General features: G+C 60.6%; 182 protein-coding genes and 4 tRNA genes (1 of these 186 only partly in view). 89 read left to right on the top strand and 97 right to left on the bottom strand.

Translation table 11 applies throughout. The features are described from left to right. Positions 1–79: 79 nt before the first annotated feature. The 6 genes from msrQ to AC1RMX_RS22415 form a co-directional block, all read right to left on the bottom strand. The gene (gene msrQ, locus AC1RMX_RS22440) at positions 80–703 is read right to left on the bottom strand and encodes a protein-methionine-sulfoxide reductase heme-binding subunit MsrQ (protein WP_096820925.1); all 624 of its coding nucleotides are present in this window, start codon (positions 701–703) and stop codon (positions 80–82) included. Next, on the bottom strand, positions 703–1,716 hold the full coding sequence (gene msrP, locus AC1RMX_RS22435) for a protein-methionine-sulfoxide reductase catalytic subunit MsrP (RefSeq protein WP_493073043.1): 1,014 nt from the start codon (positions 1,714–1,716) through the stop codon (positions 703–705). Before msrP ends, msrQ begins: the two co-directional genes overlap by 1 nt. A 63-nt stretch (positions 1,717–1,779) precedes the next feature. Beyond that, a complete protein-coding gene (gene pssA / locus AC1RMX_RS22430; RefSeq protein ID WP_096820923.1) occupies positions 1,780–2,637 on the bottom strand; it encodes a CDP-diacylglycerol--serine O-phosphatidyltransferase in 858 nt (285 codons plus the stop codon). Between the two features lie 147 nt (positions 2,638–2,784). Then, a complete protein-coding gene (gene ilvC / locus AC1RMX_RS22425) occupies positions 2,785–3,801 on the bottom strand; it encodes a ketol-acid reductoisomerase (RefSeq protein WP_003228216.1) in 1,017 nt (338 codons plus the stop codon). Between the two features lie 48 nt (positions 3,802–3,849). Further along, positions 3,850–4,341, bottom strand: coding sequence for an acetolactate synthase small subunit (ilvN, locus tag AC1RMX_RS22420; RefSeq protein WP_003205610.1), 492 nt, complete (start codon positions 4,339–4,341; stop codon positions 3,850–3,852). Between the two features lie 2 nt (positions 4,342–4,343). Continuing rightward, positions 4,344–6,068 (bottom strand): acetolactate synthase 3 large subunit, encoded by a 1,725-nt coding sequence (locus AC1RMX_RS22415; protein WP_096820933.1) that lies wholly within the window; start codon positions 6,066–6,068, stop codon positions 4,344–4,346. A gap of 400 nt (positions 6,069–6,468) precedes the next feature. Here AC1RMX_RS22415 and AC1RMX_RS22410 point away from each other — a divergent pair, with 400 nt between their 5' ends. Then, positions 6,469–6,885 (top strand): DUF4124 domain-containing protein, encoded by a 417-nt coding sequence (locus AC1RMX_RS22410; RefSeq protein WP_493073042.1) that lies wholly within the window; start codon positions 6,469–6,471, stop codon positions 6,883–6,885. An 18-nt stretch (positions 6,886–6,903) separates the two neighbouring features. Here AC1RMX_RS22410 and AC1RMX_RS22405 read toward each other — a convergent pair whose 3' ends face one another. The 3 genes from AC1RMX_RS22405 to mrcB are packed head-to-tail and all read right to left on the bottom strand — an operon-like array spanning position 6,904 to position 10,326. Beyond that, positions 6,904–7,239, bottom strand: a complete 336-nt coding sequence (locus AC1RMX_RS22405) for a YqcC family protein (RefSeq protein ID WP_249483681.1) — start codon at positions 7,237–7,239, stop codon at positions 6,904–6,906. Then, positions 7,239–7,985, bottom strand: coding sequence for a tetratricopeptide repeat protein (locus AC1RMX_RS22400; protein ID WP_096820920.1), 747 nt, complete (start codon positions 7,983–7,985; stop codon positions 7,239–7,241). Before AC1RMX_RS22400 ends, AC1RMX_RS22405 begins: the two co-directional genes overlap by 1 nt. A gap of 16 nt (positions 7,986–8,001) precedes the next feature. Then, complete coding sequence (mrcB, locus tag AC1RMX_RS22395; RefSeq protein WP_102621072.1) at positions 8,002–10,326, bottom strand: penicillin-binding protein 1B; 2,325 nt, start codon at positions 10,324–10,326, stop codon at positions 8,002–8,004. 117 nt (positions 10,327–10,443) lie between these two features. Between mrcB and AC1RMX_RS22390 the strand changes: the two genes are divergently transcribed. From AC1RMX_RS22390 to AC1RMX_RS22375, 4 genes are all read left to right on the top strand, one after another. Further along, positions 10,444–12,000, top strand: a complete 1,557-nt coding sequence (locus tag AC1RMX_RS22390) for a bifunctional aminoglycoside phosphotransferase/ATP-binding protein (RefSeq protein WP_493073040.1) — start codon at positions 10,444–10,446, stop codon at positions 11,998–12,000. Positions 12,001–12,091: 91 nt separating this feature from the next. Further along, positions 12,092–12,436, top strand: coding sequence for a pentapeptide repeat-containing protein (locus AC1RMX_RS22385; protein WP_096820917.1), 345 nt, complete (start codon positions 12,092–12,094; stop codon positions 12,434–12,436). Positions 12,437–12,656: 220 nt separating this feature from the next. Continuing rightward, complete coding sequence (locus AC1RMX_RS22380) at positions 12,657–12,929, top strand: TfoX/Sxy family protein (protein WP_003228231.1); 273 nt, start codon at positions 12,657–12,659, stop codon at positions 12,927–12,929. A gap of 15 nt (positions 12,930–12,944) precedes the next feature. After that, positions 12,945–13,736: a Crp/Fnr family transcriptional regulator gene (locus tag AC1RMX_RS22375; protein ID WP_493073039.1), complete on the top strand. Its 792-nt coding sequence runs from the start codon at positions 12,945–12,947 to the stop codon at positions 13,734–13,736. A 227-nt stretch (positions 13,737–13,963) separates the two neighbouring features. On the opposite strand, the gene AC1RMX_RS22370 is transcribed toward AC1RMX_RS22375, so the two are convergent. Genes AC1RMX_RS22370 through AC1RMX_RS22355 form a run of 4 tightly spaced genes read right to left on the bottom strand, consistent with a single transcriptional unit; the run spans position 13,964 to position 17,507 of the window. After that, positions 13,964–14,812: a ChaN family lipoprotein gene (locus AC1RMX_RS22370; protein ID WP_493066724.1), complete on the bottom strand. Its 849-nt coding sequence runs from the start codon at positions 14,810–14,812 to the stop codon at positions 13,964–13,966. A gap of 21 nt (positions 14,813–14,833) precedes the next feature. Further along, positions 14,834–15,601, bottom strand: coding sequence for a heme ABC transporter ATP-binding protein (locus tag AC1RMX_RS22365; protein ID WP_493073038.1), 768 nt, complete (start codon positions 15,599–15,601; stop codon positions 14,834–14,836). Further along, positions 15,601–16,584: a FecCD family ABC transporter permease gene (locus tag AC1RMX_RS22360; protein WP_170931651.1), complete on the bottom strand. Its 984-nt coding sequence runs from the start codon at positions 16,582–16,584 to the stop codon at positions 15,601–15,603. The genes AC1RMX_RS22365 and AC1RMX_RS22360 overlap by 1 nt, the downstream gene beginning before the upstream one ends. Before the next feature lie 50 nt (positions 16,585–16,634). Continuing rightward, complete coding sequence (locus tag AC1RMX_RS22355) at positions 16,635–17,507, bottom strand: heme/hemin ABC transporter substrate-binding protein (protein WP_102621078.1); 873 nt, start codon at positions 17,505–17,507, stop codon at positions 16,635–16,637. A gap of 162 nt (positions 17,508–17,669) precedes the next feature. Between AC1RMX_RS22355 and AC1RMX_RS22350 the strand changes: the two genes are divergently transcribed. After that, entirely contained in the window at positions 17,670–17,987 is a 318-nt protein-coding gene (locus AC1RMX_RS22350) for a Rieske (2Fe-2S) protein (protein WP_102621079.1), read from the top strand. Here AC1RMX_RS22350 and sfsA read toward each other — a convergent pair. Together sfsA and AC1RMX_RS22340 are read right to left on the bottom strand one after the other, a co-directional pair. Beyond that, complete coding sequence (gene sfsA / locus AC1RMX_RS22345) at positions 17,984–18,697, bottom strand: DNA/RNA nuclease SfsA (protein WP_096820911.1); 714 nt, start codon at positions 18,695–18,697, stop codon at positions 17,984–17,986. The two genes, AC1RMX_RS22350 and sfsA, sit on opposite strands and share 4 nt — an antisense overlap. Further along, positions 18,697–19,869 carry a pyridoxal phosphate-dependent aminotransferase gene (locus AC1RMX_RS22340; RefSeq protein WP_493073037.1) on the bottom strand — a complete coding sequence of 391 codons (1,173 nt, stop codon included), beginning with the start codon at positions 19,867–19,869 and terminating at the stop codon, positions 18,697–18,699. The genes sfsA and AC1RMX_RS22340 overlap by 1 nt, the downstream gene beginning before the upstream one ends. Before the next feature lie 333 nt (positions 19,870–20,202). Here AC1RMX_RS22340 and dksA point away from each other — a divergent pair, with 333 nt between their 5' ends. From dksA to AC1RMX_RS22265, 15 genes are all read left to right on the top strand, one after another. After that, the gene (dksA, locus tag AC1RMX_RS22335) at positions 20,203–20,646 is read left to right on the top strand and encodes an RNA polymerase-binding protein DksA (RefSeq protein WP_085712147.1); all 444 of its coding nucleotides are present in this window, start codon (positions 20,203–20,205) and stop codon (positions 20,644–20,646) included. An 83-nt stretch (positions 20,647–20,729) separates the two neighbouring features. Next, positions 20,730–21,626, top strand: a complete 897-nt coding sequence (gene gluQRS / locus AC1RMX_RS22330) for a tRNA glutamyl-Q(34) synthetase GluQRS (RefSeq protein WP_493073035.1) — start codon at positions 20,730–20,732, stop codon at positions 21,624–21,626. Positions 21,627–21,703: 77 nt separating this feature from the next. Further along, entirely contained in the window at positions 21,704–21,880 is a 177-nt protein-coding gene (locus AC1RMX_RS22325) for a hypothetical protein (RefSeq protein WP_003176118.1), read from the top strand. Next, a complete protein-coding gene (locus AC1RMX_RS22320) occupies positions 21,864–24,818 on the top strand; it encodes a sensor histidine kinase (RefSeq protein WP_167748781.1) in 2,955 nt (984 codons plus the stop codon). Before AC1RMX_RS22325 ends, AC1RMX_RS22320 begins: the two co-directional genes overlap by 17 nt. Positions 24,819–24,840: 22 nt before the next feature. Continuing rightward, on the top strand, positions 24,841–26,277 hold the full coding sequence (locus AC1RMX_RS22315; RefSeq protein WP_096820907.1) for a sigma-54-dependent transcriptional regulator: 1,437 nt from the start codon (positions 24,841–24,843) through the stop codon (positions 26,275–26,277). 735 nt (positions 26,278–27,012) lie between these two features. Continuing rightward, positions 27,013–28,413 (top strand): polynucleotide adenylyltransferase PcnB, encoded by a 1,401-nt coding sequence (locus AC1RMX_RS22310; protein WP_493073033.1) that lies wholly within the window; start codon positions 27,013–27,015, stop codon positions 28,411–28,413. Between the two features lie 3 nt (positions 28,414–28,416). Beyond that, complete coding sequence (gene folK / locus AC1RMX_RS22305; RefSeq protein WP_096820904.1) at positions 28,417–28,902, top strand: 2-amino-4-hydroxy-6-hydroxymethyldihydropteridine diphosphokinase; 486 nt, start codon at positions 28,417–28,419, stop codon at positions 28,900–28,902. Between the two features lie 320 nt (positions 28,903–29,222). Beyond that, on the top strand, positions 29,223–30,023 hold the full coding sequence (panB, locus tag AC1RMX_RS22300) for a 3-methyl-2-oxobutanoate hydroxymethyltransferase (RefSeq protein ID WP_096820903.1): 801 nt from the start codon (positions 29,223–29,225) through the stop codon (positions 30,021–30,023). Further along, positions 30,020–30,880 carry a pantoate--beta-alanine ligase gene (gene panC / locus AC1RMX_RS22295; protein ID WP_457380223.1) on the top strand — a complete coding sequence of 287 codons (861 nt, stop codon included), beginning with the start codon at positions 30,020–30,022 and terminating at the stop codon, positions 30,878–30,880. The genes panB and panC overlap by 4 nt, the downstream gene beginning before the upstream one ends. Positions 30,881–31,238: 358 nt before the next feature. Next, on the top strand, positions 31,239–32,903 hold the full coding sequence (gene pgi, locus AC1RMX_RS22290) for a glucose-6-phosphate isomerase (RefSeq protein WP_192559014.1): 1,665 nt from the start codon (positions 31,239–31,241) through the stop codon (positions 32,901–32,903). Between the two features lie 114 nt (positions 32,904–33,017). After that, complete coding sequence (gene acs / locus AC1RMX_RS22285; protein ID WP_493073032.1) at positions 33,018–34,955, top strand: acetate--CoA ligase; 1,938 nt, start codon at positions 33,018–33,020, stop codon at positions 34,953–34,955. A gap of 50 nt (positions 34,956–35,005) precedes the next feature. After that, positions 35,006–35,875, top strand: a complete 870-nt coding sequence (locus tag AC1RMX_RS22280; RefSeq protein ID WP_493073031.1) for an oxygenase MpaB family protein — start codon at positions 35,006–35,008, stop codon at positions 35,873–35,875. 54 nt (positions 35,876–35,929) lie between these two features. Beyond that, positions 35,930–36,946, top strand: coding sequence for a class I SAM-dependent rRNA methyltransferase (locus tag AC1RMX_RS22275; protein WP_493073030.1), 1,017 nt, complete (start codon positions 35,930–35,932; stop codon positions 36,944–36,946). A 122-nt stretch (positions 36,947–37,068) separates the two neighbouring features. After that, complete coding sequence (locus AC1RMX_RS22270; protein ID WP_102621086.1) at positions 37,069–40,020, top strand: DUF748 domain-containing protein; 2,952 nt, start codon at positions 37,069–37,071, stop codon at positions 40,018–40,020. Continuing rightward, on the top strand, positions 40,020–40,316 hold the full coding sequence (locus AC1RMX_RS22265; RefSeq protein WP_493073028.1) for a DUF2845 domain-containing protein: 297 nt from the start codon (positions 40,020–40,022) through the stop codon (positions 40,314–40,316). Before AC1RMX_RS22270 ends, AC1RMX_RS22265 begins: the two co-directional genes overlap by 1 nt. Positions 40,317–40,483: 167 nt before the next feature. Here the strand turns inward: AC1RMX_RS22265 and AC1RMX_RS22260 are convergent, their stop codons facing one another. Together AC1RMX_RS22260 and AC1RMX_RS22255 are read right to left on the bottom strand one after the other, a co-directional pair. After that, complete coding sequence (locus AC1RMX_RS22260) at positions 40,484–40,840, bottom strand: BON domain-containing protein (protein WP_096820895.1); 357 nt, start codon at positions 40,838–40,840, stop codon at positions 40,484–40,486. A 298-nt stretch (positions 40,841–41,138) separates the two neighbouring features. Further along, a complete protein-coding gene (locus tag AC1RMX_RS22255) occupies positions 41,139–41,579 on the bottom strand; it encodes a pilin (protein WP_096820894.1) in 441 nt (146 codons plus the stop codon). A gap of 226 nt (positions 41,580–41,805) precedes the next feature. On the opposite strand from AC1RMX_RS22255, the gene pilB reads away from it, so the two are divergent. Genes pilB through yacG form a run of 5 tightly spaced genes read left to right on the top strand, consistent with a single transcriptional unit; the run spans position 41,806 to position 46,417 of the window. After that, a complete protein-coding gene (gene pilB, locus AC1RMX_RS22250; protein WP_096820893.1) occupies positions 41,806–43,506 on the top strand; it encodes a type IV-A pilus assembly ATPase PilB in 1,701 nt (566 codons plus the stop codon). Between the two features lie 2 nt (positions 43,507–43,508). Continuing rightward, entirely contained in the window at positions 43,509–44,726 is a 1,218-nt protein-coding gene (locus AC1RMX_RS22245) for a type II secretion system F family protein (RefSeq protein WP_493073027.1), read from the top strand. Between the two features lies 1 nt (position 44,727). Next, positions 44,728–45,600, top strand: a complete 873-nt coding sequence (locus AC1RMX_RS22240) for a prepilin peptidase (RefSeq protein ID WP_273539013.1) — start codon at positions 44,728–44,730, stop codon at positions 45,598–45,600. Then, on the top strand, positions 45,597–46,220 hold the full coding sequence (gene coaE / locus AC1RMX_RS22235; RefSeq protein ID WP_096820890.1) for a dephospho-CoA kinase: 624 nt from the start codon (positions 45,597–45,599) through the stop codon (positions 46,218–46,220). Before AC1RMX_RS22240 ends, coaE begins: the two co-directional genes overlap by 4 nt. Continuing rightward, positions 46,217–46,417 (top strand): DNA gyrase inhibitor YacG, encoded by a 201-nt coding sequence (gene yacG, locus AC1RMX_RS22230; RefSeq protein WP_096820889.1) that lies wholly within the window; start codon positions 46,217–46,219, stop codon positions 46,415–46,417. Before coaE ends, yacG begins: the two co-directional genes overlap by 4 nt. Before the next feature lie 8 nt (positions 46,418–46,425). Here the strand turns inward: yacG and AC1RMX_RS22225 are convergent, their stop codons facing one another. Together AC1RMX_RS22225 and AC1RMX_RS22220 are read right to left on the bottom strand one after the other, a co-directional pair. Continuing rightward, positions 46,426–46,641, bottom strand: a complete 216-nt coding sequence (locus tag AC1RMX_RS22225; protein ID WP_096820888.1) for a hypothetical protein — start codon at positions 46,639–46,641, stop codon at positions 46,426–46,428. 65 nt (positions 46,642–46,706) lie between these two features. Then, a complete protein-coding gene (locus AC1RMX_RS22220) occupies positions 46,707–47,396 on the bottom strand; it encodes an energy-coupling factor ABC transporter permease (protein ID WP_096820887.1) in 690 nt (229 codons plus the stop codon). Positions 47,397–47,529: 133 nt separating this feature from the next. Here AC1RMX_RS22220 and AC1RMX_RS22215 point away from each other — a divergent pair, with 133 nt between their 5' ends. From AC1RMX_RS22215 to AC1RMX_RS22200, 4 genes are all read left to right on the top strand, one after another. Beyond that, the gene (locus AC1RMX_RS22215; protein ID WP_003228301.1) at positions 47,530–48,156 is read left to right on the top strand and encodes a DUF1780 domain-containing protein; all 627 of its coding nucleotides are present in this window, start codon (positions 47,530–47,532) and stop codon (positions 48,154–48,156) included. Positions 48,157–48,300: 144 nt separating this feature from the next. Beyond that, positions 48,301–48,474 carry a DUF3094 domain-containing protein gene (locus AC1RMX_RS22210; RefSeq protein ID WP_096820886.1) on the top strand — a complete coding sequence of 58 codons (174 nt, stop codon included), beginning with the start codon at positions 48,301–48,303 and terminating at the stop codon, positions 48,472–48,474. Positions 48,475–48,537: 63 nt separating this feature from the next. Continuing rightward, positions 48,538–49,836: an NAD(P)/FAD-dependent oxidoreductase gene (locus AC1RMX_RS22205; protein WP_493073026.1), complete on the top strand. Its 1,299-nt coding sequence runs from the start codon at positions 48,538–48,540 to the stop codon at positions 49,834–49,836. Positions 49,837–50,049: 213 nt separating this feature from the next. Beyond that, complete coding sequence (locus AC1RMX_RS22200; protein WP_096820884.1) at positions 50,050–50,457, top strand: HvfA family oxazolone/thioamide-modified RiPP metallophore; 408 nt, start codon at positions 50,050–50,052, stop codon at positions 50,455–50,457. A 74-nt stretch (positions 50,458–50,531) separates the two neighbouring features. Here the strand turns inward: AC1RMX_RS22200 and AC1RMX_RS22195 are convergent, their stop codons facing one another. The 8 genes from AC1RMX_RS22195 to rluD form a co-directional block, all read right to left on the bottom strand. Then, complete coding sequence (locus AC1RMX_RS22195) at positions 50,532–52,157, bottom strand: methyl-accepting chemotaxis protein (protein ID WP_493073025.1); 1,626 nt, start codon at positions 52,155–52,157, stop codon at positions 50,532–50,534. 159 nt (positions 52,158–52,316) lie between these two features. Continuing rightward, positions 52,317–52,393 (bottom strand) — tRNA-Pro (locus tag AC1RMX_RS22190). 97 nt (positions 52,394–52,490) lie between these two features. Then, positions 52,491–52,566: transfer RNA gene (locus AC1RMX_RS22185), tRNA-Lys, on the bottom strand. Between the two features lie 5 nt (positions 52,567–52,571). After that, a tRNA-Pro gene (locus tag AC1RMX_RS22180) sits at positions 52,572–52,648 on the bottom strand. 9 nt (positions 52,649–52,657) lie between these two features. Then, positions 52,658–52,733, bottom strand: a tRNA-Asn gene (locus AC1RMX_RS22175). A 298-nt stretch (positions 52,734–53,031) separates the two neighbouring features. Then, on the bottom strand, positions 53,032–55,596 hold the full coding sequence (gene clpB, locus AC1RMX_RS22170) for an ATP-dependent chaperone ClpB (protein ID WP_096820882.1): 2,565 nt from the start codon (positions 55,594–55,596) through the stop codon (positions 53,032–53,034). A 130-nt stretch (positions 55,597–55,726) separates the two neighbouring features. Beyond that, positions 55,727–56,449 carry a peptidoglycan editing factor PgeF gene (gene pgeF, locus AC1RMX_RS22165; RefSeq protein ID WP_273540312.1) on the bottom strand — a complete coding sequence of 241 codons (723 nt, stop codon included), beginning with the start codon at positions 56,447–56,449 and terminating at the stop codon, positions 55,727–55,729. After that, complete coding sequence (rluD, locus tag AC1RMX_RS22160) at positions 56,446–57,408, bottom strand: 23S rRNA pseudouridine(1911/1915/1917) synthase RluD (RefSeq protein WP_096820880.1); 963 nt, start codon at positions 57,406–57,408, stop codon at positions 56,446–56,448. Before rluD ends, pgeF begins: the two co-directional genes overlap by 4 nt. A gap of 152 nt (positions 57,409–57,560) precedes the next feature. Here rluD and AC1RMX_RS22155 point away from each other — a divergent pair, with 152 nt between their 5' ends. The 4 genes from AC1RMX_RS22155 (at position 57,561) to AC1RMX_RS22140 (ending at position 61,859) form a co-directional block, all read left to right on the top strand. Then, positions 57,561–58,577 (top strand): outer membrane protein assembly factor BamD, encoded by a 1,017-nt coding sequence (locus tag AC1RMX_RS22155; protein WP_096820879.1) that lies wholly within the window; start codon positions 57,561–57,563, stop codon positions 58,575–58,577. 126 nt (positions 58,578–58,703) lie between these two features. After that, positions 58,704–58,937, top strand: a complete 234-nt coding sequence (locus AC1RMX_RS22150) for a PP0621 family protein (protein WP_096820878.1) — start codon at positions 58,704–58,706, stop codon at positions 58,935–58,937. Beyond that, positions 58,927–60,516, top strand: coding sequence for a sensor histidine kinase (locus AC1RMX_RS22145; RefSeq protein WP_493073023.1), 1,590 nt, complete (start codon positions 58,927–58,929; stop codon positions 60,514–60,516). Before AC1RMX_RS22150 ends, AC1RMX_RS22145 begins: the two co-directional genes overlap by 11 nt. Then, positions 60,513–61,859 (top strand): sigma-54-dependent transcriptional regulator, encoded by a 1,347-nt coding sequence (locus tag AC1RMX_RS22140; protein ID WP_273539497.1) that lies wholly within the window; start codon positions 60,513–60,515, stop codon positions 61,857–61,859. Before AC1RMX_RS22145 ends, AC1RMX_RS22140 begins: the two co-directional genes overlap by 4 nt. Positions 61,860–61,905: 46 nt before the next feature. Here AC1RMX_RS22140 and thiO read toward each other — a convergent pair whose 3' ends face one another. Genes thiO through AC1RMX_RS22105 form a run of 7 tightly spaced genes read right to left on the bottom strand, consistent with a single transcriptional unit; the run spans position 61,906 to position 68,678 of the window. Then, positions 61,906–63,006 carry a glycine oxidase ThiO gene (gene thiO, locus AC1RMX_RS22135; RefSeq protein ID WP_493073022.1) on the bottom strand — a complete coding sequence of 367 codons (1,101 nt, stop codon included), beginning with the start codon at positions 63,004–63,006 and terminating at the stop codon, positions 61,906–61,908. 57 nt (positions 63,007–63,063) lie between these two features. Next, the gene (locus AC1RMX_RS22130) at positions 63,064–63,465 is read right to left on the bottom strand and encodes a type IV pilin protein (protein ID WP_493073021.1); all 402 of its coding nucleotides are present in this window, start codon (positions 63,463–63,465) and stop codon (positions 63,064–63,066) included. Between the two features lie 14 nt (positions 63,466–63,479). Next, positions 63,480–66,572 carry a pilus assembly protein gene (locus AC1RMX_RS22125; RefSeq protein WP_493073019.1) on the bottom strand — a complete coding sequence of 1,031 codons (3,093 nt, stop codon included), beginning with the start codon at positions 66,570–66,572 and terminating at the stop codon, positions 63,480–63,482. After that, a complete protein-coding gene (locus AC1RMX_RS22120; RefSeq protein ID WP_096820872.1) occupies positions 66,559–67,038 on the bottom strand; it encodes a pilus assembly PilX family protein in 480 nt (159 codons plus the stop codon). The genes AC1RMX_RS22125 and AC1RMX_RS22120 overlap by 14 nt, the downstream gene beginning before the upstream one ends. Before the next feature lie 10 nt (positions 67,039–67,048). Beyond that, positions 67,049–67,762, bottom strand: coding sequence for a PilW family protein (locus tag AC1RMX_RS22115; protein ID WP_493073018.1), 714 nt, complete (start codon positions 67,760–67,762; stop codon positions 67,049–67,051). Further along, positions 67,759–68,208 (bottom strand): type IV pilus modification protein PilV, encoded by a 450-nt coding sequence (gene pilV / locus AC1RMX_RS22110; RefSeq protein ID WP_493073017.1) that lies wholly within the window; start codon positions 68,206–68,208, stop codon positions 67,759–67,761. The genes AC1RMX_RS22115 and pilV overlap by 4 nt, the downstream gene beginning before the upstream one ends. Next, a complete protein-coding gene (locus AC1RMX_RS22105) occupies positions 68,205–68,678 on the bottom strand; it encodes a GspH/FimT family pseudopilin (RefSeq protein ID WP_096820869.1) in 474 nt (157 codons plus the stop codon). The genes pilV and AC1RMX_RS22105 overlap by 4 nt, the downstream gene beginning before the upstream one ends. A gap of 130 nt (positions 68,679–68,808) precedes the next feature. On the opposite strand from AC1RMX_RS22105, the gene AC1RMX_RS22100 reads away from it, so the two are divergent. Then, on the top strand, positions 68,809–69,363 hold the full coding sequence (locus AC1RMX_RS22100; RefSeq protein WP_493073015.1) for a GspH/FimT family pseudopilin: 555 nt from the start codon (positions 68,809–68,811) through the stop codon (positions 69,361–69,363). Here AC1RMX_RS22100 and ispH read toward each other — a convergent pair. The 6 genes from ispH to murJ all read right to left on the bottom strand — a co-directional run bounded on the left by ispH (position 69,335) and on the right by murJ (position 76,753). Then, entirely contained in the window at positions 69,335–70,279 is a 945-nt protein-coding gene (gene ispH / locus AC1RMX_RS22095; RefSeq protein WP_096820867.1) for a 4-hydroxy-3-methylbut-2-enyl diphosphate reductase, read from the bottom strand. The genes AC1RMX_RS22100 and ispH overlap by 29 nt on opposite strands. Before the next feature lie 72 nt (positions 70,280–70,351). After that, positions 70,352–70,789: an FKBP-type peptidyl-prolyl cis-trans isomerase gene (gene fkpB / locus AC1RMX_RS22090; RefSeq protein ID WP_173861359.1), complete on the bottom strand. Its 438-nt coding sequence runs from the start codon at positions 70,787–70,789 to the stop codon at positions 70,352–70,354. A 7-nt stretch (positions 70,790–70,796) separates the two neighbouring features. Beyond that, complete coding sequence (lspA, locus tag AC1RMX_RS22085; RefSeq protein WP_096820866.1) at positions 70,797–71,309, bottom strand: signal peptidase II; 513 nt, start codon at positions 71,307–71,309, stop codon at positions 70,797–70,799. Then, complete coding sequence (ileS, locus tag AC1RMX_RS22080) at positions 71,302–74,133, bottom strand: isoleucine--tRNA ligase (RefSeq protein ID WP_493073014.1); 2,832 nt, start codon at positions 74,131–74,133, stop codon at positions 71,302–71,304. The genes lspA and ileS overlap by 8 nt, the downstream gene beginning before the upstream one ends. A gap of 13 nt (positions 74,134–74,146) precedes the next feature. Further along, entirely contained in the window at positions 74,147–75,085 is a 939-nt protein-coding gene (gene ribF / locus AC1RMX_RS22075) for a bifunctional riboflavin kinase/FAD synthetase (RefSeq protein WP_493073013.1), read from the bottom strand. 129 nt (positions 75,086–75,214) lie between these two features. Further along, positions 75,215–76,753, bottom strand: coding sequence for a murein biosynthesis integral membrane protein MurJ (gene murJ / locus AC1RMX_RS22070; protein WP_102621101.1), 1,539 nt, complete (start codon positions 76,751–76,753; stop codon positions 75,215–75,217). Positions 76,754–77,141: 388 nt separating this feature from the next. On the opposite strand from murJ, the gene rpsT reads away from it, so the two are divergent. Further along, positions 77,142–77,414: a 30S ribosomal protein S20 gene (gene rpsT / locus AC1RMX_RS22065; protein ID WP_003228351.1), complete on the top strand. Its 273-nt coding sequence runs from the start codon at positions 77,142–77,144 to the stop codon at positions 77,412–77,414. A 116-nt stretch (positions 77,415–77,530) separates the two neighbouring features. On the opposite strand, the gene AC1RMX_RS22060 is transcribed toward rpsT, so the two are convergent. The 5 genes from AC1RMX_RS22060 to rplU all read right to left on the bottom strand — a co-directional run bounded on the left by AC1RMX_RS22060 (position 77,531) and on the right by rplU (position 81,286). After that, entirely contained in the window at positions 77,531–77,995 is a 465-nt protein-coding gene (locus AC1RMX_RS22060; RefSeq protein ID WP_102621102.1) for a CreA family protein, read from the bottom strand. Between the two features lie 11 nt (positions 77,996–78,006). Next, positions 78,007–79,125: a glutamate 5-kinase gene (proB, locus tag AC1RMX_RS22055; protein ID WP_085689726.1), complete on the bottom strand. Its 1,119-nt coding sequence runs from the start codon at positions 79,123–79,125 to the stop codon at positions 78,007–78,009. 137 nt (positions 79,126–79,262) lie between these two features. Further along, positions 79,263–80,486 carry an Obg family GTPase CgtA gene (cgtA, locus tag AC1RMX_RS22050; RefSeq protein ID WP_096820862.1) on the bottom strand — a complete coding sequence of 408 codons (1,224 nt, stop codon included), beginning with the start codon at positions 80,484–80,486 and terminating at the stop codon, positions 79,263–79,265. 193 nt (positions 80,487–80,679) lie between these two features. Beyond that, entirely contained in the window at positions 80,680–80,937 is a 258-nt protein-coding gene (rpmA, locus tag AC1RMX_RS22045) for a 50S ribosomal protein L27 (RefSeq protein WP_016773121.1), read from the bottom strand. 34 nt (positions 80,938–80,971) lie between these two features. Further along, positions 80,972–81,286: a 50S ribosomal protein L21 gene (gene rplU, locus AC1RMX_RS22040; protein ID WP_007950961.1), complete on the bottom strand. Its 315-nt coding sequence runs from the start codon at positions 81,284–81,286 to the stop codon at positions 80,972–80,974. 239 nt (positions 81,287–81,525) lie between these two features. Between rplU and AC1RMX_RS22035 the strand changes: the two genes are divergently transcribed. The 3 genes from AC1RMX_RS22035 to AC1RMX_RS22025 all read left to right on the top strand — a co-directional run bounded on the left by AC1RMX_RS22035 (position 81,526) and on the right by AC1RMX_RS22025 (position 83,426). Further along, positions 81,526–82,494: a polyprenyl synthetase family protein gene (locus AC1RMX_RS22035; protein WP_102621104.1), complete on the top strand. Its 969-nt coding sequence runs from the start codon at positions 81,526–81,528 to the stop codon at positions 82,492–82,494. A gap of 125 nt (positions 82,495–82,619) precedes the next feature. Next, positions 82,620–82,961, top strand: a complete 342-nt coding sequence (locus AC1RMX_RS22030) for a zinc ribbon domain-containing protein YjdM (protein ID WP_007950963.1) — start codon at positions 82,620–82,622, stop codon at positions 82,959–82,961. Positions 82,962–83,168: 207 nt separating this feature from the next. Further along, a complete protein-coding gene (locus AC1RMX_RS22025) occupies positions 83,169–83,426 on the top strand; it encodes a PA4570 family protein (protein WP_039771721.1) in 258 nt (85 codons plus the stop codon). Positions 83,427–83,475: 49 nt separating this feature from the next. On the opposite strand, the gene bamJ is transcribed toward AC1RMX_RS22025, so the two are convergent. The 3 genes from bamJ to AC1RMX_RS22010 all read right to left on the bottom strand — a co-directional run bounded on the left by bamJ (position 83,476) and on the right by AC1RMX_RS22010 (position 85,149). Beyond that, the gene (gene bamJ / locus AC1RMX_RS22020) at positions 83,476–84,093 is read right to left on the bottom strand and encodes a BamJ family beta-barrel-assembly machinery protein (protein WP_096820860.1); all 618 of its coding nucleotides are present in this window, start codon (positions 84,091–84,093) and stop codon (positions 83,476–83,478) included. Positions 84,094–84,219: 126 nt separating this feature from the next. Further along, positions 84,220–84,525: a DUF6482 family protein gene (locus tag AC1RMX_RS22015; protein ID WP_096820859.1), complete on the bottom strand. Its 306-nt coding sequence runs from the start codon at positions 84,523–84,525 to the stop codon at positions 84,220–84,222. A 135-nt stretch (positions 84,526–84,660) separates the two neighbouring features. Continuing rightward, positions 84,661–85,149: a TIGR00645 family protein gene (locus tag AC1RMX_RS22010; RefSeq protein ID WP_096820858.1), complete on the bottom strand. Its 489-nt coding sequence runs from the start codon at positions 85,147–85,149 to the stop codon at positions 84,661–84,663. Between the two features lie 162 nt (positions 85,150–85,311). On the opposite strand from AC1RMX_RS22010, the gene AC1RMX_RS22005 reads away from it, so the two are divergent. After that, positions 85,312–87,141: a hypothetical protein gene (locus AC1RMX_RS22005; RefSeq protein WP_493073011.1), complete on the top strand. Its 1,830-nt coding sequence runs from the start codon at positions 85,312–85,314 to the stop codon at positions 87,139–87,141. A 10-nt stretch (positions 87,142–87,151) separates the two neighbouring features. Here AC1RMX_RS22005 and AC1RMX_RS22000 read toward each other — a convergent pair whose 3' ends face one another. Then, on the bottom strand, positions 87,152–87,481 hold the full coding sequence (locus tag AC1RMX_RS22000) for a PA4575 family protein (protein ID WP_085732860.1): 330 nt from the start codon (positions 87,479–87,481) through the stop codon (positions 87,152–87,154). Between the two features lie 243 nt (positions 87,482–87,724). After that, complete coding sequence (locus AC1RMX_RS21995) at positions 87,725–90,163, bottom strand: Lon protease family protein (protein WP_493073010.1); 2,439 nt, start codon at positions 90,161–90,163, stop codon at positions 87,725–87,727. Positions 90,164–90,484: 321 nt separating this feature from the next. Here AC1RMX_RS21995 and AC1RMX_RS21990 point away from each other — a divergent pair, with 321 nt between their 5' ends. The 4 genes from AC1RMX_RS21990 to AC1RMX_RS21975 all read left to right on the top strand — a co-directional run bounded on the left by AC1RMX_RS21990 (position 90,485) and on the right by AC1RMX_RS21975 (position 93,928). Then, complete coding sequence (locus AC1RMX_RS21990; protein ID WP_025108775.1) at positions 90,485–90,973, top strand: DUF3015 domain-containing protein; 489 nt, start codon at positions 90,485–90,487, stop codon at positions 90,971–90,973. A 95-nt stretch (positions 90,974–91,068) separates the two neighbouring features. Further along, positions 91,069–92,922, top strand: a complete 1,854-nt coding sequence (locus AC1RMX_RS21985) for an Lnb N-terminal periplasmic domain-containing protein (RefSeq protein WP_493073009.1) — start codon at positions 91,069–91,071, stop codon at positions 92,920–92,922. An 84-nt stretch (positions 92,923–93,006) separates the two neighbouring features. After that, positions 93,007–93,363, top strand: coding sequence for a hypothetical protein (locus tag AC1RMX_RS21980; protein WP_249483751.1), 357 nt, complete (start codon positions 93,007–93,009; stop codon positions 93,361–93,363). A gap of 70 nt (positions 93,364–93,433) precedes the next feature. Continuing rightward, positions 93,434–93,928, top strand: coding sequence for a GreA/GreB family elongation factor (locus tag AC1RMX_RS21975; RefSeq protein ID WP_096820853.1), 495 nt, complete (start codon positions 93,434–93,436; stop codon positions 93,926–93,928). On the opposite strand, the gene gdhA is transcribed toward AC1RMX_RS21975, so the two are convergent. Then, entirely contained in the window at positions 93,925–95,262 is a 1,338-nt protein-coding gene (gene gdhA / locus AC1RMX_RS21970; protein ID WP_096820852.1) for an NADP-specific glutamate dehydrogenase, read from the bottom strand. The two genes, AC1RMX_RS21975 and gdhA, sit on opposite strands and share 4 nt — an antisense overlap. A 193-nt stretch (positions 95,263–95,455) precedes the next feature. Then, complete coding sequence (gene ettA / locus AC1RMX_RS21965; RefSeq protein ID WP_096820851.1) at positions 95,456–97,120, bottom strand: energy-dependent translational throttle protein EttA; 1,665 nt, start codon at positions 97,118–97,120, stop codon at positions 95,456–95,458. 286 nt (positions 97,121–97,406) lie between these two features. Here ettA and AC1RMX_RS21960 point away from each other — a divergent pair, with 286 nt between their 5' ends. The 5 genes from AC1RMX_RS21960 to AC1RMX_RS21940 all read left to right on the top strand — a co-directional run bounded on the left by AC1RMX_RS21960 (position 97,407) and on the right by AC1RMX_RS21940 (position 105,815). Further along, the gene (locus tag AC1RMX_RS21960) at positions 97,407–101,255 is read left to right on the top strand and encodes a bifunctional diguanylate cyclase/phosphodiesterase (RefSeq protein ID WP_493073007.1); all 3,849 of its coding nucleotides are present in this window, start codon (positions 97,407–97,409) and stop codon (positions 101,253–101,255) included. A 240-nt stretch (positions 101,256–101,495) separates the two neighbouring features. Then, positions 101,496–102,749 carry a serine hydroxymethyltransferase gene (gene glyA, locus AC1RMX_RS21955; protein ID WP_096820849.1) on the top strand — a complete coding sequence of 418 codons (1,254 nt, stop codon included), beginning with the start codon at positions 101,496–101,498 and terminating at the stop codon, positions 102,747–102,749. A gap of 278 nt (positions 102,750–103,027) precedes the next feature. Then, on the top strand, positions 103,028–104,341 hold the full coding sequence (locus AC1RMX_RS21950; protein WP_096820848.1) for a C4-dicarboxylate transporter DctA: 1,314 nt from the start codon (positions 103,028–103,030) through the stop codon (positions 104,339–104,341). Between the two features lie 49 nt (positions 104,342–104,390). Continuing rightward, positions 104,391–105,095, top strand: coding sequence for a FadR/GntR family transcriptional regulator (locus AC1RMX_RS21945; protein ID WP_096820847.1), 705 nt, complete (start codon positions 104,391–104,393; stop codon positions 105,093–105,095). Positions 105,096–105,119: 24 nt separating this feature from the next. Further along, positions 105,120–105,815 carry a GntR family transcriptional regulator gene (locus tag AC1RMX_RS21940; RefSeq protein ID WP_493073006.1) on the top strand — a complete coding sequence of 232 codons (696 nt, stop codon included), beginning with the start codon at positions 105,120–105,122 and terminating at the stop codon, positions 105,813–105,815. Positions 105,816–105,828: 13 nt separating this feature from the next. Here AC1RMX_RS21940 and yjiA read toward each other — a convergent pair whose 3' ends face one another. From yjiA to AC1RMX_RS21925, 3 genes are all read right to left on the bottom strand, one after another. Continuing rightward, positions 105,829–106,800: a GTPase gene (gene yjiA / locus AC1RMX_RS21935; protein ID WP_493073005.1), complete on the bottom strand. Its 972-nt coding sequence runs from the start codon at positions 106,798–106,800 to the stop codon at positions 105,829–105,831. 89 nt (positions 106,801–106,889) lie between these two features. Further along, the gene (locus AC1RMX_RS21930; protein ID WP_003228401.1) at positions 106,890–107,087 is read right to left on the bottom strand and encodes a YbdD/YjiX family protein; all 198 of its coding nucleotides are present in this window, start codon (positions 107,085–107,087) and stop codon (positions 106,890–106,892) included. Between the two features lie 15 nt (positions 107,088–107,102). Beyond that, complete coding sequence (locus AC1RMX_RS21925) at positions 107,103–109,169, bottom strand: carbon starvation CstA family protein (RefSeq protein WP_096820844.1); 2,067 nt, start codon at positions 109,167–109,169, stop codon at positions 107,103–107,105. A 159-nt stretch (positions 109,170–109,328) separates the two neighbouring features. Here AC1RMX_RS21925 and AC1RMX_RS21920 point away from each other — a divergent pair, with 159 nt between their 5' ends. Further along, entirely contained in the window at positions 109,329–109,697 is a 369-nt protein-coding gene (locus AC1RMX_RS21920) for a PilZ domain-containing protein (protein ID WP_085712214.1), read from the top strand. Here the strand turns inward: AC1RMX_RS21920 and radA are convergent, their stop codons facing one another. Genes radA through katB form a run of 3 tightly spaced genes read right to left on the bottom strand, consistent with a single transcriptional unit; the run spans position 109,698 to position 113,249 of the window. Then, entirely contained in the window at positions 109,698–111,065 is a 1,368-nt protein-coding gene (radA, locus tag AC1RMX_RS21915; protein ID WP_039771749.1) for a DNA repair protein RadA, read from the bottom strand. It abuts the gene before it with no gap. Positions 111,066–111,110: 45 nt separating this feature from the next. Further along, positions 111,111–111,656 (bottom strand): ankyrin repeat domain-containing protein, encoded by a 546-nt coding sequence (locus tag AC1RMX_RS21910; RefSeq protein WP_493073003.1) that lies wholly within the window; start codon positions 111,654–111,656, stop codon positions 111,111–111,113. Positions 111,657–111,707: 51 nt separating this feature from the next. Further along, complete coding sequence (gene katB, locus AC1RMX_RS21905; RefSeq protein WP_493073002.1) at positions 111,708–113,249, bottom strand: catalase KatB; 1,542 nt, start codon at positions 113,247–113,249, stop codon at positions 111,708–111,710. 284 nt (positions 113,250–113,533) lie between these two features. Here katB and mscL point away from each other — a divergent pair, with 284 nt between their 5' ends. Continuing rightward, positions 113,534–113,947 carry a large-conductance mechanosensitive channel protein MscL gene (mscL, locus tag AC1RMX_RS21900; protein WP_102621112.1) on the top strand — a complete coding sequence of 138 codons (414 nt, stop codon included), beginning with the start codon at positions 113,534–113,536 and terminating at the stop codon, positions 113,945–113,947. 33 nt (positions 113,948–113,980) lie between these two features. Here mscL and AC1RMX_RS21895 read toward each other — a convergent pair whose 3' ends face one another. Next, positions 113,981–114,757: a ferredoxin--NADP reductase gene (locus tag AC1RMX_RS21895; protein WP_493073000.1), complete on the bottom strand. Its 777-nt coding sequence runs from the start codon at positions 114,755–114,757 to the stop codon at positions 113,981–113,983. Between the two features lie 346 nt (positions 114,758–115,103). Here AC1RMX_RS21895 and AC1RMX_RS21890 point away from each other — a divergent pair, with 346 nt between their 5' ends. Continuing rightward, positions 115,104–115,817: an autoinducer binding domain-containing protein gene (locus AC1RMX_RS21890; RefSeq protein WP_493072999.1), complete on the top strand. Its 714-nt coding sequence runs from the start codon at positions 115,104–115,106 to the stop codon at positions 115,815–115,817. A 166-nt stretch (positions 115,818–115,983) separates the two neighbouring features. Continuing rightward, positions 115,984–117,108 (top strand): methyltransferase, encoded by a 1,125-nt coding sequence (locus AC1RMX_RS21885; RefSeq protein ID WP_493072998.1) that lies wholly within the window; start codon positions 115,984–115,986, stop codon positions 117,106–117,108. A 69-nt stretch (positions 117,109–117,177) separates the two neighbouring features. Here the strand turns inward: AC1RMX_RS21885 and AC1RMX_RS21880 are convergent, their stop codons facing one another. From AC1RMX_RS21880 to AC1RMX_RS21870, 3 genes are read right to left on the bottom strand one after another with little or no spacing between them, the layout of a single operon-like run. Next, positions 117,178–117,345 (bottom strand): DUF2474 domain-containing protein, encoded by a 168-nt coding sequence (locus AC1RMX_RS21880; RefSeq protein ID WP_007950992.1) that lies wholly within the window; start codon positions 117,343–117,345, stop codon positions 117,178–117,180. A 57-nt stretch (positions 117,346–117,402) separates the two neighbouring features. Continuing rightward, positions 117,403–118,410 carry a cytochrome d ubiquinol oxidase subunit II gene (gene cydB / locus AC1RMX_RS21875; protein WP_085697554.1) on the bottom strand — a complete coding sequence of 336 codons (1,008 nt, stop codon included), beginning with the start codon at positions 118,408–118,410 and terminating at the stop codon, positions 117,403–117,405. Between the two features lie 3 nt (positions 118,411–118,413). Continuing rightward, positions 118,414–119,850 (bottom strand): cytochrome ubiquinol oxidase subunit I, encoded by a 1,437-nt coding sequence (locus AC1RMX_RS21870; RefSeq protein ID WP_493072997.1) that lies wholly within the window; start codon positions 119,848–119,850, stop codon positions 118,414–118,416. Positions 119,851–120,250: 400 nt separating this feature from the next. On the opposite strand from AC1RMX_RS21870, the gene AC1RMX_RS21865 reads away from it, so the two are divergent. Then, the gene (locus tag AC1RMX_RS21865; protein WP_102621116.1) at positions 120,251–121,489 is read left to right on the top strand and encodes an MFS transporter; all 1,239 of its coding nucleotides are present in this window, start codon (positions 120,251–120,253) and stop codon (positions 121,487–121,489) included. Between the two features lie 5 nt (positions 121,490–121,494). Here AC1RMX_RS21865 and AC1RMX_RS21860 read toward each other — a convergent pair whose 3' ends face one another. Then, entirely contained in the window at positions 121,495–122,046 is a 552-nt protein-coding gene (locus tag AC1RMX_RS21860) for a DJ-1 family glyoxalase III (protein ID WP_493072995.1), read from the bottom strand. A 67-nt stretch (positions 122,047–122,113) separates the two neighbouring features. Next, on the bottom strand, positions 122,114–122,563 hold the full coding sequence (locus AC1RMX_RS21855; RefSeq protein ID WP_273541294.1) for a DUF4879 domain-containing protein: 450 nt from the start codon (positions 122,561–122,563) through the stop codon (positions 122,114–122,116). Positions 122,564–122,783: 220 nt separating this feature from the next. Between AC1RMX_RS21855 and AC1RMX_RS21850 the strand changes: the two genes are divergently transcribed. Both AC1RMX_RS21850 and trmA read left to right on the top strand, forming a co-directional pair. Continuing rightward, positions 122,784–124,079 (top strand): NCS2 family permease, encoded by a 1,296-nt coding sequence (locus AC1RMX_RS21850; RefSeq protein ID WP_096820834.1) that lies wholly within the window; start codon positions 122,784–122,786, stop codon positions 124,077–124,079. After that, positions 124,076–125,155, top strand: coding sequence for a tRNA (uridine(54)-C5)-methyltransferase TrmA (gene trmA / locus AC1RMX_RS21845; RefSeq protein ID WP_493072994.1), 1,080 nt, complete (start codon positions 124,076–124,078; stop codon positions 125,153–125,155). Before AC1RMX_RS21850 ends, trmA begins: the two co-directional genes overlap by 4 nt. A gap of 55 nt (positions 125,156–125,210) precedes the next feature. On the opposite strand, the gene AC1RMX_RS21840 is transcribed toward trmA, so the two are convergent. Further along, positions 125,211–125,657, bottom strand: coding sequence for a hypothetical protein (locus tag AC1RMX_RS21840; protein ID WP_493072993.1), 447 nt, complete (start codon positions 125,655–125,657; stop codon positions 125,211–125,213). Then, complete coding sequence (locus tag AC1RMX_RS21835; protein WP_273541113.1) at positions 125,654–126,082, bottom strand: DUF4160 domain-containing protein; 429 nt, start codon at positions 126,080–126,082, stop codon at positions 125,654–125,656. Before AC1RMX_RS21835 ends, AC1RMX_RS21840 begins: the two co-directional genes overlap by 4 nt. Before the next feature lie 204 nt (positions 126,083–126,286). Here AC1RMX_RS21835 and AC1RMX_RS21830 point away from each other — a divergent pair, with 204 nt between their 5' ends. The 3 genes from AC1RMX_RS21830 (at position 126,287) to AC1RMX_RS21820 (ending at position 128,640) form a co-directional block, all read left to right on the top strand. Next, positions 126,287–127,198, top strand: a complete 912-nt coding sequence (locus AC1RMX_RS21830) for a LysR family transcriptional regulator (RefSeq protein ID WP_493072991.1) — start codon at positions 126,287–126,289, stop codon at positions 127,196–127,198. A gap of 141 nt (positions 127,199–127,339) precedes the next feature. Beyond that, positions 127,340–127,780 (top strand): type II 3-dehydroquinate dehydratase, encoded by a 441-nt coding sequence (gene aroQ / locus AC1RMX_RS21825; protein WP_011336043.1) that lies wholly within the window; start codon positions 127,340–127,342, stop codon positions 127,778–127,780. 5 nt (positions 127,781–127,785) lie between these two features. Then, on the top strand, positions 127,786–128,640 hold the full coding sequence (locus AC1RMX_RS21820) for a shikimate dehydrogenase (protein WP_096820829.1): 855 nt from the start codon (positions 127,786–127,788) through the stop codon (positions 128,638–128,640). A gap of 33 nt (positions 128,641–128,673) precedes the next feature. Here AC1RMX_RS21820 and AC1RMX_RS21815 read toward each other — a convergent pair whose 3' ends face one another. Beyond that, positions 128,674–129,351, bottom strand: coding sequence for a TetR/AcrR family transcriptional regulator (locus AC1RMX_RS21815; protein ID WP_096820828.1), 678 nt, complete (start codon positions 129,349–129,351; stop codon positions 128,674–128,676). 102 nt (positions 129,352–129,453) lie between these two features. Beyond that, the gene (gene quiC, locus AC1RMX_RS21810; protein WP_096820827.1) at positions 129,454–131,355 is read right to left on the bottom strand and encodes a 3-dehydroshikimate dehydratase QuiC; all 1,902 of its coding nucleotides are present in this window, start codon (positions 131,353–131,355) and stop codon (positions 129,454–129,456) included. Positions 131,356–131,628: 273 nt separating this feature from the next. On the opposite strand from quiC, the gene AC1RMX_RS21805 reads away from it, so the two are divergent. Continuing rightward, a complete protein-coding gene (locus AC1RMX_RS21805; RefSeq protein WP_096820826.1) occupies positions 131,629–132,966 on the top strand; it encodes an MFS transporter in 1,338 nt (445 codons plus the stop codon). Positions 132,967–133,008: 42 nt separating this feature from the next. Here the strand turns inward: AC1RMX_RS21805 and AC1RMX_RS21800 are convergent, their stop codons facing one another. After that, the gene (locus tag AC1RMX_RS21800; RefSeq protein ID WP_096820825.1) at positions 133,009–133,887 is read right to left on the bottom strand and encodes a DMT family transporter; all 879 of its coding nucleotides are present in this window, start codon (positions 133,885–133,887) and stop codon (positions 133,009–133,011) included. Positions 133,888–134,032: 145 nt separating this feature from the next. Then, the gene (locus AC1RMX_RS21795; RefSeq protein WP_096820824.1) at positions 134,033–134,809 is read right to left on the bottom strand and encodes an IclR family transcriptional regulator; all 777 of its coding nucleotides are present in this window, start codon (positions 134,807–134,809) and stop codon (positions 134,033–134,035) included. A 177-nt stretch (positions 134,810–134,986) separates the two neighbouring features. Between AC1RMX_RS21795 and AC1RMX_RS21790 the strand changes: the two genes are divergently transcribed. The 3 genes from AC1RMX_RS21790 (at position 134,987) to AC1RMX_RS21780 (ending at position 137,866) form a co-directional block, all read left to right on the top strand. Further along, on the top strand, positions 134,987–135,820 hold the full coding sequence (locus AC1RMX_RS21790) for an aldo/keto reductase (RefSeq protein ID WP_493072989.1): 834 nt from the start codon (positions 134,987–134,989) through the stop codon (positions 135,818–135,820). A gap of 201 nt (positions 135,821–136,021) precedes the next feature. After that, complete coding sequence (ypfJ, locus tag AC1RMX_RS21785) at positions 136,022–136,912, top strand: KPN_02809 family neutral zinc metallopeptidase (protein WP_096820823.1); 891 nt, start codon at positions 136,022–136,024, stop codon at positions 136,910–136,912. Beyond that, a complete protein-coding gene (locus AC1RMX_RS21780; protein WP_493072988.1) occupies positions 136,913–137,866 on the top strand; it encodes an alpha/beta hydrolase in 954 nt (317 codons plus the stop codon). Positions 137,867–137,895: 29 nt separating this feature from the next. On the opposite strand, the gene AC1RMX_RS21775 is transcribed toward AC1RMX_RS21780, so the two are convergent. The 3 genes from AC1RMX_RS21775 to AC1RMX_RS21765 all read right to left on the bottom strand — a co-directional run bounded on the left by AC1RMX_RS21775 (position 137,896) and on the right by AC1RMX_RS21765 (position 140,030). Further along, on the bottom strand, positions 137,896–138,489 hold the full coding sequence (locus AC1RMX_RS21775; RefSeq protein WP_493072987.1) for an HAD family hydrolase: 594 nt from the start codon (positions 138,487–138,489) through the stop codon (positions 137,896–137,898). Continuing rightward, positions 138,486–139,355, bottom strand: a complete 870-nt coding sequence (gene tesB / locus AC1RMX_RS21770; protein ID WP_085712241.1) for an acyl-CoA thioesterase II — start codon at positions 139,353–139,355, stop codon at positions 138,486–138,488. Before tesB ends, AC1RMX_RS21775 begins: the two co-directional genes overlap by 4 nt. A 105-nt stretch (positions 139,356–139,460) precedes the next feature. After that, entirely contained in the window at positions 139,461–140,030 is a 570-nt protein-coding gene (locus tag AC1RMX_RS21765) for a GNAT family N-acetyltransferase (RefSeq protein ID WP_493072985.1), read from the bottom strand. Positions 140,031–140,113: 83 nt separating this feature from the next. On the opposite strand from AC1RMX_RS21765, the gene AC1RMX_RS21760 reads away from it, so the two are divergent. Together AC1RMX_RS21760 and AC1RMX_RS21755 are read left to right on the top strand one after the other, a co-directional pair. After that, positions 140,114–141,034: a histone deacetylase family protein gene (locus AC1RMX_RS21760; protein WP_096820819.1), complete on the top strand. Its 921-nt coding sequence runs from the start codon at positions 140,114–140,116 to the stop codon at positions 141,032–141,034. A 175-nt stretch (positions 141,035–141,209) separates the two neighbouring features. After that, a complete protein-coding gene (locus tag AC1RMX_RS21755) occupies positions 141,210–142,451 on the top strand; it encodes a TIGR03862 family flavoprotein (protein WP_493072984.1) in 1,242 nt (413 codons plus the stop codon). A gap of 38 nt (positions 142,452–142,489) precedes the next feature. Here AC1RMX_RS21755 and rhlE1 read toward each other — a convergent pair whose 3' ends face one another. Together rhlE1 and yedA are read right to left on the bottom strand one after the other, a co-directional pair. After that, entirely contained in the window at positions 142,490–143,827 is a 1,338-nt protein-coding gene (gene rhlE1 / locus AC1RMX_RS21750) for an RNA helicase RhlE1 (RefSeq protein WP_493072983.1), read from the bottom strand. Between the two features lie 53 nt (positions 143,828–143,880). Further along, on the bottom strand, positions 143,881–144,831 hold the full coding sequence (gene yedA, locus AC1RMX_RS21745; protein WP_096820816.1) for a drug/metabolite exporter YedA: 951 nt from the start codon (positions 144,829–144,831) through the stop codon (positions 143,881–143,883). Positions 144,832–144,994: 163 nt separating this feature from the next. On the opposite strand from yedA, the gene AC1RMX_RS21740 reads away from it, so the two are divergent. Continuing rightward, the gene (locus AC1RMX_RS21740; protein ID WP_039771800.1) at positions 144,995–145,447 is read left to right on the top strand and encodes an Lrp/AsnC family transcriptional regulator; all 453 of its coding nucleotides are present in this window, start codon (positions 144,995–144,997) and stop codon (positions 145,445–145,447) included. On the opposite strand, the gene AC1RMX_RS21735 is transcribed toward AC1RMX_RS21740, so the two are convergent. From AC1RMX_RS21735 to AC1RMX_RS21725, 3 genes are all read right to left on the bottom strand, one after another. Next, positions 145,448–146,053, bottom strand: a complete 606-nt coding sequence (locus AC1RMX_RS21735) for a 3'-5' exonuclease (protein WP_096820815.1) — start codon at positions 146,051–146,053, stop codon at positions 145,448–145,450. Positions 146,054–146,070: 17 nt separating this feature from the next. Next, on the bottom strand, positions 146,071–146,550 hold the full coding sequence (locus tag AC1RMX_RS21730; RefSeq protein WP_096820814.1) for an NYN domain-containing protein: 480 nt from the start codon (positions 146,548–146,550) through the stop codon (positions 146,071–146,073). Positions 146,551–146,687: 137 nt separating this feature from the next. Further along, positions 146,688–147,446: a DUF2076 domain-containing protein gene (locus AC1RMX_RS21725; RefSeq protein ID WP_493072981.1), complete on the bottom strand. Its 759-nt coding sequence runs from the start codon at positions 147,444–147,446 to the stop codon at positions 146,688–146,690. Between the two features lie 178 nt (positions 147,447–147,624). On the opposite strand from AC1RMX_RS21725, the gene AC1RMX_RS21720 reads away from it, so the two are divergent. After that, positions 147,625–148,299, top strand: coding sequence for a YciC family protein (locus AC1RMX_RS21720; RefSeq protein WP_096820812.1), 675 nt, complete (start codon positions 147,625–147,627; stop codon positions 148,297–148,299). Between the two features lie 74 nt (positions 148,300–148,373). Then, on the top strand, positions 148,374–149,450 hold the full coding sequence (locus AC1RMX_RS21715) for an endonuclease/exonuclease/phosphatase family protein (protein ID WP_493072980.1): 1,077 nt from the start codon (positions 148,374–148,376) through the stop codon (positions 149,448–149,450). A gap of 2 nt (positions 149,451–149,452) precedes the next feature. Here the strand turns inward: AC1RMX_RS21715 and AC1RMX_RS21710 are convergent, their stop codons facing one another. From AC1RMX_RS21710 to AC1RMX_RS21690, 5 genes are all read right to left on the bottom strand, one after another. Next, the gene (locus AC1RMX_RS21710; protein WP_085612572.1) at positions 149,453–150,289 is read right to left on the bottom strand and encodes an ABC transporter ATP-binding protein; all 837 of its coding nucleotides are present in this window, start codon (positions 150,287–150,289) and stop codon (positions 149,453–149,455) included. Next, positions 150,277–151,080, bottom strand: a complete 804-nt coding sequence (locus AC1RMX_RS21705; RefSeq protein WP_085732919.1) for an ABC transporter permease — start codon at positions 151,078–151,080, stop codon at positions 150,277–150,279. Before AC1RMX_RS21705 ends, AC1RMX_RS21710 begins: the two co-directional genes overlap by 13 nt. Positions 151,081–151,090: 10 nt before the next feature. Next, complete coding sequence (locus AC1RMX_RS21700) at positions 151,091–152,068, bottom strand: ABC transporter substrate-binding protein (protein ID WP_096820810.1); 978 nt, start codon at positions 152,066–152,068, stop codon at positions 151,091–151,093. A gap of 298 nt (positions 152,069–152,366) precedes the next feature. Then, positions 152,367–153,737 (bottom strand): aspartate aminotransferase family protein, encoded by a 1,371-nt coding sequence (locus AC1RMX_RS21695; RefSeq protein WP_085703122.1) that lies wholly within the window; start codon positions 153,735–153,737, stop codon positions 152,367–152,369. A gap of 32 nt (positions 153,738–153,769) precedes the next feature. Then, the gene (locus AC1RMX_RS21690; RefSeq protein ID WP_493072978.1) at positions 153,770–155,263 is read right to left on the bottom strand and encodes an aldehyde dehydrogenase; all 1,494 of its coding nucleotides are present in this window, start codon (positions 155,261–155,263) and stop codon (positions 153,770–153,772) included. Positions 155,264–155,501: 238 nt separating this feature from the next. Between AC1RMX_RS21690 and AC1RMX_RS21685 the strand changes: the two genes are divergently transcribed. The 3 genes from AC1RMX_RS21685 to AC1RMX_RS21675 all read left to right on the top strand — a co-directional run bounded on the left by AC1RMX_RS21685 (position 155,502) and on the right by AC1RMX_RS21675 (position 159,354). Beyond that, on the top strand, positions 155,502–156,416 hold the full coding sequence (locus tag AC1RMX_RS21685) for a LysR family transcriptional regulator (protein WP_493072977.1): 915 nt from the start codon (positions 155,502–155,504) through the stop codon (positions 156,414–156,416). Positions 156,417–157,054: 638 nt separating this feature from the next. Then, complete coding sequence (locus AC1RMX_RS21680) at positions 157,055–158,008, top strand: reverse transcriptase domain-containing protein (protein WP_493072976.1); 954 nt, start codon at positions 157,055–157,057, stop codon at positions 158,006–158,008. Next, positions 158,005–159,354, top strand: coding sequence for an AAA family ATPase (locus AC1RMX_RS21675; RefSeq protein WP_493072975.1), 1,350 nt, complete (start codon positions 158,005–158,007; stop codon positions 159,352–159,354). The genes AC1RMX_RS21680 and AC1RMX_RS21675 overlap by 4 nt, the downstream gene beginning before the upstream one ends. Positions 159,355–159,583: 229 nt before the next feature. Here the strand turns inward: AC1RMX_RS21675 and hrpB are convergent, their stop codons facing one another. Further along, positions 159,584–162,100, bottom strand: a complete 2,517-nt coding sequence (gene hrpB / locus AC1RMX_RS21670) for an ATP-dependent helicase HrpB (RefSeq protein ID WP_493072973.1) — start codon at positions 162,098–162,100, stop codon at positions 159,584–159,586. Between the two features lie 361 nt (positions 162,101–162,461). Here hrpB and AC1RMX_RS21665 point away from each other — a divergent pair, with 361 nt between their 5' ends. Continuing rightward, positions 162,462–162,881 carry a polyribonucleotide nucleotidyltransferase gene (locus AC1RMX_RS21665; protein ID WP_096820807.1) on the top strand — a complete coding sequence of 140 codons (420 nt, stop codon included), beginning with the start codon at positions 162,462–162,464 and terminating at the stop codon, positions 162,879–162,881. A gap of 15 nt (positions 162,882–162,896) precedes the next feature. Continuing rightward, a complete protein-coding gene (locus AC1RMX_RS21660) occupies positions 162,897–163,793 on the top strand; it encodes a cation diffusion facilitator family transporter (RefSeq protein WP_096820806.1) in 897 nt (298 codons plus the stop codon). Here the strand turns inward: AC1RMX_RS21660 and AC1RMX_RS21655 are convergent. Further along, a complete protein-coding gene (locus AC1RMX_RS21655; protein WP_493072970.1) occupies positions 163,787–164,806 on the bottom strand; it encodes a DUF6515 family protein in 1,020 nt (339 codons plus the stop codon). The genes AC1RMX_RS21660 and AC1RMX_RS21655 overlap by 7 nt on opposite strands. Before the next feature lie 455 nt (positions 164,807–165,261). Here AC1RMX_RS21655 and AC1RMX_RS21650 point away from each other — a divergent pair, with 455 nt between their 5' ends. Together AC1RMX_RS21650 and AC1RMX_RS21645 are read left to right on the top strand one after the other, a co-directional pair. Then, a complete protein-coding gene (locus AC1RMX_RS21650; RefSeq protein ID WP_007909658.1) occupies positions 165,262–165,741 on the top strand; it encodes an Lrp/AsnC family transcriptional regulator in 480 nt (159 codons plus the stop codon). Between the two features lie 106 nt (positions 165,742–165,847). Continuing rightward, positions 165,848–166,057, top strand: a complete 210-nt coding sequence (locus AC1RMX_RS21645; RefSeq protein WP_003228500.1) for a DUF2788 domain-containing protein — start codon at positions 165,848–165,850, stop codon at positions 166,055–166,057. On the opposite strand, the gene AC1RMX_RS21640 is transcribed toward AC1RMX_RS21645, so the two are convergent. The 4 genes from AC1RMX_RS21640 to AC1RMX_RS21625 form a co-directional block, all read right to left on the bottom strand. Then, positions 166,052–166,687: a pseudouridine synthase gene (locus AC1RMX_RS21640; protein ID WP_244142413.1), complete on the bottom strand. Its 636-nt coding sequence runs from the start codon at positions 166,685–166,687 to the stop codon at positions 166,052–166,054. The two genes, AC1RMX_RS21645 and AC1RMX_RS21640, sit on opposite strands and share 6 nt — an antisense overlap. Positions 166,688–166,759: 72 nt before the next feature. Beyond that, a complete protein-coding gene (gene amn / locus AC1RMX_RS21635) occupies positions 166,760–168,259 on the bottom strand; it encodes an AMP nucleosidase (protein WP_192559068.1) in 1,500 nt (499 codons plus the stop codon). A 59-nt stretch (positions 168,260–168,318) separates the two neighbouring features. Continuing rightward, positions 168,319–169,968, bottom strand: coding sequence for an acyl-CoA dehydrogenase family protein (locus tag AC1RMX_RS21630; protein ID WP_096820803.1), 1,650 nt, complete (start codon positions 169,966–169,968; stop codon positions 168,319–168,321). A gap of 95 nt (positions 169,969–170,063) precedes the next feature. Continuing rightward, positions 170,064–172,412: a hybrid sensor histidine kinase/response regulator gene (locus AC1RMX_RS21625; RefSeq protein WP_493072967.1), complete on the bottom strand. Its 2,349-nt coding sequence runs from the start codon at positions 172,410–172,412 to the stop codon at positions 170,064–170,066. A 304-nt stretch (positions 172,413–172,716) separates the two neighbouring features. Here AC1RMX_RS21625 and AC1RMX_RS21620 point away from each other — a divergent pair, with 304 nt between their 5' ends. The 4 genes from AC1RMX_RS21620 (at position 172,717) to AC1RMX_RS21605 (ending at position 176,237) form a co-directional block, all read left to right on the top strand. Then, positions 172,717–173,514, top strand: a complete 798-nt coding sequence (locus AC1RMX_RS21620) for a hydroxymethylpyrimidine/phosphomethylpyrimidine kinase (RefSeq protein WP_039771996.1) — start codon at positions 172,717–172,719, stop codon at positions 173,512–173,514. 18 nt (positions 173,515–173,532) lie between these two features. Next, positions 173,533–174,156 carry a thiamine phosphate synthase gene (thiE, locus tag AC1RMX_RS21615; RefSeq protein WP_096820800.1) on the top strand — a complete coding sequence of 208 codons (624 nt, stop codon included), beginning with the start codon at positions 173,533–173,535 and terminating at the stop codon, positions 174,154–174,156. A 17-nt stretch (positions 174,157–174,173) separates the two neighbouring features. After that, on the top strand, positions 174,174–175,457 hold the full coding sequence (hemL, locus tag AC1RMX_RS21610) for a glutamate-1-semialdehyde 2,1-aminomutase (protein WP_064599654.1): 1,284 nt from the start codon (positions 174,174–174,176) through the stop codon (positions 175,455–175,457). A gap of 225 nt (positions 175,458–175,682) precedes the next feature. Then, positions 175,683–176,237 carry a tetratricopeptide repeat protein gene (locus AC1RMX_RS21605; protein ID WP_096820799.1) on the top strand — a complete coding sequence of 185 codons (555 nt, stop codon included), beginning with the start codon at positions 175,683–175,685 and terminating at the stop codon, positions 176,235–176,237. Positions 176,238–176,255: 18 nt separating this feature from the next. Here AC1RMX_RS21605 and AC1RMX_RS21600 read toward each other — a convergent pair whose 3' ends face one another. Further along, complete coding sequence (locus AC1RMX_RS21600; RefSeq protein WP_077045543.1) at positions 176,256–176,585, bottom strand: DUF1820 family protein; 330 nt, start codon at positions 176,583–176,585, stop codon at positions 176,256–176,258. Positions 176,586–176,719: 134 nt separating this feature from the next. On the opposite strand from AC1RMX_RS21600, the gene miaB reads away from it, so the two are divergent. The 5 genes from miaB to lnt all read left to right on the top strand — a co-directional run bounded on the left by miaB (position 176,720) and on the right by lnt (position 182,046). After that, positions 176,720–178,048 carry a tRNA (N6-isopentenyl adenosine(37)-C2)-methylthiotransferase MiaB gene (miaB, locus tag AC1RMX_RS21595; protein WP_015096961.1) on the top strand — a complete coding sequence of 443 codons (1,329 nt, stop codon included), beginning with the start codon at positions 176,720–176,722 and terminating at the stop codon, positions 178,046–178,048. Positions 178,049–178,171: 123 nt separating this feature from the next. Next, the gene (locus AC1RMX_RS21590) at positions 178,172–179,176 is read left to right on the top strand and encodes a PhoH family protein (protein ID WP_192559071.1); all 1,005 of its coding nucleotides are present in this window, start codon (positions 178,172–178,174) and stop codon (positions 179,174–179,176) included. Further along, positions 179,169–179,663, top strand: a complete 495-nt coding sequence (ybeY, locus tag AC1RMX_RS21585; protein WP_273536415.1) for an rRNA maturation RNase YbeY — start codon at positions 179,169–179,171, stop codon at positions 179,661–179,663. The genes AC1RMX_RS21590 and ybeY overlap by 8 nt, the downstream gene beginning before the upstream one ends. Positions 179,664–179,668: 5 nt before the next feature. Then, positions 179,669–180,508: a CorC family transporter gene (locus AC1RMX_RS21580; RefSeq protein ID WP_007909641.1), complete on the top strand. Its 840-nt coding sequence runs from the start codon at positions 179,669–179,671 to the stop codon at positions 180,506–180,508. A 14-nt stretch (positions 180,509–180,522) separates the two neighbouring features. Beyond that, a complete protein-coding gene (gene lnt, locus AC1RMX_RS21575) occupies positions 180,523–182,046 on the top strand; it encodes an apolipoprotein N-acyltransferase (RefSeq protein ID WP_493072964.1) in 1,524 nt (507 codons plus the stop codon). Positions 182,047–182,081: 35 nt separating this feature from the next. Here the strand turns inward: lnt and AC1RMX_RS21570 are convergent, their stop codons facing one another. Both AC1RMX_RS21570 and AC1RMX_RS21565 read right to left on the bottom strand, forming a co-directional pair. After that, a complete protein-coding gene (locus AC1RMX_RS21570) occupies positions 182,082–182,861 on the bottom strand; it encodes a YdcF family protein (protein WP_493072963.1) in 780 nt (259 codons plus the stop codon). A 104-nt stretch (positions 182,862–182,965) separates the two neighbouring features. Further along, positions 182,966–183,289 carry a hypothetical protein gene (locus AC1RMX_RS21565; RefSeq protein WP_096820794.1) on the bottom strand — a complete coding sequence of 108 codons (324 nt, stop codon included), beginning with the start codon at positions 183,287–183,289 and terminating at the stop codon, positions 182,966–182,968. 254 nt (positions 183,290–183,543) lie between these two features. Between AC1RMX_RS21565 and leuS the strand changes: the two genes are divergently transcribed. The 5 genes from leuS to AC1RMX_RS21540 all read left to right on the top strand — a co-directional run bounded on the left by leuS (position 183,544) and on the right by AC1RMX_RS21540 (position 189,608). Then, positions 183,544–186,150, top strand: coding sequence for a leucine--tRNA ligase (gene leuS, locus AC1RMX_RS21560; RefSeq protein ID WP_096820793.1), 2,607 nt, complete (start codon positions 183,544–183,546; stop codon positions 186,148–186,150). An 87-nt stretch (positions 186,151–186,237) separates the two neighbouring features. Continuing rightward, entirely contained in the window at positions 186,238–186,843 is a 606-nt protein-coding gene (locus tag AC1RMX_RS21555; RefSeq protein WP_096820792.1) for an LPS-assembly lipoprotein LptE, read from the top strand. A gap of 39 nt (positions 186,844–186,882) precedes the next feature. Further along, on the top strand, positions 186,883–187,920 hold the full coding sequence (gene holA, locus AC1RMX_RS21550) for a DNA polymerase III subunit delta (protein WP_096820791.1): 1,038 nt from the start codon (positions 186,883–186,885) through the stop codon (positions 187,918–187,920). A 139-nt stretch (positions 187,921–188,059) separates the two neighbouring features. Further along, a complete protein-coding gene (gene arfA / locus AC1RMX_RS21545) occupies positions 188,060–188,224 on the top strand; it encodes an alternative ribosome rescue factor ArfA (RefSeq protein WP_007958672.1) in 165 nt (54 codons plus the stop codon). 61 nt (positions 188,225–188,285) lie between these two features. Then, complete coding sequence (locus tag AC1RMX_RS21540; protein ID WP_096820790.1) at positions 188,286–189,608, top strand: lytic murein transglycosylase; 1,323 nt, start codon at positions 188,286–188,288, stop codon at positions 189,606–189,608. Positions 189,609–189,656: 48 nt separating this feature from the next. On the opposite strand, the gene AC1RMX_RS21535 is transcribed toward AC1RMX_RS21540, so the two are convergent. The 5 genes from AC1RMX_RS21535 to AC1RMX_RS21515 all read right to left on the bottom strand — a co-directional run. Then, on the bottom strand, positions 189,657–190,604 hold the full coding sequence (locus tag AC1RMX_RS21535; RefSeq protein WP_096820789.1) for a S66 peptidase family protein: 948 nt from the start codon (positions 190,602–190,604) through the stop codon (positions 189,657–189,659). A 174-nt stretch (positions 190,605–190,778) separates the two neighbouring features. Next, the gene (gene lipA, locus AC1RMX_RS21530) at positions 190,779–191,777 is read right to left on the bottom strand and encodes a lipoyl synthase (protein ID WP_162130488.1); all 999 of its coding nucleotides are present in this window, start codon (positions 191,775–191,777) and stop codon (positions 190,779–190,781) included. 25 nt (positions 191,778–191,802) lie between these two features. After that, positions 191,803–192,450: a lipoyl(octanoyl) transferase LipB gene (gene lipB, locus AC1RMX_RS21525; protein ID WP_096820788.1), complete on the bottom strand. Its 648-nt coding sequence runs from the start codon at positions 192,448–192,450 to the stop codon at positions 191,803–191,805. Beyond that, positions 192,450–192,725 carry a DUF493 domain-containing protein gene (locus AC1RMX_RS21520; RefSeq protein ID WP_007958664.1) on the bottom strand — a complete coding sequence of 92 codons (276 nt, stop codon included), beginning with the start codon at positions 192,723–192,725 and terminating at the stop codon, positions 192,450–192,452. Before AC1RMX_RS21520 ends, lipB begins: the two co-directional genes overlap by 1 nt. An 84-nt stretch (positions 192,726–192,809) precedes the next feature. Next, positions 192,810–192,932: the 3' portion of a D-alanyl-D-alanine carboxypeptidase family protein gene (locus AC1RMX_RS21515; protein WP_096820787.1), read on the bottom strand. 1,035 nt of this gene lie beyond the right edge of the window; 123 of the gene's 1,158 nt are visible here — the last part of the coding sequence; the start codon falls outside the window, past its right edge — the gene reads right to left on this strand; it ends in the stop codon at positions 192,810–192,812.

The following is a 192,932-nucleotide window of genomic DNA, read 5'->3' as shown; positions in this document are numbered from 1 at the left end:
TTGAGTTTCAAGGAGTTTTCCGTTTCGACTGCGCCGGAAGTGGGGCGAATTATAGGCCTCCAGAATCTGCCGTCAACTCTTAATTACGCTTTTCTTGCAAAACCTGCCTTTTACCCGGCAAACGCGGGATTCGGCGGGCTACCAGCGGAAGCCGCAGCACAAGCAGCAGCCCACCTATAGAGGCATAGACCGCCCACTCCTTGAGATCGGCGCGCACAATCCACAGCATATGCAGCAATCCAAGCCCGAGAATCACATACGCCAGCCGGTGCAACTTCTTCCAGCGCGCGCCCAAACGGCGCTGGCTATAACGGTTGGACGTCACCGCCAATGCCAGCAACCCCAGGAATCCAAGCGTACCGACAATTATGTACGGGCGTTTGCGCAACTCCACTCCCAACTGCGACCAGTCGAAACCCAGGATGAACGCCATATAGCTGCATAAATGCAAAACCACATACGCAAAACACCAGAGCCCCAACTGCCGGCGCACAGCGATCCACCCTGCCCACCCCGTAAGCTTCTGCAGCGGCGTCATGCTCAAAGTGATCAACAGCAATACCAATGTCCCGAGCCCAAGTCGATCAACCAGGACTTTTCCGGGGTCTGGCCCGAGCAGATCCTCAAAGGCCTGATAGAACCACCACAACGGCCAGATAGCCGCCGCAATAAAAACGCCCACACGCCAGAACGGATATCGCATCAGTAATTCTTCCGTAGATCGAGCCCTGTATATAAAGAAGCGACTTCGTCCGAGTAGCCGTTGAACATCTGCGTATCACGCACATTCGGCTTGAACAGACTATTAGGAAGACGTCGTTCCCGAGCCTGAGTCCAGCGAGGGTGATCAACCGTCGGGTTCACATTGGCATAAAACCCATACTCGTCCGCTGCAATGCTTTGCCAGGTCGTCTTTGGCTGCTCACTGACCAGACTGATCCGCACGATGGATTTGACACTCTTGAAGCCATACTTCCATGGCACCACCAGACGCAACGGCGCGCCGTTCTGATTCGGCAATTCACGGCCGTACATGCCCACTGCCAGGATCGCCAATGGATTCATCGCCTCATCCAGACGCAAGCCTTCTACATAAGGCCAGTCGATCAGGGCAAATCCCGACCGCTGTCCGGGCATGCTCTTCGGATCCTGCAAGGTTTCAAAACGAATGTATTTGGCGTTGGACGTCGGCTCCACCTGCTTGAGCAGCGCCGAAACAGGGAAACCGATCCAGGGGATGACCATCGACCACGCCTCGACACAACGCAGGCGATAGATGCGCTCCTCCAACTGATAAGGCTTCATGAAGTCTTCCAGTGCATAGCGCCCCGGTTTCCCCACCTCCCCGTCCACCACCACACTCCAGGGTTCGGTCTTCAGCGATCCGGCATTCGCCGCCGGATCCCCCTTGTCGGTACCGAACTCATAGAAGTTGTTGTAGTGGGTCGCGTCCTTATAAGGCGTGATCGCCTCATCCTTGACGTTCACGGCGCCCCATTTAATAGAAGGCTGCTTCTCGGTAAACCAGGCGGGCGCATTGCCAGACTCGACATCGGCATAACGGGCGGCCTCTTCGGCACTGGCCCAACGCGGCAAGCTGCTCACGGCCAAGCCTGCCGCAGTTGCTCCGAGCAATTGCCGGCGAGAGAGATAAATGGATTCAGGCGTGACGTCCGACTCGTGGCAGTCGGACGCTTTGGGGATTTTGATCAGCATGACAACTCCGCAGTTTTGGAGGACAGATGCACCCATAGACTGCGGAGTATGAGGGAAATTACATCACTCGACGTTTTTGTGGCGACGAAGATGCAACAGGTACTGCACAGGGCCCGAGGCCGCATAGGCAAGGAACACCAACAGCAGAATACGCGGAGGATCACTGAACACCACGGCGAACACCAGCACCACCGCCAGGATCGCCACGAATGGTACGCGCCCTTTCAGGTCCAGCTCCTTGAAGCTGTTGTACTTGATGTTGCTGACCATCAGCATGCCGGCAGCCGCCACCATCAGTGCAACCAGGAACGACATCTTCGAACCCTGGATCCCGTAATCGCTGAACGCCCAGACAATCCCCGCGACCACACCGGCAGCTGCCGGACTGGCCAGACCGATGAAGTAGCGCTTGTCTGCGGTGCCCACCTGAGTATTGAAGCGCGCCAGACGCAACGCTGCGCCAGCCACATAGATGAAGGCGACCATCCAGCCGACCTTGCCCATGTCACCCAAGGCCCAACCGAATGCCAGCAATGCCGGCGCGACGCCAAAGGCAACCATGTCCGACAGCGAGTCGTACTCGGCACCGAATGCACTTTGGGTATTGGTCATGCGTGCCACACGGCCGTCGAGACCATCGAGCACCATGGCGACAAAAATCGCGATAGCCGCGAAGGCGAAGTACTTGCTCGCACTCGCCGAATCCCCGGCGCTCAACGCAGCCTGGGCACTCATCGAATTGATGATGGAATAGAACCCTGCAAACAGGTTCGCAGTGGTGAACAGATTCGGCAAAAGATAGATACCACGATGCCGGACTTTACGACCTTCTGCGTCATGCCCTTCTTCGACATGCTCATCGATGGGCAGCAGGCTTTCGGCGTCTGAAGCCTGGTTCGGCTCTTCGGGACGTTCGCTCATGGACATTACCTTGCAACGGATTGGACATTTTCGACAGGTGTCTGGGACGACGGTTCGGCCACAAACGATGCAGCTTTATACCAGAACCGCCCGCCCATACGAAAAAACGCGGCCGAGGCCGCGTTTTTTCATACAAGGGTCGACGACTTAGTTTTTGGCTTTGTCGACGATCTTGTTGGCACCGATCCACGGCATCATGGAGCGCAGTTGCTCGCCGATGATTTCGATACCGTGAGCGGCGTTGTTACGACGCTTGGCGGTCATCGAAGGGTAGCCGGTTGCGCCTTCGCTGATGAACATTTTGGCGTATTCGCCGTCCTGAATACGTTTCAGGGCGTTGCGCATGGCCTGACGGGACTCGGCGTTGATCACTTCCGGGCCAGTCACGTACTCGCCGTACTCAGCGTTGTTGGAGATCGAGTAGTTCATGTTGGCGATACCGCCTTCGTACATGAGGTCAACGATCAGTTTCAGTTCGTGCAGGCACTCGAAGTAGGCCATTTCCGGCGCGTAGCCAGCTTCAACCAGGGTTTCGAAACCGGCTTTTACCAGTTCAACGGTACCGCCGCACAGAACGGCTTGTTCGCCGAACAGGTCGGTTTCGGTCTCGTCCTTGAAGGTGGTTTCGATGATGCCGGTACGACCGCCACCAACACCGGCGGCGTAGGACAGAGCAACGTTCTTGGCGTTGCCCGAGGCGTCCTGGTAGATCGCGATCAGGTCAGGGATACCGCCGCCTTTCACGAACTCGGAACGTACGGTGTGGCCCGGGGCTTTCGGCGCGATCATGATCACGTCGAGGTCGGCACGCGGAACAACCTGGTTGTAGTGGATCGCGAAGCCGTGGGAGAAGGCCAGGGTGGCGCCTTTCTTGATGTTCGGCTCGATTTCGTTCTTGTACAGGGAAGACTGGAACTCGTCCGGGGTCAGGATCATGACCAGGTCGGCAGCAGCAACGGCGGAAGCAACGTCAGTCACTTTCAGGCCGTGGGCTTCAGCCTTGGCAACGGTAGCCGAACCTTTACGCAGACCGACGGTAACGTCGACACCGGAGTCTTTCAGGTTGCACGCTTGAGCGTGGCCCTGAGAGCCGTAACCGATGATGGCAACTTTCTTGCCCTGGATGATCGACAGGTCGCAGTCTTTATCGTAGAAAACTTTCATGAATTTCCCCTTTATATCCAGGCCGTTCAGGCCATTCGCTAATTTGGTTTAGATGCTGAGTACTTTGTCGCCGCGGGCAATACCGGTGACGCCACTACGGACGGTTTCCAGAATCGATGCGGTGCCGATGGACTGAATGAAGCTGTCGAGCTTGTCGCTGGTACCGGTCAGTTGAACGGTATACACGCTGGCGCTGACGTCGACGATCTGTCCACGGTAAATATCGGTGGTGCGTTTGATCTCGGCGCGCTGGGCGCCAGTGGCCTTGACCTTGACCAGCATCAGTTCGCGCTCGATGTGAGCACTTTCCGACAGGTCCACCAGCTTGACCACTTCGATCAGCTTGTTCAGGTTTTTGGTGATCTGCTCGATGATTTCATCGTGGCCGACAGTGGTCAGCGTCAGACGCGACAGGGTCGGGTCTTCGGTTGGCGCCACGGTCAGGCTTTCAATGTTGTAGTTGCGCTGCGAGAACAGGCCGACTACGCGAGACAAAGCACCGGGTTCGTTTTCCAGAAGCAAGGAAATAATGTGCCGCATGATTAGGTACGCTCCGTCTTGCTCAGCCACATATCGCGCATGGAGCCGTCTTTGATCTGCATCGGATAGACGTGCTCGCTGGTGTCGACCGAAATGTCGAGCACCACCAGGCGATCCTTCAGGGCGAACGCTTCTTCCATCTTCGACTTCAAATCTTTCGATTCGGTGATGCGCACGCCGACGTGACCATAGGCCTCGGCCAGCTTGACGAAATCAGGCAGCGATTCCATGTAGGAGTGCGAGTGACGGCTGCCGTAACTCATGTCTTGCCACTGACGAACCATGCCCAGTACACCGTTGTTCAAGATCACGATCTTGACCGGCAAACCGTATTGCAGGCAGGTCGACAGCTCCTGGATGTTCATCTGGATGCTGCCTTCACCGGTGACGCACGCAACGTCAGACTCAGGGAAGCTCAAGGCGATACCCATCGCGGCCGGCAGACCGAAGCCCATCGTGCCCAGACCACCGGAGTTGATCCAGCGGTTCGGCTTGTTGAACTTGTAGTACTGCGCAGCAAACATCTGGTGCTGGCCCACATCGGAGGTCACAAAGGCATCGCCCTTGGTCACTTCGCACAGGGTTTCGATCACGGTCTGCGGCTTGATCTTGCTGCCGTCGCCCTTGTCGTAAGGGAACAGGCCGCGATCACCGCGCCACTCGTCGACTTGCTTCCACCAGCTGGCGACCGCTTCCTTGTTCGGGGTTTCGCCGATTTCCTTGAGGATCGCGACCATTTCGGTCAGGACGCTCTCCACCGGGCCAACGATTGGCACGTCAGCCTTGATGGTCTTGGAAATCGAAGCCGGGTCGATGTCGATGTGAATGATCTTGGCGTTCGGGCAGAACTTCGGCGCGCCGTTGATCACGCGATCGTCGAAACGCGCACCGACCGCCAGGATCACATCGGCATGGTGCATCGCCAGGTTGGCGGTGTAACTGCCGTGCATGCCGAGCATGCCGATGAACTGACGGTCAGTGCCAGGGTAGCCACCCAGGCCCATCAAGGTATTGGTGACCGGCAGGTTGAGCATTTGCGCCAGTTCGGTCAGCGGCGCGGAGCCGTTGCCGAGAATCACGCCACCGCCGGAGTACAGCACGGGACGCTTGGCCGCCAGGAGCATTTCTGCCGCCTTGCGGATTTGCCCGGAGTGACCGCGAACGGCCGGGCTGTAGGAACGCAGTTTGGCTTTCTTCGGGAAGATGTATTCGAACTTCTCGGCCGGGTTGGTCATGTCTTTCGGGATATCGACCACGACCGGGCCCGGACGACCGGATTGCGCCAGGTAGAAGGCTTTCTTCATGACTTCCGGGATTTCGGACGCGTGCTTGATCATGAAGCTGTGCTTCACGATCGGCCGGGAGATACCGATCATGTCGGTTTCCTGGAACGCGTCGGTGCCGACCATGGTGCTTGGCACCTGACCGGAAATGATCACCATCGGAATCGAGTCCATGTAGGCCGTGGCAATACCGGTGATGGCGTTTGTGGCGCCTGGACCGGAAGTCACCAGTACCACGCCGGCTTTACCGGTGGCACGGGCGTAGCCGTCAGCCATATGGGTAGCCGCTTGTTCGTGACGAACCAGGATGTGGGTCACTTCCGGTTCTTTGAACAGGGCATCGTAAACATGAAGAAGAGCACCACCCGGGTACCCGTAAATATATTTGACGCCTTCGTCACGCAAGAAGCGGACGAGCATCTCACCGCCAGATAAAAGCTCCACGTTGTTCACCTCTAAAACGCCAGAATACCGTCCACAAAAAAGCGAACGGGTCTTAATAGGTTTACTTCTCGGCAGAGCATGAGCGACGGTGGTCGCCGACTACGTCAGCACTGACTGAGCAAGTATTGGGATCGTCCCAAGTGTTGCGGGCCTTTCCCACCCAGCGCGAGGTAACGCGTTGCGGGTGTAACAGGTCGACGCGGATATGCGCCTCATGATCTGCCGAGAGGGTCTGCTTCTGGCAGTCCCTGTACAGCGGACTTTGGATTCTTCTGTTTCGCCCTCTCCAAGTCAAGCCGTCAATGTGCTTAATTGTGGGTAAGCACATGAGAACGCAAGAAAAAACCTGAAAAGCGCTACTCTGTTAGCGTCAATTGCGCAATTTTGCCAAGGAATCAGCATGCGAACGCTCCTCGTCATCCTGCTGATCGGCCTCAGCACCTGGTGCATGGCCGGTCAGATCTACAAATGGGTCGATGCTCAAGGTGTCACGCATTTCGATGCGCAGCCGCCACAAGGTCAAACGGCGACCACAGTGCAAACGCCGCCCTCGCCTGCTCCGCGCCCCACCGCGATGCCCGGCAGCGGCGCGTTGGGCGATCAGAAAGCCATCGATGACAAGGTCAGGAAACAGGTCGCCGAGCAACAGACTCAGCTCAAGACCTTCTGCGAACAGACACGCACGAACCTGGCGCAGTTGCAGAACAATCCGCGCTTGAGGGAAGAGACCGAGGGGGAATTGCGTCGGCTGAGCGATACGCAACGTCAGGAGCGTATCGCAGAGACGCAGAAGCAGATTGCCGAGAACTGCCAGTGATCACTGGCAGTCGGCCGTTCAGCGCGAAGCAGTGATCAGCAGGTCGAACTCTTTGAGCAATACCTGCAACTGCCGATCCTTGCCCTGCAGATTGCGCTGGGCGAAGACCATTTCGGCCATTTCCTGAATGCCCGAGGCGTTGGGCAATGGCAGGTCCTGTTCGAGGATCATCTTCATCCGCGGCAGGAAGATCCATTGCAGCCACTGCTCGAAATCGAGCGTGTCGACCGAGAACGGCTCGACACTGCTCAAGGCTTCAGCCGAAGGCTGGACGTCATCCCACCAGCCCTGGGCGCGCAGTTCGCGCTCGATCAACAGCAGTTGATCGGCAACTTTCGAGAAACGCGCGTCCATCACAGCGAAACCTTGGCCTTCTGACGGGCCAGTGCGGCGCCGGCGGAATCACCCTGTTTTTCGCGAGCCTGGGCAATCAGTTCCCACAGGCTGGCCTGCAAGTCCGGACGACCGTTGGCCATGGTCAGCGCGCGGCGGGCGGTTTGCTCGGCTTGCGGGGCATCGCCCTGAGCCATGCGCACCTGCGCCAGACGGTAAAGCACTTGTGGCTCACGCGGGGCAACACGCTGAGCGCGCTCAAGGCTGGAGGACGCACCGTTCAGATCACCACCGGCCTGCTGTTGCTGCGCGGTGGTCAACAAGGCGAGCACCGGGCCGTCCAGTTGCTCGTCGGCGGACAGACCGCCACCGCTGCTGGCCGAAGGAATACCGCTAGGCGTCGAAGGCATGCTGTAACTGCCGGAGCTTATCGGTGCCGATTCGACCGGCGAAGGGTTGTATGGCCCCGCAGTGATACCACCGGACGCCGGGCCCGGCACGATCGGCGAGCTGCTGATCGGCGTCGACGTCGCAGCGCCACCCGGCACCATCACCACCACACCGGTATCGCCCTGCGGGATAGCCTGAGTCTGGCCCTGCACAGGACGTTTCACCGTCGTCTGCCGGAAGCCACCATTGGCCGAAATGCGTTCACTGTTGGACACAGCCGTGCCCGAATCGACAACCGGGATCGAACCACGCTGTACGGTGGAGCAGCCGCTGAGCAAAGCCACGGCGGTCACCGCTGGAATCAACCACTTGTTCACTTGAAACCCTCTTCGCTTAATTCATCCAGCCCTTGACCCAATCCATCACCGACTCGCTCGACGCCGGGCTTTCGCCCGCGCAGGAGGCGCCGGGTGGCGGTTCGCTGCCGCGAATATACGGCATCTGCACGGCGCCCGGACAGTTGGCATCAGAGCCCTGGCCGGTACGCGAATCGACCCACGCCTGAACCACGTTGTCCGGCTGCGGCATGTCCAGCGGCAGCGGATCGGCCTTGCGCATGAAACTGGTCCAGACCTGCAACGCACCGGTAGCACCGGTGAACGGCGTCTTGCCGTTATCGTCGCGACCGAGCCAGACCACCGCCAGCAGATCCTGACTGAAGCCGGCGAACCAGCTGTCGCGCGAATCGTTACTGGTACCGGTCTTGCCGGCCAGTGTCAGTGTCTTGGGCAACACGTTGTAGACCGAGCTGCCGGTACCTTCACGCATGACGCGCTGCATGGCGTTCTGGATCAGGTAGATCGAGGCCGGATCGAAACGCTGCTCGATCTGGAACGGATAACGCTTGAGCGGCTCGCCCTCGGCGGTCAGCACGCTGCGAATCCCGCGCATCGGCGTATTGAAACCACCGTTGGCGAGGGTCTGGTACATGGTCGCGACTTCGATCGGCGTCATGCCACCGGCACCCAGCAGCATCGACGGGAAGGCCGGGAACTCGCGAGTTACGCCCAGACGCCCGATGGTCTTGAGGACATTCGGAACACCCACCGCCAGCCCGAGACGCGAGGTCGACAGGTTGTAGGAGTGCGCCAGCCCTTGATAGAGGAACACCGTACCGTGGGAGCGACGATCATAGTTCTGCGGTTTCCAGACCTGGCCATCCGCGCCCTTGATGGAAAGCGGATCGTCCGACAGCCAACTGGTCAGCGTGTACTGGCTCGGTTTCTCCAGTGCCGTCAGATAAACCGCAGGTTTGACCAGCGAGCCGATTGGTCGCACCGCATCCAGTGCCCGGTTGAACCCGGCGTAACTGGCCTGACGGCTGCCGATCATCGCCTGGACCTCGCCGGTTTCCGGGTTGGTCACGACCATCGCCGCTTCCACGTCATCGGAACCCTTGCGGCCGGAAAGACGCTTGAAGGTGTCGTTGACCGAAGCTTCGGCTTTCATCTGCAGGATCGGGTCGAAACTGGTGAAGATCCGCAGACCTTCCTCGGTCAAGTCTTCGTCGCGGTAGTCTTCACGCAACTGGCGTTTGACCAGATCGATGAAGCCCGGGAACGAGCTGTCGGCCAGCTTGCCGCGCGAGGTCACGCCCAGCGGCATTTTCTTCGCGGCTTCGACCTGCTCGGCAGTGGCGACGCCCTGTTGCTCAAGCACGTCGAGCACCAGGTTGCGTCGCTCCAGCGCCCGCTCCGGGTTGCGACGCGGGTTGTAATAGGAAGGGCCCTTGACCATGCCGACCAACAGCGCGACCTGATGCAGTTTCAGCTCGGACAATGGCTGGCCGAAGAAGAACTGACTGGCCAGGCCGAAACCGTGTACCGCACGCTGACCGTCCTGACCGACGAAGACTTCATTGAGGTAGGCCTCAAGAATTTCCTTCTTGTCGTAATGCACCTCGAGCAACAGCGCCATCATCGCTTCGGTGAGCTTGCGGGTCAGGCTGCGTTCGTTGGTGAGGTAGAAGTTCTTGACCAGTTGCTGGGTCAGCGTACTGCCGCCCTGAGTCATCTTGCCGCCAGAGGTGTTGACCCAGATCGCCCGGGCAATCGACTTCGGCGACACACCCCAGTGACTGTAGTAATCGCGGTCTTCCACCGCGACCAGGGTTTCCAGCAGATACGGCGGCACCTGATCGAGCTTGATCAGAATCCGGTCTTCAAGGTTTTTCGGGTAGATCCCGCCGATCATCAGCGGCTCCAGGCGCACCACCGACAACTTCGAACCGTTCGTCGCCGAAAGCTCGGCCACGTAATCACCGGAGAAACGCACGCGCACCGGCTGCGGTTTCTCGAGGCCTTCATAGAACTGGAAGCCACGGGTGTTCAGATCGACGGTATTGCCGTTGACGGCTGCAGCGCCGGGGCCATTGCTCACGGCCTCGCGGCGATAGCCCAGGGCGTCGAGTTCGGTGAGGAAATCGTCCTTGCTCAGTTTCTGTCCGACGAACAGCTCGAGCGGACGCGCGTATACCTTGGCCGGGATGGTCCAGCGCTTGCCGGAGAATTTCTCCTGCACCACGGCATCGAGGTAAACGGCGAAGCCAGCCAGCACCACAAGGCCGACCAGACTGAGTTTAAGGGCCCAGCCCAACCATGGGCGCAGGCCCCGGGAAGGTGGTTTTTTAGGGGTGCGGGGGGATCGAGTACGAGTCATGGCGGCGGATTATACGCACTTTATTCATACTCAACAGGAGCGCTCCGAGGTTTGCGTCGGGCTGGCGAGCGGCCATAATGGCGACCTCGAATTTCCCCAGTCTCTGAAGGATCGCCTGTGAGCCAGTCCCTGATCGCCGCCCTGCAAAACCCGGCCCTGTTTGCGCACCCTGTCGAAGGGTTTCAGGTCATCGAAACCCATATCTCGTGGGTCCTGCTCACTGGTCCTTACGCTTATAAAGTGAAGAAGCCGGTGAACTTCGGCTTTCTCGACTTCACCAGCCTCGAATCCCGCGAGCATTTCTGCGGCGAAGAGCTGCGCCTCAACCAGCGCCTGACCGACGATTTGTATCTGGAAGTGATTCCAGTCACCGGCACTGTCGAAGCCCCGCAACTGGGTGGCGAAGGCCCGGCCATCGAATACGTGCTGAAAATGCGCCAGTTCCCGCAGACCGGCCTGCTGAGCACCCTGCAAGCCAATGGCGAGCTGACCACCACACACATCGACGAAATGGCCGAGCAGATTGCTCGTTTCCACCTCAGCGCGCCGAAAGTCCCGGCCGAGCACGATGCCGGCACGCCTGAAAGCGTGATGGCGCCGGTTCGCCAGAACTTCGAACAAATCCTGCCGTTCCTCAGTGACAAGGCCGATCTGCTGCAACTGGATGCCCTGCAAGCCTGGGCCGAAAGCAGCTTCGAACGCTTGAAGCCACTGTTCGCCCAGCGCAAGGCAAAAGGTTTCACCCGCGAATGCCATGGTGACATTCACCTGGGCAACGCCACGCTGATCGACGGCAAAGTGGTGATCTTCGACTGCATCGAATTCAACGAACCGTTCCGTTTCACCGACGTTTGGGCCGACACCGGTTTCCTGGCGATGGACCTGGAAGACCGCGGCCTGAAATCCCTGGCCCGTCGTTTCATCAGCCAATACCTGGAGCTGACCGGCGACTATCAGGGCCTGGAAGTACTGAACTTCTACAAGGCTTACCGCGCATTGGTTCGCGCGAAAGTTGCGCTGTTCAGCATGCCGGCCGACGCAACCCCGGTGCAGCGCGCCACCACCCTGCGGCAGTACCGCAACTACGCCAACCTGGCGGAAAGCTACAGCACCATTCCTTCGCGCTTCATGGCGATCACCCACGGCGTATCCGCTGTAGGCAAAAGCCACGTAGCCATGCGTCTGGTCGAGGCGCTGGGCGCAATTCGCCTGCGTTCCGATGTTGAACGCAAGCGTCTGTTCGGCGAGCAAACCGTTGCCAATGATGTTCAGGCCGGGATTTACAGCGCCGACGCCAGCATAGCGACTTATGCTCGCCTGCATGAAATCGCCGAAGTGATCCTGCACGCCGGTTTCCCGGTAGTGATCGATGCCACTTACCTCAAGCGCGAACAACGTGACAGCGCAGCCAAGGTCGCCGAGGCCACTGGCGCGCCGTTCCTGATCCTCGACTGCAACGCGCCACAAGCGGTGATCGAGAGCTGGCTGGCCCTGCGTCAGGCAGACAAAAAGGATCCGTCCGACGCCACGCTGGCTGTGATCGAAGCGCAACAAGCCAATCGTGAAGCGTTGACCCCGGACGAAATCCTGCGCAGCAAGCGCGTGCAGACCAATGAGTCCGGCACCCTGGACACTGTCGTGGCGCAAATCCGCCAGCGCCTGCCAGGTCTGTAAGAAACTATTTCGGCCGTGAAGCCCTCGCTCGCTTCACGGCCGTCAAATAGTGGCACTATACTGGCGTCATAAAACCAACAGGTGATCTGACATGAGCCAGCCGAAACTTCTCGATACCCCGCTTTATGCCTTGCTGCACAAAGACGACATAACCGGTTTCAACAAAGAACGTCCGAAAGACGGTCCGATCGATATGGTCGGCGGTGATTTTCGCGGCCTCGACCTGCGTGAACTGAACGCCGATGGCGTGGATTTCCGGGACGCCTACTTCCGTTCCGCTGATCTGCGTGGCATCGACTTTCGCAATGCGGCGCTGGAAGGTGCGAGCCTGGCCCACGCGCAGATTTCCGGCGCTTACTTCCCGCCGGAACTGAGTGCAGACGAAATCCTGATGTCGATGAACTTCGGTACACGCCTGCGCTATCGCACTCGCTAAGCCACCGAGAGGCTGACCCGTCCAGCGCCCCCGCTTTGCGCTGGACTGCGTGCTATTCGCGCTTTTCCCACGCCCTCCCCGTCCTGATTCATCAGCGAAAACCTGACCTTTCTTAGAAGCGTTTGCGTCGAATCCGACCAAACAACCACGCTTTTCCTACTGATGGCTACACTCCTGAGAAGCTCGCCCACGCACCATTCGGCCGTCGCAAGGAGGCTTGATGAATGATGAACTGCAACACCTGAAGAATCTTGGCAAGACGTCGGCGCAATGGCTGCATGCCGTGGGCATCCACAGCGCCTCGGATCTGCGTCGCCTGGGCGCCGTGGATGCCTATCGGGCCGTGCGCACGCGCGGGTTCCGGGCGTCGAAGGTGTTGTTGTATGCAATCGAAGGCGCCTTGATGGATGTGCACTGGAATGACATCCCCGCTGAACGCAAGGACGCACTGAACAAACAGCTCGAAGCCATTTCCTCTCGCCACAAGAACTGACGGGCACCCACCTTCATGTATCTGCTCGGGGAACAATCGGCGCCGGCCGAAGCAATGATCAACCGTTTGCAGAGTCTGCCCGGTCAATTTCTGCGGGACCTTGAACCGTGCGGGCCCGTGCTGGAACTGGAGGCCACGGATGATCTGAAGGCGCAGTTGCCGGGTGATCAGCTGTTTTTACTGACAGAGGGCATCATCAACGGCCAGTTCGGTGGCCGGGCGCTTTTCTATTGGCAGGAAGGTGATCTGATCGGTCTGCAGCAAAGCCCGGACTGGACGGATTGCATCCTGCGTTCGGAAGGCCCGCTGAGCCTCCTGCCCTATCGTCGACGCGATTTGTTTCAGCATGTGCATTCGGAACCCGTACGTTCGGAGCAGTTTCTGCACTATCTGCTCGGGCAAATGGCGCTCCTGGCCCATGCGGTTGCCGAGCTGAAGCCACGGGAGTTTCGCAGCACCAATGGCTTCAAACGGGTCGAGGCCGGAGAAGTGTTGATCCGCGAGGGCGACCCCGCCGATCACGTGTTCGTGATCATCGAGGGACACGCGCAGGCATTCGTCGACGGGCACAAGGTTGGGGAAGTGCCCAAGGACGAGATTTTCGGCGCCATGGCGATATTTACCGGCGAACCGCGCAACGCTACCGTCGTTACCTGCGAGCCGAGCACGGTGATGCTGATTCCAGGCGATCAGTTTTTGAGCATGACCCGCAGCAATCCGAAAATCGCCCACAGCCTGATCGAAAGCATGGCCCGGCGCATCGACCAGCTCAACAAGCAGCTCACGGCACTTGACCGTCCAGTCTGAAGCCCAGTGTTTGCAGGACTTTTCAGCCATTCCCCAAACAAAAACGAAGAAATGGAAAAACACACGTTGACTTGTTAATGAGAATCGCTATGATTATCACAACTGGTCGCGAGATCAGTCGATATTCTGAAAAGCCCTTGGTTCGGACTCTCAGATTATCTCCTCATCAGGCTAATCACGGTTATTTGACCCGGTTTTTACCGGGTCTTTTTTTGCCTGCGAGAAAGTCATTGGCCGAACTGTTTACGCATCTCGGCGCAGTAATCCGGTTTCGGTGTGGCCGGCGTGAACCAGACATAATCGGCCATGGCCGCCGTGACCTCGCTGCCCTGCTCCGCCAGCATCAGCACCGTCGGCGCTTCGGGCGCGCCCAGATCCAGCACATGCAGCGGCACACCAACATCCTTGCGCGCATGGAACGCACCAGCGAACAACAACGCTGGCGCAGGCGCCGCCATCAACCGTGAGGCCATCCGCCGATCCCGTTGCTGCTGCACCGCCAGCATCGCCGGCATTTGCGATTGGGGCAGCAAACCGCAGTGAGAATCGTTGATCTGCCCGGCCAGCTCGTTTTTCACCGACTCGGCGTTGCTGCGATCCCCCTTCAATACCGGAGGGTCGCGATAGAACGCACGAATTTCAATGTTATCGAGATTGGCCGCCAACAGTGGATACGGTTGCGTGAAAGCAAACCGCACAATCGGCCCGTAGAGTTTCCAGTCCCAACCGTCCTGCCACGCCAGCTCGACCGGAAGATCAACAGGAGGCTTTGCGGAATGGTGTACGTCATCAACCCGCGATTGTTGATCGGGTGTCAGCATTTCAAGCAGGAGACTGCCCTGGGGACGCGCTTCGCCCAGCGTCTGCAACAGCCACAATTGCACAGCATGATGATCGGCGTTGTCATGTTGCTCACCGACGATCACCCGTGCCGGCTTGCCCAGACGCGTCAGCAACTCGTGCGGGGTAATCAGTGTTCCGCTGCGCAGGTCGCGAATCTCGCCAGTGACCGGTGGCGGAGCGACATGTTGGCAACCGCCAAGCAACAACACCGCAAACAGCAAAATCCCACGCATGCTTTCACCTCGATGACGAAATCAGCGGGCGATGATCAGCGGATGCCCGCGCTCCGGGTGTGACTGCACCAAAACCTCCAGACCGAACACGGCCTTGAGCGACTCCGGACGCAACACCTGCTGCGGCGTGTCCAGCGCCACCGGGCGCCCGCCTTCAAGCAGCAGGATGCGATCACAATAGCGCGCCGCCAGGTTCAGATCATGCAGGATCACCATCACTGCAGCGCCACGATCGGCAAACTCACGCACGGCTTGAAGGGTGGTGTGTTGATGCAGTGGATCGAGCATCGAAGTCGGCTCATCCAGCAACAAGGTCTGCCCGGCCTGCCCCGGCCACAACTGCGCCAGCACGCGGGCCAGATGCACCCGCTGGCGCTCGCCACCGGACAACGCCAGATAACTGCGTCCGCTCAGATGACCGGCATCCGCTGCCAGCAACGCGGCGGCAACAATCTCGTCGTCGCGCACTCTGCCGGTCTGATACGGCAAACGCCCCATCCCGACCACTTCTTCGACGCGAAAGGCAAAATCCAGCGTCGACACCTGGGGCAATACCGCCAGCCGCTGAGCGCGCTGAATGCCACTCCAATGGCTCAAGGCTTCGCCGTCGAGAGAAACGCTGCCTTCACTGGCCGTCAGTTCCCCGCACAATGCTCCGAGCAAAGTGCTTTTGCCGGCGCCATTGGGGCCGAGTACACCGAGCACTTCACCAGGCTCCAGTTGCAGATTGACGTCAGCCAGTACCGTCTTGCGGCCACGGCGGATATGCAGATTCTGCGCACGCAACATCAGGCACGTCCTCGCAGCAGCAGATAAAGGAAGAACGGCGCGCCGATGAATGCGGTGACAATGCCAATCGGCAACTCTGCCGGCGCCAGCGCCAGCCGCGCCACCAGATCCGCCAGTAACAACAGACTGGCACCGGCCAGCACCGAAGCCGGCAACAACACGCGATGATCCGGCCCGGCGAGCAAACGCACCAGATGCGGTACTACCAGCCCGACGAAGCCGATCATCCCTGCCGCCGCCACTGCAGCGCCGACACCCAGCGCCGTGCAGAACACCAGTTCACGCTTGAGTCGCTCGACATCGATCCCCAGATGTCCGGCTTCCGACTCCCCGAGCAGCAACGCATTCAGCGCCTTCGCCCGGCGAGGAAGCCAAAGTGCGACACCGGCGCTGATGATCAGCAACGGCCACAACCGCGCATAACTCGCGCCGTTGAGACTGCCAAGGTTCCAGAAAGTCAGGGTTCGCAGGGTCGCGTCGTCCGCCAGATAGGTAAAAAGCCCCACAGCAGAACTGGCGAGCGCAGTCAGGGCGATGCCTGCCAGCAACATGGTCGCGACATTGGTCTGCCCGTTGCGACGGCCGAGCCGGTAGACCAGCGCCGTCACACCAAGACCACCGAGAAATGCACACACAGACAGCAGATACGGCCCGAACCACTCCGGCAAACCGCCGAAAAACGAACCGCCGACAATCGCCACCGCCGCGCCTAAAGCAGCGCCACTGGAGACGCCAACCAACCCGGGATCGGCCAGCGGATTGCGAAACAAGCCCTGCATCGCCACACCGGACAACGCCAGCACGCCGCCGACGGCCAACCCGAGCAAAGTCCTCGGCAGGCGAATCTGCCCAAGAATCAGCTCAGCCTGTTCCAGCCCGTCCGGTGCCAACGGCACGCCGATCATGCGCAAAGCCGCCCGTAAGGTATCAAACAGCGGCAGGCTGACCGGCCCCAAGGCCAGCGACAGCCAGATCGCCAACAGACACAGCAGGATCAGGCCGATGAACAAGCCACGGGGTTTGACCAGCGTGGTCATTGGCCGCTCTGGGTCGGGTAGAAACCGTCTGACAGGGTTTTCAGCGCTCCCGGCAAACGCGGCCCGAGCCCGCCGACCAGCAGCGTCGGGTCCAGCTCCAGCACGCGTCCGGACTTGGCCGCACGGCTGGAATTGAGGATCGGGTTCTCCTTGAACAGCGCCGCTTTCGCCGCTTCGCCGGTCAGTGCGCGGTCAGCAAACACCAACACTTCGGGGTCGAGCCCGGCCAGGGACTCCACGGAAAACGGTTTGTAACCGGTGTGGGTGGCCAGGTTGTGCCCGCCCGCCTGTTGCAGCAGCCAATCGGCGGCGGTGTCCTTGCCGGCAATCAATGGTTTGCCGCCGGCATGCCCGAGCAGCAACAACACACCGGGAGCCTTGTGTTTTGACTGCACCGCAACCACTCGCGCCTTCTGTGCGTCGAGTTGCTGTTGATAACTTTGCAGCAGTTGCGTCGCCTGAGTCTCGGCGCCCAGCAACTGGCCCAGATGGGTGACGTTTTTTTCCAGCGTCGGCAGATCCGGCTGAGCGGAGAACAATTCCACCTGCACCTTGGCACCGCGAACCTGCGTGATCACCGGAGGCGGGCCCATTTCCTCGGTGCCGATCAGGATGTCCGGACGCAGGCTGAGGATGCCTTCCGCCGACAGACTGCGCTGGTAACCAATGCTCGGCAGCGACTTGAGGGATTCGGGATGCTGGCTGGTGGTGTCGACGCCCACCAGTTTCGCCTCGCCGCCCAAGGCACTCACCCACTCCGACAAGGCACCGCCGGCACTGACCCAACGTTGCGGCAATTGGGCCGCTGCAGCCTGGTGGCTGACAAAAAGTCCGACACACAGCACGGCAACGCGGGTACTCAGGCGCATAGACAGCTTCCTTGAAGGATTTTCCCGGGCATCGGGACGGCAGGCCAAGTATCCTCGGCAGCGGTCACCGCGCAGCGGGCGAAGGCGGCCATTTGATAATTGTTTGCATTTAAACGTCAAGCTCGGACATATCCGGACATGAGCTGACACTTGAGGATAGCCATGAAGTTTCTGTGCACGGGCGCCGATCTGGCCGAGGCCGCCAGCCGCGGTTTCGAGATCGACGGTAAAAAACTGTTCGCCGTACGCCGGGCCGGGCAGGCGTACGTCTACCTCAACCGTTGCCCGCACCGGGGCGTCGGGCTCGAATGGCAACCCGACCAGTTTCTCGACCCGAGCAACAGCCTGATCCAGTGCGCCACTCATGGCGCACTGTTTCTGATCGAGGACGGTGAATGCGTGGCGGGCCCCTGCGCCGGGCAATCGCTGACGGTCATCGATTGCCGTGAGGACGCACAAGGGCTGTGGGTCGACGTTTAACCGTCGAGCAATACGTCCAGCCGACGATCGATCAACATTTCCTCATGATTTAACCGCACACCATAAGCCAGCACCTCGACCCCGGACGCCACCGCCTCACGCAAGGCATCGGCGTAGGCCGAATCGATTTCCACGGCTGGGCGCACCGCCTCGATGCCGGTCAGGTTCACGCAGTACAACTGCACCGCCCGAATCCCGTCGCGCGCCAGATGCGCGAGCTCACGCAAATGCTTGGCGCCGCGCTCTGTCACCGCATCGGGAAAGGCCGCCACCGCCGTACCGTCGAACCCCAGCGTGACACTTTTCACTTCCACGTACGCCGGCCCGGTCGGGTATTCGAGGCGAAAGTCGATACGGCTTTTTTCCTGTCCGTAGGCCACTTCACGCTTCAGCGCGGTAAAACCGTTCAACTCGCTGATGACACCGGCCTGCAACGCTTCTTCGACCAGCGTGTTGGCGCGCCCGGTGTTCACACAGAACAACCGGCCCTGCGGGGTTTCGCCAATTTCCCAGGTGCCGGGCAGCTTGCGCTTGGGGTCATTGGAGCGGCTGAACCAGACCTGACCTCCCTCGACCTGACAATTGAGCATCGAACCGGTGTTCGGGCAGTGAATCGTCAGCAATTCGCCGCCAACGGTTTCGATGTCGGCGAGAAAGCGCTTGTAACGGCGGATCAACCGGCCTTCTTCAAGAGGAGGATGAAAGCGCATCAGCCTTGCCAGCTCTTCAAGCCACGGGCGATGCGCTCCACCGCTTCCTGTAGGCGAGGAAGGTTTTGCGTGTAGGCAAAGCGCACGTGATGACTGGCCTGATAGCGACCGAAATCCAGGCCCGGGGTGAACGCCACGTGCTCGGTTTCAAGGAAGTGACGGCAGAACGCGAAGGCATCACCGCCGAACTGGCTGATATCGGCATACAAGTAGAACGCGCCTTCCGGCTCCACGGCGATATTGAAGCCCAGCTCCCGCAGTGCGGGCAGCAGGAAATCGCGACGACGGCCGAATTCGGCGCGGCGCTCCTCGAGGATCGCAATGGTATCCGGCTCGAAACAGGCCAGCGCCGCATACTGGGCCATGCTCGGCGCACTGATGTAGAGGTTCTGCGCGAGTTTTTCCAGCTCACTGACCGCCGCATCCGGCGCCACCAGCCAGCCGAGGCGCCATCCGGTCATGCCGAAATATTTGGAGAAACTGTTGAGGACAAACGCACTGTCGTCGACTTCCAGCACGCTGGCGGCATCGGTGCCGTAAGTCAGGCCGTGGTAGATCTCGTCCACCACCAGATGCCCGTGCCGCGCCTTGATGGCTGTGGATAACCCCGAAAGCTCATCGCGGGTCAGAATCGTGCCGGTCGGGTTGGCCGGCGAGGCGACCAGTGCGCCGACACTGTCGTGATCCCAGTGGCGCTCCACCAGATCAGGCGTCAGTTGATAGCGTACATCCGGCCCGACAGGAACAAGCTGCGCCGCGCCTTCAACCAGGCGCAGAAAGTGCCGGTTGCACGGATAACCGGGATCGGCCAGCAACCAGTGCTTGCCCGGATCCACCAGCAACGCGCTGGCCAGCAGCAGCGCCCCGGAGCCACCCGGCGTGATCAGAATCCGTCGCGGATCGATATTCAGGCCATAGCGGGTCTGGTAGAAACCGGAAATCGCCTCACGCAACTCAGGAATGCCACGGGCGGCGGTGTAACGGGTTTTCCCCGCCGTCAACGCGGCCTGGCCGGCGCGGATGATCGGTTCGGCGGTCGTGAAGTCCGGTTCGCCGATTTCCAGGTGGATCACGTCGTGGCCGTCAGCCTGCAATTCATTGGCCCGCGCCAGCAATGCCATCACATGGAACGGTTCGATCGCACGACTGCGCGCACTGTAGGGCTGAGCCATTGGCCTTCCTTCAACGAGGGAAAAGAAACGATTCTACCCATCTGCCGGAACGAGCGAGAACCCGTAGCGGTCACAGCCTCAAGAACACTGGACTGTAACGACACAAGCGTACGCTCCAGGATTGACTAAAATGATTGATTGTCAGGTCTCCAGCACCACCAGACATGGCTTGGCAAACATTTGCAAGCACCACCGGCCGCGGGCTCGACATCCGGGAGTAGCGCGGGCCGAATTGATCTGGTAAGTTCGCCCGCTTGCAGCCGCAGGGCCGGCAGGTGTCGGTGATGGAGCAATCCTGCGCAATGGATTACAAGAGTAGAGGCGGTCCATTTCATGCCCACCCAAGCAAAGCAACAGCAGCAACAGGCGATCAGCGGTTTCGAACCTTACGTTCCGGCCGAAGGCGAAGAGTACATGGGCAAGCCCATGCGCGCGCACTTCACCAAGATCCTGACCAAGTGGAAACTGGACTTGATGCAGGAAGTCGACCGCACTGTTGATCACATGAAAGACGAAGCAGCCAACTTCCCTGATCCGGCCGACCGTGCCAGCCAGGAAGAAGAATTCGCCCTTGAGCTGCGTGCCCGCGACCGCGAGCGCAAGTTGATCAAGAAGATCGACAAGACGCTGCAACTGATCGAAGACGAAGAGTACGGCTGGTGTGATTCCTGCGGCATCGAGATCGGCGTCAAGCGCCTCGAAGCCCGCCCGACCGCCGACATGTGCGTCGACTGCAAGAACCTTGCGGAAATCAAGGAAAAGCAGGTCGGCAAGTAATCCCGACCTGAACGAGAAACGGAGCGTGCGAACGCTCCGTTTTTGTTTCTGCTGTTTTTTGACTCTCTAGTAGCATCGCTCTCATGACTGCCAACAACTCCCCCGCCTACATCGGCCGCTTTGCCCCGACGCCCAGTGGGCACCTGCACTTCGGTTCGCTGGTGGCTGCGCTTGCTTCTTATCTGGATGCCCGTTCGGTGAACGGCCGCTGGCTGGTGCGCATGGAAGATCTCGATCCGCCCCGAGAAGAGCCCGGAGCACAGGCGGCGATTCTCAAAGCGCTGGAAAGCTACGGTTTCGAATGGGACGGCGAAATGGTCCGCCAGAGCGACCGGCATGAAGCCTACGCCCAAGTGCTCGACAGCCTGTTCAATCACGGTCTGGCGTACGCCTGCACCTGCTCGCGCAAACAACTGGAGCCCTATCACGGCATTTATCCGGGACTGTGCCGCAATGCCGGCCATGGCCAGGAAGACGCCGCGATCCGCCTGCGCGTGCCCGAGCTGGAATATCACTTCATCGACCGGGTGCAGGGCGAATACCGTCAGCACCTGGGCCGTGACGTGGGTGATTTCGTGATCCGCCGCCGCGACGGCCTGTACGCCTATCAACTGGCGGTGGTGCTGGACGACGCCTGGCAGGGCATCACCGACATCGTGCGCGGCGCCGATCTGCTCGACTCGACGCCGCGCCAACTCTACCTGCAAGAACTGCTGGGCCTGCGCCAGCCGCGTTATCTGCACCTGCCGCTGATTACCCAGCCCGACGGCAACAAGCTCGGCAAGTCCTACCGCTCGCCACCGCTGGAAGCCGATCAGGCCACGCCACTGCTGCTGCGCGCCTTGCGCGCGCTGGGGCAAAATCCCGGCGCCGAACTGGCCCACGCCTCGCCGCAAGAACTGTTGAATTGGGGCAGCGCCCACTGGGATGCCTCGAAAATCCCGCGCACACTGACCCTGCCTGAAGCGCAACTGCTGTGACGACACTTGCAGTGGCGCGCCCATCCGTTACCATCGCCGCACGTTTTCGGGCACGCGCATAAAAAAGAGAGGCCGGGATGTACATCTATCGCTTGGTCCTGCTTCTGGTCGTGGGGATCTACCTGTTTTCTCCCGCCATCATGGATTGGTGGATCGACGCCACGGGCGCCTGGTATCGCCCTTATCTGCTCTGGCTGATCCTGATCGTCGTGACCTTCATCCTTCAGAGCCAAAAAGATGCCGATGAGCTTTAGCCTGACCCAGATGCTGCTGATCAGCGCCGCCTACCTGGCCGCGCTGTTCGGAGTGGCCTGGATCAGTGAACGGGGCATGATCCCGCGGGCGATCATTCGCCATCCGCTGACCTACACCCTGTCGCTGGGGGTCTACGCCAGTGCGTGGGCGTTCTACGGTACGGTCGGTCTGGCTTATCAGTACGGCTACGGCTTTCTGTCCAGTTATCTCGGGGTGTCCGGCGCGTTTCTGCTGGCGCCGGTGCTGCTGTATCCGATCCTGAAGATCACCCGCACCTATCAACTGTCGTCGCTGGCGGACTTGTTCGCCTTCCGTTTCCGCAGCACCTGGGCTGGTGCGCTGACCACGATTTTCATGCTGATCGGTGTATTGCCGTTGCTGGCGTTGCAGATCCAGGCCGTGGCCGACTCCATCGGCATTCTTACCGGTGAACCGGTGCAGAATCGCGTGGCCCTGGCGTTTTGTGCGCTGATCATTCTGTTCACGATCTTCTTCGGCTCGCGCCATATCGCCACCCGTGAAAAGCACGAAGGGCTGGTGTTTGCGATCGCCTTCGAGTCGGTGATCAAACTGGCCGCTCTCGGCGGCGTCGGCCTCTATGCCTTGTACGGTGTATTCGACGGTCCGCAACAACTTGAACTGTGGCTGCTGCAGAACCAGACCGCCCTCGCCGCCCTGCACACCCCTTTGCAGGAAGGCCCGTGGCGCACGTTGCTGCTGGTGTTTTTCGCCTCGGCGATCGTGATGCCGCACATGTATCACATGACCTTTACCGAGAACCTCAACCCGCGTTCGCTGGTGAGTGCGAGCTGGGGCCTGCCGCTGTTCCTGCTGCTGATGAGTCTGGCCGTGCCGCTGATTCTCTGGGCCGGCCTGAAACTCGGCGCCACCACCAATCCGGAATACTTCACCCTCGGCATCGGCATTGCTGCCAACAGCAAGGCGCTGGCGCTGCTGGCGTACGTCGGCGGTCTGTCGGCGGCCAGCGGCCTGATCATCGTCACCACGCTGGCGCTTTCTGGCATGGCCCTGAACCATCTGGTGCTGCCGCTCTACCAGCCTCCGGCTGAAGGCAACATCTACCGCTGGCTGAAATGGACCCGCCGGGCGCTGATCGTCGCGATCATCATGGCCGGTTTCTGCTTCTACCTGATGCTCGGTGCCGAACAGGATCTGGCCAACCTCGGCATCGTCGCGTTCGTGGCCACCCTGCAATTCCTGCCGGGCGTGTTGTCGGTGCTGTACTGGCCGACCGCTAACCGCCGCGGTTTCATCGCCGGTCTGCTGGCGGGGATTCTGGTGTGGGTGGTGACCATGCTGCTGCCGCTGGTCGGCAATCTGCAGGGTTTCTATATCCCGCTGCTGAACATGATCTACGTGCTGGACGACACCAGCTGGCACATGGCGGCCATCGCCTCGCTGGCGGCCAACGTCTTGATGTTCACTTTGATTTCGCTGTTCACCAATGCCAGCCCGGAAGAGGCCAGCGCCGCCGAAGCCTGCGCGGTGGACAACGTGCGTCGCCCGCAACGCCGGGAGCTGCACGCCGCCTCGCCGCAGGAATTCGCCACGCAACTGGCCAAACCATTGGGCGCCAAAGCGGCGCAAAAGGAAGTCGAACAGGCCCTGCGCGACCTTTATCTGCCTTTCGACGAGCGCCGCCCTTATGCCTTGCGCCGCTTGCGTGACCGGATCGAAGCCAACCTCTCCGGCCTGATGGGCCCGAGCGTCGCCCAGGACATGGTGGAAACCTTCCTGCCGTACAAGGCGGGCGGTGAAAACTACGTCACCGAAGACATTCACTTCATTGAAAGTCGCCTTGAGGACTACCACTCGCGCCTCACCGGTCTGGCCGCCGAGCTCGACGCCCTGCGCCGCTACCACCGCCAGACCCTGCAGGAACTGCCGATGGGCGTCTGCTCGCTGGCCAAGGATCAGGAGATCCTGATGTGGAACAAGGCCATGGAAGAGCTGACCGGGATTGCAGCGCAACGGGTTGTCGGCTCGCGCTTGAGCACCATCGCCAACCCGTGGAAAGAATTGCTGCAAGGCTTCATCAACCTGCCCGACGAGCACCTGCACAAACAGCACCTGGCCCTCGACGGCCAGACCCGCTGGCTGAACCTGCACAAAGCGGCCATCGACGAGCCTCTCGCGCCGGGCAACAGCGGCCTTGTGTTGCTGGTGGAAGACCTGACCGAAACCCAGATGCTCGAAGATAAACTGGTGCACTCCGAACGGCTGGCCAGCATCGGTCGTCTCGCGGCTGGCGTGGCCCATGAAATCGGCAACCCGATCACCGGCATTGCCTGCCTTGCGCAAAACCTTCGGGAAGAACGCGAAGAAGACGGCGAACTGACGGAAATCAGCGGCCAGATCCTCGAGCAGACCAAACGCGTGTCGCGCATCGTGCAGTCGCTGATGAGCTTCGCCCACGCCGGCAGCCATCAGCACAGCGACGAGCCCGTCTGTCTGGCGGAAGTGGCTCAGGACGCCATCGGTCTGCTGGCCCTGAACCGACGCAACTTCGAAGTCCAGTTCTACAACCTGTGCGACCCCGATCACTGGGTCGAAGGCGACCCGCAGCGGCTCGCCCAGGTTCTGATCAATCTGCTCTCCAACGCCCGTGACGCCTCGCCTGCCGGCAGTGCGGTGCGGGTCAAGAGCGAAGCCGGCGAACACACGGTCGATCTGATCGTTGAGGACGAAGGCAGCGGTATTCCATCGAGCATCATGGATCGATTGTTCGAACCCTTCTTCACCACCAAGGATCCTGGCGAAGGCACCGGTCTGGGCCTTGCACTGGTCTATTCCATCGTTGAAGAGCATTATGGACAAATCACCATCGACAGCCCGGCTGATGTTCAGAGCCAGCGCGGCACCCGTATCCGGGTGACATTGCCGCGTCATGTCGAAGCGACGTCCGCTGTGAACTGAGACCGTCGAGAGTATCGAATCAATGCCGCACATTTTGATCGTCGAAGACGAAACCATTATCCGCTCCGCCTTGCGCCGCCTGCTGGAACGCAACCAGTACCAGGTCAGCGAAGCCGGTTCAGTGCAGGAAGCACAAGAACGCTTCAGTATTCCCACTTTCGATCTGATCGTCAGCGACCTGCGTCTGCCGGGTGCTCCGGGCACCGAGCTGATCAAGCTCGGCCAGGGCACGCCGGTGCTGATCATGACCAGCTACGCCAGCCTGCGCTCGGCGGTCGACTCGATGAAGATGGGCGCGGTGGACTACATCGCCAAGCCTTTCGACCACGACGAGATGCTTCAAGCTGTCGCGCGGATCCTGCGTGATCGCCAGTCGGCGCCGGCTGCCGGCGAAGTTGTTACCGGCAAAACTGCCAACGGTAACGGCAAATCCGCCGTCGACAACAGCAACGGCGAGATCGGCATCATCGGCTCCTGCCCTCCGATGCAGGACCTTTACGGCAAGATCCGCAAAGTCGCCCCGACCGATTCCAATGTATTGATCCAGGGCGAGTCCGGCACCGGTAAAGAGCTGGTGGCCCGCGCCCTGCACAATCTGTCGAAACGCGCCAAGGCGCCGATGATCTCGGTGAACTGCGCCGCCATTCCGGAAAGCCTGATCGAGTCCGAACTGTTCGGTCACGAGAAAGGCGCGTTCACCGGTGCCAGCGCCGGTCGCGCCGGCCTGGTGGAAGCGGCGGACGGCGGCACGCTGTTCCTCGACGAGATCGGCGAATTGCCACTGGAAGCACAGGCCCGCCTGCTGCGCGTATTGCAGGAAGGCGAAATTCGCCGGGTTGGCTCGGTCCAGTCGCAGAAGGTCGATGTCCGACTGATCGCCGCAACCCACCGCGACCTCAAGAGCCTGGCGAAAATTGGCCAGTTCCGTGAGGACTTGTACTACCGCCTCCACGTGATCGCGTTGAAACTGCCGGCCCTGCGCGAGCGTGGCGCCGACGTCAACGAAATCGCCAATGCGTTCCTCGCTCGCCAAAGTGCGCGCATCAACCGCACCGACCTGAAATTTGCCGCCGATGCCGAACAGGCGATCCGGCACTATTCCTGGCCGGGCAACGTGCGGGAGCTGGAAAACGCCGTCGAGCGCGCCGTGATTCTGAGCGAAAGCCCGGAAATCTCTGCCGACCTGCTGGGCATCGACATCGAGCTGGGTGACCTGGAGGACGATGAGTTCATCGGTCTGCCGGCGCAACCGGCCGGTAACGCCAGCAACAGCAGCCACGAGCCGACCGAAGATCTGTCGCTGGAAGATTACTTCCAGCATTTCGTGCTCGAGCATCAGGACCACATGACCGAGACCGAACTGGCGCGCAAACTGGGCGTCAGCCGCAAATGCCTGTGGGAGCGCCGTCAGCGTCTGGGCATTCCACGGCGCAAGACCGGGGTCGCCAGCGAGAGCTGAACGTTACCTGTCGAGTGTGCGGGTAACGGTTGAGGATGTGAAAAAACTGTTACCTCAGTCTTTTCACGTAACAGAAGCCGGGGTTATCGGTAACGAAACCCCGGCTTTTTTTCGCCCTGCAAAAACGGTTATATCGACCTAACCCCTTGTTTTATTGGGGTTCGCAAAAGTTGGCACGGCACCTGCTATATGATTTGGTACAAGAACAATAACAAGCAATGCACAAGACAATAAAAATAAGACGAATCGACTCACGCACAATAAAAACAAGACGGCGAGAGGCGCAGCTAACTGATTCTTTTGGAGAGGCGTTGTATTTGGGGCTTGCCCCACGACCAGGCCGAGAACAACAAAAACTGTCTTAAGACAGAGCCTGTACTGGTTGGATCGAGAGATCACTGCAATTCAGCGACCAAAGCAATCCGTTTGCTCTTGGCTCCCGATTGGGAGGGTCATGAAGGAAAAGCTTCATGGCGAGGGCACTCAACAAAAACAAGAAGCCCGAATCAATAATAAAAAGAGCACGCAACTACTTCTTGGGGAGCTTCGGCTCCCCTTGTAGTTTCTCCCCCGCAGCAAAATCCCCCTCACTCATCCTTTTCGACGCCTTTAGCCTGCGGCTTGCAGCGCAAAATGCCTGCGTCCTACACCATCACTCGACTAAATGCTAGAATCCCGGCCCATCATGCGGTCATTCTTTGGTCTGGCCGAACATTCCTTCAAACAGTGCATCCCATGCTGAAGAAGTTGTTCCAGTCATTCCGAACTCCCGTTCGTCGTACTCAACACATCCGTAGCACGCCTGAAGTCCTCAACAGCGGCCAACATTCGCTGCAAAAGGGCCAATTCAGCCGTTACGCGGTCAATATCGTCGAACGTCTGCAAGGCGCCGGTTACCAGGCTTATCTGGTCGGCGGTTGCGTGCGCGACATGCTGCTGGGCATCACGCCCAAAGACTTTGACGTCGCCACCAGCGCCACTCCCGAGCAGGTCCGCGCCGAATTCCGCAATGCGCGGATCATCGGCCGCCGCTTCAAGCTGGTGCACATCCATTTCGGTCGCGAAATCATCGAGGTCGCGACCTTCCGCGCCAATCACCCGCAAAACGAAGATGACGAAGACAGCAACCAGTCTTCGCGCAACGAGAGCGGGCGCATTCTGCGCGACAACGTCTACGGCACGCTGGAAGAAGACGCGCAACGCCGCGACTTCACCATCAACGCCCTGTATTACGATCCGGTCAGCGAGCGCATTCTCGATTACGCCAACGGCGTGCACGACATCCGCAATCATCTGATCCGCCTGATCGGCGACCCGAAGCAGCGTTACCAGGAAGACCCGGTGCGGATGCTGCGAGCCGTGCGTTTCGCCGCCAAGCTCAACTTTGGCATCGAAAAGCACACCGTCCAGCCGATCCGCGAGCTGGCACCGATGCTGCGCGAAATTCCGTCGGCCCGGCTGTTCGAGGAAGTGCTCAAGCTGTTCCTCTCCGGACATGGCGCCATCACCTTCGAAATGCTGGTCGACCTGCAACTGTTCGCGCCGTTGTTCCCGGCCAGTGCCGATGCGCTGGAATACAACCCGGAATACACCCACACGCTGATCAGCGAAGCGCTGACCAACACCGATCTGCGGATCAAGCAGAACAAACCGGTGACCCCGGCGTTCCTGTTTGCCGCATTGCTGTGGCCTGCCCTGCCGGCCCGCGTGTTGCGTCTGCAAGAGCGTGGCATGCCGCCGATTCCGGCGATGCAGGAAGCCGCCCACGAGCTGATCGCCGAACAGTGCCAGCGCATTGCGATTCCAAAACGCTTCACCATGCCGATCCGCGAGATCTGGGACATGCAGGAACGCCTGCCGCGCCGCAGCGGCAAACGCGCCGATCTGTTGCTGGACAATCCGCGCTTCCGCGCCGGCTACGACTTCCTGCTGCTGCGTGAAAGCGCCGGCGAGCAGACCGATGGCCTGGGCGAATGGTGGACCGATTATCAGGACGCCAATGACAGCGAGCGCCGCGACATGATCCGCGACCTCAGCGGCAAGGAAGACGGCGCCAGCGGTGCTCCGCGCAAGCGTCGCCGCAGCAGCGGTTCCAAGCGCAAGCGCGCAGGCGCACCGAGCGCCACGGGCGAATAAGGCATGGAACGCATCTACATCGGCATGGGCAGCAATCTGGCTGACCCCGCCGAACAACTGCGCAGCGCGGTCGATGCGCTGGGGCAATTGCCAGACAGCGCGCTGGTCGGCGTCTCGGCCTTTTACCAGAGCGATTCGTTGCTGCCGGGCCAACCGCGTTACACCAACGCGGTCGCGGCGCTCGACAGCACACTCGCCCCACTGGAACTGCTCGATGCCCTGCAAGCCATCGAAAACGGTCAGGGCCGCGAACGCCTGGAGCGCTGGGGCCCGCGCACGCTGGACCTGGACATCCTGTTGTTCGGTGACCGACTGATCGACGAGCCGCGCCTCAAAGTCCCGCATTACCACATGCAGGAACGCGCCTTCGTTCTGTATCCCCTGGCCGAACTGGCCCCCGAAGATCTGCACCTGGCTGATGGCCGCACCCTTGCCGATCTTCTGAAAGCCTGCCCGTTCGTCGGCCTCGAACGGCTCTCCCACGCCTGACCCAAACCGCCGATGCGGGAGCAAACTGGCTCCCGCATTTTGCGTTCTTGTAGGACAAAAACTCCGCAGATCAGGCCCGCCGGCCCGCTGAATCGCATCAGTAACGCCGGTAACACTCCCGTCGTAACAATGCGGTAACACATGCAATTGACTTCCTGAGGCCTCATCACGACTATAGGCGTCCCGCTGCCGCCAACCCGGCATACAAGGGCGCAATCCAGGCCTTATAAGCACGACAAAAGAACGTGCGCCTGAGTAGATGACGAATCACGCGCGTTACTCGCAGTAGTTTCCAAAGCGCCTGAACGAGGATTTCTTACATGCCAGCCATCACCCTGACCACGCTCCAGAGCCTCAAGCAGAAAGGTGAAAAGATCACCATGCTGACCTGCTATGACGCGACCTTCGCCCACGCCTGCAACGAGGCCGGTGTCGAAGTGCTGCTGGTGGGCGACTCCCTCGGCATGGTCCTGCAAGGTCACGACAGCACCCTGCCGGTGACCATTGCGGAAATGGCCTACCACACCGCCAGCGTCAAGCGCGGCAACACCGACGCCCTGATCCTGGCCGACCTGCCTTTCATGGCCAACGCCACCCTTGAACAAACCATGACCAACAGCGCCATGCTGATGCAGGCCGGCGCACACATGGTCAAGGTCGAAGGCGCGCTGTGGCTGGCGGAGTCGATCCGCCTGCTGGCCGAACGCGGCGTTCCGGTCTGCGCCCACATGGGCCTGACCCCGCAAGCCGTGAACATTCTCGGCGGCTATAAAGTGCAGGGTCGCAACGAAAACCAGGCACGCCAGATGCGCGCCGACGCGATTTCCCTGGAGCAGGCCGGCGCGGCCATGTTGCTGCTGGAATGCGTGCCGAGCGAACTGGCTGCCGAAATCACCAGCGCAGTAAAAATCCCGGTGATCGGCATCGGCGCCGGCGCCGACACCGACGGTCAGGTCCTGGTGCTGCACGACATGCTCGGCCTGTCGATCAGCGGCCGCGTACCGAAATTCGTCAAGAACTTCATGCAGGGTCAGGACAGCATCCAGTCCGCATTGAAGGCTTACGTCAGCGAAGTCAAAGCCGCCACTTTCCCTGGGATCGAACACGGATTCTCTGCATGAACACCGTTAAAACCGTACGTGAACTGCGCGCTGCCGTGGCGCGCGCCCGCAGCGAAGGCAAGCGCATCGGCTTCGTGCCGACCATGGGCAACCTGCACAGCGGCCACATCGCACTGATCACCAAGGCCAGGCAGCGAGTGGACTTCGTGGTCGCGAGCATTTTCGTCAACCCGCTGCAGTTCGGCGCCGGCGAAGACCTCGACAAATACCCGCGCACCCTGGCGGCGGATCAGGAAAAGCTGCTGGAAGCCGGCTGCTCCCTGCTGTTCGCCCCGACCGTCGAAGAGATGTACCCCGACGGCATGGCCGGCCAGACTCGGGTCAGCGTGCCGCACTTGTCCGAAGGCCTGTGCGGTGCCAGCCGTCCGGGGCACTTCGAAGGCGTGGCGACCGTGGTCAGCAAACTGTTCAACATGGTTCAGCCGGATCTGGCGATCTTCGGTCAGAAGGACTACCAGCAACTGGCGGTGATCCGTGCGCTGGTGCATGACCTGAACATGCCGATCCAGATCATTGGCGAGCCGACCGTGCGTGCCGCCGACGGCCTGGCGCTGTCGTCGCGCAACGGTTTCCTCAGCGAGGAACAACGTGCCGTGGCGCCCGTGGTCTATCGCGCCCTGAGCAGCATCGCCGAGTCGATCAAGCAGGGCGAGCGCGACTTCCCGGCCCTGATCCAGGCACAGCGGCAACAGCTGGAAGCCGCCGGCCTGCGTCCGGACTACCTGGAAATCCGCCACGCCCTGACCCTGCGTCCGGCGACGGCGGAAGATCGTGACCTGGTGATTCTGGTGGCTGCGTTCCTCGGCACCACCCGGTTGATCGACAACCTGCACCTGAATCTCGATACCCCCGCCTGAGCACCGCAATATCAGAATGTGAGAGTGAGCCTGCTCGCTCTCACATTCGTGTCACCTCCTCTTCCAAACCGTATTGCTGACCACCAGACCATCGGGCAAACTGCCCGCCGATCCACTGCGCGCGAAAAGCAGGGACTTGCTCGTATTACCCGCCGTCTGTCGGCGTCTGCTGTTATCGATGTTAAAAAAGTACAGGTAACAGGTCAGAAGAAGCCAAGACAGATCGCAGCGCTAGGTTTACTGTATTCGCCCTGCGCCCGTGTAATCGTGTCGACGCAGTTGCCCCCTCGCCCAAACATGGCGGGGAGGTCTTTTCAGTGTTCAAAAGGCCGTTCAAGTAAAAAGGAAAACCGCAGCGATGGCGTACTACCGCACTCCTCATGACGTTACCGCTCTGCCTGCCTGGCAAGCGTTGAAAGACCACCGCCAAGCCATGCAGGATTTCAGCATGCGCGAAGCCTTCAACGCCGATCCGCAGCGCTTCAATCAGTTCACCCTCAGCAGCTGCGGACTGTTTCTCGACTATTCGAAGAATCTGATCAACGCCGAGACCCGCAACCTGCTGGTGGGCCTGGCCAATGAAGTCGATCTCAAGGGCGCGATCAAGGCGCTGTTCGACGGCGAAATCGTCAACTCCTCCGAAGGCCGCCCGGCGCTGCACACCGCCCTGCGTCGCCCGGTCGGCGACAAGCTGTCGGTCAACGGCGTCAACGTGATGCCTGAAGTACACAAGGTGCTGAACCAGATCACCGATCTCGTGGGCCGTATCCACGACGGTCTGTGGCGCGGTTACACCGAGAAGCCGATCACTGACGTGGTGAACATCGGCATCGGTGGTTCCTTCCTCGGCCCTGAGCTGGTCTCCGAAGCCCTGCTGTCCTACGCCCAGAAAGGCGTGCGTTGCCATTACCTGGCAAACATCGACGGCAGCGAATTCCACGAGCTGACGCAAAAACTGCGCGCTGAGACCACGCTGTTCATCGTTTCGTCGAAGTCGTTCAACACCCTCGAAACCCTGAAAAACGCCCAGGCCGCGCGTGCCTGGTACCTGGCTCAGGGCGGTTCGGAAGCCGAGCTGTATCGTCACTTCATCGCCGTATCGAGCAACAACGCGGCAGCTGTGGCCTTCGGTATCCGTGAAGAGAACATCTTCCCGATGTGGGACTGGGTCGGCGGTCGTTACTCGCTGTGGTCGGCCATCGGCCTGCCGATTGCCCTGGCCATCGGCATGTCCAACTTCAAGGAACTGCTGTCCGGTGCCTACACCATGGACCAGCATTTCCAGAGCGCGCCGTTCGAACAGAACATGCCGGTGCTGCTGGCCCTGCTCGGCGTGTGGTACGGCAACTTCTGGGGCGCGCAGAGTCACGCGATCCTGCCGTACGACCACTACCTGCGTAACATCACCAAGCACTTGCAACAGCTGGACATGGAATCCAACGGCAAGAGCGTGCGTCAGGACGGCACCCCGGTGTCGACCGATACCGGTCCGGTGATCTGGGGTGGCGTAGGTTGCAACGGTCAGCATGCTTACCACCAGTTGCTGCACCAAGGCACCCAACTGATCCCGGCCGACTTCATCGTGCCGATCGTCAGCTTCAACCCGGTGTCCGACCACCATCAGTGGCTGTACGCCAACTGCCTGTCCCAGAGTCAGGCACTGATGCTCGGCAAGACCCTGCCGGAAGCCGAAGCCGAACTGCGCGACAAGGGCATGAGCGAAGCCGAAGTGCACAAACTGGCACCGCACAAGGTGATCCCGGGCAACCGTCCGAGCAACACCATCGTGGTCGAGCGCATCAGCCCGCGTCGTCTCGGCGCACTGGTGGCGATGTACGAACACAAAGTCTTCGTGCAAAGCGTGGTCTGGGGCATCAACGCCTTCGACCAGTGGGGCGTGGAACTGGGCAAGGAACTGGGCAAGGGCGTCTACAACCGCCTGGTCGGCAGCGAAGAAACGGCCGCCGAAGATGCTTCCACCCAGGGCCTGATCAACTACTTCCGCGGCCGTCACCGCGGCTGATCCTGCACTGAACACACCCCCTCGCCATGAGGGGGTGTTTGTTTACGGGTCTTGAACCCTCCCCGCTCTCGGCGCATCTTTATCCTTGTCGCATAACAAGAATAAGGAACCGTCATGTTCGATATCAGCACGTTCCCCAAAGCCGATGCCGTCCGCCGGGCTGCCCAGTTGAGTCAGGACGACTACCATCGCCTGTACCGCGAATCCATTGAACACCCCAGCACCTTCTGGGCCGAACAGGCCACGCGCTTCCTCGACTGGAGCACGCCGTGGCAGACCGTCCAGCGCTATGACCTGAAGACCGGCGAGGCTTCCTGGTTTGCCGGGGCGAAACTGAACGTCAGCTACAACTGCATCGACCGTCACCTGGAAAAGCGCGGCGATCAGATCGCCATTCTCTGGGAAGGCGACGACCCTGCCGAATCGACGCAAATCACCTACAACAAACTCCATCACCACGTCTGCCGCCTGGCCAACGTGCTGAAAAGCCGTGGCGTGAAGAAAGGCGATCGAGTGTGCATCTACATGCCGATGATCCCCGAAGCGGCCTACGCCATGCTCGCCTGCACGCGGATCGGCGCGATTCACTCGGTGGTGTTTGGCGGTTTCTCCCCGGACTCGTTGCGCGACCGCATTCTCGACGCCGACTGCCGCACCGTGATCACCGCCGACGAGGGCGTGCGCGGTGGCAAGTTCGTGCCGCTGAAACAGAATGTCGACAAGGCCCTGCAGAGTTGCCCGGACGTCAGCACCGTCGTAGTAGTCGAGCGCACCCAGAACAAGATTGACTGGGTCGAAGGCCGCGACCTCTGGTATCACCAGGCCGTGCGTGACGTCAGCGACGATTGCCCTCCGGAACCGATGGACGCCGAAGATCCGCTGTTCATCCTCTACACCTCCGGCAGCACCGGCAAACCCAAAGGCGTGCTGCACACCACCGGCGGTTACCTGCTGCAAGCGGCGATGACCTTCAAGTACGTGCTCGACTACCGCGACGGCGAAGTGTTCTGGTGTACCGCCGACGTCGGCTGGGTCACCGGCCACAGTTACATCGTCTATGGCCCGCTGGCCAACGGCGCGACGACGCTGATCTTCGAAGGCGTACCAAGCTACCCAAGCACGTCGCGGTTCTGGCAGGTGATCGACAAACACAAGGTCAACATCTTCTACACCGCCCCCACTGCCCTGCGCGCACTGATGCGCGAAGGAGCAGGTCCCTTGCAGGAAACGTCGCGACAGAGCCTCAGATTGCTCGGCAGCGTCGGTGAGCCGATCAACCCGGAAGCGTGGGAATGGTATTTCAACGTCGTAGGCGAACAGCGCTGCCCGATAGTCGATACCTGGTGGCAGACCGAAACCGGCGGCATCATGCTCAGCCCGCTGGTCAGCGCCCAACGGATAAAACCGGGCTGCGCCACCCAACCGATGTTCGGCGTGCAACCGGTGCTGCTTGACGAGCATGGCAAGGAAATCAAAGGCGCCGGCAGCGGCGTGCTAGCGATCAAGTCGAGCTGGCCGGCGCAGATCCGCAGCGTCTACGGTGATCCGCAGCGCATGGTCGACACCTACTTCAAGCCCTACCCCGGCTACTACTTCACCGGCGACGGCGCCCGCCGCGACGAGGACGGCGACTACTGGATCACCGGGCGCATCGACGACGTGATCAATGTCTCCGGCCACCGCATCGGCACCGCCGAGGTCGAGAGCGCGCTGGTGCTGCACGACAGCATTGCCGAGGCCGCCGTGGTCGGTTATCCCCATGACGTCAAAGGCCAGGGCATCTATGCCTTCGTCACGCCCATGAACGGTGCCGAACCCAACGACGAACTGAAAAAGGAACTGCTGGCCCACGTCAGCAAGGAGATCGGCAGTTTCGCCAAACCGGACCTGATCCAGTGGGCCCCGGCCCTGCCGAAAACCCGTTCGGGCAAGATCATGCGGCGGATCCTGCGCAAGATTGCCTGCAACGAACTCGACAGCCTCGGCGACACCTCGACCCTGGCCGACCCGAGCGTGGTGCAGGGGCTGATCGACAAGCGCCTTAACCAGTAGAATCATGGGCGCGGTCAACCGGCCGCGCCGCCCTTCATCACTGAGTTGCCATGGAATTCATCCGCAGCCGTATCGAAAACCAACTCATGAGCCTGACCGGTCTGTCCCTCGGCCAGCTCGATCTGGAAAACCCCAAGGGCGATCCCGGCCTGTTCGGCCCGGACTCGATCAGTTGGCAAGTGCACGGCGACTTCAGCAGCATGTTGATCGGCGGCATCAGTGCCTTGTTGCTGCAAGCCTTGCACCCGCTGGCACTGGCCGGCGTCTGGGACCACTCGAACTTTCGCCAGGACATGCTCGGCCGCTTGCGCCGTACCAGCCAGTTTGTCTCCGGCACTACGTTCGGCTCGAAACGGGACGCCGAATGGCTGATCGAAAAAGTCCGCACCATTCACCTGCAAGTCGTCGGCACCGCGCCGGATGGCCGGCCCTATGCGGCCAGCGATCCGGATCTGCTGACCTGGGTGCACGTGGCCGAAGTCAGCAACTTTCTCGCCGCTCATTTGCGTTACCGCAACCCGCAGTTGTCGCCGGCCGATCAGGATCGTTACTACGCGGAGATCGCCGTGGTCGCTGAACGACTGGGTGCCCGGGATGTGCCGAAGTCGCGCCAGGCCGTGGCCGATTACCTGCAGCGCATGCGTCCGCAGTTGCTGTGTGACGAGCGCAGCCGCGAAGTCCTGCGCCTGTTGCTCGATGCCCCGGCACCCAGCGTTCTGGCGCGGCCGTTTGGCAACCTGATGATGAAGGCCGGCATCGACCTGCTGCCGGACTGGGCCAGCGACATGCTGGATGCCCGCCAGAACCCGCTGCAACGCCAGTTGATCCGCGCCAGCGTCAAACGCAGCGCGCCAATGCTGCGCTGGGCGATGCGCAATGGATCGGTTCAGCGGGCCCAGCGGCGGATGGGGCTGAGCTGAAGCTCAGTAACTGCTAAACTCCCGCGCCCCGATTCCCTCCAGCAAGGCGCAAGCATGTCTTCCCTGAATCAGGCGCTGCGCGCCGCCCTCGATCAACGCCAGGATCTGCTCGCCGAGCTGCACCGCCAGGGCACCGACTGCTATCGCCTGTTCCACGGCAGCCAGGAAGGCGCCGGCGGCCTGACTATCGACCGCTACGGCCCGCAACTGATGGTGCAGAGCTTCCACCAGACGCTGGAACTCGCCGACCTGCTGCAACTGCACGCCACGGTGAATGAAACGCTGGGATTGCAAACCTTGCTGGTTTACAACGACCGCTCCCGTGGCAACTCACGCATCGATCGTGAAGACAGCGTCTACCGCGCCGAAGATGCAGCGCTGGTTGATCTGGTCGGCCACGAATGGGGCCTGAACTACCGTGTGCGCGGGCGCCACGCCGGACAGGATCCGCTGCTGTTCCTCGACCTGCGCAACACCCGCGGCTGGGTCAAGGATCACGCCAAGGGCAAAAGCGTGCTCAACCTGTTCGCCTACACCTGTGGCGTCGGTCTCAGTGCGGCCGCCGGCGGTGCCCGCGAGGTATGCAACCTGGACTTCGCCGAGGGCAATCTGGCGGTCGGGCGCGAGAACGGCTTGCTCAATCCGCAACTGCCGACCATGGAGTTCATCCAGTCCGACTACTTCCCGGCGATCCGCCAGTTGGCCGGTCTGCCGATCAGTCAGCGTCGCGGGCAGAAACTGCCGAGCTATCAGCGCCTCGAACAGCGCCAATACGATCTGGTGCTGCTCGACCCTCCCGCGTGGGCCAAAAGTGCGTTCGGCACGGTCGATCTGCTGCGTGATTATCAAAGCCTGCTCAAGCCAGCCTTGCTGACCACTGCCGACAATGGCGTGCTGATCTGCTGCAACAACCTGGCGAAAGTCAGCATGGACGACTGGCGCGAACAGGTGCTGCGCTGCGCCGAGAAAGCCGGGCGCCCGGTACGCGAATGGAGTGTGATGACGCCGGGTGCCGACTTCCCTTCGCTGGATCAACAACCGCCGCTGAAGACCCTGATTCTTCAGCTCTGATTTTCTGGCTCTAAAGTCGCGCAGGAAATTTCCCACAGAAAAATCTGAACAATCCTGATCACAGGCTATTACTTCGGAACCGGAATCGCGTGCCATACTCCAAGGCACTCCGATTCAGACAGATGAAGCCGCACATGCCCAAAGGATTGATTCGCGCGATTGGCGCCTTGTTGACCGCTCTGGCCCTCTACAGCCTGCTGGGGTTTCTGATTTTGCCGGGCATTGCGCTCCGGGTCGCCAACCAGCAACTGGCCAACTACGCGACGGTGCCTGCGCACATTCAGCGTATCGAACTCAATCCGTTCAGCCTCGAAGTTACGCTTTGGGGCCTGGTCATCGGCGAGCCAGGCAAGGAACAGGTCGGTTTCGAACGCCTGTACGCCAACCTGCAACTCGACAGCCTGTGGACAAAAGCGCTGCACCTGTCCGACATCGAACTGGACAAACCCAAGACCGAAGTCCTGTTCGCCCAGGACGGCAAACTCAATCTGTTGGGTCTGTTCAAGTTGCCGGCCAGTGAACCGACGCCGGCCGATCCGAATGCCAAACCGTTTCCGCTGCGCATCGACCGGATCAAACTGGCCGGCGGCAACGTGCATTTCGAGGATGCACGCCCGAGCGAACCGATCGAGTTCCTCTACGACAAGCTCGATTTCGAACTGAACAACCTCAGCACCCTGCCCGACGACAACGCCGACATGACCCTGGTCGCCATCGGCCCGGCCGGTGGACAGATCGACTGGAAAGGCAACTTCAGCCTGATCCCGATCGCCTCCGAAGGCACGCTCAAAGTCACCGATGGCCAGATGAAAGCCTTCTGGCCCTACGTGCGCGACGCCGTGCCATTGGTGCTGGAAAACGGCGTGGTCAGCCTGAGCACCGACTACAAGCTCAACCTGTCCAAGGAAACCGAATTGCTGTTGAGCAACGTCTCGGTCAGTGTTGCGCCGTTTGCGATCAAGGCCCCGGACGGGCGCCCGCTGGCGAAACTCGACCGCCTCGACGTCAGCGAAACCACGGTGGACCTGGCCAAACAGCAAGTGGTGGTCGGCAAGATCCGCAGCCAGAAACTCGAAACCTGGGCCGCCCTTGAGGCGGACGGGCAACTGGACTGGCAGAAACTGTTCGCCAGTCAGCCGTCGAAACCGGCCGCCAAGGCGGCGGCGGAACCGAAAAGCACGCCGGCGGCTGCCGACTCACCGAAACCGGAACCGGCCGCACCGGGCAAACCGTGGCAGGTGCTGCTCAAGGACGTGCAACTGCGTGACTACAAAGTGCATCTGGCCGACCGCTCGGCGAAGCCGGAAGTCACGCTGGATGTCACGCCGCTGAACCTCGACCTGCAGAATTTCGACAGCCTCAACGGCTCGCCCTTCAACGTCAAACTGGACACCGGCCTGGGCAAGCAAGGCAAGATCAGCGCCGACGGCGTGGTCAATCTGGCACCGGTCACGGCCCAACTCAACGTGAAGACGCAGGACATCGACCTTCGCGTCGCCCAGTCCTACATCAACCCGTTCATTCGCCTGGAACTGCGCAGCGGCATGCTCGGCAGCGATCTGAAAGTGAATCTGAAAAGCGTCACACCTCTGGCACTCAGTGTCACCGGTCGCGCCCAGGTCGATCAGTTGCACACCCTCGACACCCTGAAGACCCGCGACTTCCTCAAGTGGCAGCAAGTGGTGGTCGAAGGCCTGAACTATCAGCACGGCGACAACCTGTCGATCGACAGGATCAACCTGTTCCAGCCCTATGTGCGGTTCATGATCAACGATGACCGCACCACCAACATCGACGACTTGCTGATTCCGCAACCTGCCGATTCCGGGGCGAAAACGGCAGCGGCCAAACCAGCCGGCAACTCGAAACCGCTGGGCATTCATATCGGCGGTATCGCGATCAATGACGGCTCGGCCAACTTCGCCGACTTCAGCCTGACCCCGAATTTCGCCACCGCAGTCCAGCAGCTCAACGGCCAGATCGGCACCATCGACAGCCGTCAGGCGAAACCCGCCAGCGTCGACGTCAAAGGCAAGGTCGACCGCTATGCGCCGGTGACCATCAAGGGCGCCGTCAACCCGTTCGATCCGATGGCCAGTCTCGACATCGCCACCAGCTTCAAACGGGTCGAACTGACCACCCTGACGCCCTACTCCGGCAAGTTCGCCGGTTACCGGATCCGCAAGGGCCGGCTCAATCTCGACCTGCACTACCTGATCACCAAGGGCCAGCTCAAGGCCGAGAACAAAGTGGTGGTCGAGCAACTGCAACTGGGTGAGAAAGTCGACAGCCCGGATGCCGTGAGCCTGCCGCTGAAACTGGCGATTGCGTTGCTCAAGGACGTGGACGGGAAGATTTCCATCGAGCTGCCTGTCACCGGCGACCTCAATAACCCGCAATTCAGCGTGATGCCGATTATCTGGCAGACCCTGCGCAATCTGGTCGTCAAAGCCGCCGCCGCACCGTTCAAGATGATTGGCGGGCTGATCAACGGGGGCGGTTCCGAAGACCTCGGCACCGTGTCATTCGCACCGGGTTCCAGCGAACTGAACAAGGACGCCGAAGCCGCGCTGGTCAAACTGTCCCAGGCCTTGAAGGAACGTCCGGCCCTGCGCCTGGAAATCGAAGGCACCGCCGCCCAGAGCAGCGACGGCCCGCTGATTGCCGAACAGCGTCTGGAACGTGAATACCAGTACAACTACTACAAGATGCTCCAGCGCCGAGGCGACAAGGTGCCGGCCCAAGCATCACTGATCCAGGTCCCGGATAACGAAAAAGGCCCGCTGCTCGAAGGCATCTACCGCACTCGTCTGAAAACCCAGCCGCCGGCTGAATGGAAAGATCTGGGCAAGGAAGAGCGCACCGCGAAAATGCGTGCGGACGTGATCAAGTTCTGGAGCTCCAGCGATGTGCTGCTGCGCCAACTGGGTCAGGACCGTGCCAGCAGCATCAAGGATTACCTGGTGGACAAAGGCCAACTGGCCGACGACCGCGTGTACTTCATCGACGCCAATCTCGGCGAAGCGGAAAGCGACGGCCGCGTGGTGACGCAAATGCATCTGGACGCCGAGTGATGAACAGCCAATGGCTGGCGGCAATAGTGCTGGCGCTCATCGCCAGCCAGGCCTCGGCGTCCGATACGCTGCGCTGCGGCAGTCAGTTGGTCAGCCTTGGTGACCGTTCCAGCGAGGTGCTGCAAAAGTGCGGTGAACCGGTCAGCCGTGACGTGCTGGGCTACAAGCGCAGCGCCAATCGCCGGGAAGAGTTTCAGGTCGAGGAATGGACCTACGGCCCGAGCAACGGCATGTACCAATACCTGCGCTTTGAAGGCAATCGCCTGCGGCAGATCAACAGCAAACGCGGTAACTGACCTCCCCATTGGTTTTCCCGTCCCTGAAATAGAACAGGCCCCGACACGAATGCCGGGGCCTGTAATGGCCACTCCCTGTGGCCGTTCGCATGAACTCTAAAGTGCGGCAGACGTATGACTCGGCCCGCCTGTCGCGTCTTCTCCCGGTCCAGGCGAGAAGTCTTGCCTTACTCGGCTTTCAGGCCGTCAGCGGAGACCGCTTTCACGCCTTTGATTTTCTTGGCGATGGCCACGGCGGTGGTTTTCTGAGCTTCGGTGATGGCAACGGTCGAAGACAGGGAAACGACGCCTTTGTTGGTTTCTACTTTGATATCAGTGCCTGGAATGCCTTTTTCGGTGACCAGGTCGCTTTTGACTTTAGTGGTGATCCAGGTGTCGGAAGTGGCCTCTTTCGCCTTGGTCATTTCACCGGCGGCCAGGGTCATTGGCGCCTGGGTTGCCTGGGTGGATTGTGCGAATGCGCCGGTGGCCATGGTCAGGGTCAGCGCGGTAGCAGCAGCGGCAGTGATAGCGAACTTCTTCATACGAGTAACTCCTGTTTTTCTGGAAAGTCTGCTGCGTGTCTTGTCAGCAGGGTTACTGGAGATATTGCGAACGCTGTGCCAAGTTTTCAAAAGACAATAATTCTTTATAAATCAATAAGTTATAAATCATGAACATTTTCGGAATCATGCAAATTGCATGACGTTCGAATTATCTGCATGCAAGTTGCGGCTTTTGGAAAAGTTCCTAACACGCTGAAATGATTGAAGCTTTTGTGAAGTGCCGGGCAAAAGAAAATGCCCCGCAAAGCGGGGCATTTCATGACGCCTGGCTCGCCGGTCAGGCACCGCTGCCCGGGCAACCTTTAGGCGCGTAGTCCGGGTTGACCGTGGAGGCGCAACTCCAGACACCGGCGGTGTTGCCGGTAGCAGCACCCGTGCGGGAGAGCGTGATGGTCTTGCCCAGTACCGGGCCTGGTGCGTTCACCAGCGTGCAGGTGATCGTGCCGGCCCCTGTCGAAGCCGTGCCCGACGCCGCCAACGTGCAGTTGGAGGTGGTGGCTGCCGCGTTACCGGCCACCAGTAACAGGGTCGGGTCGGTACCTTGATTAATGGTGTCCTCGAACGGCACTTTGAGGGCGCTGATTTCCGCCAGCCCTGCCGTCACCTTCGACCGTGCCTGGTACTTGGTGTATTGCGGCAACGCGATGGTGGCCAGGATGCCGATGATCGCCACGACGATCAGCAGCTCGATCAGAGTGAAACCTTGTTGTTTCTTCATAGACACGCTCCATGCATGAGTCGGAATCTCATGATCTGAACAGGACTCAGCACAGCCCGTGCCAAGGCGCCCGTACCCGCGCAGTCTGGGCGCGATCACGCTATCGCGGTGTTTCCTACAACCTGTAACCGCACTATCTGACACTTTTTGTCACCTGCACCGAGGCCGTTTGGCGCTGTCACTTGACTAGGCTATAAGTCATGAACTGTCTGCATCCGGGATTCCCATGAATGACATCGCTCTGAGCGGTCTGGCCAAGCAATTGGTACAGGCCGAACTGCTCACGGAAAAAAGCGCCCAGCAAGCCTGGCAGCAGGCCCAGCGCAATCGCCTGTCGCTGGTCAGCTATCTGGTACAGAACAAACTGGTGAAGAGTTCGCAGGTTGCCGAGATCGCCTCGGAGCATTTCGGCATGGCGTTCCTCGATCTCAACTGCCTGGACAAGGAAACCCAGCCCAAGGGCCTGGTCAGCGAAAAACTGGTGCGCCAGCACCACGCGCTGCCCCTGTGGCGGCGCGGCAACAAGTTGTTCGTGGGGATTTCCGACCCGAGCAATCATCAGGCAATCAACGATATTCAGTTCAGCACCGGGCTGACCACCGAAGCGATTCTGGTGGAGGACGACAAGCTCACCGACGCCATCGAGAAGTTCTTCGACACCCACGCCTCCGGCCTGGAAGACATGGCCGATGTCGACCTCGACGGGCTGGACGTCGAGTCCATCGATGACAGCAAGCAGGACGCCATCGGTGGGCTGGACGCCGACGATGCGCCGGTGGTGAGGTTCGTCCACAAGATGCTGCTGGATGCGATCAAAAGCGGCTCCTCCGACCTGCACTTCGAACCCTACGAGAAAAACTATCGGGTTCGGGTCCGTACCGACGGCATCCTGCGCGAAGTGGCCAAGCCGCCGATTCAACTCGCCGGGCGCATCGCCGCACGCCTGAAGGTCATGGCCAGCCTCGACATTTCGGAACGCCGCAAACCTCAGGACGGGCGACTGAAGATGCGCCTGTCGAAGAGCAAGTCGATCGATTTCCGGGTCAACACCTTGCCAACCCTGTGGGGCGAGAAAGTGGTGATCCGGATCCTCGACCCGTCCAGCGCGCAGATAGGCATCGACGCCCTCGGCTACGAGCCGGAGCAGAAAGACCTGTACCTCGCTGCCCTGAAGCAACCACAAGGCATGATCCTGGTCACCGGTCCCACCGGTTCCGGCAAGACCGTGTCGCTGTACACCGGGCTCAACATTCTCAATACCGTCGACATCAACATCTCCACTGCCGAAGACCCGGTGGAGATCAACATGGAAGGCATCAATCAGGTCAACGTCAATCCTAAGCAGGGGCTGGACTTCGCCCAGGCCCTGCGCTCGTTCCTGCGTCAGGACCCGGACGTGATCATGGTCGGCGAGATCCGCGATCTCGAGACTGCGGAAATCGCCATCAAGGCAGCGCAGACCGGTCACCTTGTGCTCTCCACGCTGCACACCAACAGCGCCGCGGAGACACTCACCCGCTTGCACAACATGGGCATTCCCGGCTTCAACATCGCCACGTCGGTCAGCCTGATCATCGCCCAGCGTCTGGCGCGAAAACTCTGCAGCCACTGCAAGAAACCCATCGAGATTCCCCGCGAAACCTTGCTCAAGGAAGGCTTCCCCGAGGAACGCATCGGCAGTTTCACGATCTATGAGCCCGCCGGTTGCGATCAATGCAACGGCGGCTACAAGGGACGCACCGGGATTTATGAAGTAGTGAAAAACACCCCCGAGCTGCAACGGCTGATCATGGCCGAGGGCAACTCATTGGAAATCGACAGCCAGATGCGCCTGGACGGCTTCAACGACCTGCGCACCTCGGGACTGATCAAGGCGATGCAAGGCATCACCAGCCTTGAAGAAATCAACCGGGTCACCAAGGACTGAACATGGCCGTCAAGGCAGCGAAAATCAGCGTCTATGCCTGGGAAGGCACGGACAAGAAAGGCAGCAGGATCACCGGCGAGTTGAGCGGACAAAACCCCGCGCTGATCAAGGCACAGTTGCGCAAGCAGGGCATCAACCCCGGCAAGGTGCGCAAGAAATCCGCGTCGTTGCTGAATTTCGGCAAACGCATCAAGCCGCTGGACATCGCCCTCTTCACCCGGCAGATGGCAACCATGATGAAGGCCGGCGTGCCGTTGCTGCAGTCGTTCGACATCATCGGCGAAGGTTTTGAAAACCCGGCGATGCGCAAACTGGTGGACGAGGTGAAACAGGAAGTCGCCGCCGGTAACAGCTTCGCTGCGGCCCTGCGCAAGAAACCGCAATACTTCGACGAGTTGTATTGCAACCTGGTCGATGCCGGCGAGCAATCCGGCGCCCTCGATACCCTTTTGGAACGCGTAGCGACCTACAAGGAAAAAAGCGAAAGCCTCAAGGCCAAGATCAAGAAAGCCATGACCTACCCCACCGCCGTGATCCTGGTGGCGGCGGTCGTCACCGGGATTCTGCTGGTGAAAGTGGTGCCGCAGTTCCAGTCGGTGTTTTCCGGGTTCGGTGCCGAACTGCCGGCGTTCACCCTGATGGTGATCGGCCTCTCGGAGTTCATGCAGCAGTGGTGGTGGGCGATTCTCGGCGTGCTGGTCGCGGCGTTTTTCGGCACCCGCCATGCCCTGAAGAAATCCCAGGCCCTGCGTGACCGGCGTGATACCTGGCTGCTGAAACTGCCGCTGGTGGGCACCATGATGTACAAGTCCGCCGTGGCTCGTTTCGCCCGAACCCTGTCGACCACGTTTGCCGCCGGCGTGCCGCTGGTCGAAGCGCTGGACTCGGTTGCCGGGGCCACCGGCAACGTGGTGTTCAAACGTGCGGTGCTGCGCATTCGCCAGGACGTGGCCACCGGCATGCAACTGAACTTTTCGATGCGCACCACCGGAATCTTTCCGAACATGGCCGTGCAGATGACCGCCATCGGCGAAGAGTCCGGCGCCCTGGACGATATGCTCGACAAGGTTGCCGGGTTCTACGAGGAAGAAGTGGATAACATGGTCGACAACCTCACCAGCCTGATGGAGCCTTTCGTCATGGTGGTACTCGGGGTGATCGTCGGCGGGCTGGTCGTGGCCATGTACCTGCCGATCTTCCAACTCGGCTCAGCGATCTGACATGCCCATCGACGAACTCTTCGCCCTCTATCCGCTGGCCTTTGTCTTCACCGCTCTGGTGCTCGGGCTGGTGGTCGGAAGCTTCCTCAATGTCGTGATCTGGCGCCTGCCGAAAATGCTCGAACGCGAATGGCGCCAGCAGGCCCACGACGTGCTCGGGCTGCCCGTCGAAACGCCGCTGCCGGTCTACAATCTGATGCTGCCGCACTCGCAGTGCCCGCATTGCGCCCACCGCATTCGTGCGTGGGAAAACATTCCGCTGCTCAGCTACCTGTTTTTGCGCGGCCGCTGCTCGTCATGCGCGGCGCCGATCAGCAAGCGTTATCCGTTGACCGAACTGGCCTGCGGCGTGCTGTCGGCGTTCATCGCCTGGCATTTGGGTTTTGGCTGGCCGGCCTGTCTGATGATCGTCCTGACCTGGGGCTTGCTGGCGATGAGTCTGATCGACACCGAGCATCAGCTGTTGCCCGACGTGCTGGTGCTGCCGCTGCTGTGGCTGGGATTGATCGTCAACAGCTTCGGCCTGTTCGTCTCGCTGCACGACGCGTTGTGGGGGGCAGTGGCCGGTTATATGGCGCTGTGGTCGGTGTTCTGGCTGTTCAAGCTGCTCACCGGCAAGGACGGCATCGGTCACGGTGATTTCAAGTTGCTGGCGCTGCTCGGGGCCTGGGGTGGCTGGCAGATTCTGCCGCTGACCATCCTGCTGTCCTCGCTGGTGGGCGCCGTGCTCGGGGTGATTATGCTCAAGCTGCGCGACCAGAAAACCTCGACGCCAATCCCCTTCGGGCCGTATCTGGCAATTGCCGGCTGGATTGCCTTGCTCTGGGGTGGTCAAATAACCGACTTCTATTGGCAGTTTGTCGGTTTGAAATGAATACCCCTGTGGAAAAACCCTGGATTCTCGGCCTGACCGGCGGCATCGGCAGCGGAAAAAGCGCAGCCGCCCAGCACTTCATCGACCTCGGCATCCATGTGGTGGACGCCGATCATGCGGCACGCTGGGTGGTTGAGCCGGGGCGCCCGGCGCTGGCAAAAATCGCCGAGCACTTCGGTCCGGATGTCCTGCAGGCCGATGGCACGCTGGATCGCGCAGCGTTGCGCAAGCTGATCTTCGAAGTACCGGAGCAACGCCGCTGGCTCGAAGCGCTGTTGCATCCGCTGATCGCCGAGGAAATCGCCCATCACCTGGCGCTGGCAAAATCGCCTTACGCGATTCTGGTTTCGCCGCTGTTGATCGAGTCCGGACAGTACGCGATGACCCAGCGGATCCTGGTGATCGATGCTCCGCAGCAACTGCAGATCGAACGCACCTTGCAGCGTGACCAGACCAGCGAACAGCAGGTCCAGGCGATCCTCAAGGCTCAATCCAGCCGCGAAGACCGCGTCAGCCGCGCCGACGATGTGGTGGTCAACGACCGCGACCTCGCCTGGCTGCACGGCGAGGTCGAGCGCCTGCATCACTTTTACCTGACTTTATCTGGAGGCCAGTCATGAGCCCGATCCCGACCGTTGAATGCCCGACCTGCGGCGCCCCGGTGGAATTCACCCCCGAGAACAAATTCCGGCCGTTCTGCTCGGACCGCTGCAAACTGATCGACCTGGGCGCCTGGGCGTCGGAAGAACACAAGATCCCGGTCGCCCCGGATGCCGAGGACGAACTGTTTTCCGGCGACTTCGACCCGCGCCACTGATCCTCTGATCAGGGCCGCATGAAGCCGTAGTCCTGATTGTCGTCGAGGTTTTCTGCCAGAAAGCGCAACTCGTCGGCCAGGTCTTCGGCGTTGCGCACCGCCTTGCTCTGCTGCACCACGGCACTGAGCAAGGCGCGCAGACTCAATCCAGGATCGAAGCCTACCTCCTGCGCCATCTCCAGACTTTGCCGGGTTTCCTGCCTCGCCCACTCGTAAACACTCATGCCGCTGCTCCTGAAGGGATTTGGCCGAGCATGAAATGCCGCGCACGGGGTGGATTTGATGTGGATCAAGACTTGGGATCGTCGTCCTTCCAGGGCGCCGAAAGGTAGCGGGTGCGGTTGAAGGTCTCCAGCCATTCCGGGCTGAACACCACCAGTGCGCTGATCACCATACCGTTGATGAACGCTTCCGGAAAAATCAGCAGCCACAGGTAACCGATGAAATCTTCCAGCCATTCGGGCATGGCGAAGAGGCCGTCGTACCAGAGCAAGGTCAGGCTCAGCACCAGGCATGACAGCGCCGACAAGGCCGCCGCGAAGAAGCCAGAGCAAAAGATATACACAAACGGATTACGCGGTTGCGCCCGCTCGACCAGGATCGCCACGCCCTCGGTGATCAGCACTGGCAGCAGGATCAGCAACGCACCGTTGACCCCGACCGCTGCCAGATCCTGGCGTCCCAGCAGGACCAGCCCGATCTGCGCCACCAGCCCGCCCACAATCGCCAACGGCCAGTCGAGCAGCAACGTCACTGCGGTCATGCCAATGAAGTGATACGACACACCCGTGTCGAAATCCCTGCGCACCATCCACAACAGAAACAGCGCGAACACGGTGCCGAACAGCAAGTGCTGACGACGGCTGTCGCTGAACAATTCGACCCACGGCGAGCGGCAGATCGCCCAGAGCAGCACGGGCAGGTAGATCAGCCAGCCAAGGGTCAGACTTGTCGATGACAGCAGTTCTGCACCGATCATGATCCCATCACCTTCATTCGCACCGCAGACTCCTTTGATTGGCGCTCCTGTGTCGAAGTCTACACCGCCACCTTGGTGAAACTGCCGATGCAAAGCTTTCTGCTTGTCGCAATTGAACGCTAAGCTTGGGCCTATGGATGACTCAGATTATTTACGCCTGCTGACCATCGCGGCCGAGCAAGCCAACGCGTTCCTGTCCAATGCCCGCAAATGGGAGCGTGAGCGTTGGGTCTGCCAGCGCCTGCTGCAAGGCCTGAATATTCCGTATCGCGCCGACGAATTCGCCCCGGCCGGCGAGCCACCGGACGTGTTGTTTCGCGATGCCAACTTCGAGGTGTTTTTCGTCCTCGACGAAGGCCGCCGCCTCAACGATGAATGGCGCGATGAGCTGCAACGTCGGCGCAGTGCGTTTTCCCTGAGCCAACTGGTGCGCCGCGAGGCCAAGCCACGGCGGATTCCGGCCAATGAGTTTCTGCTGAGACTGGCGCCGACCTTGCGCAAGAAAGCGCACAACTACAAGGAACGCGGCATGGATCTGGGGGAGCTGGACATCATCGCCTTCGCCAGCCTCAAACGCGAAGTGCTCGACCTCAACAGCCACTTTCCACCGCCCACCGAATACTTGCGACAGGGCTGGCGCTCGCTGTCACTGGTCGGGCCGACGTTCGCCCGCGTGCTGTTCGCCCACCCCGATGCACCGGATTTCCTGCGCAGCAACCTGGGTCGCAGCATCGTGTTCGATGTCGGGATCAGCCTGTAATCCCTAAGCAGGATGGCGCAAACACTGGCCGGATGTTACAAAAGCGCAATCATTCGCCCGGATGACATGCGCCGTTCAACGCTCGCAGGCAAACCGCTGTAACGTCTGCGCATTCAGCAACGTCTATCCCTGACGAGGCCTCATATGACCAGCCGCCTGAACCCCGATGACCAGAAGCATGTCGAAGAGTACCTGCAGTTGTCCCAACACCGTGTCGAGCGCCGGCCATTCCGGCCGTGGATGCTCCTGGTGGTGGTGCTGGCAGTGACCATTGGTCTGGGCCTGTTGAGCCGATTTATCAGTTACCTGACGCTATGAGCTGCATCGCGCTCGCTCGGGTAACCGCACCGATTTCCTTTAAAAACCTTGCGAGCTATTCCCATGTCCCATCGTATTGTCATTGTCGGCGGCGGCGCCGGCGGTCTGGAGTTGGCTACCCGTCTGGGTAAGACTCTGGGCAAACGCGGCACTGCCAGCATCATGCTGGTCGACGCGAACCTCACGCACATCTGGAAACCGCTGTTGCACGAAGTGGCCGCCGGATCGCTGAACTCCTCCGAAGACGAACTCAACTATGTCGCCCAGGCCAAATGGAACCACTTCGAGTTCCAGCTGGGGCGCATGAGCGGGCTCGACCGTGAGCAGAAGAAGATTCAGCTCGCCGCCACCTACGACGAAAACGGCGTGGAACTGGTTCCGGCGCGGGAAGTGCCTTATGACTCGCTGGTGATCTCGGTCGGCAGCACCACCAACGATTTCGGTACCCAGGGCGCAGCGCAGCACTGCCTGTTCCTCGACACCCGCAAACAGGCCGAGCGTTTCCACCAGCAATTGCTCAATCACTATCTGCGTGCTCACGCCGGGCAAACCGATGTGGTCCAGCAGATCAGCGTGGCTATCGTCGGCGCCGGCGCCACGGGCGTCGAACTGGCGGCCGAGCTGCACAACGCCGCTCATGAGCTGGCGGCCTACGGTCTGGACCGGATCAAACCGGAAAACATGCACATAACCCTGATCGAAGCCGGGCCACGGGTGCTGCCAGCCCTGCCGGAACGTATCAGCGGGCCGGTGCACAAGACCCTGGAAAAACTCGGGGTCAATGTGATGACCAACGCGTCGGTCAGCCAGGTCACCGCCGACGGCCTGATCACCGCCGATGGCAACGAGATCAAGGCCAGCCTGAAAGTCTGGGCTGCCGGGATCCGCGCACCAGGTTTCCTCAAGGACATCGATGGCCTGGAAACCAACCGCATCAACCAGCTGCAAGTGCTGCCGACCTTGCAGACCACCCGCGACGAAAACATTTTCGCCTTCGGTGACTGCGCCGCCTGCCCGCAACCAGGCTCGGATCGCAACGTTCCGCCACGGGCCCAGGCTGCGCACCAACAGGCGTCGCTGCTGGCCAAGTCGCTGAAACTGCGGATCGAAGGCAAGACCCTGCCGGAGTACAAGTACACCGACTACGGCTCGCTGATTTCGCTGTCGCGTTTTTCGGCTGTGGGTAACTTGATGGGCAACCTGACTGGCAGTGTGATGCTCGAAGGCTGGCTGGCGCGGATGTTTTACGTGTCGCTGTACCGCATGCACCAGATGGCGCTGTACGGCCCGTTCCGCACCGCCATGCTGATGCTGGGCAGCAAGATCGGACGCGGCACCGAGCCACGTCTGAAGCTGCACTGATGTAAAACGCTGTGGGGGCGGGCCTGCTCGCTCCCACAGGGTTTTGTCTTTTACTGTATCTGCCCGCGCTTTCCTCACCTTCGCTTACAAACGCCCCCGCTCATCGACACAGACGCGATACACCGCCACCGCTTAATGGCCACACCCGAGCACACCTGCTCCGGCTGATCGCCCTTAACGTGTGGTTGCGCAGTGCAACCGAAGGAGAATGAAATGACCCGCACTTCGAAAATTGGCAAAACCTCCCTTGGCCTGGTCGGTGCCGTACTGGCTGGCGGCCTGATGCTGTCCGGCTCGGTGTTCGCCGCACAACCGCTGGCCCAGGGCTACATGGTTGCCTCGGCTGAAACCTCGGTGAAAACCCCGGAAGGCAAATGCGGTGAAGGCAAATGCGGCGACGCGTCGATGGCCAAGACCGATACCGATGGCGACGGCAAGGTCTCACGCGCCGAGTTCCTGAAGGTTGCGCCGAAATCCGACTTCGACAAGATCGACACCAACCACGATGGCTTCATCGACGAGCAAGAGGCTTACAACAACGTCAAAGCCAACTTCGAAGCCAACGGCAAGAAAATGCCGAAAGGCCTGTTCGAACACCTGAAAGACCAGGACGGTGCCTGATTTTCATTCTGTCCCGACAAAACAAAGCCGCGCTTTCTCTCACGAGGAGCGCGGCTTTTTTACGTCTGCCGGGATTACAGCTGGAAGCGCCGCACCATGCCCTGCAATGCATTGGCCAGTTTCGATAGCTCATGACTGGAAGCGCTGGTTTGATCGGCGCCGGCCGCCGAACGCACCGACAGGTCACGAATGTTCACCAGGTTGCGATCCACTTCTCGCGCCACCTGCGCCTGCTCTTCGGCGGCGCTGGCGATCACCAGGTTGCGTTCATGGATCTCATGCACCGACGCGGTGATGGTTTGCAGCGCCTCACCGGCCCGCTCGGCCAGCACCAGCGTGGTGGACGCACGCGAGGCACTGGCCTGCATCGACTCCAGCGCCAGGCTTGAACCGTTGCGCATGCCTTGCACCATCTGCTCGATTTCCTGGGTCGATTGCTGCGTGCGATAGGCCAGCGCGCGGACCTCGTCAGCAACCACCGCGAACCCGCGTCCGCTCTCCCCTGCCCGCGCCGCTTCGATGGCGGCATTGAGCGCCAGCAGGTTGGTCTGCTCGGCGATCGCCCGGATCACGTCCAGCACCTTGCCGATGTCTTGAGATTGATTGGCCAGTGATTGCACCAACTCGCCGGTGTGTTGCACCTCACTGGCCAGCGCGTTGATGGCGCTGGCGGTTTCACTGACCCGCTCTTGCCCCAGATGCGCCGATTCGCTGGACTGGCGCGTCGCGTCGGAGGTCGACACTGCATTGCGTGCGACCTCTTCGACCGCGGTGGTCATCTCGTTGACCGCGGTGGCGGCCTGTTCGATTTCGTTGTTCTGTTGTTGCAGGCCCTGGGTGCTGTCGAGCGTGACGGCATTGAGTTCATCGGCGGCGGTCGCCAGTTGCGTGGCCGAACCGTTGATGCCTTGCAGGGTTTCACGCAGGTTCTGTTGCATGGTCGCCAGCGCCTTGAGCAAACGGCTGACCTCATCATTGCCATCGGTCTCGATCGGCCGCGTCAGATCGCCTCTGGCGACGTTCTCCGCAGCATCCACAGCGGCGCTCAGGGGGCGAACGATGCTGCGCGTCAGCAGCATCGCCAGGGCCACGGTCGCCAATGCCGCCAGTGCGATGAACAGGCTGACGATGGTGCGTGAGGTTTCGTAGTGCGCGGCGGAGTTACGGCTTTCTGCGGCGACCTGTTTGGCGAACAGCTCCGCTAGGTCATTAAGTTGTTTGCCGGAGCCGTCGACCACGGTTTTCATGTCGACCAGCAGCAGTTTGGTCAGCTCGTCACGCTTGCCTTGCTCGGCCAATGCGAACGATTGAGTGATGCCGGCGCGGTAGGCCGCGAAGGTTTTCTTGAACTGATCGTATAACTGCTGGCCTTCCGGGGTGGTGACCAGTCGGTCGTACGCGGCGATTTTCTCGCTCAACTCCTTGTCGCGGGTGTCCATCTGGCTGCGGTAGGTGGCGACGTTGTTCGGGTCCTGATCCAGCGCCATGCGCAGGGAGATAGTGCGGATGCGCAGCATGATTTCGCGGATCTCGTCACCGCCACGAATGCTCGGCAGCCACTGATTCTCCACGGCGACCTCGCTCTCGCGGATGCTCGACATCTGGCCCAGGGCAAACACGCCGAGCAACGCTACCAGCACAGCGATCAGGGCAAAGCCCAGGGCGGCACGGGGAGCAATATTCAACTGACGAAGCAACATGACGAACGCCCTTTTTCTTGTATTGGCCGGATTCAAGGGGCGATCGACGGCAGCCCCTTTTCGTTAGCGGGCTATCGGCAAGTTGTACGATGACTTGAATGAAACATTTCTGGAGGGCAAAAAAAATCCCCGTATCTTTCGATACGAGGATTTTTAATATGGTCGGGGTAAGGGGATTCGAACTCCTGACATCCTGCTCCCAAAGCAGGCGCGCTACCGGACTGCGCTATACCCCGGTAAAAAAAAGGCGACCTTTCAAAGATCGCCTTCTTCGATCAGCGCTTTTGGCCTCTGATCTTAAGATTCGATCCCAGCGTTAACTGGTTTCAAAAATGGTGGGTCGTGTGGGATTCGAACCTACGACCAATTGGTTAAAAGCCAACTGCTCTACCAACTGAGCTAACGACCCAAAAATGGTCGGGGTAAGGGGATTCGAACTCCTGACATCCTGCTCCCAAAGCAGGCGCGCTACCGGACTGCGCTATACCCCGGCTTGAAATTGGCTCCGTGACCAGGACTCGAACCTGGGACCCAATGATTAACAGTCATTTGCTCTACCGACTGAGCTATCACGGAACTACATATTTCAATTTACTACGGTGAAACTTGCAGCTTCTCGACACCGTTTTCGCATCGCTGCGTTCGTGTGTCTGAGGCGCGCTATTCTACAACCTAGAACACCTCTGTCAACCCCCTAAATTGCTTTCAAGTTAATGATTTGCAACTTATTTCAGATTTCTGCCCAGTGAGCTGAAACCGTGTTGGTGACTGACTGCGGGGCGCACTTTACAAGCCTTTTCCTTTGAGTTCAACAGCCTAACGAAAAAAAAGGCCTCGCAGTGCGAGGCCTTCCTTACTTCACCACCTTCAGGTGTCAGTTGAACGTGATCTCGTCGTTCTCCACGACACCGGTCGCGGTCTCGCCCGGCAGGAAGCGTCCCGACAGGATCAACTGCGCCAGCGGGTTCTCGATCCAGCGCTGGATCGCCCGTTTCAGCGGCCGTGCGCCATAGACCGGGTCGTAGCCGACGGCAATCAGCTTGTCCATCGCCTCCGGGCTCAGTTCCAGCTTCAGCTCGCGCTCGGCCAGACGACTGCGCAGACGACCCAGCTGAATCTCGGTAATGCCCGCGATCTGATCCCGCGCCAATGGCTCGAAGATCACCACTTCGTCGACCCGGTTGATGAACTCCGGACGGAAGTGGGTGGAAATCGCATCCATCACCGCTGCACGTTGCGCCTCACGGTCACCGACCAGTTCCTGAATCTGCATCGAACCCAGGTTGGAGGTCATGACAATCACGGTATTGCGGAAATCCACCGTACGGCCGTGGCTGTCGGTCAGACGACCATCCTCCAGCACTTGCAGCAGGATGTTGAACACGTCCGGGTGCGCCTTCTCGACTTCGTCCAGCAGGATCACCGAGTAAGGCTTGCGCCGTACCGCTTCGGTCAGGTAACCGCCCTCTTCATAACCCACGTAGCCTGGTGGCGCACCGATCAGCCGCGCCACGGAATGTTTCTCCATGAACTCGGACATGTCGATCCGCACCATCGCCTCTTCCGTATCAAAGAGGAATTCGGCCAGCGCCTTGCACAGCTCGGTTTTACCGACACCGGTCGGGCCGAGGAACATGAACGAGCCGCTCGGGCGATTCGGGTCGGACAACCCGGCACGGGAACGCCGCACCGCGTTGGCCACTGCGACCACTGCTTCGTCCTGGCCGATCACACGCTGGTGCAACAGGCTTTCCATCTTCATCAGCTTGTCGCGCTCGCCTTCGAGCATTTTCGACACGGGGATACCGGTCCACTTCGAGACGACTTCGGCAATTTCCTCTTCAGTCACCTTGCTGCGCAGCAACTGGTTCTCGCTCTTGCCGTGCTGGTCGACCATTTGCAGGCTGCGCTCCAGATCCGGGATCACCCCGTACTGCAACTCGGCCATGCGGTTCAGGTCGCCTTTGCGGCGCGCGGCTTCCAGCTCCTGACGGGACTGTTCGATCTTCTGCTGAATCTGCGCAGAACCCTGCACCTCGGCTTTTTCCGAGTTCCAGATTTCTTCCAGGTCCGAATACTCACGCTCGTGGCGGACGATTTCTTCCTGGAGTTTTTCCAGGCGCTTCATCGCTGCCTCGTCGCTTTCTTTCTTCAGTGCCTGGGATTCCACCTTCAACTGAATCAGGCGACGCTCCAGACGATCCAGCACTTCCGGCTTGGAGTCGATCTCCATACGGATGCGGCTGGCCGCTTCGTCGATCAGGTCGATCGCCTTGTCCGGCAACTGCCGGTCAGTGATGTAGCGATGGCTGAGTTTGGCCGCGGCGATGATCGCACCGTCGGTGATCGCGACCTTGTGGTGGACCTCGTAACGCTCCTTGAGGCCACGCAGGATCGCGATGGTGTCTTCTTCACTCGGCTCGTCCACCAGCACTTTCTGGAAGCGCCGCTCGAGGGCTGCGTCCTTCTCTATATATTGGCGGTACTCGTTGAGCGTGGTCGCGCCGACGCAGTGCAGCTCGCCACGGGCCAAAGCCGGTTTGAGCATGTTGCCGGCGTCCATCGAGCCTTCGCCTTTACCGGCACCGACCATGGTGTGCAGTTCGTCGATGAACAGAATGATCTGCCCTTCCTGCTTCGACAGCTCGTTGAGCAGGGATTTCAGGCGTTCTTCGAACTCACCGCGATACTTGGCACCGGCAATCAGCGCGCCCATATCGAGAGACAGCAGACGCTTGCCCTTGAGGCCATCCGGCACTTCGCCGTTGATGATGCGCTGGGCCAGACCTTCGGCAATCGCGGTTTTACCCACGCCCGGCTCACCGATCAGCACCGGGTTGTTCTTCGTGCGGCGTTGCAGAACCTGAATGGTGCGACGGATTTCGTCGTCACGGCCGATCACCGGATCGAGCTTGCCGTCTTCGGCGCGCTTGGTCAGGTCGACGGTGTACTTATCCAGCGCCTGACGCGACTCTTCGTGGTTGGCGTCGTTGACCGCTTCACCACCGCGCAGGTTGTTGATCGCGTTTTCCAGCGCCTTTTTGCTCACGCCCTGGCCGAGCAGCAACTTGCCGAGCTTGCTGTTCTCGTCCATCGCGGCGAGCAGCACCAGCTCGCTGGAAATGAACTGGTCGCCCTTCTGCTGGGCCAGACGGTCGGCCTGGTTGAGCAGACGCGCCAGATCCTGCGACATGTTCACATCGCCGGTCGGGTTCTGGATTTTCGGTAATTGATCGAGCTCTTTGGTCAGCTCTTTGCGCAGGCTGTTGACGTCGAAGCCCACCTGCATCAACAGGGGTTTGATCGAACCACCCTGCTGTTCAAGCATGGCTTGCATCAAATGCGCCGGCTCGATGGCCGGATGATCGTGGCCGACAGCCAGGGATTGGGCATCGGACAACGCCAACTGTAATTTGCTGGTTAAACGGTCTATACGCATGGGTCACCTTCCTTTTGAGCAGGCCGGACCTAAAAAACCATCCTGAATAAAGAAACCTGCCAGATACCGCTATAGATGCGGTCGATTCTGGAAGATTCAAGCGTGGGACAGTTGATGCAGATCAGACAGTTTAGCGGGTGAGCCAAACGAGGGAGGCGAAGCGACCGGTGCGTGATGCACGACGGTAGGAAAAGAAGCGCGGATCGGTCACGGTACAGAAACCGCCGCCATAAACAGCGGTGACACCCCGGACCGCCAGACGCAGTCGCGCGAGCTTATAGATGTCGGCCATGAACTTGCCGGCATTGTGGCTCGGGACAAAGGCTGTCGCGGCTTCGGGCAATTGATTGATGAAGACTTCCCGGACTTCCGGGCCGACTTCAAAGGCCTGCGGGCCGATGGCCGGGCCGAGCCAGACCAGAATGTCTTTCGGATCGACGGCCAGGCTGTCGAGGGTGGCCTCCAGCACGCCGGCCGCCAGTCCACGCCAACCGGCATGAGCCGCTGCCACACGTGTACCGGCACGGTCGCAAAACAACGCTGGCAGGCAATCGGCGGTCATCGCTGAACAAGCAATACCGGGTGTTGCAGTCCAGCTGGCATCCGCCGTGGCCACCACGGACGGATCAGCATGCGCCACGGCAATCCCGTGCACTTGCTGCAACCAGGCAGGCTTTATAGAGAAGTGTTCGGTCAGACGCCGACGGTTTTCGGCGACGGCCTCAGGGCGGTCATCGACATGATCGCCCAGATTGAGGCTGTCGAACGGCGCCTCGCTGACGCCGCCCTCGCGGGTGGTGACACAGGCCTTGACGCTGGCCGGCGCGGGCCAGTCCGGCGTCAGCCAGTTCATCCGACGAATGCCTCGCGATCCTGCTTGAGCAGCGTCAGCAGCCAGACGAAGTCTTCCGGCAACGGCGATTCCCAGCTCATGCGCACACCGGTGGTCGGATGATCCAGCTCCAGGAACCGTGCGTGCAGCGCCTGACGCGGGAAGTGCTTGAGCGATTCGACCATGGTCGGGTTCGCCGCCGGCGGAATGCGGAAACGACCGCCGTACGCCGGGTCGCCGACCAACGGGAAATTGATGTGCGCCATGTGCACGCGGATCTGGTGGGTACGACCGGTTTCCAGCTTCACCCGTACGTGGGTGTGCGAACGGAAACGCTCCAGCACGCGATAGTGGCTGACGGCAGGCTTGCCACCTTCCATCACCGCCATGCGCTGGCGCTGCTGGCCATGGCGACCGATCGGGGCGTTGATCTTGCCACCGGCCGTCACCACGCCGATCACGATGCACTCGTAGATCCGGCTGACGCTGCGGCTTTGCAGCTGGGCGACCAGTTTGGTCTGCGCCTGAATGGTCTTGGCCACCACCATCAGACCGGTGGTGTCCTTGTCCAGGCGATGCACGATACCGGCGCGCGGGACATTGATAATGTCCGGCACGTGGTGCAGCAAGGCGTTGAGCAAGGTGCCATCGGCGTGACCGGCAGCCGGGTGCACCACCAGGCCCGCAGGCTTGTTGATCACCAGGATGTCGTCGTCTTCATAGACGATGTCGAGCTCGATGTCCTGAGCGACCCATTCACCCTGGGCCTCCTGCTCGGCGGTCAGCTCAAGAATGGCACCGCCATGAACGATGTCGCGCGGGCGGATGACCGCCCCGTCCACAGTCAGGCGACCTTCTTTGATCCAGGCGGAAAGGCGCGAGCGTGAGTGCTCTGCGAAGAGTTGGGCGGCGACTTGATCGAGGCGTTGGCCGCCCAATTCGGACGGCACCTCTGCGCGAAGTTCAATTTTATCGGACATGCTCGGACTGGGCGTCGGCTACAGCCTTTGGTTTCGGCTGCGCGCTTGTGGTTAAATACGGCGTCTTTTGCCCCGGGGCTTTTCAACGGGGCGCTCATCATAACAGGACGGCCCCGCCCAAGACAGCGGCCGTCATAGGGACGCAAGCCGCCATGCAAGTGAAACACCTGCTGCTGATCGCCATCCTCGCATTGACCGCTGCTTGCTCATCGAAGGAAGTCGTAGACGAAAACCTGAGTGAAGCCGAGCTGTACCAGCAGGCTCAACAGGACCTGGACAACAACAGCTATACCAGCGCCACAGCCAAGCTGAAGGCTCTGGAGTCGCGCTATCCGTTCGGTCGCTACGCGGATCAGGCGCAGCTGGAACTGATCTACGCCAACTACAAGAACTCGGAGCCGGAAGCTGCAAAGTCCGCCGCCGAGCGCTTCATTCGTCTGCACCCACAGCACCCGAACGTCGATTACGCCTATTACCTCAAGGGCCTGACCTCGTTCGACCAGGACGTCGGCCTGCTGGCGCGCTTCCTGCCGCTGGACATGACCAAGCGTGACCCGGGCGCTGCCCGCGACTCCTACAACGAGTTCGCCCAGCTGACCAGCCGCTACCCGAACAGCCGCTACGCGCCGGACGCCAAGCAGCGCATGATCTACCTGCGCAACCTGCTGGCGGCTTACGAAATCCACGTGGCCGACTACTACCTGACCCGTCAGGCCTACGTCGCTGCCGCCAACCGTGGCCGTTACGTAGTGGAAAACTTCCAGGAAACCCCATCGGTCGGTGACGGCCTGGCGGTGATGACCGAAGCCTACCAGCGTCTGCACCTGGACGAACTGGCAGCCTCGAGCCTGGAAACCCTGAAGCTCAACTACCCGAACCACCCGAGCCTGAAAGACGGTCAGTTCGTACCGTCGGTCGCGGAAGCCGACAACCGTTCGTTCCTGAGCAAGGCAACTTTGGGCCTGATCGAATCCCGTCCACCGCTGCCGCCGGGAGAAACCCGCGCCAACCAGGACGTGCAGAAGCAGTTCCAGGACGCGAAAGACGCGATCCCGAACGAGCTCAAGCCTAAAGACGAAAACGGCGACGTGATCGAAGCGCCGGAACCGGAGTCCAGCAACAGCGACCGCTCCATTTTCAGCTACATGACCTTCGGTCTGTTCGACTGATCACTTCGGTGATGCCAAAAAGGGAGATCTTCGGATCTCCCTTTTTTATTGCCGCGTTTTATTGAGCTGTGCGCCTGCCGGGTCCTTGGCTAAACTGCCGGATCATCAGCCAAAAAGCCGCCCATCATGCTTCGTTTACTGTTCTGGATCGCCCTGATCGCCGCCGCCGTCTGGTTGTGGCGCAAATTCAAGGCCCCTGCCGCGCCGACACAATCCCCTCGCGAACAGGATGCCGCACCCATGGTGCGTTGCGCCCATTGCGGCGTGCACCTGCCGCGCGACCGTGCGCTGAGCCTTCGACAACAGTGGTATTGCAGCCAGGCTCACCTCGAGCAAGGCCCCGGTTCCAGTGATCGCTGAGGCCACCAACGCCACTCGCAAACAGGCACAGCGACTGCTGCGCCTCTATCATCTCTACCGTTTAAGCGTCGGCATCACCCTGGTGTTGCTGATTTCCAGCAACATGGACAACCGCCTGCTGACGTCGGCCGACGACGATCTGCTGCGCAATGGCAGCTGGTTGTACCTAGTGCTGAATATCCTGCTGGTGGTGTTCCTGGAGAACATCCGCCGCTCGGCCCAGTTGTTCGGGCTGGCCCTCCTCGACATCCTGCTGTTGTGCGGGCTGTTTTATGCCGCCGGTGGCGTGGCCAGCCCGATCGGCAATCTGCTGATCGTCTCGGTAGCCATCAGCAATACCCTGTTGCGACGCCGTATCGGTGTGCTGATTGCAGCCATCGGCGCACTCGGTATTGTCGGCCTCAGCTTCCTGCTGAGCTTCAGCCATCCCCTCAGCGCCAACGAATACCTGCAAGCAGGCACCCTCGGCGCCCTGTGTTTTGCCGGGGCGCTGCTGGTGCAAGGCTTGATCCGTCGGCTCGAAGTCAGCGAGACCCTGGCCGAACAACGGGCCAGCGAAGTGGTCAGCCTCGAAGCCCTCAACGCCTTGATCCTGCAACGCATGCGCACCGGCATTCTGGTCCTCGACGAACAACGCCGGGTGCAACTGGCCAACCACAGCGCCCGGACCCTGCTGGCGCAATCGCCCCTTGAGGGCCATTTGATCGACGACTACTCGACCGCGCTGGTCGAGCGTCTGCATCTGTGGCTGAACAACCCGACACTGCGACCGCAGAGCCTGAAAATCGCCGCCAACGGCCTGGAACTGCAACCAAGCTTCATCGCTCTGGAACAGAGCCCGAATCGCCAGACCCTGGTGTTTCTCGAAGACCTCGCCCAGATCGCCCAGCAAGCTCAGCAACTGAAGCTCGCCGCACTCGGGCGCCTGACCGCCGGCATCGCCCACGAGATCCGCAACCCGCTGGGCGCCATCAGTCATGCCGCGCAGCTGTTGCAGGAATCCGAGGAACTCGACGGCGCGGATCGGCGTCTGACGCAGATCATCCAGGATCACTCCCAGCGCATGAACCGAGTCATTGAAAACGTCCTGCAACTCTCCCGTCGCCAGCAGAGCGCCCCGCAGCGACTCGATCTCGAACCGTGGCTTGCGCAGTTCGTCGAGGAAAGCCGGGAACAGGCCAGCGAGCGCCAACGAATTCATCTGAACATCGAATCCGGGGATTTCCGCACCCTGATGGACCCGGGCCAACTGACGCAAATTCTCGACAATCTGTTGCGCAACGGCTGGCGGCACAGCGCCCTGCTGCACGATCCTGCAGAGGTCTGGCTGCGGCTGTTCATCGACCCCGAAAGCCAGCTGGCCGTGCTCGAAGTGCAGGACAACGGCCCCGGCGTGGCGCTGGATCAGCAGGCCCACCTGTTCGAACCCTTCTTTACCACCAGCAGCCAGGGCACCGGCCTTGGGCTTTATCTGTCCCGTGAGCTGTGCGAAAGCAACCAGGCCCGCCTAGACTTCAAACCACGCCAAGGCGGCGGCTGCTTTCGCATCACCTTTGCTCACGGACGGAAACAAAGTTGAACACGAGCCCACGGCAAAAAATCCTCATCGTCGACGACGAACCGGATATCCGCGAACTCCTGGAAATCACCCTGGGACGGATGAAACTCGACACTTTCAGCGCACGCAATCTCGGCGAAGCCCAGGCATTGCTGCACCGCGACACCTTCGACCTGTGCCTGACCGACATGCGCCTGCCCGACGGCACCGGGCTGGAGCTGGTGCAGCACATTCAGCAACGCCACCCGCAATTGCCAGTGGCGATGATCACGGCCTATGGCAGCCTGGAAACAGCGATCAACGCCTTGAAGGCCGGGGCTTTCGACTTCCTGACCAAACCGGTGGACCTCACGCGGTTGCGTGAACTGGTCGCCACGGCATTGCGCATGCCCGCGACCGGTGGAGTCTGCACATCGATCGACCGGCGCCTGCTCGGCGACTCGCAGCCGATGCGCGATCTGCGCAAACAGATCGACAAACTGGCCCGCAGTCAGGCGCCGGTCTACATCAGCGGCGAGTCCGGCAGCGGCAAGGAACTGGTCGCCCGCCTGATTCACGAGCAAGGCCCCCGCGCCAGCCAGCCGTTCGTGCCGGTGAACTGCGGGGCCATTCCGTCAGAGTTGATGGAAAGCGAGTTCTTCGGCCATCGCAAAGGCAGTTTCACCGGCGCGGTGGAGGACAAACCGGGTCTGTTTCAGGCAGCCCATGGCGGCACGCTGTTTCTCGATGAAGTGGCGGACTTGCCGCTGTCGATGCAGGTCAAGTTGCTGCGGGCGATCCAGGAAAAAGCCGTGCGCAGCGTCGGCGGCCAGCAGGAAACCGTGGTCGATGTGCGCATTCTCTGCGCCACCCACAAGGACCTGGACGCGGAAGTTGCCGCCGAGCGCTTTCGGCAGGATCTGTATTACCGGCTGAACGTGATCGAACTGCGCGTCCCTTCCCTGCGCGAACGCCGTGATGATATCGAAGCGCTGGCCTCCCATATGCTCAAGCGTCTGGCCCACGGCACTGGCCAGCCTTCGACCCGCCTGCATCCGCAAGCGCTTGAAGCCTTGAAGAACTACCGCTTCCCGGGAAATGTCCGGGAGCTTGAGAACGTCCTCGAACGCGCGCACACGTTGTGCGAAAACCGCATGATCGAAGCCGACGACCTGCGCCTGAGTGAAGGCAACTGCGCGGCCGAGGGCGGCATCGCCGATCTCACGCAGATCGACAACCTGGAAGACTATCTGGAGAACGTCGAGCGCAAACTGATTCTGCAGGCGCTGGAGGAAACCCGCTGGAACCGCACGGCGGCGGCGCAGCGGCTGAATCTATCGTTTCGCTCGATGCGCTATCGATTGAAGAAACTGGGCCTGGACTGAGTCATTCAAGGATCGCAGCCCACAGGCTGCGATCTTTGATCTGGCTTCAGAGCCGGCCTTCCGGTGCATACGGCGCTGGATCGATGATCGGCGCCCGTCCCAGCATCACATCGGCAAACAGCTGGCAGGAAGCGGGCGCCAGCACCAACCCGTTGCGGTAATGCCCACAGTTGAGCCACAAGCCATCAAAGCCCGGCACCCGGCCAATGTAGGGAATCCCTTCCGGTGAGCCTGGACGCAACCCGGCCCAGTGCCCCACTACTTCGGCGTCTGCCAGCGCTGGCAGCAATTCCACCGCAGAGGCCTTGAGGCTTTCCAGTGCAATGTCGGTCGGCGTCTTGTCGAAGCCTTCGTGCTCCAGCGTGCTGCCGATCAGAATATGCCCGTCGCGGCGCGGGATCGCGTAACGCCCCTTGGCCAGCACCATGCTCGGCAGGAAATCCGCCGCGCATTTGTAGAGAATCATCTGGCCTTTGACCGGCTCCACCGGCAGCGAAAGATTCAGGGTGTTGAGCAGTTCACCGCTCCACGCACCGGCAGTCAGCACCACCTGGTCGCCGTTGATCACGCCTTGCGGGGTCTTTACGCCCACGACGCGCTCACCTTCACGGACAAACCCGCTGACCTCGCACTGCTCGTGAATCGTCACGTTCGGCAGCGCCTGCAACGCCGCTTTCAATGACTTCACCAGCCGTGGGTTACGCACGTTGGCCACGTCGGCCATGTAGATCGCCCGGGAAAATCCGCCGCCGAGTACCGGCACCGCATCATGGGCCGCCGAGATATCCACAGCCCGCAGCGGACGGTTTTCCCGCTCGGCCCAGGCCAGCGCTTCGGCTTCGTCATCCAGATCCAGCCAGTACAGGCCGGTGGTGTGCACTTCGGGATCAACGCCGGTGTCGGCAAACAGGCGCTCGCCCAGCTGTGGATAAAAATCCTGCGACCAGTGCGCCAGTGCCGTGACGGCCGGGCTATAGCGCCACGGATACAACGGAGAAACGATGCCGCCACCGGCCCAGGACGATTCCTGGCCGACATTCGAGCGATCCAGCAGCACCACGCTGCGCACCTCGGAGGCGAGGTTGTACGCGGTGAGCAGGCCAATCACCCCGCCACCGACAATCACCACTTGCTGTTGCCTGGTCATGTTTGATCCAACCGTAAAAAAGACAGTGGGCGCAAAAGGCACCCGAATAAATGCGGCTCAGCGGCCCCAGCAATCCTTGGAGGTCAGCCCGGTTGTCGCGTTGTTCATGCTGCGCACACCGGTGTTGGTGAAGGTGAAGTCCCCGCACTTGTCGCCGGCCATGGTCGTACCGGCCTTGCGGGTCGCGGTCAGCAGAAAGGTCTGGTCAGCGATGGTCGGGGTGATCGTGTAGAAATCATTGCCCGCGCTGAGACCGGTGATGCCTGTGTAAACGTTGTTTTTGGTGTAGAAGCGCTCGAGCGTCTGCGCCTGCTCCGACAGCAGCGATACCACCTCGGCGCGACGGCCCTTTTTCAAGTACTCGGTATAGCTCGGTGCGGCAATGGTGATGATGATCCCGATAATCGCAATCACGATCATGATTTCGATCAGGGTGAATCCTCGGATGGATCTGCGCATGCCTCAACTCTCGCTTACTGTATTTGTCGCCACATGATACGACGACTGCCGCCGCCGGATTTTTCCACCAGGGTGGTGATACCGCCACTGGAATCGTTCACGATCTTGCGCGTTGCGCCATTGACGATGGCGTTCAGGGTGGGAATGCCGCCGCTGAATACCACGCCGCTGGAAATCGTGTCGTTGCTGTCGACCACGCCGTCGGCGTTGGTATCGAGCACCGCATAGTTGAGCATCTTACCGCTGAACGCATCGAGTTCGACCAGTTTGCCGGTACCGAAACTGGAGCACGGGTCAGTGGTATCGACACTGGCCGTGGTGAATACGATGCGCCCGAGCACCAGGCTGGCCTGATTGATCACCCGTTCCCCCGTCAATACGTTGTTGTACACCAGCGGCAGGTACCAGCCCTTCTCCGCCGGATACGTCGTGTCGTTCTGGGTGGTGGTGACGAACTGCCCCGAACTGCCGGAAAACACACCGGTGATGGCCTGCGCTTGCAAACTGCTGACCGTGAGCTGGCCCGATCCGCCATCGGCGTCCCACACCGAGTAGAACGCCTGCAGATCCTTGTTGGTCTTGTCGGCGGTTTCGTTGAACTTGCCGGTGCCGACGAATATCTGTTTGCCGCCCAATGAATTATCCGCCAGCAGCGGCTGCGCAGTGATCGGTTGAGTCGCCCCGCCCGCCGTCGTGAACAGCGGCTTGCCGGAGAACGCCACACCCCAGCCGTCGGTGGTGGTCGCGCTCAGGTCGAACTTCCACAGGCGTCCCTTCAAATCGCCGCCATACGCGGCCTGCACCACATTCTGCGAATTGACCTTGAGCTTTACCGAGGACAAGCCATTGGTGGTTTCCGTGCTGTCGATGACGATTTTCTTGATCAACGAACCATCGCGCACATCCAGCACATACAACGCCGCGACTCCCGAATTGCTGCCGTAACCGTTGGCGATGAAGGCCGCCCAGCGACCATCGGCCAAGCGTGCCACTTCCGGCCGGGCGTAGGCATAACCCAGATCATTGAAAGTGTTGGCCGTGTTGGCAGTCGCCGGAGCGCTGACTTCCCACAGCGCATTGAGAATGTTCCCTGCCGATGCGTCGAACAGTTGCAGCGCATAGAACGTCTTGCCACCGGCCCCGGTGCCGCCGATGGCCAGGGTTTTCCAGGCGCTGCCGAACTGCACGTCGTAGACACCGACCTGCCCGTCCACCAGAAACTTGTGGCTGACGCCGTTGATGTAGTTCGGGTCGGCGATCAGCCGCAATGACGGCAACACGCTCGATGGCATGTAGGCATAGCGCCGGGTGCCGTTGGCCGAGTTGATGACGCTGACGAAACCGTCGTTGCCATTCACCACCAGGCTGGCGTTCATGTTCGCGGCTTTGGTGGTCAGGTAACTGGTGTAGGTGGTGTCACCCGACAGGTCGGAAGCGGTCTTGTCCGAGGGCGAGGCCAGCACCAGCGGCGAGTTGATGATGTCGCCCAACAGCACGCTGCGAACCTTGAGCCCGGTCTTGTTGGTGCCTTTGCTCCACTCCACCAGATCGCTGCCGCTGATGCCGGAGGGCAGGCTCTGGCTGAGCGAAGTCTGCTGGGTTGCCGAGAAGTTGCCGTAGGCAAGGGCGACCGCCGCGTTGTTCGCGGTATTCCATGATTGGTAGGTCGGCGCCGCAGCACCGGGAACGATGGCGGTGTCGGTTGTCCACAGCACCGTCGAGGTGTTCACCGTCCCGGCCGAAGTGAAACCGAACGACTTGATGGTGCCGCGCCAGTCCCTGGGGTCGTAACTGGTCTGGAAATAACTGCTGCCGCTCGCCAGCGTGGTGCCGCTGGTGACACCACTACCGCCGGAACCCGCCTTGGAAGTGATGTCGCTCAATGCCGCCGACAATGCTGTGTTGAGGCCGGCGCTGTCGGTGGCCTGGTAATACCTGCCCTGCCCGTACGCCGCCGCGTCCGACAGCATATCGTTATCGGCAGTGAAGCCAACGGTGTAGGTGTTCATGTTTTGCTTGGGAAAGTCTGCCGAACTCCAACTCTTGCCGGCCGCATCGACGCCGGTCGAACGCATGTCGATGTCGAAGGCAAACTTGGCGATGTCGTCCAGGTACAGCGTGTCGCCCTCGTTATCACCGTTGAGGTTGTTGCCGTCATTGTTGACCCCATCCCAGTTCGGCAGGCGACTTCCCCCGAGGGGATCATTGTTGGGGAATGTGCGGTCGTAGGTTGGCAGGCCGTCGGTGATCACCACCCCGTAGTTTTTCTGGCAGCGGTACTGGATCGGGCTGGTGTAGGTGTTTGGCGTGTTGTTGTAGTACGGCGCCATGCCGCGCATGTAGCGGGTGATTTCGTAATAGGTCTCCGCCAATGGCGTGTTGGCCACGGCGCTCAGGCCATTGATCGACGAAATCAGGGCGTTGTAGTTGGTGTCGGCCTGGCCCTGGGTCACGCTGCCGCTCACCGGTGACAGGTCACTGATGGAACGGGCGATGTACCCGCCATTGCCCGGGTTGTTGCTGGTGGCCGGGTTGAACGTCGACAGACCGATGCGCAGATTGCGGTTGCTGGTCACCAGCGCCGTGGAAACGTTGCGTGCGACGTTGATCCGGTAGTCATTGGGAATGGCCCCGGTGGTGAAATCACGCGTACCGTTATTGATGGCGAGGCCGACCACGTAGGCGATGTAATCCCCGTAATAGCGGGTGTTCCCGCTACCCACCGGGTCCGGCAGTTTCAGGCACAGCGGCGTCAGGCTGTTGTTGTAGAACGCATAGGCACCGCCAGAGCAGCCGGAGGTCGGCAGGCTCGACAGAAACACCGGATCACCGGTGATCGCCGTCGAAGACAGGCACAAACCCAGCACCGCGTTGCACTGTCGGGCCGGCGTACGAGTCACCGCCGGATCAAAACCGGCGGCATAAATGATGCTGTTCATGCTTCCCGAATCGTCGATCAACAGCATGACATTCGGCGGTACTGCCGCCGCGCTCAACAGTGGCGAGTCGGACGGGGTGAAGGCATACGCTGGCGCCGCCAGATACAGGCCCAATAACAGACCCATGAACCCGGACCACCCGCCAGAGCGTCGCTCAGTACTTCGCATAAACGCTCTCCACCACACTGCGTGAGCTGCCGACGATGCCGACAGCCGTGACCCGGTACAGCGTCGCCGAGGTATTGCTCGGCACGTTCACCGCCGTCAGGGTGGTACCGATGTTCTGCACCCCGTAGAAGCCGCTGCCTGCAGCGACCCAGGTAACGCCCGACGTCGAGTTGAGCCCCGCCGCGCTGACCACCGACGACTCCGCCGGCGGCGCGCATTGCGTGGTATTGGCACACACCGCCAGTGCATAGCTGTCCAGTTGCACCGCGCTTTCGCCGATGCGCAGCGCCGCCTCGGCGGTCTGGAACGATTGGTTGCGCAGGCTAACGCTACCGGCCATTTTTTCCTGCAGGTTGGCGCTCTGCATCGAAGAAAGACCGATCACGGTCAGGAGCAACAGAAACACCAGACTGACCAACAACACCATGCCGCGCTGGCTTCGTCGCTGATGAAGAGAAATATTCATCGACCGGCCCTCACTGCAAGCGGTTGCGCAGCGCGGCAACCACGTTGAAGGTTTGATTGGCAATCCGGTTGTTCGGATCGGAGAGGGTCAGGCTCAGGCGTACGCTGCGGATGCGTGCCGGATCACTGGGGTTGCTGCTGTAGGTCGAGGCAGCCACATCGGTCGCGGTACTGGCCAGGCCAAACAGGACGGTAAACGCACTGACATTGCTCACCAGCACTTGCTGGGTCGGCGTACCGCCGCCGGTGCCCATCAGGATCTGGTTGTTGCTGAAGCTGTAGACCAGACGCCGGATCGGAAACGCGATTTGCCCGGTCGCCGGTGCTCGCACACCCGTATAGGCCGTTGAACTGTTGCGGCAGTCAGATACCACTGTCCAGGTCGGCGTCCCGCCCGCACCACCGACGTCGGCGGTAACCAGTGTCAGTTTGAGGTTGGTGTTGTCCCAACTGATCGGCGTGATCTGGGCGGCATTGAAGTCGCCGCTGCTACTGGAATCGGTAATGGTCCCCAGGCAGCCGAACATCCCGACCATGCGCAATTCCTGAATCATCTTGCTCAACACAAACCGCGCATCTTCCTGCATCGCCGCCGAGGTGTTCTGGCTGACGTAGGTGTTCTTCGCTGCGAGAAAGGTTTGTACGACGCCCAGCACGATGATCAGCCCCAACGCCAAGGCGATGAGCATTTCGATCAGGCCGAAACCCTGGTTATGCCGCTTCATGGCGAGGCCACCGGATCGACCGCGGCGCGGCTGGTCAGGACAAAACTGCGCGGGGCGCTCGCGGTGTTGGCGGCTCGCGCGTCACTCCAGTTGATGGTGATGGTGTACACGCGCTGATTGAGGGTGATGCTGCCGGTGGCGCTCGGCCCGCCGAAATTGACGATGTTGGTGGTGAAGTCGTAGAGGTCCTGATCCCGGGTGACATTCAGGTTGCCCGAGGTCGGCGGCGTGACGGTGTAGTCGGCCCCGGCGTTGGCGCGGATGCGGTCCATCATGTCGTAGGCGATGAAGCTGGCCTGACTGGTCATGCGCGAGCTGTCGGTGTACTTCAGCGCATTGAGCTGAACCGCCGCCGCCCCCAGCAACCCGACCGTCAGAATCAGCAACGCGACCAGTATTTCGATCAGCGACATGCCTTCCTGTGCACCTTTGCTCCCTGCCCTCATCCGCAGCTTCCACCCGATTGAATTCGTCCGTTCAGACACACGTTCAGCGTCCTGCTTTGCGTGCCCAGCGTGTAACTGAACACCACCGCCGTGGACGGTGCTGCCAGGCCGCCCAGATTGTTGAAATCCAGCGCGGTCACTCCTGAGGTTAGCGTCAGAGTCGCACCACTGCTCATCGCTGGAACAACCCGCAATACATTGGCCGAAGTGCCAGTACTGTCGTAGACCGACAATTCGCCAGTCCAGACGCTACCCCCGGCGGTCGGCCGCAAGCGAATGGTCGTCCCGCGATCGATGGCTTCCAGACGGGCGTAGTTGAGCGCCCGTTGCAGGTCGCCGACTTCGGTGTCGGCCTTGCTGCCCTGTATCGAACGGGTAAACGCCGGCACGGCCATCGTGATCAGAATCACAAACAACGCGACCGCCACCAACAGCTCGATCAGCGTGAAACCTTTTGTACGATGATCCATCGATGCCCTCCGTTGCCGTCGGCTATACCTGCTCTACAAACCTAGAACATTCGACCGGGTTACGTCGGTTGATTTGCCCTGCCCGGCGCACGGATCGCGTCGGGCACCCTGCCCCACGGAGGGAATACACATGCCGCAACAGGGTTTCAGCCTGGTCGAACTGCTTATGGGACTGGCGATCGGCGCAATTGTTCTGTCACTGGTCAGCCCGGCGTTTGCAACGCTGACAGAGTCAAACCACCGACAGCAGGCCGCAGAATCGCTGATCAGCGGGATCCGCACTGCCCGCACCCAGGCGATCACGCGCAATCAGAGCGTGGTGATTCACGGCATCGACGGGGACTGGAGCCGGGGCTGGCGGATCATTCTGGATGTCAGTGGCAAGGGTTCGGAGGACAGCAGCAATCCGCTGCTGGTCGAGCACGCCAGTGATGGGCGAATACCCATTGTCGGCAACTGGTTCGTCAGTCGGTACATACGGTTCAGCAGTCTGGGCCAACCGCTGATGCCCGGGCGGGCGTTTCAGGCAGGAAAACTACATATCTGTTCGACCCGCGAGCCGGTCAGCCAGCTTCAACTGGTGCTGGCGGCGACCGGTCGCGTGCGCCTGACCAGCGAAAAGGCTGAACAGGCGCTGTGTCGAAAGGATAAAGCGGTCAGATTGAACGTACGCGCAGCTCTTTAGGCATCGAGAATGTGATGTTCTCTTCTCGCCCGGCCAGTTCGTCGGCACCGGTAGCGCCCCAGGCCTGCAATTGCTGGATCACGCCACGTACCAGCACTTCCGGTGCGGAGGCCCCGGCGGTGATACCGATGCGCTCGACGCCATCGAACCAGCTCTTTTGCAGATCTTCGGCACCATCGATCAGGTACGCCGGCGTGGCCATGCGTTCGGCCAGCTCGCGCAGACGGTTGGAGTTGGAGCTGTTCGGGCTGCCGACCACCAACACCACGTCGCATTCGTCGGCCAGTTGCTTGACCGCGTCCTGACGGTTCTGCGTGGCGTAGCAGATATCGTCCTTGCGCGGGCCACCGATGGCCGGGAAACGGGAGCGCAACGCGTCGATGACTCGACTGGTGTCGTCCATCGACAAGGTGGTCTGGGTCACGAAGGCCAGTTTTTCCGGGTCATGTACCTGCAGTTCGGCAACATCCTTCTCGTCTTCGACGAGGTAGATTGCACCGCCATTGCTGGCGTCGTACTGGCCCATGGTGCCTTCGACTTCCGGGTGACCGGCGTGGCCGATCAGGATGCATTCACGGCCGTCGCGGCTGTATTTGGCGACTTCGATGTGCACCTTGGTCACCAGCGGGCAGGTGGCGTCGAACACTTTCAGGCCACGGCCGGCGGCTTCGGTGCGCACGGCTTGCGAGACGCCATGGGCACTGAAGATCACGATGACATCGTCCGGCACCTGATCCAGCTCTTCGACGAAGATCGCGCCACGACTGCGCAGGTCCTCGACGACGAACTTGTTGTGCACCACTTCATGACGCACATAGATCGGCGGCCCGAAGACTTCCAGGGCGCGGTTGACGATTTCGATCGCCCGGTCCACGCCAGCGCAGAAGCCACGGGGGTTGGCGAGTTTGATTTGCATGCTGTGCCTCGTGTCTTGCGCGCGAAAATTCAGATCAATGCAGGAGCCGGTACGGCCCCTGCAGAACAGCATTTACAACGCTTTGACGGAGAAGATTTCCACGTCAAAGGTCAGCGTCTTGCCGGCCAGCGGGTGGTTGAAGTCGACGGTCACTTGCGCGTCGTCGAACTCTTTCACCACACCCGGCAGCTCAGTATTGGCCGCATCGTTGAAGATCACCAGCAGACCCGGCGACAGTTCCATGTCCGCAAACTGCGAACGTGGAATGACCTGCACGTTCTGCGGGTTCGGCTGGCCGAACGCGTTTTCCGGCTCGACGGTCAGGGTGCGCTTGTCACCCGCCTTGAAGCCGAACAACGCCGCCTCGAAGCCCGGCAGCAAGTTGCCGTCACCGACCTTGAAGGTCGCCGGGGCTTTGTCGAAGGTGCTGTCGACCGTGTCGCCGTTCTCCAGGCGCAATGCAAAGTGCAAGGTGACTTCCGTGTTCTGGCCAATGCGTTGCTCAGCCAATACCTGTTCAGTCATGAACGGTTTCTCCGGATTTCTTGGATTTGAACATATCCAGTGCCAGCATCACCGCACCCACGGTGATGGCGCTGTCGGCGAAGTTGAACGCCGGGAAGTACCAGCGGTTCTGCCAGTGCACCAGAATGAAATCGATCACATGCCCCAGGGCGATGCGGTCATACAGATTGCCCAGCGCGCCGCCCAGCACCAATGCCAGTGCGACGGCCAGCCAGGTTTCGTTGCGGCCCAGGCGTTTGAGCCAGACCACCAGCACCGCACTGACCACGACCGCGATCAGGGCGAACAGCCAGCGCTGCCAGCCGGAGCTGTCAGCCAGGAAGCTGAATGCCGCGCCCGTGTTGTAGGCCAGGGTCCAGCTGAAGTAATCGGGAATGATCACGATCTGCTGGTACATCTCGAGCTTGCCTTCGAAGTAAAACTTGCTGGCCTGGTCAATGACCAGAACCAGCAAGCTCAACCAGAGCCAGCTCAGCCGTCCGAAACGGCCAACGGCATTAGGCATAGTGACGAACCTCGCCGGCGCCATCGATGTTGTCTACGCAACGGCCGCAGATTTCCGGATGCTCCGGGTTCACGCCGACGTCTTCACGGCAGTGCCAGCAACGGGCGCATTTCGGGAAGGCCGATTTGACGATCTTCAGCTTCAGGCCGCTGACTTCTGTTGCTACAGCGTCAGTCGGCGCTTGCACGAACGGCGCAACGCTGGCGGTCGAAGTAATCAGAACGAAGCGCAGCTCGTTGCTCAGTTTGGCCAGGTCGGCGCTCAGGTCGTCTTCGGCAAACAGCGTCACTTCGGCCTGCAGGTTGCCACCGACGGCCTTGGCCGCGCGCTGGATTTCCATCTCTTTGTTGACCGCCACCTTCACTTCCATGATGCGATCCCAGTAGGCGCGACCCAGCTCGAAGCCTTCCGGCAACTCGGTCAGACCTTCGTACCAGGTGTTGAGCATCACCGATTCGTTGCGCTCGCCCGGCAGGTATTGCCACAGCTCATCGGCGGTGAAGGCCAGGATCGGCGCGATCCAGCGCACCAGCGCTTCGGAGATGTGGAACAGCGCGGTCTGGCACGAACGACGGGCCTTGCTGTCGGCGCCGGTGGTGTACTGGCGATCCTTGATGATGTCGAGGTAGAAACCACCCAGCTCCTGCACGCAGAAGTTGTGGATCTTCGAGTAGACGTTCCAGAAACGGTATTCGCCGTAGTGCTCTTGCAGCTCGCGTTGCAGCAGCAGGGTGCGATCCACCGCCCAGCGATCCAGCGCCAGCATGTCTTCGGCTGGCAGCAGGTCGGTAGCCGGGTTGAAACCGGTCAGGTTGGAAAGCAGGAAGCGCGCGGTGTTACGGATACGACGATAGGCGTCCGCACTGCGCTGCAGGATCTGCTCGGATACGGCCATTTCGCCGGAGTAGTCGGTCGAAGCGACCCACAGACGCATGATGTCGGCGCCCAGGGTGTCGTTGACTTTCTGCGGCGCGATCACGTTGCCCAGCGACTTGGACATCTTGCGGCCGGACTCGTCCACGGTGAAACCGTGGGTCAGCAGCTCGCGGTACGGCGCGTGGTTGTCGATGGCGCAACCGGTCAGCAAGGACGAATGGAACCAGCCACGGTGCTGGTCCGAACCTTCCAGGTACAGGTCGGCGCGCGGGCCGGTCTCGTGGCCCATCGGGTGCGAACCGCGCAGGACGTGCCAGTGCGTGGTGCCCGAGTCGAACCAGACGTCGAGGGTGTCGCTGATCTTGTCGTACTGCGGCGCTTCATCGCCCAGCAGCTCGGCAGCGTCCAGTTTGAACCAGGCTTCGATGCCTTCGACTTCGACGCGTTTGGCGACTTCTTCCATCAGCTCGACGGTACGTGGGTGCAGCTCGCCGCTTTCCTTGTTCAGGAAGAACGGGATCGGCACGCCCCAGTTGCGCTGACGGGAGATGCACCAGTCCGGACGGTTGGCGATCATCGAGTGCAGGCGCGCCTGGCCCCAGGCCGGAACGAACTTGGTTTCTTCGATGGCTTTGAGCGAGCGCACACGCAGGGTATCGCCGCTGACCGGATCTTTGTCCATGCCGATGAACCACTGCGCCGTAGCGCGGTAGATCAGCGGGGTCTTGTGACGCCAGCAGTGCATGTAGCTGTGTTCGATAACGGTGGTGTGCAGCAGCGCACCGACTTCGGTCAGTTTGTCGACGATGGCCGGGTTGGCCTTCCAGATGAACTGGCCGCCGAAGAACTCCAGCGACGGCACATAAACGCCGTTGCTCTGCACCGGGTTGAGGATGTCGTCGTTGACCATGCCGTACTTCTTGCAGGTCACGAAGTCATCCACGCCGTAGGCCGGGGCGGAGTGAACCACGCCGGTGCCGGCGCCCAGTTCCACGTAGTCGGCCAGGTACACCGGCGACAGACGGTCGTAGAACGGATGACGGAAGTTGATCAGCTCCAGCGCCGAACCCGGAGCGGTCGCCAATACAGTGCCTTCGACGCCGTAACGGGTCAGGCAGGATTCGACCAGCTCTTCAGCCAGCACCAGCAGCTTGTCGCCGACATCAACCAGCGCGTAGTTGAATTCAGGGTGAACGTTCAGCGCCTGGTTGGCCGGGATGGTCCACGGAGTGGTGGTCCAGATCACGATCGAAGCCTGTTTGCTCAACGACGGCAGACCGAACGCAGCGGCCAGTTTGGCCTCGTCAGCGATCGGGAACGCGACGTCGATGGTCGAGGACTTCTTGTTCTCGTACTCGACTTCCGCCTCGGCCAGGGCCGAACCGCAATCGAAGCACCAGTTCACAGGCTTCAGGCCCTTGAACACGAAACCGCCCTTGACGATTTCGGCGAGGGCACGGATTTCACCAGCCTCGTTCTTGAAGTCCATGGTCTTGTACGGGTTGGCGAAGTCGCCCAGCACGCCGAGACGGATGAATTCGGTCTTCTGCCCTTCGATCTGCTCGGTGGCGTAGGCACGGCACAGTTCGCGGGTCTTGTCCGCGCCCAGGTTCTTGCCGTGGGTCACTTCAACCTTGTGCTCGATCGGCAGGCCGTGGCAATCCCAACCTGGAACGTACGGCGCGTCGAAGCCCGACAGGGTCTTCGAGCGGATGATCATGTCCTTGAGAATCTTGTTCAGAGCGTGACCGATGTGGATCGTGCCGTTGGCGTACGGAGGGCCGTCGTGCAGGACGAACTTCGGACGATCCTTGCCAATCTCGCGCAACTTTCCGTACAGGCCAATACTGTCCCAGCGCTGCAGGATCTGCGGTTCGCGCTGTGGCAGGCCGGCCTTCATTGGGAAGGCGGTGTCCGGAAGGTTTAGCGTGGCTTTATAGTCGGTCATTTAAGGCTCTTCATTAGCGATGGGCGCTAGGTGCGGCTAGTGCACGGGCGGCGGCGACATCCGCGCTGATCGCCGTTTTCAATGCCTCCAGGGAGGCGAAACGCTGCTCTTCACGCAGCTTCTGGTGGAAAACCACCGTCAAACGCCGGTCATACAGATCGCCGGCAAAATCTAAAAGATGGACTTCAAGGTGGGCCTTGCCATCACCTTGCACCGTGGGCCGCACGCCGATATTGGCGACGCCGGGCCAGGTCTTGCCGTTGATGTCGACGTCGACCAGGTAAACCCCGGTGAACGGCACGCGACGGCGCTTCAGTTGAATGTTCGCCGTGGGCGTACCCAGTTGGCGGGCCAGTTTCTGGCCATGCAGCACGCGACCGGCAATTCGGTACGGGCGACCGAGCAGACGCTCAGCCAAAGCAAAATCGGCGGCGGCCAACGCATTGCGCACCTGAGTGCTGCTGACACGAATGCCGTCCAGCTCGACGGTTTGCGCGGCTTCCACGGTAAAACCGTGAACCTGCCCGGCCTGCAACAGAAAATCGAAATCGCCGAGACGGTCGCAGCCGAAACGGAAATCGTCACCGACTTCCAGATGCTGCACGCCGAGGCCATCAACGAGGATGGTGTCGACGAATTCACTGGCACTGAGCTTGCTCAGGCGCTGGTTGAAGGCCAGGCACAAGACCCGGTCAACACCTTCGGCGGCCAGCAGTTGCAGCTTGTCGCGCAACCGGGCCAGACGCGCCGGCGCGGTCTCCGGGGCAAAGAATTCCCGTGGCTGCGGCTCGAAAATCACCACGCAGCTGGGTACGCCCAACTCGAGCGCACGCTCACGCAGTCGGGCCAGGATAGCCTGGTGACCACGGTGAACACCGTCAAAGTTGCCAATAGTGGCGACGCAGCCCCGATGCTGGGGGCGCAAGTTGTGAAGGCCTCGAACCAGCTGCATAACGCGCTTCTTGCTCATAAAGTGGCCGATTATAACCACACCCGGCGGCAGACGACAGGCAACACCGTAACCCAAAGTGATCGAGCCGACAAAACTGCCGGCTCGCGCCCGTTTTTCAGGGGTAAAACCTCAGCTCAACGCCTTGCGATTGAAGTCGCGCAGGCGGAAACCGAGCAGCAGCAACATGCCGAAATACGCCACCACGCCGGCAACCACCAAGGCGCCCAGGCGCACGAAGCGTTCCAGCATGTGGCCCTGATCCCACGCGGGCATGAAATGCATGCCGATCAACAGCACCGCCGACATCACCGCCACGGCGACCACCAGCTTGAAACCGAACTTCAGCCAGCCCGGCTGCGGTTGATACATCTGCTGCTTGCGCAGTTGATAGAACAGCAGCCCGGCATTCAGACAGGCGCCGGCGCTGATCGCCAACGCCAGCCCGGCGTGCGCCAGCGGACCGATCAGCACCAGGTTGAACAACTGCGTGACCACCAGGGTGAAGATTGCAATTTTTACCGGTGTGCGGATGTTCTGTTGCGCATAGAAGCCCGGCGCCAGCACTTTGATCACGATAATGCCGAGCAGACCGACAGAGTAGGCAATCAACGCGCGCTGGGTCATGGCGGCGTCAAACCCGCTGAACTGGCCATACTGGAACAGCGAAACCGTCAACGGCTCGGCCAGAATCCCCAGCGCCAAAGCACACGGCAACACCAGTACGAAGCACAGCCGCAGGCCCCAGTCGAGAATCCGCGAGTACTCGTGACGGTCCTTGCTGGCGTAGGTCTTGGCCAATGTCGGCAGCAGAATCGTGCCCAGCGCCACACCCAGCACGCCGGACGGCAATTCCATCAGGCGGTCGGCGTAGTACATCCACGACACCGAGCCCGCCACCAGAAACGAGGCGAAGATGGTGTTGATGATCAGGGAAATCTGGCTGACCGAAACACCGATGATCGCCGGCAACATCTGCTTCATCACCCGCCAGACACCGGTATCGCGCAGATTCAGGCGTGGCAGCACCAGCATGCCGATCTTTTTCAGGTGCGGCAGTTGATAGAGCAACTGCGCCAGACCGCCAACCAGCACCGCCCAGCCGAGCGCCATGACCGGTGGATCGAAGTACGGCGTCAGGAACAGCGAAAACACGATCATGCTGACGTTGAGCAGGGTCGGCACGAACGCCGGCACCGAGAAACGGTTCCAGGTATTGAGAATCGCACCCGCCAGAGATGACAGGGAGATCAGCAATATATAGGGGAAGGTCACTCGCAGCAGGTCAGAGGTCAGCTGGAATTTTTCCGGCGTGTTGGCAAAACCGGGGGCGGTGGCCCAGATCACCCAGGGCGCGGCAATCATGCCCAGCGCCGTCACCAGCGCCAGAACCAGCGTCAGAAGTCCCGTCACATAGGCAATGAAGGTACGGGTCGCCTCCTCACCCTTCTGACTTTTGTATTCGGCAAGAATCGGCACAAACGCCTGGGAAAATGCACCCTCGGCGAAGATTCGCCGCAGCAGATTGGGCAGTTTGAAGGCGATGAAGAAGGCGTCTGTCGCCATTCCGGCGCCGAATGTACGCGCAATGAGCGTGTCGCGGACAAACCCGAGAATCCGGGAAAGCATCGTGATAGAGCTGACGGCGGCCAACGATTTGAGCAGATTCATTGAAGGAATTTGTGCCTGTCGATAAACAGCAGGCGAACAATGCGCCTACTTGTGCGATACTCCGCGCCGCAACAGCACAGAGCCAAAGCTCGCGAGTTTACAGGTCAAGCGCCGGAAATAAATATTCTGAGCCACCGACCGCATGAAAACGTGACGAGCGAAGGCAAGACAAGGCGAAAACAGGCGAGAAAGCGGAGTTGACGAACGTCAATGAGCATTTCGAGCCTGATTTCAACGCAGTATTGTCGAGCGCAGTAGTTTTCATGGGGTCGGAACCTACCACTTAGCGGAACGTTTCGACCGCCCTTGACAAGACTTCTCTTCATCGGCATGATTCGCGGCCTATTTTGTTTGCTATTTCCTAAAAAGTCTTTCGAGGAGCTCGACGGTGGCCAACTCACCTTCCGCCAAAAAACGTGCAAAACAGGCTGAGAAGCGTCGCAGCCACAACGCCAGCCTGCGTTCCATGGTTCGCACCTACATCAAGAATGTAGTTAAAGCCATCGACGCAAAAGACGCTGAAAAAGCTCAAGCTGCATACGTTCTGGCTGTGCCAGTTATCGACCGTATGGCCGATAAAGGCATCATCCACAAGAACAAGGCTGCTCGTCATAAGAGCCGTCTGAATGGCCACGTCAAGGCACTGAAAGAAGCTGCCTAAGCGACGTAGTCATTAAAAAACCGACCCCAGGGTCGGTTTTTTATTGCCTGCGATTTGCTGAAAACAACGCAAAAAAAAGAGGAGCCAACCGGCTCCTCTTTTTATTTACGCCCAAATTAATGGACTGGCGCCCACGGCAGAATCGGGATCGCTGTCACCGCATTCTGCGGACTACCCTCGATCAGGCGATCGCTATAGACCAGATACACCAGCGTATTGCGCTTCTTGTCGAGGAAACGCACCACCTGCATGGTCTTGAACACCAGCGAAGTGCGCTCCTTGAACACCTCTTCGCCATCCTTCAACTCACCCTTGAAGTTGATAGAACCCACCTGACGACAAGCAATGGACGCCTCGGCACGATCCTCGGCCAACCCCAAGCCACCCTTCACGCCACCAGTCTTGGCGCGCGACAGATAACAGGTCACACCCTCGACTTTCGGATCATCGAACGCCTCGACCACAATCCGGTCGTTCGGCCCGACAAACTTGAACACCGTCGATACCTGGCCGATTTCCTCGGCCGAGGCCAGCAATGGCAACGCCATCAGCAAGCCCAACAATCCTTTTGCCATGCGCATTGCGCGTTTCCTCAAACAAGAATCAGGTTGTCACGGTGAACCAGTTCCGGCTCAGCCATGTAACCCAGCAAACCGACAATCGCATCTGACGACTGACCGATGATTTTTTGTGCTTCCAGCGCGCTGTAGTTGGCCAGGCCACGGGCGATTTCTCGACCGTCCGGCGCCACGCAAACCACCATTTCGCCGCGACGGAAACTGCCCTGCACCAACTTGACGCCGACCGGCAGCAAGCTTTTGTTGCCCTGGGACAACGCCGAGACCGCACCATCATCCAGCACCAGCGTGCCACGAGTTTGAAGATGCCCGGCCAGCCACTGCTTGCGTGCCGCCAGCATCCCGCGCTCAGGCGACAGCAACGTACCGATTCGCTCGCCCGCTTTCAGACGATCGAGCACTCGCTCCAGACGCCCACCGACAATAATGGTGTGCGCCCCGGAACGGGCCGCCAGACGCGCCGCGCGCAACTTGGTCTGCATGCCGCCACGACCCAGCGCACCGCCGGTGCCACCCGCCACCGCATCCAGGCTCGGATCATCGGCGCGCGCCTCGTAAATCAGCTGTGCGTCAGGATTGTTGCGTGGATCGGCATCGAACATGCCGTCGCGATCCGTCAGGATCACCAGCAGATCAGCCTCGACCAGGTTGGCCACCAGCGCGGCGAGCGTGTCGTTGTCGCCGAAACGGATTTCGTCGGTGACCACAGTGTCGTTTTCGTTGATCACCGGGATGACCTTCAGCTCGACCAGCGCACGCAAGGTGCTGCGGGCGTTCAGGTAGCGCTTGCGATCGGACAGGTCGTCGTGAGTCAGGAGAATCTGCGCGGTGTGCCGGCCATGCTCGGCAAAGCTCGATTCCCAGGCCTGCACCAAGCCCATCTGACCGATTGCAGCAGCGGCCTGGAGCTCGTGCATCGCACTGGGTCGTGCGGTCCAGCCCAAGCGGCTCATGCCGGCCGCCACCGCCCCGGAGGACACCAGCACCAACTCGACGCCAGCCTCATGCAAGGCCACCATCTGCTCGACCCAGACACCCATTGCCGCGCGATCAAGCCCCTTGCCATCCGCTGTCAGCAAAGCGCTGCCGATCTTCACGACCCAACGCTGCGCACCTGTCACTTTGCTCCGCATCATCTTCAACCTTAGCTTGAGGGCAGCGCGACCCAGCGCTGCCCGTGACGTTATTCGTGGTTATTCGTGACCAACGATCGATTTCCAGATACTAAAACGCCGCTCGATTGAGCGGCGCTTAAGTTTACTTCAACGAATCAGTCACGCACGTAAATGATTTCCGGACCGTCTTCGTCATCCACATCTTCTTCGTCCCAGTCATCGTCGCCGATATCGTGGACCGACTTCACGCCGCTGCGACGCAGGGCACGCTTGTCATCCAGCGCCTGCAACTGAGCACGGGCTTCGTCTTCGATGCGCTGATCGAGATCGGCCAGCTCTTCCTTGTAGGCCGGGTCATTGGCCAGGCGATCGGCACGATCTTCCATATAACGCATGATGTCGTGGCAAAGACGCTCGGTACCCAGCTTGGAGATGGCCGAGATCACGTAGACCGGACCGGTCCACTCCAGACGATCGACGATTTCCTTGACGCGAGCATCGTGCTCTTCTTCAAGGATCTGGTCGCACTTGTTCAGCACCAGCCAGCGATCACGCTCGGCCAGTGACGGGCTGAACTTGATCAGCTCGTTGACGATCACTTCAGCGGCATCCGGTGCACTGGCATCATCCAGCGGCGCCATGTCCACGAGGTGCAGCAGCAGACGGGTACGCGCCAAGTGCTTGAGGAAACGGATACCGAGACCGGCACCGTCGGAAGCACCTTCGATCAGACCCGGAATGTCGGCGATGACGAAGCTTTTCCAGCGATCGACGCTGACCACACCCAGGTTTGGCACCAGCGTGGTGAACGGGTAATCGGCGACTTTCGGCTTGGCAGCCGATACCGAACGGATAAAGGTACTTTTACCGGCGTTCGGCAGGCCCAGCAGACCGACGTCGGCCAGAACCTTCATTTCCAGTTTCAGGTCGCGCTGCTCGCCCGGCTTGCCCGGCGTGGTCTGACGCGGCGCACGGTTGGTACTGGATTTGAAACGGGTGTTGCCCAGACCGTGCCAGCCGCCCTGAACCACCATCAGTTTCTGACCGGCCTTGGTCAGGTCGCCGATGACTTCCTGAGTAGCGGAGTCGATTACCGTGGTGCCGACCGGCACGCGCAGGATCAGGTCTTCACCCTTCTTGCCGGTGCAGTCGGTGCTGCCGCCGTTGGAACCACGCTCAGCGTCGAAATGCCGGGTGTAGCGGTAGTCCACCAGGGTGTTCAGGTTTTCGTCGGCCATCATGAAGATGGAACCGCCGTCACCGCCGTCACCGCCGTTCGGGCCACCGTTTTCAATGAATTTTTCCCGACGGAAACTCATGGCGCCATTGCCACCGTCGCCAGCTTTTACGCGAATCGATACTTCATCAACAAACTTCATAACCAACGCCTCTCGCCGTACGGACGAGCCGAAAAACAATCAAGACATAAGACTCTTGCAAAAATGAGCGCAGCGACCCCAATCCACGACCTGCATCGCACGCCGGCAGCCCATACAAACAGCTTTGCAAGAGACTCACCCCACAAACGAAAAAGCCCCGTCGCAAGACAGGGCTTCTCCAGCACTCTCGCAGTTAGGCTGCGATTACGCTCACGTAACGACGACCGAAGGCGCCTTTTACTTCAAACTTGATCACGCCTTCGATTTTCGCGAAGAGGGTGTGATCTTTACCCATGCCAACGCCGTAGCCAGCGTGGAATTGGGTGCCGCGCTGACGCACGATGATGTTGCCGGCCTTGATGACCTGGCCGCCATACATCTTCACGCCAAGGCGTTTGGCTTCTGAGTCGCGACCGTTACGGGTACTACCACCAGCTTTTTTGTGTGCCATGAGTCAATTCTCCTAGTGAGGAATTAGGCTGAAATTAAGCCTGAATACCGGTGATTTTGATCTCGGTGTACCACTGGCGGTGGCCCATACGCTTCATGTGGTGCTTACGACGACGGAACTTGATGATGCGAACTTTATCGTGACGACCTTGGGAGATCACTTCAGCCACAACGGTAGCGCCAGCAACAACTGGAGCGCCGATATTCACGTCGTCGCCATTGGCAACCAACAGAACGCGATCAAAAGTTACGGATTCGCCAGTAGCGACTTCCAGTTTTTCGATCTTCAGGTATTCACCTGGTGCAACTTTGTACTGCTTGCCACCAGTAACGATTACTGCATAAGACATGGTATTTCTCCGATAATCCTGCTCACCCAGCTCTTTATAAGAAGAGGTATTGGCTGGCATGGCTGCATTGGGCTGGAGGCCCGATTGCAATTGCGTAAGGCAGGTGCTGCCCAGGAAGTTCAGGGTGCGCGATTGTACGCAAGCTACAAGAGTCATGCAAGTGGCCGTCCATCGCGCCTTGACAGGCCCGGACGTGGGTCCTAGCATGCCGCGCAACCCTTCTGGAGCACCTGTCGCTGATGCAACCCCAAGCTTTCTACCGCGCGGTGGCGGACGATTTTAGCGCCGTCGACGGCATCATCAAGAAGCAGCTGACTTCCCGAGTGCCGCTGGTATCGAAAATCGGCGATTACATCACGTCGGCCGGCGGAAAACGCCTGCGTCCTTTATTGGTGCTGCTGTGTGGCAAGGCCCTGGGTCGCGAAGGCGACGACATGCGCCTGCTGGCCGCCACCATCGAATTCCTGCACACCGCCACCCTGCTGCATGACGACGTGGTCGACATGTCCGGCATGCGCCGTGGCCGTTCGACCGCCAACGCCATGTGGGGCAACGCCCCGAGCGTGCTGGTCGGCGATTTCCTGTACTCGCGCTCGTTCGAAATGATGGTCGAACTGGGTTCGATGCCGGTGATGAAGATCCTGTCCCAGGCCACGCGCATCATCGCCGAAGGCGAAGTGCTGCAGTTGTCCAAGGTTCGCGACGCCAGCACCACCGAAGAAACCTACATGGAAGTCATCCGCGGCAAGACCGCGATGCTTTTCGAAGCGTCGACCCACAGCGCCGCGGCACTGGCCGGTGCGACCGCCGAGCAGAGCGAAGCCCTGCGCACCTTCGGTGATCACCTGGGCGTGGCGTTCCAACTGGTCGACGACCTGCTCGACTACAAGGGCGACGCCGAAACCCTGGGCAAGAACGTCGGTGACGATCTGGCCGAAGGCAAGCCGACCCTGCCGCTGATCTACACCATGCGCGAAGGTACACCGGAGCAAGCCGCACTGGTACGCCAGGCGATCCAGAAAGGCGGAATCGAAGACCTGGAAAGCATCCGCATCGCCGTGGAAGCGTCCGGCTCTCTGGAATACACCGCACAGCTGGCCCGTGACTACGTGGCCCGTGCGATCAAGTGCCTCGAAACGCTGCCGGCCAGCGAATACCGCGATGCACTGGTTGAATTGAGCGAGTTCGCGGTCGCCCGCACGCACTGATCAACGCCTTGTCATCAAGAAACCGCAGCCTCCGTCGGAGCCTGCGGTTTTTTGTTGCCTGCCATCTGCGGCTAAAACCTTATACAATGTGCGACTTTTAACGACCCCCTCTCCAAGGAGCCTTAGTGAGCACGTTGCCACCCTGCCCGAAATGCAATTCCGAATACACCTACGAAGACGGCACCCAACTGGTGTGCCCGGAGTGCGCCCACGAGTGGTCTGCCGGCGGCGAAGCCGAAGTGGCGTCCGATGATGCCGTGAAGAAAGACTCGGTCGGCAACGTCCTGCAGGACGGCGACACCATCACCGTGATCAAGGACCTGAAGGTCAAGGGCACTTCGCTGGTGGTCAAGGTCGGCACCAAGGTCAAGAACATCCGCCTGTGTGACGGCGACCACGACATCGACTGCAAGATCGACGGCATCGGCCCGATGAAACTCAAATCCGAGTTCGTCAGAAAAGTCTGAATATGCTGTCTTCCATCCCGCGCCCGTCGCGGGATGGAGCTTCGCCCTCCCCCCGCCTCGCCAGCAAATCCACGCAGTAGCCAAACGCCAGTCGTTTTGACCTTACGCAATCTTTACCCATAAAAAATCACGAACCGCCAATAGACGCTTGCTATTTGACGAATAAGAATTATTCTCATTGAAACCCTTTCAATGGAGATGAGAACCATGACTTATTTGATCGACGCCTGGCTGGATCGCCCGCACCCGTACCTCAGGATTCTGCATCGGGAAACCGGTGAAGTCTGCGCGGTGCTGGAAGAAGAAGCCCTGCACGAGTTGCAGGATCAAGGGGATCTGGACGTCAGCGGCCTGAGTTCCAGTGAACCGTTGGTGCTCAAGGAGCTGGTGCGCAATCTGTTCCTGTTCTGCTATGCCCGGGCGTTGCGCCCGACCAGTGAGCTGCATCACAAGATCGAAGTATGAGAACGGCGGAGAAACCCTGCACAAGCCACGCTTGTGCAGGGTAACGGGATTACAGAACGTCGAGCAGCTCGACGTCGAACACCAGAACGCTGTGCGGCGGGATGCTGCCAACGCCTTGAGCGCCGTAAGCCAGTTCGCTCGGCACGTACAGACGCCATTTGCTGCCGGCATTCATCAGTTGCAGGGCTTCGGTCCAGCCGGCGATTACGCCGCCAACCGGGAATTCAGCAGGCTGGCCACGCTCGTAGGAGCTGTCGAATACGGTGCCGTCGATCAGCGTGCCGTGGTAGTGAGTACGCACGGTGTCTTCACGGGATGGCTTGGCGCCTTCGCCCTGAGTCAGCACTTCGAATTGCAGACCGGAAGCCAGGGTGGTGATGCCGTCTTTCTTGGCGTTTTCAGCCAGGAACGCACGACCTTCGCCAGCGGCGGCTTCAGCCTTGGCAGCGGCTTCGGCTTGCATGATCTCGCGGATCACTTTGAAGCTGGCGGACAATTCGTCCTGACCCACACGGCTTGGCTTGCCGGCGAATGCGTCGGTCAGACCGGCCAGGATGGCGTCCAGGCTGACACCCGGTGGCGGGTTGTCGCGCAGCTGGTCACCCAGCTGACGGCCGATACCGTAGCTGACGCGGGTTTCGTCGGTGGACAGATTTACTTCGGACATGACACTGCTCCGCTGTGCGGACGGCCTCAGGACATGCCGTGCGTGCACAGCGCGTCCCGGCGCGCCCGGAACCAAAAGGGCGAGCAGACTAGCACAGTTGTTCCGGCATTGATCAGACCCTCGGGCCTACAGTGCCGAGCGCCAGGCCAGCGGGACTTTCAGGCTTTCTTCACCGCTGGCGCCCAGACCGCACATTTCATCGTGCACCGAGGTGTGAACGAGATTGAACGGCAGCACCGGAAAGCTGTGAAGCACATCCCGCGCATGCTCCACCGAGCGCAGCATCAGCATCTTGCCCTGTGGATCACTCAGCGGGTACGCCGCGCCATGCATGCGCGCCTCCAGCAGATAGATGCCGCCCTCCATGGAGATCAGGTTCAACTCATCGACCTTCTTGGCGATGGCAAACGCATTCAATTCTTGCAGGTTCATGAACGCACCTCACACAGTGGCGAGCCGGGACGCCTACAGGGATATGCCTCGGCGCTACAAAGCACAAGCCATAAACGACACCGCCCGTCTGTTTCGCAACAGACGGGCGGTTTTGTTACAGCCTTTGACAACTCATCAGTGCTTGGTGAGTTTGTCCAGATAACCCATGGCAAACGCCGAGATCACGAAAGTCATGTGGATGATCACGTACCACATCAGATGCTCGGGATCGACGTTCTTGGCATCCATGAAGATCCGCAGCAGATGGATCGAGGAAATCGCCACGATCGACGCCGCCACTTTCATCTTCAGCGACGAGGAGTCCATGGTGCCCAGCCAACTGAGCTTCTCTTTGCCTTCGTCGATGTTCAGCTCGGACACGAAGTTCTCGTAGCCGGAAATCATCACCATCACCAGCAAACCGCCCACCAGCGCCATGTCGATCAGCGACAGCAGCACCAGAATCAGCTCGGACTCGGCCATGGAGAACACGTTGGGAATGACATGAAACACTTCCTGGAAGAATTTCAATGCCAGCGCCAGCAGCCCGAGAGACAGCCCGATATAGATCGGCGCCAGCAGCCAGCGCGAGGCGTACATTGCATTTTCGATAAAGCGTTCCATTGACTCTCACACAAGGGGGGTTGTAATCGGCGGCGAGTATACCAGTCCCCCATGACAGCCAGAAACCGCCCGGAAATCCGCTACCTGCGTGTGTGTGACAAAGTTTTTCTGCTAGTGTCCAAACCATTGACAGCCCAGCGACAGTGGACAGGACGACTGGAAATGGATGTGCGATTGCCGTTAACGACTGCCGGAATTTGCTTCGCCCTGATGATCGGCGGCTGCTCGCCCGGTGAGGAAAAACACCCGCTCAGCCTCGAAGAAAAGACTGCACAGTTCGAACAGTCGCTGGACGCGATCACCGACCCGAAACTCAAGGATGCCGTGACCGAACTAGGCGGCTCGTTACTGCTGCTGGAGCGCGCGCAGCAACGACTCGACAACAAACCGCCCAGAACCGAATACGGCGAAGACGCCCTCGGCGTGCTCAAGCATTACCCGACGCCTCAGGCGCTGGTCGACACCTTCATCAACGGCCTGTTCGTGCTGCACAAGGATGCCAGCTCCGACTACCTCACCGACCTGCAACCGGTGTTCCCCTTCAACCTCAACATTCCCGGCGGGTTCCTGTTCCCCCACGGCGTGGAATGGCAATCGGTGACGTTGAGCAACAAGCGGGTGATCGCCTACCAGCCGGAATGGTCGGAAACCGATCCGGGCATTCAGTTGAGCCCGTCCAGTTCCAACGTCACCAACCCCGATGACCTGACCGTGACCTACCCGTTCATCGAAGGCCTGGATGTCGACAAGAAAACCCGGCCGCGCCCCGTGAGCCTGCAAGGCCAGGTTGAAGTCATCGCCCCGAAACGCCTGCACAGTTTCGACCTGGGCAAAAAGGACATCGGCCAGACCCGAACCGACGCCAACCTCAGCGTGACCCTGCTGAAGCTGGAAAAGAACTACGCCGAAGTCGAGTTCAGCAACAGCCTGCCGCTCGCCCCGGAAGTCGCCAACACCCCGCTCAATCCGCTGATCGTCCAGGCCCGCGACACGACCGGCCAGTACCTGGTGCGCGCCGGCGCCATCAACGAGAGCCCCGAGCAGGTCGGCTTCTATCAAAAACAACTGGTGCACCTGCAACAGCAAAAAGCCTGGAGCGAAGCACTGGAAAAACAGCTGAACGACGACCAGCACGCCTTCGAGCAACAGCATCCGCGCCGCTACAACAAGGTCTACTTCAACGGCCCGATCGATACCCTCGAAGTCAGCGTTCTGGACTTTTCCGAAGCCACCGTCACCCGCAAGCCACTGGACCTGCCGGTCCGCGAGTTCGACTCGCACACCACGGCGAAAACCGTGCAACCGCTGGATCTGGTGATCACCGTCTACGACGACCAGGCGCCCAACTGGCTCAAAGGTGCGTCACTGACCGAGGACGAGCTGAAAAAAAGCATCCATATCCGCCAGTCAGTGGAGGAGCCCAGTGCCGCGCGCATCGAGTTCGATCACCGCAAAACCTTCAATGACGAACTGCTGGGCGACGACCTGGCCCCCGGCGAAAGCCCGGTGACGTTCTTCACCGAAAAAACCAGCGGCAAACTCAACGAACCGATCGAACTGCCGGCCGAGGCCTATCAGGTGGACCCGCTGCAAGCGACCATCACCTATGACTTGAACCTGTTCCCGGAAACCCCGGCGATTGCCGTCGGCTCGATGCCGCTGTTTCTGGCCACGGTGGAGAAGCAGGCCTTCGAAGCCAAGGCGTTGCCCAAAGGCCTGGAAATCAGGAACAACGCACTGGTGGTGGACCTGAAACTGTTCCCGGCCAACGAATGGCGATTCTTCGTCAAGGACGACAGTGGCAACTACCTGAAACAGATTCTTTCGGTCAGCCACGACACGAGCGCAGAAGGCCCGGCGCTGTTCGGCGTGCATTATTTCTACGGCCGCCCGACGCATGTGGAAACCTATCAGCGAACCGACCTCGCCACCGTGCAGTACGGCTTTGAGGTCAAACTCGATAAGGCCCACACACAAGGTGCTGCGCCATGATCGGCGCTAGCTAGTGGTCAAAAACGCCGATGCTGCGCCCACGTCCACCGTTGATCTGCCGTAGCTGGGCTTGCAGGTGCAGGGACCAGATCTGCGGATCATTGGCCAGCTCGTAGCCGTGCATCGTCAGGCTTTCGACGATGGTATCGAGGATCGATTCGGCGGCGATCGGCCCATGAAACGGGCCCTGAGCCTTGATGGCGGAAGGTTGTTCGCCGGCCATGCCGGCGGCGAAGAGCAATGTCCACATGCCGTTATCGCCGGCCAACGGCTTGATGGCGCATTCGATACGGGTCACGAGACCCAGGCACTGACGGGTGAGGCAAAGGTTGCGCGACATGGCGGCGACCCTCGGTAAAGCCGGTGTTCAGCCCTTGCTGAAGGGCTGTTTCGATCCCGTGATACTGTCGATGTCCTTGAGCAGAGAATAGAAGAAAAGTCCGCCGCGCAAGCCGCACAGAACCAGAAGGCGCCGAATGGTCATTGTGTGAATATTGACGCCAGAGTGATGGCACTTTTGCCGACGTTCGCGACAAAACAAAATGGGAGCACCAGGCTCCCATTTTTTTGACTGCAGTCTGACTTAAGCTGGTTTGGCCTCGGCCAGCGCCTCCTGCGCCAGTTCCTTCTCGGCTTCTTTCAGGTCTTCTTCGCTGATCATCTCGGCAATCACCCGCAGACGCTCCACCACCCGTGCGTTGACGCTGCCTTCCGGGAATTCGCCCTCTTCGTTCGGCTCACCGGCAGGCTCGCCCACCAACAAGCTCAACGCTTCGTCGGCCTGACGCACCGCATAAACGTGGAACTGCCCTGCGCGCACCGCCGCCAACACCTTTTCATCAAGCATCAGCGTGGCCACGTTAGCGTGCGGAATGATCGCGCCCTGCTCGCCCGTCAACCCGCGTGCTTCGCAGAGGCGGAAGAAGCCTTCGATCTTCTCGTTGACCCCGCCCACCGCCTGCACTTCACCGAACTGGTTGATCGAACCGGTGATCGCAAAGCATTGCTTGAGCGGGGTTTTCGACAAGGCCGAAATCAGCGTGCACGCCTCGCCCAGGGACGCGCTGTCGCCATCGACGTAGCCGTAGGATTGCTCCAGCGCGATGCTCGCGGAAATCGCCAGCGGGAATTCCTGGGCGTAACGGCTGCCCAGATACCCGGTGAGGATCATCACGCCCTTGGAGTGGATCGGCTGACCGAGGTTGACCTCACGCTCGATGTCGACGATGCCGCTGCCGCCCGGGTACACCGTGGCGGAAATCCGCGCCGGCACACCGAACGCCGAGTCGCCGACTTCGAGCACCGTCAGGCCGTTGCACTTGCCGACCGCCGCACCGTCGGTGTCGATCAGGATGATCCCCGCCAGCATGTCGTCGAGAATTCGCGCCGACACACGCCCGGTGCGAGTGGCCTTGGCCTTCAGGGCGCGCTCGATGTGGCCGGCGTCGGTCATTTCATCGTTGGCCAGGTGACGAATGAAATCCGCCTCGCTGACCAGCTGGAACAGATCGCCGATCCGCGCCGACAAACGCCCCTGGTGCTCGGCCAGACGCGCACTGTAGGTGGCCAGACGCGCCACCGCGTCGGCGGTCAGCGGCGCCATGCCTTCTTCCGAAGTACGGGTTTTCAGCAACTGGGCGAACTGCTCCAGGCTTTCGTCGACCATCGGGATGTCTTCGTCGAAATCCACCAGGACACGGAACATCTCCTGGAAGTCCGGATCGAGGTCCTGCAACGTGTAATACAGCGACCGCGCACCGATGATGATGACTTTGACATTCAACGGAATGAACTGCGGATTGAGCGTCACGGTAGCGAAACGGCCCATCTCGCCCAGTGGCGATTCCATTTTCAGCTTGCGCGATTGCAGGGCGCGCTTGAGCGCATCCCACACGAACGGCTCGCCGAGCATTTTTTCCGCTTCAAGGATCAGGAAACCACCGTTGGCGCGGTGCAGCGCACCCGGACGCAATTGGCGATACGTGGTGTAGAGCGCGCCCTGATCGGTGGTGTATTCGATGCGGCCGAACAGGTTTTCATACGTCGGATGCGGCTCGAACACCACCGGCGCACCGCCGCTGCTCGGATGCCCGACCACCAGGCTCGGCGCGTATTGCTCTTCCAGCAGCTTGCGTGCGACCGCATCGGTCTTGCTGTCATCGACCAGTTGCTCGACCACGGTTTTCAGCAGGTAAACCTGCACGGCTTGCAGGTAACCGCAGACCGCCGCATTTTCCGCGTACTTTTCCGACAGCGGCGAAAGCAATGGTTGCAGGGCCAACGTGATGGTTTCTTCGTTGAGCTGGCGCAGCTGGTTGCTCGACTCGCGCTTCCATTGCGGCAGGCTCGCGAGTTCTTCGTTCAAGCGTTCTTCGAGGCCGGAAATGTCCTCGTGGAAACGCTCGCGCTCGGCTTCCGGCAGTTGGGCGAATTCGGCCTCGTCCAGCGCCTTGCCTTCGAGCATCGGCGTGAACGCGATGTTGCTGCTGTCGCGGTAAAGGGCGACGTCTTTTTCCAGGGCCAGACGCTCGATGATGTCCAGCGCCTTGTCGTAGCGCTGGTTGAAGGCGCGGTCGATGGCACTTTTCTTCTGCTGGTAGGACGGGTGTTCGAACACGGCGGGAAAAGTCGACAGCAAGTTGTCGATCAAGCCGTTGATGTCACCGATGAATGCAGCGGCAGTGCCCGACGGCAACTCCAGGGCGCGAGGTTCGCGCGGTTCATCGAAATTGTTGACATAGACCCAGTCCGCCGGGGTCTGCAGGCGCTTGCCTTCGGCCTTCAGGTAGCGTTTGACGAACGAGAAACGGCCGGTGCCGGGCTCGCCCATGACGAATACGTTGTAACCGGGGCGTGGCATGGCCACACCGAACTGCAAGGCTTCGACCGCACGTTCCTGGCCAAGCACACCGCGAAAGGGCTCCAGATCATTGGTGGTAGTGAAGCTGAACTGTTCAGCGGAAAACGGACGGGTCAGCGCTTCGGGCGCTAGACGCAAGCTGGCAGCAACAGGATCAGGCATCGGGCTTCCTTAACAATCAGGCGGGGCAGATAGCGGCATTCTGGCGCTGCCCGTGCCCCACTGGCAAGGCGCGCCACACGACAAAGCATAGACAACCGGCCAACCCCGCGGCCGGGCCCATGGAACCGGGGTTTATTCCAAATATTGTGCAAAAAATCACGGAACCGCCGGAACGTGCCTAAACTCCAAACTGCGCGGCTGGAACTAATACCGGCCCACTGGCGCCACAAGGTCTGTACGAAAAATCGCCAAGCGGCGTTTTTCGGTAGAGAGCGGGGCCAGAACCCTGTCCATTGGTATGCACACAAAGAGAACAAAGCTATGAAACGGATTCTTCTCGGTACTCTCTTCACCGTTGTATCACTCAACGCCATGGCTCAGGCGCCAGGCGGTCCGGATTGCGGTTGGGGCAACATGCTGTTCGAAGGTCAGCGTGGCACCCCGGCTCACTTCCTGGCATCCACCACTAACGGCACCTCCGGCAACGCGACGTTCGGCATGACTTCCGGCACCAACGGTTGCTCCACCAACGCGTCGCTGACCTATGGCGGCAAATCCTGGTTTGCCATGAATGGCATGATGAACGAGCTGTCCGAAGACATGGCAAAAGGCAACGGCGAAGCGCTGACGACCTATGCCGTGGTACTGGGCGTGGCGCCGGAAGACCGTGCGCACTTCGCCGCCGTCACTCACGAGCACTTCCAGCAGATCTTCAGCAAGGCTGACGTGACCGCCGAAGACGTGCATACCAACACCCTGGCCGTCCTGAAAGCAGACCCTCGTCTGGCCAAGTACGCGACTCAGGCTTAAGCTCGACCCCACCCGCTTCTTTCGGGAAGCGGGTTTTGTTTTTTCGGCCCGCCCCTCCTTGGGTCTTTTGTTTTTTTTGACTTAAGTTGCCACCTATGCTCAAACGCCTTGCCTGGCTGGCGCTGTGTGTCTGCGCCCCGCTGTCCGCCGCGCCTCACATCGACCCTCAACGTTTGCAGCAACTGGCCAACGATCGCTTCTGGATTTCCCTCGGCCACTACGAAACCGCCAAACTCGGCGGCTGGCGCAGTTACGTCAGCGACAAGAAGTTCTTCCTCGCCCCCGACGGCAACGAGCACCCCGACCACGAACTGGCCGCCACCGTCCAGGCGCTGTACGCCCCGGCCAGTCTCGGCGAGCAACACGCGCAGTGCGTCTACCCGGCGCGCACGCGCTGGCTGAAAGATCAACTCAACCTGAGCGACCTGCCAACGCCGGACTGCACCGACTTCAAAAAATGGTTCAAGGACGTCTCGCCTCACAGCGCGGTGATGATTTTCCCGGCGGCCTACCTCAACAGCCCGTCGTCGATGTTCGGTCACACCCTGCTGCGCATCGACCAGGCTGACGTGCAAAGCGACAAGACCTCGCTGCTCAGCTACGCGATCAACTTCGGCGCCTACATCGAAGGTTCGGACAACAGCATCCTGTATGCCTGGAAAGGCCTGATGGGCGGATATCCGGGACTGTTCGCGCTGGTGCCATATCAGGAAAAACTCTCGGAATACCGCAGCCTGGAAAACCGCGACCTGTGGGAATACCGGCTCAACCTGACGCAAGCCGAAACCGCACGGATGGTCGAGCATGTGTGGGAGTTGAAGCAGATTCAGTTCGACTACTTCTTCTTCGACGAAAACTGCTCCTATCGTCTGCTCGAACTGTTGCAGGTCGCGCGTCCGAGTCTGCGCCTGACCGAGCAATTCCCATTGACCGCGATCCCCACCGACACGGTCAAAGCGGTGAAGGAAGCCGGACTTGTCGAGCACATCGAATACCGCCCGTCCCGCGAGCGTGAATTGCTCAGCCGCGCCGAGCCCCTGACCGGCGCAGAACAGGACTGGGTGCTGAAAGTCAGCGCCGACCAGCAGCAATTGCAGGATCCGGCCTTCAAGGCCCTGCCCCTCGACCGGCAGGCGCTGATCATCGACGCCGCGTATCGGCTGGAACGCTACCGCGCCAACGGCCAGGAGCGTGATCCACAGCGAGCGCAGCGCAGTTTCGAACTGCTGCGGGCAATCAACAAGAACCCGGCACCGGAGCTGCAAATCCCGCAGCCGGGTCTGCCCGAGGACGGCCACGAATCCCGCACCTGGCAGGCCGGTCTCGGCACTCGCGGTGACCGCGCGTTCGGCGAGTACGGCTTGCGTATGGCCTACCACGATCTCAACGACAACGCCGAGAGTTTCCCCCTCGGCGCGCAGATCGAAATCCTGCAAATGAAGCTGCGCCAGTACGAAGGCAATCACTGGCAGTTCCAGCAGCTGGATCTGGCGACCATCCGCTCGCTGACACCACGCAATGCGCTGTTGCAGCCGCTGTCGTGGCAAGTTACCGGCGGTCTGGAGCGAGTGCCGGGCAAGCATGACGACGAAACCCTGGTCAGCCATGTCAACGGTGGCGGTGGCGGCACTTGGGCGCTGGGTGATGATGTACTGGGGTTTGCGCTCGGCACCGTACGTGTTGAACACAACAATGATTTCGCCGGGTTCGTTTCCCCCGCAGGTGGTTTCAATACCGGTGTGCTGTGGAAAAACCCGTTGGGCAATCTCAGTGTGGAGGCCAAAGGCGATTACTTCTTCAATGGCGAAGTGCGCCGCAGCCTGAGCCTGAACCAGCAGTGGGAGTTATCCCGCAACCTCGGCCTGCGCCTCAGCGCCCAGCGTGAGTTCAGCCATCTGGCAACGCCGGAGACCGAAGTGATGCTTGAGGTGAAGTGGTATCACTACTGAGGTTTTGATCTTTCTTTCACGCCTCATCGACGAATCCGCTTCTAGACTTTCCCTATCAGCCGGATAACGGCGCGGGAGAGTGTGATGTGGCGGTATGCGGTTTTTGCGGGCGTGTTGCTGTTGCTGGGTGGCTGTCAAAGCACCCACGAAGATCTGATTGCCAAGGGTTACCCACCGGCGTTCGCCGACGGTTTCGATGACGGTTGCATCAGCGGTCGTCAGGCGGCTGGTTCGATCAGCGGCGAGTTTCGCAAGAACGTGCCGCGCTACCTTAAGGACAAGCAATACGCCGAGGGCTGGAGCGACGGTTTCCGCCAATGTCAGGCGATGCTGGAAAACAAGGACCGCGAAGACTATCGCAACGAACATTGGGACGAGCGCGAACGGGCCTGGCAGCAACAGAAGGATCAGGGCGCCGCGCGGGCTTATCGCTCGCAGTAGGTCGTTTCCAGACATCCAGTGAAACTCATTGCCTGCGACCATGGCCCAACGGTTGTCACAGGAGGTCACCATGAGCCGTGCTTTCGTCAACGAAGACAATGCCGCCGCGCAGGCCGACCAGCCGGTCGAACGGCAGGTCAGCACCCAGCCCAATTACGTCACGCCACAGGGGCTTGCCCAGTTGCAGGCGAAAGTCGCCGAACTGCAAACCCTGCATGCTGAACAGGCGGCCATGGGCGAGCAGGCCGACAAACAGCGCCTGGCCGATCTCGAACGGGATTTACGTTATTTCAATCAGCGGGTCGGCAGCGCCCAGGTCGCGCTCGCCCCGACCTCGACCGACAAGGTGCAGATCGGCAGCTGGGTGACATACGCCGATGAACACGCCACCGAGCGCCGTGTGCAACTGGTCGGTGAAGATCAGGCCGATGCGGCCAACGGCCTGATCAACTGGGCCTCACCGCTGGGCCGCGCACTGCTCGGCGCCCGGCTCAACGACGAAGTGCTGTGGCAGCGCCCGGCCGGCAATCAACTGATCGAAGTGATCCGCATCGATCTGCCTTAAACCACGCCTTGCGCCAGCATCGCGTCGGCGACTTTGACGAAGCCGGCGATGTTCGCGCCTTTGACGTAGTTGATCCGCCCGTTTTCCTCACCGTAATGCACGCAAGCGTGGTGGATCGACTGCATGATCGCGTGCAGCTTGCTGTCCACCTCGCCTGCCGTCCACAGCAGACGCATGGCGTTCTGCGACATCTCCAGACCGCTGACCGCCACGCCGCCGGCATTCGATGCCTTGCCCGGCGCGAACAGGATGCCGGCCTCGATAAAGATATCCACAGCCTCAAGGGTGGTCGGCATGTTCGCGCCTTCGGCCACACACACGCAGCCGTTACGCAGCAAGGTGCGGGCGGCTTCGGCGTCGAGTTCGTTCTGGGTGGCGCATGGCAGTGCGATGTCGCACGGCAACGACCATGGCAACTGACCGGCGCGGAACTCCAGGCCGAATGCCGCCGCCAATTCGCTGATCCGCCCGCGCTTGACGTTCTTCAGTTCCAGCAGCGCCAGCCACTGTTCTTCGCTCAGGCCTGCCTCGCAGTACAACGTGCCTTCGGAGTCGGACAGGGAAATCACCTTGCCGCCCAGATCCATCACCTTGCGGGCCGCATATTGCGCGACGTTACCGGAACCGGAGATCGCCACGCGCTTGCCTTCGACGGTCTGCTCGCGGCGCTTGAGCATTTCTTCGGCGAAATAAACACAACCGAAACCGGTGGCTTCCGGGCGGATCAGGCTGCCGCCGTAGGTCATGCCCTTGCCGGTCAGCACGCTGGTGAACTGGTTGCTCAGGCGTTTGTACTGGCCGAACAGAAAACCGATCTCCCGCGCGCCGACACCAATATCGCCGGCCGGCACGTCCACGTCGGCACCGATGTGGCGGTACAACTCACTCATGAATGCCTGGCAGAAACGCATGACTTCGGCGTCACTCTTGCCCTTCGGATCGAAGTCCGAACCGCCCTTGCCGCCGCCCATGGGCAACGAGGTCAGGGAGTTCTTGAAGGTCTGTTCGAAGGCGAGGAATTTCAGCACGCCCATATTCACCGAAGGATGGAAGCGCAAACCGCCCTTGTACGGGCCGATGGCGCTGTTCATCTGGATGCGGAATCCGCGATTGACCTGCACCTTGCCCTGATCGTCGACCCACGACACGCGGAACACCACCGCCCGCTCCGGCTCGCAGATGCGCTCCAGAATCCCCGAGGTCAGATAGTGCGGATGGGCTTCGAGAAACGGCCACAGGCTGCGCAGGACTTCTTCGACGGCCTGGTGGAATTCGGGTTGATCCGGATCGCGTTTTTTCAGACGGGCGAGGAAGGATTCGACGGATTCGATCATGGGAAAAGTCTCGGCAAATTTGTTGTCGTTGGAAGAGATTGAGCCGGACTGTAACAAACGATATGTATACAGCAACAGACAAAAATGTCGCATTTATGGAAACAAATAGTACACACGCTATAAATCAGTCTGAATTTCAGGCAAAAAAAAGCGGAACCCGAAGGCTCCGCTTTTTCATGCAACCAACCTGTGATCAGGCCAGTTTCTTGTGGCGTACCCGGTGTGGCTGGGCCGCTGCTTCGCCGAGACGCTTTTTGCGATCGGCTTCGTACTCGGTGTAGTTGCCTTCGAAGAACACCGCTTGCGAGTCGTCTTCGTACGCCAGGATGTGCGTCGCGACGCGGTCAAGGAACCACCGATCGTGAGAGATCACAATGGCAGCGCCCGGGAAGTCCAGCAGGGCTTCTTCCAGGGAACGCAGGGTTTCAACGTCGAGGTCGTTGGACGGTTCGTCGAGCAGCAGGACGTTGCCGCCCTCCTTCAGGGTCAGCGCCAGGTGCAGACGACCGCGCTCACCACCGGACAGGTCCTTGACGAACTTCTGCTGATCGCCGCCCTTGAAGTTGAAGCGACCGACGTAGGTACGCGACGGGATCTCGTAGTTGCCGATGCGGATCTGGTCGGAACCGTCGGAGATCTGCTGGAACACGGTCTTGCTGCCGTCGAGGTCTTCGCGACTCTGGTCCACACAGGCCAGTTGCACGGTTTCGCCGACTTCGATGGTGCCGGAATCCGGGGTTTCCTTGCCCATCAGCATGCGGAACAGGGTCGATTTACCGGCACCGTTACCACCGATCACGCCGACGATGGCGCCTTTCGGCATCGAGAACGACAGGTTGTCGATCAGTACGCGATCGCCGTAGCCCTTGGTGACGTTCTTGAATTCGATGACCTTGTCGCCCAGGCGCGGACCGGCCGGGATGTAGATCTCGTTGGTTTCCGAACGCTTCTGGAATTCCTGCGATTGCATTTCTTCGAAGCGTTGCAGACGAGCCTTGGATTTCGACTGGCGGGCCTTGGCGCCTTTGCGCACCCACTCCAGTTCTTCCTTCATGGCTTTTTCGTGAGCCGATTGCTGCTTGGATTCGGCCGCCAGACGATCGGACTTGGCTTCCAGCCAGCCCGAGTAGTTGCCTTCGTACGGAATGCCCGCGCCGCGGTCGAGTTCCAGAATCCAGCCGGCAACGTTGTCCAGGAAGTAACGGTCGTGCGTGATCGCTACCACAGTGCCCGGGAAGTCGTGCAGGAAGTGTTCGAGCCACGCAACGGAGTCGGCGTCCAGGTGGTTGGTCGGTTCATCGAGCAGCAGCATGTCCGGGGCGGACAGCAGCAGACGGCACAGGGCCACACGACGTTTTTCACCACCGGACAGGTGTTCCACCTTCGCGTCCCAGGCCGGCAGACGCAGCGCATCGGCGGCGACTTCCAGCTGGCGCTCCAGGTTGTGACCGTCGCTGGCCTGCAGGATCGCTTCGAGCTTGGCCTGTTCAGCGGCCAGCTTGTCGAAGTCGGCGTCCGGATCGGCGTAAGCGGCGTAGACCTCGTCCAGGCGGGCCTGGGCGTCCTTGATCACGCTGACCGCTTCTTCGACCACTTCACGCACGGTCTTGGTCGGATCGAGTTGCGGCTCTTGCGGCAGATAACCGATGTTCAGTTCCGGCATCGGGCGCGCTTCGCCTTCGAATTCGGTGTCGACGCCGGCCATGATTTTCAGCAGCGTGGACTTACCCGAACCGTTGAGGCCGAGTACGCCGATCTTGGCGCCCGGGAAGAAGGACAGAGAAATGTTTTTCAGGATTTCCCGCTTCGGCGGAACAACTTTGCCCAGCCGATGCATGGTGAAGACGTATTGAGCCATGGAGAACCTTGGGTCAGTGACAGATGAATGATTGGAGCGCAGGCGATGCCCGGCCAGACCATGCGCGTCGTTCACTTGATGGTGATCAATGCGTGCGCGCTGAAAAAAGTCTGATTCTAGGAGCTGGAACGCTCCCGCGTAACCGGCAAAGCTACCTGAATGACCGGTGGCAGTCCAGCCGAGCGGGGCTGGCACTTCGCCACAACTCAAGGCATGCTAGCCGCCCTTTGGGCGTCCGGCTTATAGTGCACGTCGCGCCAGTCCAGCCAAACCGCAGGATTACAGCTTGTCCAATGTCACTCCGCCTACTTCTGTGAGCAGCACCCCACCGGCGCCCGGCTCGTCCCTGCGTGGGACATTGAAAGGCGCGCTGGCGACTTTGGTGCTGTTGCTGCTGGCGTTGCTGTTCTGGCAACTGCTCGATCAACTGCGTGAAACCCAGAAAAACCAGCGCCAGTACACCATCGACTACACCGCCGATCTCGCTTCGCAAGTCAGCCTCAACATGTCGCTGAACGCGCAGATCGCGCTCAATCTGCTACCGATCGTCGAACAGCCGCAGTCCACCGACGATCAGCAGGCGCTGCTGCGCAAGTTGCAGCAATCGCTGCCGGACCTGCGCAGCCTGGCCTTGCTCAGCCCCTCCGGAAAAATCCTCAGCGACAGCGCCACTGACAGCCAGGACGCCGACTACCTCAGCGATCTGGTCCGCCGCAGCCACGCCCAGGCCCATTATTTCAGCAATGCCGACGACGGCTCGGTGGTGCATCTGCTGCTGCATCAGGCCAGCGGCAGCACCCGCGGCTATTGGGCACTGCGCCTGACCCCGACCTTCTTTGCCTCGCTGACCAAACAGGGTGACAGCGGCATCCGCCCTTTGTGGCTGGTGGAAAACCGCATCAACCATCAGATCATCAGTCGCGACGAAGCCCTGCCCTCCACCAAGACCAGCACCCTGACGCCCGACGATCTGGCCAACAGCGTGCTGACCGTGCCGCTGAGCAGCAGCGACTGGCAACTGCGCGGGCTGTTCGACCGGCAACATGTGCTGGAAGAGTTGCTGCCCGCGTTCATCGGCAAATGCCTGCTGGGTCTGGCGTTCTCGCTGTTGCCATTTATCGCGTTGCTCAACATGCGCCGCCGCCAGCGTCAGGTGCATGAGGGGCGTCGTCGTTATCAGGATATTTTCGAAGGCACCGGCGTGGCCCTGTGCGTGCTGGATCTTTCGGGGCTCAAGCAGGTTTTCGAGAAAGCCCAGATCCAGACCAGCGACCAGCTCAAGGCCTGGCTCGACCAACCGCAACAGCGCCAGCAACTGCTTCAAGAGCTGCGGATCACCGAGGTCAACCAGGTGGCGCTGCAACTGCTTAACGTCAATTCCTGCGACCACGCCTGGCAACTGCTGATCGACGGTCATCCGCACAGCCAGTGCGCCATCGGCAATCAAGTGCTCGATGCCGTGCTCCAGCAGCAAAAGCAGCTGGAACTGGAAATCAAACTGCCGGACATCAACGGCCGCGACCAGCACCTGTGGCTGGTGCTGCGCCTGCCGCAGGAGCAGCACGACTACAAGGCCGTGATCCTGAGCATCAACGACATCACCAGCCGCAAGCTGATCGAACTGTCACTGCTGGAACGCGAAGGCTTCTGGTCGGACGTGGTGCGCACCGTGCCGGATCACCTGTACGTGCAGGATGTGATCAGTCAGCGGATGATTTTCAGCAACCACCACCTCGGCCAGACCCTCGGTTACAACCGTACCGAGCTGCATCAGATGGGCGAGTACTTCTGGGAAATCCTCCTGCACCCGGAAGACGCCGACTATTACCACCGCTCGCGGCAGATGCAGCGTCACGCCGGTTACAGCCAATTGCTGCAATGTCAGTTGCGCTTCCGTCACCGCGACGGCAAGTGGCGGCGCTTCGATATCCGCGAACAGGCGCTGGCCCGGGACAAGCACGATCAGGTCACGCGGATCATCGGCGTGGCCAAGGACATTACCGAGCAGATCGAAGCCAGCGAATCGTTGCGCGACAGCGAGCAGCGCTACCGGATGCTCGCCGAAAGCATCAGCGACGTGATCTTCTCCACCGACAGCAAGCTGTCGCTGAACTACGTCAGCCCGTCGGTGCAAGCCGTGCTTGGCTACGACGCCGAATGGATTTTCCAGAATGGCTGGCAGTCGACCATCGCCAACCCGCAGCAACTGAGTGGCATCTATCACCTGATGGACCGGGTCAGCAAAGCGCTGGACAAGCCTGAGCAACTGGCAATCCTGCGCAGTCAGGTACAGACCCAGATGTTCCTGTTCGACTGCCTGCGCGCCGATGGCCGCAAGATCCCGATCGAACTGCGCCTGGTGCTGGTGTGGGACGAACACGGCGCCTTCGAAGGCGTGCTCGGGGTCGGTCGCGACATCAGCCAGCAACGCCGTGCCGAGAAAGACCTGCGCATGGCGGCCACGGTATTCGAGCATTCGACTTCGGCGATCCTGATCACCGACCCGGCCGGGTACATCGTCCAGGCCAACGAAGCTTTCAGTCGCGTCAGCGGCTACGCGGTGAGCGAAGTGCTCGACCAGTTGCCGAACATGCTCACCGTCGACGAACAACAGGACGCGCACCTGCGTTACGTGCTCAAACAATTGCATCAGCACAGCACCTGGGAAGGAGAAGTCTGGCTCAAGCGCCGCAATGGCGAGCACTACCCGGCGTGGGTCGGCATCACTGCGGTGCTCGATGACGAAGGCGACCTGGCCAGTTACGTGTGCTTCTTCAGCGACATCAGCGAGCGCAAGGCCAGCGAACAACGGATTCACCGCCTCGCCTACTACGACGCCCTGACCCACTTGCCGAACCGCACGCTGTTCCAGGATCGCCTGCACACCGCGCTGCAATCGGCCGACCGGCAGAAGTCGTGGGTGGTGCTGATGTTCCTCGACCTCGACCGTTTCAAACCGATCAACGACTCTCTCGGCCACGCCGCCGGCGACCGCATGCTCAAGGACATGGCCACCCGGCTGCTGGCCTGCGTCGACGATGACGACACCGTGGCGCGGATGGGCGGCGACGAATTCACTTTGCTGCTGCAACACCGCTCCAGCCGCGAAATGGCACTGAACCGTGCGATCCATGTGGCCGAGCAGATTCTTGGCAGCCTGGTGCGGCCGTTTGTGCTGGAGGGTCGCGAGTTCTTCGTCACGGCCAGTATCGGCATCGCCCTGAGCCCGCAGGACGGCAACGAACTCAGTCAGCTGATGAAGAACGCCGACACCGCGATGTACCACGCCAAGGAGCGCGGCAAAAACAACTTCCAGTTCTATCAGGCCGACATGAACGCCAGTGCGCTGGAGCGTCTGGAGCTGGAAAGCGACCTGCGCCACGCCCTCGAGCAGAACGAATTCGTGCTGTATTACCAGCCGCAGTTCAGCGGCGACGGCAAACGCCTGACCGGCGCCGAAGCCTTGCTGCGCTGGCGTCATCCGCGTCGTGGACTGGTGCCGCCGGGGGATTTCATTCCGGTGCTCGAAGAACTCGGGCTGGTGGTGGACGTCGGCGACTGGGTGATCAGCGAGGCCTGCCGTCAGCTCAAGACCTGGCACCAAAGCCGCGTGCGCGTGCCGAAGGTCTCGGTGAACATTTCCGCCCGGCAGTTCTCCGACGGCCAGCTCGGCACGCGGATCGCCACCATCCTCAAGGAAACCGGCCTGCCGCCGGCGTGCCTGGAACTGGAACTGACCGAAAGTATCCTGATGCGCGAAGTCAGCGAAGCGATGCAGATCCTTGCCGGCCTGAAGAACCTCGGTCTGAGCATCGCGGTCGACGACTTCGGCACCGGTTACTCATCGCTGAACTACCTCAAGCAATTCCCGATCGATGTGCTGAAGATCGACCGCACCTTCGTCGACGGCCTGCCGTCCGGCGAACAGGACGCACAGATTGCCCGGGCAATCATCGCCATGGCCCACAGCCTCAATCTGGCGGTGATCGCCGAGGGCGTGGAAACCCACGAGCAGCTGGACTTCCTGCGCGAGCATGGTTGCGACGAGGTTCAGGGTTATCTGTTCGGGCGGCCGATGCCGGCCACCCGCTTCGAGGCGCAGTTCAGCAATGATGCGCTGTTCATGTTCGACTGAGGATCGGCGGCGCGGCCTTCGCGAGCGAGCTCGCTTCCACAGGGATTGATGTCGATCACAAAATCGTGGGCTGGCCTCGGTTATTGTGCGAACCGGCTGGTCAGCGAAAAGGCCGGCACGGACGCCACATATCTGGTCATGAACGCCACTTGTCTGCGACATGATGTCGTTTCATATGCCATCCAAAACCCGATGGGTTAGAATGCCCCCCTTTTCTGCCCCCGATCCTTGAGGACCGCCATGTTCAGCCGTGATTTGACTATTGCCAAGTACGACGCCGATCTTTTTGCCGCCATGGAGCAAGAAGCCCAGCGCCAGGAAGAACACATCGAGCTGATCGCTTCGGAGAACTACACCAGCCCAGCGGTGATGGAAGCTCAAGGCTCGGTTCTGACCAACAAGTACGCCGAAGGCTACCCGGGCAAGCGCTACTACGGTGGTTGCGAGTACGTCGACGTTGTTGAGCAACTGGCCATCGACCGCGCCAAAGAGCTGTTCGGCGCCGACTACGCCAACGTTCAGCCGCACGCCGGCTCGCAAGCCAACGCCGCTGTCTACCTGGCCCTGCTGTCGGCCGGTGACACCATCCTGGGCATGAGCCTGGCTCACGGCGGTCACCTGACCCACGGCGCCAGCGTTTCCTCCTCCGGCAAGCTGTACAACGCCATCCAGTACGGCATCGACGCCAACGGCCTGATCGACTACGACGAAGTCGAGCGTCTGGCGGTCGAGCACAAGCCGAAAATGATCGTGGCCGGTTTCTCTGCCTACTCGCAGATCCTGGACTTCCCGCGTTTCCGCGAAATTGCCGACAAGGTTGGCGCCTACCTGTTCGTCGACATGGCTCACGTGGCCGGTCTGGTCGCCGCTGGCGTCTACCCGAACCCGGTTCCGTTCGCTGACGTCGTGACCACCACCACCCACAAGACCCTGCGCGGTCCACGTGGTGGCCTGATCCTGGCTCGCGCCAACGCCGACATCGAGAAGAAGCTGAACTCCGCCGTATTCCCGGGCGCCCAGGGTGGCCCGCTGGAGCACGTGATCGCCGCCAAAGCGATCTGCTTCAAGGAAGCACTGCAGCCTGAGTTCAAGGCTTACCAGCAACAAGTGGTGAAAAACGCCCAGGCCATGGCCGGCGTGTTCATCGAGCGCGGTTTCGACGTGGTTTCCGGCGGTACTGAAAACCACCTGTTCCTGCTGTCGCTGATCAAGCAGGAAATCTCCGGTAAAGACGCCGACGCTGCTCTGGGCAAAGCGTTCATCACCGTGAACAAGAACTCCGTGCCAAACGACCCACGCTCCCCGTTCGTCACCTCCGGTCTGCGCTTCGGTACTCCGGCTGTGACCACTCGTGGCTTCAAGGAAGCAGAGTGCAAAGAACTGGCTGGCTGGATCTGCGACATCCTGGCTGACCTGAACAACGAAGCGGTGATCGACGCCGTTCGTGAGAAAGTCAAAGCCATCTGCAAGAAACTGCCGGTATACGGCGCTTAATTGCGACGCTAAAACCGCAGCATGAAAAACCGGCCAAGTGATTGGCCGGTTTTTTTTCGTCCGCAAAAAAGTTTCGAACGGCAAATGGCTCAAGGTCGGGGCATTGCGCCCAACTGGTCAGACCGGTCATGCCAATTCGTCATTTTTCACTTGCGATCCGCCAAAATCAGCGCCTAGACTGCACCCGCACTGGACATACCGGTAAGACCACAATAATTAAGTCCTGAATCTGATGCGCCCCGCGCACGGCAGCCAGGACACCGACCAGGATTCCTCCCATGCTCAGATGGTGCTCGCGTTCAATCTTCCTCCAAGTGGTTCTCGGACTGATGCTCGGCATCGTCTGCGGGCTGACCCTTCCTGAATACTCGGCCCAGCTCAAACCGCTCGGCGACGGTTTCATCAAACTGATCAAGATGCTCATCGGCCTGATCGTGTTCTGCGTGGTGGTCAGCGGCATCAGCGGCGCTGGCGACCTGAAGAAGGTCGGGCGCATCGGCCTCAAGTCAGTGATCTACTTCGAAGTGCTGACCACCATCGCGCTGGTGATCGGTCTGGTGTTCGCGTTCAGCACCGGGATCGGCAGCGGCGCCAACATCCATCTGGAGCAACTGTCCGCCGCCGACATGGGCGACATCGCCGAACGCGGCCAGCACATGCACACCACCACTCAGTTCCTGATGGACCTGATCCCGACCTCGGTACTCGGCGCCTTTGCCGACAACAACATCCTGCAAGTGCTGTTGTTCTCGGTGCTGTTCGGCAGCGCGTTGAATCTGGTGGGCGAAGCCGCTTCCGGGATCTCGCGGCTGATCAACGAGCTGAGCCATGTGATCTTCCGCATCATGGGCATGATCGTGCGTCTGGCACCGATCGGCGTGTTCGGTGCCATCGCCTTCACCACCAGCAAATACGGCCTCGATTCCCTGCAACACCTGGGCAGCCTGGTCGGTTTGTTCTACCTGACCTGCATCGCCTTCGTCGCACTGATTCTCGGCCTGGTGATGCGCCTGTCCGGTCTGCGTATGTGGCCGCTGCTCAAGTACCTGCGCGAAGAACTGCTGATCGTCATGGGCACCGCCTCCTCCGACGCCGTGTTGCCGCAGATCATGCGCAAGCTGGAACATCTGGGCATCGGCAGCTCGACCGTCGGGCTGGTGATTCCCACCGGTTACTCGTTCAACCTCGATGGTTTTTCGATCTACCTGACCCTGGCCATCGTGTTCATTGCCAACGCCACCGGCACACCGCTGGCCATGACCGATCTCTTGACGATTTTGCTGGTGTCGCTGATTACCTCCAAAGGTGCCCACGGCATTCCGGGATCGGCGCTGGTGATTCTGGCGGCCACGCTGACGGCCATCCCGGCGATTCCGGTTGTGGGTCTGGTGCTGGTGCTGGCGGTGGACTGGTTCATGGGCATCGGCCGGGCGCTGACCAACCTGATCGGCAACTGCGTCGCCACCGTGGCCATCGCCCGCTGGGAAAAGGATATCGATGTGCAACGGGCGAACAAGGTGCTCAACGGCGAGCAGGGCTATAACTTTCAGCCGAGAAAAACGGTCGCTCAAGCGGCGGCCAAAGAATTCTGAATGATCGCCGTGCCTGCGCACATGCAGGCACGGCTCATGGAGCGAACACGTGATTACTACATCCACCGTCGTCAACTCAGTGGTAGAAAAACTCCGGGCCGCCCTCGCCCGTGGCCAGTGGCGCTCCGGCGAGATGCTGCCGGGCCAGCGCGAACTGGCCGAGCAACTGGGCATCAGCCGCCCGAGCCTGCGCGAAGCGGTGATCGTGCTGGAAACCCTCGGTCTGGTGCGTTCGATGCCGGGCAAAGGTGTGGTGGTGCTCGACGCCCAGGCCAGTGACAGCCAAAGCCACGACAGCGCAGTGGCCGGCGCCAGCCTCGAAGACGTGCTGCAACTGCGCTACACCCTCGAACCGTTCATCGTCGGTCTGGTGGCGCAGTCGATCAGCAGCAAGGAAGTCGGGCAGTTGCGCCTGACCCTGATGGACATGCGCGAAGCCCTCGAGGCAGGTGACAGCGAGGCCGGCGTCAGCGCTTACATCGCGTTTCACGAAGAGCTGTTCACCCTGACCTCGAACCCGATTTTCCAGAGCGTGGTGCAACAGACCAGCAACGCCCTCAAACAGAGCGCCGAAGTGCTGCGCAATTCGCCGGAGCACCTGGCCGAACGCCTTGAGGAAAACGAGGCCGTGGTGCGCGCGATCCGCAGCAAGAACAGCGCTCAGGCCAGTGCCGAAATGCGCCGGCACATCCTGCGTGAAGGCCAGCGCATGGGGATCGAGCTGAATATTCCGGATGACAATCTGAGTAACTGAAACGCCTCACACTGGAGACCGGCCATGAACAGTCTTGCCACGCCGTCGCATTCTCGCCAGACCTCGGCGGCCCTGCCCTTCTCCCGCCTGCAGACGCCGGTGGACGAGCTGTATCCGCGACTGTTCGACGCAATCCTCGAACAACGCCTCGATGCCGCCAGCCGCTTCACCGAAGAGAGTCTCAAGCAGATGTTCGGTGTCAGCCGAGCGGATGTGCGTCGGGCGCTGACCCAACTGTCCCACGAACAGATCATCGTGCTGCGGGCCAACCATCGGCCGCGCGTTGCCGCGCCGGATACCGAGCAGACACGTCAGGCGCTGCACGCCCGGCGCCTGGCCGAGACCACGCTGGTGCGGCTGGCTTGTCAGCATGCGCAGGCTGAAGATCTGAAACGCCTGCGCACCTTGATCGAACGCGAACGCCAGGCTGTGGATAAAGACCGACGCGGCGCGGCGATTCGCCTGTCCGGGGAGTTTCATTTGCAGTTGGCGAAAATGGCCGGGAATGCACCGTTGGCGCATTTTCTCGGCACGCTGGTGCCGCTGACCTCACTGGCGATTGCGCGTTGCACTGAAAGCACGCACAGCTGTTGCGGCTGGCAGGATCACGCCCGGATCGTCGAGGCGATCGAGCGTGATGACGCCGCCGAGGCCGTGTCGCTGATGAACCGTCATCTGGATCATCTGGAACAGACGATTCTCAGCGGTTCCACGCACTGAGACAGCGGCGGACTCAGTCCGCCGCCACCTTGGCAAACCCCGCCCGGATCTTCTCTTCCGGCAGATCATCGGCGATAAACACGATCACGCTTTCCCGTGCCTCGCCCTCGGCCCACTCGGTGTCCCAGTCGAAGCCGTAGAGTTTCAGCACGCCCTGGAACACCAACCGACGATCTTCGCCCGCAATGTTCAGCACGCCCTTATAACGCAGCAATTGCTTGCCGTGCTCTTCCAGCAATTCGTTCATGAACTCGCTGAGCTGATCGATATCCAGTGGCTGATCGGTACGCAACACCAGACTGGAAATCCGGTCGATGGACGGCGCCTTGCTGACCGGGCGCAGACTCACCCCGCCACCGAGATCGGCATTCAGGTTGAAGCCACGCACATCGAGCAATTCAGCCAGATCGATGTTGCCGTGTTCGACCACGCGAATCGGCGCACGGCGGTTGATGCGGGTCAGGCGTTCGCTGAGTGCGGTGAACGCAGCCTCGTCCACCAGATCGGTCTTGCTCACCAGCAAGCGGTCGGCGAAACCGATCTGCGCCTGGGCGATGGTCTGGGTCAGGTGCAGCTCGGCATGGGCCGCGTCGACGAGGGTGATGATGCCGTCGAGCAGGTAACGCTCACGCAGTTCTTCGTCGATGAAAAAGGTCTGTGCCACTGGCGCCGGGTCGGCCAGACCAGTGCACTCGATGACCAGACGATCGAAGGCGATTTCGCCGCTGTCCAGGCGCTCGAGCAACAGGTACAGGGCTTTGGTCAGGTCGGTGTGGATGGTGCAGCAGACGCAGCCGTTGGCCAGGGTCATGACTTGCACCGGCTCGTCGCCCAGCAACTGGGTGTCGATACCGGCGTCGCTGAATTCGTTTTCGATCACGGCGATTTTCAGACCGTGCTCGGCTTTCAACAGATGGCGCAGCAAGGTGGTCTTGCCGGCGCCGAGGAAGCCACTGAGCACCGTGACCGGGATGGGAGAAGACAAACTCGATCTCCTTCAATTGCACAAATAAAAATGGGAGCAGGCCGAAAGACCTGCTCCCACCTCACCTCTGATGAACCGCGATCAGCGGCTCAACAGCACTTCGGCCCACCCTTGCCACCGTAACGGGCTTCCTGACGTTCGCGAAAGAACATCTCGTAGCTCATCACCGGTTTGTCCGGGTGTTTGGTTTGCATATGCTCGACGTACGTGTCGTAGTCGGGCATGCCGACCATCAGGCGCGCGGCCTGACCGAGGTATTTACCGAGGCGACTCAGGTCATTGAACATGGTGCAATCCTCTGGTTACGCGTCCGGCAGGGCCTGGAACGGCGATTCTTTATCCGTACGCTCTTTTTTGCCCCAGGCGGCGATGCCGACCTTGAGCGCATAGAACAGGATGCTGAATACCACGAACAGGAACAGCGCGGTCAGCGTTGCGTTGGTGTAAGCGTTGAAGATCACGTGCTGCATCTGCTCGACGCTCTTGGCCGGTGCGATCACCTGGCCTGCGGCCAGTGCATCGCTGTACTTCTTGGCCAGCGACAGGAAGCCGACAGCCGGGTTGGCGTCGAACAACTTGATGAAGCCTGCAGTCGTGGTGCAGATCAGCAGCCAGGCAGCCGGCAGCAGAGTGACCCAGATATAGCGCTGACGCTTCATCTTGATCAGGACCACGGTGCCGAGCATCAGCGCGATACCGGCCAGCATCTGGTTGGAGATACCGAACAGCGGCCACAAGGTGTTGATACCACCCAGCGGATCGATCACGCCCTGATACAGCAACCAGCCCCACATCGCCACACAACCGGCGGTGGCGATCAGGTTGGCGGTCCAGGACTCGGTACGTTTCAGCGCCGGCACGAAGGAGCCGAGCAGATCCTGCAGCATGAAGCGACCGGCACGGGTGCCGGCGTCCACAGCGGTCAGGATGAACAGCGCTTCGAACAGGATCGCGAAGTGGTACCAGAACGCCATGGTGTTTTCACCCGGCAGGACACTGTGCAGGATCTGCGCGATACCGACCGCCAGGGTCGGTGCACCACCGGCACGGGCCAGGATGGTGGTTTCGCCGATGTCATGCGCCACGGCTTGCAGCGCCTCAGGCGTAATCGCAAAACCCCAGTTGCTGACAGCGGTCGCAACAGCCACCACGTCACCGCCGACCACGGCAGCCGGGCTGTTCATGGCGAAGTACACGCCTGGCTCGATCACCGAAGCGGCAACCATGGCCATGATGGCCACGAACGATTCCATCAGCATGCCGCCGTAACCGATGTAGCGGGCGTTGGTTTCGTTATCCAGCAGTTTCGGCGTGGTGCCGGACGAGATCAGTGCGTGGAAGCCCGATACCGCACCGCAAGCGATGGTGATGAACAGGAACGGGAACAGACCGCCCTTCCACACCGGACCGGTGCCGTCGACGAACTGGGTCAGGGCCGGCATTTTCAGCTCGGGCATGGTGACCAGAATGCCGATCGCCAGGGCGATGATGGTACCGATCTTGAGGAACGTGGACAGATAGTCACGTGGCGCGAGGATCAGCCAGACCGGCAACACAGCGGCAACGAAGCCGTAACCGATCAGCATCCAGGTGATTTGCACGCCGGTGAAGCTGAAGGCCTTGGCCCACACCGGGTCAGCGGCAATCTGCCCGCCCAGCCAGATCGAACCGAGCAGCAGCACCACGCCGATCACCGAGATCTCGCCGATGCGGCCCGGGCGGATGTAACGCATGTAGATGCCCATGAACATCGCGATCGGGATGGTCGCCATCACGGTGAAGATGCCCCAAGGGCTCTCGGCCAAGGCTTTGACGACGATCAGCGCCAGCACCGCGAGGATGATGATCATGATCAGGAAGCAGCCGAACAGCGCGATGGTGCCGGGGATACGGCCCATTTCTTCACGCACCATGTCGCCCAGGGAGCGGCCGTTGCGACGGGTGGACATGAACAGGACCATGAAGTCCTGCACCGCGCCCGCCAGCACCACGCCGGCAATCAGCCACAGCGTGCCGGGCAGGTAGCCCATCTGCGCAGCCAGTACCGGACCGACCAGAGGCCCCGCGCCGGCGATGGCCGCGAAGTGGTGTCCGAAGAGAATGTGTTTGTTGGTCGGAACGTAGTCCAGACCGTCGTTGTTGAGCACGGCGGGGGTGGCCCGGCGTGGATCGAGTTGCATCACATTGTTAGCGATGAACAGACTGTAGTAACGGTACGCAACCAGATAAATGGCCACGGCGGCGACCACGATCCACAAGGCGTTGATCGCCTCGCCTCGGCGCAATGCCACTACGCCCAGGGCGCACGCTCCTACGATTGCCAGCACTAGCCAGGGTAAGTGGCGCAGCAGGCTATTATTATTTTTCATTTTATTATTCCAGCCAGGGTGGACAAGAAAGACAGCCACCCCGAGTTTAGCGCTACTGGCGGCAAAGGCCATACCCCGACATTGGTCGGACGCCCTGCCTGACTGGCAACACTCGACGTGGCGGGTCTATAGTCAGCGAACCGTCCAGAGGATTGCGCCATGAGCGAGCACCCGTCCGAGCGTCGCCGCTTCAAACGTATCGCGTTCGATGCCAGAACCGAATTGAGCCAGGGTGAATACATCTGGCCGGTGAAGCTGATCGACCTGTCGCTCAAGGGATTGTTGATCGAGCGGCCGGAGCCGTGGCTGGGGGATGAAACGCAGGACTTCAACGTCGACATTCACCTGAGCGACGACACCGACATCCAGATGGATGTGCAACTGGCGCACGATGATCATGGGCAACTGGGTTTCCAGTGCCGGCACATCAGCCTGGAATCGATCCAGCGCCTGCGCCGCCTGATCGAGCTCAACCTCGGGGATGAGGCCGAGCTCGAACGAGAGCTTGGCGCGTTGATGGAGCTCTGATTACTCGAAGAGTGAATCCAGCGCCTGTTCCAGACGCGTCACTGCAATGATCTGCAAGCCTGGAGGCGCTTCCTTCGGCGCGTTGCCCTTGGGCACGATCGCGCGCTTGAAGCCGTGCTTGGCCGCTTCCTTCAAACGCTCCTGACCGCTCGGCACCGGACGTACCTCACCAGACAAACCGACTTCGCCGAACACCAGCAGATCGTGGGGCAACGGACGGTTGCGCAGACTCGACATGACGGCGGCCATCAACGCCAGGTCGGATGCGGTTTCCAGCACCTTCACCCCGCCGACTACGTTGAGGAACACGTCCTGATCGTGGGTCGGAATGCCGCCATGACGGTGCAACACCGCCAACAGCATCGCCAGACGATTCTGATCCAGGCCAAGGGTGACCCGACGCGGGTTGGCCAGATGACTGTCATCCACCAGTGCCTGGACTTCCACCAGCATCGGTCGGGTGCCTTCCCACGTCGCCATCACCACACTGCCCGGGACTTCTTCCTGAGCGCGGGTGAGAAAAATTGCCGAAGGGTTGGAGACTTCTTTCAGGCCCTTGTCGGTCATGCCGAACACGCCCAGCTCGTTGACCGCGCCGAAACGGTTTTTCACCGCCCGCAGCAGGCGCAACCGGCCATCGGACTCGCCTTCGAAATACAGCACGGTGTCGACCATGTGCTCCAGAACGCGCGGGCCGGCCAATGCGCCTTCTTTGGTGACGTGACCGACCAGGAAAATCGCCGTGCCGCTTTGCTTGGCGTAACGCACCAGCAACGCCGCACTTTCGCGCACCTGGGACACGCCGCCCGGTGCCGATTGCAGTTGTTCGGTGAAAATCGTCTGGATCGAGTCGATCACCATCACCTTGGGTTTTTCCTGGCGGGCGGTGGCGATGATGGTTTCGATGCAGGTTTCGGTCATGACCCGCAGTTGATCCTGCGGCAGCCCAAGGCGACGTGCGCGCATCGCCACTTGTTGCTGGGATTCCTCACCGGTGACGTACAGCGCCGGCATGGTCTTGGCGAGGTTGCACAGGGTCTGCAACAGAATCGTCGACTTGCCGATACCGGGATCACCGCCGATCAGCACCACCGAGCCGTCCACCAGACCGCCGCCGAGCACTCGGTCCAGCTCGCCGGAGGCTGTGGAAAAACGCGGAATCTCTTCGATGCTGACTTCGGCCAGGGTCTTGATCTGCGCCTGTTGCCCGGCCCAGCCGGTGCGCCCGCTCGGGGCTGCGGCACCACCGCTCTCGACCATGGTTTCGGTCAGGGTGTTCCACGCGCCGCATTCGCCGCACTGCCCGGCCCACTTGGGAAAGGTTGCGCCGCACTCGGTGCAGCCGTACATGCGCTTGGCCTTGGCCATCTGAACCCCCGGCAAAAACCGCGATGATAACGCAGCCGTCGCCGATCAGCGCGGCGCGGCGGTACGGATTTCCCCGCTGGCCAGACGCGCGGCGCTGTTGCCCAACGGATCTTGCGCGTTCAAATCGGCGCCCCGGGCCTTGAGGGCGTCGAGCAATGCCTCACGCTTGAACAGCCCTGCGTACATCGCAGCGGTCTGCCCCGCCCCGTTGCGTTGGTCCGGGTTGCAGTCCGTAGCCATCAATCGGCGGGCGATCTGCAATTCCCCTTTGAATATGGCCCCCATCAGGGCCGTGTTTCCGCGCTGATCTTGAGCACAGGCATTCGCCCCGGCAGCCAGCAACTTGTCCACTGCGTCACCTTCGCCGTGGTAGGCCGCGAGCATCAGCGCGGTGTAACCCTTGGCATCCCGGGTATCCAGGGAATAGCCCGCCTCGATGAAGGTGTCGAGTACGGCGATATCGCCCTCACGGGCGGCATTGAAGTAGTAGTCCTGCAATTGCGCCTTGAGCGCATCAGGGTCCTGTTCGGCCGGTGCGGCCATGGTCGCGAGCGACAGACAGCCCAGCAACAGCGAAAGACAGACACGCATGAGTCACCTCCTTGAAGGGAAACGGAGCCCTTTCGGGCCCCGCGATCGTTCTTAGTCGACCAGTTTGGCCGCCAGGGCCTTGACCCGATCCAGGTCACCCTTGGCCACCTTGGTCACACCGGCGCCGTACTCCGGATCAGCCTTATAGAGGAAGGACAGGATGATGTGCTTGCTCTCGTCATCGGTGCTCGCCAGCGAACCGCCAAAGCTCTCGATCAGGTCCTGACGTTCCTTCTTGCTGAAGGATCGATACAGATCACCGGCTTGCTTGAAGTTCTGCTCACGCTGGATTTTCGCCTGCTGAGTGCTGCCTTGCAGGGACGTCTGGCTGTACCGTGCGCCTTGCGGCTCCTCACGCGGGTGCAAGCGACTCGGCTGGTAGTTCACGCCCGTATTGCTGGCGCCGAAGTTCATCGCGCCATCCTGATTACCATTGTTCACCGCAACTTTTGGAGCGTTGATGGGGAGTTGCAGGGCATTGGCACCCAGGCGATACATTTGAGTATCGGCATAAGAGAACACTCGGCCTTGTAACAAGCGATCTTCCGAAGGCTCGATACCGGGAACAATATTGGCCGGCGCCATAGCCACCTGTTCAGTTTCCTGGAAGACATTTGCCGGATTGCGGTTCAAGACCATTTGTCCAACTTTCCGTTCAGGAACATTGGGCCAGATCTTGGTTGCGTCCAGTGGATCGAAATCAAACTTGGACAAATCTTGCGGATTCAGGACCTGAACGTACAAGTCCCACTTCGGAAAATTGCCCTTGTTGATATTAGTTACCAAATCATTGGTCATGTGACTGTAGTCACGACCCTGAACTTTTGCGACTTGTTCAGGATCGAGGTTCTTGATCCCCTGCAAACTTTTCCAGTGAAACTTCACGTAGTGCACTTCACCCTTGTCGTTGACCAACTTGTAGGCGTGCACACCGTTGCCATCCATCTCCCGATAACTGGCGGGTGTCCCTGAGTTGGAATACAGCTCGGTCAATGTACGAGTGGCTTCCGGTACATGAGAGAAGAAGTCGAAACGGCGCGAGTCGTCGTCCAGGTTAGTGCGCGGATCAGGCTTGAAAGCATGCACCATGTCCGGGAACTTGATGGCGTCGCGGATGAAGAACGTCGGGAAGTTGTTACCGACCAGATCCCAGTTACCGTCAGCGGTATAGAACTTGGTCGCGAAGCCCCGTGGGTCACGCAACGTCTCCGGAGAATGATTGCCATGAACCACAGCGGAGAAACGCACGAACACCGGTGTGACCTGGCCGGCAGCGAACACCTTGGCCTTGCTCAGGTCACTGAGATCGTTGGTGACGGTGAACGTGCCATGAGCACCGGTGCCACGGGCATGCACGACGCGCTCGGGAATACGCTCGCGGTCAAAGCGCTGCAGCTTCTGGATCAGTTGCACGTCCTGCAACAGCACCGGGCCATTGGCGCCGGCGGTTTGCGAGTTCTGGTTGTCGCCAACCGCGGCACCGTTATCCCGGGTCAGAGGCGCGGCGTTCACGGAAAAGGTCAGCAGGCTGGCGGCCAATACGCCGACGGTACGGCGAAGGGGCAATACCCCTGAACCAAGTGTGGAATTCATTTCAGGTTCCTCTGTTGTTTGAGGCGCATCCAGGTGCGCCAAACAGAGGCTAGAAGCTCGGTCCGCCAAACATAAATAGAAAGATCGCAACGCCATGATTGATTATTTTTTCTTCAGGATCAGGCGCTTGCAGCGTATCCCGCGCGCGATTAGTGGCACTTTGTAAACTAATCGCGAATTGATGTGTCGATAAAAACGGGCATTGTAAGAAGGTGTTTCGCGCAGGACGCGTTTTGCTGATTTACACTGCGTACACCAAACTCATCTGTAACAAGGAAATAACTATGGGCGTGCTCAGCGAGTTCAAGGCCTTCGCGGTCAAAGGCAATGTGGTCGACATGGCCGTCGGTATCATCATCGGTGCGGCCTTCGGCAAAATCGTTTCGTCGTTTGTCGGGGACGTCATCATGCCGCCAATCGGCCTGCTGATCGGCGGGGTGGACTTCAGTGACCTGGCGATAACCCTGAAAGCCGCCGAGGGCAGCGCCCCTGCGGTCGTGATGGCCTACGGCAAGTTCATCCAGAGCATTCTGGACTTCATCATCGTCGCCTTCGCGATTTTCATGGGCGTCAAAGCCATCAACCGCCTGAAACGCGAAGAAGCCGTTGCTCCGACCCTGCCGCCGGTGCCAACCAAGGAAGAAGAACTGCTGGGTGAGATCCGCGATCTGCTCAAGGCCCAGAACAATCGGTCCTGAACCCCATGAACGGCGCCTGAAGGCGCCGTTTCTTCACCAGTAGTTTTCCACCGCCACCTGCCCTGGCCGCCGCGTCAGGCTGAGGCTCATGCCCCGCTGCTTGAGCAGGGCCCGGGTGTCGTCGATCATCTGCGGATTACCGCAGAGCATCACCCGCGAATGGACCGGATCAAGCTCAACCCCTGCCGTCTGCTCCAGCTCCCCGTTTTCGATGAGCGTGGTAATGCGCCCGTTGAGGGCCCCCAAACAGGGCTCGCGCGTCACCACAGGAATGAACTGGAACTTGTGAGCGTACTCGGCCAGGTAGTCACGCTGCGTCAACTCGGCAATCAGCTGTTGATAAGCCAGTTCCCGCGCCTCACGCACGCTGTAGACGAGGATGATTCGCTCGAATTTCTCCCACACTTCAAAGTCCTGCAGTATCGACAGAAACGGCGCCACGCCGGTGCCTGTGGATAACAGCCAAAGATCCCGGCCATCGACAAAACGATCCAGCGTCAGATACCCGAAGGCCTGGCGATCCACCAGCAAGGTATCACCTGCCTCAAGACGGCTCAGCTCACTGGTGAACTCGCCACCGGGTACCACGATGGAAAAGAACTCAAGAAACTCGTCGAACGGCGAAGACACCATCGAATACGCCCGCCACACCGTACTGCCATCGGCCTTGGTCACCCCAAGGCGGGCAAATTGCCCGGCGCGAAAGCGAAAACCGGCATCGCGGGTCGTACGCAAAGTGAACAGGCTTGGAGTCAAAGGCTGCACGTCAAGCAGCGTCTGGCGGCTGAATTTTTCTGCGCTGGCGGTCATGCGGAGCTCCCTCGACAAAGAGCTTCAGTGTCACTCAATTAGAGGCTTTGAAACACCGATGGTTTGTAGTGGCATTTAACGCCATCATCCTTAAAGAAAAACAGACGCGTTAACAACGACTTAACAGCCTTCACGACGGGATATAGAATGACGCCACTACTTTAACTACACTCAACTTCAACGCATGAAAATTAATTCATCTTGAAATCCAATATTCCTATCCAACACAGCCACTAAGAACAAAAAAATCCAAACACCCATACAAGAAGCGTCCTACACTCGTTTGCGTGCCTGACTCTTGGATCCAAGATCGCACCCCAGCGAAACACTCTCGGAGACTCTTCAAATGGAACTGTGGAAGGAGCGGCAGATACAGCAGGTGACATTCGCCACAAGAATTGAAACCGCCTACCCGATTCTGCTGACATTTGCCAAGAACATAGGTTTCAAGTTTTGTGGGATTTCAGTCACATCGACTGAACGAGAGAGACTACCAAAAGCCTTGAATATCAATAACTACCCTGAAGCCTGGAACAAACAGTACGAGGAAAATAGTTACTGTGAAGTTGACCCGGTAGTAGCACACTGCAATCAGTCAATGCTGCCAATTACATGGAATAAGGAACTCTTCTCAAAAACTCCGAAGTTGTGGGAAGCGTTACAGGAACAAGGACTGCAATACGGATGGTCGCAATCGTTTCATCACGAAGAAAGTGGCCTGTGCAGCATTCTCAGTCTGGCCCGGCCTCACTGTCCGATCAGTGCAATCGAGTTGTATGAACATTTTGGCTACATGTTTTACGTCACCAGCCATCTGGCCGAGTTGTTCGCGCACGCGCTTCCCAAGCGGCCGGCCAAGGCCCAACCGCCTCGCCTGTCCGCTCGGGAGGTCGAAGTGCTGAAGTTATGTGCATCCGGTAAAACCGCCTATGAAACCGCCCGAATCCTGAGCCTTAGCGAGCGCACCGTTAACTATCATGTGCAAAACGTGATTCTGAAATTGAATGTCTGCAACAAGGTCTCCGCGGTCATCGCCGCCACCAGGGCAGGGATCATCTAGTCGACGGCTCCGAAAACAAGCAAGTAAAACAGCCGAAAAAAAAGTACCATTTGCGACCTTTCTGAGTGATGACGCGTATCTTCGCGTCGCTGTCCACTCGGACGGTTCCGCCGCACAACACCCTGGGCCGCGGGACACCCGTTGATTACCCAGAGTCCCCCGCCCCATGCCTTTGCTCGATACGCCCTTCGCCCAGCTTGATCTGATCCGCCAGCCCGAACAGCAGAACGAACCGCTGCAAGCTTTCGATGCGGCCGACGAATACCTGCTCAATCATCTGGCCGAGCAGAACCCGGCGGCAAACACTCGGGTATTGGTGCTCAACGACAGCTTCGGCGCGCTAGCCATCAGCCTTTGCGGCAAAGTGCAGGTCAGCAGCAGCGGCGATTCGTTCCTGGCGTTTCAGGGTCTTGAAAAAAACCTGCTGCGCAATGGCCAGGTATTCGATGCGCTGCGCGGCACGCCGGCCAGCGAGCCGTTGGTCGGGCCATTCGACCGGGTACTGATCCGCGTGCCAAAAACCCTGGCGCTGCTGGAAGAACAACTGATTCGCCTGCAAGGCCAATTGGCGCCCGGTGCCCAGGTGGTAGCCGCAGCCATGGTCAAACACTTGCCCCGCGCTGCCGGTGATCTGCTGGAACGCTACATCGGCCCGGTTCAGGCTTCGCTGGCCGTGAAGAAGGCGCGCTTGTTGATCGCCACGCCTGAGGCCAAGGCTGCGGCCGTCTCGCCTTATCCGACCCGTTATCGCCTCGACGAGCCGGCCATCGAACTGCTCAACCACGCCAACGTGTTCTGCCGCGAAGGGCTGGATATCGGTACTCGCGCCTTTCTTCCGCACTTGCCGAAGAATCTCGGCGCGGCACGGGTTGCCGACCTCGGTTGCGGTAACGGCGTACTGGCCATCGCCAGCGCCCTGCAAAACCCTGATGCGCATTACACGCTGGTGGACGAATCGTTCATGGCCGTGCAGTCCGCCGCCGAGAACTGGCGCGCAGCGTTGGGTGAACGTGAGGTGATCGTTCGCGCCGGCGACGGTCTGGCCGGGCAGGAAGCGCAATCGCTCGACGTGGTGCTGTGCAACCCGCCGTTCCATCAACAACAGGTGGTCGGCGACTTCCTCGCCTGGCGCATGTTCCAGCAGGCTCGTGAAGCGCTGGTCGTCGGCGGTGCGTTGTACATCGTCGGCAACCGTCACCTGGGTTATCACAGCAAACTGGCGCGGCTGTTCCGGGGCGTCGAGCAAGTCGCGGCCACGCCGAAGTTCGTCATCCTCAAGGCGCGTAAATAATCCGGGCAAAAAAAACCCTCCGGTCGGAGGGTCAAAAATCCGTGCCGCAAGGCGACGGGATGGGAAGTTTCAGTGTGTAGTCAGGCCTGCGGCGTTCATGAACATGCGCATCAGGCTGGCGACGATGAACAATGCACCGACGCTGCCGACCCAGATCATGGCCAACCAGCCGAGCCGCTGCCACAGCGGCTTTTTTTCGGCTTCTTCAATGTCGTGCAGGGAATGTTTGCCGGTCATGCTTGCATCCTCCGGTTGAGGGAGATGGCGCCGCTGTCGGCGCCATCGTGATCACCCCTAGTGATAGCCGTCTTCATGGGTGACCTTGCCGCGGAACACGTAATAGCTCCAGAAGGTGTAACCCAGGATGAACGGGATGATGAACAGCGTGCCGACCAGCATGAAGCCCTGGCTTTGCGGCGGTGCGGCGGCGTCCCAGATCGAGATCGACGGCGGCACGATGTTCGGCCACAGGCTGATACCCAGACCGCTGTAGCCGAGGAAGATCAGCACCAGGGTCAGCAGGAACGGCATGTAGTTGGCATTGCGCGCCACCGCGCGAATTAGACCGTACATCGTCACCAGCACCAGAATCGGCACCGGCATGAACCAGAACAGGTTCGGCATGCTGAACCAGCGCGTCGCGATTTCCGGATGGGCCAGCGGCGTCCACAGACTGACGATGCCGATCACCGCCAGCAGCACGAAGGCCAGAGGGCGCGCCAGGTCATGCATCTGCTCCTGAAGCTTGCCTTCGGTCTTCATGATCAGCCAGGTGCAACCGAGCAAGGCATACGCCACCACCAGCGCAGCGCCGCAGAACAGCGTGAACGGCGTCAGCCAGTCCAGTGAACCGCCGGCGTATTGCCGGTTGACCACGGGCAGCCCATCGATGAATGCGCCAAGCGCCACGCCCTGGAAGAACGTCGCCGCCACCGAACCACCGATGAACGCCTTGTCCCACAGGTGACGCTTGTCGTCCTTGGCCTTGAAGCGGAACTCGAACGCCACGCCACGGAAAATCAGCCCGATCAGCATGAAGATCAGCGGCAGGTACAGCGCCGACAACACCACCGAATAGGCCAGCGGGAAGGCACCGAACAACGCAGCGCCCCCCAATACCAACCAGGTTTCGTTGCCGTCCCATACCGGGGCGACAGTGTTCATCATCACGTCGCGGTCAGTCTTGCCGGGGATGAACGGGAAAAGAATCCCGATCCCCAGGTCGAAACCGTCCATGACCACGTACATCATGATGCCGAAGATGATGATCACGGCCCAGATCAGCGGAAGATCAATACCCATGACTCAAATCTCCTTGGTCAGGCTGCGGTCGTGTTCGGCGCCATCGTCGTCGGCAGCGGACAACGGACGGGCCGGTGTGCGTTTCTGGCCAGGACCACCGTCGTTGGTTTCCTTGCCTTCGTCGGTCTTCGGCCCTTTGCGCACCAGGCGCATCATGTAGCCCAGACCCGCACCGAACAGCGCGAAATACACCACCACGAACATGATCAATGTGATGCTCATCTGCATGAAGCTGTGGTTGGAGGACGCATCCGCCGTGCGCATCAGCCCGTAGACCACCCACGGCTGACGACCGATTTCAGTGGTGAACCAGCCCGCCAGGATCGCGATCAGGCCAGACGGGCCCATCCACAACGCCAGGTACAGGAACGGCCGCGAGGTGTAGAGCGTGTCGCGTTTGCGCAGCCACAGACTCCAGAGACCGGTGAAGATCATCAGGAAGCCGAGGCCGACCATGATCCGGAACGACCAGAACACGATGGTCGAATTCGACCGGTCTTCCGGTGGAAACTCCTTGAGCGCCGGAACTTGCTTGTCCAGCGAGTGCGTCAGGATCAGGCTGCCGAGGTACGGGATCTCCACCGCGTACTTGGTTTTCTCTTCCTTCATGTCCGGCCAGCCGAACAGGATCAGCGGCGTCGCTTCGTCGCCGTGGTTCTCCCAGTGGCCTTCGATCGCGGCAATTTTCGCCGGCTGATGCTTGAGGGTGTTGAGGCCGTGGAAGTCGCCGATGACCGCCTGGATCGGCGCAACGATCAACGCCATCCACATCGCCATCGACAGCATGGTGCGGATCGCCGGGTTGTCCTTGCCGCGCAGCAGGTGCCAGGCCGCGGAGGAGCCGACGAAGAATGCGGTCGCCACGAACGCCGCCGTCGCCATGTGCATCAGGCGATACGGGAACGACGGGTTGAAGATGATCGCCAGCCAGTCGGTCGGGATGACCTGGCCATTGACGATCTCGAAACCCTGCGGGGTCTGCATCCAGCTGTTGGAAGCCAGAATCCAGAACGTCGAAATCAACGTGCCGATGGCAACCATGACCGTGGCGAAGAAGTGCAGCTTGCGTCCGACCTTGTTCCAGCCGAACAGCATGACGCCCAGGAAACCGGCTTCGAGGAAGAAAGCCGTAAGCACTTCATACGTGAGCAAAGGCCCGGTGACGGAACCGGCGAAGTCCGAGAAGCGGCTCCAGTTGGTGCCGAACTGATAGGCCATGACCAGGCCCGAGACCACCCCCATGCCGAAGTTGACGGCAAAGATCTTCGACCAGAAATGGTAGAGATCGCGGTAGGTGTCGTTGCCGGTTTTCAGCCACAGGCCTTCCAGCACCGCGAGATAACTCGCAAGACCGATGGTGATCGCCGGGAACAGGATGTGGAACGAGATGGTGAACGCGAACTGAATTCGGGCGAGATCTAGTGCCTCTAAACCGAACATAAGCTTTCCTCTATCAGATAACGGTTCCAAGGCTGGCGGCCTTGAACCACTGCCCCCACGGGTATGGAGTGCGGCGAACTCGGATTCGTTCTTCTTTTTACAGGCATCGCGACGCAGGGAGTCTGCCGACGGGTCCCGGATCAGTTCCGCGAAGGGTCTTGATCTGGATCAATCAACGTTGAAAGAGTAGTCCCATTTCCGACGGGGAACCGCGTGGTCTTTTGCCGCGTGACAAGTTGCCTCAGAGTCTTGGTAAAGCCCTGAAATACATCGATGGCCGGGTTGAGTGTCCGGGTCCCGAAAAATCGATGTCTGGCTAACTAAATTTTTTGTCATAGCAACTTCCTGTTACAGACTGGTGATAATCTCGCGGTTCCCCTCGTTCAAGACCGGCCCGCAGATGCCCAGCCAAGAGCCCTTGCTGTTACGCCACCACCGTCCCTTTCTTGCGTTCTGGTTTGCCCGGATCTTCACCGCCAGCGGTTTCCAGATGCTCACCGTGGCGATCGGCTGGAATCTCTATCAACTGACCGGCAACGTGCTCGATCTTGGCTTGGTCGGTTTGGTGGAGTTCGCCCCACGCGTGTTGTTCATGCTGCACACCGGCCACGTTGCCGACCGCTACGACCGGCGCAAGGTCGCGGCGATCTGTCAGTCATTGCAGGCCTTGATCGCCCTGGCACTGGCCATCGGCAGCGCCACCGACCATGTCACCCGGGAAATGATCTTTATCCTCGCGTTCCTGCTCGGTGCAGCACGCTCCTTCGAGATGCCGACCACCCAGGCGCTGCTGCCGAGCATCGTGCCCAGCGCACTGTTCCCACGGGCGGTCGCCGCCGCGCAGTCGGCGCAGCAATCAGCCACCATCGTCGCCCCGGCGATGGGCGGTCTGCTCTACGCCTTCGGCAGCGTGTGGGTCTATGGCCCGACGGTCATTCTGTATGTCATCGCCTGCACCTTGATGCTTAACCTGCCTGCACGGCAAACCCCGCTGAACAAAGGCAAGGCGACGCTGGACTCGTTGCTGGCGGGGATTCGTTTCATCCGCAGCCGCCCGGACATCCTCGGGGCGATCTCGCTGGACCTGTTCGCCGTACTGCTCGGCGGTGCCACGGCATTGTTGCCGGTGTTCGCCAAGGACATTCTGTTGACCGGACCGTGGGGCCTGGGGCTGCTGCGTTCGGCGCCGGCGGTCGGGGCGTTGATGATGTCGCTGTTCCTGGCGCGCTTCGCCGTCGAACGCAACGTCGGTCGGGTGATGTTCACCGCCGTCGGTGTATTCGGCGTGGCCACCATCGCCTTCGGTCTGTCGACGTCTTTCTGGTTCTCGCTCGCAGTGTTGGTGGTGCTCGGCGCGGCGGACATGATCAGCATGGTGATCCGCGCCTCGTTCGTGCAGCTGGAAACCCCGGACGAAATGCGCGGCCGGGTCAGCGCGGTGAACGGCCTGTTCATCGGCGCCTCGAACCAATTGGGCGAATTCGAATCCGGCCTCACCGCCCACTGGTTCGGCACCGTACCGGCAGTGGTGATGGGCGGGATCGGTACGCTGGTGGTGACCGGAACCTGGATCAAACTGTTCCCGACCCTGGCCAATCGCGACCGGATGCATGTGCCGGTGGAAGAGGTGAAGGCCTGACTTTCTTAGGCCAGTAACTCCCCCGCGACCTTCGATCTGGCGGCCTTGCCCGCCAGTTGCTCGACCAGCGTCAGCGCAAACGCAAGCGCGGCGCCGGAGCCTTGGGCAGTGATGCAATTGCCGTCGACCACCACCGGTTGATCAACAAACGTGCATCCGGAGAGGTTATGGCTGGTGGCGGGCAGGGAGGTCATGCGTCTTTGACGCAAAACACCGAAACTTTGCAGTGCGACCGCCGGGGATTCGGCGATGGCGGCGAACAGGCGTCCGGCGCTGGCCTGGTCCTTTAGTAATTGCTGCAGCGGCTGATGCGCCGCCAGGTGTTGTGCGCCAACAGCGCCACCGGGCAGGACGATCAGGTCAAAGGTCTGGGCCAGCACATCAATAAGCATGCCGTCGGCGGTCAGTCGCGTGCCTCGGGCACAGGTCAGCATGCGCCGGCCTTCGATGCTGGCGGCCACCACTTCGACGCCGGCGCGGCGCAGCACGTCGATCAGGGTCACGCATTGCAGATCATCGATGCCCTCGGCGAGGGTAATCAGGGCTCTAAAGGTCATGGGCGCAATCCGCTGGGTGATCTTTAAAGCGTAGTCAGCTTTGACCTGCCCTGTTCGGCGACAGCCGTTACTTGATGTAAAGCTGGGTGGACATCGTGTTGCGCGGGGCGTTGATCGATGTGTTGCTGAACGTGAAAGTGCCCTCCTGCCGGCCTGCCAGATCGAAGGTATAGAGAGAACCAACGGTTTTACTGCCGGGCGTGCACTCGGTCAGATTGCCGTTATCGAAGGCACACACCGGGCTTCGCGTGCCGTTCACTTCAAAACCGTCCAGTGCGGCCTGGGGCTGGCTCTGGCCATAGCCGATTTCCAGCACATAAACCTTGATGCCCGGCGCGCTGTGATCGCACCGGGTCTGCACCTGACCATCGGTAATGTCTTCGAGCCCGCAGGACGCCGACTGAACCTTGATGACTTTCACCTCGCTCAGCGGCGGTGCCGATGCGGCGGATGCAGCGGGTGCCCCGGTCAGCAACAGTGCGATCAACCCGCAGGCCTTCATCCAATGCTTGTTCATGCGATCCATTCCCGAAAAATCAGCGCGCAGTATGGCCGGTTTGGCCGCGACACAAAACTTCGCCGACGATCGATACCAACATCCGCCATATTCCTCACGCTGCTGGTATGATGCGCGGCTTTTTCCGGCCCACCACAATTTTCCAGGCGCTTGCGACGGTCTGTGCTTTGCTGTTGAGGTCGATACATTCACGGCGCCACGCGCGCCACGGGGAGCAGACATGCTGGAAAGGCTGTTTCAACTCAAGGCACACAACACCAACGTGCGGACCGAGATTCTGGCGGGCGTCACGACCTTCCTGGCCATGGCCTACATTCTGTTCGTCAACCCGAGCATCCTCGGCGAGACCGGCATGGACAAAGGCGCAGTGTTCGTCGCCACGTGCCTGGCAGCCGCCATCGGCTCCACGGTGATGGGCCTGATCGCCAACTACCCGATCGCCCTCGCGCCGGGCATGGGCCTGAACGCCTTCTTCACCTACACCGTCGTGCTGCACATGGGCCACACCTGGCAAGTGGCGTTGGGTGCAGTGTTCATCTCGGCCGTGTGCTTCTTCCTGCTGTCGATCTTCCGCATCCGTGAATGGATCATCAACAGCATCCCGCTGCCGCTGCGTTCGGCGATTGCCGCCGGTATCGGCCTGTTCCTGGCACTGATCGCCCTGCACAACGCCGGTATCGTGGTCAGTAACCAAGCGACCATGGTCGGCCTCGGTGACCTGAAACAACCGGCACCGATCCTCGCCACCCTCGGTTTCGCCCTGATCGTTGCCCTTGAAGCCCTGAAAGTGCGCGGCGCGGTGCTGATCGGCATTCTCGCGGTGACCATCGTCTCGATCGTGATGGGCTTCACCCCGTTCGGCGGCGTGACTTCGATGCCACCTTCGCTGGCCCCGACCTTCCTGCAACTGGACATCAAGGGCGCACTGGACATCGGTCTGGTCAGCGTGATTTTCGCCTTCCTGTTCGTTGACCTGTTCGACAACTCCGGCACCCTGATCGGCGTCGCCAAGCGCGCCGGCCTGATGGGCAAGGACGGCCACATGCCGAAAATGGGCCGCGCACTGATCGCCGACAGTACAGCGGCAATGGCCGGTTCGCTGCTGGGCACCTCGACCACCACCAGCTACATCGAATCCGCTGCGGGCGTGAGTGCCGGGGGCCGCACCGGCCTGACCGCCATCGTCGTCGCGATCCTGTTCCTGCTGGCGCTGTTCTTCTCGCCACTGGCCGCCAGCGTGCCGGCCTTCGCCACCGCACCGGCCCTGCTGTTCGTCGCCGTGCTGATGACTTCGGGCCTGGCGGAAATAGACTGGGACGACATCACCGTCGCCGCGCCGGTCGTGGTCACCGCCCTGGCGATGCCATTCACCTATTCCATCGCCAACGGCATCGCCTTCGGTTTCATCGCCTGGACTGCAATCAAACTGCTGTCTGGCCGCGCCCGTGAGTTGAACCCGGCGCTGGTGATCCTGTCGATTCTGTTCGTGATCAAGCTGGGTTGGTTCAACGCATGACTTTTGATTCCCAGGCCTACGCCGCACAACTCGAAGACAAGGTCACGCGCCTGCGTGACCTGCTGGCCCCGTTCGACGCACCGGAGCCAGCGGTGTTCGACTCGCCGCTGCAGAACTTCCGTCTGCGTGCCGAATTCCGCCTGTGGCGCGAGGGCGGTGAGCGGCATTACGCGATGTTCTCGCAGGATGACAAACGCACGCCGATCCTGATCGAAGAATTCCCGATCGCCAGCCTGCGCATCAACCAGTTGATGCCGCAATTGAAAGCGGCATGGCAGGCCAGCGCGGCGCTGAGCCACAAGCTGTTCCAGGTGGAGTTTCTGACCACCCTGGCCGGCGACGCGATGATTACCCTGTGCTATCACCGTCCGCTGGACGAGCACTGGCATGCGGCGGCCACCAAGCTTTCGGCGGACCTGGGCGTCAGCATCATCGGTCGCTCCAAGGGCAAGCGCGAAGTGCTTGGCCTCGATTACGTGGTCGAGAAACTCGAAGTCGGCGGTCGCACTTTCAGCTATCGCCAGCCGGAAGGCGCGTTCACCCAGCCCAACGGCACCGTGAACCAGAAGATGCTCAACTGGGCATACGAAGCACTGGGCGATCGCAGCGACGATCTGCTGGAGCTGTACTGCGGCAACGGCAACTTCACCCTGCCGCTGGCGACCCGCGTGCGCAAAGTGCTGGCCACGGAAATCAGCAAGACGTCGGTTAACGCTGCGTTGAGCAACCTGGCCGAAAACGCTGTGGATAACGTCACCCTGGTGCGTCTGTCCGCCGAAGAGCTGACCGAAGCCCTGAACGAAGTTCGCCCGTTCCGTCGCCTGCACGGCATCGATCTGAAAAGCTACGAGTTCGGCAGCGTGTTCGTCGACCCGCCACGGGCCGGCATGGACCCGGACACCTGCGAACTGACCCGTCGCTTCGACAACATCCTGTACATCTCCTGCAACCCGGAGACCCTGGCGGCCAACATCGCCCAACTGCACGACACGCACCGCATCAACCGCTGCGCGTTGTTCGACCAGTTCCCGTGGACCCACCACATGGAATCCGGAGTGCTGTTGACCCGGCGTTGATCGCCGGTGCCAGAAACAAGAAAGCCGTCCTGACCGACGGCTTTTTTGTGCCTGTTCATGGCACGGGATCGACTTTGCGCGGACGCCCGCCCTTCCTGCCGTTGGCCCGTGCCGCTTCAGCTTTTGCGGTGCTGCTCTGGCGACCATTGCGTGAAGCAATCACCGAAGCCGCCATCGCCATCAAGGGTTGGCTGGCCGAGATCATGCCGGCGATGGAAACCTGCAGGTCCTTGCGGTCGTGGCACAGCGCGGTGCCGGCAAAACCGATGTTCAATCCGGTGAAGTCTTCCGGTTCGAAATCATCGAATTCCCGGTAGAGATTCACTGGCAGCAGCACGCCGCTGTCGTCTTCAAAGTGAATCACCAGGCAAGGTTTCTGAAAGGACACCGACACGGCTTGCAGGCTGCTGCGTCGGCGCAGCCCCCCACGATCGACAGCTTCATCGAGGCGCTTTTCCGTTACCGGTCGATCAGCATGCAAACCGGCCTTTACTGTTTTCATAGTTCGATCTCCACACCTTCCTGAGCACCGACCAGGGCCAGCAAGGTTTTGTTTTCTTCTGGCTCGTAATACGCCGATCCGATTCTGAAGGTTGCATTGGTGACTTCGCGCATGACGGCCACTTCGTTCGAGTCCCCGTCCCACCATTGATTATCGAGACACGCCGTCTGCAAACGAGTCCACCAGATTCGGCGAGCCCGCCGCAGATGAACGGTTTCACGGAGCGATTGGCGCAACCCCTCAAGCACTGCAATCGGTGGCCGACGCGACAGCGGCACCACATCCCATAACTCCACGCCGTTGTGCCAGAAGCTGAATTTGAAGCGGGCACTCCATGCACCTGAATCTACGTGCGCATGGGGCGGACAATGTTCGTCTCGCAGCATGATCACCACCGACAATCCCTTGTAACTGCACACTTTCATGCTAACCCATCCGTTAGGTTAAAGAGTTTCGAAAACTGCCATTCCCTGACAATTCCGACCATCGGCATTGTTGCCTTCAATGGTCATTACGTTTTCGAGCCTAGTGCGGGATTCAGGAAAGCCCCGCGCAAAATGGTAAGCAGTTCTTTCGCAGCGGCCGCGCATTTGCTACATACGAAGACTCATTCCCCGGTGTAATCAATCATGCAGCGACACTTCGACGATCTTCAGCTAGGCAGCATCGAGTTGTTTTGCCTGGCCGCCGAGTGCGGCAGTTTCACCGGCGCGGCGCAGGCGGCTTCGGTGACGCCGGCTGCCGTGAGCCGCTCGGTGTCACGCATGGAGGAACGCCTGGGGGTGCGGCTGTTTGCGCGCACCACCCGCAGTGTGAAATTGACCGACAGCGGCCGGCGCTACTACGAAGAATGCCGTCAGGCGCTGGCGCAACTGGTCGAGGCGCAACGGGAAGTCATGGGCCAGCAGCAGGAACCGTCCGGCACCCTGCGCATCAGTATTCCTACAACCTACGCCCACCACCGGATCCTGCCGCTGCTGCCGGCGTTTCGCGCGCGCTTCCCACAGGTGAAGGTCGACATGCACATCAGCAATCGCAACATCGACTTCGTCGGCGAGGGTTACGACATGGCGATCCGCGTGCGGGCCATTCCCGACTCAGGCCTGATCGCCCGCCATCTGGAAGATGCAGCGCTGGTGATGGTTGCCAGCCCCGAATACCTCAAACGCGCCGGTACGCCGCAGACCCTCGAAGACCTCGAACAGCACGAGTGCATCCAGTACGAATTGCCCAGCAGTGGACGGCGGATCACCTGGCTGTTTTACGACGAAGACGCGCCACGGGAAATCCTCGCCGAGGGCAATTTCTGCTGCTCCGATGACGTGCTCGGAGGCGTGACCCTGGCCAGACACGGCGCCGGGCTGTTCCAGACTTATCGCTTCATTGTGGAAAAAGAACTGGCCGACGGCTCGCTGGTGGAAGTGCTCAAACCCTACAGCGGACGCTCGCGGCCATTCACCCTGCTGTACCCGCAGAATCGCCACATGCCGCTGCGCGTCAGGGCTTTCATTGATTTTCTGGTGGAGCAATTGCCGCGCTGATTCTCGCCTGTGTGCGATCACCGCACACAAAACAGGACTGTCGATGTAGAGCAATTGATTAAAGTAACCAGCTAGTACAATTTAACTCCACAGGTCGAAACCCTCGACCCAAGCCAAAAACAATAAGTGGAGTTTGCCCCCATGCCCCCTATCGTTCTGGTGCTCAACGGCCCGAACCTGAACCTGCTCGGCACCCGTGAACCGGCGACCTACGGTCACGAAACCCTGGCCGACATCTCTGCCCTGTGCGGGCGCGCCGCCGAAGAATTCGGCCTGGCCGTGGAGTTTCGCCAGACCAACCACGAAGGCGAACTGCTCGACTGGATTCACGGCGCCCGCCAGCGCTGCGCCGGCATCGTCATCAACCCGGCCGCCTGGACCCACACTTCAGTAGCGATCCGCGATGCCCTGGTCGCCAGCGAATTACCGGTGATCGAAGTCCACCTGTCCAACGTCCACGCCCGCGAGCCGTTCCGTCATCACTCGTTCGTCTCGGCCATCGCCACGGCCGTGATGTGCGGCTTCGGCAGCCACGGTTATCGCCTGGCCCTGGAACATTTCAGCCAGCGTCTGAAGGGGTGAACCGCATGATCCGCGACAAAGTCATACTGGCCGGGCTGATCGGCGCCGGCATCCAGGCGTCCCGCACCCCGGCGCTGCATGAACACGAAGGCGACGAACAGGGCCTGCGTTACCTGTACCGCTTGATCGATCTCGATCAACTGCAACTGGACAGCAACGCCCTGCCCGACCTGCTACTGGCCGCCGAACGCATGAATTACACCGGACTGAACATCACCTTCCCGTGCAAGCAGGTAATCATCCCGCTGCTCGATGAACTGTCACCCGAGGCCCGAGGCATCGGAGCGGTCAACACCGTGGTGTTGAAGGACGGCAAACGCGTCGGCCACAACACCGACTGCCTGGGGTTCGCCGAAGGATTTCGTCGCGGCCTGCCAGACGTCGCCCGCGAGCACGTCGTCCAGATGGGCGCCGGTGGCGCCGGTGCGGCGGTGGCCCACGCCTTGTTGAGCGAAGGCGTACAAAAACTGAGCATTTTTGATGTGGACATTGAGCGGGCCGAAAGCCTGGCCAACAACCTCAATCAGCATTTTGGCGCGGGCCGCGCCGTGGCCGGACATGATCTGCCGAGTGCGTTGAGTCACGCTGACGGGCTGGTGAACACCACGCCAATGGGCATGGCCAAACTACCGGGCATGCCAGTGCCGGCAGCATTGCTACGTCCAGAGTTGTGGGTGGCGGAGATCGTGTATTTCCCGCTGGAAACCGAACTGCTGCGCAACGCCCGCGCCCTGGGTTGCCGAACCCTGGATGGCGGCAACATGGCGGTGTTTCAGGCCGTGAAGGCGTTTGAACTGTTCAGCGGCGTGGCGCCGGATGCGCAGCGAATGCTGGCGCATTTTCAAAGCATGAAAGGATAAAACCGTGAGGGGGCGACGCCCCCTCGATACCGATCAGGCCTGCAGGTAACGCAGCACCGACTCGCAAATCATTTCGCGATGACGCTGCTTGATGGTTTCGTCCGGCAGGTCGATCTGAAAGATCTCACCGAACGTGTGACGGTTCGACACGCGATAGAAGCAGAACGAACTGATCAGCAGATGCACGTCCAGCGCGTCGAGCCCGGCGCGGAACACACCTTCAGCGGCACCGCGCGCCAGGATCTCGCCCAGCGAATCGAGGATCGTGTTGTTCATCGCCTTGATCGCATCGGAACGCTTCACGTATTCAGCGTTGTGGATGTTTTCGATGCAGACGATGCGCACGAAATCGACGTTGCGATCGTGGTGATCGAAGGTGAATTCCACCAGGCGCCGGATCGCTTCCACCGGCGGCAGCTCGGCCAGGTGCAGACGGCTTTCGGTGCTGCGGATATCGCCGTAGAGCTTCTCCAGCACCTCGACGTACAACTGCTCCTTGCTGCCGAAGTAGTAATAGATCATGCGCTTGGAGGTGTGGATACGCTCGGCGATCGCGTCCACGCGAGCACCGGACAGGCCCTGCTGGACGAACTCGACGATCGCTTCCTGGAGGATGTTTTCGCGGGTTTTTTCCGGGTTGTTCTTGCGACTCTTGCGCGGCTCTACCGCTGGTAAAACGGGGGCTGCGGAAAGTTCTGAAGTCATTGTCATTGCGGGCTCACGGCCATCACTGCACAGGCTGGCGATTATGGGCCGCGCGCCCCAGCGAAGGAAGCCGCGCGACCCGTGTTTAATCCCGCGTTTACGAATTTCCTACAACTTCGCCTGGCGAACAGCGCCACTGCGTGCTTTGGCCATTGCCGCCAGTCGCACCGCGACGTTGGCCGCGCCATAACCCGCGTAACCGTTCTTGCGCTGGATGATCTCGAAGAAGAAGCGCCCTTCGAACGGCTCGGTGTAGACGTGGAACAACTCGCCGCCCTGGGCATCACGGTCGTAGAGCACGTTGTAGTACGCCAGTTCGCTGAGGAACTCGTCATCGAAATCGAAACGCGCCGCGAGGTCATCATAGTAGTTGAGCGGGATATCCAGCAGCGGTACGCCCGCCTCTTTGGCACGGCTGACCTGAGCAAAGATGTCATCGCAGTCGAAGGCGATGTGATGCACCCCGGAACCGCGATAACTCGACAGCGCGTGTGAGATCGCGGTGTTGCGGTTCTCGGAAATGTTCAGCGGCAAGCGGATCGAGCTGTCGCGACTGCGCAGCGCGCGACTCTTCACCAGACCGTACGGATCCGGCAGCACCACTTCGTCGTCGGCCTCGAAATCCAGCAGGCTCTTGTAGAACAGCACCCAGCTGTCGAGGCTGTCCGCCGGCAGCGCCATGGCCATGTGATCGATGCGTTTGAGGCCGCCGCGAGCCACCGCATCCGGCAGCAGATTGAAGTCGGTGCCGTAGACATCCGCCTCTTCATCCACCAGATAAATCAGGCTGCCATCCGGCGCACGCACCGCTGCGAGTTCCAGCTCGTTGGGGCCGACCAGCCCGCGATACGGCTGACCTTTATAGGCGACGGCGCGGGCCAGCGCACTGGCGCTGTCCTTGACCCGCACGGCGGTGGCGCACAGCGACGGGCCGTGGGACTCGAAGAAACTGTGGGCGAACGAGTAAGGTTCGGAGTTGAGGATCAGGTTGATATCGCCCTGGCGCAGCAGGCTGACGCTCTTGGAGCGATGTTGCCCGGCCTTGACGAAACCCAGTCGCTCAAGCCAGTTCGACAGTTTGGCGCCGAGCGCTTCGTCGACGGCAAACTCAAGAAACTCGATGCCGTTGTAGGCGCTGGCCTTCGGCGTCTCGAAGAGGATTTCGCGGTTATCCACAGGACGGATGTCCTGCTCCAGACGCTGGCGGGTTTTCTCCTCCAGATACAGCAGCGAACGCAGACCGTCAGCCGCATTGGCCCGAGGCGGCGCGGCACGGAAGCCGTCGTTGAAGATTTCCAGCGATAGCGGCCCGGTGTAGCCGCTCTGGATGATTGGCGCGAGGAAGCCCGGCAGATCGAATTCACCCTGTCCCGGGAAGCAGCGGAAATGCCGGCTCCACTCCAGCACATCCATCGCCAGGATCGGCGCGTCGGCCATTTGCACGAAGAAAATCTTGTCGCCGGGAATCTCGGCAATCGCCCGTGGATCCCCCTTGAGCGACAAGGTGTGAAAGCTGTCGAGCAACACGCCGAGGCTTGGGTGATCGGCTTGGCGCACGATGTCCCAGACCTGTTGATAAGTATTGACGTGACGCCCCCAGGCCAGCGCTTCATAACCGATGCGCAAGCCACGGGCGCCGGCGTGTTCAGCCAGCAGGCGCAGGTCATCAATGAGGATCTGTTGATCGCCGATGCTGTCGGGGGAGGCGTTGCTGCACACCAGCACCAGGTCGGTGCCCAGTTCCTGCATCAGGTCGAACTTGCGTTCGGCCCGCTCCAGGTTGCGCTCCAGACGATCGCGGCGGCAGCCTTCGAAATCGCGGAACGGCTGGAACAGGGTGATGGCAATCCCGAGGTCGGCGCACATCTGCCGGATTTCCCGGGGACTGCCGTCGTAGTACAGAAGGTCGTTCTCGAAAATCTCCACCCCGTCGAACCCGGCGGCGGCAATGGCCTCGAGTTTTTCCGGCAGGGTTCCGCTCAAGGAAACGGTGGCAATGGATCGCTGCATGTTTCAACTCCCGGTGGAGACTTCGGCTACGAGGATTGCGCCGCTTTTATAAGGTGAGCGAATTATTGGTCCCGGTTTTTCATTGAGCAATTTAAACTGTACTACCCGGTTAGTTTTGCGTGCGATTATCGAACACAATGCCGGTTTGGCGAATTGACGATTTTTCGCCCACTGCCCAACATCCCTTTCACCTTGAGTCCGGATCTGAACCACCGGTCGCAGCGTGCACAAAAAAAGCACACCAAATAACAAATCCAAAAACGGGTGGAACACATGATTCCTTCACAGACTTCCCGCATGGCCCCGGCCATGAGCACTGCCACGGGTGGCATCGGCGACAAGATCCGCGGCGCCATGGCCGTCGGCAAGACCCGTTGGGGCATGCTGGCGCTGGTGTTTTTCGCCACCACCCTCAATTACATCGACCGTGCGGCCCTCGGCGTCATGCAGCCCATCCTCGCCAAGGAAATGAGCTGGACGGCGATGGACTACGCCAACATCAACTTCTGGTTTCAGGTCGGCTACGCCATCGGCTTCGTGCTGCAAGGACGACTGATCGACCGGGTCGGCGTAAAACGGGTGTTCTTCTGCGCCGTGCTGCTCTGGAGCCTGGCCACCGGCGCCCACGGTCTGGCGACCTCGGCAGTGGGCTTCATGGTCTGCCGGTTCATCCTCGGTCTGACCGAAGCGGCCAACTACCCGGCCTGCGTGAAAACCACGCGCCTGTGGTTCCCGGCCGGCGAACGTGCTGTCGCCACTGGCATCTTCAACGCCGGCACCAACGTCGGCGCGATGTTCACTCCGATGCTGCTGCCACTGATTCTTCATGTGTGGGGCTGGCAGGCCGCGTTCCTGTGCATGTCGGCACTGGGCGGGATCTGGTTGCTGTTCTGGGGCCTGAAGTATTTCAACCCGGAAGATCACCCGAGCGTGAAACAGTCGGAGCTGGACTACATCCAGAAAGAAGTCGAACCGGAACAGGCCCGCGTACCGTTCTCGCGAATCCTGCGCATGCGCGGCACCTGGGCCTTCGCCCTCGCCTACTCGCTGACTGCGCCGGTGTTCTGGTTCTACCTGTACTGGCTGCCGCCGTTTCTCAATCAGCAATACAACCTGGGCATCAACGTCACCCAGATGGGCATTCCGCTGATCATCATCTACGTCACCGCCGACTTCGGCAGCGTGGGCGGCGGGATTCTGTCTTCGTTCCTGATCGGTCGCGGCATGAATTCGATCAAGGCACGGCTGCTGTCGATGTTCCTGTTCGCCTGCTGCATCATCGGTGTGGTCATGGCGGCCGGTTCCGCCAACCTGTGGGTTGCGGTAGCGGCCATCTCCCTGGCCATCGGCGCGCACCAGGCCTGGACGGCGAACATCTGGAGCCTGGTGATGGACTACACGCCCAAGCACATGATGAGCACGGTGTTCGGTTTCGGCGGCATGTGCGCGGCGATCGGCGGGATGTTCATGACCCAGATCGTCGGCCACATCCTCACCGTCACCAACAACAACTACACCGTGCTGTTCACCCTGATTCCGGCGATGTACTTCATCGCGCTGACCTGGATGTACTTCATGGCACCGCGCAAAATTCCTACCGTTACCGAATAACCTTCCTGCACCGACCGGCCTGATTTCAGGCCGGTCACGTCTTCAGCGTCGGCTCTGCTGCCACGCTGCCGCCAGTCCGCTGCAACAGATCACCGCGATCCCGATCACCGTCATCAGGGTCGGCGTGTGGGCAAACAACAGCCACCCCAACAACCCCGCAAACACGATCTGGCAATAGCCGAACGGCGCCAGCAACGCTGGCGCGGCATGGCGAAACGCCTGGGTCAGAAACAGGTGCGCCGTCATCCCGCACGTGCCCAGCGCCAGCATCAAGAAAGCGTGCCCAAGGCTCGGCACCTGCCAGAAGAACGGCACCAGCGCACTCATCACCAGCGTGTTGCACAACCCGGCGAAAAAGTTGCTGGTGGTCGGGCTGTCGATCTCACTGAGCTTGCGGGTGAGCAATTGATAGAAGCAGAAAAACAGCGCCGAGCAGAACGGCAACAGAATCGCCGGGGTGAACAATTCACCACCGGGGTGGACGATGATCAGCACGCCGATAAACCCGCAGATCACCGCGATCCACTGGCCCCGCGTCACCCGCTCCTTGAGCAACGGCACCGACAGCGCCGTCACCAGCACTGGTGCAAGAAAGTTGACCGCTGTGGCCTCGGCCAGCGGGATGTACAACAGCGCCGTAGTGAAAAACAGGCTGGTGCCCAGCAGGCACAACGCCCGCGCCAACTGCCACAACGGGCGTTTGGTGCGCAAAACACGCAACCCGGATTGCGGCAGAAAAATCCCCGCCATCAGCAGCGTGTGCACCAGATATCGCGCCCACACCACCATGATGATCGGATAAAAACCCGAGAGGTATTTCGACAGCGCATCGTGGCTGGAGAACAGGAACGTCGCCACGACAATCAGCAAGATCCCCTTGAAGGGTTGGTTGACGCCGGAAAGCGGAGTGCTGACGGTCATTGGCTATCTCTAGAAATCAAAATGAGGAAAAAGCCTCCAGCGATAATTTAGAACCAGGTTCCAAATTCTCACACCCTTCAAGCCAAATTCTGTGCGATCAACGCACAGCTTTACAGACAACCCGATCCCGTCTTCCGTTGCGCGGCTAGACGAACAGCTCCGAAGCCAGGCTCGCCGCCGACAACTCCTCGGTAAACCTCAACAACAGCGGCGCCAGTTCATGCAACCTCGCCCCCGGCATCCGCGCACTCGGTCCGGCAATGCTCAATACCCCGATCACTCGGCCATCCGCCGGATGCCGCACCACGGCGGCAATGGCCGATGTGCCCACCGCCGAACTCTCTTCGACACAGGCATAACCCTGCTCCCGTGCCACGCGCAGATGCTCGAGCAATTCAATGTTGGTTCGTGGTGCATTCGGGCCGATATCCGCCGGCATTTCGGCGGCCTGACGTTCAACCCGCGACAAGGCCTCGGCATCACTCATGCTCGCCAGCCACGCATGGCCGGACGCGGTGTAGAACAGCGGCGCATCGCGGCCCATGTCCGGGTCGTAGCGCAATCCGCTGCGCGCGCCCTGTGACTTGGCGATCCAGGTCTGGCGCTCGCCGTCGGTGACGCCCAGTCGTACCAGCTCGCCGGTTTCCTGCGCCAGTCGATCAAGCACCGGCTGCACGATGTCGGCGCCGCTGCTCGACAGGTAACGAAACCCCATCGCCACCAATTTGGTCGACAAGTGATAACGCAGGGTTTCCGGGTTCTGCCGGACATAGCCCAGCCGGGACAATTCGGCGAGCAAGCGATGTGTCGCACTTTTCGGAATGTCGATTTGTTCGGCGAGGGTTTGCAGCGGCAGTCCGCGCGGCTCGTGGGTGAGGCTCTCCAGTACGCTGAAAACCCGTTCGATCTGACTGCCGGCCATGGTGCGATCCCAGTGAAATTTTGCCGATTCTAAAATACATATCAGCGATTGCGAAATCTGGAACCGACCGCTCGATAATCGCCCTCTTTCTCGGCTGACGAGTTGCCCCTACTGGCTGGCGTTGTTTAGTTTTCGCAATCCCATTCTGAAACCCCATCAATGCAGGAAGCGCCGACCATGCAGCACATCGTCAATAAACATGGACTGAACCTGCCCAAACTCGGCCTCGGCACCTGGCCGATGCTCGGCGACGAATGCACCCGCGCCGTGGAGCAAGCGCTGGAACTCGGTTACCGACATATCGACACGGCGGCGGCCTACAACAATGAAGACGCAGTCGGACAGGCACTGGCGAATACGCCGACACCCCGCGAGCAGATCCACGTCACCACCAAGGTCTGGTGGGACCAGTTGCAACCGGATGCCATGCGTCACTCGCTGGATCGCAGCCTCAAGGCGTTGCGCAGTGAGTACGTCGACCTGTTCATGATCCATTGGCCGACTACTGACTGGGACTTGCCACGCACTCTTGAGACCCTCGCGTCGTTCAAAGAGCAAGGTCTGGCTCGCAATATCGGCGTGGCGAATTTTCCGCTGCCGTTGCTGCGCACAGCCGTCGAGGAATACGGCATCCCGCTGTCCGCCATTCAGGTCGAGTACCACGTCCTGCTCGGACAAAACGCTTTGCTCGACTACGCCCGTCAACACGATCTGGCGCTGACGGCCTACACGCCATTGGCGCGTAACAAGGTCTCGGAGGTTGCGCAGATTCAACAGATCGCCGAAAAACACGGCGTGCTGCCGACTCAGGTCGCGCTGAAGTGGTTGCTGGATCAGGACAATGTCGCAGCGATTCCCAAGGCCAGCAGCCGGGTCAATCAACTGGCCAACCTGGCGTCACTGAAGGTCGAACTGGACGATGACGATCGTGCGCTGATCGCCGCGTTGTCCAAACGCGAACGTCAGGTCAGCCCGGACTTCGCGCCGGTGTGGGACGCCTTCGACCGCTGACACCTGACCCGGCGAAAGAAATTCGCCGGCGGATTGAATTCCCGGCGCCCGCGCTCGTCAATAACAGGCCCGACCTCGTCACGCGAGGTCGGGCCTGTTTGTCTGTGTGCGAATGGACGGACGACCGGACTGGCGCCACACTCACACACCAGCAACACTCATCACCACACACTTTCCACCTGAACAGACGAGGATTCCCACATGCTATGGAGAAAAGGTCGACGCAGTGACAACGTCGTCGATGCCCGTGGCGATGACATGGGCGGTGGCGGTGGAGGCATGCGCTTCGGTGGCGGCAAAGGCCTGAGCCTCGGGGCGATCCTGTTGATCGTCGGTATCGGCTGGATCACCGGGCAGGACCCGCTACAGATTCTCGGCCAGCTCACCGGCCAAGGCACACAGCAAGCCGCACCGACTTCGCAAACCCGTCAGGCACCGCCGGCCAACGATGAACAGGCTGAGTTTGTGCGTTCGATCCTCGGCGACACCGAGGACACCTGGGGCGCGATCTTCCAGCAGGCCGGTCGCCAATATAAGGATCCGACCCTGGTGCTGTTCAGCAACCGGGTCAATTCGGCCTGCGGCATGGCCACCTCGGCCACCGGCCCGTTCTATTGCCCGGCGGACCAGAAGGTCTATCTGGACATGGCGTTCTTCCAGGAAATGTCCCAACGCTTCAAGGCGGCCGGCGACTTTGCCCAGGCCTACGTGATCGCTCACGAAGTCGGACACCATGTGCAGACGCTGCTGGGCGTCTCGGCGAAAATCCAGGCCGCCCGCCAGCAAGGTCGCCAGATGGAAGGTGACGGCGGTCTGCTGGTGCGCCAGGAACTGCAAGCCGATTGCCTGGCCGGGGTCTGGGCCTACAACGCGCAGAAGCGTCTGAACTGGCTGGAACCGGGCGATATCGAAGAGGCCTTGAACGCGGCGAACGCCATCGGTGATGATCGCCTGCAACAACAGGGTCAGGGCCGTGTGGTGCCGGACTCGTTTACCCACGGTACGTCGGCGCAAAGGGTGCGCTGGTTCAAAACCGGATTCGCCCAGGGCCAGGTCGGCCAGTGCGATACCTTTGCGGCGAAAAACCTGTAAATGCATAAATGGCTGTTGGCTTTACTGTTCATCGGCGGCACCGCACAAGCGGCCGGCGTCGACGCGATCAGCCCCGGACGCCTGCAGTTGCAGGCCGGCGAAATGGCGGTGGGCATCGGCCCGGCGCCAGCGAAAATCGAGCGGGTGCTGATCGTCATTCATGGCAAGCTGCGCAACGCCGAGACCTATCGCAAAAGTGGCGAGAGCGCCGCCGAACTGGCCGGGCAAACCGCCAACACCCTGGTGATCGCCCCGCAGTTTCTCAACGAAAGCGATGTCGCTCTCTACTCGTTGCCCGCCAGCGTCCTGCGCTGGAAAGGCAATGAGTGGATGGGCGGCGGGTTATCCACAGGGCCAAACGCGCTCAGCTCCTATGCCGCCCTCGACGAAATCATTGGCCGGCTCAGTGATCGCAAGCAGTTTCCGGACGTGAAGCAGATCGTGATCTTCGGCCACTCCGGCGGTGGTCAGGTGGTGCAGCGCTATGCCCTGCTGGCCCGCGAACAGCCGGCGCTCAAGGCCGAAGGCATTCGCTTGCGTTATGTGGTGGCCAACCCGTCCTCGTACGCCTACTTCAATGAACAACGGCCGGTGGCGTTCGATCACGCGCAGTGCCCGGGTTTCAATCGCTGGAAGTACGGTCTGGTGGATCCGCCGATCTACTCCGGTGGGCAAACGCCTGCGCAGCTTGAAGGCAGTTACGTCAAACGCGAGGTGATTTATCTGCTCGGCCAGCAGGACACCGACCCGCAACACCCGGCGCTGGACAAGAGCTGCGCCGCCGAAGCGCAAGGCGCCTATCGCCTGATGCGCGGAAAAATGTTCTTCAGCTATCTGCTGCGTCGGCATCCGGAAGGGGTGAATCAGCGGCTGGTGGAAGTGCCCGGCATCGGACATAACGGCGACGGCATGCTGACCTCGCCGGAAGGCCAGAAAGCGATATTCGACCAATAAAAAACGGGGGCCGAAGCCCCCGTTTTTTTTCAAGCGGACAACATCCGCCGCAATTCCACACAATCCTTCGCATGCCAGTCGGTCAGCTCCGGCCACGGATTATCCGGCAGGTTCACCAGCACCGTGTGGGTGCCCGCTGCCCGACCGCAGTCGAGGTCGAAGCGGTAATCGCCGACCATCACCATCTCGCTCGCCGGCACTTGCCAGGCCTCGGCCAGTTTCAGCAAACCGCCCGGGTGCGGTTTCGGCGGCGCTTCATCGCGGCCCAGTACATCGTTTACCGCGAAGCAGTCCGCCAGGCCGATGGCCTCCAGCGTCACATGGGCCAGCTCCCGCGCATTGCGGGTCAGAATGCCGAGGCGATAGCCCCGCGTGTGCAGGTCGCGCACCAACTCCACCGCGCCGACTGCCGGGGTCGAGCCGAGCGCCAGATCGCGCTCATGTTCCAGCAGCCACGCATGTTTCGCCGCCGCTTCTTCGGCGGGTAACGCCGCGAGATGGGTGAGGATGTCATCCTCCGGCGGGATCGCCAGTGCCACGCGAATCGCCGCGAAGTCGTGCACGGCGACGGTCAGGGTGCCGTCCATGTCGAACACCCAGTGCCGCACATCCGCCAGACTCATGCCCAATCCTTGCGATGACGGATCAGGCCTTCCTGAGTCACCGACGCCACCAATTGCCCGGCGCGGTTGAACACGCTGCCACGGGAGAAGCCGCGGGAATTGCCGGCCCACGGGCTGTCCATGGCGTAGAGCAACCAGTCATCGGCGCGCAGATCGTTGTGGAACCACAAGGCGTGGTCGAGGCTGGCGACCTGCATGTCTTTCTGCCAGACCGATTTGCCGTGCGGCAGCATCGAGGTGGTCAGCAGACCGAAGTCCGAGGCGTAGGCCAGCAGGTATTTGTGCAGCGCCGGGATGTCGGCCAATGCACCGTCGGCACGGAACCACACGTACTTGATCGGGTCCGCCGGTTGCGGGTTGTACGGGTCTTTTTCAGTGACCGGGCGCACTTCGATCGGCTTCGGGCACAGCAGCTTTTCACGCATGTGTTCCGGGATCAGGTGCGCGCGTTGCTGGGTCAGTTCCAGCTCCGACGGCAGGTTTTCCGGGCCGACCACTTGCGGCATCTGGCTCTGGTGTTCGAAGCCTTCTTCGTCGTACTGGAACGAAGCGCTGCAAGTGAAAATCGGGTGGCCCTTCTGGATCGCGGTCACGCGGCGGGTGCTGAAACTGCCGCCGTCACGCACGCGATCCACCGAGTAGACCACCGGCAACTTGGCATCGCCCGGGCGCAGGAAATAACCGTGCATCGAATGCACATGACGCGTCTCTTCAACGGTCTGACTGGCCGCCGACAGCGACTGGCCGAGCACCTGGCCGCCGAACAACTGGCGAAAGCCCAGATCCTGACTGCGACCACGGAACAGGTTTTCCTCGATCGGTTCGAGGGTCAGCAGATCCACCAGATCTTCCAACACTTGGCTCATTCAGACTCTCCTCACACAACGCTATGCCGCGCAGTCTTGGCTGCGGCGGCCAATTCAGGTTCTGGCGCGAGCCATGATCGCGCCATTGTAAACGTCCGTGTCGGCTTAGCCATGCAGGGTCTGCAGCCATTGCTCCCTGGTGATGCGGTACAACAGATGTCGACGCAACGGGTGATCGACAGCCACTTTCGGGTGATCGAAATCATGGGCCGGGTCGTGATGCATGCCGATGGCCTGCATGACTTTTTCCGACGGCAGATTGCTCTGCGCAGTGAACGCCACAATTTCCTTCAGGGCCAACCGGTCAAAGCCACAGCGCAGCGCGGTCCACGCCGCCTCGCTGGCATAACCCAGGCCCCAGTGTTCTTTCGCCAGGCGCCAGCCGATTTCCACCGCCGGGGTGAACGGCGCGTCGAAACCGACCACGCCGAGCCCGGTAAAACCGATGAATTCGCCGGTGTCCTTGCGCTCCAGCGCCCACAGACCGTAACCATGCTCGGCGAAATGACCGCGTACACGGCCGATCAGCGCCGCGCTTTCCAGCCGACTCAAGGGGGCGGGAAAGTAGCGCATCACCTGCGGATCGGCGCACATCGCCGCAAATGCCGGCAAATCCGCGTCCTGCCACTGACGCATCAGCAGTCGCGCGCTTTCCAGCTCAAGTATCGGCTCCATCGTGCCCCTCCGTTTCCATGCCGCAAGTCTACATCGCTGGTAGGCTTTGCACTCTTTCCTACAGCCTTTATGAATAGTCCGCCATGCCATTGCCGTTGATCTACCACGAAGACTACAGCCCCGAGTTTCCGGCGGATCACCGCTTTCCCATGGACAAGTTCCGCCTGCTGCGCGATCACCTGGTGGACAGCGGTCTGACCCGCGATGAAGACCTGCTACGCCCTGAACTGTGCCCTGCCGACATCCTCGCCCTGGCCCATGACCGCGGTTATATCGAACGCTACATGAGTGGCGAGTTGTCCCGTGAAGACCAGCGGCGCCTCGGCCTGCCATGGAACGAAGCGCTGGCCCGGCGCACGGTGCGGGCCGTCGGCGGTTCGATTCTGGCGGCAGAGAAAGCGCTGGAGCATGGCCTGGCCTGTCACCTCGCCGGCGGCACCCATCACGCCCACTACGACTACCCCGCCGGGTTCTGCATCTTCAATGACCTGGCGATCATCAGCCACTACCTGCTGCAAAGCGGCCGGGTGAACCGGGTGCTGATCTTCGATTGCGACGTGCATCAGGGCGACGGGACTGCACGGATTCTGCACAACACCCCGGAAGCGATCACCGTTTCCCTGCACTGCGAAAAGAACTTTCCTGCACGCAAGGCCGAAAGCGACTGGGACATTCCGCTGCCCAACGGCATGGGCGATACCGATTACCTGAAAGTGGTCGACGATGCGCTCAACTACCTGCTGCCGCTGTATCAACCAGATCTGGTGCTGTACGACGCCGGTGTCGACGTGCACAAGGACGACGCCCTCGGTTTTCTGCAACTGACTGACGAAGGCGTAGCCGCCCGCGACGAAAGCGTGATGCGCCACTGCCTGGGCCGCGACATCCCGGTGGTCGGGGTGATCGGCGGCGGTTACAGCAAGGATCGCCAGGCCTTGGCCCGCCGTCACGGCATCCTTCATCACAGTGCGCAACGCGTCTGGCAGTCATCGGGTTGTCATTGAGTTGTGCTGCGTTACCCACAATGGCTGTGGAACGGCCTGTGGATAACCTGAGCGAAACGGACTACAGCCCACGCTGAACATAGCCTGCAGCAAGCTGGTTGTTTTTTGATCAGGCCTGACAATGGCCGCTGCTGCTAGAATGCGCGGCTTATTCCGCCACGCTATTGCCGCTGCCATGACTCAGACTTCCGCCGCCCTTCCCGCTCACGTCGCCATCATCGGCGGTGGCCCCGCCGGCCTGATGGCCGCCGAAGTGCTGAGCCAGGCCGGAGTCCGCGTCGATTTGTACGACGGCATGCCCTCGGTGGGCCGCAAGTTCCTGCTGGCCGGGGTCGGCGGCATGAACATCACCCATTCCGAAGCCTACCCAGCGTTCCTCTCGCGCTACGCCGAACGCGCCCCGAACATCGCCCCGTTGCTGCGCGCGTTCGACGCCGACGCACTGTGCCGCTGGATTCACGACTTGGGCATCGAAACCTTCATCGGCAGCTCCGGCCGGGTGTTCCCCACCGACATGAAAGCCGCGCCGTTGCTCCGTGCCTGGCTCAAGCGCCTGCGCGACAGCGGCGTGGTTATCCACACCCGCCACCGCTGGCTCGGCTGGGATGAAAAGGGTGCGTTGCGCATCGACAGCCCGGAAGGCGAGAAAACCCTGAATCCCGACGCCACCCTGCTGGCCCTCGGCGGCGGCAGCTGGTCGCGGCTGGGTTCCGACGGCGCGTGGATGCTGCCGCTGGAGCAGCGCGGCGTAGGACTGGCGCCGTTGCAGCCGAGCAATTGCGGCTTCGAGGTGCAGACCTGGAGCGAAGTGATGGTCAGCAAATTCTCCGGCGCGCCGCTGAAAAATATCGCCATCGGTTTGAACGACGATGTTCCGCGTTTGGGCGAGTGTGTAATTACCGCGACCGGCATCGAGGGCAGTCTGATCTACGCGCTGTCGGCGCCGATTCGTGAGGCGATCAATGTGCACGGTGCCGCGACTGTTCACATCGACCTGCTGCCCGGCCGGCCTGTGGATAAATTGCAGGCGGCATTGAGCAAACCTCGGGGTTCACGCTCGATGGCCAAGCATCTGCACAGTCAGGTCGGGATTGACGGGGTGAAAGCGGCGCTGTTGCGGGAACTCACTGACGCTGCGACCTTTGCCGATCCGGCATTATTGGCCCGGGCGATCAAGGCCTTGCCGCTGACGCTGGTGAAAACCCGTCCGCTGGACGAAGCGATCAGCAGTGCCGGTGGCGTGACGTTCGAGGCGATGGATGAGCGGCTGATGCTCAAGGCGTTGCCGGGGGTGTTCTGTGCCGGGGAGATGCTGGATTGGGAAGCGCCGACTGGCGGGTATTTGCTGACGGCGTGTTTTGCCAGTGGCCGGGCGGCCGGAGCTGGAATGCTGGACTGGTTGAAACAGCGCAACTGATCGTTCCCGCATTGCACGGGAACGACCCAATCTAATGCTTAAGGCTTACGCTTGCGCGGCCCGGTATTGAACACCGGCACCTTGCGCACAGGCTTGATCGCCACCTCCGGCGCCGGGGTATCCCCGCTGTCCACCCACTTGCCCAGATTACGCTTGCCGCCGCCACCGGAAGCTTTCGGCTTTTTCGGTTTCTTCGGCTTCTTGATCACCTGGCCACTGGCATCGGTGTCTGGCACACGGTGCTCCGGCACGAAGTCCGGCTCAACCTCGCGCTTCAACGTGCTGCGGGTCAGCATTTCAATCGCCGACAACATGTTCACTTCATCGGCACACACCAACGAAATCGCCTCACCGGTCGCACCTGCGCGGCCAGTCCGGCCGATACGGTGGATGTAATCCTCGGCAACGATCGGCAGATCAAAGTTGACCACCAACGGCAGGTCTTCGATATCCAGACCACGGGCGGCGACGTCGGTGGCCACCAGAATCTGCACTTCGCTCATTTTGAAACGGTCCAGCGCCCGCTGCCGAGTCGCTTGCGGCTTGTCGCCGTGGATGCCGTCGGCATTCACGCCCAGGCCCTGGAGCTTCTCGACCAGCGCGTCCACACCATTACGGGTCTTGGCGAACACCAGCACCTGCTTCCACTTGTTCTTGCGCATCAGGTGCACGAACAGTTCCGGCTTGCGCTTTTTGTCCACCGTCACCACCCATTGCTTGACGGTGTTGGCGGCCACGTTGCGCGGGCTGACTTCGATGCTCAGCGGATCGTTGAGCATCTGCCCGGCCAGCAGGCGGATGTCATCGGAGAAGGTCGCGGAGAACAGCAGCGTCTGACGTTTCTTCGGCAGCGCGCGGTAAATGTTCGCCAGCTCCTCGGAAAAGCCCAGGTCGAGCATGCGGTCGGCTTCGTCCAGCACCAGGGTTTGCAGCTGATTGAATTTCAGCGCCTTCTGGCGGAACAGGTCGAGCAAACGGCCCGGGGTTGCCACCAGCAGATCAACGCCGCCGCGCAGCTTCATCATCTGCGGGTTGATGCTGACGCCGCCGTACACCGCGTAAGTGCGCAACGGCAGGTTTTCGGCGTACTGGCGCACGGCTTCGTGGACTTGCTCGGCCAACTCGCGGGTCGGTACCAGGATCAATGCACGGACCGAGTTGGCAGCGACTTTCGGCCCTTCCATGCTCAGCAGCTGCAACAGCGGCAAGGCGAAACCGGCGGTCTTGCCGGTGCCGGTCTGGGCTGCGGCCATCAGGTCGCGACCGGCCAGCACGGCCGGAATGGCTTGCGCCTGCACCGGCGTCGGGGTCTGGTAGCCGAGCTTCTCGAGGGAGCGCAGCAAGGGTTCGATCAGGCCAAGGGTGGCGAAAGTCATGGGAGTACCGTAGGAAAAATCAGAGCAAAGTGTGCGATGGCGCGCAGTTTACCCTAATTCGCACGCTGCTCCGTCGCTATGGCCTTCGTTGCGGCAGCCGGCTCGGTGACCACCGGCAGCTGCCGTGGGCGGCGCCACTGCGGCAGACCGATCAGCACCACAGCGCCGATGATCACCAGCATCGCCAACGCCTCTTCGATCCCGATGGTCTCGCCGACAAACACGATCCCCAGCAACACCGCCACCGCCGGGTTCACATAGGCATAACTGGTGGCCGCCGCCGGACGGACGTTTTTCAACAGATACATGTAGGCGTTGAAGGCGATGATCGAGCCGAAGAAAATCAGGTATGCCAGCGCCAGCCAGCCTTCCAGTGGCGGCATGGCCTGCAGGTGTTCACCGCTCGCCGCGCTGCCGATCAACAGCACCACACCGCCCACCAGCATTTCCACGGCACTGGCCATTGCGCCCTGGGGCAACGGCAGGTGCTTGCTCCACACCGAACCAAACGCCCAGCTCGCCGCCGCGAAAATCAGCAGCGCCGCGCCCAGCGGGCTCGATTGCAGGTTGGAGCCCATGTTGAGCATCGCGATGCCGATAATCCCCATCGCCACCCCGGCCCATTCCAGACGCGTGTTGCGAGCGCCCCAGAAATAACCGCAGAGCAAGGTAAACAGCGGCACCGTCGCCACTGCCAGTGCGGCAACACCCGACGCCACACCGCTGTGTTCGGCCAGGGTCACCGCACCGTTGCCGAAACTGAGCAACAGAATCCCGATGATCCCCGCCGCTTTCCACTGCGCCCAGGTCGGCGCCGGTGCCCCGCGCCAGCGCAGGAACGCGTACATCAGGCTGCCGGCGATCACGAAGCGCACGCCGCCTAGCATCAGCGGCGGCCAGTATTCGACGCCGATGCGGATCACCAGATAGGTCGATCCCCAAATCACGTACAACGCAAAAAACGCGGCGATCAGCGGCAAGGAAAAACGGCGCACGGCAGACATGAGACGACTCGACATCAAGGCAGGGAGACTGGTTATTCTAGAAAGGCCAACCGCTAAAAATAAGTTACAAAACCTGTTTATAGCGCCGGTACACTTTTGAAAACACGGAGATCGACGGCCAAAACCGCGATTTCGAAAGTCTGGCATTTTCAGGAGTCCGACCTTGGACAAATACGACCGCATGCTGCTCAGCGCCCTGCTCGAAAACGGTCGCGCGTCCTACGCCGATCTCGCCCGCAAAGTGAACCTCTCCGCCCCCGCCGTCGCCGAGCGCGTGGCCAAACTGGAGGCCAGCGGCGTCATCACCGGCTACTCGGCCAAGGTCGACATGGCCAAGCTCGGCCTGCCGATCCAGTGCGTCATCGAACTGCGCCTGAACCAGCACGGCAACCCGAAGGTGTACGACGAACTGATCAGAATTCCGCAACTCACCGAATGCCACCGCGTCACCGGCGACCCGTGCGTGATCATGCAGGCCGCCGTGGGCTCGATGACCGAGCTGGAAGAGCTGATCAACCGGGTGGCGAAATTCGGGTTCAGCAAGACGTCGATCGTGTTGTCGAGTGCGATAGAGAAGCGGGTGCCGCTCGGTCATATCGAGGGCAACGGCAAATAATCAGCGAAATCGCTGAAGATGCTCCCGAACCTTCGCCGCCGGCACTTTCTGCAACTTGCAAAGCAGGTCATGAGACAACTCCCGCACCCCATGCTTGCACCGCAACTCATCCGCCAGATGCGCCAGCAAGTTCGCCGCCATCTCCGCATCCGCCATCGCCCGGTGGGCCTGGCCGGTATGCGGCAGTTGGGCGAAGGTCGTGAGCGTGCCGAGCTTGTGGTTCGGCGCCGCCGGCATCAGGCGACGGGCCAGCAGCAGCGAACAGGCAAAGTTCTGCAGGCGGGTGCGTTTGATCCGGCCCAGTTCGAAGTCCCAGAACTTCTGGTCGAACGCGGCGTTGTGCGCCAGCAGGGGCGTGCAGCCGACGAATTCGTTGACTTCGTTCATCACCTGCTCGGCCGAGGGCGCGGTGCGCAGCATGGCGTTGCTGATGCCGGTGAGTTGTTCGATGAAGGCCGGGACGCGTACGCCGGCGTTCATCAGGCTCTGGTAACGCTCGACGATGCGGCCGTTTTCCAGCATGACCACGGCGATTTCCGTGGCCCGGCAGCTGCTGCTCGGCGAGATGCCGGTGGTTTCAAAGTCGATGACTGCAATGCGTTCCAAACCGGGTTCAACTCCGTTCAATTCTTGAGCAACAGCGTGCCTTCAATCGGCACATAACGGCTGGCGGCGCGGATCAGCGAGTTGGCGGTCAAGCCGGGAACGCCATAGGCCACCGCTTGCACGCCGTGTTTGTTGATGATGCGTTCGAGCAGCATGTCGAAGTCGCCATCACCGGAGGCCAGGACGATTTCGTCGACGTGGTCGGCGGCGTCCATGATGTCGAGGGTGATGCCCACGTCCCAGTCGCCCTTGGCCGAGCCGTCGCTGCGCTGGATGTAGGGTTTGAGTTTCACGGTGAAACCGAGGTTGCGCAGGATCTGCTGGAATTGCTGCTGTTTGCTGTCGCCCCGGTCGATCGCATAGGCATAAGCCTCGACGATCTGCCCGTGCTGGCTGACATCCGCCCACAGCGCCGCGTAGTTGAAGTGGCAACCATAGGCCTGGCGGACGGTGTAGTAGAGGTTCTGCACATCGGCGAACACTGCGATTTTTTTCACCGGAGTTCCTGTGAGCGCTGACGCGCATGAGCCGGATCAGGCACCAGGCCCGAAAAAGGCGCTCAGTATGCCAGCCCGAAGGAAGGTTCCGCGAATAATCGGCCCGGGGCGCTCAGGCGCCCCGGACGAATGGTGAATCAGACGAAGGAATCGTCGTCATCGAAGAACGATGAGTTGTCATCGCTGTAGTCGGTGTCGGTGAAGCCACCCTGGTTGTTGCCGAAGGAATCGTTGTTGGCCATGCGCTGGTCATCGCCCCAACCGTTATTACCCTGATCGGCCACTTGCGCAGGCTCTTCCTTGATCACTTCGACGATTTCTTCCGGCTGCTGGTTGTGATGGAACAGGCTGCTGATGCCTTGGGCCAGCATCACGCCACCGGCCACACCGGCCGCGGTTTTCAGGGCGCCGCCGAGGAAGCTGCTGCCCGCCGCCGGGGCCGCTTGCTGTTGGCCATAACCCGGTGGTGGCGCGCCGAAGTTCTGTTGCGGCGCGGGGGCACCGAAGTTCTGTTGCGGAGCCGGCTCACGCCAGCCGCCAGTAGAAGCCAGGGCGCTTTGGGTCGGCGCCGGGCGCGGGCTGCTGCCACCGAAGATGCTCGACAGGAAACCACCGCCGCTCGGCGCCGGGGCAGCACTTTGCGCCTTGGCCGATTGCAGTTCGGCCTGCAGTTGCTGAACCTGTTGAGTCAGTTGTTTGTTCTGTTCGTCGAGGCTCTTGATCGCGGCCTCCTGCACCAGAATCGCCTGGGTCATGAAATAGCCTGCGGCCGGCTGGCGCGTCAGGTGTTCCTTGATCCGCGCCTCGGCCTGGGCGTCACGCGGGGCTGCCTCCGTTTCGGCCTGTTGCAGCCGGGAAAACAGTCCATCGATCAGGGTTTGCTCTTCGCTGTTCATGGCGACCTCGTAGATTGCCGGGGATAACGTTGCCCTCCTCCACAGTGGAGGAGGCGCACCTCTGTAATGGAGGCAGTGACAGAATGTTTCAATGGTCTTTACCGAACGTTTACGTTTGCGCCCGGCAGCACATCATCGGTTAAAGTGAGCCACTGTTTTTGACCTGCGATACCGACTGATGAATGCCTTCGATGTGCTGCGTGACTCGCTGTATTTCTTTAAACGCAATCTGGTGCGGATCGTCCAGCTGTGCCTGCCGCTGGTGATCTTCGAAGCCGCGCTGCAACAAGTGGTCGATCGCGCCAGCGACCCGGACGGTTATTCGGCCATCAGCGTGATCGTCGGCCTGCTGGTCTATCCGCTGTACACCGCCGCGCTGATCCTGTTTCTCGACGCCCGCACCCGCGGCGAATCCCCGCAAACCCTCGATCTGCTGGCGATGTCGGCGCGCCTGTGGCCGCGTTTCGCCGTGCTCACTGCGCTCAACACGATGTTGATCCTGCTGGGCCTGTCCCTGTATTTCCTGCCAGGCCTGTGGCTGATGGTCACCCTGGCCTTCGGTGAATACCTGCTGGTGCTGCGCGGCTACGGCCCGTTGCAGGCGATGAAGGAAAGCCTGCGCCTGAGCCGTGGGCATTTCCTGCGGATTCTGGCGTGCATCCTCTGTGTGATGGGGCCGTTGTGGCTGCTCAAGGGCCTGACCTTGCAGGTCTATCCCGATCCGCAGAATCCGTTGATCGCCGTGCTGATCGACAGTGGCCACAGCTTCCTGCAACTGTTCACCAGCGTGGTGCTGTTCCGCCTGTTCATGCTGATCAGCGAATTGCCCGACAAACGTGACGGAATAGTCTGACCGCTCTGCGCTTGGGCTGAGCGACGGGTCTCGGGTATGCTCGGGACCACTTCCGTATCGCTATAAGCCGAGCCATGACCCGTCTACTGCGCTACATCCTGCTCTCCGTGCTGCTGGCCGTCGCCCTGACCGGCGTGATGATTTTCAGCCTGACCTGGCGCCCCGACGCCCGGGAGACCCTGCCGGTCAGTTGCACCGGGCAGCCGCCGACGCTGGTGCCCGGCCAGGCGCTGAAGGTCATGACCTGGAACGTGCAATACCTGGCCGGCAAGCGTTATGTGTTCTGGAATGACCTGGCGCAAGGCGACGACGAAGCACCCACCCCGGAAGACATGGCGTTCAGCCTCGATGAAGTGGCGCGGGTGATCCGCGACGAGCAGCCCGACGTGGTGCTGTTGCAGGAACTGGATGACGGCGCCAAGGCCAGCGACTATCAGAACCAGCTCAAGCTGTTGCAGGAACGCCTCGCCGACCTCTACCCGTGCAGTGCCCATGCCTTCGACTGGAAGGCCGATTTCGTCCCGGATCCGCATGTCTTCGGCAGTGTCGGCCGGCAACTCGCGACCCTCAGTCGCTTGCGCATCGAACACGCCGAACGCCTGCAATTGCCGGTGCAGCCGCTGAATATCATCAGCCGCCAGTTCCAGCCGAAAAACGCCCTGCTCGCCACCACCCTGCCGTTCAGCGATGGCGGGCAACTGGTGGTGTTCAACACGCATCTGGATCGCGCCATGCAGCCGGACGAAACCTTGCAGGCGCAAGTGGCGGCGGTGGCCAAGGTTCTCGACAAACACGAAAGCCACGGCACGCCGTGGCTGATCGGGGGTGACTTCAACCTCTTGCCGCTCGGCCAGTACCGGCGCCTGCCCACCGAACAGCGCACGCCCTACTCCGTGGACAGTGCGCTGCATCTGCTGTGGGACAAGTATCCGATGATCCCGACCAACAACGAAGCCGGCGGCATCGACCGCGCCAAGTGGCTGACCCATTACCCCAACGACCCCGGCCTCAACGGCCCGGATCGCACGGTCGATTACCTGTTCTACAGCCCGAAGATCAAACGGGTCGAGGCCACGGTGCGTCAGGACGATACCTTGCGCATTTCCGATCATCTGCCGGTGATTGCGAAGTTCCTCCTGCCACCTAACTGACCTCAGTGAGCCTCTTCGAGATCGTCGTGCAACAGCCCGAAGATCTGCCGTTTCATGTCGATGAACGAGCGCTCCATGACCATGTCCAGCGTGCGCGGTCGTTCGATCGGCACATCGAGAATCTGCTTGATCCGCCCGGGCCGCGCGCCCATCACATACACCCGGTCGCCGAGCAGGATCGCTTCGTCGATATCGTGAGTGACGAACAGCACGGTTTTCTTGCTGTTGCCCCACACCCGCAGCAACAGCTGCTGCATTTGCAGACGGGTCTGGCTGTCGAGGGCGCCGAAGGGTTCGTCCATCAGCAGTATCTGCGGATCGTTGGCCAGCGCCCGGGCAATCGCCACCCGTTGCATCATGCCGCCGGACAACTGCTTGGCGTAGTTGTCGGCAAACCCTGACAACCCGACTTCGTGCACGTAGTGATCGACGATCTCCTTGCGCCGCGCCGCCGGCATGCCCCGGCGCTTGAGGCCGAACTCGACGTTCTGCCGCACGGTCAGCCACGGGAACAGCGTGTAGCTCTGGAACACCATCCCGCGATCCGCGCCGGGGCCCTGCACTTGCTGGCCGCCGACGTAGATCTCGCCGGACGTCGGCTCGGCCAGGCCGGCGGTGAGGTACAGCAGGCTCGACTTGCCGCAGCCCGACGGCCCGACCAGCACCGCGAATTGCTGATCCGGCACTTCGAACGACACTTCTTCAAGCGCAGTGAATGTTCCGCCGCCGGGTTTGGTGTAGCGCAGGCTGACCTTGTCCACCTGCAACCTTGGCGCGGCGAGTGCCGGTGCGGCGACCGGCTCGATGAAACGACGGTTGGCAGCGGTTACTGAGCCCATGCGGCAATCCTCAAACGCAAGAAGCGGAACAGTTGATCGGTGACCAGGCCGAGCAGGCCGATGATCGCGATGGCGAGAAAAATCACATCCACCTGAAAGCCGCGCATGGCCTTGAGGCTCAAGTAACCGAGGCCACTCGATGCGGCTACCAGTTCGGCGACCACCAGATACGTCCAGGCCCAGCCCATGGTCACCCGCAAGGTGTCGAGCACACCTGGCAACGACGCTGGGGCGATCACATGCAGCACCGCGTCACGCCGGTTGGAACCGAGGGTGTAAGAGGCGTTGATCAAGTCCTTGGAGATGCCTTTGGACACGTCCGCGACCATCACCAGTTGTTGGAAGAACACACCGAAAATGATCACCGACACCCGCTGCTCCAGACCGATACCGATCCACAGGATGAACAGCGGCACGAACGAGGTCACCGGCAGGTAGCGGATGAAGTTGACCAGCGGTTCGAGGAACGCCTGGACGATACGGAAGCTGCCCATCAGCAAGCCCAGCGGCACTGCCACCAACGATGACACGATGAAGCCGACCATCACCACTTCGACACTGGCCCAGACATGCTGGCCGAGGGTGCCGTCGCGGCTCAGGCGCACGGCGGCTTCAACCACCGCACCGGGCGTCGGCAGGAACATCCCCGGCACGATGCCGCCGTAGGACAACCCGGCCCACAGGCCGACCAGCAACACCCAGGCCAGACCGCTGGCGCTCCACACCACTGGCACCGGCAATCCGGTCTTCGGCGTGATGCAGCGGCTCAGCCATGAATTGCGCTTGAACATGACCAATCTCCTAGAGCGGGCTGACGAAACGGTTATCCACCAGATCGTCGTTGCTGACGTTGTAGGGCTTGCCCTGCAATTCGCTGGCGGTTTCGTTGGCCAGTTTGATCAGCGGTGCGCTGTCACCCGGCGCGCCGGGTTTGCCCAGCAGCTTCTCGCTCATGGCCTGATCGTAGAAACGCACGCCCTGCGCGGCGGCGGCCAGTTCCTTCGGATCGGACAGGTAACCGCCGACGCCCTTGGCCATGATTTCGTAGGCTTTCTGTGGATGGTCCTTGGTGTACTGCACCGCTTTGTAGAGACCGGCGACCAGCGCCTTGACGTCTTCCGGCTGCTTCTCGATCACCGTGCAGTTGAGCGCCACCACATCGACGATCACACCCGGCGTACTGCTGCTGTCGATCAGCACCTTGCCCTGCTGCTTGTCGCGCACCATCGACAGATGCGGTTCCCAGGTCACGGCGGCCGGCACACGACCGGCGATGAACGCCGTGGCGGCATCGTCGGCGGTCATGTTCTGCACGGTGATGTCACTCATGCTCATGCCGTTCTTTTTCAGCAGGTACGACAGCCAGAACTGCGAGGTCGAACCTTCATTGACGGCCACGGCCTGGCCCTTGAGTTCCTGCAGGCTCTTGACGTTCTTGCCGACCAGCACGCCGTCGCCGCCATGGCTGTCATCCAGCGCGGCCACGGCCTTGAAGCAGAACTGCGGGCGGTACTTGAGCACTTCGTCGATGGTCGAGGCCGAGCCGGACAATTGCCCGGACGCCTGGGCGGCCATGTACATCGACGCTTCTTCGACCACCGGCAATTCGACGGTCAGGCCGTTTTCCTTGAAGTAGCCCAGATCCTGGGCCAGATACAGGGTGCCGTAGCCGACCCACGTGGTGTGGCCGATCGACAAGGTGCCGGCCTGGGCGCCGGTGACTGAAAGGGCGGAAATCGCCAGAGGACATGCAAGACGGGTAAACAAGGACTTGTTCATGGAGCACTCCCAACGCTGTTGATTTAGTTGTCATGGGCAGTACGGCCAGCCGTGGTGTCGCGATTGCACGCTGCGGTCTCTGCTGGACTCTGGCGGGCAATGCCTTGGCTGGCGAAATCGATGTTGACCCAGGCTTGGCGTCAGGAAAACGAGGAAATAGTTAGACGCGAACGATGAAAAAACTGGGTAGTGCGCACCGCGAAAGGGCGCGTCGGGCGGGGGTGCCCGAGGTGGGTGCAAAGCCAAAAAAAATCGCAGCCGAAGGCTGCGATTGTTAACGGTTCATGCAGGTTTCAAATCAGAGCCGGCCGTATTCCTGCGCCGTACGATCCAGCGCTTTCAACGTCTTGCCCACCAGCTCGTCAATCTCTTCACGGCTGGCAATCAGCGCCGGCGCCATGATCATCCGCCCCAGGGTCGAGCGAATGATCACCCCCTCTTCAAAACCGATCGTGCGGCAGCGCCAGGCGATGTCGTTCTCGTTGGCGAAGCGCTTGCGTGTCGCCTTGTCTTCGGCCAGTTGCAGCGCCGCGACCATGCCCGTGCCCTGGATATCGCCCACCAACGGGTGATTGCCGAACACCTCGCGCAGACACTGTTGCAGGTACGGCCCGATGTCATCCTTGACCCGCGTCACCACGCCTTCATCGCGCAATGCCTTGAGGTTGGCAATCGCCACCGCCGCCGCCACCGGGTGCCCGGAATAGGTCAGGCCGTGGGCGAATACGCCGCCCTGCTCCACCAGCACGTCGGCCATTTTCTTCGACAGGATCAAGCCACCCATCGGGATATAACCGGAGGTCAAACCCTTGGCGATGGACAGAGTGTCCGGCTCGAAACCGAAGTATTCGTGGGCGAACCATTCACCCGTGCGACCAAAGCCGCCGATCACTTCATCGGCGCACAACAGCACGTCGTACTTGCGGCAGATACGCTGGATTTCCGGCCAGTAGCTTTCCGGCGGAAAGATCATCCCGCCCGCGCCCTGGAACGGCTCGGCGATGAAGCCTGCAACCTTGTCGGCGCCCAGTTCGAGGATCTTCGCTTCCAGTTGCTGAGCCGCCCGCAGGCCGAATTCCGCCGGAGTCAGGTTGCCTTCGTGGGCGAAGAAGTACGGCTCGTCGATGTGCGCGATGTCGGGAATCATCCCGCCCATTTCGTGCATGAACTTCATGCCGCCGAGGGCCGTCGCCGCGAGGGTCGAACCGTGGTAGCCGTTCCAGCGGCCGATCATGATTTTCTTCTCGGGCTTGCCCAGCACCTGCCAGTAACGGCGCACGGTTCGGATCAGCACCTCGTTGGCCTCGGAGCCGGAGTTGGTGTAGATCGCGTGGCTGTAGTGCCCCGGCAGCAGACTGAACAGCAGCTCGGAAAGCTCGATCACCTGCGGGTGGGTGGTGTGGAAAAACATGTTGTAGTACGGCAACTGCTCAAGTTGCCGGCTCGCCGCGGCGTTCAGATCCTTGCGCCCGTAGCCGAGGTTGGTGCACCACAGCCCGGACATGCCGTCGAGGTAACGCCGACCGTCGTTGTCCCACAGGTGCAGGCGGTCACCGCGCACCATCACCCGTGGGCCTTCGTCGTTGAGGGCCTTCTGGTCGACGAACGCATGAATGTGGTGCGCTGCATCGGCGGCCTGGTAGTCGCGGGTTTCACGTGAGGTGGTCATCGCCGGATCTCCTTTTTTGTTGTGAGCGGCTGTCATGAGCGCAGTTGAAACCAGGTGGTTTTCAACTGGGTGTATTTGTCGAACGAGTGCAGCGACAGATCGCGGCCGAAACCGGATTGCTTGCCACCGCCGAACGGCACGGTCACGTCCAGCGCATCGACGCTGTTGACCGACACCGTACCGGCTCGCAATTGCCGCGCCACCCGGTGCGCGCGGTGCAGATCATCGGTCCACAGCGACGCCGCCAGACCGTAGACGCTGTCGTTGGCCAGTTGCAAGGCGTGGGCCTCGTCATCGAACGGCATCACCGCCAGCACCGGGCCGAACACTTCTTCGCGAAACAGGGTCATGTGCGGCTGCACGCCGGTGAAAATCGTCGGCTGAACGAAGTTGTCCGAACCGTTGAAACTCAGTTGCCGACCGCCGCAGACGCGGGTCGCGCCTTCGCGTTCGGCCTGGTGGATGAAGCGCAGAATGCTTTCGGTCTGACGAGTCTCGACAATCGCCCCGGCGGCGCTTGCCGGGTCCAGCGGATCGCCCGGCTGCCAGCGCTCGGCCTGAGCCTTCAGTCGCTCGACGAACTCATCATGAATCGAGCGCTCCACCAGCAATCGCGAGTTGGCCGAGCAGACTTCGCCCTGATTGAAGAAGATCCCGAACGCGGCTTTCTGCGCCGCCAGATCCAGATCCTTGCAGTCGGCGAACACCAGATTGGCGCTCTTGCCGCCGCACTCCAGCCACACCTGCTTGAGGTTCGACTGCGCGGAGTACTGCATGAAATATTTGCCGACCTGCGTCGAGCCGGTGAACACCAGACAATCGACATCCGGGTGCAGACCCAGGGCTTTGCCGGTCTGTTCGCCGAGCCCCGGCAGCACGTTCAGCACACCGGCCGGCAGCCCGGCTTCCAGCGCCAGTTCGGCCAGACGCAATGCGGAAAACGGTGATTGCTCGGCAGGTTTGAGGATCACCGAGTTGCCCGCCGCCAGCGCCGGGGCGAGTTTCCACGCGGCCATGTCCAGCGGGAAGTTCCAAGGCACCACGGCGGCGACCACGCCCAGCGCTTCGCGGGTGATGGTCGCCAGCACATTCGAAGCGCTCGGCGCGACTTGATCGTAGAGTTTGTCGAGGCTTTCGGCGTACCAGCGAAACACCCCGGCGGCGCCCGGCACGTCGATGTTGTAAGCGTCCATCACCGGTTTGCCCATGTTCAGCGAATCGAGCAGCGCCAGCTCTTCGCGATTGGCCAGAATCAGATCCGCCAGACGCAGCAAGACTTGCTTGCGCTCGGTCGGTGAACGCCCGGCCCAGGTGCCGGCCTCGAATACCTGCCGCGCATTGCGCACCGCCGCGTCGACATCTTCTTCACCGCACGCGGCGACGTTTGCCAAAAGCTGGCCGGTGGCCGGGTTGATCGCGGCAAAGGTCTGCCCCGACTGCGCCGCACGCAGTTTGCCGTCGATCACGGCCTGGTACGGATAGCTCAATTCAGCGGCCTTGCGCTGCCAGTCTGCAAGCTCGAACACGGTGGTTGCTCCTTGGACTTTTATTCTTTTGAGAACAGTGCGCAGTGATAGTCGCTCAGGCCCGTGCGAGCTAAAACCAGTAAAAATGTCTTCGCAGACAATAAAAAAGGTAACCAGCCGATAGCCCCCTCGCGCGCGTATGGGGCTATTGTTCAGGGACAAAAAAACCGCCGACAGAACGGAGGCCGGCGGCGTACAAATTGCTTGGATGTGGAATCCGTTCGCTTTGAGGTTCACCGTGGCCGCTTACAACCTGCGTCAGTTGAAATACTTCATCACCACCGTCGAATGCGGCAGCGTCGCCGAAGCCTCGCGCAAGCTGTACATCGCGCAACCGGCGATTTCCACGGCGATCAAGGGGCTGGAAGACAGCTTCGGCGTGCAACTGTTGATCCGCCATCATGCTCAGGGCGTGTCACTGACGCCGAGCGGTGCACGGTTCTTCCGCAAGGCCCAGGAACTGCTGCGCATGGCCAAGGAGTTCGAACAGAACGCCCTCGCCGACAACGACGTGGTGGCCGGGCAGATCGATATCGGCTGTTTCGAAACCGTCGCGCCGCTGTACTTGCCACAACTGATTGCCGGCTTCTCGGCGCTGTATCCGGGGGTGAAAATCCGCATCCGCGACGGCGAACAACAGGAACTGGTGCAAGGCCTGACCTCGGGCACCTTCGACCTCGCGATCCTGTACAAGCACGACCTCGACGCCACCATCGAAACCGAACCCTTGATGCCGGCCCAGCGGCCTTACGCCCTGCTCCCGGCGGATCACCGCTTCGCCCAGCTCAAGCAGGTTTCGCTGCGGGACTTGTGCCTGGAACCGATGATCCTGCTCGACGTGCAACCGAGCCGCACCTACTTCGTCAGCCTGTTCGAAGAGCTCGGCCTGTCACCACGCATCGAGTTCAGCTCGCCGTCGATCGAAATGGTGCGCGGCATGGTCGGCCAGGGTTTCGGCTTCTCGATCCTGGTCACCCGCCCGCACTCGGAATGCACCTACGACGGCAAGAAAGTCGTGTGCGTCGACATCGTCGAAGACGTCACCGGCTCAGGGCTGGTAGCGGCGTGGCTCAAGCGCGGACAGCTGACCAAACCGGCGCAGTTGTTTGCCGATTATTGCCGGGAACAACTGACCGCCAAGGCCTGTCGCTGAACCTCACGTACCGCGCGGTTTGGCCCGGGCGGTGGCTTCGGCCACCAGCGGGTCATCCGACTAGCCAATTCCTTTCGGGCATAGAATGCCTAAAAGGTCCACCATTGATATACAAGCCGATGCTGACAGACAAAAACTAATCTGTGCGTTTTTCACAAAAAGCTTTCAATTCAATAATAGAAACGAAATAGCTGACAGAGACTGCCAAAGACGCACCCACTTAAAAGACGAAAAAACGATTATCGCCAGCTAAATCAGATAGATAGGTAATTTCCTCAATTACACCTCCGTGGTTGTCTTTTTTGCACCAAAGCCTTACCATGTATCTATGTCAGTGACTAGGGGTATCTCCAGTCGATAAGCTGACCTCTAGAGGTCTTGATCCATGTTACATTTGTATGGCCTCCCTCCTCAGTTTCCATTAGAGCAGGGGGTCCATGCAGATTGTAAAACCCTTCGCACCGCCCTCCCTCCTTTTAAAATTAACTATCTTTACGCTGACATCAAATATAGATTAATCAGCTCATCAGCAAAAATATTACTTACCAAAAATAAGCATCGATTTCCTTGCGGGAAACACGAATCTAATCTTGGCAGCATTACATCTGTTGCAATGTACTCACACCAGAGACTGACAAATGGTTAATAGAGACTTTAAATCTGCATTTGAAGCTATGTACCATGGAAAACATGACTTCGACGATTTTAGTTCTGGGGACATTTCCGAAAAATTTAAAAAGTTAGACCTTAACAACAAAGACGTATATGCTGTCGACCCAACTCTGAAAACATATCATAAATTCCTAAACTTATTTGTATTCCAGTGGCTCGCCTTCAATGAACGCTGCGTTTATTCTTACAGAAAAGGAATGAACGTAGCAGAAGCAGTGAAAAAACATGCTAGCAGCAAGCACTTCTACCAAACTGACTTGAAGAATTTTTTTGGAAGTATTCGCAGCGAAACTGTCCAGTCCTGCATATTTAACAGCTTGGACAGAATACCCATAAGCGACACGACTGCGTATATTGATAGAATAGTTGAGCTTTGCACTGTATCCAACAGACTACCTGTTGGTTTTTCTACCTCTCCGCTGATTAGTAATGCTTGCCTCCTGCCCTTCGACAATGCTGTAGAGCAATACTGCAAAGAAAATAACTTTATTTACACACGCTATTCGGATGACATTATAATCTCCGGTAGTGAAAAAAAACTGTATGGAACTGGCGATATCATAGAAGCCATTCTTTATCAGAATTTCAATGACAACCTATCTATCAACCCTTCAAAAACAAAATACAGCTCCGCAGGCAATAAACTTAAAATACTTGGAATGATGATCTTGCCAAATGGCACTATCACAATTGACTCAAAGCTAAAAAGTGATATCGAAGTGCTTTTGCACTTCTTCACAAAAGACAAACAAAAATTTTTAGATAAAATTGATACAGATAGCCCAACCGCGCTAGCGAAGGTTTCTGGCTACTTAAACTACATCAACACAACAGATCAGTTTTATCTCAACAAACTTCGAAAAAAATATGGTGCTTCCGTCGTCGATATGTTTGTCCGCGGATCGGTGAAGTCCCTATGAAAATCGATATCGAAATCCATAACATCCAGCATGTCTTGAGTTTACATTTCGGTATTGACCTAAGCCTTAACAAGCTAACGTGTCTAATAGGAAAAAACGGCATAGGAAAAACAACATTAATCAAAGCCATTCAAAATTTAAGATTTGCTGACACCTTCGCTCAAACATCACAACCTGGGATATTTCGGCCCGACAGCGCTATAAAATATCGAGTTAACGATACCCCATTTACATTTACCTATGACTCGGACATTCGTAGTTTAAACTCAAAAGATGTTATTCCCGAAACTATAAAAAACAATATTGATGTAGAGCTACCAATGCCCTACGGACAGCGATTTAGCTTTTTTCAGACGCTGACTAAAGCTGACCCAGACATCCGAAGCAATATTGTAATGGGAACACACGAAGTCCCCACAGAGCTAATCGACTTCCTAAACTACATCTACCTAACCACAAAATTTAACAACCTGGTACAGATAAAAGTAAAACGCAACGAATACTATTGCATCCTCCTAGAGGAAAGCCGGTATATACGCGAAGATTACTTGAGCTCTGGAGAATACTTATTAATCAGCGTCTACAGAAAAATCAAAAACCGCTGCAAACTTATCGTAATTGACGAAATCGACATCTCACTTGATGCTGCAGCTCAAACCAGACTAGCAAAACGGCTTAGGTTATTTTGCGAAAAATATAATGTGAATATTTTATTTACAACACACTCTCTGGCCTTAATGAAAACACTTGAGGATCATGAGATTTTTTATTTGCTTGACAGCCCTACTGGTGTCCGCCCGATCCCCGCTTCGTATAGTTATGTAAAAAGCGTCCTTTTCGGATTCAAAGGATGGGATCGATATATCCTCACAGAAGACAACTTGCTTCAGAAGCTTTTAGAGCACTTACTAAAAAAACACCACCCTGAAACACACTTTCAATATAAAATAATTTACATTGGAGGCGGGAGTGGCGTTGTAGACTTAATGAGTAGAAATGCAAAAGAAGAATTTTTCTCAGACAAGAAAAATGTAATCTCCATCTTGGATGGAGATCAAGCACAATTAAAACATGTAAAAAACTACAGCAATGTACATTGCATACCATTTGAAAGTGTCGAAAAACAACTACACGCAGACTACTATAGCGGGTCCGCGCTATTGAAAGAAGCCTTCGGAAAAATAGAACAACTCGACAATAAAAAATTCTACAAGCATATCCTACAAAACAACTTAATGTCCGAAGCGCAAGTAATCGAATACCTCTGCACTACATATGAAAATAAAACAGCAGAATTCATGAAAATATTCGACAATTTCCTTTATTTACCTAATCCCTCTACTTGAGCAACCAGCAAGTAGTACGCTTTGCATAATAAATATCAAAGTGCTTGGTAAAAAACCTGTGACTCGGCAAGTGAAAATGCGCTAAGAGAGATTGAGTCGTGAAAGTAGCAAACGATTGCGCCTGGAACCCCAGCGGCACGGCCCGAAAAAAATAGCCAACTTCTGGAATAACCTGCGCAATTCTTATACACGAGCATCTAAACGCCTTAGATAGGCAGAAAAACCTAACTCATTTGCGAGGTTTGGTGCGCGCAGTGGCTTCGGCCACCAGTGGGTCATCCGGCCAGTAATGCTTCGGATACCGCCCCTTCAAATCCTTCTTCACTTCCGCATAGGTGCTACGCCAGAAGTTGGCCAGATCCTGCGTGACCTGCACCGGCCGCCGCGCGGGCGATAGCAGGTGCAGCTTGACCACCTGCCGCCCGCCGGCGATGCGCGGTGTGTCGGCGAGGCCGAACAACTCCTGCAAACGCACGGCGAGAATCGGTGGTTGCTCGCTGTAGTCGAGGCGAATCGACGAGCCCGACGGCACGCTCAGGTGATGCGGTGCCTGGTCGTCAAGTTGCTGCGGCAGCGGCCATGGCAGCAGATTACGGACGATGCTCGACAGGTCGAGGTTGGCGAAATGGCTGAGCCGCGAGACCTTGCCCAGATAAGGCATCAGCCAGTCTTCAAGGGTTTTCAGTAGTGTGGCGTCGCTGACATCCGGCCATTGGCTGTCGCCCTTGGTGTCCAGATCGAGCTGACGCAGCAACGCGACTCGCGCCTGCCATTGGCGCAGCTCCGGGGTCCACGGCAGCAGTTCAAGACCCTTGCGCCGTACCAGATTGACCAGCGCCTGACTGCGGGCGTTTTCGTCGAGACCGGTCAGCGGCTCGCGGCTGAGGATCAGTTCGCCAACCTTGCGCTGACGCTCGGCGCGCAGCACGCCTTCGCGTTCGTCCCAGTCCAGTTGATCGACGTTGTGCACCTGCTCGGCCAGCACCGAATCGAACAGCGCCGGATCGAAATCCGCCGCCAGATAAATCCGTTCCTCACGCTGGCCCTGACGGCTGCCGAGGTCGGCGATGACGATCCACGGTTCCTTCATCAGGCTGTCGGCTTCGGCGAACAGCGCCGCGCGGCCGTTGGCCAGACGATATTCGGCACCACCGGCGCGCCGCTGCTGGGCGACGCGATCCGGGTAGGCCAGCGCCAGCAAGGCGCCGAGCCAGCGCGGATGATCCGGGTCGGCGACCGGTTCACTCGCCTTACCGCGCAGATAACCACGATATTGCCGCGCCAGTTGCCGGGCGCGCTGCACGCCGCCCTGAGCACCGCGCGCCGCACGTTCTTCGCCGGACAGCAGCACCAGACGACTGTGCAGATCGGCCCCCGCGCCACGCAAAATGTCCCGCTCACCAAGCAACGCGGCGACATCACAAGCCATGCTCGCCAGACCCAACGCCTGACCGCGCAACAGCAAATGAGCGATTCGCGGATGGGCCGGCAATTCAGCCATGGCCTGACCGTGACGGTTGAGAGCTTCGCCGTCCAGCGCACCGAGGCGCTGCAACAGATCCTGCGCCTGTGCATAAGCGGCCGCTGGCGGTACGTCCAGCCAGATCAGATCACTCGGCGCCACGCCCCAACGCCCGAGTTGCAAAGCGAGACCGGCGAGATCCGCCGAAAGAATTTCCGCACTGCCATAAGCCGCCAGTTGCTCATGCTGATCCTGCGACCACAGGCGATAACACACGCCCGGTTCCAGACGCCCGGCCCGGCCCGCGCGCTGAGTGGCGCTGGCCCTGGAGATGCGTTGGGTGTCGAGGCGGGTCATGCCGCTGCCCGGATCGAAACGCGGCACTCGCGCCAGCCCGGCGTCGATCACCACGCGCACACCGTTGATGGTCAGGCTGGTCTCGGCGATGTTGGTGGCCAGCACCACTTTGCGCTGGCCGGCCGGGGCCGGGTCGATGGCGGCACGCTGGGCGTTCAGGTCGAGTTCGCCGTGCAGCGGGCAGAGCAACACGTCGCTGCGCTCACCGATGGCGTCCGCCAATTGCTGATGAACACGCCGGATTTCCGCCTGCCCCGGCAGGAACACCAACAGGCTGCCGGTTTCGTCGTGCAGGGCTTCGAGCACCGTTTGCGTGACGCGTTGATCGATGTATTCGCCGGGCTGGAACGGCCGGCCCCAGCGCATCGTCACCGGGAACATCCGGCCCTCGCTGCGCAGGATCGGCGCGTCGTCGAGCAACCCGGCCAGACGCTCGCCTTCGAGGGTGGCGGACATCAGCAAAATCTTCAGCGGTTGTTCAGCTCGAAACAGTTCGCGACCGTTCAGACTGAGCGCCAGCGCCAGATCGGCGTCGAGACTGCGTTCGTGAAATTCGTCAAAGATCAGCAGGCCCACGCCGTCCAGCGCCGGGTCGTCCTGCAAACGCCGGGTGAGAATGCCTTCGGTGACCACTTCGATGCGCGTATTGGGGTCGACCTTGCTGTCGAGACGGATGCGATAACCGACGGTTTCACCGACCTTCTCGCCCAGCTCGCTGGCCAGCCGTTCTGCGGCTGCGCGCGCGGCCAACCGACGGGGTTCGAGCATGAGAATGGTCTGCCCGTTCAACCACGCTTCATCGAGCAGGGCCAAGGGCACGCGGGTGGTTTTACCAGCGCCGGGCGGTGCTTCGAGCACGGCTTCGTGGCGTGTCGCGAGGGCTTCACGCAGGGCGGGTAAAACTTCATCGATTGGCAACGAATTCATACTGGCTCCCCAGGGCGTGCCCACAGTAAATTGCGAGTCGCGTTAAAGCTGTGAGCGTGCCAGGCAAGGCGCGGGACGCAGGTAAGGGTCGTTTCCTTACCAAGTCCCGCAACGCAGCATGGCGCGCTCACAGCTTTAGCCCGGAGGGCCGAACCCCGGAAGGATTCGGTAGCCATCACGCGATATGGATCTGGAGAAAACAACTTCAATCCTCAACGTATTTCGATAGGGGTGAGACGGGGCCGCAATTTACTGTGGGCATGCCCTGCCGGGCCGAGTATAACGGCGAACTGCTGAGCGTTCGTCAGGGTCTTAACTTCACACGATGACGCTTCGTTAATAGATGACTCAGGAGATTCCCATGCGCTTACCTTTTCGCCTGATCGGCGGTGTACTGGTTGCCACCCTGCTCACTCAGATCACCGCGTGCGGTTCGATTTTCTATCCCGACCGGCGCGGCCAGATCGACGGCAAGATCGACCCGGCGATTGCCGTGCTCGATGCCGTGGGCCTGCTGTTCTACATCATTCCCGGCCTGATCGCGTTTGCCGTGGACTTCACCACCGGCGCGATCTATTTCGAACCGGGCCACACGGCGCAGGTCGATCCGGCCAAGCTCAAGCAAGCCATCGGCGCGGACGGCCAGGTCGATAACCTCAAGTTGCAGGCTATTCTCGAAACAGAACTGGGCCGCAACCTGCCTCTGGATGACCCACGGCTGATCCAGCACAAGGGCAGCACCCAGCAACTGGCGATGTTCGGCCTGCAACCTGCCGCATAAGGAATCAATGCACCCATGACCTCCAGCCCCGAACACGCCCGCCTGCTAAGGCTGGCGACCCGCGCCTCGGTGGCGGTGGCCTGTACGCTGATCATCGCCAAAGCCATCGCCTGGTGGCTGAGCGGTTCGGTGAGCATGCTCGCCGGCCTCACCGACTCGGCCCTCGATGGCGTCACCTCGTTGCTCAATCTGCTGGCGGTGCATTACGCGCTGCGGCCGGCGGATGACGATCACCGTTATGGTCACGGCAAGGCCGAGTCCCTGGCGGGCATGGCACAGGCGCTGTTCATTGGCGGCAGTGCGGTGCTGATCGCGTTTCAGGCTTATGAGCGCTTGAACAATCCGGAGCCGCTCGGCGCGCCTTGGCTGAGCATCGGGGTGATCGTGTTTTCCCTGCTGCTGACGGCGGCGCTGTTGATGCTGCAGCACCGGGTGATCAAGCAGACCGGCTCCAATGCGGTGCGGGCGGACTCGCTGCATTACCGTTCGGACATGTTGCTCAACGGCAGCATTCTGATCGCGCTGGTGTTGGCCGGATTGGGTTTCGCTCAACTGGATGCGTGGTTCGGCCTGGGGATTGCGGCGTACATTCTGTGGAGCGCGATCCAGATCGCCCGGGAAAGTTTTTCGGTGCTGATGGATGAAGAACTGCCGGTGGATGTCAGTCAGCACATGCTCGAACTGGCGTGCGGTGTACCAGGTGTTTTGGGCGCGCATGATCTGCGCACACGAATTTCCGGCAATCACTGGTTCGTGCAGTTGCACCTGGAATTGCCGGGGGATCTGACGCTGTCAGTCGCCCATGGCATCAGCGACCAGGCGGCGGATGCGATTCATGCCGCCTACCCACGGGCCGAAGTGCTGGTGCACGCCGACCCGCAGGAAGTGGTCAAGGCCGCCAGGGCTCAGTAACTGACCTGATAACCGCGACTGCTCAGGCAATTGCCCTGGGCCTGGCGGTAGGCCTGCACCACTTCGGGTGCGGGCTGGTAGGTCGCGGTGCGCGGATCGAAACCGCTTTGCTGCACCGCGTACTGATAGCACTGGTAGCCATCCTGCTGGACCTGCTCCGGCGACTGACCGTTGGCGGGATACGCTTCGACGTCATAGCCGTTGCTCGCCGGTTGCGGAGGTTGCTGCACCGGTGGCTCGACCACCACGTAATCCTGCGTCGCTTCTTGGTAGGCGTAGTACGAGCCTGCCGCCAGGAACAACAGCGAACCGCCGATCCACACTTCACGCGCGTAATCCGGCAGGTACTGGATACGGATTCCCCGTGGCGGCTGAACCACGATGTAGCGCGGGCCTTGCGGGCGATACCAGTAGCCGCCGGAGTAGAAGTAATCCTGGCCACGATATGGCACGCGGAGGTCACGATCCGGGAAACGCTCGATCACATGGCCCGGCCGGTATTGCGGGCCGGGGCCCCAGCCGTTGCCATGCCCGTCCGGACGACCCGGCCAACGGTTGTCGTTGGGACGATTGCCGGTCTGCCAGTTCTGGTGGTAGCCATTCTGCGGACGCTCATCACGGTAGTAACCCTGACGCGGCTCCTGAGTCTGGCGCACGGTGTCGGGGCGTGGCTGGATCGGCAAGCTGTTGGCCGGCAGTTGTGGCGGCGGTGGCGGTTGGCGAACCGGATTGGGATTGTAGGCCGGACGGTTCTGGTCGTGGTTCTGCCACTGGCCGTTGTTGTGCTGCTCGCCGTTGTGCTCGAACTGACGGCTGTTGTCGCCGCGAATGATTTCGTTGTTCTGCGGGCGCGGCTGATTGTTGCCGCCGTGGCCCTGATTGTTTTCCTGATGTTCCCGCTCGCGTCCGCCATTTTCAGGGCCGCGATTCTGCGGCTCATCGGCCAGCGCTTGCGCACAGACACTCACACACAGCACACCAACACTGGCCAGACGCCAGATACGCGACTTCATGAAATTCCTCACTGCGGGCTGAACCCTGTAATTAAGAAGGGCTTGTAGCTAAGACCGGGGATGGGCGCACCGGGTTCTGCTACAGGTTATCAGTCACGCCATTTATTTATTGAGCGAGCGAGGCCAAATTGCGGGCAAGAAAAAAGGGAGACCCGTCGGCCTCCCTTTTAGAGAACTTCGTCCTGGCTCGACGCTTTTGACGTCGGCTCACCTCACGCCGTCTTCTGGACAGTGTGCAGCTCGGGGGCCGGCACAACCCCGGTGGGGGTGGCGGCCGCGGCAGGCCGGATAGGGCGGGCCGCGTGGACAGTGTTACCGAGCAGTGATTCTGGTGATAAGAATAGGCCGGAGGCTGCGACAGATGATTGCGAAGATTGCTCAAATAAACATCACTTGCGCAATTTTTAACCCTGGATAGATAATCCGCCGCAATAGTTAGGACAAAGGACCGATTGATGAGCAAACTCGACCGTTACGACCTCAGCATTTTGGCGGAATTGCAGCGCGACGCCCGCATCTCCAACCAGGAACTGGCCGAGCGCATCGGTCTGTCGCCCTCCCCGTGCTCGCGCCGGGTCAAGCAACTGGAAGACGACGGCTACATCTCCCGTCAGGTGGCCCTGCTCGATCGCAAGATGCTCGGCCTGAGCCTGACCGCCTACGTGCTGATCGGCATGGACCGGCACACGCCGGAGCGTTTCGAGAACTTCGAAGCAGCGATCCGCACCTTGCCGCAAGTGCTGGAATGCAGCCTGGTCACCGGGGTGGATGCCGACTATCAGTTGAAAGTGGTGGTGCCGGACATGGATCACTATCAGAAGCTGCTGCTGGGGCACCTGACCCGCATTGAAGGCGTGACCAGCGTGCGCTCGAGCTTTGTGCTCAATCAGGTGCTCAACAGCACCGAACTGCCGCTGACTCACTTGCGTAGCTGAAATCGACGAATGACTGCGGCACACCGACGCAGGTCAATGCTGCGTCGTTCGCCGCTGGCGTATACTCCCGGCCGCCCTTTCAGCCGCACAGCGCCGGAGATGCCCGATGGATCCAGCAGTATTTGAAGAGTGGATGATGACCGGTCTGGTCAGCATCCTGATCATTTTCATGGGTTTCATCGTCTGGGATCTCGCGAAGAAGTCCAAGGCCGGGCGCTTCGGCTCGTTCATTCTGTTCTTCGTGCTGGGCCTGGGTGTGGCCGCGTTCATCATCAAGAGTGTGGTGATCGGCCTGATCGAATCCGGCGCCTTATAAGCGCGCCGGCACTTCTTTCCACTGCCCCTGATCGAGCCCTTCGATCGTCCAGTCACCAATCCTGACCCGCACCAGTCGCAATGTCGGCAGCCCGACCGCCGCCGTCATCCGCCGCACCTGACGGTTGCGTCCCTCGCGAATCACCAGTTCCAGCCAGGTGGTCGGTACGGTCACGCGAAAGCGTACCGGCGGATTGCGCGGCCACAGCTCAGGCTCCTCCAGTTGCCGCGCCTCAGCGGGCAAGGTCATACCGTCATTCAGTTCGACGCCGTCACGCAGACGCTGCAACTGCTCGGCCGTCGGCACACCTTCGACCTGCACCCAATAGGTTTTCGCAAGCTTGTGCTTCGGGTCGGCGATCCGCGCCTGCAACTGACCGTCGTTGGTCAGCAGCAGCAAACCTTCGCTGTCGCGGTCCAACCGCCCGGCCGGGTAGATGCCCGGAACGTCGATGTAATCCTTGAGCGTCGCCCGCCCTTCGCCGTCGCTGAATTGCGTCAGCACATCGAACGGTTTGTTGAACAGGATCAGCTTCGGCTCGGCCGGTGGTGCCTTGGCGACACGGCGCGGGGCTGAAGAGGATGGCTTCGCGCCGGGGCGGCGGGAAGGTGGACGTGGGGGACGGGACATGGGCAAAACAACATCTGGCGATCTGGGCTGCTAATGCTAGTGCCCAGACCGCCAAATGACCACGACAAACCGTTAGCGGAACGGCGGCTCGTCGAAACTGCGCAGTTTGCGCGAGTGCAGCGAGTTGAGTTCGGTGCGCAGCAGGTCCACCGCTTCGATACCGATCTTCAAGTGCTGGCTGACCGCACGCTCGTAGAACGCGTTGGCCGAACCCGGCAGCTTGATTTCGCTGTGCAGCGGCTTGTCCGACACACACAACAACGTGCCGTACGGCACCCGCAGGCGATAACCCTGGGCGGCGATGGTGCCGCTTTCCATGTCCACGGCCACGGCGCGGGACAGGTTGATCAGCGGTCGTTCCTGGGCCCAGCGCAATTCCCAGTTACGGTCGTCGTAGGTCAGCACGGTGCCGGTGCGCAGGCGTTTCTTCAGGTCGTCGCCCTTCTCGCCGGTGATGTTGGCAGCCGCTTGTTGTAACGCCAATTGCACCTCGGCCAGCGCCGGGATCGGAATGTTCGGCGGCACCACCCGGTCGAGAATCCCGTCGCGACGCATGTAAGCGTGGGCCAATACGTAGTCGCCGATGGTCTGCGACTGACGCAGGCCGCCGCAGTGACCGATCATCAGCCAGCAATGCGGACGCAGCACCGCCAGGTGGTCGGTGATGTTCTTGGCGTTGGACGGGCCGACGCCGATGTTCACCAGGGTCACGCCGTGGCCATCGCTGGCGATCAGGTGATAGGCCGGCATCTGGTAGCGGTGCCAGACCACACCGGCCGCAATGGCCGAGGCTTCGCCGTGGTCCATGCCTTTTTCGATGATCACGTTGCCCGGCAACACCATGCGCACGAAACGCGGGTCGCGGCGCAATTGCTCCAGGCCATGGAGGATGAACTGGTCGACATAGCGGTGGTAGTTGGTCAGCAGGATCCAAGGCTGCACGTGGCGCCAGTCGCTGCCGGTGTAGTGCACCAGGCGACGCAGCGAAAAGTCGACGCGGGCCGCATCGAACAGCGCCAGCGGCAGCGGATCAGTGTTTTCCCAGTCGTAGAGACCGTCGGCGATGCCATCGGTGGCGGCGGACAGGTCGGTACTCGGGAACACCCGCGCCAGCACGGCGGCGGTGACGCCGGAGCCGGCCAGTTCATCGCCCTGCTCGACCACGTACGGGTACGGAATGTTCTGTGCGCTGACCCCGACTTCCACGGTCACCGTGAAGTCGTGCATCAGCGGCACCAGCTGTTCCAGCAGGTATTTGCGAAACGCCGCCGGGTGGGTGACGGTCACGCTGTAGGTGCCCGGCAACTGCACCTTGGCGTAAGCGCGGGTGGTTTGCGGGACTTCGCCCTGGCAGTGGTAGGTCAGACGCAGTTCGGGATAACGGAACAGGGCACGTTGCTCGGCGTCGGGCTCGACGCGATCCTTGAGATAACGCTTGAGCGCCGAGTTCAGCGCCGTGGTGGCCCGCTCATGCAGCTCGGCCAGGCGATCCACGGCTTGTTCGGCGGTTTGAACGACAATAAACGCTTCGGTCACGATCAGCTTCCTGTGTTCTGACTTGCAGAGCTTCATCTTGCCTGCATCGTGGCGTCACGGAAACAGTGGCGTAATGGCTTTGTCGCAATCGCCCTTCAGAAACCTTGCGGTGTCGAGCGGGCGACGATGGACTCGACATCCAGCCCACGGGGCAAGGCACCGTAGACCCGGCCGCCACCGCTCAGACGACTGGCGATAAACGCATCGCTGACCGCCGAATTCCCGGCCTCCAGCAACAGCTTCGCTTGCAGCCCCAGGGCAATGTCTTCGGTCAATTGCCGCGCACGGTACTGAATGTCGCCGGTGTCCTTGAACGACGCCTGCAATTGCTGGATATGCGCGGCCAGCCGCTTGTCGCCATGGCCGTCGCCCAGCTCGTTGAACAGCACATCGAGCACGCCCGGCTCCTTCGACAGTGCACGCAACACATCAAGGCACTGCACGTTGCCGGAGCCTTCCCATGTCGAGTTCACCGGCGCTTCGCGGTACAGGCGCGGCAGAATGCTGTCTTCGACATACCCGGCGCCGCCCATGCACTCGGCGGCTTCATTGATCATGGCCGGCGCGCGTTTGCAGATCCAGTATTTGCCCACCGCCGTCACCAGTCGGGCGAACTGCGCTTCGTGGCGATCATTCAGATGATCCAGCGCCTTGCCCATGCGCAAGCTCAGGGCCAGCGCGGCTTCGCTTTCCAGCGCCAGATCGGCCAGCACGTTCTGCATCAGCGGTTGTTCGCTGAGCAATTTGCCGCCGACCTTGCGATGGGCGCAGTGATGACTGGCCTGGGTCAGGGCCTGACGCATCAGCGAACTGGAGCCGACCATGCAATCGAAACGGGTCATGGCCACCATCTCGATGATGGTCGGCACACCGCGCCCCTCCTCGCCGACCATCCACGCCAGCGCGCCACGGAACTCCACTTCGCTGGAGGCGTTGGACTGGTTGCCGAGTTTGTTTTTCAGGCGCTGGATATAGAACTGATTGCGCGTATCGTCCGGGCGATGGCGCGGCAGCAGGAAGCAGGTCAGGCCCTTGTCGGTCTGTGCCAGCGTGAGGAACGCATCGCACATTGGTGCAGAACAGAACCACTTGTGCCCCACTAGTTCATAAGCCTGACCCGGGCCGCTGGCGCCGACCGGATAAGCCTTGGTGGTATTGGCGCGCACGTCGGTGCCGCCCTGTTTCTCGGTCATTGCCATGCCGATGGTGACGCCCGCCTTGTGGGCCATGCCGACATTGCGCGGATCGTATTCGGTGGCGAGGATTTTCGGCAGCCACTGTTCAGCCAGATCCGGCTGCAAACGCAGCGCGGGAACACTGGCGAAGGTCATGGTCAACGGGCAACCGCTGCCGGCCTCGGCCTGGCTATGCAGATAGCTCATGGAGGCGCGGGCAACGTGGGCGCCGTCCTGTGGATGAGCCCAGGGCAACGACGTCAGGCCATGTTCGATGGCGGTGCGCATCAGCTCGTGATACGCCGGATGAAATTCCACCAGATCGATGCGATGACCGTAGCGGTCATGGCTGGCGAACACCGGTTTGTTCTGGTTGGCGAGGAACCCGGCCTCCATCAGCGGCCCGCCGGCCAATGCGCCGTAGGCATCGATCCGCGACTCGGCCCAGCCGGCGCCGAACCGCCGCGACCACTCCTGCAACGGCAGGTCGATGCGGTACAGGTTGGTGCCGTCCAGCGACGGTGGCTGGTTGGTGACTTCGTGGGTTTCGGCGAACTGATGCAGGTTCATGACGGAGCTCCTTGATCGGCCAGAGCTTCAGTTAAGCACCGCCCCCGAACCGATCAAAGTGTCATACCGGCCTAAATGCCGGCGCTTTCACCCTATCAACAACTCAACACCCGCCGTTGCATCGCGACCTGCAAGTCTTCGAATTTCACCGGTTTGCTCAGGTAATCGATCGAACCAGCGGATGCGCAATGCTCTCGATCCGCCCCCAACGCGATCACGAACACCGGCAGGTTGGCGCAGCCCGGCAGGTCATGGATCTGGCAGCACAACGATGCGCCATCAAGCGGTGGCAGCTGGCAATCGATCAGCACCGCATCGAACGCTTCGCGCTGCAAATATTCGAGCGCCGCGGCACCATGGTCGGCAGTGCGCACGCGGAAACCGAGCTTGAGCAGCATGCCGCGCATCACCAACTGATTGACGCTGTTGTCGTCCACCAGCAACACGGTGCAGTCCTGCGGTGCGCGCACGGCATCGCGAACGAGCGTCGGCGCCGCTTCAACCGCCGGCAACTCAAACTCGACATCCAGCTGAAAGCGACTGCCGCGCCCCGGCTCGGAACGGTGCGTGAGCTTGCCGCCGAGCAGTTCCACCAGTTGTCGGCAGATCGCCAGACCGACGCCCAGGCCGCCGTATTCGCGGGTCATCGAACCGTCGAGCTGGAAGAATCGCTGATACATCGTCGCCTCGCCCAGATCGGTGAAGCCGATGCCGGTGTCGATCACTGCAAAGGACAGCGCCAGACGATTGTCTGTCGACGGTTTACCGGTAACCCGTAGTGCGAGGCCACCGACGCGGGTGAACTTGATCGCGTTGTCCAGCAGGCATTCCAGGCATTGCGCGAGCTTGGCGCTGTCGCCCTGCAGACGATCCGGCAGAGTTGGCAGCACGTCGACCTTGAAGTCCAGCGACTTGCTCGAGGCGTTGCCATCGAACTGCACACGCAACGCCTCGACCACGGCGCGCAGGCTGAAACTGCCCGGCGTCGCCTTGAGCTTGCCGGCCTGCAGTTCGGTCAGGGTCAGGATGCCGTTGACCATGCGCATCATGTCCCGCGCCGAACCGGCGGCGGTCTGCTGGTATTGCTCCAGTTCCGGGTCCAGTTCGACGGTCTGCATCAGTTCCAGCGAACCGATCACACCGTTCATCGGCGTGCGCAGTTCGTGGGTCAGGGTCGCGAGGAATTCGTCTTTGAGCTTGTTGCTGTGGGCCAGTTGCTGGTTGAGCACTTCCAGCTTCTGGCCGGCGTCGAACAGGGTCTGCGCCTGTTGCTCGCGCATCGCGTTGATGCGGTCGGCCAGCGCCAGCGACAGCAGCGCCACCTCAATGGCCGAGCCGATCTGGCTGGCGTACATGGTCAGGAACACGTTCGGCAGCAAACCCAGGACCATCATCGTGTTGACGATCCCGCCGAGCAGAAACGCCGACCAGGCGATGATGAAGTAGCGCGCCACTCGCAGGCCGCGCCACCAGGCGAGGATCCCGGCGGCGAAGATCACCACGGTAAAGGTCAGCGCCAGGGTCGTCGCCAGACGCAGGGCCAGGGCATAACTGGTCATCAGCGACAGACCGATTACCAGTGCGCCGAAGGCAATCAGGGCGATCAACAAACGGTCGAGCCAGCGGCTATGGTTCTTGGTCTGCAGGAAACTGCGGGCGAACTGGCTGCCGAACAGTCCCGCGCAACCGATGAAAAACGGCGTGGCGGCGTTGGCCCACCAGGGGTTGTCCGGCCAGAAATACTCGACCGCTGCGCCATTCACCGACAACTGGTACAGACCGAACGAGCCGATATAGAAGATGTAATAGAGGTAACTGGTATCGCGCACGCTGAGGTAGATGAACAGGTTGTAGACCAGCATCCCCAGCAGCACGCCATAAATCAGGCCCAGCACGTACAGGCGCACCGGCTGATCTTCGAGGTACGCGGTGCTCGACCACAACGTCACCGGCGCCTGGATCGAGCCTTCGCTGGACAGTCGCAAATAGACGGTCTGTTGCTGGTCCGGCCGGAACGTAAGGTTGAACAGGTAGTTGTTCTGCCGGATCTCGCGACTGGCGAACGGCAGCGCGTCCCCGGTCTGGCGCACCAGACGATAGTCACCGGCGGCATCGGGCAGATAGAGGTCGAGATGGTCGAGTGGCGGATAGGCCAGCTCCAGCAGCCAGGTACGCTGCGCCGCCGGATTGCTCGGGCGGTAATGCAGGTCGATTTTCAGCCAGAACGCCGAACGCGAGTAACCGGCATTGAGCGTGGCTTTATCGTGGGCCTTGAATTGTCCGGCAGCGGCTTGCGCGCGGACGTCGGCAATGCTCGCCTGACCGCTCGGGTCTTCGAACACTTGCAGGGATCGACCCAGCGGGAGGCTCTGGGTGAACTCGTCGAACTCGACGGCGTTTGCCAGGAGGGGCAAACAGAACAGCAACATCAACAAATAGCGCATTGAAGCCCCAGCGTGGCTTGTCCGGTTGTGTCAGGAAGCCCCCCATTCCCTTTGAGATGACGTAAAACCGGTATTACCTGTTATTGGTTTGGATCCACTCTAGCATAGCCGTTGATGGCCATTGAGCACCATGGAAATTTTTCCGACAAAGGCTCTAGAACGGGCGTTTCAGAGCAAAACACCGAGCTAGAGCTGTTGACTCGGTCAGATTGTGAGAACCCGTGTGGATCCGGATACCGAGGTTATCGGCCGAACGCTGTGCCACAACACCCGAAAAACAGGTTTGGTGGTAAGCTCGCGCACCATGAATATCTACAGCTCCCGCCCCGTTGTCCTCTGTCTCTCCGGCCACGACCCCAGTGGTGGCGCCGGCTTGCAGGCAGATATCGAAGCCCTGCTCGCTCAGGGTTGCCATGCGGCTCCGGCCGTCACCGCCCTGACCGTGCAAGACACCGTCAACGTCACTGACTTTCGCGTCCTCGACCGTGAGTGGGTACTGGCCCAGGCCAATGCCGTGCTCAACGATTCCGAAGTCGCGGCAGTGAAACTGGGCATGCTCGGTTCCCTGGAAATGGTCGACACCGTTGTCGAACTGCTTCAGGCGCACCCGCACTTGCCAGTGGTCTGCGACCCGGTGCTGCGCGCCGGCGGCGGCGGACGCCTGGGCAAGGACGAGGTCGGCTACGCCATGCGCGAACGCCTGCTGCCGCTGTCGATCATCGCCACCCCCAACCTTCCCGAAGCCCGGATCCTCGCCGAACTGCCAGAAGGCACCGCGGACGAGTGCGCTGAAAAACTCCTGCCGTTCATCAAGAACCTGCTGATCACCGGCGGTCACGGCGACGAAACCGAAATCCACAATCGCCTGTACAGCCGCGACGGCCTGCGCGAAACCTTCAAGTGCCAGCGCCTGCCCGGCAGCTACCACGGCTCCGGCTGCACACTGGCCAGTACCCTCGCCGGTCGACTGGCACTGGGCGAAAACCTTGCCAGCGCCGTGCGTACCGCGCTGGATTACACTTGGCGCACCCTGCGCGATGCCGAACAACTGGGCAAAGGCCAGTTCGTGCCGCGTCGTCTGCCGCTGGATTTCTGCTCGTAACGTCGTGAGGTCTGCCTGATGAAACTACGTGGCCTGTACGCCATTACCGACGGTCCGTTGCTGGCCGGCAAGTTCCTGCCGTACGTGGAGGCGGCGCTGGAAGGCGGTGTCACCCTCCTGCAATACCGTGACAAGAGCAGCGACGAAGCCCGGCGCTTGCGTGAGGCCGAAGCCCTGCGCGATCTGTGCGAACGCTACAAGACCCAGTTGATCATCAACGATGACGCCGAACTGGCCGCACGCCTGAACGTCGGTGTGCACCTGGGCCAGACCGACGGTCCGTTGTCACCGACCCGCGCCCTGCTCGGCTCCAAGGCAATCATCGGTTCGACCTGCCACGCGCAGCTTGAACTGGCCGAACAGGCCGCCAAAGAAGGCGCGAGTTACGTCGCCTTCGGCCGCTTCTTCAACTCCAACACCAAACCCGGTGCGCCGACCTGCAGCCTCGATCTGCTCGATCAGGCCCGCCAGACGCTGCACCTGCCGATTTGCGCGATTGGCGGCATCACCCTCGACAACGCCGCGCCGCTGGTGGCCCACGGTGTCGATCTGCTGGCCGTGGTCCATGGCCTGTTCGGCGCTGACAGCACCGCCGAAGTGACCCGCCGCGCCCGTGCATTCAACGAATTGTTCAAATCCTGATTTTTGAGAGCCCGATCATGTCTCGTTCCGAAACCCTGTTTGCCAACGCCCAGAAACACATTCCTGGTGGCGTGAACTCGCCGGTTCGCGCGTTCAAGAGCGTCGGCGGCACGCCGCTGTTCTTCAAGCACGCCGAAGGCGCCTACGTCACCGACGAAGACGACAAGCGTTATGTGGATTACGTCGGCTCTTGGGGCCCGATGATCCTCGGCCACAGCCACCCGGACGTGCTGGACGCCGTGCGTAACCAACTGCAACACGGCCTGTCCTACGGCGCGCCGACCGCGATGGAAACCGAGATGGCCGACCTGGTCTGCTCGCTGGTGCCGTCGATGGAGATGGTGCGCATGGTCAGCTCCGGCACCGAAGCGACCATGAGCGCGATCCGTCTGGCCCGTGGCTTCACCGGCCGCGACAGCATCATCAAGTTTGAAGGCTGCTACCACGGTCACTCCGACAGCCTGCTGGTCAAGGCCGGTTCCGGCGCACTGACCCAAGGCGTACCAAGCTCGGCCGGCGTACCGGCCGCGTTCGCCAAACACACCCTGACCCTGCCGTTCAACGACATCGACGCCGTTGAAAAAATGCTCGCCGAAGTCGGCCAGGACGTCGCCTGCATCATCGTCGAGCCAGTGGCCGGCAACATGAACTGCGTGCCGCCGGCGCCGGGTTTTCTCGAAGGCCTGCGCAGCCTGTGCGACAAGCACGGCGTGGTACTGATTTTCGACGAAGTGATGACCGGTTTCCGCGTGGCCCTCGGCGGCGCCCAGGCTTACTACGGTGTGACCCCGGACCTGACCACCTTCGGCAAGATCATCGGTGGCGGCATGCCGGTCGGCTGCTTCGGCGGCAAGCGTTCGATCATGGAGCGCATCGCACCACTGGGCCCGGTCTATCAGGCGGGCACCTTGTCGGGTAACCCGCTGGCGATGGCCGCCGGCCTGACCACCCTGCGCCTGATCAGCCGTCCAGGCTTCCACGCCGAACTGACCGATTACACCACTCGCCTGCTCGACGGCCTGCAACAGCGCGCTGACGCCGCGGGCATTCCGTTCGTGACCACTCAGGCTGGCGGCATGTTCGGTCTGTACTTCAGCGGCGCTGACGACATTGTTACTTTCGAAGACGTGATGGCCAGCGATGCAGCGCTGTTCGGTCGATTCTTCCACCTGATGCTGGAAGGTGGCGTGTACCTGGCACCGAGCGCGTTCGAAGCCGGTTTCACCTCGATCGCCCACGGCGAAGCCGAGCTGAAACTGACCCTCGACGCTGCCGAGCGCGCGTTCGCCAAACTGAAGTAATGGCTTGATCGCTGACGTTGGCCATTGCCAGCGTCAGCTTTCACCTACATTCCAGCGCTTTCTCCGACGCTTCTGCCAAAAACATCCCGCAAACCGGGTGATATATTCCCCACACAGCAGAAAATCGAGTAAAGACTTTGTAAGGTTGGCCCTGCTTATTTCATAATGCGCGCTTATTGGATCCCTCGATGGGTCCGCGCGCCCTTCAGAGGTAAGTCGATTCTCATGAACCGCACCGGCCGCACCCTTGCCTTGGGCTGCCTGTTGCTCCTTCAGCCACTGCTCGCACATGCACAAGCAGGCGGCAACTCGTTGTTGATCCCGGCGATGGGTCGTTGCACCCTCAATACTCAGCCGCAAGATGTCACGCAGGCCCTCGCCGCCTGCCAAAAGGCATCGGATGAGGGGGATGCGCAAGCGCAATACGAGTTGGGTGAGTTCTACTACGACGGCAAGAATGCGCCGCGCGACCTCAATCAAGCCCTGAGCTATTTCGAAAAGGCCTCGCTGCAAGGCCACGCCCAGGCGCAATTCAAGCTCGGCACCATGTTCTTCCACGGTGAAGGCGTGCAGGCCAACAACATTCAGGCGTACATCGTGCTGAAGATGGCCGCGGTCAACGGCGCCGAAGATGCCCTGGACACCGCCGACGAAGTCGCCGAGAAAATGCCCCGCGAAGACCTGGAAACCGCCACCCAGGTGCTCGGGCAAATTTTCCGTAAATACCTGATGGAACTGCAGAGCGCTGACGGCCGTACGCCGTTCTCGCCGCTTCCGTAGTCCCTTCTCCCGCCCCGCTTACTTCTCGGGCATCGGCACCGGAAACGGCATCACATTGCCGACCGCACCGCGAGCTTCGCTGATTTTCGGCGTACCGAGACGTTCCACTTCGTCGATGCGCACGATCGAATGCATCGGCACAAAGCTGCGCACCACGCCTTCGAACTGTGCCTTGAGCTTCTCTTCGCTCGGATCGACGACGACCTGGGTGCGCTCGCCAAAGACGAACTCTTCCACTTCCAGGAAGCCCCACAGATCACTTTGATAGATCTGCTTGGCGTACATTTCGAACACCTGGCCCTGGTTGAGGAATATCACCTTGTAGATTGGAGCTTCGCGTTTGGTCATGGCGGGCGGACAACACATCGGGGTAAAAATGAGGGCGCGAACTATAGCATAGCCACCGGACGCGCAACGGTAGGAACCTGGGGACATGTTCCCTATAATGCGCGGTTCTTTGAACCACGTGACGACCCTATTCCATGGCCAAGAAGCTTTACATCGAAACCCACGGTTGCCAGATGAACGAGTACGACAGCTCGCGCATGGTCGATCTGCTGGGCGAACACCAGGCCCTGGAAGTCACGGCGCGCGCCGAAGATGCCGACGTGATTCTGCTCAACACCTGCTCGATCCGCGAACGCGCCCAGGACCGGGTGTACTCCCAGCTCGGTCGCTGGCGCGAACTGAAACTGGCCAACCCGGACATGGTGATCGCCGTCGGCGGTTGCGTGGCCAGCCAGGAAGGCGCGGCGATCCGGGATCGCGCCCCGTACGTCGACGTGGTCTTCGGCCCGCAGACCCTGCACCGTCTGCCGGAAATGATCGACGCCGCGCGCATCAGCAAGTTGCCGCAAGTCGACGTCTCGTTCCCGGAAATCGAAAAGTTCGACCACCTGCCCGAGCCGCGCATCGACGGCCCGAGCGCCTACGTGTCGGTGATGGAAGGCTGCAGCAAGTACTGCACGTTCTGCGTAGTGCCTTACACCCGCGGCGAAGAAGTCAGCCGGCCGTTCGACGACGTGATCGCCGAAATCATTCACTTGGCCGAAAACGGCGTGCGTGAAGTGACCCTGCTGGGGCAGAACGTCAACGGCTATCGCGGCCTGACCCACGACGGTCGCCTGGCGGACCTGGCGGAATTGATCCGTGTTGTCGCCGCTGTCGACGGCATCGACCGCATCCGCTACACCACCTCGCACCCGCTGGAATTCTCCGACAGCCTGATCCAGGCCCACGCCGACGTGCCGGAACTGGTCAAGCATCTGCACTTGCCGGTGCAGTCCGGTTCGGACCGGATCCTGGCGGCGATGAAGCGCAACCACACAGCGCTGGAGTACAAGTCCAAGCTGCGCAAACTGCGCGCTGCCGTACCGGGCATCTGCATCAGCTCGGACTTCATCGTCGGCTTCCCGGGGGAAACCGAGAAAGATTTCGAACAGACCATGAAGCTGATTGCCGACGTCGGTTTCGACTTTTCCTACTCCTTCGTCTACAGCCAGCGCCCAGGCACCCCGGCTGCCGACCTGGCCGACGACACCCCGGAAGAGCTGAAGAAAGAACGCCTGAACGCCTTGCAGCACCGTTTGAACCAGCAAGGTTTCGAGATCAGCCGACAAATGGTCGGTTCCATCCAGCGGATTCTGGTGACTGACTATTCGAAGAAAGACCCGGGCGAGTTGCAAGGGCGCACCGAGAATAATCGTATCGTCAACTTCCGCTGCGATAATCCGACCCTGATCGGCCAATTCGCCGACGTGCACATCGATGCGGCACAACCGCACTCGCTGCGCGGCTCGCTGATCCAGTAACACCGCAAGGAGACCCCGCCAGACGGCTGAATCGGTGCCAGGCTTTTTAAGAGCTTTCGCACCCAGGCCACTGGCGTTATCCTTGATTTCATCCTAATTGCCCCAGGGCGGCTAAATACGACCTTGAACGCACCCATAGAACCTCATCGTTTTATCCTCGAGCCTTTTGAGGCTCGCCGCTTCGCCAATTTGTGCGGGCAGTTCGACGAGCACCTGCGCCTGATCGAACAGCGCCTGGCCATCGAGATCCGCAACCGCGGCAATCAGTTCGAGCTGATCGGCGAACCCAAGCTCACCACTTCTGCGGAAAACCTGATTCGCCGCCTGTACCGGGAAACCAAGGGTTCAGAGCTGTCGCCGGATACGGTTCACCTGTTCCTCCAGGAATCGTCCGTCGTCGAGCTGGACAACCACGCCCCCGCCGAAGCCTCCGTCGCCCTGCGCACCAAGAAAGGCATGATTCGCCCTCGCGGCTTGAATCAGCTGCGCTATGTGAAGGAAATCCTCGGCAACGACATCAACTTCGGCATCGGCCCGGCCGGTACCGGCAAGACCTACCTGGCCGTGGCCTGCGCCGTGGATGCCCTGGAACGCGAGCAGATCCGCCGCATCCTGCTGGTGCGTCCGGCGGTCGAAGCGGGTGAAAAACTCGGCTTCCTGCCCGGCGACCTGTCGCAAAAGATCGACCCGTACCTGCGCCCGCTCTACGACGCGCTCTACGAGATGCTCGGCTTTGAATACGTGGCCAAGCTGATCGAGCGTCAGGTGATCGAAGTCGCGCCGCTGGCTTACATGCGCGGTCGCACGCTGAATAACAGCTTCATCATTCTCGATGAGAGCCAGAACACCACGGTCGAGCAGATGAAGATGTTCCTGACCCGGATCGGTTTCGGTTCCACGGCGGTGATCACCGGTGACATCACCCAGGTCGACCTGCCGCGCGGCACCAAATCCGGACTTCATCACGTCATCGAAGTCCTGAAAGATGTGCCGGGTATCAGCTTCACCCACTTCATGCCCAAAGACGTCGTGCGCCATCCGCTGGTGCAACGCATTGTCGAAGCCTACGAGCGCTTCGAAAATCGCGTGGCCGATGAAACACCGAAGGACAATCGCCACGATGCTTGAGCTTGACCTGCAAATCGCGACCGAAGCGTCTGCGCCGACCGAAGCCGAATTCCGCCAATGGTGCGAACTGGCCCTGCGCCAGCGCACCGCCGATTCGGAAATGACCATTCGTCTGGTCGACGAAGAAGAAGGCCGCGAACTGAATCACACCTGGCGCCACAAGGATTACGCGACCAACGTCCTGTCCTTTCCCGCCGAAGTGCCCGACGAGTTTCTCGACATTCCATTGCTGGGCGATCTGGTGATCTGCGTGGCCGTGGTTGAGCGTGAAGCCGCCGAACAGGGCAAGTCACTCAACGCCCACTGGGCACATCTGGTCATTCACGGCTGCTTGCATCTGCTTGGTTACGACCATATAGATGACGAGGAAGCCGAGGAAATGGAAGCACTGGAACGCGAGTTGCTTGCCGAACTGGGTTATCCCGATCCGTACGCGGACGACGAAACCGAAACATCCCCTATCGTTACAACAAAGGATTCAGAGTAATCGCTATGAGCGAAGATCGATCGAGCAACGGGCAGAAGTCCTGGCTGGGTAAACTGACCCAGGCTTTTGCCCACGAGCCGAAGAACCGCCAGGAGCTGCTGGAGCTGCTGCGCGATGCACATCAGAACAAACTGCTGGACAGCGAAGCGCTGGCCATCGTCGAAGGCGCCATTCAGGTGGCTGACCTGCAAGTACGCGACATCATGGTGCCGCGCTCGCAGATGATCAGCATCAAGGCGACCCAGACACCCCGCGAATTCCTTCCCGCCGTGGTCGACTCGGCCCACTCGCGCTACCCGGTCATCGGTGAAAGCCATGACGACGTGATGGGCGTGCTGCTGGCCAAGGATCTGCTGCCGCTGATCCTCAAGGAGAACGGCGACAGCTTCAACATCAAGGATCTGCTGCGCCCGGCCACGTTCGTGCCGGAGTCCAAGCGTCTGAACGTGTTGCTGCGTGAATTCCGCGCCAACCACAACCACATGGCCATCGTGATCGACGAATACGGCGGTGTGGCGGGTCTGGTGACCATCGAAGACGTGCTTGAGCAGATCGTCGGCGACATCGAAGACGAGCACGACGTCGAAGAAGACAGCTACATCAAGCCGCTGCCCAGCGGTGATTTCCTGATCAAGGCCCTGACGCCGATCGAGAACTTCAACGAGTTCTTCGACAGCGAATTCTCCGACGACGAGTTCGATACCGTCGGCGGGCTAGTGATGAGCGCGTTCGGGCACTTGCCAAAACGTAATGAAATCACTGAAATCGGCGCCTATCGTTTCCGCATCCTGAACGCCGACAGCCGTCGGATTCATTTGCTGCGACTCACGCCAATCGCCCGGTAAATTTAAGGACTGAAATGCGCTGGACAACCCGCCCCGGCTGGCCCGGTAACCTGCTGGCCGTGGCGGCCGGTGCAATCACCACCTCCGCTCTGGCACCGTTCGATCTCTGGCCGCTGGCCTTGCTGGCGGTCGGCCTGTTCTATGCCGGCCTGCGCGAGCTGAGCCCGCGCCAGGCACTGGGCCGTGGCTGGTGCTTCGGTTTCGGCCTGTTCGGCGCCGGCACCAGCTGGATCTACTACAGCATCCACCACTTCGGCGGCGCGTCGGTGCTGCTGGCCGGGTTCCTGATGCTGATTTTCACGGCGGCCATTGCCTGGTTCTTCGCCCTGCCCGCCTGGCTCTGGGCGCGCTGGCTGCGTCGCAACGAGGCGCCGCTGGCCGATGCCCTGGCCTTCGCTGCGCTGTGGGTTGGGCAGGAAGCGTTTCGTGGCTGGTTCCTTACCGGTTTCCCGTGGTTGTACTCCGGTTATAGCCAACTCGATGGCCCGCTGGCCGGGCTCGCGCCAGTGGGCGGCATGTGGCTGGTGTCGTTCGTTTTGGCGCTGACCGCTGCACTGATCTACAACACACCACGCCTGCTGCAGACCGGTCGCAAAGGTTTTATCGCCGCGGGCCTGGTATTGCTGGTCGGGCCGTGGGTGGCGGGTATCGCGCTGAAGGGCCATGCCTGGACCAGCCCGGCTGGCGCACCACTGAGTGTTGCTGCGATTCAGGGCAACGTCGCGCAAAGCATGAAATGGGACCCGGCCGAGCTCAACGCACAGCTGGCGCTGTACCGCGACCTGAGCTTCCGTTCGAAACCCGTGGACCTGCTGATCTGGCCGGAAACCGCCGTACCGGTACTCAAGGAGTCCGCCGAGGGCTACCTGAACATGATGGGCAACTTCGCCGCCGAACGTAAATCGGCGCTGATCACCGGTGTGCCGATCCGCCAGACAGTGCGTCACGAGAAGCGCTTCTTCAACGGCATCACCGTGGTCGGCGAAGGCGACGGCACTTACCTGAAGCAAAAATTGGTGCCGTTCGGCGAGTACGTACCGCTGCAGGACATCCTGCGCGGGCTGATCGCGTTCTTCGACCTGCCGATGTCCGATTTTGCCCGTGGTCCTGCCGATCAGGCGCTATTGCAGGCCAAGGGTTATCAGATTGCACCGTTCATCTGCTACGAAGTGGTGTACCCGGAATTCGCCGCCAGTCTGGCAGCACGCAGCGACCTGCTGCTGACCATCAGCAACGACACCTGGTTCGGCACCTCGATCGGCCCGCTGCAACACTTGCAGATGGCGCAGATGCGCGCCCTTGAAGCCGGGCGCTGGATGATTCGTGCGACCAACAACGGCGTGACCGGCCTGATCAACCCGTTCGGGCAGATCACCGAGCGCATTCCGCAGTTCGAGCAAGGCGTGCTCTACGGCGAAGTGGTGCCGATGCACAACCTGACGCCTTACCTGCAATGGCGCTCGTGGCCGCTGATCATCCTGTGCGTGGTGCTGTTTGGCTGGGCGCTGATGACCAACCGGATATCCAAGACTCTGTGAAAACCCGCTCACTCCCGCGTTCTGCGCGGGAGTGATCAGTCGGCGCTGTCTTCCCCTCGGTAAAACAACGAATAGCCGATCTGCCCCACCGCCTCGTTCAACAACTGCCCGCTTTGCCAGATCGACTTGAACTCGGGCATCCAGCCGCCAAACGGCCGGGCATTGTCAGTGCCGAGGAAACCGACCGGCGCCGGCACCACTTCGAATCCAGCCTGTTGATAACTCCACACCGCTCGCGGCATGTGCCAGGCCTGGGTCACCAGCACGACACGCTTGACGCCCTCCGGCAACAGCATCTTGGCGCTGAAGGCGGCGTTCTCCCACGTGGTGCGGCTCTCCCCCTCCTGCCAACGCACCGTCACACCGAAATCATCGCGTAGCGAATCGGCCATCAGTCTGGCTTCGCTCGGCGGCGTACCGTAATGCAGGCCACCGCTGGTCAGAATCGGCAACCCTGATGCCTTGGCCAACCGCGCCGCATAACGCTGCCGTTCGAGTCCGATACCGGTCGGCTGATCCTCGCCCCAGGCCAGATCACCGCGCTCGCGACCGGAGCCCAGCACCACGATGGCATCGGCGCGTTGTGCAAGGTTTGTCCAGTCTTCCCGGGCCAGCGGCGGCTCGCGCTCCAGGGCCTTGGCGCCCCATTGCACGACCACCGGCAGACTCATCAGCAGGAAACCGCCAAAACCCAAGGCAAAGCACAGCCCCGCCAGTCGCGGCCGCGAGCGACGCAGCCACCAGGCGACGAGCAACAGCAGCAAGAGAAGGCCGGGCGGCAATAGAAGTTGTTTAATGAAATAACGAAAAGGCATCGAGCATCTCCAGAGATGCCCGAAGCCTAAGTGGGTTAGTACAGCGCGACAACCAGTAGGGTCGGATCCGCTGAAAAAGATCCGCTTTTTGACCTGCCATGCGTTTACTTGGCCTGCAGAGTCCGAACCTTGACGGTGTCTCTGCCGGGCGCCTTGTCCTTGAGCCAGATGACTTTGGCCGAACGGGGTGCATCGAGTTGCTTCACTGCCTGAGACAGATATCCATGGGTTTCACGCTCACTGCGATCCAGATAGGCCTTGACCAGTTCGAACTCGGCGGGGCTCAAGCCACGCAATTCCAGCTCCAGGGGGCGCTCGTCGCGCAGCCGGACAGCGGTTTTTGCAGCGTCCAGGGCCGTCCCCAGGCGATCGATCAACCGCTCGTACAACTCGGGTTTGGTAACGTTTTTTTGCTGTGACTCCACCATCCCTCACCTCATTGAAGATAAGACTCACTCCCCAGTTAGAGCTTAGCTTCGCTGCACAAACCGGCTGCACGCCGCGACCAACGGCCCTCGCCGCGATTTTGCCCGGTCAAACGGCTGCAATCAGGGTTTCCCTAGGCCAAGCGCGGTCATGTATGCTACGGCGCTTCCTGTAACTCCACTTCCAGCCCGTCCGGCCCGCTCCGGATGTCGCATTGAAGAGGATTAGGCCACCCCTATCCAGTACAAAAGTAGCCATGCACGAACAATATCAGCCCCGTGAAATCGAAGCCGCCGCCCAGTCGTTCTGGGACGAGCAAAAGTCCTTTGAAGTCAGTGAACAGCCAGGCAAGGAGACTTACTACTGCCTGTCGATGTTCCCTTACCCCAGCGGCAAGCTACACATGGGGCACGTGCGCAACTACACCATCGGCGACGTGATCTCCCGCTATCAGCGCATGCTCGGCAAGAACGTTCTGCAACCGATGGGTTGGGACGCCTTCGGCATGCCGGCAGAAAACGCCGCGATGAAGAACAACGTGGCCCCGGCCAAGTGGACCTACGAAAACATCGCCTACATGAAATCCCAGCTGCGCAGCCTGGGCCTGGCGGTGGACTGGTCGCGCGAAGTCACCACCTGCAAGCCTGATTACTACCGTTGGGAACAGTGGCTGTTCACTCGCCTGTTCGAAAAAGGCGTGATCTACCGCAAGAACGGTACCGTGAACTGGGACCCGATCGACCAGACCGTTCTGGCCAACGAACAGGTGATCGACGGTCGCGGCTGGCGTTCCGGCGCGCTGATCGAAAAGCGCGAAATCCCGATGTACTACTTCAAGATCACCGCCTACGCGGATGAGCTGCTGGAGAGTCTCGACGAACTGACCGGCTGGCCGGAACAGGTCAAGACCATGCAGCGCAACTGGATCGGCAAGTCCCGCGGGATGGAAGTGCAGTTCCCGTACAACGTCGACTCGATCGGCGAAAGCGGCACCCTGAAAGTCTTCACCACCCGTCCGGACACCCTGATGGGCGCAACCTATGTTGCCGTGGCTGCCGAGCACCACCTGGCGGCCCTTGCCGCGAAGAACAACCCTGAGCTGCAAGCGTTCATCGCCGAATGCAAGGGCGGCAGCGTCGCCGAAGCCGACGTCGCCACTCAAGAGAAGAAAGGCCTGCCGACCGGCCTGTTCGTCGAGCACCCGCTGACCGGTGAAAAACTGCCGGTCTGGGTCGCCAACTACGTGCTGATGCACTACGGCGACGGCGCGGTCATGGCTGTGCCGGCTCACGACGAGCGCGATTTCGAGTTCGCCCACAAGTACAACCTGCCGGTCAAATCCGTGGTTCGCACCAGTTCCGGTGAAACCAACCCGGCTCCGTGGCAGGACGCCTATGGCGAGCACGGCACGCTGATCAACTCCGGCGAGTTCGACGGCCTGGACTTCGCCGGCGCGTTCGACGCCATGGAAGTCGCCCTGATCAAGAAAGAGCTGGGCGCCTCGCGCACCCAGTTCCGCCTGCGCGACTGGGGCATCAGCCGCCAGCGCTACTGGGGCTGCCCGATCCCGATCATCCACTGCGATGCCTGCGGTGACGTGCCGGTGCCGGAAGACCAGTTGCCGGTTGTACTGCCGGAAGACGTGGTGCCGGACGGCGCCGGTTCGCCGCTGGCGCGCATGCCCGAGTTCTACGAGTGCACCTGCCCGAAATGCGGCCAGCCTGCCAAGCGTGAAACCGACACCATGGACACCTTCGTCGAATCGTCCTGGTACTACGCCCGTTACGCCTCGCCGCACTTCGAAGGCGGCCTGGTGGAAAAATCCGCAGCCGACCACTGGTTGCCGGTGGATCAGTACATCGGCGGTATCGAACACGCCATTCTTCACCTGCTCTACGCGCGCTTCTTCCACAAGCTGATGCGCGACGAAGGCCTGGTGAGCTCCAACGAGCCGTTCAAGAACCTGCTGACCCAGGGCATGGTGGTCGCCGAGACTTACTATCGTCGTGAAGCCAACGGTGCCTACACCTGGTTCAACCCGGCGGACGTGGAACTCGAGCGCGACAGCAAGGCCAAGGTCATCAGCGCCAAGTTGATCGCCGACGGCCTGCCGGTGGAAATCGGCGGCACCGAGAAAATGGCCAAGTCGAAGAACAACGGCGTCGACCCACAGTCGATGATCGATCAGTTCGGCGCCGACACCTGCCGTCTGTTCATGATGTTCGCTTCGCCACCTGACATGAGCGCTGAGTGGTCCGACTCCGGCGTGGAAGGCTCGCACCGCTTCCTCAAGCGCGTCTGGCGTCTGGCTCAGGCCCACGTGACTCAGGGCCTGCCGGGCAAACTGGACGTGACCGGCCTGAATGACGAACAGAAAGTCATCCGCCGTTCGATCCACCAGGCGATCAAGCAGGCCAGTCATGACGTCGGCCAGAACCACAAATTCAACACCGCCATCGCTCAGGTGATGACGCTGATGAACGTGCTGGAAAAAGCCGCCCAGGCCACCGAACAGGATCGCGCACTGGTTCAGGAAGGTCTGGAAGCCGTGACGCTGCTGCTGGCGCCAATCACGCCGCACATCAGCCATGAGCTGTGGAACCGACTGGGCCACGCCGAACCGGTAATCGACGCAGGCTGGCCAGTGCTGGACGAAAGCGCACTGGTGCAGGACAGCCTGACGCTGGTCATCCAGGTCAACGGCAAGCTGCGCGGCCAGATCGAAATGCCGGCCGCCGCAACCCGTGAGGAAGTCGAAGCCGCCGCCCGTGCCAACGAAAACGTGCTGCGCTTCGTCGACGGCCTGACTATTCGCAAAGTGATCGTAGTGCCCGGGAAACTGGTCAATATCGTCGCCAGCTAATTGGATCGGGCGCCGGGTTTGCCTGGCGCCCTGTAAAACCTTTCGGGCCGCAAGGTCGGCCCACATGGTTTCAAGGGGAGCAACACAATGATCAAACGCAATCTGCTGGTGATGGGCCTCGCGGTCCTGTTGAGCGCCTGCGGTTTCCAGCTGCGCGGCACCGGCACCACCGAACTGGCGATCAAGGAACTCGACCTGAGCGCCCGCAACGCCTATGGCGAAACCGTGACGCAACTGCGTCAGCTGCTGGAGGCCAGCGGCGTCAAGATCGTCTCCGGTGCGCCGTACAAGCTGTACCTGGCCGACGAGCAGGAGAACCAGCGCATCCTCAGCTACGCTGGCGCCGGCCGTACTGGCGAGTATCAGGTAAACACTGTGCTCAGCTACGACATCCGTGGCGACAAGAACCTGCTGCTCAAAAGCGACAAGCTTGAAGTGCAGAAAGTGTTCATCCACGACGGCAACAACCTGGTGGGTTCCGACCAGGAAGCCAACGATGCCCGCAACGAGACACGCCGCGAGCTGGTACAGCGCATGATGCTGCGCCTGCAACAGCTGACTCCGGCTCAGCTGGAAGCTCTGCAACAAGCTGCCAACGACCGGGCCAAGGCAGAAGCCGACGCCCTGGAAGCGGCGCAGAAGGCTGAAGCGGAAACCCCGCGTCAGTCGCCGCTCGAACTGCCGCAGCAGTAAGACGTTCGGGGCGCTCAGGCGCCCCGTTCGCCGTTTCTTATGAAGCTCGCTCCCGCCCAACTCGGCAAACACCTGCAAGGTGCCCTCGCGCCGGTCTACATCATCAGCGGCGATGATCCGCTGCTGTGTCAGGAAGCAGCCGACGCCATTCGCTCCGCTGCCCGTCAGCAAGGGTTCGACGAACGCCAGGTCTTCGCCGCCGACGCCAATTTCGATTGGGGCACGTTGCTGCAGGCCGGCGCCAGCATGTCGCTGTTCGCCGAAAAGCGCCTGCTGGAACTGCGCCTGCCGTCCGGCAAGCCTGGTGACAAAGGCGCTGCTGCACTGATCGAATACTGCTCGCGCCCCGCTGAAGACACGGTGCTGCTGATCAGCTTGCCCAAGCTGGACGGCAGCGCGCAGAAGACCAAGTGGGGCAAGGCGCTGGTCGAAGGTCAGCAGACTCAGTTCATCCAGATCTGGCCGGTGGATGCCAACCAGTTGCCGAGCTGGATTCGCCAACGCCTGTCCCAGGCTGGGCTGTCAGCCAGTCAGGACGCCGTCGAACTGATTGCCGCGCGAGTCGAAGGCAACCTGCTGGCTGCGGCGCAGGAGATCGAAAAGCTCAAGCTGATGGCCGAGGGTGGGCAGATCAGCGTCGAAACCGTGCAGGCGGCCGTGGCCGACAGTGCGCGCTTCGATGTGTTCGGCCTGACCGATGCGGTGCTCAACGGCGAACCGGCGCACGCCCTGCGCATGCTCGAAGGGCTGCGCGGCGAAGGTGTCGAGCCGCCGGTGATTCTCTGGGCCCTGGCGCGGGAGTTGCGCCTGCTGGCCAATATCTCGTTGCAGTACAGCCAGGGCACACCGCTGGACAAGTGCTTCAGTCAGGCGAAACCGCCGGTCTGGGACAAGCGCAAACCGCTGATGAGCAAAGCCCTGCAACGCTACTCGGCGCAACGCTGGGCGCAATTGTTGCTCGAGGCCCAGCGCATCGACGCACAGATCAAGGGTCAGGCGGCCGGCTCGCCGTGGATGAGCCTCAGTCGGCTGGCGCTGTTGATGGCCGGTCAGCGTCTGACCTTACCTGCCGAATGAAACCCGGGATCGCACACCGCGATCCCGTTTTTTGTACAGACCATTTCCTACAGAACATCCCGCCTTCTGTCCTATAGACAGACGCTTGACATCGGCAGATCATTTGCCGCGCAAAACCCACTCACTCGCGAGAACCCTCATGAGCAAAAAGCCATCGAAACATGGCCATAACAAGGCCAAATCCATCGTCGCCCAACCCCTGTTCCGCAGCCGCCAGGAACGCCCCACCAAGGGTAAGGGCAGCTACCGCCGCGAAGCCTTCCAGTCTGACAGCTGGGAGGCTTCTTACTTTCTGGCCGCTTGAAGCGCAGCACCCCTTCCTCATGTTAAGGTCTGCACCTGATTCGTATCCTCTGGACCTGTGCATGCCCCTTAGTCTTTCCCGTCGTTGGCCCTTTCGCCAACTGATCGCTGCCACAAGTTTCGTACTGCTTGTCGCCTGCGCGGAAAAACCCACCGCCGCCGACGCTCAACCGCTTCAGACCGCTCCTGTTGCCACGGCCCCCGCGATCATCCCGCCGGTAGTGCCGTCCGGTGACGACCTCGACCTGCAACCGACCCAGACCTTCGCCGAGTGGCAGGCCGGTTTCCGCAAGGACGCTTTGGCCGCCGGGATTCGCGCCGACGTCTTCGATCGCGCCTTTGCCAACGTCAGCTTCGATGCCAGCGTGATCCGTGCCGACCGCAGCCAGCCGGAATTCGCCCGGCCGGTGTGGGAATACCTGGATGGCGCCCTGTCGCCGCTGCGAGTGCGCAAAGGCCAGGCGCTGATCAACCAGTACGCCGACATCCTGCAACGCATCGAACAACGCTACGGCGTCGATCGCCAGGCGCTGGTGTCGGTGTGGGGGATGGAAAGCAATTTCGGCCAGTTCCAGGGCACCAAGTCGGTGATCAATTCCCTGGCGACCCTGGCCTATGAAGGCCGCCGCCCGGGCTTTGCCCACGCGCAACTGATCGCGGCGCTGCAAATCCTGCAACAGGGCGACATCACGCCAGAGAAGATGCTCGGCTCCTGGGCCGGCGCCATGGGCCAGACCCAGTTCATCCCGACCACCTACAACACCCACGCGGTGGATTTCGACGGTGACGGTCGCCGCGACATCTGGGGCAGCCCGGCTGACGCCTTGGCCTCGACCGCGCACTACCTGCAAAGCTCCGGCTGGCAGCGTGGCCAGCCGTGGGGCTTCGAGGTGCAGCTGCCGAGCGGTTTCAACTACACCCTGGCCGATGGTGCAATTCGCAAAAGTGTCGCCGAATGGCGGCAACTGGGTGTGATCCTGCCCAACGGCGGCCAGGCACCGGCCGGCTCCGAGCAACTGTCGGCCGCCCTGCTGCTGCCGGCCGGCTATCGTGGCCCGGCGTTCCTGATCCTCGATAACTTCCGGGCGATCCTCAAGTACAACAACTCGTCGTCCTATGCCCTGGCCGTGAGCCTGTTGTCAGAGCGTTTCAACGGCGCAGGACTGATCAACGGCACCTGGCCAAAAGATGATCTGCCGCTGAGTCGCACCGAGCGCATCGAGCTGCAAAATCTGCTGACTGCACGCAACTACGACGCGGGCACCGCCGACGGCATCATCGGTGCCAATACGCGTAAGGCGATCCGCAGTGCGCAGCAGTCATTTGGCTGGCCCGCGGACGGTTACCCGACGCACAAGCTGCTGGAAAGCTTGCGTAGCCAGTAAAAACAAGACCGCCGCCTCTTCAGGCGGCGGTCTTGTTTTGGGGTTCGGCTACCGAATCACCACATCCTGCTCCAGCATCAACTCCTTCTTCCCCGCATCCAGCCGAACCAGTGCCCCCATCGGCAACGTCAGGTTCGGATCACAATGCCCGCTGCGCCAACCCGACAGCACCGGAATCCGCAACGGTTCAAAGGTCTGCTTGAGCAGGCGGTTCAAGGCCTCGGTATCCACGCCCGCCACATCCCCGACCAACACGCCACGCAGCTTGGCCAATTTGCCAGCCAGACGCATCTGGGTCAGCAAGCGGTCGATCCGATACAGCGGCTCGTTGACGTCCTCGATGAGCAGAATCACCCCTTCGACGTCGATTTCGTAAGGCGTGCCCAGGGTCGCGGCGATCATCGCCAGATTGCCGCCCAGCAAACGCCCGTGGGCAATGCCGGGCTCAACCGTGGTCAGTGGGTAGGCCACCGGATGGCTCAATACGCTACCGGCCGTCAACTGGCCGCGCAGCATGGCGAAGAACGACGTCACCGTCGGCGGTTCCTTGTCCCCCAGCAGATCGGCATTCAACAGTGGCCCGTGAAAGGTCACGAACCCGGCGTAGCGACTGATGGCCAGATGCAGTGCGGTGATGTCGCTGTAACCGACGAAGGGTTTGGCATGGCGGCTCAGCAAGTCGTAGTCGATCCGGTCCAGCAACCTTGGCGTGCCGTAACCACCGCGCAGGCAAATGATTGCATCGACTTCCTCGTCAGCGAACGCCGCGTGCAGATCGTTGAGCCGCACCTCGTCGCTACCGGCCAGATAGCCATCCTTTTCGTAGACGCCAGGGAACACCCGCAATCCGTAACCCCGGGCGCGCATCCATTGAACAGCCTTTTCGGTATCCAGCGTGCCGGGGCCGGCTGGAGCGATGACGCCTATCAGCCCTTCCGACGGCAGTGCGGGGACAGGCTTGTGCGGACAAAGGGTGTGGGTCGGTCGAACGGTCATCCATGGATCTCCCTGTGTGAAGTCATGCTCACACAGTAGTCAGGAACGGCGACAAACAGAAGAGGCTCGGCTGCGCCGCAGATTGCAGGAAAAGTCAGTAACGAGTGTAGGCCGGGCAAAAAAATGCCCGCCGGGCGATAAACCCCGGCGGGCATTTTTTCATTCAGCGCTGAATCAGGAACCGAGCAGCTCGGCCTTGACCAGTTTCGCCTGCTCGTCGGCGTGGTACGAAGAGCGCACCAACGGGCCGGACGCGACGTTCTTGAAGCCCATCTTGTAACCTTCCTCGGCGAACCAGGCGAAGGTGTCCGGGTGCACGAAACGCTGCACTGGCAAGTGACTGCGGGACGGTTGCAGGTACTGGCCCAGGGTCAGCATGTCGATGTCGTGTTCGCGCATGCGCTTCATGACTTCGATGACTTCGTCGTCGGTCTCGCCCAGACCCAGCATCAGGCCGGACTTGGTCGGAATGTGCGGCATCATCTGCTTGAAGCGTTGCAGCAGGGTCAGCGACCACTGGTAGTCCGAACCCGGACGCGCAGCCTTGTACAGGCGCGGAACGGTTTCCAGGTTGTGGTTGAACACATCCGGCGGCTCGGCCGCGGTGATTTCCAGGGCGATGTCCATGCGGCCACGGTAGTCCGGGACCAGGGTCTCGAGCTGCACGTTCGGCGACAGTTTGCGGATTTCGCGGATGCAGTCGGCAAAGTGCTGGGCACCGCCGTCACGCAGGTCGTCGCGGTCAACCGAGGTGATCACCACGTACTTGAGTTTCAGGTCGGCGATGGCGATGGCCAGGCTTTCCGGCTCGTTGACGTCCAGTGGCTTCGGACGGCCATGGCCAACGTCGCAGAACGGGCAGCGACGGGTGCAGATGTCACCCATGATCATGAAGGTCGCGGTGCCGCCGGAGAAGCACTCGCCCAGGTTCGGGCAGGACGCTTCTTCACAGACGCTGTGCAGCTTGTGCTTGCGCAGCAGGCTCTTGATGCGGTCGACTTCCGGCGAAACCGGGATGCGCACGCGGATCCAGTCGGGTTTCTTCGGCAGTTCGGTGGTCGGAATGATCTTCACCGGGATGCGTGCAACCTTCTCGGCGCCGCGCAGCTTGACGCCCGCTTCAACCTTGGGACGCGGGGCCGGGCGCTCGGTCACGTCGAGCGTCGGGATCATGGTTTGCACTGCATCAGTAGTCATATCAGTCGATTCCGCCCGTCAGGGTCGTCTGCTCAGCATAGTCGAGGTGTTTGACGAGCTGCGCACGCAGCCGGGCACTTACCTCGGCAAATTCAATCGATCCTGCATGGTCGCTCAGCTGGGTCATCGCCAGCCCGGCGTAGCCGCAGGGATTAATCCGTCGAAACGGTTCCAGGTCCATGTCCACGTTCAGGGCCAGGCCATGAAAGGAACAACCGTGGCGAATCCGCAAACCCAGAGAAGCGATTTTCGCTCCGTCGACGTAGACGCCGGGAGCGTCTGGCTTGGCCACTGCAGTGACGTCATAGCTGGCCAGCAGCTCGATCAGGCACCGCTCCATGCGCGTGACCAGGTCTCGTACACCAAAACCCAGTTTGCGCACATCCAGCAGCAGGTACGCCACCAGTTGGCCGGGGCCATGGTAAGTCACCTGCCCGCCGCGGTCGACCTGCACCACCGGGATATCCCCCGGCAGCAGCAGGTGTTCGGCCTTGCCGGCCTGGCCCTGGGTGAACACCGGTGGGTGCTCGACGAGCCAGATTTCGTCGGCGGCATCACTGCCGCGTTCGTTGGTAAAACGTTGCATGGCATGCCAGACCGGCTCGTAAGCCATCTGGCCAAGCTCGCGAAAGCCCAGCGTGCCGGACATCACAACACCATGTGCACGAAACCGGTCGCCCGCAGTTCGCTGTTGATGTTGTACAGCTGATCCTGGTCGGTCGCGACGATGTGCAACTGGATGGTGGTGTACTTGCCGTTGCTGCTTTGACGCTCGTCCACACGCTCATCGTTGATCTTGGCGTGCTTCTTGACGATGTCGATGATCTTGTCTTTGTTGCCGACGCCCGTATCGCTGATCACCTTAACCGGATAATCAACCTGCGGAAATTCGATCTTTGGCGCCTTTACTTCGGTATCGGTCATGGCGTAACGGCCTCGTAAGCGTAAGCCCGGTAACGAACAAGGCCCCGCTCCGGATCGGAACGGGGCCATGCAGGTCAACTCGAATCAGTTGAACAAGCCGTAGAAGAATAGACGGATGCTATCCCACATGCGGCGGAAGATACCACCCTCCTCGACAGCGTCCAGGGCGATCAGGTCAGCGCTGTGCACCACCTTGTCGTCCAGTTT

This window comes from Pseudomonas sp. GW822-FHT03F04, from assembly GCF_058801405.1.
Note: the sequence above shows the minus strand (reverse complement) of the source record. Positions and strands in the feature narration are given on the sequence as shown.

Excerpts from the sequence above, each read along its gene's own strand:
- msrQ (WP_096820925.1), bottom strand. The coding sequence starts at position 703 with ATGCGATATCCGTTCTGGCGTGTGGGCGTTTTTATTGCGGCGGCTATC.
- msrP (WP_493073043.1), bottom strand. The coding sequence starts at position 1,716 with ATGCTGATCAAAATCCCCAAAGCGTCCGACTGCCACGAGTCGGACGTC.
- pssA (WP_096820923.1), bottom strand. The coding sequence starts at position 2,637 with ATGAGCGAACGTCCCGAAGAGCCGAACCAGGCTTCAGACGCCGAAAGC.
- ilvC (WP_003228216.1), bottom strand. The coding sequence starts at position 3,801 with ATGAAAGTTTTCTACGATAAAGACTGCGACCTGTCGATCATCCAGGGC.
- ilvN (WP_003205610.1), bottom strand. The coding sequence starts at position 4,341 with ATGCGGCACATTATTTCCTTGCTTCTGGAAAACGAACCCGGTGCTTTG.
- AC1RMX_RS22410 (WP_493073042.1), top strand. The coding sequence starts at position 6,469 with ATGCGAACGCTCCTCGTCATCCTGCTGATCGGCCTCAGCACCTGGTGC.
- AC1RMX_RS22405 (WP_249483681.1), bottom strand. The coding sequence starts at position 7,239 with ATGGACGCGCGTTTCTCGAAAGTTGCCGATCAACTGCTGTTGATCGAG.
- mrcB (WP_102621072.1), bottom strand. The coding sequence starts at position 10,326 with ATGACTCGTACTCGATCCCCCCGCACCCCTAAAAAACCACCTTCCCGG.
- AC1RMX_RS22385 (WP_096820917.1), top strand. The coding sequence starts at position 12,092 with ATGAGCCAGCCGAAACTTCTCGATACCCCGCTTTATGCCTTGCTGCAC.
- AC1RMX_RS22380 (WP_003228231.1), top strand. The coding sequence starts at position 12,657 with ATGAATGATGAACTGCAACACCTGAAGAATCTTGGCAAGACGTCGGCG.
- AC1RMX_RS22375 (WP_493073039.1), top strand. The coding sequence starts at position 12,945 with ATGTATCTGCTCGGGGAACAATCGGCGCCGGCCGAAGCAATGATCAAC.
- AC1RMX_RS22370 (WP_493066724.1), bottom strand. The coding sequence starts at position 14,812 with ATGCGTGGGATTTTGCTGTTTGCGGTGTTGTTGCTTGGCGGTTGCCAA.
- AC1RMX_RS22365 (WP_493073038.1), bottom strand. The coding sequence starts at position 15,601 with ATGTTGCGTGCGCAGAATCTGCATATCCGCCGTGGCCGCAAGACGGTA.
- AC1RMX_RS22355 (WP_102621078.1), bottom strand. The coding sequence starts at position 17,507 with ATGCGCCTGAGTACCCGCGTTGCCGTGCTGTGTGTCGGACTTTTTGTC.
- AC1RMX_RS22350 (WP_102621079.1), top strand. The coding sequence starts at position 17,670 with ATGAAGTTTCTGTGCACGGGCGCCGATCTGGCCGAGGCCGCCAGCCGC.
- sfsA (WP_096820911.1), bottom strand. The coding sequence starts at position 18,697 with ATGCGCTTTCATCCTCCTCTTGAAGAAGGCCGGTTGATCCGCCGTTAC.
- AC1RMX_RS22340 (WP_493073037.1), bottom strand. The coding sequence starts at position 19,869 with ATGGCTCAGCCCTACAGTGCGCGCAGTCGTGCGATCGAACCGTTCCAT.
- dksA (WP_085712147.1), top strand. The coding sequence starts at position 20,203 with ATGCCCACCCAAGCAAAGCAACAGCAGCAACAGGCGATCAGCGGTTTC.
- gluQRS (WP_493073035.1), top strand. The coding sequence starts at position 20,730 with ATGACTGCCAACAACTCCCCCGCCTACATCGGCCGCTTTGCCCCGACG.
- AC1RMX_RS22325 (WP_003176118.1), top strand. The coding sequence starts at position 21,704 with ATGTACATCTATCGCTTGGTCCTGCTTCTGGTCGTGGGGATCTACCTG.
- AC1RMX_RS22320 (WP_167748781.1), top strand. The coding sequence starts at position 21,864 with ATGCCGATGAGCTTTAGCCTGACCCAGATGCTGCTGATCAGCGCCGCC.
- AC1RMX_RS22315 (WP_096820907.1), top strand. The coding sequence starts at position 24,841 with ATGCCGCACATTTTGATCGTCGAAGACGAAACCATTATCCGCTCCGCC.
- AC1RMX_RS22310 (WP_493073033.1), top strand. The coding sequence starts at position 27,013 with ATGCTGAAGAAGTTGTTCCAGTCATTCCGAACTCCCGTTCGTCGTACT.
- folK (WP_096820904.1), top strand. The coding sequence starts at position 28,417 with ATGGAACGCATCTACATCGGCATGGGCAGCAATCTGGCTGACCCCGCC.
- panB (WP_096820903.1), top strand. The coding sequence starts at position 29,223 with ATGCCAGCCATCACCCTGACCACGCTCCAGAGCCTCAAGCAGAAAGGT.
- panC (WP_457380223.1), top strand. The coding sequence starts at position 30,020 with ATGAACACCGTTAAAACCGTACGTGAACTGCGCGCTGCCGTGGCGCGC.
- pgi (WP_192559014.1), top strand. The coding sequence starts at position 31,239 with ATGGCGTACTACCGCACTCCTCATGACGTTACCGCTCTGCCTGCCTGG.
- acs (WP_493073032.1), top strand. The coding sequence starts at position 33,018 with ATGTTCGATATCAGCACGTTCCCCAAAGCCGATGCCGTCCGCCGGGCT.
- AC1RMX_RS22280 (WP_493073031.1), top strand. The coding sequence starts at position 35,006 with ATGGAATTCATCCGCAGCCGTATCGAAAACCAACTCATGAGCCTGACC.
- AC1RMX_RS22275 (WP_493073030.1), top strand. The coding sequence starts at position 35,930 with ATGTCTTCCCTGAATCAGGCGCTGCGCGCCGCCCTCGATCAACGCCAG.
- AC1RMX_RS22270 (WP_102621086.1), top strand. The coding sequence starts at position 37,069 with ATGAAGCCGCACATGCCCAAAGGATTGATTCGCGCGATTGGCGCCTTG.
- AC1RMX_RS22265 (WP_493073028.1), top strand. The coding sequence starts at position 40,020 with ATGAACAGCCAATGGCTGGCGGCAATAGTGCTGGCGCTCATCGCCAGC.
- AC1RMX_RS22260 (WP_096820895.1), bottom strand. The coding sequence starts at position 40,840 with ATGAAGAAGTTCGCTATCACTGCCGCTGCTGCTACCGCGCTGACCCTG.
- AC1RMX_RS22255 (WP_096820894.1), bottom strand. The coding sequence starts at position 41,579 with ATGAAGAAACAACAAGGTTTCACTCTGATCGAGCTGCTGATCGTCGTG.
- pilB (WP_096820893.1), top strand. The coding sequence starts at position 41,806 with ATGAATGACATCGCTCTGAGCGGTCTGGCCAAGCAATTGGTACAGGCC.
- AC1RMX_RS22245 (WP_493073027.1), top strand. The coding sequence starts at position 43,509 with ATGGCCGTCAAGGCAGCGAAAATCAGCGTCTATGCCTGGGAAGGCACG.
- AC1RMX_RS22240 (WP_273539013.1), top strand. The coding sequence starts at position 44,728 with ATGCCCATCGACGAACTCTTCGCCCTCTATCCGCTGGCCTTTGTCTTC.
- coaE (WP_096820890.1), top strand. The coding sequence starts at position 45,597 with ATGAATACCCCTGTGGAAAAACCCTGGATTCTCGGCCTGACCGGCGGC.
- yacG (WP_096820889.1), top strand. The coding sequence starts at position 46,217 with ATGAGCCCGATCCCGACCGTTGAATGCCCGACCTGCGGCGCCCCGGTG.
- AC1RMX_RS22225 (WP_096820888.1), bottom strand. The coding sequence starts at position 46,641 with ATGAGTGTTTACGAGTGGGCGAGGCAGGAAACCCGGCAAAGTCTGGAG.
- AC1RMX_RS22220 (WP_096820887.1), bottom strand. The coding sequence starts at position 47,396 with ATGATCGGTGCAGAACTGCTGTCATCGACAAGTCTGACCCTTGGCTGG.
- AC1RMX_RS22215 (WP_003228301.1), top strand. The coding sequence starts at position 47,530 with ATGGATGACTCAGATTATTTACGCCTGCTGACCATCGCGGCCGAGCAA.
- AC1RMX_RS22210 (WP_096820886.1), top strand. The coding sequence starts at position 48,301 with ATGACCAGCCGCCTGAACCCCGATGACCAGAAGCATGTCGAAGAGTAC.
- AC1RMX_RS22205 (WP_493073026.1), top strand. The coding sequence starts at position 48,538 with ATGTCCCATCGTATTGTCATTGTCGGCGGCGGCGCCGGCGGTCTGGAG.
- AC1RMX_RS22200 (WP_096820884.1), top strand. The coding sequence starts at position 50,050 with ATGACCCGCACTTCGAAAATTGGCAAAACCTCCCTTGGCCTGGTCGGT.
- AC1RMX_RS22195 (WP_493073025.1), bottom strand. The coding sequence starts at position 52,157 with ATGTTGCTTCGTCAGTTGAATATTGCTCCCCGTGCCGCCCTGGGCTTT.
- clpB (WP_096820882.1), bottom strand. The coding sequence starts at position 55,596 with ATGCGTATAGACCGTTTAACCAGCAAATTACAGTTGGCGTTGTCCGAT.
- pgeF (WP_273540312.1), bottom strand. The coding sequence starts at position 56,449 with ATGAACTGGCTGACGCCGGACTGGCCCGCGCCGGCCAGCGTCAAGGCC.
- rluD (WP_096820880.1), bottom strand. The coding sequence starts at position 57,408 with ATGTCCGATAAAATTGAACTTCGCGCAGAGGTGCCGTCCGAATTGGGC.
- AC1RMX_RS22155 (WP_096820879.1), top strand. The coding sequence starts at position 57,561 with ATGCAAGTGAAACACCTGCTGCTGATCGCCATCCTCGCATTGACCGCT.
- AC1RMX_RS22150 (WP_096820878.1), top strand. The coding sequence starts at position 58,704 with ATGCTTCGTTTACTGTTCTGGATCGCCCTGATCGCCGCCGCCGTCTGG.
- thiO (WP_493073022.1), bottom strand. The coding sequence starts at position 63,006 with ATGACCAGGCAACAGCAAGTGGTGATTGTCGGTGGCGGGGTGATTGGC.
- AC1RMX_RS22130 (WP_493073021.1), bottom strand. The coding sequence starts at position 63,465 with ATGCGCAGATCCATCCGAGGATTCACCCTGATCGAAATCATGATCGTG.
- AC1RMX_RS22125 (WP_493073019.1), bottom strand. The coding sequence starts at position 66,572 with ATGCGAAGTACTGAGCGACGCTCTGGCGGGTGGTCCGGGTTCATGGGT.
- AC1RMX_RS22120 (WP_096820872.1), bottom strand. The coding sequence starts at position 67,038 with ATGAATATTTCTCTTCATCAGCGACGAAGCCAGCGCGGCATGGTGTTG.
- AC1RMX_RS22115 (WP_493073018.1), bottom strand. The coding sequence starts at position 67,762 with ATGAAGCGGCATAACCAGGGTTTCGGCCTGATCGAAATGCTCATCGCC.
- pilV (WP_493073017.1), bottom strand. The coding sequence starts at position 68,208 with ATGAGGGCAGGGAGCAAAGGTGCACAGGAAGGCATGTCGCTGATCGAA.
- AC1RMX_RS22105 (WP_096820869.1), bottom strand. The coding sequence starts at position 68,678 with ATGGATCATCGTACAAAAGGTTTCACGCTGATCGAGCTGTTGGTGGCG.
- AC1RMX_RS22100 (WP_493073015.1), top strand. The coding sequence starts at position 68,809 with ATGCCGCAACAGGGTTTCAGCCTGGTCGAACTGCTTATGGGACTGGCG.
- ispH (WP_096820867.1), bottom strand. The coding sequence starts at position 70,279 with ATGCAAATCAAACTCGCCAACCCCCGTGGCTTCTGCGCTGGCGTGGAC.
- lspA (WP_096820866.1), bottom strand. The coding sequence starts at position 71,309 with ATGCCTAATGCCGTTGGCCGTTTCGGACGGCTGAGCTGGCTCTGGTTG.
- ileS (WP_493073014.1), bottom strand. The coding sequence starts at position 74,133 with ATGACCGACTATAAAGCCACGCTAAACCTTCCGGACACCGCCTTCCCA.
- ribF (WP_493073013.1), bottom strand. The coding sequence starts at position 75,085 with ATGCAGCTGGTTCGAGGCCTTCACAACTTGCGCCCCCAGCATCGGGGC.
- murJ (WP_102621101.1), bottom strand. The coding sequence starts at position 76,753 with ATGAATCTGCTCAAATCGTTGGCCGCCGTCAGCTCTATCACGATGCTT.
- AC1RMX_RS22060 (WP_102621102.1), bottom strand. The coding sequence starts at position 77,995 with ATGCGCATGGCAAAAGGATTGTTGGGCTTGCTGATGGCGTTGCCATTG.
- proB (WP_085689726.1), bottom strand. The coding sequence starts at position 79,125 with ATGCGGAGCAAAGTGACAGGTGCGCAGCGTTGGGTCGTGAAGATCGGC.
- cgtA (WP_096820862.1), bottom strand. The coding sequence starts at position 80,486 with ATGAAGTTTGTTGATGAAGTATCGATTCGCGTAAAAGCTGGCGACGGT.
- rpmA (WP_016773121.1), bottom strand. The coding sequence starts at position 80,937 with ATGGCACACAAAAAAGCTGGTGGTAGTACCCGTAACGGTCGCGACTCA.
- rplU (WP_007950961.1), bottom strand. The coding sequence starts at position 81,286 with ATGTCTTATGCAGTAATCGTTACTGGTGGCAAGCAGTACAAAGTTGCA.
- AC1RMX_RS22035 (WP_102621104.1), top strand. The coding sequence starts at position 81,526 with ATGCAACCCCAAGCTTTCTACCGCGCGGTGGCGGACGATTTTAGCGCC.
- AC1RMX_RS22025 (WP_039771721.1), top strand. The coding sequence starts at position 83,169 with ATGACTTATTTGATCGACGCCTGGCTGGATCGCCCGCACCCGTACCTC.
- bamJ (WP_096820860.1), bottom strand. The coding sequence starts at position 84,093 with ATGTCCGAAGTAAATCTGTCCACCGACGAAACCCGCGTCAGCTACGGT.
- AC1RMX_RS22015 (WP_096820859.1), bottom strand. The coding sequence starts at position 84,525 with ATGAACCTGCAAGAATTGAATGCGTTTGCCATCGCCAAGAAGGTCGAT.
- AC1RMX_RS22010 (WP_096820858.1), bottom strand. The coding sequence starts at position 85,149 with ATGGAACGCTTTATCGAAAATGCAATGTACGCCTCGCGCTGGCTGCTG.
- AC1RMX_RS22005 (WP_493073011.1), top strand. The coding sequence starts at position 85,312 with ATGGATGTGCGATTGCCGTTAACGACTGCCGGAATTTGCTTCGCCCTG.
- AC1RMX_RS22000 (WP_085732860.1), bottom strand. The coding sequence starts at position 87,481 with ATGTCGCGCAACCTTTGCCTCACCCGTCAGTGCCTGGGTCTCGTGACC.
- AC1RMX_RS21995 (WP_493073010.1), bottom strand. The coding sequence starts at position 90,163 with ATGCCTGATCCTGTTGCTGCCAGCTTGCGTCTAGCGCCCGAAGCGCTG.
- AC1RMX_RS21990 (WP_025108775.1), top strand. The coding sequence starts at position 90,485 with ATGAAACGGATTCTTCTCGGTACTCTCTTCACCGTTGTATCACTCAAC.
- AC1RMX_RS21985 (WP_493073009.1), top strand. The coding sequence starts at position 91,069 with ATGCTCAAACGCCTTGCCTGGCTGGCGCTGTGTGTCTGCGCCCCGCTG.
- AC1RMX_RS21980 (WP_249483751.1), top strand. The coding sequence starts at position 93,007 with ATGTGGCGGTATGCGGTTTTTGCGGGCGTGTTGCTGTTGCTGGGTGGC.
- AC1RMX_RS21975 (WP_096820853.1), top strand. The coding sequence starts at position 93,434 with ATGAGCCGTGCTTTCGTCAACGAAGACAATGCCGCCGCGCAGGCCGAC.
- gdhA (WP_096820852.1), bottom strand. The coding sequence starts at position 95,262 with ATGATCGAATCCGTCGAATCCTTCCTCGCCCGTCTGAAAAAACGCGAT.
- ettA (WP_096820851.1), bottom strand. The coding sequence starts at position 97,120 with ATGGCTCAATACGTCTTCACCATGCATCGGCTGGGCAAAGTTGTTCCG.
- glyA (WP_096820849.1), top strand. The coding sequence starts at position 101,496 with ATGTTCAGCCGTGATTTGACTATTGCCAAGTACGACGCCGATCTTTTT.
- AC1RMX_RS21950 (WP_096820848.1), top strand. The coding sequence starts at position 103,028 with ATGCTCAGATGGTGCTCGCGTTCAATCTTCCTCCAAGTGGTTCTCGGA.
- AC1RMX_RS21940 (WP_493073006.1), top strand. The coding sequence starts at position 105,120 with ATGAACAGTCTTGCCACGCCGTCGCATTCTCGCCAGACCTCGGCGGCC.
- AC1RMX_RS21930 (WP_003228401.1), bottom strand. The coding sequence starts at position 107,087 with ATGTTCAATGACCTGAGTCGCCTCGGTAAATACCTCGGTCAGGCCGCG.
- AC1RMX_RS21925 (WP_096820844.1), bottom strand. The coding sequence starts at position 109,169 with ATGAAAAATAATAATAGCCTGCTGCGCCACTTACCCTGGCTAGTGCTG.
- AC1RMX_RS21920 (WP_085712214.1), top strand. The coding sequence starts at position 109,329 with ATGAGCGAGCACCCGTCCGAGCGTCGCCGCTTCAAACGTATCGCGTTC.
- radA (WP_039771749.1), bottom strand. The coding sequence starts at position 111,065 with ATGGCCAAGGCCAAGCGCATGTACGGCTGCACCGAGTGCGGCGCAACC.
- AC1RMX_RS21910 (WP_493073003.1), bottom strand. The coding sequence starts at position 111,656 with ATGCGTGTCTGTCTTTCGCTGTTGCTGGGCTGTCTGTCGCTCGCGACC.
- katB (WP_493073002.1), bottom strand. The coding sequence starts at position 113,249 with ATGAATTCCACACTTGGTTCAGGGGTATTGCCCCTTCGCCGTACCGTC.
- mscL (WP_102621112.1), top strand. The coding sequence starts at position 113,534 with ATGGGCGTGCTCAGCGAGTTCAAGGCCTTCGCGGTCAAAGGCAATGTG.
- AC1RMX_RS21895 (WP_493073000.1), bottom strand. The coding sequence starts at position 114,757 with ATGACCGCCAGCGCAGAAAAATTCAGCCGCCAGACGCTGCTTGACGTG.
- AC1RMX_RS21890 (WP_493072999.1), top strand. The coding sequence starts at position 115,104 with ATGGAACTGTGGAAGGAGCGGCAGATACAGCAGGTGACATTCGCCACA.
- AC1RMX_RS21885 (WP_493072998.1), top strand. The coding sequence starts at position 115,984 with ATGCCTTTGCTCGATACGCCCTTCGCCCAGCTTGATCTGATCCGCCAG.
- AC1RMX_RS21880 (WP_007950992.1), bottom strand. The coding sequence starts at position 117,345 with ATGACCGGCAAACATTCCCTGCACGACATTGAAGAAGCCGAAAAAAAG.
- cydB (WP_085697554.1), bottom strand. The coding sequence starts at position 118,410 with ATGGGTATTGATCTTCCGCTGATCTGGGCCGTGATCATCATCTTCGGC.
- AC1RMX_RS21870 (WP_493072997.1), bottom strand. The coding sequence starts at position 119,850 with ATGTTCGGTTTAGAGGCACTAGATCTCGCCCGAATTCAGTTCGCGTTC.
- AC1RMX_RS21865 (WP_102621116.1), top strand. The coding sequence starts at position 120,251 with ATGCCCAGCCAAGAGCCCTTGCTGTTACGCCACCACCGTCCCTTTCTT.
- AC1RMX_RS21860 (WP_493072995.1), bottom strand. The coding sequence starts at position 122,046 with ATGACCTTTAGAGCCCTGATTACCCTCGCCGAGGGCATCGATGATCTG.
- AC1RMX_RS21855 (WP_273541294.1), bottom strand. The coding sequence starts at position 122,563 with ATGAACAAGCATTGGATGAAGGCCTGCGGGTTGATCGCACTGTTGCTG.
- AC1RMX_RS21850 (WP_096820834.1), top strand. The coding sequence starts at position 122,784 with ATGCTGGAAAGGCTGTTTCAACTCAAGGCACACAACACCAACGTGCGG.
- trmA (WP_493072994.1), top strand. The coding sequence starts at position 124,076 with ATGACTTTTGATTCCCAGGCCTACGCCGCACAACTCGAAGACAAGGTC.
- AC1RMX_RS21840 (WP_493072993.1), bottom strand. The coding sequence starts at position 125,657 with ATGAAAACAGTAAAGGCCGGTTTGCATGCTGATCGACCGGTAACGGAA.
- AC1RMX_RS21835 (WP_273541113.1), bottom strand. The coding sequence starts at position 126,082 with ATGAAAGTGTGCAGTTACAAGGGATTGTCGGTGGTGATCATGCTGCGA.
- AC1RMX_RS21830 (WP_493072991.1), top strand. The coding sequence starts at position 126,287 with ATGCAGCGACACTTCGACGATCTTCAGCTAGGCAGCATCGAGTTGTTT.
- aroQ (WP_011336043.1), top strand. The coding sequence starts at position 127,340 with ATGCCCCCTATCGTTCTGGTGCTCAACGGCCCGAACCTGAACCTGCTC.
- AC1RMX_RS21820 (WP_096820829.1), top strand. The coding sequence starts at position 127,786 with ATGATCCGCGACAAAGTCATACTGGCCGGGCTGATCGGCGCCGGCATC.
- AC1RMX_RS21815 (WP_096820828.1), bottom strand. The coding sequence starts at position 129,351 with ATGACAATGACTTCAGAACTTTCCGCAGCCCCCGTTTTACCAGCGGTA.
- quiC (WP_096820827.1), bottom strand. The coding sequence starts at position 131,355 with ATGCAGCGATCCATTGCCACCGTTTCCTTGAGCGGAACCCTGCCGGAA.
- AC1RMX_RS21805 (WP_096820826.1), top strand. The coding sequence starts at position 131,629 with ATGATTCCTTCACAGACTTCCCGCATGGCCCCGGCCATGAGCACTGCC.
- AC1RMX_RS21800 (WP_096820825.1), bottom strand. The coding sequence starts at position 133,887 with ATGACCGTCAGCACTCCGCTTTCCGGCGTCAACCAACCCTTCAAGGGG.
- AC1RMX_RS21795 (WP_096820824.1), bottom strand. The coding sequence starts at position 134,809 with ATGGCCGGCAGTCAGATCGAACGGGTTTTCAGCGTACTGGAGAGCCTC.
- AC1RMX_RS21790 (WP_493072989.1), top strand. The coding sequence starts at position 134,987 with ATGCAGCACATCGTCAATAAACATGGACTGAACCTGCCCAAACTCGGC.
- ypfJ (WP_096820823.1), top strand. The coding sequence starts at position 136,022 with ATGCTATGGAGAAAAGGTCGACGCAGTGACAACGTCGTCGATGCCCGT.
- AC1RMX_RS21780 (WP_493072988.1), top strand. The coding sequence starts at position 136,913 with ATGCATAAATGGCTGTTGGCTTTACTGTTCATCGGCGGCACCGCACAA.
- AC1RMX_RS21775 (WP_493072987.1), bottom strand. The coding sequence starts at position 138,489 with ATGAGTCTGGCGGATGTGCGGCACTGGGTGTTCGACATGGACGGCACC.
- tesB (WP_085712241.1), bottom strand. The coding sequence starts at position 139,355 with ATGAGCCAAGTGTTGGAAGATCTGGTGGATCTGCTGACCCTCGAACCG.
- AC1RMX_RS21765 (WP_493072985.1), bottom strand. The coding sequence starts at position 140,030 with ATGGAGCCGATACTTGAGCTGGAAAGCGCGCGACTGCTGATGCGTCAG.
- AC1RMX_RS21760 (WP_096820819.1), top strand. The coding sequence starts at position 140,114 with ATGCCATTGCCGTTGATCTACCACGAAGACTACAGCCCCGAGTTTCCG.
- AC1RMX_RS21755 (WP_493072984.1), top strand. The coding sequence starts at position 141,210 with ATGACTCAGACTTCCGCCGCCCTTCCCGCTCACGTCGCCATCATCGGC.
- rhlE1 (WP_493072983.1), bottom strand. The coding sequence starts at position 143,827 with ATGACTTTCGCCACCCTTGGCCTGATCGAACCCTTGCTGCGCTCCCTC.
- yedA (WP_096820816.1), bottom strand. The coding sequence starts at position 144,831 with ATGTCTGCCGTGCGCCGTTTTTCCTTGCCGCTGATCGCCGCGTTTTTT.
- AC1RMX_RS21725 (WP_493072981.1), bottom strand. The coding sequence starts at position 147,446 with ATGAACAGCGAAGAGCAAACCCTGATCGATGGACTGTTTTCCCGGCTG.
- AC1RMX_RS21720 (WP_096820812.1), top strand. The coding sequence starts at position 147,625 with ATGAATGCCTTCGATGTGCTGCGTGACTCGCTGTATTTCTTTAAACGC.
- AC1RMX_RS21715 (WP_493072980.1), top strand. The coding sequence starts at position 148,374 with ATGACCCGTCTACTGCGCTACATCCTGCTCTCCGTGCTGCTGGCCGTC.
- AC1RMX_RS21710 (WP_085612572.1), bottom strand. The coding sequence starts at position 150,289 with ATGGGCTCAGTAACCGCTGCCAACCGTCGTTTCATCGAGCCGGTCGCC.
- AC1RMX_RS21705 (WP_085732919.1), bottom strand. The coding sequence starts at position 151,080 with ATGTTCAAGCGCAATTCATGGCTGAGCCGCTGCATCACGCCGAAGACC.
- AC1RMX_RS21700 (WP_096820810.1), bottom strand. The coding sequence starts at position 152,068 with ATGAACAAGTCCTTGTTTACCCGTCTTGCATGTCCTCTGGCGATTTCC.
- AC1RMX_RS21695 (WP_085703122.1), bottom strand. The coding sequence starts at position 153,737 with ATGACCACCTCACGTGAAACCCGCGACTACCAGGCCGCCGATGCAGCG.
- AC1RMX_RS21680 (WP_493072976.1), top strand. The coding sequence starts at position 157,055 with ATGGTTAATAGAGACTTTAAATCTGCATTTGAAGCTATGTACCATGGA.
- AC1RMX_RS21675 (WP_493072975.1), top strand. The coding sequence starts at position 158,005 with ATGAAAATCGATATCGAAATCCATAACATCCAGCATGTCTTGAGTTTA.
- hrpB (WP_493072973.1), bottom strand. The coding sequence starts at position 162,100 with ATGAATTCGTTGCCAATCGATGAAGTTTTACCCGCCCTGCGTGAAGCC.
- AC1RMX_RS21665 (WP_096820807.1), top strand. The coding sequence starts at position 162,462 with ATGCGCTTACCTTTTCGCCTGATCGGCGGTGTACTGGTTGCCACCCTG.
- AC1RMX_RS21660 (WP_096820806.1), top strand. The coding sequence starts at position 162,897 with ATGACCTCCAGCCCCGAACACGCCCGCCTGCTAAGGCTGGCGACCCGC.
- AC1RMX_RS21655 (WP_493072970.1), bottom strand. The coding sequence starts at position 164,806 with ATGAAGTCGCGTATCTGGCGTCTGGCCAGTGTTGGTGTGCTGTGTGTG.
- AC1RMX_RS21650 (WP_007909658.1), top strand. The coding sequence starts at position 165,262 with ATGAGCAAACTCGACCGTTACGACCTCAGCATTTTGGCGGAATTGCAG.
- AC1RMX_RS21645 (WP_003228500.1), top strand. The coding sequence starts at position 165,848 with ATGGATCCAGCAGTATTTGAAGAGTGGATGATGACCGGTCTGGTCAGC.
- AC1RMX_RS21640 (WP_244142413.1), bottom strand. The coding sequence starts at position 166,687 with ATGTCCCGTCCCCCACGTCCACCTTCCCGCCGCCCCGGCGCGAAGCCA.
- amn (WP_192559068.1), bottom strand. The coding sequence starts at position 168,259 with ATGAAGCTCTGCAAGTCAGAACACAGGAAGCTGATCGTGACCGAAGCG.
- AC1RMX_RS21630 (WP_096820803.1), bottom strand. The coding sequence starts at position 169,968 with ATGAACCTGCATCAGTTCGCCGAAACCCACGAAGTCACCAACCAGCCA.
- AC1RMX_RS21625 (WP_493072967.1), bottom strand. The coding sequence starts at position 172,412 with ATGCGCTATTTGTTGATGTTGCTGTTCTGTTTGCCCCTCCTGGCAAAC.
- AC1RMX_RS21620 (WP_039771996.1), top strand. The coding sequence starts at position 172,717 with ATGAATATCTACAGCTCCCGCCCCGTTGTCCTCTGTCTCTCCGGCCAC.
- thiE (WP_096820800.1), top strand. The coding sequence starts at position 173,533 with ATGAAACTACGTGGCCTGTACGCCATTACCGACGGTCCGTTGCTGGCC.
- hemL (WP_064599654.1), top strand. The coding sequence starts at position 174,174 with ATGTCTCGTTCCGAAACCCTGTTTGCCAACGCCCAGAAACACATTCCT.
- AC1RMX_RS21605 (WP_096820799.1), top strand. The coding sequence starts at position 175,683 with ATGAACCGCACCGGCCGCACCCTTGCCTTGGGCTGCCTGTTGCTCCTT.
- AC1RMX_RS21600 (WP_077045543.1), bottom strand. The coding sequence starts at position 176,585 with ATGACCAAACGCGAAGCTCCAATCTACAAGGTGATATTCCTCAACCAG.
- miaB (WP_015096961.1), top strand. The coding sequence starts at position 176,720 with ATGGCCAAGAAGCTTTACATCGAAACCCACGGTTGCCAGATGAACGAG.
- ybeY (WP_273536415.1), top strand. The coding sequence starts at position 179,169 with ATGCTTGAGCTTGACCTGCAAATCGCGACCGAAGCGTCTGCGCCGACC.
- AC1RMX_RS21580 (WP_007909641.1), top strand. The coding sequence starts at position 179,669 with ATGAGCGAAGATCGATCGAGCAACGGGCAGAAGTCCTGGCTGGGTAAA.
- lnt (WP_493072964.1), top strand. The coding sequence starts at position 180,523 with ATGCGCTGGACAACCCGCCCCGGCTGGCCCGGTAACCTGCTGGCCGTG.
- AC1RMX_RS21570 (WP_493072963.1), bottom strand. The coding sequence starts at position 182,861 with ATGCCTTTTCGTTATTTCATTAAACAACTTCTATTGCCGCCCGGCCTT.
- AC1RMX_RS21565 (WP_096820794.1), bottom strand. The coding sequence starts at position 183,289 with ATGGTGGAGTCACAGCAAAAAAACGTTACCAAACCCGAGTTGTACGAG.
- leuS (WP_096820793.1), top strand. The coding sequence starts at position 183,544 with ATGCACGAACAATATCAGCCCCGTGAAATCGAAGCCGCCGCCCAGTCG.
- AC1RMX_RS21555 (WP_096820792.1), top strand. The coding sequence starts at position 186,238 with ATGATCAAACGCAATCTGCTGGTGATGGGCCTCGCGGTCCTGTTGAGC.
- holA (WP_096820791.1), top strand. The coding sequence starts at position 186,883 with ATGAAGCTCGCTCCCGCCCAACTCGGCAAACACCTGCAAGGTGCCCTC.
- arfA (WP_007958672.1), top strand. The coding sequence starts at position 188,060 with ATGAGCAAAAAGCCATCGAAACATGGCCATAACAAGGCCAAATCCATC.
- AC1RMX_RS21540 (WP_096820790.1), top strand. The coding sequence starts at position 188,286 with ATGCCCCTTAGTCTTTCCCGTCGTTGGCCCTTTCGCCAACTGATCGCT.
- AC1RMX_RS21535 (WP_096820789.1), bottom strand. The coding sequence starts at position 190,604 with ATGACCGTTCGACCGACCCACACCCTTTGTCCGCACAAGCCTGTCCCC.
- lipA (WP_162130488.1), bottom strand. The coding sequence starts at position 191,777 with ATGATCCCGACGCTCGACGTGACCGAGCGCCCGGCCCCGCGTCCCAAG.
- lipB (WP_096820788.1), bottom strand. The coding sequence starts at position 192,450 with ATGTCCGGCACGCTGGGCTTTCGCGAGCTTGGCCAGATGGCTTACGAG.
- AC1RMX_RS21520 (WP_007958664.1), bottom strand. The coding sequence starts at position 192,725 with ATGACCGATACCGAAGTAAAGGCGCCAAAGATCGAATTTCCGCAGGTT.